The 230,686-nt window shown below is 70.3% G+C and carries 183 protein-coding genes, 2 tRNA genes, 4 pseudogenes and 1 riboswitch (1 of these 190 cut by a window edge); of the genes and pseudogenes, 144 read left to right on the forward strand and 45 right to left on the reverse strand.

The features are described from left to right. Positions 1-124: 124 nt before the first annotated feature. Positions 125-879: pseudogene (locus tag QSJ40_RS06245) on the reverse strand (helix-turn-helix domain-containing protein); the annotation flags it as partial. A 186-nt stretch (positions 880-1,065) separates the two neighbouring features. On the opposite strand from QSJ40_RS06245, the gene ndk reads away from it, so the two are divergent. The 3 genes from ndk to QSJ40_RS06260 all read left to right on the forward strand — a co-directional run bounded on the left by ndk (position 1,066) and on the right by QSJ40_RS06260 (position 4,141). Then, the gene (gene ndk, locus QSJ40_RS06250; protein ID WP_285729600.1) at positions 1,066-1,479 is read left to right on the forward strand and encodes a nucleoside-diphosphate kinase; all 414 of its coding nucleotides are present in this window, start codon (positions 1,066-1,068) and stop codon (positions 1,477-1,479) included. A 186-nt stretch (positions 1,480-1,665) separates the two neighbouring features. Next, entirely contained in the window at positions 1,666-3,318 is a 1,653-nt protein-coding gene (locus tag QSJ40_RS06255; protein WP_285729602.1) for an AMP-binding protein, read from the forward strand. A gap of 64 nt (positions 3,319-3,382) precedes the next feature. Then, on the forward strand, positions 3,383-4,141 hold the full coding sequence (locus QSJ40_RS06260) for an SDR family NAD(P)-dependent oxidoreductase (RefSeq protein WP_285729604.1): 759 nt from the start codon (positions 3,383-3,385) through the stop codon (positions 4,139-4,141). Between the two features lie 192 nt (positions 4,142-4,333). Here the strand turns inward: QSJ40_RS06260 and QSJ40_RS06265 are convergent, their stop codons facing one another. After that, entirely contained in the window at positions 4,334-4,996 is a 663-nt protein-coding gene (locus QSJ40_RS06265) for a vitamin K epoxide reductase family protein (protein ID WP_285729606.1), read from the reverse strand. A 415-nt stretch (positions 4,997-5,411) separates the two neighbouring features. On the opposite strand from QSJ40_RS06265, the gene QSJ40_RS06270 reads away from it, so the two are divergent. The 14 genes from QSJ40_RS06270 (at position 5,412) to QSJ40_RS06335 (ending at position 20,319) form a co-directional block, all read left to right on the forward strand. Beyond that, positions 5,412-9,092, forward strand: coding sequence for an Rne/Rng family ribonuclease (locus QSJ40_RS06270; protein ID WP_285729609.1), 3,681 nt, complete (start codon positions 5,412-5,414; stop codon positions 9,090-9,092). A 128-nt stretch (positions 9,093-9,220) separates the two neighbouring features. Beyond that, a riboswitch (TPP riboswitch) is annotated at positions 9,221-9,319 on the forward strand. Continuing rightward, positions 9,310-10,221 (forward strand): hydroxyethylthiazole kinase, encoded by a 912-nt coding sequence (thiM, locus tag QSJ40_RS06275; RefSeq protein ID WP_285729611.1) that lies wholly within the window; start codon positions 9,310-9,312, stop codon positions 10,219-10,221. Its footprint overlaps the riboswitch before it by 10 nt. Beyond that, entirely contained in the window at positions 10,218-10,877 is a 660-nt protein-coding gene (gene thiE, locus QSJ40_RS06280) for a thiamine phosphate synthase (protein WP_251715411.1), read from the forward strand. Before thiM ends, thiE begins: the two co-directional genes overlap by 4 nt. Next, positions 10,874-11,725 carry a bifunctional hydroxymethylpyrimidine kinase/phosphomethylpyrimidine kinase gene (gene thiD / locus QSJ40_RS06285; RefSeq protein WP_024290601.1) on the forward strand — a complete coding sequence of 284 codons (852 nt, stop codon included), beginning with the start codon at positions 10,874-10,876 and terminating at the stop codon, positions 11,723-11,725. Before thiE ends, thiD begins: the two co-directional genes overlap by 4 nt. A gap of 291 nt (positions 11,726-12,016) precedes the next feature. Next, on the forward strand, positions 12,017-12,328 hold the full coding sequence (gene rplU / locus QSJ40_RS06290; protein ID WP_006214638.1) for a 50S ribosomal protein L21: 312 nt from the start codon (positions 12,017-12,019) through the stop codon (positions 12,326-12,328). A gap of 88 nt (positions 12,329-12,416) precedes the next feature. Then, positions 12,417-12,674, forward strand: a complete 258-nt coding sequence (gene rpmA, locus QSJ40_RS06295) for a 50S ribosomal protein L27 (RefSeq protein WP_006214639.1) — start codon at positions 12,417-12,419, stop codon at positions 12,672-12,674. 226 nt (positions 12,675-12,900) lie between these two features. Beyond that, complete coding sequence (gene obgE, locus QSJ40_RS06300) at positions 12,901-14,505, forward strand: GTPase ObgE (protein WP_285729618.1); 1,605 nt, start codon at positions 12,901-12,903, stop codon at positions 14,503-14,505. Between the two features lie 111 nt (positions 14,506-14,616). Continuing rightward, positions 14,617-16,068, forward strand: coding sequence for a glutamate 5-kinase (proB, locus tag QSJ40_RS06305; RefSeq protein ID WP_352156186.1), 1,452 nt, complete (start codon positions 14,617-14,619; stop codon positions 16,066-16,068). Between the two features lie 121 nt (positions 16,069-16,189). Then, positions 16,190-17,521 carry a glutamate-5-semialdehyde dehydrogenase gene (locus QSJ40_RS06310; protein ID WP_502875241.1) on the forward strand — a complete coding sequence of 444 codons (1,332 nt, stop codon included), beginning with the start codon at positions 16,190-16,192 and terminating at the stop codon, positions 17,519-17,521. Positions 17,522-17,656: 135 nt separating this feature from the next. Further along, the gene (locus QSJ40_RS06315) at positions 17,657-17,905 is read left to right on the forward strand and encodes a hypothetical protein (RefSeq protein ID WP_024290597.1); all 249 of its coding nucleotides are present in this window, start codon (positions 17,657-17,659) and stop codon (positions 17,903-17,905) included. Between the two features lie 104 nt (positions 17,906-18,009). Further along, the gene (gene nadD / locus QSJ40_RS06320; RefSeq protein WP_285730177.1) at positions 18,010-18,657 is read left to right on the forward strand and encodes a nicotinate-nucleotide adenylyltransferase; all 648 of its coding nucleotides are present in this window, start codon (positions 18,010-18,012) and stop codon (positions 18,655-18,657) included. Between the two features lie 63 nt (positions 18,658-18,720). Continuing rightward, positions 18,721-19,644 (forward strand): hypothetical protein, encoded by a 924-nt coding sequence (locus tag QSJ40_RS06325; protein WP_285729620.1) that lies wholly within the window; start codon positions 18,721-18,723, stop codon positions 19,642-19,644. 52 nt (positions 19,645-19,696) lie between these two features. After that, positions 19,697-20,086 (forward strand): ribosome silencing factor, encoded by a 390-nt coding sequence (gene rsfS, locus QSJ40_RS06330; RefSeq protein WP_285729622.1) that lies wholly within the window; start codon positions 19,697-19,699, stop codon positions 20,084-20,086. 160 nt (positions 20,087-20,246) lie between these two features. After that, a tRNA-Ala gene (locus QSJ40_RS06335) sits at positions 20,247-20,319 on the forward strand. 252 nt (positions 20,320-20,571) lie between these two features. Here QSJ40_RS06335 and QSJ40_RS06340 read toward each other — a convergent pair. After that, on the reverse strand, positions 20,572-20,757 hold the full coding sequence (locus tag QSJ40_RS06340; protein WP_235586730.1) for a DUF3024 domain-containing protein: 186 nt from the start codon (positions 20,755-20,757) through the stop codon (positions 20,572-20,574). Positions 20,758-20,908: 151 nt separating this feature from the next. Between QSJ40_RS06340 and QSJ40_RS06345 the strand changes: the two genes are divergently transcribed. The 3 genes from QSJ40_RS06345 to QSJ40_RS06355 all read left to right on the forward strand — a co-directional run bounded on the left by QSJ40_RS06345 (position 20,909) and on the right by QSJ40_RS06355 (position 22,443). Continuing rightward, the gene (locus tag QSJ40_RS06345; protein WP_235586729.1) at positions 20,909-21,076 is read left to right on the forward strand and encodes a helix-turn-helix domain-containing protein; all 168 of its coding nucleotides are present in this window, start codon (positions 20,909-20,911) and stop codon (positions 21,074-21,076) included. Between the two features lie 33 nt (positions 21,077-21,109). Further along, a complete protein-coding gene (locus tag QSJ40_RS06350; RefSeq protein WP_268766246.1) occupies positions 21,110-21,484 on the forward strand; it encodes an MmyB family transcriptional regulator in 375 nt (124 codons plus the stop codon). 158 nt (positions 21,485-21,642) lie between these two features. Beyond that, positions 21,643-22,443 (forward strand): alpha/beta fold hydrolase, encoded by an 801-nt coding sequence (locus QSJ40_RS06355; protein WP_082676880.1) that lies wholly within the window; start codon positions 21,643-21,645, stop codon positions 22,441-22,443. A gap of 41 nt (positions 22,444-22,484) precedes the next feature. Here the strand turns inward: QSJ40_RS06355 and QSJ40_RS06360 are convergent, their stop codons facing one another. Beyond that, entirely contained in the window at positions 22,485-23,639 is a 1,155-nt protein-coding gene (locus tag QSJ40_RS06360) for a dihydrolipoyl dehydrogenase family protein (protein WP_235586727.1), read from the reverse strand. 28 nt (positions 23,640-23,667) lie between these two features. After that, positions 23,668-24,258, reverse strand: coding sequence for a sugar O-acetyltransferase (locus QSJ40_RS06365; protein WP_285729630.1), 591 nt, complete (start codon positions 24,256-24,258; stop codon positions 23,668-23,670). A 163-nt stretch (positions 24,259-24,421) separates the two neighbouring features. Here QSJ40_RS06365 and QSJ40_RS06370 point away from each other — a divergent pair, with 163 nt between their 5' ends. Further along, positions 24,422-25,273: an Ltp family lipoprotein gene (locus tag QSJ40_RS06370; protein WP_285729632.1), complete on the forward strand. Its 852-nt coding sequence runs from the start codon at positions 24,422-24,424 to the stop codon at positions 25,271-25,273. A gap of 93 nt (positions 25,274-25,366) precedes the next feature. Here the strand turns inward: QSJ40_RS06370 and QSJ40_RS06375 are convergent, their stop codons facing one another. After that, positions 25,367-25,792, reverse strand: coding sequence for a winged helix-turn-helix transcriptional regulator (locus QSJ40_RS06375; RefSeq protein WP_024290589.1), 426 nt, complete (start codon positions 25,790-25,792; stop codon positions 25,367-25,369). A 112-nt stretch (positions 25,793-25,904) separates the two neighbouring features. Between QSJ40_RS06375 and QSJ40_RS06380 the strand changes: the two genes are divergently transcribed. Continuing rightward, on the forward strand, positions 25,905-26,759 hold the full coding sequence (locus QSJ40_RS06380; protein ID WP_058870990.1) for an SDR family oxidoreductase: 855 nt from the start codon (positions 25,905-25,907) through the stop codon (positions 26,757-26,759). A gap of 109 nt (positions 26,760-26,868) precedes the next feature. On the opposite strand, the gene QSJ40_RS06385 is transcribed toward QSJ40_RS06380, so the two are convergent. Further along, positions 26,869-27,198 (reverse strand): SRPBCC family protein, encoded by a 330-nt coding sequence (locus QSJ40_RS06385; RefSeq protein ID WP_058870989.1) that lies wholly within the window; start codon positions 27,196-27,198, stop codon positions 26,869-26,871. Between the two features lie 111 nt (positions 27,199-27,309). Beyond that, entirely contained in the window at positions 27,310-28,032 is a 723-nt protein-coding gene (locus tag QSJ40_RS06390) for an EamA family transporter (RefSeq protein WP_201023861.1), read from the reverse strand. 110 nt (positions 28,033-28,142) lie between these two features. Between QSJ40_RS06390 and QSJ40_RS06395 the strand changes: the two genes are divergently transcribed. Both QSJ40_RS06395 and QSJ40_RS06400 read left to right on the forward strand, forming a co-directional pair. Continuing rightward, positions 28,143-28,985, forward strand: coding sequence for an MSMEG_6728 family protein (locus QSJ40_RS06395; protein WP_058870988.1), 843 nt, complete (start codon positions 28,143-28,145; stop codon positions 28,983-28,985). A gap of 69 nt (positions 28,986-29,054) precedes the next feature. Beyond that, on the forward strand, positions 29,055-30,116 hold the full coding sequence (locus QSJ40_RS06400) for an NADP-dependent oxidoreductase (RefSeq protein WP_058870987.1): 1,062 nt from the start codon (positions 29,055-29,057) through the stop codon (positions 30,114-30,116). Positions 30,117-30,138: 22 nt separating this feature from the next. On the opposite strand, the gene ppk2 is transcribed toward QSJ40_RS06400, so the two are convergent. Both ppk2 and QSJ40_RS06410 read right to left on the reverse strand, forming a co-directional pair. Beyond that, positions 30,139-30,993 (reverse strand): polyphosphate kinase 2, encoded by an 855-nt coding sequence (gene ppk2 / locus QSJ40_RS06405; RefSeq protein ID WP_058870986.1) that lies wholly within the window; start codon positions 30,991-30,993, stop codon positions 30,139-30,141. 115 nt (positions 30,994-31,108) lie between these two features. Then, a complete protein-coding gene (locus QSJ40_RS06410) occupies positions 31,109-31,660 on the reverse strand; it encodes a DUF3817 domain-containing protein (protein WP_082676879.1) in 552 nt (183 codons plus the stop codon). A gap of 156 nt (positions 31,661-31,816) precedes the next feature. On the opposite strand from QSJ40_RS06410, the gene QSJ40_RS06415 reads away from it, so the two are divergent. Together QSJ40_RS06415 and QSJ40_RS06420 are read left to right on the forward strand one after the other, a co-directional pair. After that, positions 31,817-32,911, forward strand: coding sequence for an App1 family protein phosphatidate phosphatase (locus QSJ40_RS06415; protein ID WP_058870985.1), 1,095 nt, complete (start codon positions 31,817-31,819; stop codon positions 32,909-32,911). 43 nt (positions 32,912-32,954) lie between these two features. Then, positions 32,955-34,493 carry an aldehyde dehydrogenase family protein gene (locus QSJ40_RS06420; RefSeq protein WP_058870984.1) on the forward strand — a complete coding sequence of 513 codons (1,539 nt, stop codon included), beginning with the start codon at positions 32,955-32,957 and terminating at the stop codon, positions 34,491-34,493. Positions 34,494-34,588: 95 nt separating this feature from the next. Here QSJ40_RS06420 and QSJ40_RS06425 read toward each other — a convergent pair whose 3' ends face one another. Continuing rightward, the gene (locus QSJ40_RS06425) at positions 34,589-36,214 is read right to left on the reverse strand and encodes an SLC13 family permease (RefSeq protein ID WP_285729643.1); all 1,626 of its coding nucleotides are present in this window, start codon (positions 36,212-36,214) and stop codon (positions 34,589-34,591) included. A 135-nt stretch (positions 36,215-36,349) separates the two neighbouring features. Here QSJ40_RS06425 and QSJ40_RS06430 point away from each other — a divergent pair, with 135 nt between their 5' ends. From QSJ40_RS06430 to nrdF, 7 genes are all read left to right on the forward strand, one after another. Beyond that, the gene (locus QSJ40_RS06430; RefSeq protein ID WP_058870983.1) at positions 36,350-37,279 is read left to right on the forward strand and encodes a LysR family transcriptional regulator; all 930 of its coding nucleotides are present in this window, start codon (positions 36,350-36,352) and stop codon (positions 37,277-37,279) included. A gap of 114 nt (positions 37,280-37,393) precedes the next feature. Next, the gene (locus tag QSJ40_RS06435) at positions 37,394-38,515 is read left to right on the forward strand and encodes a tartrate dehydrogenase (RefSeq protein WP_058870982.1); all 1,122 of its coding nucleotides are present in this window, start codon (positions 37,394-37,396) and stop codon (positions 38,513-38,515) included. Between the two features lie 54 nt (positions 38,516-38,569). Further along, positions 38,570-39,712 carry a glycerate kinase gene (locus QSJ40_RS06440; RefSeq protein ID WP_058870981.1) on the forward strand — a complete coding sequence of 381 codons (1,143 nt, stop codon included), beginning with the start codon at positions 38,570-38,572 and terminating at the stop codon, positions 39,710-39,712. 397 nt (positions 39,713-40,109) lie between these two features. Beyond that, positions 40,110-40,346 carry a glutaredoxin-like protein NrdH gene (gene nrdH / locus QSJ40_RS06445; RefSeq protein WP_058870980.1) on the forward strand — a complete coding sequence of 79 codons (237 nt, stop codon included), beginning with the start codon at positions 40,110-40,112 and terminating at the stop codon, positions 40,344-40,346. Positions 40,347-40,544: 198 nt separating this feature from the next. Then, the gene (gene nrdI, locus QSJ40_RS06450; protein WP_058871128.1) at positions 40,545-40,982 is read left to right on the forward strand and encodes a class Ib ribonucleoside-diphosphate reductase assembly flavoprotein NrdI; all 438 of its coding nucleotides are present in this window, start codon (positions 40,545-40,547) and stop codon (positions 40,980-40,982) included. Positions 40,983-41,056: 74 nt separating this feature from the next. Next, a complete protein-coding gene (nrdE, locus tag QSJ40_RS06455) occupies positions 41,057-43,162 on the forward strand; it encodes a class 1b ribonucleoside-diphosphate reductase subunit alpha (RefSeq protein WP_058871127.1) in 2,106 nt (701 codons plus the stop codon). 816 nt (positions 43,163-43,978) lie between these two features. After that, positions 43,979-44,956 carry a class 1b ribonucleoside-diphosphate reductase subunit beta gene (gene nrdF / locus QSJ40_RS06460; protein WP_285730185.1) on the forward strand — a complete coding sequence of 326 codons (978 nt, stop codon included), beginning with the start codon at positions 43,979-43,981 and terminating at the stop codon, positions 44,954-44,956. Positions 44,957-45,866: 910 nt separating this feature from the next. Here nrdF and QSJ40_RS06465 read toward each other — a convergent pair. The 3 genes from QSJ40_RS06465 to QSJ40_RS06475 form a co-directional block, all read right to left on the reverse strand. Next, positions 45,867-47,429, reverse strand: a complete 1,563-nt coding sequence (locus QSJ40_RS06465) for an IS1634 family transposase (protein ID WP_040561629.1) — start codon at positions 47,427-47,429, stop codon at positions 45,867-45,869. A 110-nt stretch (positions 47,430-47,539) separates the two neighbouring features. Further along, the gene (locus QSJ40_RS06470; RefSeq protein ID WP_285729653.1) at positions 47,540-50,299 is read right to left on the reverse strand and encodes a class I SAM-dependent DNA methyltransferase; all 2,760 of its coding nucleotides are present in this window, start codon (positions 50,297-50,299) and stop codon (positions 47,540-47,542) included. Positions 50,300-50,668: 369 nt separating this feature from the next. Continuing rightward, positions 50,669-51,823 (reverse strand): PrpF domain-containing protein, encoded by a 1,155-nt coding sequence (locus QSJ40_RS06475; protein WP_235586725.1) that lies wholly within the window; start codon positions 51,821-51,823, stop codon positions 50,669-50,671. A 181-nt stretch (positions 51,824-52,004) separates the two neighbouring features. On the opposite strand from QSJ40_RS06475, the gene QSJ40_RS06480 reads away from it, so the two are divergent. Then, the gene (locus QSJ40_RS06480) at positions 52,005-53,207 is read left to right on the forward strand and encodes a M20 metallopeptidase family protein (RefSeq protein WP_058870978.1); all 1,203 of its coding nucleotides are present in this window, start codon (positions 52,005-52,007) and stop codon (positions 53,205-53,207) included. A 43-nt stretch (positions 53,208-53,250) separates the two neighbouring features. Continuing rightward, positions 53,251-54,540, forward strand: a complete 1,290-nt coding sequence (locus tag QSJ40_RS06485) for an MFS transporter (protein WP_058870977.1) — start codon at positions 53,251-53,253, stop codon at positions 54,538-54,540. Positions 54,541-54,633: 93 nt separating this feature from the next. Here the strand turns inward: QSJ40_RS06485 and QSJ40_RS06490 are convergent. Together QSJ40_RS06490 and QSJ40_RS06495 are read right to left on the reverse strand one after the other, a co-directional pair. After that, positions 54,634-55,552: pseudogene (locus QSJ40_RS06490) on the reverse strand (dihydrodipicolinate synthase family protein). Continuing rightward, on the reverse strand, positions 55,549-56,280 hold the full coding sequence (locus QSJ40_RS06495; protein ID WP_285729660.1) for a B3/B4 domain-containing protein: 732 nt from the start codon (positions 56,278-56,280) through the stop codon (positions 55,549-55,551). The pseudogene QSJ40_RS06490 and the gene QSJ40_RS06495 overlap by 4 nt, the downstream one beginning before the upstream one ends. Before the next feature lie 143 nt (positions 56,281-56,423). Here QSJ40_RS06495 and QSJ40_RS06500 point away from each other — a divergent pair, with 143 nt between their 5' ends. Further along, positions 56,424-57,806, forward strand: a complete 1,383-nt coding sequence (locus QSJ40_RS06500; protein ID WP_285729662.1) for a DUF4832 domain-containing protein — start codon at positions 56,424-56,426, stop codon at positions 57,804-57,806. Here the strand turns inward: QSJ40_RS06500 and QSJ40_RS06505 are convergent. Beyond that, on the reverse strand, positions 57,793-59,019 hold the full coding sequence (locus QSJ40_RS06505; protein ID WP_285729665.1) for an NAD(P)-binding domain-containing protein: 1,227 nt from the start codon (positions 59,017-59,019) through the stop codon (positions 57,793-57,795). The genes QSJ40_RS06500 and QSJ40_RS06505 overlap by 14 nt on opposite strands. Before the next feature lie 54 nt (positions 59,020-59,073). After that, a complete protein-coding gene (locus QSJ40_RS06510; RefSeq protein ID WP_058870975.1) occupies positions 59,074-61,401 on the reverse strand; it encodes an AAA family ATPase in 2,328 nt (775 codons plus the stop codon). 159 nt (positions 61,402-61,560) lie between these two features. Here QSJ40_RS06510 and QSJ40_RS06515 point away from each other — a divergent pair, with 159 nt between their 5' ends. Together QSJ40_RS06515 and QSJ40_RS06520 are read left to right on the forward strand one after the other, a co-directional pair. Beyond that, the gene (locus tag QSJ40_RS06515; protein WP_058870974.1) at positions 61,561-62,907 is read left to right on the forward strand and encodes a TRAP transporter large permease subunit; all 1,347 of its coding nucleotides are present in this window, start codon (positions 61,561-61,563) and stop codon (positions 62,905-62,907) included. Between the two features lie 35 nt (positions 62,908-62,942). Beyond that, complete coding sequence (locus QSJ40_RS06520) at positions 62,943-63,194, forward strand: hypothetical protein (RefSeq protein WP_058870973.1); 252 nt, start codon at positions 62,943-62,945, stop codon at positions 63,192-63,194. Positions 63,195-63,198: 4 nt separating this feature from the next. On the opposite strand, the gene QSJ40_RS06525 is transcribed toward QSJ40_RS06520, so the two are convergent. Next, positions 63,199-64,140 (reverse strand): hypothetical protein, encoded by a 942-nt coding sequence (locus QSJ40_RS06525; RefSeq protein ID WP_058870972.1) that lies wholly within the window; start codon positions 64,138-64,140, stop codon positions 63,199-63,201. 107 nt (positions 64,141-64,247) lie between these two features. Continuing rightward, positions 64,248-65,615, reverse strand: coding sequence for an MFS transporter (locus QSJ40_RS06530; RefSeq protein ID WP_285729670.1), 1,368 nt, complete (start codon positions 65,613-65,615; stop codon positions 64,248-64,250). A 177-nt stretch (positions 65,616-65,792) separates the two neighbouring features. Here QSJ40_RS06530 and thrS point away from each other — a divergent pair, with 177 nt between their 5' ends. The 13 genes from thrS to QSJ40_RS06595 all read left to right on the forward strand — a co-directional run bounded on the left by thrS (position 65,793) and on the right by QSJ40_RS06595 (position 82,788). After that, a complete protein-coding gene (gene thrS / locus QSJ40_RS06535) occupies positions 65,793-67,949 on the forward strand; it encodes a threonine--tRNA ligase (RefSeq protein WP_285729672.1) in 2,157 nt (718 codons plus the stop codon). Beyond that, complete coding sequence (locus QSJ40_RS06540) at positions 67,946-68,584, forward strand: HIT family protein (protein WP_285729674.1); 639 nt, start codon at positions 67,946-67,948, stop codon at positions 68,582-68,584. Before thrS ends, QSJ40_RS06540 begins: the two co-directional genes overlap by 4 nt. A gap of 270 nt (positions 68,585-68,854) precedes the next feature. Next, the gene (locus QSJ40_RS06545; protein WP_285729676.1) at positions 68,855-70,294 is read left to right on the forward strand and encodes an FAD-binding oxidoreductase; all 1,440 of its coding nucleotides are present in this window, start codon (positions 68,855-68,857) and stop codon (positions 70,292-70,294) included. 56 nt (positions 70,295-70,350) lie between these two features. After that, on the forward strand, positions 70,351-71,661 hold the full coding sequence (locus QSJ40_RS06550) for a Mur ligase family protein (RefSeq protein WP_285729678.1): 1,311 nt from the start codon (positions 70,351-70,353) through the stop codon (positions 71,659-71,661). 12 nt (positions 71,662-71,673) lie between these two features. Continuing rightward, the gene (locus QSJ40_RS06555; protein WP_259903106.1) at positions 71,674-72,447 is read left to right on the forward strand and encodes a type 1 glutamine amidotransferase; all 774 of its coding nucleotides are present in this window, start codon (positions 71,674-71,676) and stop codon (positions 72,445-72,447) included. 175 nt (positions 72,448-72,622) lie between these two features. Further along, positions 72,623-73,384 carry a YebC/PmpR family DNA-binding transcriptional regulator gene (locus QSJ40_RS06560; protein ID WP_285729682.1) on the forward strand — a complete coding sequence of 254 codons (762 nt, stop codon included), beginning with the start codon at positions 72,623-72,625 and terminating at the stop codon, positions 73,382-73,384. Positions 73,385-73,416: 32 nt separating this feature from the next. Beyond that, positions 73,417-74,076 (forward strand): crossover junction endodeoxyribonuclease RuvC, encoded by a 660-nt coding sequence (gene ruvC, locus QSJ40_RS06565; RefSeq protein ID WP_285729684.1) that lies wholly within the window; start codon positions 73,417-73,419, stop codon positions 74,074-74,076. A gap of 156 nt (positions 74,077-74,232) precedes the next feature. Beyond that, on the forward strand, positions 74,233-74,895 hold the full coding sequence (gene ruvA, locus QSJ40_RS06570) for a Holliday junction branch migration protein RuvA (RefSeq protein ID WP_285729687.1): 663 nt from the start codon (positions 74,233-74,235) through the stop codon (positions 74,893-74,895). Positions 74,896-74,897: 2 nt separating this feature from the next. Continuing rightward, positions 74,898-75,977 (forward strand): Holliday junction branch migration DNA helicase RuvB, encoded by a 1,080-nt coding sequence (gene ruvB, locus QSJ40_RS06575; RefSeq protein WP_006213307.1) that lies wholly within the window; start codon positions 74,898-74,900, stop codon positions 75,975-75,977. A gap of 197 nt (positions 75,978-76,174) precedes the next feature. Further along, complete coding sequence (locus QSJ40_RS06580) at positions 76,175-76,618, forward strand: preprotein translocase subunit YajC (protein WP_006213306.1); 444 nt, start codon at positions 76,175-76,177, stop codon at positions 76,616-76,618. A gap of 331 nt (positions 76,619-76,949) precedes the next feature. Next, on the forward strand, positions 76,950-78,932 hold the full coding sequence (secD, locus tag QSJ40_RS06585; RefSeq protein ID WP_285730187.1) for a protein translocase subunit SecD: 1,983 nt from the start codon (positions 76,950-76,952) through the stop codon (positions 78,930-78,932). After that, a complete protein-coding gene (gene secF, locus QSJ40_RS06590; RefSeq protein WP_058870962.1) occupies positions 78,932-80,029 on the forward strand; it encodes a protein translocase subunit SecF in 1,098 nt (365 codons plus the stop codon). The genes secD and secF overlap by 1 nt, the downstream gene beginning before the upstream one ends. 125 nt (positions 80,030-80,154) lie before the next feature. Beyond that, positions 80,155-82,788 carry a RelA/SpoT family protein gene (locus tag QSJ40_RS06595; protein WP_153005636.1) on the forward strand — a complete coding sequence of 878 codons (2,634 nt, stop codon included), beginning with the start codon at positions 80,155-80,157 and terminating at the stop codon, positions 82,786-82,788. A gap of 70 nt (positions 82,789-82,858) precedes the next feature. On the opposite strand, the gene QSJ40_RS06600 is transcribed toward QSJ40_RS06595, so the two are convergent. Together QSJ40_RS06600 and QSJ40_RS06605 are read right to left on the reverse strand one after the other, a co-directional pair. Further along, positions 82,859-83,542 carry a hypothetical protein gene (locus QSJ40_RS06600; RefSeq protein ID WP_285729695.1) on the reverse strand — a complete coding sequence of 228 codons (684 nt, stop codon included), beginning with the start codon at positions 83,540-83,542 and terminating at the stop codon, positions 82,859-82,861. 183 nt (positions 83,543-83,725) lie between these two features. Next, positions 83,726-85,534 (reverse strand): DUF349 domain-containing protein, encoded by a 1,809-nt coding sequence (locus QSJ40_RS06605; protein ID WP_285729697.1) that lies wholly within the window; start codon positions 85,532-85,534, stop codon positions 83,726-83,728. 245 nt (positions 85,535-85,779) lie between these two features. Here QSJ40_RS06605 and hisS point away from each other — a divergent pair, with 245 nt between their 5' ends. Continuing rightward, a complete protein-coding gene (gene hisS / locus QSJ40_RS06610; RefSeq protein WP_058870959.1) occupies positions 85,780-87,138 on the forward strand; it encodes a histidine--tRNA ligase in 1,359 nt (452 codons plus the stop codon). On the opposite strand, the gene QSJ40_RS06615 is transcribed toward hisS, so the two are convergent. Continuing rightward, positions 87,122-88,465, reverse strand: coding sequence for an APC family permease (locus QSJ40_RS06615; protein ID WP_285729700.1), 1,344 nt, complete (start codon positions 88,463-88,465; stop codon positions 87,122-87,124). The two genes, hisS and QSJ40_RS06615, sit on opposite strands and share 17 nt — an antisense overlap. Before the next feature lie 210 nt (positions 88,466-88,675). Here QSJ40_RS06615 and aspS point away from each other — a divergent pair, with 210 nt between their 5' ends. From aspS to rpsD, 8 genes are all read left to right on the forward strand, one after another. Beyond that, positions 88,676-90,511 (forward strand): aspartate--tRNA ligase, encoded by a 1,836-nt coding sequence (gene aspS, locus QSJ40_RS06620; protein ID WP_285729702.1) that lies wholly within the window; start codon positions 88,676-88,678, stop codon positions 90,509-90,511. Positions 90,512-90,556: 45 nt separating this feature from the next. After that, on the forward strand, positions 90,557-91,351 hold the full coding sequence (locus QSJ40_RS06625) for an alpha/beta hydrolase (protein WP_285729704.1): 795 nt from the start codon (positions 90,557-90,559) through the stop codon (positions 91,349-91,351). A 39-nt stretch (positions 91,352-91,390) separates the two neighbouring features. Beyond that, positions 91,391-91,867 carry a D-aminoacyl-tRNA deacylase gene (gene dtd, locus QSJ40_RS06630; RefSeq protein ID WP_285729706.1) on the forward strand — a complete coding sequence of 159 codons (477 nt, stop codon included), beginning with the start codon at positions 91,391-91,393 and terminating at the stop codon, positions 91,865-91,867. Positions 91,868-92,124: 257 nt separating this feature from the next. After that, entirely contained in the window at positions 92,125-93,489 is a 1,365-nt protein-coding gene (locus QSJ40_RS06635) for a replication-associated recombination protein A (RefSeq protein WP_412457609.1), read from the forward strand. A gap of 109 nt (positions 93,490-93,598) precedes the next feature. Then, on the forward strand, positions 93,599-95,455 hold the full coding sequence (locus QSJ40_RS06640; RefSeq protein ID WP_285729709.1) for a glycerol-3-phosphate dehydrogenase/oxidase: 1,857 nt from the start codon (positions 93,599-93,601) through the stop codon (positions 95,453-95,455). Between the two features lie 3 nt (positions 95,456-95,458). Further along, the gene (locus QSJ40_RS06645; RefSeq protein ID WP_278855503.1) at positions 95,459-96,241 is read left to right on the forward strand and encodes an MIP/aquaporin family protein; all 783 of its coding nucleotides are present in this window, start codon (positions 95,459-95,461) and stop codon (positions 96,239-96,241) included. A 105-nt stretch (positions 96,242-96,346) separates the two neighbouring features. Next, complete coding sequence (gene glpK, locus QSJ40_RS06650; protein ID WP_285729713.1) at positions 96,347-98,080, forward strand: glycerol kinase GlpK; 1,734 nt, start codon at positions 96,347-96,349, stop codon at positions 98,078-98,080. A gap of 287 nt (positions 98,081-98,367) precedes the next feature. After that, entirely contained in the window at positions 98,368-99,003 is a 636-nt protein-coding gene (rpsD, locus tag QSJ40_RS06655) for a 30S ribosomal protein S4 (protein WP_006213290.1), read from the forward strand. A 138-nt stretch (positions 99,004-99,141) separates the two neighbouring features. Here rpsD and QSJ40_RS06660 read toward each other — a convergent pair whose 3' ends face one another. Continuing rightward, positions 99,142-100,944, reverse strand: coding sequence for a S8 family peptidase (locus tag QSJ40_RS06660; RefSeq protein ID WP_285729717.1), 1,803 nt, complete (start codon positions 100,942-100,944; stop codon positions 99,142-99,144). A 302-nt stretch (positions 100,945-101,246) separates the two neighbouring features. On the opposite strand from QSJ40_RS06660, the pseudogene QSJ40_RS06665 reads away from it, so the two are divergent. From QSJ40_RS06665 to QSJ40_RS06780, 24 genes and pseudogenes are all read left to right on the forward strand, one after another. Further along, a pseudogene (locus QSJ40_RS06665) lies at positions 101,247-101,585 on the forward strand (DUF948 domain-containing protein); the annotation flags it as partial. A gap of 383 nt (positions 101,586-101,968) precedes the next feature. Continuing rightward, positions 101,969-102,382 carry a hypothetical protein gene (locus tag QSJ40_RS06670; protein WP_153005635.1) on the forward strand — a complete coding sequence of 138 codons (414 nt, stop codon included), beginning with the start codon at positions 101,969-101,971 and terminating at the stop codon, positions 102,380-102,382. A 74-nt stretch (positions 102,383-102,456) separates the two neighbouring features. After that, positions 102,457-105,144, forward strand: coding sequence for an alanine--tRNA ligase (alaS, locus tag QSJ40_RS06675; protein ID WP_285729720.1), 2,688 nt, complete (start codon positions 102,457-102,459; stop codon positions 105,142-105,144). A gap of 10 nt (positions 105,145-105,154) precedes the next feature. Then, positions 105,155-105,754, forward strand: coding sequence for a Holliday junction resolvase RuvX (gene ruvX, locus QSJ40_RS06680; RefSeq protein WP_285729722.1), 600 nt, complete (start codon positions 105,155-105,157; stop codon positions 105,752-105,754). Next, a complete protein-coding gene (gene mltG / locus QSJ40_RS06685; RefSeq protein ID WP_285729724.1) occupies positions 105,751-106,935 on the forward strand; it encodes an endolytic transglycosylase MltG in 1,185 nt (394 codons plus the stop codon). Before ruvX ends, mltG begins: the two co-directional genes overlap by 4 nt. Next, positions 106,932-107,822 (forward strand): shikimate dehydrogenase, encoded by an 891-nt coding sequence (locus QSJ40_RS06690; protein WP_006213283.1) that lies wholly within the window; start codon positions 106,932-106,934, stop codon positions 107,820-107,822. The genes mltG and QSJ40_RS06690 overlap by 4 nt, the downstream gene beginning before the upstream one ends. Positions 107,823-107,921: 99 nt before the next feature. Continuing rightward, on the forward strand, positions 107,922-109,169 hold the full coding sequence (gene aroC / locus QSJ40_RS06695) for a chorismate synthase (protein ID WP_285729726.1): 1,248 nt from the start codon (positions 107,922-107,924) through the stop codon (positions 109,167-109,169). Next, positions 109,166-109,753: a shikimate kinase gene (locus QSJ40_RS06700; RefSeq protein WP_285729728.1), complete on the forward strand. Its 588-nt coding sequence runs from the start codon at positions 109,166-109,168 to the stop codon at positions 109,751-109,753. The genes aroC and QSJ40_RS06700 overlap by 4 nt, the downstream gene beginning before the upstream one ends. Before the next feature lie 75 nt (positions 109,754-109,828). Next, on the forward strand, positions 109,829-110,914 hold the full coding sequence (gene aroB, locus QSJ40_RS06705) for a 3-dehydroquinate synthase (RefSeq protein ID WP_285729730.1): 1,086 nt from the start codon (positions 109,829-109,831) through the stop codon (positions 110,912-110,914). A 112-nt stretch (positions 110,915-111,026) separates the two neighbouring features. Then, a complete protein-coding gene (gene efp, locus QSJ40_RS06710) occupies positions 111,027-111,590 on the forward strand; it encodes an elongation factor P (RefSeq protein WP_006213279.1) in 564 nt (187 codons plus the stop codon). Beyond that, positions 111,587-111,994, forward strand: a pseudogene (nusB, locus tag QSJ40_RS06715) (transcription antitermination factor NusB); the annotation flags it as partial. The gene efp and the pseudogene nusB, both read left to right, overlap by 4 nt. Before the next feature lie 379 nt (positions 111,995-112,373). After that, complete coding sequence (pyrR, locus tag QSJ40_RS06720) at positions 112,374-113,000, forward strand: bifunctional pyr operon transcriptional regulator/uracil phosphoribosyltransferase PyrR (protein ID WP_285729733.1); 627 nt, start codon at positions 112,374-112,376, stop codon at positions 112,998-113,000. Further along, positions 112,997-113,998 (forward strand): aspartate carbamoyltransferase catalytic subunit, encoded by a 1,002-nt coding sequence (locus QSJ40_RS06725; RefSeq protein WP_053447325.1) that lies wholly within the window; start codon positions 112,997-112,999, stop codon positions 113,996-113,998. The genes pyrR and QSJ40_RS06725 overlap by 4 nt, the downstream gene beginning before the upstream one ends. Further along, positions 113,995-115,365, forward strand: a complete 1,371-nt coding sequence (locus QSJ40_RS06730) for a dihydroorotase (RefSeq protein ID WP_285729736.1) — start codon at positions 113,995-113,997, stop codon at positions 115,363-115,365. The genes QSJ40_RS06725 and QSJ40_RS06730 overlap by 4 nt, the downstream gene beginning before the upstream one ends. Before the next feature lie 5 nt (positions 115,366-115,370). Beyond that, positions 115,371-115,931, forward strand: a complete 561-nt coding sequence (locus QSJ40_RS06735; RefSeq protein WP_024290524.1) for a PH-like domain-containing protein — start codon at positions 115,371-115,373, stop codon at positions 115,929-115,931. Then, on the forward strand, positions 115,928-117,163 hold the full coding sequence (carA, locus tag QSJ40_RS06740) for a glutamine-hydrolyzing carbamoyl-phosphate synthase small subunit (protein WP_285729738.1): 1,236 nt from the start codon (positions 115,928-115,930) through the stop codon (positions 117,161-117,163). The genes QSJ40_RS06735 and carA overlap by 4 nt, the downstream gene beginning before the upstream one ends. Then, positions 117,163-120,498, forward strand: a complete 3,336-nt coding sequence (carB, locus tag QSJ40_RS06745) for a carbamoyl-phosphate synthase large subunit (RefSeq protein WP_285729740.1) — start codon at positions 117,163-117,165, stop codon at positions 120,496-120,498. Before carA ends, carB begins: the two co-directional genes overlap by 1 nt. Next, positions 120,491-121,399: an orotidine-5'-phosphate decarboxylase gene (gene pyrF / locus QSJ40_RS06750; protein ID WP_268143176.1), complete on the forward strand. Its 909-nt coding sequence runs from the start codon at positions 120,491-120,493 to the stop codon at positions 121,397-121,399. The genes carB and pyrF overlap by 8 nt, the downstream gene beginning before the upstream one ends. A gap of 182 nt (positions 121,400-121,581) precedes the next feature. Next, the gene (mihF, locus tag QSJ40_RS06755; RefSeq protein ID WP_006213270.1) at positions 121,582-121,896 is read left to right on the forward strand and encodes an integration host factor, actinobacterial type; all 315 of its coding nucleotides are present in this window, start codon (positions 121,582-121,584) and stop codon (positions 121,894-121,896) included. Positions 121,897-122,051: 155 nt separating this feature from the next. After that, positions 122,052-122,651, forward strand: a complete 600-nt coding sequence (gene gmk, locus QSJ40_RS06760; protein WP_006213269.1) for a guanylate kinase — start codon at positions 122,052-122,054, stop codon at positions 122,649-122,651. A gap of 119 nt (positions 122,652-122,770) precedes the next feature. Further along, positions 122,771-123,241: a DNA-directed RNA polymerase subunit omega gene (rpoZ, locus tag QSJ40_RS06765; RefSeq protein ID WP_053447330.1), complete on the forward strand. Its 471-nt coding sequence runs from the start codon at positions 122,771-122,773 to the stop codon at positions 123,239-123,241. Positions 123,242-123,336: 95 nt separating this feature from the next. After that, on the forward strand, positions 123,337-124,638 hold the full coding sequence (gene coaBC / locus QSJ40_RS06770) for a bifunctional phosphopantothenoylcysteine decarboxylase/phosphopantothenate--cysteine ligase CoaBC (protein ID WP_502875242.1): 1,302 nt from the start codon (positions 123,337-123,339) through the stop codon (positions 124,636-124,638). Between the two features lie 124 nt (positions 124,639-124,762). Continuing rightward, complete coding sequence (gene metK / locus QSJ40_RS06775) at positions 124,763-125,947, forward strand: methionine adenosyltransferase (RefSeq protein WP_006213266.1); 1,185 nt, start codon at positions 124,763-124,765, stop codon at positions 125,945-125,947. 183 nt (positions 125,948-126,130) lie between these two features. Continuing rightward, complete coding sequence (locus QSJ40_RS06780; protein WP_285729752.1) at positions 126,131-128,398, forward strand: primosomal protein N' family DNA-binding protein; 2,268 nt, start codon at positions 126,131-126,133, stop codon at positions 128,396-128,398. A 44-nt stretch (positions 128,399-128,442) separates the two neighbouring features. Here the strand turns inward: QSJ40_RS06780 and QSJ40_RS06785 are convergent, their stop codons facing one another. Beyond that, positions 128,443-129,564, reverse strand: coding sequence for a glycosyltransferase family 4 protein (locus tag QSJ40_RS06785; RefSeq protein ID WP_285729754.1), 1,122 nt, complete (start codon positions 129,562-129,564; stop codon positions 128,443-128,445). Then, positions 129,561-130,562, reverse strand: a complete 1,002-nt coding sequence (locus QSJ40_RS06790) for an alpha/beta fold hydrolase (protein ID WP_285729756.1) — start codon at positions 130,560-130,562, stop codon at positions 129,561-129,563. Before QSJ40_RS06790 ends, QSJ40_RS06785 begins: the two co-directional genes overlap by 4 nt. A gap of 235 nt (positions 130,563-130,797) precedes the next feature. Between QSJ40_RS06790 and leuS the strand changes: the two genes are divergently transcribed. The 3 genes from leuS (at position 130,798) to QSJ40_RS06805 (ending at position 135,548) form a co-directional block, all read left to right on the forward strand. After that, positions 130,798-133,311 (forward strand): leucine--tRNA ligase, encoded by a 2,514-nt coding sequence (leuS, locus tag QSJ40_RS06795; RefSeq protein ID WP_285729758.1) that lies wholly within the window; start codon positions 130,798-130,800, stop codon positions 133,309-133,311. A gap of 1 nt (position 133,312) precedes the next feature. Continuing rightward, positions 133,313-134,302 (forward strand): DegV family protein, encoded by a 990-nt coding sequence (locus QSJ40_RS06800; protein WP_285729760.1) that lies wholly within the window; start codon positions 133,313-133,315, stop codon positions 134,300-134,302. A gap of 133 nt (positions 134,303-134,435) precedes the next feature. Continuing rightward, positions 134,436-135,548, forward strand: coding sequence for a ComEA family DNA-binding protein (locus tag QSJ40_RS06805; RefSeq protein WP_285729762.1), 1,113 nt, complete (start codon positions 134,436-134,438; stop codon positions 135,546-135,548). Positions 135,549-135,605: 57 nt separating this feature from the next. Here QSJ40_RS06805 and QSJ40_RS06810 read toward each other — a convergent pair whose 3' ends face one another. Continuing rightward, entirely contained in the window at positions 135,606-135,818 is a 213-nt protein-coding gene (locus QSJ40_RS06810) for a hypothetical protein (protein ID WP_024290510.1), read from the reverse strand. Positions 135,819-136,015: 197 nt separating this feature from the next. Continuing rightward, on the reverse strand, positions 136,016-137,860 hold the full coding sequence (locus QSJ40_RS06815; RefSeq protein ID WP_006213257.1) for a calcineurin-like phosphoesterase C-terminal domain-containing protein: 1,845 nt from the start codon (positions 137,858-137,860) through the stop codon (positions 136,016-136,018). Between the two features lie 566 nt (positions 137,861-138,426). On the opposite strand from QSJ40_RS06815, the gene QSJ40_RS06820 reads away from it, so the two are divergent. Next, positions 138,427-141,036: a ComEC/Rec2 family competence protein gene (locus tag QSJ40_RS06820; protein WP_206390149.1), complete on the forward strand. Its 2,610-nt coding sequence runs from the start codon at positions 138,427-138,429 to the stop codon at positions 141,034-141,036. Between the two features lie 132 nt (positions 141,037-141,168). Beyond that, the gene (gene holA, locus QSJ40_RS06825; RefSeq protein ID WP_024290507.1) at positions 141,169-142,176 is read left to right on the forward strand and encodes a DNA polymerase III subunit delta; all 1,008 of its coding nucleotides are present in this window, start codon (positions 141,169-141,171) and stop codon (positions 142,174-142,176) included. A gap of 243 nt (positions 142,177-142,419) precedes the next feature. On the opposite strand, the gene rpsT is transcribed toward holA, so the two are convergent. Together rpsT and QSJ40_RS06835 are read right to left on the reverse strand one after the other, a co-directional pair. After that, a complete protein-coding gene (rpsT, locus tag QSJ40_RS06830) occupies positions 142,420-142,683 on the reverse strand; it encodes a 30S ribosomal protein S20 (protein ID WP_006213253.1) in 264 nt (87 codons plus the stop codon). 172 nt (positions 142,684-142,855) lie between these two features. Continuing rightward, the gene (locus tag QSJ40_RS06835; RefSeq protein ID WP_053447337.1) at positions 142,856-143,446 is read right to left on the reverse strand and encodes a type II toxin-antitoxin system PemK/MazF family toxin; all 591 of its coding nucleotides are present in this window, start codon (positions 143,444-143,446) and stop codon (positions 142,856-142,858) included. A gap of 189 nt (positions 143,447-143,635) precedes the next feature. On the opposite strand from QSJ40_RS06835, the gene lepA reads away from it, so the two are divergent. The 3 genes from lepA (at position 143,636) to hemW (ending at position 147,673) form a co-directional block, all read left to right on the forward strand. Further along, positions 143,636-145,483, forward strand: a complete 1,848-nt coding sequence (gene lepA, locus QSJ40_RS06840; protein ID WP_285729768.1) for a translation elongation factor 4 — start codon at positions 143,636-143,638, stop codon at positions 145,481-145,483. Positions 145,484-145,485: 2 nt separating this feature from the next. Further along, entirely contained in the window at positions 145,486-146,340 is an 855-nt protein-coding gene (locus QSJ40_RS06845) for a protein phosphatase 2C domain-containing protein (RefSeq protein WP_285729770.1), read from the forward strand. A gap of 88 nt (positions 146,341-146,428) precedes the next feature. Next, the gene (hemW, locus tag QSJ40_RS06850) at positions 146,429-147,673 is read left to right on the forward strand and encodes a radical SAM family heme chaperone HemW (protein WP_285730189.1); all 1,245 of its coding nucleotides are present in this window, start codon (positions 146,429-146,431) and stop codon (positions 147,671-147,673) included. 117 nt (positions 147,674-147,790) lie between these two features. Here hemW and QSJ40_RS06855 read toward each other — a convergent pair whose 3' ends face one another. Further along, positions 147,791-148,384: a DUF4870 domain-containing protein gene (locus QSJ40_RS06855; RefSeq protein ID WP_024290502.1), complete on the reverse strand. Its 594-nt coding sequence runs from the start codon at positions 148,382-148,384 to the stop codon at positions 147,791-147,793. A 147-nt stretch (positions 148,385-148,531) separates the two neighbouring features. Then, positions 148,532-149,398 (reverse strand): DUF3097 domain-containing protein, encoded by an 867-nt coding sequence (locus QSJ40_RS06860; RefSeq protein ID WP_285729773.1) that lies wholly within the window; start codon positions 149,396-149,398, stop codon positions 148,532-148,534. A gap of 196 nt (positions 149,399-149,594) precedes the next feature. Here QSJ40_RS06860 and hrcA point away from each other — a divergent pair, with 196 nt between their 5' ends. The 10 genes from hrcA to QSJ40_RS06910 all read left to right on the forward strand — a co-directional run bounded on the left by hrcA (position 149,595) and on the right by QSJ40_RS06910 (position 160,718). Beyond that, a complete protein-coding gene (gene hrcA, locus QSJ40_RS06865) occupies positions 149,595-150,608 on the forward strand; it encodes a heat-inducible transcriptional repressor HrcA (protein WP_024290500.1) in 1,014 nt (337 codons plus the stop codon). A gap of 100 nt (positions 150,609-150,708) precedes the next feature. Beyond that, complete coding sequence (dnaJ, locus tag QSJ40_RS06870) at positions 150,709-151,863, forward strand: molecular chaperone DnaJ (protein ID WP_285729776.1); 1,155 nt, start codon at positions 150,709-150,711, stop codon at positions 151,861-151,863. Positions 151,864-151,873: 10 nt separating this feature from the next. Beyond that, positions 151,874-152,638 carry a 16S rRNA (uracil(1498)-N(3))-methyltransferase gene (locus tag QSJ40_RS06875; protein WP_285729778.1) on the forward strand — a complete coding sequence of 255 codons (765 nt, stop codon included), beginning with the start codon at positions 151,874-151,876 and terminating at the stop codon, positions 152,636-152,638. A 156-nt stretch (positions 152,639-152,794) separates the two neighbouring features. After that, complete coding sequence (locus tag QSJ40_RS06880) at positions 152,795-153,940, forward strand: PhoH family protein (protein ID WP_387761902.1); 1,146 nt, start codon at positions 152,795-152,797, stop codon at positions 153,938-153,940. After that, on the forward strand, positions 153,937-154,443 hold the full coding sequence (gene ybeY, locus QSJ40_RS06885) for an rRNA maturation RNase YbeY (protein ID WP_171004124.1): 507 nt from the start codon (positions 153,937-153,939) through the stop codon (positions 154,441-154,443). Before QSJ40_RS06880 ends, ybeY begins: the two co-directional genes overlap by 4 nt. Before the next feature lie 67 nt (positions 154,444-154,510). Beyond that, positions 154,511-155,563, forward strand: a complete 1,053-nt coding sequence (locus tag QSJ40_RS06890) for a GTPase Era (protein ID WP_137802344.1) — start codon at positions 154,511-154,513, stop codon at positions 155,561-155,563. 42 nt (positions 155,564-155,605) lie between these two features. Continuing rightward, entirely contained in the window at positions 155,606-157,138 is a 1,533-nt protein-coding gene (locus tag QSJ40_RS06895) for an LCP family protein (RefSeq protein WP_285729783.1), read from the forward strand. 256 nt (positions 157,139-157,394) lie between these two features. Next, positions 157,395-159,149, forward strand: a complete 1,755-nt coding sequence (leuA, locus tag QSJ40_RS06900) for a 2-isopropylmalate synthase (RefSeq protein WP_024290494.1) — start codon at positions 157,395-157,397, stop codon at positions 159,147-159,149. Between the two features lie 7 nt (positions 159,150-159,156). Continuing rightward, the gene (gene recO / locus QSJ40_RS06905; RefSeq protein ID WP_285729787.1) at positions 159,157-159,912 is read left to right on the forward strand and encodes a DNA repair protein RecO; all 756 of its coding nucleotides are present in this window, start codon (positions 159,157-159,159) and stop codon (positions 159,910-159,912) included. A 20-nt stretch (positions 159,913-159,932) separates the two neighbouring features. Further along, positions 159,933-160,718 (forward strand): isoprenyl transferase, encoded by a 786-nt coding sequence (locus QSJ40_RS06910; RefSeq protein ID WP_081609399.1) that lies wholly within the window; start codon positions 159,933-159,935, stop codon positions 160,716-160,718. Positions 160,719-160,726: 8 nt separating this feature from the next. Here QSJ40_RS06910 and QSJ40_RS06915 read toward each other — a convergent pair whose 3' ends face one another. Further along, positions 160,727-161,827: an alpha/beta hydrolase gene (locus QSJ40_RS06915; RefSeq protein ID WP_285729790.1), complete on the reverse strand. Its 1,101-nt coding sequence runs from the start codon at positions 161,825-161,827 to the stop codon at positions 160,727-160,729. Between the two features lie 64 nt (positions 161,828-161,891). On the opposite strand from QSJ40_RS06915, the gene QSJ40_RS06920 reads away from it, so the two are divergent. Continuing rightward, complete coding sequence (locus QSJ40_RS06920) at positions 161,892-162,995, forward strand: quinone-dependent dihydroorotate dehydrogenase (RefSeq protein WP_204781726.1); 1,104 nt, start codon at positions 161,892-161,894, stop codon at positions 162,993-162,995. 94 nt (positions 162,996-163,089) lie between these two features. Here the strand turns inward: QSJ40_RS06920 and QSJ40_RS06925 are convergent, their stop codons facing one another. Then, positions 163,090-163,719, reverse strand: coding sequence for a DUF3043 domain-containing protein (locus tag QSJ40_RS06925; RefSeq protein WP_024290489.1), 630 nt, complete (start codon positions 163,717-163,719; stop codon positions 163,090-163,092). A 60-nt stretch (positions 163,720-163,779) separates the two neighbouring features. On the opposite strand from QSJ40_RS06925, the gene QSJ40_RS06930 reads away from it, so the two are divergent. The 8 genes from QSJ40_RS06930 (at position 163,780) to QSJ40_RS06965 (ending at position 172,135) form a co-directional block, all read left to right on the forward strand. Beyond that, on the forward strand, positions 163,780-165,213 hold the full coding sequence (locus tag QSJ40_RS06930; RefSeq protein ID WP_204781727.1) for a dipeptidase: 1,434 nt from the start codon (positions 163,780-163,782) through the stop codon (positions 165,211-165,213). 157 nt (positions 165,214-165,370) lie between these two features. After that, complete coding sequence (locus tag QSJ40_RS06935; RefSeq protein ID WP_251714991.1) at positions 165,371-165,739, forward strand: HesB/IscA family protein; 369 nt, start codon at positions 165,371-165,373, stop codon at positions 165,737-165,739. A 244-nt stretch (positions 165,740-165,983) separates the two neighbouring features. Further along, a complete protein-coding gene (gene ctaC / locus QSJ40_RS06940; protein ID WP_053447350.1) occupies positions 165,984-166,907 on the forward strand; it encodes an aa3-type cytochrome oxidase subunit II in 924 nt (307 codons plus the stop codon). A 14-nt stretch (positions 166,908-166,921) separates the two neighbouring features. Continuing rightward, positions 166,922-168,667: an aa3-type cytochrome oxidase subunit I gene (ctaD, locus tag QSJ40_RS06945; protein WP_006213230.1), complete on the forward strand. Its 1,746-nt coding sequence runs from the start codon at positions 166,922-166,924 to the stop codon at positions 168,665-168,667. Next, the gene (locus tag QSJ40_RS06950) at positions 168,664-169,068 is read left to right on the forward strand and encodes a cytochrome c oxidase subunit 4 (RefSeq protein ID WP_006213229.1); all 405 of its coding nucleotides are present in this window, start codon (positions 168,664-168,666) and stop codon (positions 169,066-169,068) included. Before ctaD ends, QSJ40_RS06950 begins: the two co-directional genes overlap by 4 nt. A 267-nt stretch (positions 169,069-169,335) precedes the next feature. Further along, positions 169,336-170,307 carry an amino acid ABC transporter permease gene (locus QSJ40_RS06955; RefSeq protein WP_006213228.1) on the forward strand — a complete coding sequence of 324 codons (972 nt, stop codon included), beginning with the start codon at positions 169,336-169,338 and terminating at the stop codon, positions 170,305-170,307. A 20-nt stretch (positions 170,308-170,327) separates the two neighbouring features. Continuing rightward, positions 170,328-171,128 carry an amino acid ABC transporter ATP-binding protein gene (locus tag QSJ40_RS06960; RefSeq protein WP_275580792.1) on the forward strand — a complete coding sequence of 267 codons (801 nt, stop codon included), beginning with the start codon at positions 170,328-170,330 and terminating at the stop codon, positions 171,126-171,128. A 26-nt stretch (positions 171,129-171,154) separates the two neighbouring features. Then, the gene (locus tag QSJ40_RS06965; protein ID WP_006213226.1) at positions 171,155-172,135 is read left to right on the forward strand and encodes a transporter substrate-binding domain-containing protein; all 981 of its coding nucleotides are present in this window, start codon (positions 171,155-171,157) and stop codon (positions 172,133-172,135) included. A 6-nt stretch (positions 172,136-172,141) separates the two neighbouring features. Here QSJ40_RS06965 and QSJ40_RS06970 read toward each other — a convergent pair whose 3' ends face one another. Both QSJ40_RS06970 and QSJ40_RS06975 read right to left on the reverse strand, forming a co-directional pair. After that, positions 172,142-173,197 (reverse strand): LLM class flavin-dependent oxidoreductase, encoded by a 1,056-nt coding sequence (locus tag QSJ40_RS06970; RefSeq protein WP_285729804.1) that lies wholly within the window; start codon positions 173,195-173,197, stop codon positions 172,142-172,144. A gap of 4 nt (positions 173,198-173,201) precedes the next feature. After that, a complete protein-coding gene (locus tag QSJ40_RS06975) occupies positions 173,202-174,617 on the reverse strand; it encodes an NtaA/DmoA family FMN-dependent monooxygenase (RefSeq protein ID WP_259870761.1) in 1,416 nt (471 codons plus the stop codon). Between the two features lie 185 nt (positions 174,618-174,802). Here QSJ40_RS06975 and QSJ40_RS06980 point away from each other — a divergent pair, with 185 nt between their 5' ends. From QSJ40_RS06980 to pyk, 14 genes are all read left to right on the forward strand, one after another. After that, a complete protein-coding gene (locus QSJ40_RS06980; protein ID WP_251714988.1) occupies positions 174,803-176,854 on the forward strand; it encodes an FAD/NAD(P)-binding protein in 2,052 nt (683 codons plus the stop codon). A 96-nt stretch (positions 176,855-176,950) separates the two neighbouring features. Next, on the forward strand, positions 176,951-177,214 hold the full coding sequence (locus QSJ40_RS06985) for a phosphoribosyl-ATP diphosphatase (RefSeq protein ID WP_006213222.1): 264 nt from the start codon (positions 176,951-176,953) through the stop codon (positions 177,212-177,214). Positions 177,215-177,297: 83 nt separating this feature from the next. Next, positions 177,298-178,143: an ATP phosphoribosyltransferase gene (gene hisG / locus QSJ40_RS06990; protein WP_006213221.1), complete on the forward strand. Its 846-nt coding sequence runs from the start codon at positions 177,298-177,300 to the stop codon at positions 178,141-178,143. An 87-nt stretch (positions 178,144-178,230) separates the two neighbouring features. Next, the gene (hisF, locus tag QSJ40_RS06995; protein ID WP_024290477.1) at positions 178,231-178,995 is read left to right on the forward strand and encodes an imidazole glycerol phosphate synthase subunit HisF; all 765 of its coding nucleotides are present in this window, start codon (positions 178,231-178,233) and stop codon (positions 178,993-178,995) included. Between the two features lie 71 nt (positions 178,996-179,066). Continuing rightward, positions 179,067-179,459: a phosphoribosyl-AMP cyclohydrolase gene (hisI, locus tag QSJ40_RS07000; RefSeq protein ID WP_029643801.1), complete on the forward strand. Its 393-nt coding sequence runs from the start codon at positions 179,067-179,069 to the stop codon at positions 179,457-179,459. Between the two features lie 104 nt (positions 179,460-179,563). Then, positions 179,564-181,171 (forward strand): anthranilate synthase component I, encoded by a 1,608-nt coding sequence (locus tag QSJ40_RS07005; RefSeq protein ID WP_040560255.1) that lies wholly within the window; start codon positions 179,564-179,566, stop codon positions 181,169-181,171. Then, positions 181,168-181,764, forward strand: a complete 597-nt coding sequence (locus QSJ40_RS07010) for a Trp biosynthesis-associated membrane protein (RefSeq protein ID WP_053447357.1) — start codon at positions 181,168-181,170, stop codon at positions 181,762-181,764. Before QSJ40_RS07005 ends, QSJ40_RS07010 begins: the two co-directional genes overlap by 4 nt. Before the next feature lie 131 nt (positions 181,765-181,895). Next, positions 181,896-182,231, forward strand: coding sequence for an HGxxPAAW family protein (locus QSJ40_RS07015; RefSeq protein WP_006213216.1), 336 nt, complete (start codon positions 181,896-181,898; stop codon positions 182,229-182,231). Between the two features lie 147 nt (positions 182,232-182,378). Then, a complete protein-coding gene (trpB, locus tag QSJ40_RS07020; protein ID WP_285729813.1) occupies positions 182,379-184,511 on the forward strand; it encodes a tryptophan synthase subunit beta in 2,133 nt (710 codons plus the stop codon). Positions 184,512-184,621: 110 nt separating this feature from the next. After that, the gene (gene trpA, locus QSJ40_RS07025) at positions 184,622-185,440 is read left to right on the forward strand and encodes a tryptophan synthase subunit alpha (protein ID WP_502875245.1); all 819 of its coding nucleotides are present in this window, start codon (positions 184,622-184,624) and stop codon (positions 185,438-185,440) included. 80 nt (positions 185,441-185,520) lie between these two features. Beyond that, entirely contained in the window at positions 185,521-186,669 is a 1,149-nt protein-coding gene (gene lgt, locus QSJ40_RS07030; protein WP_006213213.1) for a prolipoprotein diacylglyceryl transferase, read from the forward strand. A gap of 191 nt (positions 186,670-186,860) precedes the next feature. Then, positions 186,861-191,567, forward strand: coding sequence for a glutamate synthase large subunit (gene gltB, locus QSJ40_RS07035; protein ID WP_006213212.1), 4,707 nt, complete (start codon positions 186,861-186,863; stop codon positions 191,565-191,567). Further along, positions 191,560-193,023 (forward strand): glutamate synthase subunit beta, encoded by a 1,464-nt coding sequence (locus QSJ40_RS07040; RefSeq protein ID WP_006213211.1) that lies wholly within the window; start codon positions 191,560-191,562, stop codon positions 193,021-193,023. Before gltB ends, QSJ40_RS07040 begins: the two co-directional genes overlap by 8 nt. A gap of 349 nt (positions 193,024-193,372) precedes the next feature. Then, complete coding sequence (gene pyk, locus QSJ40_RS07045) at positions 193,373-194,854, forward strand: pyruvate kinase (protein ID WP_006213210.1); 1,482 nt, start codon at positions 193,373-193,375, stop codon at positions 194,852-194,854. 313 nt (positions 194,855-195,167) lie between these two features. Here the strand turns inward: pyk and QSJ40_RS07050 are convergent. Beyond that, positions 195,168-195,247 (reverse strand) — tRNA-Leu (locus QSJ40_RS07050). A gap of 179 nt (positions 195,248-195,426) precedes the next feature. On the opposite strand from QSJ40_RS07050, the gene QSJ40_RS07055 reads away from it, so the two are divergent. The 4 genes from QSJ40_RS07055 to QSJ40_RS07070 all read left to right on the forward strand — a co-directional run bounded on the left by QSJ40_RS07055 (position 195,427) and on the right by QSJ40_RS07070 (position 202,800). Beyond that, the gene (locus QSJ40_RS07055; protein ID WP_006213209.1) at positions 195,427-196,083 is read left to right on the forward strand and encodes an ANTAR domain-containing response regulator; all 657 of its coding nucleotides are present in this window, start codon (positions 195,427-195,429) and stop codon (positions 196,081-196,083) included. 99 nt (positions 196,084-196,182) lie between these two features. Next, positions 196,183-199,089: a DNA polymerase I gene (gene polA / locus QSJ40_RS07060; RefSeq protein ID WP_285729818.1), complete on the forward strand. Its 2,907-nt coding sequence runs from the start codon at positions 196,183-196,185 to the stop codon at positions 199,087-199,089. Between the two features lie 197 nt (positions 199,090-199,286). Then, a complete protein-coding gene (gene rpsA / locus QSJ40_RS07065) occupies positions 199,287-200,783 on the forward strand; it encodes a 30S ribosomal protein S1 (protein ID WP_006213207.1) in 1,497 nt (498 codons plus the stop codon). A gap of 250 nt (positions 200,784-201,033) precedes the next feature. Then, positions 201,034-202,800 (forward strand): BCCT family transporter, encoded by a 1,767-nt coding sequence (locus QSJ40_RS07070; RefSeq protein WP_053447361.1) that lies wholly within the window; start codon positions 201,034-201,036, stop codon positions 202,798-202,800. A 64-nt stretch (positions 202,801-202,864) separates the two neighbouring features. Here the strand turns inward: QSJ40_RS07070 and QSJ40_RS07075 are convergent, their stop codons facing one another. Continuing rightward, on the reverse strand, positions 202,865-203,563 hold the full coding sequence (locus QSJ40_RS07075) for an IMPACT family protein (RefSeq protein WP_280613504.1): 699 nt from the start codon (positions 203,561-203,563) through the stop codon (positions 202,865-202,867). Between the two features lie 54 nt (positions 203,564-203,617). On the opposite strand from QSJ40_RS07075, the gene coaE reads away from it, so the two are divergent. The 4 genes from coaE (at position 203,618) to QSJ40_RS07095 (ending at position 209,984) form a co-directional block, all read left to right on the forward strand. Further along, positions 203,618-204,217, forward strand: a complete 600-nt coding sequence (gene coaE / locus QSJ40_RS07080) for a dephospho-CoA kinase (protein WP_285729819.1) — start codon at positions 203,618-203,620, stop codon at positions 204,215-204,217. 203 nt (positions 204,218-204,420) lie between these two features. After that, entirely contained in the window at positions 204,421-206,199 is a 1,779-nt protein-coding gene (locus QSJ40_RS07085) for a BCCT family transporter (RefSeq protein WP_285729820.1), read from the forward strand. Between the two features lie 117 nt (positions 206,200-206,316). Continuing rightward, positions 206,317-208,440: an excinuclease ABC subunit UvrB gene (gene uvrB / locus QSJ40_RS07090; RefSeq protein ID WP_006213202.1), complete on the forward strand. Its 2,124-nt coding sequence runs from the start codon at positions 206,317-206,319 to the stop codon at positions 208,438-208,440. 227 nt (positions 208,441-208,667) lie between these two features. Continuing rightward, positions 208,668-209,984 (forward strand): TerC family protein, encoded by a 1,317-nt coding sequence (locus QSJ40_RS07095; protein WP_285729821.1) that lies wholly within the window; start codon positions 208,668-208,670, stop codon positions 209,982-209,984. Between the two features lie 228 nt (positions 209,985-210,212). On the opposite strand, the gene QSJ40_RS07100 is transcribed toward QSJ40_RS07095, so the two are convergent. The 5 genes from QSJ40_RS07100 to QSJ40_RS07120 form a co-directional block, all read right to left on the reverse strand. After that, positions 210,213-210,779 carry a hypothetical protein gene (locus tag QSJ40_RS07100; RefSeq protein WP_006213200.1) on the reverse strand — a complete coding sequence of 189 codons (567 nt, stop codon included), beginning with the start codon at positions 210,777-210,779 and terminating at the stop codon, positions 210,213-210,215. Continuing rightward, entirely contained in the window at positions 210,776-211,408 is a 633-nt protein-coding gene (locus QSJ40_RS07105) for a hypothetical protein (RefSeq protein ID WP_006213199.1), read from the reverse strand. The genes QSJ40_RS07100 and QSJ40_RS07105 overlap by 4 nt, the downstream gene beginning before the upstream one ends. Before the next feature lie 57 nt (positions 211,409-211,465). After that, on the reverse strand, positions 211,466-214,075 hold the full coding sequence (locus QSJ40_RS07110) for a DEAD/DEAH box helicase (protein WP_285729822.1): 2,610 nt from the start codon (positions 214,073-214,075) through the stop codon (positions 211,466-211,468). 71 nt (positions 214,076-214,146) lie between these two features. Beyond that, positions 214,147-214,761: a flavin reductase family protein gene (locus tag QSJ40_RS07115; RefSeq protein WP_024290459.1), complete on the reverse strand. Its 615-nt coding sequence runs from the start codon at positions 214,759-214,761 to the stop codon at positions 214,147-214,149. Between the two features lie 33 nt (positions 214,762-214,794). Then, on the reverse strand, positions 214,795-215,451 hold the full coding sequence (locus QSJ40_RS07120; RefSeq protein WP_285729823.1) for an MBL fold metallo-hydrolase: 657 nt from the start codon (positions 215,449-215,451) through the stop codon (positions 214,795-214,797). A gap of 185 nt (positions 215,452-215,636) precedes the next feature. Here QSJ40_RS07120 and QSJ40_RS07125 point away from each other — a divergent pair, with 185 nt between their 5' ends. The 11 genes from QSJ40_RS07125 (at position 215,637) to secG (ending at position 229,105) form a co-directional block, all read left to right on the forward strand. Then, positions 215,637-216,056, forward strand: coding sequence for a hypothetical protein (locus tag QSJ40_RS07125; protein WP_006213195.1), 420 nt, complete (start codon positions 215,637-215,639; stop codon positions 216,054-216,056). Positions 216,057-216,129: 73 nt separating this feature from the next. After that, a complete protein-coding gene (gene uvrA / locus QSJ40_RS07130; RefSeq protein ID WP_502875243.1) occupies positions 216,130-219,105 on the forward strand; it encodes an excinuclease ABC subunit UvrA in 2,976 nt (991 codons plus the stop codon). Continuing rightward, positions 219,102-219,827 carry a lysophospholipid acyltransferase family protein gene (locus QSJ40_RS07135; RefSeq protein ID WP_206390175.1) on the forward strand — a complete coding sequence of 242 codons (726 nt, stop codon included), beginning with the start codon at positions 219,102-219,104 and terminating at the stop codon, positions 219,825-219,827. The genes uvrA and QSJ40_RS07135 overlap by 4 nt, the downstream gene beginning before the upstream one ends. After that, entirely contained in the window at positions 219,820-221,886 is a 2,067-nt protein-coding gene (gene uvrC / locus QSJ40_RS07140; protein WP_053447370.1) for an excinuclease ABC subunit UvrC, read from the forward strand. The genes QSJ40_RS07135 and uvrC overlap by 8 nt, the downstream gene beginning before the upstream one ends. Positions 221,887-221,930: 44 nt before the next feature. Beyond that, complete coding sequence (rapZ, locus tag QSJ40_RS07145) at positions 221,931-222,851, forward strand: RNase adapter RapZ (RefSeq protein ID WP_006213191.1); 921 nt, start codon at positions 221,931-221,933, stop codon at positions 222,849-222,851. Between the two features lie 45 nt (positions 222,852-222,896). Then, positions 222,897-223,928: a gluconeogenesis factor YvcK family protein gene (locus QSJ40_RS07150; RefSeq protein WP_285729824.1), complete on the forward strand. Its 1,032-nt coding sequence runs from the start codon at positions 222,897-222,899 to the stop codon at positions 223,926-223,928. A 155-nt stretch (positions 223,929-224,083) separates the two neighbouring features. Then, positions 224,084-225,061, forward strand: a complete 978-nt coding sequence (gene whiA / locus QSJ40_RS07155; RefSeq protein ID WP_058870897.1) for a DNA-binding protein WhiA — start codon at positions 224,084-224,086, stop codon at positions 225,059-225,061. Positions 225,062-225,392: 331 nt separating this feature from the next. Then, on the forward strand, positions 225,393-226,397 hold the full coding sequence (gap, locus tag QSJ40_RS07160) for a type I glyceraldehyde-3-phosphate dehydrogenase (RefSeq protein WP_006213188.1): 1,005 nt from the start codon (positions 225,393-225,395) through the stop codon (positions 226,395-226,397). Between the two features lie 245 nt (positions 226,398-226,642). Continuing rightward, the gene (locus QSJ40_RS07165) at positions 226,643-227,863 is read left to right on the forward strand and encodes a phosphoglycerate kinase (RefSeq protein WP_251714972.1); all 1,221 of its coding nucleotides are present in this window, start codon (positions 226,643-226,645) and stop codon (positions 227,861-227,863) included. Positions 227,864-227,974: 111 nt separating this feature from the next. Then, the gene (tpiA, locus tag QSJ40_RS07170; RefSeq protein WP_251714971.1) at positions 227,975-228,790 is read left to right on the forward strand and encodes a triose-phosphate isomerase; all 816 of its coding nucleotides are present in this window, start codon (positions 227,975-227,977) and stop codon (positions 228,788-228,790) included. A gap of 45 nt (positions 228,791-228,835) precedes the next feature. Beyond that, the gene (secG, locus tag QSJ40_RS07175) at positions 228,836-229,105 is read left to right on the forward strand and encodes a preprotein translocase subunit SecG (RefSeq protein ID WP_006213185.1); all 270 of its coding nucleotides are present in this window, start codon (positions 228,836-228,838) and stop codon (positions 229,103-229,105) included. A gap of 73 nt (positions 229,106-229,178) precedes the next feature. Here the strand turns inward: secG and pgl are convergent, their stop codons facing one another. Together pgl and QSJ40_RS07185 are read right to left on the reverse strand one after the other, a co-directional pair. Then, positions 229,179-229,946, reverse strand: coding sequence for a 6-phosphogluconolactonase (pgl, locus tag QSJ40_RS07180; protein ID WP_058870892.1), 768 nt, complete (start codon positions 229,944-229,946; stop codon positions 229,179-229,181). After that, a protein-coding gene (locus tag QSJ40_RS07185) for a glucose-6-phosphate dehydrogenase assembly protein OpcA (protein ID WP_206390179.1) crosses the window boundary here: on the reverse strand, positions 229,943-230,686 show its 3' portion. The gene runs 309 nt beyond the window's last position; 744 of the gene's 1,053 nt are visible here — the last part of the coding sequence; its start codon lies beyond the right edge, outside the window — the gene reads right to left on this strand; the stop codon is at positions 229,943-229,945. The genes pgl and QSJ40_RS07185 overlap by 4 nt, the downstream gene beginning before the upstream one ends.

A 230,686-nucleotide genomic window follows, 5' to 3' on the forward strand; every position in this document is an offset into this window, starting at 1 on the left:
TCGCGCCGTGACTGAACTGCCATCCTCGTGGCTCTCTCCCGAAGCTCGTCGGGGTACTTCCTCGGTGCTGCCATGCTCCTCATCCTCCCGTGGATTCAGAGCCTCCACCAGACCCGGGGCGATTCAGGGCCTGCACCGTACGGGTGAAGTCGGCGGCACGGTAGTTGTTCCCGTTTCCGTGACCACCCGTTCCAGCTCGGTGATCCCGTGCGCAGCGAAGAACACCCTGGCCCGGGAGAAGAACCCGATCGTGGTCCCGGCCTTCTCATCGGGCAGGGCCTCGGTGTAGGTCAAGCGCGTGTGCGCATCGATTGCCGAGTGCAGGTACGTATAGCCGACACGGCCCTGGCGCTTGGAGGCCAGGGCCGCCTGGCTGCCGCGGCCATGGGCCCACCAGCCCCCGCCATCGGGGATGCGCCCGAGCTTCTTCACGTCCAGGTGCACCATCTGCCCGGGCCTGCTCGTACGGATGCGCTGCGGGGCTCGGCGCAGCTGTTCCCCGGCCGGGGTGAGGTCGCGCAGTCGGGAGATCCCGAGTCGGTGCAGCCACCGGCCCACGGTGCGCAGATGCAGCTGATGGCCTTCGGCGCGCAGATGGTAATGGATGCGCCGGGCTGGCCACTTCCGTTCCCGCCGCAGCTCTTCGATCCGGACGATGAGCCGCGGATCGAGCTGGCTGGTGGCCGTGTGCGGACGACTGGAGCGGTCCTTCAACCCCGGCCGCCCTTCGGCGCGATAGCGGGCCACCCAGGTCGTGACGGTCGGGCGCGAGACACGGAACTCGGCGGCCACGTGAGCGATCGGGATGCCGTCGTGCAGGTGGCGTTCGACCATGCGCAGACGCCCGGTAGGGGTCAGTGGTGCATTAGCGTGGGGCATGAGCGGGCTCTGTCTTTCCGTGGATGGGTCGTGTAGGAACTTCCATCCTGCGGCGAAGAGCCCGCTCGCCTCATCTGAGCACGCCGTTGGTGACAAGAACCTCATGCCCCACAACACCTAGGGTGGTCCCGAAGACCTGAACACCGCGCCCGTCCAGGGCGCACGGCAGAGACGGAGAAGCACCGAATGACCGAGCGCACCCTCATCCTGGTCAAGCCCGACGGCGTCGAGCGCGGCCTGACCGGCCAGGTCCTGGCCCGGGTCGAGGCCCGCGGCTTCCGCCTGGCCAAGCTCAAGAAGCTCGACGCCACCCGCGAGATCCTGGAGCAGCACTACGCCGAGCACCAGGGCAAGCCGTTCTTCGAGCCGCTCGTCGAGTTCATGATGTCCGGGCCCGTGGTGGCCGCCGTGTTCGAGGGAGAGTCCGTGATCGAGTCCTTCCGCGCCATGGCCGGGGTGTCCGATCCGGTCAAGGCCGCCGCCGGGACCATCCGCGGCGACCTGGCCCGCGACTGGGGCGAGAAGGTCCAGAAGAACATCGTGCACGGCTCCGACTCCTCCGAGTCCGCCGAGCGCGAGATCGGCATCTGGTTCGCCTGAGCTGAAGTCCTCCGCAGCATCACGACGGCCGCACCGATCCGCTCGGTGCGGCCGTCGTCGTACCTGCCGCGCCGCGACGCGCCGGTGGGGTGTGAGCCGTTGCACACTCACGGGGCGCACCAGTAGGTTGCTGAAGGTCCCGTGCACGCGCGCACGGAAGACGATCCCACCCTCGAAGGAGACGCCGTGAGCACCCCGGAGCGCAGGGCTCAGGACCTGCTGGAGCAGGTCAGCGGCACCGGCATCCCGGTCGCGCACCTGCTGTGCGACCGCCACGATCCGCAGGCCGTGGCCTTCACGGTCGTCGAGCAGGACCTCTCCCGCCGCGATCTGACCTACGGGCACCTCACCGAGCGCTCGCAGCGCGCGGCGGCGGCACTCGCCGAGCTCGGAGTGGGACCCGGTGACCGGGTCGCCACGCTGATGGGCAAGGGCGAGGACCTGGTGGTGACGCTGCTGGGCATCTGGCGCCTGGGCGCGATCCACATCCCGCTGTTCACAGCCTTCGCCCCGTCCGCGATCGCCCAGCGGCTGCTGCCCAGCCAGCCTCATGTGGTGGTGTGCGACGCCTCCCAGCGCTCCAAGCTGGACTCCGAGCAGCTGCGCGGCGAGGACGCCGGCTGGACCGTCGTGACAGCCGACGACGGCTCCGGCGAGCCCGTCGTGGCCCCGACGCTGGAGCAGCTGATCGAGCAGCAGCAGGCAGGCCTGCCGGCAGCGCTTCGCGACGGCGACGATCACCTGGTGCACATCTACACCTCCGGAACCACGGGATCGCCCAAGGCGGTCCCGGTCCCAGTGCGCGCGCTGGCCGCGTTCGGCATCTACCTCGAGTACGGTCTCGACGTGCGCGCGGACGACGTCTTCTGGAACGCCGCCGATCCCGGATGGGCCTACGGCCTGTACTACGGGCTCATGGGCCCGCTGTCCATGGGGCGGGCCAACATCCTGCTGCGCGGCGGCTTCAGCCCCGAGCTGACCTGGCGGCTGATCGCCGAGCTCGGCGTCACCAACCTCGCGGCGGCTCCGACCGTGTACCGGGTGCTGCGCTCCGGGTCCGCTCCGGACCAGCCTCTGAGCGTGCGCGTGGCCTCGTCTGCCGGAGAGCCCCTGAACCCGCAGCTGGTCGAGTGGGCCGAGCAGCATCTGGGCACGGCCATCCGCGACGACTACGGCCAGACCGAGATGGGCATGTGCATCGTCAACGGCTGGCACCCGGACGTGCTGCGTCCGATCGAGCCCGGCTCCATGGGCCGGCCTCTGCCCGGATTTGCAGCGCAGGTCCTCGAGCTCGAGGCGGATCGGCCCGCCCCTGACGACGAGCCCGGCCGCCTGGCGATCGTCCTGCCGGACAGCCCCCTGATGTGGTTCACCGGCTACGTGGACGAGCCCGAGCGCACAGCGCAGCGCTATTCGCGCGACGGGAGCCTGTATCTGACCGGGGATCTGGCCCGCAGGCTGTCCTCGGGGGCGTTCGCCTTCACCTCGCGCGACGACGACGTCATCCTCATGGCCGGGTACCGGGTGGGCCCGCTCGAGGTCGAGTCGGCGCTGATGGGCCACCCGGCCGTGGCCGAGGCAGCCGTGATCGGCGTGCCCGACGAGCTGCGCGGCGAGGTCGTGGAGGCCTTCGTCGTGCTGCGCGACGACGTGCAGCGGGCGGACGGCCTGGGCGAGGAGATCGCCCGGTTCGTGAAGACCGAGTACGCCGCGCACGCCTTCCCGCGCAGGGTCCACCTGGTCGACGAGCTTCCCAAGACCCCGTCGGGCAAGGTCCAGCGCAATGTGCTGCGCGCCCAGCGCAAGGAGCAGGGCGCCGGGGTCGGCGAGCGCTCCTGAATCCCGATCCCGCGCCCAGCGCTCATCGATACCCGAACCTGGACGAGAACCCCAAGGAGAGACCATGCAGCTGAAGGACACCGTCGCCCTCGTCACCGGAGCGGCCTCAGGACTCGGCGCGGCCACCGCGGCCGCGCTCGTCGCCCAGGGAGCCACCGTGTACGGGGTGGACCTGCAGCCCTCGATCGACAAGGCCGAGGCCCAGGACGGCGTGCACCTGATCGCCGCCGACGTCACCGACCCCGAGGCCGTGCAGGCCGCCGTGCAGGAGGCGGCAGCGGCCGGCCCGCTGCGCCTGGCCGTGAACTGTGCGGGCATCGCCCCGGGCCAGCGCATCCTCAGCAAGAAGGGCCCCCACGACATCGGGCTGTTCCAGAAGGTCGTGGAGATCAACCTGATCGGCACCTTCAGCGTCATGACAGCTGCGGCCGCCGCCATGGCCGAGCTCGAGCCGGTCGACGACGACGGCCAGCGCGGCCTGATCGTCTCCACCGCCTCCGTCGCAGCCTTCGAGGGCCAGATCGGGCAGGCCGCCTACGCGGCCTCGAAGGGCGGCGTCCACGCGCTGACGATCTCGGCGGCCCGAGACCTGGCCTCGAAGGGCATCCGTGTGTGCACGATCGCCCCGGGAATCGTCGAGACGCCCATGATGGCCGGGATCGACCCGGACTTCCGCGCCGGGCTGGAGGCCACCGTCCCGTTCCCGGCGCGCCTGGCCCGCCCGGATGAGTACGCGCGCCTGGTGAGCATGCTCGTCGAGCACGACTACCTCAACGGCGAGACGGTGCGCATGGACGGCGCGCTGCGCATGCCGCCGCGCTGAGCACTGGGAAGTCCCCTGAGCGGATTGCGGAGGTTCGGGCGCAGCCCTAGGCTGTGGGTCCCTCCCGATCGCCGACGGATCGTCCTGCGGTCCGTGCAGATGCGGGGGAATGACAGTGCGAACGCCCCGGAAGTTTTCTTCCGGGGCGTTCGCTCTTCTGCATCGCAGCTGCTCCAGGGCAGCCGTGGGGGATCAGCCGAACATGGTGCCGGAGAAGCGCACCAGCACGGCGCCGAAGATGATCACCACGATCAGCACGGCCGCGCCCATGCTCCACAGACCGGAGCTCGAGCGGGCGGCCGCCGAGCCCGGAAGCACCCCGGTGCGCACGCTGCGACCGATCGTGGACATCAGCAGGAACGGGTGCACCAGCCACACGAGCATGCAGTACAGGCACAGGGCGTTGATCTGGAAGGTGGCCTCGAACCACAGCCAGATCAGGAAGACCTGGCCCAGGAGCTGACCGACGATCAGACCCCACCAGAACCAGTTCCGGAACCGCGCCCCGGCCAGCACGGCCACGGCGATCACGATCACGACCGCGTAGGCCACCAGGCCGATCAGAGGGTTCGGGAATCCGAAGACCGCCGCCTGGTCGGTGCGGATCACCGTGCCGCACGAGAGCACCGCATTGATGTCGCAGGCCGTGGTGTGCAGCGGGTTCTCCAGGATCTGCAGCTTCTCCCCGACCAGCGAGATCGAGGCGTACAGCCCGGCGGCTGCAGTGATCAGGGCCAGGATCGCCCAGCCGAGGTCGCCTTCAGGGCGAGGGGCGGTGGGCTCGGAGCCCTGCTCGGCGGCGCTCGCGCGGCTCAGCTCGTCGGTGGGGGGTGCCTGGGTGTCTCGAGTCTTCACCCTCCCGATCCTACGGGGGTCGTGCCCGAGACCGGGGTCGTGGTGATCACCCCGGGATCGGACGTGATGTGCCTCATTCGCGGGGAGCCCTGTGTCAGAATGAGAGCGGTCCTCCTTCGGCCGCACCCGTGGGAGGGTCCGTCGACGGCTCCGACCCGGTCGGCGCGGCCGCAGCTCTCGGAAGGATCGAGCGCGTCCGCCGCCCGGACAAGATCGGCCGTGAGCAGGGTCCTACAGGGCCCGCCCCGGCGACTCGGATCCGTGACGGCCTGCGCGCCCGGCGATCAGCGCCCCCGCGCAGCGCACACACACGACTTCTTGCAGCAGCCGCGCGACCCCTCGGGGCCACGCACGGCGCTCACGACCGGGGGACCGCCGGGTGCGGACGGCTGGTACCCGCAGGAGCACAGCACACATGGCATCAGAGCAGGCACAGCCCGAGTCGGACTCTTCACCGGAGGACTCGAACGTCCCGGCGGAGAGCCCCTCCACCGATTCCGCTGACCCGTCGGCCCAGACCGAGATCGACCTGGGCGCATCGGCTCAGGACACCCCCACGGAACCCCGGGCGACCACCGCTGAGACGGCGTCGGCGGAGACGGCATCCGCTGAGCCGGCCTCGACGGATCCCGCCCCGTCGGCGGACGCCGGGACCAAGCAGGCCGAGGCCGGCGGCAAGAAGAGCCTGACAGACCAGACCGAGCAGACGGAGTCGGCGCAGGACGAGGAGTCCCAGCAGGAGGGCGAGCGCGTCGAGACCGAGGGCCAGGCCGCCGAGCAGGCAGATCCGGCGCAGACCGCCTTCGAGGCGCTCGAGTCCGCAGAGCACACGCAGGAGCAGGCCAGCACCACGATCCTGCGCACCGCGCCGCTGGGCGGCAGCGAGCAGACCCAGGAGGCGCAGAGCCAGCAGCAGCCGGCCCAGCAGGAGCCGGCCCAGCAGGAGCCGCCGCAGCAGGGCAAGGACGAGGAGACCAAGGACGAGCAGCCGGCGGCGGATCCGTTCGCCGCGTTCGGCGCGGCGTCGGCCACGTCGCTGCTCTTCCACGCCCCGGCCCCGGAGGACGTCGCCGCGGCACGGGAGCGCGCCGAGCGCGAGCGCGAGGAGGCTCGTCTGCGCGAGGTGCAGGAGGAGGAGCAGGCCGAGGAGGCCGAGTATGAGGACCCGGAGCCCGGTGCGGGGGTCACGAGCCGACGTCGGCGCAGGCGCCGTCGCGGCTCGGAGGATCTGGAGCTGATCGGCGGGGACGACGGCGACCCGGAGCAGACCATCACGCGCATCCGCACCGCGCGCGTGGTCGACGGCTCCGCGCCCACCACCGTGCAGTCGGTCAAGGGCTCCACGCGCCTGGAGGCCAAGAAGCAGCGTCGTCGCGAGTCGCGTCAGACCGGGCGCCGCCGCCAGGTGATCACCGAGGCGGAGTTCCTGGCTCGTCGGGAATCGGTCGAGCGGACCATGGTGGTGCGGCAGAAGAACGACCGCATCCAGATCGGCGTGCTCGAGGACGGGATCCTCGCGGAGCACTTCGTCTCGCACACCCAGCAGGACTCGCTGATCGGCAGCGTCTACCTGGGCAAGGTCCAGAACGTGCTGCCGTCCATGGAGGCCGCCTTCGTGGACATCGGCCGCGGCCGCAACGCAGTCCTCTACGCCGGCGAGGTCGACTGGGACAAGGCGAGCCTCAACGGTGCGGCCAAGCGCATCGAGAATGCGCTGAAGCCCGGAGACCCGGTGCTCGTGCAGGCCACCAAGGACCCGGTGGGGCACAAGGGCGCGCGCCTGACCAGCCAGATCTCCCTGCCGGGGCGCTACCTCGTGTTCGTGCCCGGCGGCTCGATGACCGGCATCTCCCGCAAGCTGCCCGACGTCGAGCGCCAGCGGCTGAAGAAGATCCTCAAGGATCACCTCCCGGAGGGTGCGGGCGTCATCGTGCGCACCGCCGCCGAGGGGGCTTCGGAGGAGGAGCTGACCAACGACATCAACCGCCTGCGCACCCAGTGGGAGCAGATCCAGGAGAAGGCGGCCCAGGGCAAGACGCTTGCGCCGGAGCTGCTGTACGCCGAGCCGGATCTGACCATCAAGACCGTGCGCGACGTCTTCAACGAGGACTTCACCGCCATGCACGTCCAGGGCCAGGAGGCCTGGGACGGCATCGAGGCCTACGTGACCTACGTGGCACCTGACCTGCTGGACCGCGTCCACCGCTGGGAGAGGGACGAGGATCTCTTCGCCCACTACCGGGTGGACGATCAGATCTTCAAGGCACTGGAGCGCAAGGTCATGCTGCCCTCGGGCGGCTCCCTGGTGATCGACCGCACCGAGGCCATGACCGTCGTCGACGTCAACACGGGCAAGTTCACCGGCTCCGGCGGCAATCTCGAGGAGACCGTCACCAAGAACAACCTCGAGGCGGCCGAGGAGATCGTGCGGCAGCTGCGCCTGCGCGATATCGGCGGCATCGTGGTCATCGACTTCATCGACATGGTGCTCGAGGCCAACCGCGACCTCGTGCTGCGGCGCCTGGTCGAGTGCCTGGGTCGCGACCGCACCAAGCACCAGGTCGCCGAGGTCACCTCGCTGGGGCTCGTGCAGATGACCCGCAAGCGCATGGGCACCGGCCTGCTCGAGGTCTTCTCGGAGGACTGCGAGGCCTGCGACGGCCGCGGCGTGGTCGTCCACGATCACCCGCTCAAGGGCCGCAGCTCGGGCTCCTCGGACAACCGGCAGGGTCGCAACGACCGCAAGCGCAGCCGTCGTCTCCCGGGCGCTCAGGACGAGCAGCGTCCGCGCGCCGAGGATCCGGAGCAGGCAAAGCGCGCACAGGCCACCCGAAGCGCCCTGGCCGCGATCGCCTCGGCCAGCGGCCACGACACCGACTCCTCCGCCTCGGCAGGAGAGCGGACGGAGGCAGCCTCTGCGAGCGAGCCCGCCGGGGACCAGGAGTCCCAGGGCCAGCGCCCGCAGGAGTCCCAGGACTCCCGCGAGAGCGGCAAGCGTCGTCGCAAGCGCCGCGGCAAGCGCTCGCGCGGCCGCGGTCAGGACGGCCAGGCCCCGCAGGACCAGAACGATCAGGACCGCAGCGACCAGGCCCAGAGCGACCGGCAGGACTCCCCGCAGGCCGATCCGGGGCAGGGCCAGGACACCGGCGCCCAGGCAGAGCAGGGCCGCGGTGAGTCAGACGGCCGCTCCGGGCAGCGCCGGCAGCGCGGTGAGCGCTCCTCCGGCCGTGGCGGCCGCGGCCGGTCCGAGGCGCAGTCCGGGGCCCGCTCCGAGGATGAGACCCGCTCGCTGATCGAGGCGCGCATCCGAGCGGCCTCCGGCGAAGCCCCCGAGCGGAGCACCTCGGGCGAGGACGCTGCAGAGCAGGCCCCCGCGGCCCAGGCCATGGTCGGCGACCCCGCGTCCCCGGAGGTGCGGGAGCTGAGCCGTTCGAGCTCGCGCCGAGACTCGGCCGAGGGCTCCGAGGGCCGTCGTGAGCGGCGCTCGCGCACGGCGCGCAGCGAGTCGAAGGACGCCGCTCAGGGCGCATCGCAGGGCGAGCGGGCGGCGGCTGCTCAGCAGCAGCGCCGCAGCCGCACCGCGGCCGCTCCGCAGGCTGCCCCGGAGTCGGTGCAGGCGCCTGCCGCACCGGCGGCTCCCGCCGTCCAGGGCACGGCCACGGTGCGCGGTGCGGACGCGGAGCAGGCCGCCCCGGTGCGCCAGCGGGCGCGTCGCTCGCGTCGTGCGGCGGCTCCGGCGGGCACGCCCGAGGTCCCGCAGCCGGCTCCTGCGGCTCCGGCCGCCTCGGCGACCGTGACCGCAGGCAGCGCCTCGGTGGTCTCGACCTCCGAGGGAGCCTCGCAGGTGACGATCAACGGCGAGGTCATCGAGCTGCCGCAGGGCCAGAGCGCCGCCGAGGCGCTGGGCGCCGGGGGCTCGTCCGGCTCGCAGCTCGAGTCGCTGGCCAGCTCGCTGGGCGAGCGCGAGCCCGGTGCCGCCGGTCCGCGCCGTCGCCCGCGCCGCTCGCGCCGCGCCAGCGCCCCGGAGGCCGCCCCCCAGGCGGGTCCGGCGCAGGATGGCGGGGACGCCTCGCAGGGTGAGCACGAGCACTCCTGAGCGCAGTCGGCGCCGGTGATCGGCCGGCGCCGACAGGACGACCCGGTCGCATGACGGCCGTCTCCCCGAGAAGGGGAGGCGGCCGTCATCGTCTTCGCCCGGGCAGCCGGATCATGGGTAGACTGAGCAGGCACGACACGGGGTGCCGCCCGAGCAGGCGGCTGAGAGCACACCCGTCGAACCTGAACTAGTTCGCACTAGCGGAGGGATTGTCGCCATGACGCACAGTCGCACCCTGAATCCATCGCACGACGCCTCCGGGCCGGTCTCGGCCCGGATGGCCCAGCTGCTCGAGCAGCTGCGCAGCACGCGCCCCCTGGTGCAGTGCCTGACCAACACAGTGGTCTCCAACTTCACCGCCAACGCCCTGCTGGCCCTCGGCGCCGCTCCGGCCATGACGGACATCCAGGGGGAGGCCGGGCCGTTCGCCGAGATCGCCGATGGCATGCTGATCAATCTGGGCACTCCCGATCCCGAGCAGCGCGGCGCCATGCGCGAGGCCGCTGCCGCCCGGCAGGCCGGAGGCCGACCCTGGGTGCTGGACCCGGTGGCGATCGGCTCGCTGCCGATCCGCACCGCCCTTGCCGCCGAGCTGCTGGAGTCCCGTCCCGCGGTGATCCGCGGCAACCCCTCGGAGGTCCTGGCTCTGACCGGAGGGGCCGGGGGCCGCGGCGTCGACACGACGGATGCCCCGGAGACAGCGGTGCAGGCCGCCCGGCAGCTCGTGTCGGCCGGTTGCGCCGATGCCGTGGCCATCTCCGGGCCCGTCGATCTGATCGTCTCCGCGTCGGGGACGCTGCGCGTGCCGCACGGTCACGAGCTGCTGACCCAGGTGGTGGGCGGAGGGTGCGCCCTGGGCTCCGTGATCGCGGCCTTCGCTGCCGTCGCGCAGGACCCCGCCGACGCCGCCGCGGCCGGGAGCCTGGTCTGGGGACTGGCGGCCGAGGACGCCGCCGATCGCTGCCAGGGCCCGGGGTCCTTCGCCGTGCATCTGCTCGACGCCCTGGCCGGGCTGCGCCCCGAGGACGTCGCCGAACGGTGCCGCGTCGAGGCGGAGGCGGCCGGCGCACCGAGCGCCGCGGACGGTGCCGCCGCCGGGGCGGGTCAGGCAGAGGAGGCCGGGCGATGAGCCCCCGATTCGACCCCGCCGCACTGTCGCTCTACCACGTCACCGACCCCCAGCTCAGCCGGCCTCGCAGCGTCCCCGAGGTCGCGCGGCTGGCTGTCGAGGGCGGGGCGAGCATGATCCAGGTCCGGGCCAAGGATGCCTCCGGACGCGAGCTGCTCGAGCTGCTCGAGGCCGTCGTGTCGGCCGTCGACGGCGCGGCCCCGGTGGTCGTGGACGATCGCGTGGAGTGCCACCTGGCCGCACGCGCCCGGGGGATCGCCTGCGACGGCGTCCACATCGGCCAGTCGGATCTGCCTCCGGAGGACGCCCGCCGGCTGTGCGGCCCGGAGGCGATCATCGGCCTCTCCGCCGCCTCGGAGGCCGAGATCGCCGCCGCAGCGGGGCTGCCCCCGGCAACGGTGGACTATCTGGGCATCGGCGCGGTGCGGGCCACCGCCACCAAGCCCGACGCCCCGCAGCCGCTGGGCATCGACGGCTTCGCCCGGGCCCGAGCCCTGAGTGCCCTCCCGGCCGTGGCCATCGGCGGGATCCGGCCGGAGGACGTCGCGGGGCTGATGGCCGCAGGTGCCGACGGCGTGGCCGTGGTCTCCGGGATCTGCGCGGCTGCCGATCCGCGCCTGGCGGCGCAGACCTACCGACGGGAGATCCAGCGATGAGCACCATCAGCCCGCGCGCCGTCCCGCGCGTCCTGTCGATCGCCGGAACCGATCCCACCGGCGGAGCCGGAGTGCACGCGGACCTGAAGACCATCAGCGTCCTGGGCGGCTACGGCATGGGCGCGATCACCGCTGTCGTCTCCCAGAACACCTGCGGAGTGCGCTCGATCCACACCCCGCCGCCGGAGGTGCTGAGGGATCAGCTGCTGGCCGTCTCCGACGACGTCGTCGTGGATGCCGTGAAGATCGGCATGCTGGGCAGCGCCGGTGCCGTCGAGGTCGTGGGGCAGTGGCTGCAGGAGCAGAAGCCGCCGCTGTGCGTCATCGATCCCGTCATGGTCGCCACAGCCGGTGGGACCCTGCTGGAGTCCGAGGCGCTCGGCGCCGTCCTGGAGCTGCTGGGCTCCGCCGACCTGGTGACGCCGAATCTCACGGAGCTCGCCTCCCTGCTGGACCGGGCGCCGGCGCAGGAATGGTCCGAGGCCCTTGAGCAGGGACGGCGGCTGGCCGATCGGCTGGGCGTGCTCGTGCTCGTCAAGGGCGGGCACCTGCCGGGGGAGCGCACCCCTGATGCGCTGGTCGCGCCAGGGCAGGAGGAGCCGGTGGCGCAGTGGGACGCAGCGCGGATCGACACGAGCTGCACCCACGGCACGGGCTGCTCCCTCTCGAGCGCGATCGCCGTGCTGGCGGCGCGCTCGGGGCGTCTCCCGGAGTCCGTGGAGGCGGCGCGGGGCTGGCTGCGCGGAGCGCTCGAGCATGCCGAGGAGCTCGAGGTGGGGCGGGGCAGCGGTCCCGTGCACCACGGGCACCACCTGGCACCGGCCCTGCGCGGGATGCTCGGGGCGTGATCCGGATGACGACTCGCGCGGGGGCGATGTCCTTGTCCGCAGCGGTGACGATGGAGTAATCTGCTTGCTCAGTGCCATGCCGCATGACCCCTCGCGACACCGTCCATGTCGTGAGTGCGGGACTTCGGAAGGCACACCCGGGTGCAGCTCCTGACCGCTGAGAAGCCGCGTCGGCCGTACTGTCTCCATCCCACTGGCAGGCCGACGCCACGGTGATCTCGGCGTCGTCAGTCAGGCAGGAGCGTCTGCGCCCCCAGACAGTGATTTCTACTCGAGAGAAGTGAGTTCCCCGTGGTTTACGCGATTGTCCGCGCAGGCGGCCGCCAAGAGAAGGTTGCCGTCGGCGACCTCGTGACCCTCGACCGTGTCGCCGGTGAGACCGGCAGCACCCTTGAGCTCCCCGCGCTCCTGCTCGTCGACGGCGACAAGGTGACCTCCGAGGCCGAGAAGCTCTCGGGCGTCAAGGTCACGGCCGAGGTCGTCGAGAACCTCCGCGGCCCCAAGATCCGCATCATGAAGTACAAGAACAAGACCGGCTACAAGAAGCGCCAGGGTCACCGTTCTGAGCTGACCACCGTGAAGGTCACCGACATCAAGGCCTGACCCACCCGGTCACCCTCTCCACACTCCATGGGTCCGCCCGAGCCTCCGCGGCTCGAACCGGACCGACTAGCGAAAGCAGGCAGCAGCCATGGCACATAAGAAGGGCGCAAGCTCCACCCGCAACGGCCGCGACTCCAACGCCCAGTACCTGGGCGTCAAGCGCTTCGGCGGCGAGTCCGTCAACGCCGGCTCGATCATCGTGCGTCAGCGCGGCACCCACTTCCACCCCGGTGAGAACGTGGGCCGCGGCAAGGACGACACCCTGTTCGCCCTGGCCACCGGTCAGGTGGCCTTCGGGACCAAGCGCGGCCGCAAGGTCGTCAACGTCCTCGCAGCGGCTGAGTGACCCGGCGACCGCTGCAGCGACCCTGAGGGGGCGCTGCAGCGGTCGCTCGACGCGGGGTCATCCGCGTCACGCTCACCATGAGGAGTCAGAGGGTGGGTGCCACGTGCGCCCGCCCTCTCTTCCGTTTCAGGACCCCGCCGGCTGAACGCCTGGCGGAACGCACATCTCGGCGCCCTCGGGCGCCGATCAGCTGCCGGCGCGGGACGCCCGGCAAGGAAGGGAGACCATGGCCGAGTTCGTCGACCGAGTGGTCCTCCACGCAGCGGGCGGCAACGGCGGCCACGGCTGCGTGTCCGTCCGACGCGAGAAGTTCAAGCCGCTGGGCGGACCGGACGGCGGCCACGGCGGCGACGGCGGCTCCGTGATCCTGCGGGTCGACGGCCAGTCCACCACGCTGCTGCCGTATCACCGCTCCCCGCACCGCTCGGCGCCCAACGGCGGCCCGGGCATGGGCGATGACCGCAACGGGTTCAAGGGCGAGGACCTGATCCTCTCGGTCCCGGACGGCACTGTCGTGAAGGACCGCGACGGTGAGGTCCTGGCGGATCTGGTCGGCGTCGGCTCCGAGTTCGTGGCCGCCGCCGGCGGTCAGGGCGGGCTCGGCAACGCGGCCCTGGCCTCTCCCAAGCGCAAGGCCCCCGGCTTCGCGCTGCTGGGCCTTCCCGGCGAGGCCCGGGACATCGTGCTCGAGGTCAAGTCCCTGGCGGACATCGCGCTGGTGGGCTACCCGTCGGCCGGAAAGTCCTCGCTGATCGCGGCCATGTCCAAGGCGCGGCCCAAGATCGCCGACTACCCGTTCACGACTCTGGTCCCCAACCTGGGCGTGGTCGAGGCCGGGCAGTACCGCTACACCGTCGCCGACGTCCCCGGCCTGATCCCCGGCGCGTCCGAGGGCAAGGGCCTGGGCCTCGAGTTCCTGCGCCACGTGGAGCGCTGCGCCGCCCTGGTGCACGTCATCGACTGCGCCACCCTCGAGCCCAACCGCGACCCGATCTCCGATCTGGAGGCGCTCGAGTCCGAGCTGGCTGCCTACGCGATCGACGGCAAGCTCGACGGCGGTCGCTCCATCCCGCTGCTGGAGCGCCCCCGCCTGGTGGTGCTCAACAAGATCGATGTCCCCGATGCCCGCGAGCTGGCCGAATTCGTGCGCCCGGACCTGGAGGAGCGCGGCTATCGCGTCTTCGAGGTCTCCACGGCCTCGCACGAGGGGATGAGCCTGCTGGGCTACGCCATGGGCGAGCTCGTCGAGCAGGGCCGCGAGGCCGAGGCTCCGGATGAGACCGCACCGGCCGTGCTGCGGCCCGAGCCGCTGCGCACCCGTCGCGGCGGGAAGGTCGGGGTCCCCGACTTCACGATCACGCGCGAGGAGCGCGGCCTCGAGCCGCTGTGGCACGTGCGCGGCGAGAAGCCCGAGAAGTGGGTTCTGCAGACCGACTTCAACAACGAGGAGGCGGTGGGCTACCTGGCCGACCGCTTCGCCAAGCTCGGCATCGAGGACGAGCTGTTCCGCCAGAAGGCCCGACCCGGCGACGCTGTGCTGATCGGTCCCGAGGAGGACGGCGTGGTCTTCGACTGGGAGCCCACCATGGTCGGCGGCGCCGAGCTGCTCGCGGCACCGCGCGGCACGGATCCGCGACTGCAGGACACCACGAGCCGTCCCACGCGCGAGCAGAAACGCCGGGAGTTCTACGATCGGATGGACGCCAAGACCGCCGCGCGCGACGAGCTCGAATCGGAGCGCCTGGCCGGCGTGTGGACCGAATCCGTCGACGAGAAGCGCCGAGCCCGTCAGCAGGGCGGCAGCCAGGGCCAGGACACCACCGAGGACTGAGCCCAGCCCTGCCGCAGCGCGGCACGACAGCAGCACCCTAGCGACACGCACGATCCCCCTGACCTCTTCAGACCTGCCCCGCAGCGGGGCACAGGAAGGACACGGACAAGCATGGCGAAGGTCTTGCACAAGAACGACATCGACCGCATGGGCGGGGAGGCGGAGAAGTCCGTCGAGCAGATCAGCTCCGAGAACCGGGGGAAGAACCGGGTCTCGCCGATCACGAGCCCGTCGCAGATCCCCAGGGCCCAGCGGATCGTCGTGAAGGTCGGCTCGTCGTCGCTGACCAGCATCCAGAACTCGATCGACGAGGCCGCGATCCAGCGCATCGTCGCCGCGCTGGGCCAGCAGAAGAAGCGCGGCAAGGAGATCGTCTACGTCTCCTCCGGCGCGATCTCGGCCGGTCTGTCGCCGCTGGGCTTCGACAAGCGCCCCAAGGAGCTGGCCGCCCAGCAGGCCGCCGCCTCCGTGGGCCAGGGCCTGCTGATCGGCCGGTACATCGACTCGCTGGCCCGCTACGACGTCCAGGTGGGCCAGGTCCTGGTCACCGCCGAGGACCTCATGAAGCGGCATCACTACCAGAACACGCACCGCCAGATCGAGCGGCTTCTGGACCTGGGCGTGCTGCCGATCATCAACGAGAACGACGCCGTGGCCACCCAGGAGATCAAGTTCGGCGACAACGACCGCATCGCGGCGCTGACCGCGAACCTGGTCAAGGCCGACGTCCTGCTGCTGCTCTCGGACGTGGACGCGCTGTACACCAAGCACCCGGATGAGGGCGGTGAGCGCATCCCGGTCGTCGAGGATCCGCTCAAGGACCTCGAGGGCGTCGAGATCGGCACCGTGGGCCGGGCGGGCGTGGGCTCCGGCGGCATGGTGACCAAGGTCCAGGCCGCCCGCATCGCCGCGGCCGGCGGCGTGCCCGCGCTGGTGACCTCCACCGCGAACATCGAGCGCGCCCTGGCAGGCGAGGACGTCGGCACCTGGTTCCTGCCCACCGGCGGGCGACGCAACACCCGCCTGCTGTGGCTGGCGCACCTGGCCGACATCAAGGGCTCGCTCGTGCTCGATGACGGCGCCGTCAAGGCCATCGGCAAGCGCAAGTCGCTGCTGCCGGCCGGCGTGACCGAGGTCCGCGGCCGCTTCGCGGCAGGTGAGCCGGTCTCGCTGGTGAACTCCGAGGGCGAGGAGGTCGCCCACGGGCTGTCCAACTACGACTCCGAGGACATCCCGGACATGCTGGGCCGCACGACCCGGGAGATCGGGGAGGACCTGGGCTCGCGCTTCGAGCGCGAGCTGGTCCACGTGGACAACCTCGTGACCATCCGCCCGCGCTCGGCCAAGACCAAGGTGCGCCGCCGCGCCAGGACCCAGTCCATGCCCAAGGTGAAGGCCAAGGACGGCGCAGGCGCGAAGTCCAAGGCCAAGACCAAGGACAAGGACAAGGCCGAGGGGAAGTCCAAGGCGAAGGCCAAGGACGGCGCCGCCGCGAGGTCCGCCTCCCGCAAGCGCAGCACCTCCGACGCCGCGGACAAGCCCCGCCAGCGCAGGAGCGAGTGATCCGGCGGCCTGGCCCGGCGCGGAACAATGCGCCGGGCAGGTTCGCTGTGCTGAGCAGGAAGACCACCGGAGCAGGATGATTCACGACCCCGCCGCGACGGCGGAGGAGGAGCACACCCTGATGAGCGAGAACACCACGAACGACACCGCCTCGACCGATGCCTCGGTCCGCCTGACCCACGAGACCTTCGGCGAGGACCCCCAGGTGGCCGTCGGGCTCATGGCCGATGACGCCAAGGTGGCAGCCCGCACGCTGGCCACGGCCACCCGCTCGCGCAAGGACGCCGCGCTGCTGCACATCGCGGAGGCCATCGAGAAGTCCTCCGAGCGCATCATCGAGGCCAACAGGCGCGATATCGACCGAGGTCGCGAGAACGGGACCTCCTCGGCCCTGCTGGACCGGTTGGAGCTGGACGAGGATCGCATCAAGGGGCTGGCGGACTCGCTGCGCGAGCTGGCCGCGCTTCCGGATCCCGTCGGCACCATGGTGCGCGGCGAGACCCTGGCCAACGGACTGCGCATGCGTCAGGTGCGCGTGCCCATGGGCGTCGTCGGCGCGATCTACGAGGCGCGCCCGAATGTGACGGTCGATATCGCAGGTATCGCCCTGAAGTCGGGCAACGCCGTCCTGCTGCGCGGCGGCTCCGCTGCCGCCGAGTCCAACCGCGTGCTCGTCGGGTTGATCCGCGACGCCCTGGCGGACAAGCGGCTGCCCGTGGACATCGTGCAGACCGTCGACGACTACGGCCGCGACGGCGCCACCGCCCTGATGTCGGCGCGCGGCAAGGTTGACGTGCTGATCCCTCGCGGGGGACACGGGCTCATCCAGTCCGTCGTCCAGAACGCCACGGTTCCGGTCATCGAGACCGGCGAGGGCAACGTGCACGTCTTCATCGACGCCTCGGCCGCCGAGAAGATGGCCGTCGAGGTCGCCGTGAACGCCAAGACGCATCGCACCTCCACCTGCAACACCGCCGAGACGCTGCTGCTGCACAAGGACTCCACCGCCGGTGCCGCCGTGCTCGAAGCGCTGATCAAGGCCGGTGTGACGCTGCACGTCGACGAGCGCGCCGCGCAGCTGCTGCCTTCCGGCTCGGATCAGCCGGCGGCCACGGAGGAGGACTGGGAGACCGAGTACCTCGACATGCACATGGCCGTGAAGGTCGTGGACTCCCTGGACGAGGCGCTCGAGCACATCGAGAAGTACACGACCCGCCATACCGAGGCGATCGTGACGAACGATCTGGCCGCTTCCGAGAAGTTCATCGCCTCGATCGACGCTGCGGCCGTGATGGTCAACGCCTCCACGCGCTTCACCGACGGCGGCCAGCTCGGCCTGGGCGCGGAGATCGGGATCTCCACGCAGAAGATGCACGCCCGCGGGCCCATGGGCCTCGAGGAGCTGACCACGACCAAGTGGATCGTGCAGGGCGACGGCCACATCCGTCCCTGAAGCAGGAGACGGCCCGCACCGGCCGGACGTGTGCTGGGCGCGAGCTGAGCCGAAGCCGCGAACGGGGCTCCTGGACCGCTACCATGGTGGGGACCAGGAGCCCCGCGCGCGTGCGGGGAGACAGAAGGGAAGACCATGCAGCAGACCTCAGTGCTGATCCAGGCTGCCGAGGGCGGCCACCACATCGTCAACGAGCTGCCGGTCAACGGGCCGTGGTTCGGCATCGTGGCCTTCATCGTGTTCATGCTGCTGCTGATCACCACCCTGACCTTCGGGCCCCGCAGTCAGTCGCCGGATGACACCGACCACCACGTGGATCCGGCCCAGCTGCCGGCTGACGAGGCCGCCATGCTGGCCAGCTACTCGGCCAAGCGCGGGCACTGAGCGCAGCAGGACATCCCGGACACCCCGTGTCGGAGACCTCCGAGCTGAGCATCGTGGCCAAGCGCCAGGCGCAGGATCCAGCGCGCGCTCGGGCCCCGCAGGGGATCCAGGTGCCGCCGCGGCGCCCCGGGCGCACCAGGCTCGGCGTCATGGGCGGCACGTTCGACCCCATCCACCACGGGCACCTGGTCGCCGCCTCCGAGGTGGCCGCAGTGTTCGGTCTGGATGAGGTCGTGTTCGTGCCGACCGGTCAGCCCTGGCAGAAGTCCGGCTCCGAGGTCTCGGACGCCGAGCACCGCTACCTGATGACCGTGGTCGCCACGGCGGCCAATCCGCGCTTCAGCGTCTCGCGCGTGGACATCGACCGCCACGGGCCCACGTACACCGTGGACACCCTTCGGGACCTGAATGAGCTGCGTCCGGATTCGGACCTGTTCTTCATCACCGGCGCGGATGTCCTCAGCGAGATCCTCTCCTGGCACGGGGCGGAGGACATCTGGGACCTGGCGCACTTCGTCGGCGTGACGCGGCCGGGCCATGAGCTCAGCGTCCCCGAGGGCGCCGGCGATGTCGTCCTGCTGGAGGTCCCCGCCATGGCGATCTCGTCCACGGACTGCCGCGCCAGGGTGCGCAGCGGTCAGCCCGTCTGGTATCTGGTGCCGGACGGCGTGGTCCAGTACATCGGCAAGTACGGTCTCTACCGTCCCGGTGACGACCACCGCTGGCCCGCCGATACCCTCGGCACCGCCTGAAGACCCCCACGCACACATTCATCCCGCCGCCCGCTCATACGGGCGAGCAGATTCGAGGCACCGATGAGCGACGGCCGGTTCGCACAGGACAGCGACGCTGCACCGGATGACGTCACCATCCCGGATCCCACCGACCCTGATCAGCAGGGCCTGAACCCGCCGGCGCCGATCATCGACCTGGGCGGCGACATCGCCGTGGGCCCGAGCCGCCCGCTGGGCCCGCGGCGCCTGGCGCTGCTGCGCGAGCAGATGGCCGAGCACCAGCAGGAGATCGAGCGCTCCGGCACGGAGGACCCCGCGCACGTGGATCCCGTGCTGGCGCGGAAGCAGCGGCGCATGGCCGAGCTCGCCTCCCGTGCCGCGATCTCCTCCGAGGAGGACCGCCGGCTCGCCGACGAGGCGATCGCCCAGACGCAGAGCATCCAGCCCATCACGGACGAGTACCTGGCCTCCCTCGACGAGCAGGAGGCCCACGAGACCCAGCCCGGGACGTCCTCTCTCGAGGAGGCGCCCGAAGAGGTCTCGGAGCAGGTCGAGCAGTCGGACCGGGCCTCTGATGAGGCGCCGAGCGACCCCGCGATCCAGGCGACGCCGTGGAGCGAGCCCGTTCCGGTCGTGCCGGCATCTGAGCCCGCCGAGGAGCCGGCGCGCGATGACCTCGAGGAGTCGTCGGAGACTGCTCAGCCGAGCGACTCCGCCGAGGCGGTCGAGGAGCACGCGTCCTCCCTGGAGTCCTCGGAGGGCGCGGAGGCGAACGCGTCCGAGCAGAGCTCGCCGCAGGACGCAGCAGGGGCTGTCGGTGCCGCTGCGAGCGATGACGAGCAGGAGCCGTCGGAGCCCGTGCGCGCCGTCAATGCCCAGGGCCTGCAGCTGATGGATCCCAAGGACTACCGCACGCCGTCGGACTGGCGCACGCCCGTCCTGACGATCGCGGCGATCCTGGTCCTGGCGCTGCTCGCGGTCCTGATCATCTTCTTCATCCTCTGAACCTGAGACACACCACCATCCATCGCCGCTGGCGATCGAGAGGAAGCACTGCATGAGCATTCCCGAGACCTCCCTGGAGTACCTCCGCACGGCGGCGCGCGCCGCCGATGACAAGAAGGCCGAGAACATCGTGGCCATCGACGTGAGCGAGGCGCTGGCCATCGTCGATTCGTTCCTGATCGCCTCGGCGCCCAATGAGCGCCAGGTGGCCTCGATCGTCGATGCGATCGAGGAGGACCTGCTGGAGAAGCACGACCTCAAGCCCCTCCGCCGCGAAGGCCGCGCCGAGGGCCGCTGGGTGCTGCTCGACTTCGGCGACGTTGTCGTGCACGTCCAGCACGACGAGGAGCGGGCGTTCTACGCGCTCGAGCGCCTGTGGGGCGATGCTCCCACGATCGACCTGGGCCTGGCCGAGGCCGCGGCAGAGCCGTCAGCAGGCTGATCCGGTGGGGGGACCGGCGGCCGATTTGCACGGCCGCCGAGCGTCCCCTAATATCTAACGCGTTGCCGAACGGGAGACGAACCCAGCGGGAACGAGTAGGAACTCTCGATGAGGGATTCAGCTCGGGAACGTGGTAGAGTTTCCAGGTCGGAAACGGCAAGGGGCTGTGGCGCAGCTGGTAGCGCATCTGCATGGCATGCAGAGGGTCAGGGGTTCGAGTCCCCTCAGCTCCACCGAAGGAACACGAAGGGCCGCACCTCCCGGTGCGGCCCTTCGTCGTTGCCCTGATGATGTCGTTCTGGACCATCGGGCCAGAGGCAGGAGGGCGCCGAGGGGACGCATCTGAAGGCCTTCGGGGCCTGAGGCACGGCCGATGAGTCCCCTCAGCAGCGGTGGGTGCCCACCTGCCGAGCGACACCACGGGGCCATCAGATTGTGGTGCTCATGCAGCGGGGCTGCTCGACGGATTCCGGCGTCGGAAGCCCTCAGCGCCAGAAGATGGCGAAGCGTGCCCAATCACCCTGGCCGTCCCACGGGGGTCTCGTCTCGAAGATCGTGACGTGGCGCTCGGCTGCGTCCACCTCGACGCGCACCTGATCGCGCAGATGCTCGGGCACTTGCTCACGGCACAAGCGCTGGATGCGCGGCAGATCCTTTTCGGGGACAGCCATGCCTGCCTCCACACCTCTCCTCCGCTCATTGCGGAGCTTGTGAATCCCACCGCAGGCGATGGAGCAGGCATCGTCGGCGCCGTGAGACGTTCCCTCAGCGGGGTGCTGAGCAGGCCCCCTTCGCTCGGCCGGTCCTCCTATCGGGGGGGGCATGGACAATCGCGACGACATCCGGGACTTCCTCGCCACTCGGCGGGCCAAGCTCACGCCTGCCGACGTCGGCCTGTCCACCAGCGCCCGTCTCTGGGTCCCCGGCCTGCGGCGTGAGGAGGTCGCGGTGCTCGCGGGGGTCAGCACCGAGTGGTACACGAAGCTCTAGAAGGGCCACATCGCAGGGGTCTCGGAGGAGGTCCTGGCCGCCGTCGCCGATGCTCTGCGCCTGGACGTAATCGGCGTGGATGCGCTGGGCAGGGCCTTGCACGCGCCCATCTTCGACAGCGCCACGGCCAGGGGCGGGCGGGCGAACTCCGCGCGTTACCACTTCCTGGACCCCGGTTCTCGGGAGTTCTTCCTCGATTGGGAGGGCGGTGCCGCCGCAATGGTCGCCCTGCTGCGGGCCGAGGCGGGGCCTGCGCCGTACGACATGGCGCTGCGGGAGCTGATCGGAGAGCTCTCCACGGTCAGCGAGCAGGTCAGCGCGTACTGGGGCTCCCACGACATCCTCATCTGCCATGAGGGGCGGAAGGGGCTCCAGCACCCCGCCGTCGGGGAGTTCGAGCTGACCTGACAGTCCACGGAGATCCCCCTCGCTCAGCGGGCCTAGAACGACCTGACCTTCTACACCGCGGAGCCGGACAGCGGCGCATCGCTGCATCCGGGCAGCTGAGGCGTTCCTCTCAGAGGACGGTCTTGGCTCTAGGCCCCGCCGGAGTACGGTGGTCTGCCATGAGCGAGGAGCCGCAGCAGGCTGACAAGCGGATCGGGACCGTGGAGACCGCAGACGGCGCGCGGCTGCAGTGGGCGTCGTATGGCGAGGGCCCCGGTCTGCTGCTGATCGCGGGTCAGGCCACCACCCACCTCAGCTGGCTGCATGTGCTGCCGCAGCTGGCGCGCAGACGGCGGGTCGTGGTCTTCGATCATCGCGGCGTGGGGCGCAGCACGCTGGGGGAGCCCGACGGGCTCAGCACACGGGCGCTGGCCCAGGACGCGCTCGCCGTGATGACGGATGCCGGTCTGGAGCGCGCGGATGTCTACGGCCATTCGATGGGCGGGCGCATCGGTCAGTGGCTGGCGATCGATGCGCCGGAGCGCGTGCGACGGCTGGTCCTGGCCAGCACCACCGGAGGCGACCGTCGGGACGGCCCGCGCGGACCGGGGATCGACGCCGCCCTGGCCTCCGGTGACCGCAGGACCATGACGCCGCTGTTCTTCACCGACGGCTTCGCAGCCCAGCATCCAGATGTCGTCGAGCAGTTCTTCGCCCGCGACGCCGATCTCACCGCCCGCCGAAGGCACTTCCAGGCCAGCCGCGGCCACGACGCCTGGGGCGACCTGTCCCGGATTCAGCCGCCCACGCTGGTGCTGCACGGAGCCGACGACCAGGTGACACCTCCTGACAGCGCCCGGCGCCTCGCCGAGCTCATTCCGGGTGCCCAGCTGCGGATCCTGGAGGGACAGCGCCACTGCCCGCACCTGGAGTCGACGGAGGCGCTGGAGACCGTGGAGGAGCTCCTGGCGGCTGACTGATCTTGCGGGGTCGCCGGTGCGCCGACCGGGCTGTCGCTGTCTCAGGCGCTGTCGCCCGAATACGGCTGCAGCTCGCCGAGCACCTCGTTCAGCGCCTCCGTGCTGGAGGGGTGGGTCCAGATGCCGTTCATCAGCTCGTCCGCGGTGACCTGGACCCGGATGGCCAGGGCCACCAGATTGATCAGCTCCTGGGAATCGATGCAGAACAGCGAGGCGCCCAGCACCTGCCGGGTCTGCGCGTCCACAGTGAAGGTGATGACGCCGTCGGTCTCGCCCACGATCTTGGGCCGCGGCATGGCGGCGATCGAGGCCACGTCCTTGGCCGCGTAGAGGACCGAGTGCCCTGCACGCACGGCTTCCTCCGGGCCCATGCCCACCTGGGACAGCGGGGGAGTGAGGAACGTCGTGCTCGGCACGGCCACGCGGTCGGCGCGGCTGCGCTGCCCGGAGCCGAGGAGCTGATCCCAGACGATGCGGTGGTCGTCCAGGGAGATGTAGGTGAACTGCGGGCCGCCGTTGACGTCGCCCACCGCGTACACGCCCTCCGCGCTCGTGCGCAGCTGATCATCGACCGCCACGAAGGCCCGGTCGTCGGTCTCGATGCCGGCTGCCTCCAGGTTCAGGTCGGCGGTGGCCGGGGTGCGGCCTGCAGCCACCAGCACGGCATCGGCCTGGACCTGGCCGTCGGCCAGCTCCAGCACGAGGGCCTCGCCGTCCTGCCGGATCTGCTGCACCCGGGCGCTCTGCCGCACGACGACGCCGGCCTCCGTGAGCACCTGGTGCACCGACTCCGCCACGACAGGCTCGGCGCGGCGCAGGAAATGCTCGCCGGAATCCAGCACGGTGACCTGGGAGCCGAAGTGCTGGAACATCTGGGCGAACTCCAGTCCGATGAACCCGCCGCCGATGATCGCCAGGCGCTGCGGCAGGGGATCCGCGTGCTGGATGGACGTCGAGTCGTAGACCCGAGGCAGATCGATGCCGGGGATGTCCGGGCGCGCGGGCACGGCACCGGTGCCCAGCACGACCGTCTCCGCGGTGATGATCAGCTCGCCGTCGGCCGTGTCCACCGCGACCTTCCGCGGGCCGATGAACCGAGCGGTTCCGTCCACCAGCTCTGCCTGGCCCTCGAGCATCCTGTGGTTGGCCGCATTGAGCTTGCCGATCAGCGAGTCGCGCCCGGCCACAGCGCTCATGGACGTGCTCCTTCTGGGGGAATGGGGGTCAGTCGGCCTGGATCTCGCGGATGACCTTGGCGGGGTTGCCGACGGCGATCACGTTCGCGGGCAGATCCCTGGTGACCACGGATCCTGCGCCCACCACGGTGTTCTCGCCGATGCTCACGCCGGGGCACACGATCACGCCGCCGCCGAGCCAGACGTTGTCGCCCAGCGTGATCGGCTCGGCATCCTCGAGCTTGTCCCGTCGAGGGCCGGGCTCCACGGGGTGGGTGGGCGTCAGCAGCTGGACGTTGGGTCCGAGCTGGCAGTCCGCACCGACGGTGATCGGCGCGACGTCCAGGGCAGTGAGGTTGAAGTTCACGAAGGACCGGGCGCCGATGCTGATGCGGCTGCCGTAGTCCACACAGAGCGGCGGGCGCACGTCCGCGTCCTCACCGAGGTGCCCGAGCAGCTCCTCGAGCAGCTCGCGGGAGCCGGGATCGACGTCGACGACGGCGCGGTGGAAGGCATCGGAGAGGCGCGTGGCGCGGCGGGAGGCTTCAGCGAACTCGGGGCCATCGGCGATGTAGGGGTCGCCGTCGAGCATGCGCTGCCAGTGGCTGCGGTCGTCACCTGCGAAGTGATCGTTCGTCATGCTCCGAACGCTACGCGGGGCCGCCGACGTACCGCGGAGGATCGCTGGGCAGGCGCGCCTGCCTGCCCCCTGAAGATGTGATGTAATTCATATCATCTGCTTCGGGGTGCCGATCTTCGGTGCGATCCGAGGCCTCACTTCATCGCCGAGGAGCACAGCAGCCATGGGACAGCGCGTCCGCAGGACCACCGCAGGGATCGCAACGGGATTGGCCGCCGTGCTGCTGCTCAGCGCCTGCGGCTCGGGGGAGGACGCCGAGAAGGACTCGACGTCCTCCGCCTCCGCCTCCGCATCTGCCTCGCCGAGCGCTGAGCCGACCGAGGCCGAGACGCCCACCGAGACCGCCACGGAGGCATCCTCCGCGCCGACCGATCAGCCTGCCACCGAGGCGCAGGCGGAGACCCCGGCTGAAGCTCAGGATCCTTCCGCCGGGCCGACTCCGGACGAGACTCCTGTCCCGGCGGACGTCGGGCAGGACCCCTTCGCCGAGGAGTCGGGCGTCGGTCCGGCCCCGGGCGAGGTCCCGGTGCCGGCGGACGTCGGTCAGAACCCGTTCGGCGAGGACGCCTCCGCAGGCGGCCCCGGGGCTGTGCCGCAGGGCACGGCGACGGCGGCGGCGCAGAACTATCTGGACTTCACGAACTTCTCCCGCAGCGGCCTGATCGAGCAGCTTGAGTACGAGGGCTACTCGAACTCTGAGGCCACGGCGGCGGTGGACGGGCTGACCGTGGATTACGCCCAGCAGGCCGCTGGAAGTGCACAGAGCTACCTCGACATGACCGGCTTCAGCCGCTCCGGGCTGGTCGATCAGCTCGTCTATGAGGGATACACCCCTGACCAGGCCGAATCCGGGGTGAGCAGCCTGAGCGTGGACTACTCGGAACAGGCGGGCCGGTCGGCACAGAGCTATCTGGATCTGATGCCGATGTCGCGCGCAGAGCTCGTGGATCAGCTGATCTACGAGGGGTACACGCATGAGGAGGCCGCCGCAGGAGCGGACAGCGCCGGTCTGTGAAGCGCAGATCGGCGACGGGCCGGCAGGTGGCCTGACGGTCCCAGGCCTGTGGGGCCGAGATCGACGGCTGCCGACGACGACTGCGCGGGCTGGTCACGCGCAGTCGTCGTGCACCTTCCGGGCCTCCAGCACGGCGGGCAGATCCGCCTCGATCGTGGTGATGAGCGCAATGAGAGGCTCGGCCACGGCCGCGCCGAGTTCCGTCAGGGCGTAGTCCACGTGCGGCGGGATGGCGCTGTGCACGGTTCGCACCACCAGGCCGTCGTGCTCGAGCTCGCTGAGGGTCTGGGAGAGCATGCGGTCGCTGATGCCCTCGATGGCCCGGCGCAGCTCGCCGAAGCGCGCAGGGCCCTCGCTGCGGGAGAGCGCGACCATGGTCAGGGCGCCCCATCGGCCCGTGACGTGATGCAGCACGGAACGCGACGCGCAGGCCTTCGCCATGACATCAGCACCGAGCTCTGCCGTGGGCTGCTCGGCCTGCCCGTGCACGATCTGGGGTGTCGTCTCCTGCGAAGTCATGTCCTCCACTGTAGCGAGAGCACTTTCAAATATGTCGGCACGTGAAGATACGCAGTGCTCACGAAAAGTAAGTGCTACCGTGTGCAAGAACACCGAACCGAAGGAGAGCATCATGAGCATCGCCGTCACCGGAGCCACCGGACAGCTGGGCCATCAGGTCATCGAATCCCTCATCGAGCGCCAGGTCGCGCCGGAGGAGATCGTCGCCGTCGTGCGCAATGCCGACAAGGCGCAGGACCTCGCCGAGCGTGGCATTCGGATCGCCGTCGCCGCCTACGAGGACGCCGACGCCCTGAAGGCCGCTCTGGAGGGCGTGCAGCGCCTGGTGATGGTCTCCGGCAGCGAGGTCGGCAAGCGCGTGGCGCAGCACTCCAACGTCATCCAGGCCGCTCGGGCGGCCGGTGTGCAGCTGATCGCCTACACGTCGCTGCTGGGTGTCGAGACCTCGACCCTGAACCTGGCCCCCGAGCATCGGGAGACCGAGCAGCTGCTGGCCGAGTCCGGCATCGGCCACGTGCTGCTGCGCAACGGCTGGTACTGGGAGAACTACGCCTCGGCGATCGCCCCGGCCCGCGAGTACGGGAAGATGTTCGGGGCCGCCGGAACGGCCCGTGTGAACGGAGCCTCGCGCAGGGACTACGCCGAGGCCGCCGCGGCCGTGATCACGATGGAGGCCCAGGAGGGCCGAGTCTACGAGCTGGCCGGCGAGCCTGCGCTGAGCTACCCCGAGATCGCTGCGCGCATCGGCGGGCTGCTCGAGCGCGAGGTCGACTACATCGACCAGACCGTCGAGGAGTACGCGCAGGTGCTGCAGCAGGCCGGTCTGCCGGAGCAGGTCGCCGGGTTCGTCGCCGAGATGGACCGCGGGATCGCCGACGGCGCCCTGGAGTCGGACAGCAGGGATCTGCAGACCCTGCTCGGGCGCCCGGCCACCACGATCGCGCAGGCGCTCGCGGACTCCGTCTGAGCTGAACAGGTCCGCCCGGGGCCGGAAGCACCGAGGGGGTGCGACGCCGCGATGGCGTCGCACCCCCTCGTCGTCGCCGTGAGTGCTGCCAGAACGTGGCGATCCCGGCTCAGAGCGCGGCTTCGAACTGATCGGCGAAGGTCTGAGCGGACTTGGTGTTCTTCTTCTTGCCCATCAGCGCCTTGGGGGAGCCCGGGCTGTTGTCGTAGTCGACGGTCATACGCGTTCCGCCGCCGGCCTCCTCCAGGGTGATCGCCAGATGGGCGCCCCAGCTCAGGGCTGTGCGCTTGGTGGTGATGTCGAAGCGCAGCCGATCGCTGCTGACGGCGTCGATGTGATGGCCCTCCGATCGGGCCGTGGACTCGATCGCCTCGCGGACGCGATCCAGGGGCGCGGAGAGGTCCTTGCTGAGGGTGCCGTTGGAGGCGAAGAGTGCCATCGGGGGGGGGTCCTGTCGTCGGGGGTGGTTGCGTAAGCATAGATTCCCCGGTGACAGGGTGGGCTGCCTCACTCGTGTGTGACGCGGTGCTGATCCTCTGTGACCGGTGCCTCAGGCGGCCGAGGGCTCGGGATCGGCGCGCGGGCGCCACTGGCCCAGGGTGATGCCCGCGCTCGCCACCACGACGAGCGCCACGGCGGTGAGGCTCATGGCTCCTGCGCTCTGACCCAGCAGGACCCAGCCCACCACCGCGGCGATGGCCGGCTCGATGCTCATCAGCACGGAGAAGACGTGGCTGGGCAGGCGCCGCAGGGCTGCGATCTCCAGGGAATAGGGCAGGACCGAGGACAGCGCCGCGGCGGCCAGCGCGAAGAGCAGCAGCCCGGTTTCAGCCACCACGCGCGCGGCGGTCGTCGCGGATTCGACGCCCATCAGCCCCATGCCGACGAAGGCGAGCCCGACCCAGAGCAGATCCCGGCCCCGTCGGGAGAGCACAGCGGTGAGCACGAGCGGGCCCAGGAACTCGATCGCCACTGCGGTGCCCAGCGGGATCCGCTGGATCGCGGCGTAGATGAAGCCGTTCATGCCCGCCAGCGTGAGCCCGAGCGCGACGACGGAGCGCCACTGCATCCGGTTCCACGAGCGCATCCGCGAGCGGATGATCAGCGCCATGAGCGCGGCGGCCAGCAGCTGCCGCAGCGCGCTGGCGCCCCACGAGCCGAGGTCGTCGAAGAGCTGGGCGGCGGCTGCCGCGCCGACCTGGATCGACAGACAGGCGGACAGGACCATCGCGGCCCCGGGGCCGGTGGAGCGGGCAGTCGACTGCGCGCTCACGAGGACGGGCTCATCGGGGTGGTGGCGATCAGGGGCTCAGCATGTCGGAGCCGCGGCTGTCGGGGCCAGTCGGGCTGTCTCGTCGTCTCCCGCCGGTAGGCTGAGCCGCTGTGCAGACCTTCCTCCCGATGCCGAGCCCGGCTGACTCCGCCCACGCTCTGGACCGCCGTCGCCTGGGCAAGCAGCGCGTCGAGACGCTGCAGATCCTGCGTGCGCTGTGCCTGCCGGACTACGGCTGGGGCACGCACCCGGCCGTGCTGATGTGGTCCGGACATGTGCCCGGGCTGGTGTCCTACGGACTGGCCATGGTCGATGAGTGGGAGGCCCGCGGCGGGCGGGATTCCACGCGCTGGAAGATCGCCGAGTTCGCTCCGGAGGCGGCCCGCAGCCCGGCGGCCCTGCCGCCGTGGGTGGGCGACCCGGAGTTCCACGCGGCGCACCGCTCGTCGCTGATCGCCAAAGACGAGCAGCACTATCGCCCGCTGTGGCCCGAGACCCCTACGGGCCTGGAGGCCGTCTGGCCGAGTCCGCCCAGTCCGCACGAGAAGCCGTTCGAACCCGGACCGGGCCGGCGCGCCTGGGTCGTGGCCGGTCCCGTGCTCGAGCACGATGCCCTGCTCCTGCCGGCAGAGCCCGCGCCCGGGGAGACCGCCGCTCAGCGACGACGCCGTCCGGGGCAGCTGGAGCGCCTGCGCACCGAGGCCCAGCCCGGGGAGGAGGTGCTCATCCCGCTGGCCTCGGCCTCCGCCGAAGGCACTGCCTTCGAGCCCGAGCGCGATGAGGCGCAGGAGGGTCTGCGCGAGCCGGTGCTGCGGGGCCGACTCGGCGCCGGGGAGCACACCGACCACGGCATCCGCCGCGAGGTCGAGTGGCTGGGGATCCTCCAGCGCGATGCCCTGGAGGATCCGTGGCAGCTGCAGCGCCCCCGTACCGTCTTCCCGATCCGTCGCTGACAGCGGATTTCGCCATGGGCTGAGCGCTGAGGTGGACGCACCGGGGCCGGCAGGCGGACAGTGGTGTCCATGAGCATTCCCACTGTGAACGATCTTGCCGCCTCCGCCCGCAGCACCCGTTGGGTGCTGGCCGCTCGACCCAGCGGCTGGCCCACCGAGGACGACGTCCGCCAGGAGACCGTGGAGCTGCCGGATCTGTCCGACGGCGAGATCCGCGTGGTCAACGAGGCCATCTCCGTGGATCCCTACATGCGCGGTCGCATGAACGACGGCCCCTCCTACGTCCCGCCCTTCGAGCTCGGCGAGCCGATGGACGGCGCGGCGGTGGGCGTCGTCGTCGCCTCCCGCTCGGACGAGGTCCCCGAGGGCACCCGCGTGCTGCACGGACAGGGCTGGCGCGATGTGGCCCAGCTGCCCGCCGCCAAGGCGCAGCAGCTGCCCGATCTGCGCGATGCCGACGGCCCGCTGGCGGCCTCGAAGTTCCTGGGGATCGCCGGGATGCCCGGCTTCACGGCGTGGCTGGGTCTGACGCGGATCGCCTCCATGCAGGAGGGCGACACGGTGTTCGTCTCGGGTGCCGCCGGCACCGTCGGCTCGGCCGTGGGGCAGATCGCCCGGCTCAAGGGCGCCGCCCGCGTCATCGGCTCGGCGGGCGGTCCTGAGAAGAACCGCATCGTGACCGAGCGCTACGGCTTCGACGCCTGCCTGGACTACAAGCGCGGCGACGTCATGGGTCAGCTCGGCGAGGCCGCTCCGAACGGCATCGACGTCTACTTCGACAACGTCGGCGGCGATCACCTGGAGGCTGCGATCCAGCACTTCAACGACGACGGCCGCGCAGCACTGTGCGGTGCGATCAGCCAGTACAACGACGATCAGCCCGCCCCGGGTCCGCGCAACATGGGGATGCTGGTCACCAAGCGGCTGATGCTGCAGGGGTTCGTCCAGGGCTTCTACACCGAGGCCATGGGCGACTTCCTGGCCGAGATAGGTCCCTGGCTCGCGGCAGGGGAGATCGTGGCCGATGAGACTGTCGAGGACGGGATCGACCAGGCCTTCGACGCCTTCCTGGGCATGATGCAGGGCCGCAACGTCGGCAAGATGGTGGTCCGCACCGCCGTCGCCGACTGAACCCCCGCCTGTCCGACGAGACTCAGCCCTCCTTGTCCTTGCGCTTCTTCTTCAGGGAGGGCTTCTTCTCGGCCTTGGCCTCTACCTCGGCGGAGTGGTCCGGGACGGCGCGCTGCAGCTCGCGCGGCGGGCGCTGATAGCCCGAGGACGGCGGGCGCTTGGGCAGCTCCAGATCCGGGCGCTCGATGTGCTCCCACTGGATGGTGTGCAGCAGATCGGCGATCATGTTGATCCGCGCCCGCCGCTTGTCCTCGGCCTCCACGATGTTCCATCGCGAATAGGGGAGATCGGTGTGCACGAGCATCTCGTCGCGAGCCCGTGAGTAGTCCTCCCAGCGGGTCAGCGACTCGAGATCCATGGGCGAGAGCTTCCAGTGGCGCATGGGATCGGAGAGCCGGGACTGGAAGCGCTTCTCCTGCTCCTTGCCGGAGACCGAGAACCAGTACTTGCGCAGGATGATCCCGTCCTCGATCAGCATCTGCTCGAAGATCGGGCACTGGCGCAGGAAGCGCTGATGCTCCTCCGGGGTGCAGAAGCCCATGACACGCTCGACTCCGGCGCGGTTGTACCAGGAGCGGTCGAAGATCACGATCTCGCCCGCAGCCGGCAGGTGCTCGATGTAGCGCTGGAAGTACCATTGCGTCTTCTGCCGCTCGGTGGGCGCCGGTAGCGCCACGATGCGGGCGGTGCGGGGATTGAGGTATTCGGTCAGGCGCTTGATCGCCCCGCCCTTGCCCGCCGCATCACGGCCCTCGAAGACGACCACGACGCGATTGCCGGTCGACTTCACCCACTCCTGCATCTCCACGAGCTCGGCCTGCAGCCGCAGCAGCTCCGCCTCGTACAGGGACTTGTCCATGCGCTTCGTCTTGGTCATGCCACGACGATAGCCAGCTGTGAAGCAGATCACTCAGTTGGGACGGGCAACTTGCCGTCACGCGAAGAGGCGCCCGGCCGGTGAGGGTCGGGCGCCTCCGCTGCGCTGGATCGGATCACTCCGGGGAGACCTCCACGGGCGGACCCATGGCCAGCAGGGTCAGGTAGAGAGCCACCACCACGACGACGACCACGACCGTCGAGACCACCGGATGCCGCAGCAGGGCGGCCAGCAGCTTCTCGAGTGGGCCTCGAGGTGCCTCGTCGTCGCCGCGCAGGCGCCAGCGGTGGGGGAGCAGACCGCGGCGCAGGGCCCGGCGCTCCACCGGGATCGTGGCGTAGGGGATCACGGCGCTGAGCAGGGCGAGCAGCCCGTCGGTCAAGGACCAGCGGGCGTCGATCCATACGATCACGACGACCGCGCAGTAGCTCAGGAACACGAAGCCGTGGATGCCGCCGCCCACGGACACCGGCCAGTCGCCCAGATGCAGCGCGTACTTGCCGATCATCCCCAGGATCAGCAGTGTCCAGGTCACCGCCTCGGCAAGCGCCAGGACGCGGAAGAGCCGGTGCGGCGTGACGGGGTCCGCGTGCGGCGCAGGCGCGGCGGGGTCCGTCGTGGGGCCGGTGCTCGGACCGGTGGTGCGGGGGTTCGGATCGCTCGACATGCCCCCATTGCACCGCATCAGGCTGGACGCGTCCTCCAGGCGCCGCCGTGGAGCGGGCGCCGCATCACAGTCCGCGCAGCCGACGGCTGCGGCACGACGACGGCTGGGCCGGCGTCGTGCGTGGTGGGTCTGGAGGGCTGTGCCAGACTGAGCGCCATGTCGCAGACCCGTCCGGAACAGGACCAGCAGCCCGTCGACCTGGCCACCGATCTGCTCCAGACCATGGATCAGGTCACGCAGGATGCACTGAACTTCGGGTACCGGATCGAGCAGGGCTTCACCCAGTTCCGGCAGCGCAGTGCGGAGCGGCGCGGGGATCGACCCGTCATGGTCGCCTTCGACTGCTACGGAACCACCGACCACGTGCGCATCCTGGGCCGTGCTCTTTACAAGACGCACGGGCCGGAGGACCCCACCGACGAGGACGAGACCTCGATCCGCGGCTGGCGCTCCTTCACCTCGATCCCCATCGGCTTCGCCCACGTGGATGTCGAGATCGAGGGCGTGCAGTTCCGGCTGGTGGCGGACAAGGGCGGGGTGATCGATGCCGACGTGGAGATCAGCCTGGAGCCCGGCGTGCACACCGCGCGGCTGCGCACCGCCGGCTCGGCCTGGGCCACCTCCCGGATCTGGGTAGTCGACGACTCCCAGCGCATCGGCGTGGTCTCCGATATCGACGACACCGTCATGGTCACCGCCCTGCCGCGGCCCATGCTGGCGGCCTGGAACTCTTTCGTGCTCAACGAGCACGCCCGCGACGCCACCCCCGGCATGCCGGTGCTGCTGGAGCGCCTGCGCCGCCGCCACCGCGGCCTGCCCTTCATCTACCTCTCGACCGGGGCCTGGAACGTGGCGCCCACGCTGCGCCGCTTCCTGAGCCGCAACGCCTACCCGCCCGGAACGCTGCTGCTCACCGACTGGGGACCCACCACGGATCGCTGGTTCCGCTCGGGGCCCCGGCACAAGGTCGAGAACCTCGAGCAGCTGGCCCGCGAGTTCCCGCACATGAAGTGGATCCTGATCGGCGACGACGGCCAGCACGACCCGGAGATCTACGGGGGCTTCGCGCAGCGCTACCCGCAGAACGTGGCCGCCGTCGTGATCCGCACGCTCTCGCCCACCGAGGCCGTGCTGGCCTCCGGTCGCCTGCTCACCGCCGACGGCCCGGAGCTGCCGGAGGGGATCCCGCTGATCCGCGCGAACGACGGTGCCTCGATCTCGGAGCAGCTCGAGGAGCACGGGCTGCTCTGAGGCAGGACGCTGTGCTGTCGGGGAGGGCCTCTACCGTGGAACTATGACCGAGCGAGGCACCCAGTCCGAGTCCCTGCCCACGGCCCCGTCGTTCCGGCGGCGCGAGCCGCAGCTCAGCGCGGTCGAGGATCTGCCCGCAGACAGCGCCCGGCAGATCGATCGCCTCGTGGAGCGCACTCAGGCGGCCTTCAGCGCCCCGGCGCCGCTCGAGCTGCGGCTGGAGCGCCTGGACCGGCTCGAGCGCGTGCTGACCGGGCACCGTGAGGCGCTGCAGGCGGCGCTGGCCCAGGACTTGGGCAAGTCGCAGACCGAGTCCGAGCTCACCGAGATCGGCGTGACGCTCACCGAGCTGCGCCACGTCCGTCGCAGCCTGGCCTCCTGGATGGCGCCGCGGTCCGTGGGATCGGCTGCGGTGCTGAGTCCCTCCAGCGGCTGGGTCCAGGCGCAGCCCCTGGGCACCGTGCTGATCATCGCTCCGTGGAACTACCCGGTGCAGCTGCTGCTGTCTCCGCTGGTGGGCGCGCTCGCGGCCGGGAACACCGCGGTGGTCAAGCCCTCCGAGCACACCCCGCACGTGTCCCAGGCGCTGAGCCGGGCCCTGGAGCAGGAGCTGTCGGAGTGCGTGGGCGTGGTCCAGGGCGGTGTCCCGGAGACCACGCGGCTGCTGCAGCACCGCTTCGACCACCTCTTCTTCACCGGCAACTCGGCCGTGGGGCGCGTGGTCATGCGGGCTGCGGCCGAGCACCTCACGCCCGTGACGCTGGAGCTCGGCGGCAAGTCACCGGTGTGGATCGACGACACCGTCGATCTCGCCGCAGCTGCCCGGCGCCTGGCCTGGGCCAAGCTGGTCAATGCCGGGCAGACCTGCGTGGCACCGGACTACGTCATGGGCCCGGCCAGCGTGCTGGAGCAGCTCGTGCCGCTGCTCGCGGAGGCCATCCGCGAGTTCTACGGCGAGGATCCGCAGTCCAGCCCCTCCTACGGGCGGATTGTGAGCTCACGGCACCTGCAGCGCCTGACGCAGCTGCTCGAGCGGGTGCCGGCAGCGGACGTCCTGGCCGGCGGGCGCCACGACCTCGAGGACCGGTACCTGGAGCCCACGATCGTGCGCAGCGCACCGGATGGTCCGCTCATGGAGCAGGAGATCTTCGGGCCCGTCCTGCCGCTCGTGGCGGTGGAGGACCACGGCCAGGCGATCGACGTCGTCCAGGCCGGGGAGAAGCCCCTGGCGCTCTACGTCACGAGCCGGGACGAGCAGGTGCGCGCCGACTTCAGCGAGCGGACCTCCTCCGGCGGCATGACGTTCGAGGCCCCCATGGTCCATCTCATCCACCCGCAGCTGCCCTTCGGCGGAGTGGGCGATTCCGGCATGGGCGCCTATCACGGGCGCGCCAGCTTCGACACGTTCAGCCATCACCGCTCGGTGCTGGCCAAGCCGCTGGCCCCGGAGACCCTCAGCGTCACCTTCCCGCCGTACAGCGGCGCGCGGGCCTGGGCAGCGCGACAGCTCATGTCCGCACCCACGCCGTCCGAGCTGGTGCATCGTCTGCGCCGCCGTCGGGGCGGGCGCACGCGGGACTGAGCCTTCCGCCGTCCACGACGGCCCCCGCAGGAGCACGGCCTCCGAGGCCGGGATGGCTTCGGGGGCCGCGCCCTCGGCGGATCAGACCGGGGGCCTCAGCCGGAGAGCCCGACCAGCCCTACCATCACCGGCACCATGGTCACGATGAGGATGATGCCCAGGACATCGAACACCGCGCCCGTGCGGATCATCCGCACCATGGGCACCGCGCCGGTGCCGTAGACGATCGCGTTCTGCGGCGTGGAGACCGGCAGCATGAACCCGAACGACGCCGCGAACGTGGCCGCCATGGCGGGCACCAATGGATCGACCTCCATGGCCTGGCACAGGGGGATGACGATCGGGACGATCACCGCGGCGGCGGCCGTGTTGGAGGTCGTCTCCGAGATCAGCACGGCCAGCACTGCGGAGAACACCGTGATCGCGGCCAGGCTCGTGACCCCCAGGTTCTCGGAGGCGCCGGTGCCGATGGTCTCGGCCAGGCCGGTGTCGGCCAGCATGGAGCCGAAGATGATGCCCGTGCCGAAGAGCAGGATCGTGCCCCAGTCGATCTTGGCGGCCTCGGACCAGGTGAGGGTGGGCTCCCGCTTGGCCCAGTCCTTGGGCAGGATGAACAGCAGGGAGGCGCCGAGCACCGCCACGATGCCCTCGTCCAGGCGGTCGTCCATGAAGATGTAGAGCTCGGAGTCGGTGCCCGCGAACAGGCTGACCACGGCCGGCAGCAGCCACAGGGTGATGGTCACGCCGAAGGCGATGATCGTGTTCTTGGCCGCGCGATCCATGGGGCCCTGGGCTTCGCGCTGCTCGCGGACGTAGTCCTCCACGCCGTCCAGGCGACGGACCTCGGGCCGGTTGAGCAGGAACATGGTCGCGGCGAGAACGATGAACATCCCCAGGCAGATCGGGAAGGCCATGACCATCCACTGCGCGAACGAGATCCGGATGCCCATGGCCTCCTCGATCAGGCCGCGGCCGATCAGGTTGGGCGGGGAGCCGACAGGTGTCAGCAGGCCGCCGACGCTGGCTCCGTAGGCCAGCATGAGCATGAGTGCTGCGCCCACGCGCAGGCGCAGCGGATCGAAGTCCTCCTTGACGATGCCTCGGTCCTGCATCAGCTGGGCGATCACCGCCATGATGCCCAGAGCGGTGGGCATGAGCATGGCCACCGTCGCGGTGTTGGAGAGGAAGGCCGAGAGGATGCAGGTGATCACGCCGAACGCGATGATCACCCGGTAGGTCGAGCGCCCCACGCCCGGCAGCGAGAGCACGAACAGGGCCACGCGCTGGGCGATCCCGTGCTTGAGCATGGCCTGGGCCAGGATGAACGCGCCGATGAACGTGAAGATCGTGGTCGATCCGAAGGGCGCGAGCACGTCGCCGGCCGGCGCCACGCCCAGCACGACGATCGCGCCGACGCCGATCAGGCCGCCCACGGGGATGGGCACCGGCTCGCAGATCCACAGCACGATCACGCCCAGCAGCACGGAGGCCAGCAGATGCTGATCCGGCTCGAGGTTCACGGGCAGCAGCGCGAACAGGATCGCGATGGCGGGAGCGACGAAGAAGCCGGCCGTCTGGCGGGCTCGCTCGAACTTCTCCTCCCGCGGGGAGAGCTTCTGCTCGCTCAGGCTGCGGAACGTCTTGCCGCCGAGCAGGGCGGAGCGCACATCCGTGCGCCGGGAGGCGTCCCGGGCCCAGGAGATGGGGCTGGTGTCGGTCACTGGAGGTCCTTCCTCACGAGGGTCCCCTCACCCTGCGCCTGTGACGCAGGCCACGTCCAAGTCAGGATAGCTACCATTCGCATAGGCAGGGCCGATGAGTCGTCTCCGCGGCCCCCGAGAGATGAGGCTGCTTCCATGGACATCCGTCAGCTGACCTGCTTCCTGGCCGTGGTCGATCACGGCGGATTCACCCGGGCCGCCGAGCACCTGTACATCGCCCAGCCGTCGCTGTCCCAGACGATCAAGGGGATGGAGTCCGAGCTGGGTGTGCCCCTGTTCCACCGGATCGGCCGAGGCGTGGTGCTCAGCGAGGCCGGGAAGGCGCTCGTGGGACCCGCGCGGATCGTGCTGCGGGATCTCGAGGTGGCGCGCAGCGCGGCCGCGGAGCTGTCGGAGACGCTGTCGGGCAGGCTCGAGATGATCGCCATGCCGTCGCCGGCCATGGAGCCGCTGGCCACGCTCGTGGCGGGATTCACCGCCGAGCGCCCGAGCGTGCGGATTGCTGTGGAGGCGGCCTTCACCCCGGAGCAGGTCGTCGACGCGGTGCGCCAGGGCTCGGCCGAGCTCGGCCTGCTGGGCACCCCCGAGCCGTTCCGCAGCGCCGCGGTGGATGTGCAGCCGCTGCCGAGGCAGGACCTGATGATCGTCCTGGCCCGGCATTCGCGGGCCTTCGACGGACTCGAGGCCGTGCCTCTGGCGAAGCTGTCCGGACAGCCGATGATCGCCTCGCAGCGCGGCTCGCTCATGCGCCAGGTCCTGGACGAGGCGCTGGCCGAGGGCATCGACCTGCGCATCGTGGTGGAAGCCGCGCACCGGACCTCGATCCTGCCGCTGGTCATGGCCGATGCGGGACACGCGATCCTGCCGTCGTCGTGGACGCCCACGGCCCGGGCCATGGGCCTGAAGGTCCTGCCGCTGGACCCTCAGCAGCCGCTCCACATCTCGCTGATCAGCCGCACCGCCGATCTGACCCCGCTGGCCGTCGCCTTCCTGGGCCATGCCCGCGAGCACGCTCGTGAGGAGGGCCCTGACGGAGACGAGCTCCCGACCCCGCAACTTGGATAGGCCCTTCCTATGGAGGGGATCGCAATGCGGTCTTGGACCGATCGAGTCGTCGCGGTCTCTACTGGATCCCAGCCGCAGACTCCCGCGGCGCCGCACCTCGACGAAAGGCCGATCATGGCTGAGCAGACCTTCCGCATCGCCTCCATCCCCGCCGACGGCGTGGGCAAGGAGGTCGTCGCCGCCGGACGCCGCGTCCTCGACGCGATGGCCGAGGCCTCCGACGGATCCTTCGCCTTCGAGTGGCAGGAGTTCCCCTGGGGCTCGGCCTACTACGCCGAGCACGGCGTGATGATGGCCGAGGACGGCCTGGAGCAGCTGCGCGACTTCGATGCGATCTACTTCGGCGCCGTGGGCTGGGAGTCCGTGCCGGATCACGTGAGCCTGTGGGGCCTGCGCCTGAACATCACGCAGAACTTCGATCAGTGGGCCAACATCCGCCCCGTGAAGTTCCTGCCCGGCGTGCAGTCGCCGCTGCGCAAGGCCGATTCCGAGGACCTCGACTGGATCGTGGTGCGCGAGAACTCCGAGGGGGAGTACGCCGGACTGGGCGGACGCAACCTCTCGGGCCGCGGCCCCGGCGAGGAGGTCGCGATCCAGTCGTCGCTGTTCACTGAGAAGGGCTGCGAGCGGATCATCCGCTTCGCCTTCGACCTGGCGCGCACCCGTCGGGTGAAGAAGGTCTCCTCGGTGACCAAGTCGAACGCCCAGCAGTACGGCATGGTCCTGTGGGACGAGGTCTTCCAGCGCGTGGCCGCCGAGTACCCGGACGTGGCGAACGAGTCGGTGCTGGTGGATGCCATGAGCGCCAAGTTCATCCTGCACCCGGAGGACCTCTCGGTCGTGGTGGCCTCGAACCTCAACGCCGACATCCTCTCGGACCTGGGCTCGGCGCTCGCGGGCAGTCTCGGCCTGGCCGCCAGTGCCAACCTCAACCCGGAGCGGCGCTTCCCGTCGATGTTCGAGCCGGTCCACGGCTCCGCTCCGGATATCGCCGGTCAGGAGATCTCCAATCCGATCGGTGCGATCGCCTCCGCGGCGCTGATGCTCGACCAGTTCGGCCTCTCCGATCAGGCGCGCCGCCTGGAGGCCGCGATCGAGGCCACGACGGGGGCCGGCCACCTGACCCGCGACATCGGCGGCACGGGCTCGACGGACGAGGTCACGCAGGCGATCATCGAGGCACTGGCCAGCGCGCAGCCCAAGCCCGAGGCCGACGCCGCCTACGAGACGGTCTGAGCCGCACCCACCGGATCTGCCGCCGACCGCACCACTGAGAACCGAGGTCCCCTCATGCCATCGCCGAACGTGCTCATCGCTCCGGACAAGTTCAAGGGCAGCCTGACCGCTCGCGAGGTGGCCGCTGCGCTGGCCGAGGGGATCCGGGCCGTCGTGCCGCGGGCGCAGGTGCGCGAGCTGCCTCTGGCCGACGGCGGCGACGGCAGCGTGGAGGCCGGCCTCTCGGCGGGCTTCGCCGCGCATGAGGCGCCTGTGACGGGCCCGCTCGGGGATCCGGCCGTCACCGCCATCGCTCTGCGGGAGGCCACCGCGATCGTGGAGGCGGCCACCACGAGCGGGCTGCAGATGGTGCCCGACGACCGCCGCGATGCCGGTGCGGCGAGCAGTCGCGGCCTGGGGGAGGCGGTGCGTGCGGCTCTCGGGCTCGGCGCCGAGCGCATCGTCCTGGCCCTGGGCGGAAGCGCCTCGACCGACGGCGGCATCGGCATGCTCACCGCACTGGGGTGGCGATTCCTGGACGCCGACGGCGTCACCGTGGACCCCAGCGGCCTGGGTCTGGCGGAGATCCGTCGGATCGAGGCGACGGGCGCGGTGGATCTCACGGGCATCGAGCTCGTGGCCGCCAGCGATGTCCAGAACCCCCTGCTCGGCTCCGACGGCGCCGCCGCGGTCTACGCACCGCAGAAGGGCGCGGACCCGCAGGAGGTCCAGCAGCTCGAATCCGGCCTGCAGCACCTGGTCCGGCAGCTGGCCGGGATCCGCCCCGATGCCGCCGAGCTGGCCGAGCGCCCGGCTGCGGGTGCCGCCGGCGGGCTCGGATTCGCGGCCATGCTGCTCGGGGCCCGGATCGCCTCCGGGGCGGATCACTTCCTGGACCTGCTGGGCTTCGACCGCGCCGCGGCCGGCTGCGATCTGGTGATCACCGGCGAGGGCCGGATCGACAGCCAGACCCTGTCCGGCAAGCTGCCCGCCGTCGTCGCCCATCGGGCCGCCCCCGCGCGGGTGGAGGCCGTCGTGGGGCACAACGCCCTGGGCGCGGACACCGCCCCGGAGGCGGGCATCGCGCGCATCCGCTCGCTGAGCGGGCGCACACAGGCCGACTGCGCGCGGGACACCGAGCTGTCCCGGACGCTGCTGGTCGAGATCGGCCGGGAGATCGGGGCGGAGCTGGCGGAAGGGGCCGATCAGGTCCGATGACGTCATGACACGCCGCGCGGCAAGAGATTTCGCCGGTGCACAGGCTGCTCGAAGGGGGCGTCCCCAGGTGTGGATGGCGCCCCCTTCGTCACGCCCGAAGCGCGTGGGGACGCGGTCCGCAGCGGCTGGTGAGGACACCCGGTCTGTGGACATCCTGGGGAGGGGGCCCGATGGTGACGAATCTGACCGTCACACATCATCTTGGGGTCGTGCCGAGGGTGCGGCACTAGATGTAGTATCTCTATCCAGCGCAGGAAACAGAGCGGCCCGGATGACGCGGACCGATCGGAGCCCCCGAAACGGCGGTCCTGCACCGAGCACCGGCACCAGCCGGAGGCCTCGGAGCGGCTCTTCTCACCACGCCACTCACCCCCATGAACAGGAAGGGATCACCGACATGTCAGTGACCGTCTACAGCAAGCCCTCCTGCGTCCAGTGCAACGCCACCTACCGTGCGCTCGCCAAGAAGGGCATCGACTACAACGTCGTCGATGTGACCGAGGACCAGGCCGCCTACGAGCACGTCGTGAGCCTGGGCTACCAGCAGGTCCCGGTCGTGGAGACCGGTGAGGACCACTGGTCCGGCTACCGCCCGGACATGATCTCCCAGCTCGCGGTGCGCGTCTCCGCCTGAAGCTCTCCGACCACGACGGCCGGACCGCGCGGCGCTCGTCTCCCGAGAGGGGGATCGGTGCCCGGTCCGGCCGTCGAGCACCATGGTCGCCCCCGCACCCCGGCTCGTCCGGGACCCGTCGTACCGCTTGAGAAGTGAGTGACTGCCTTGTCCGCACTCATCGCTGATCTGCGCCGCGCGGCCGCTGAGCGCGACCGGCTGGCCGCCGAGACCACCGATCGCACGTCGCCGAGCTCGGGCGACCCCCTCGTCGTCTACTTCTCGTCGATCTCGGGCAACACGCACAAGTTCGTCGAGAAGCTCAGCGCCCGCTCGCTGCGCCTGCCGCTGCGCACCCACGAGGAGACCCCCGTCGTCCGGGAGCCCTACGTGCTGGCTGTGCCCACCTACGGCCGCCCCGGCGGCTCGGGGGCAGTGCCCCCGCAAGTCGTGAAGTTCCTCAACCTCGAGGAGAACCGCCGTCAGCTGCGCGGGGTCCTGGGGGCCGGCAACACCAACTTCGGCGAGCATTTCTGCCTCGCCGCCCAGAAGATCGCCGTCAAGTGCGATGCCCCGCTGCTCTACCGATTCGAGCTGATGGGCACCGAGCAGGACGTCGCCAATGTGAACGAAGGACTGATGAAGCTGTGGCAGTGACCACCCATACCTCCCACGCCGGCGTCTCCGGCTGGGGCCACGAAGATCCCAAGGTCCCCGAGAAGTTCCGCGGCATGGGCTATCACGAGCTCAACGCCGTGCTGAACCTGTACGACGCCGACGGCAACATCCAGTTCGACGCCGATCGCCACGCCGTGCGCCAGTACTTCCTGCAGCACGTCAACGAGAACACCGTCTTCTTCCACGACCTGAAGGAGAAGCTCGACTACCTGGTGGAGCACCAGTACTACGAGCCCGAGGTCCTCGAGAAGTACGACTTCGAGTTCGTGAAGAAGCTGTCCAAGCTCGCCTACGGGCACAAGTTCCGCTTCAAGACGTTCCTGGGCGCGTTCAAGTACTACACCTCGTACACGCTCAAGACCTTCGACGGCCAGCGCTACCTCGAGCGCTTCGAGGACCGCGTGGTCATGGTCGCCCTCTACCTGGCCGACGGCGACCGCGAGCTGGCCGAGCACCTGGTCGAGGAGATCATCTCCGGGCGCTTCCAGCCGGCGACCCCCACGTTCCTGAACGCGGGCAAGAAGCAGCGCGGCGAGATGGTCTCGTGCTTCCTGCTGCGCATCGAGGACAACATGGAGTCGATCGGCCGTTCGATCAACTCCGCACTTCAGCTGTCCAAGCGCGGCGGCGGCGTGGCGTTCGCGCTGACCAACATCCGCGAGTCCGGTGCCCCGATCAAGAAGATCCAGAACCAGTCCTCGGGCATCATCCCCGTCATGAAGCTGCTGGAGGACTCGTTCTCCTACGCCAATCAGCTCGGGGCTCGCCAGGGCGCCGGTGCGGTCTACCTGCACGCGCACCACCCGGACATCAACAAGTTCCTGGACACCAAGCGCGAGAACGCGGATGAGAAGATCCGCATCAAGACCCTGTCGCTGGGCGTCGTCATCCCGGACATCACGTTCGAGCTGGCCAAGAACAACCAGGACATGTACCTGTTCTCGCCCTACGACGTCGAGCGCGTCTACGGCATGCCGTTCTCGGACGTCAACGTCACCGAGAAGTACCACGAGATGGTCGACGACGCCCGGATCACCAAGACCAAGATCAAGGCGCGCGACTTCTTCCAGACCCTGGCGGAGGTCCAGTTCGAGTCGGGCTACCCGTACGTGATGTTCGAGGACACGGTCAACAAGGCCAACCCCATCGAGGGCAAGATCATCATGTCCAACCTGTGCTCCGAGATCCTGCAGGTCTCAGAGCCCTCGACGTACCACGACGACCTCACCTACGAGACGGTGGGCAAGGACATCTCCTGCAACCTGGGCTCGCTGAACATCGCGCTGACCATGGACTCCCCGGACTTCGGGCAGACCATCGAGACCGCCATCCGCGGACTCACCAGCGTCTCCGAGCTCTCGCAGATCGACTCGGTGCCTTCCATCCGTCGCGGCAATGAGATGTCCCACGCCGTCGGGCTGGGGCAGATGAACCTCCACGGCTACCTGGGGCGCGAGCGCATCCACTACGGCTCGGAGGAGGGTGTCGACTTCACGAACATCTACTTCTACACCGTGACCTACCACGCCGTGCGGGCCTCGATGCTGCTGGCCAAGGAACGCGGTTCCACGTTCGTGAACTTCGAGAACTCGGACTACGCGAACGGCTCGTACTTCGACAAGTACACGGAGCAGGAGTGGGCTCCGGCCACGCAGCGCGTGCGCGAGCTGTTCGAGCAGTCGGAGATCCACATCCCCACGCAGGACGACTGGCGCGAGCTGAAGGCCCAGGTGGCCGAGCACGGCATGTTCAACCAGAACCTGCAGGCTGTCCCGCCCACGGGCTCGATCTCCTACATCAACCACTCGACGTCGTCGATCCACCCGATCGCCGCGCCGATCGAGATCCGCAAGGAGGGCAAGCTGGGCCGCGTCTACTACCCGGCGCCCCACATGGATCAGGACAACCTGGAGTACTTCCAGGACGCGTACGAGATCGGCTACGAGAAGATCATCGACACCTACGCCGCTGCCTCCCAGCACGTGGATCAGGGCCTGTCGCTGACGCTGTTCTTCAAGGACACCGCCACCACCCGTGACGTCAACAAGGCGCAGATCTACGCGTGGCGCAAGGGCATCAAGACGATGTACTACTCGCGCATCCGCCAGCTCGCACTTGAGGGGACGGAGATCGAGGGCTGCGTGTCCTGCATGCTCTGATCCCCGGACGATGATGTCCACAAAGACTTGAGGCGGCCCTGTTGCAGCAGGACCGCCTCAATACCCAGGCTCGTATGGCCCGGGCGCCGCGTAGGCACCCGCTACCATACGTGAGTTCTGCGTGCTTCAGAAGGAGGCACCCTCGGGGCCTGGGACCCACGGAAGGAGGAGCCCTTGATGGCTCCCACGAATTACACCCCCGGAACGCCCGCTCCTTACAGCGGGCAGTACGAGCTCATTGGTCCCCGCGGGGGATCGCAGGGGGTGGAGATCACTTCAATCCAGGCGAAGCCATTGCCTCCCACCCCCAAGCCAGGGCAGACCTACGTCCTCGTCGACGGGACGAACAACGGCAGTGGCAGGAGCGGGCGATGAAGAGCCACAAGATCTCCCTTCATATGAGCGACGCAGCCCGGCGCCAGTTTGAGGCCTCATTGCGTCGTGACCTTCGCCGGTCAGGTATCAAGCCCGACTCGGTGGGGATCCGCAAGGCAGCGCGTGACATGCAACGGCGGATCAACAAGAAGTAGACGGTCGACACCCCTTGCATACGAGGCCGGGGCCCGAGGTTGATCTCCAGCTTCGGGCCCTGGCCTCGTCACGTTGCTTCAAAGTCTGGACTCGAGCCGTTCGCGGCGCAACATGCTTCGTTAGAGCATGGGATTGTCCCCGACTACTAGTTCGATCGTAGTGAGGAGCGTAACCCCCGCCCAGGCGTCACATACCGGAATCCCGGGCTACAGTGGTTCGGGGCGCCGGGAGGCGCCCTCCATTTCTTTGAAGCAGTTGTCACGTGCGAGGAGTCAGGTCGTCATGATGAGCGAGAAGGTGGAGCTCACCCGCCACCACGCCAAGGCCATCAACTGGAACCGCGTCCAGGATCCCAAGGACGACGAGGTCTGGGACCGGCTCACCGCCAACTTCTGGCTCCCCGAGAAGGTGCCGCTGTCCAACGACGTCCAGTCGTGGAACACGCTCACCCCGGAGGAGCAGGACCTCACCATGAAGGTCTTCACGGGGCTGACGCTGCTGGACACGATCCAGGGCACCGTCGGCGCCGTGTCGCTGCTGCCGGATGCGGTGACGCTGCACGAGGAGGCCGTCTACACGAACATCGCGTTCATGGAGTCGGTGCACGCCAAGTCGTACTCGTCGATCTTCTCCACGCTGGCCTCGAGCAAGATGATCGACGACGCCTTCCGCTGGTCGGACGAGAACGAGTTCCTGCAGCGCAAGGCCGACATCGTGCTGGACCGCTACGTGGGCGATGATCCGCTGAAGAAGAAGATCGCCTCCACGCTGCTGGAGTCGTTCCTGTTCTACTCGGGCTTCTACCTGCCCATGCACTTCTCCTCGCACGCCAAGCTGACGAACACGGCGGACCTGATCCGCCTGATCATCCGCGACGAGGCCGTGCACGGCTACTACATCGGCTACAAGTACCAGCGCGCGCTGGAGAACGAGTCGCCGGAGCGTCAGGCCGAGCTCAAGGAGTACACCTACGACCTGCTCGATGAGCTCTACGAGAACGAGGTCGCCTACACCGAGTCGCTCTACGACACGGTCGGGTGGACCGAAGAGGTCAAGAAGTTCCTGCACTACAACGCGAACAAGGCGCTGAACAATCTCGGCTACGAGGCCCTGTTCCCCAAGGAGATGACCGACGTCTCCCCGGCGATCCTCTCCGCGCTGTCCCCGAACGCCGACGAGAACCACGACTTCTTCTCCGGCTCGGGCTCCTCCTACGTGATCGGCAAGGCCGTGGACACCGAGGACGAGGACTGGGACTTCTGATCCGCTGACATCCTCCCGCAAGCTGACGCGGGTACTGGCCCGGAGTTGCGGGATCCTGCAACTCCGGGCCCATCTTCATCTCGTTCGCACGGGCATGAAATTCAGGAAACTTTTGCCCCAGGACTCTCTACATCTCCGCCCTCGCATCGCTGCGCTACGCAGTATTGCGGACCTACTATGACCCCGAGCGGAAGCACGCGCGAGACAAACGCGACAGCTAGGCCCTGATCGCCTAAGCCTGGGGCTGCACCGACGTGCAATACGCAATGCAAGAGGACGGCGACCTGTACCGAAACCCGAGCTCGCCTCGGGTTCCGTCGACAGTCGATTTTGCTGTCGCGGCTTGACAAAATCTGTAGAGGCCCGCGACATTGCCGACCTCATCACTAGATACTTCTCGGACACCGGGTTCATCCGGGTCAGTTTTCCCTGGTCAGCGAAGAGCCGATTGTGATGTACCACTGGAAAGTAGGGCGACTATCAATCCCTGAGTGCCGATCAACACTTGGCTCCGGTTACGGTCAGCAACCCATAACATTAATGAATGCAGTTTTCGCTCAGCCTTGGAAAACCGGGCTGGCGGAAATTAGTTGCACCCCGCCAGTAACTCATTGGTGAGAGCGCAGGGTCTATTGGCAATAAGTGATTGAGAAACGAGGCCTCGGCCGCCAGAATCCGATGGCTTGGCCCAGGCCGGGTATACGACTGCGCCGAGAACTAGCTGGCGGGTAGTTGTTCAAGTCGCTCGATACAAGCTTCGCGCAAGGCTAGCAATTCACATATTGTCGGAGAAACGCAATGTCCCATGACTCCACTATGCATGAATTACGGTACTGTTTGTGCTGGTGGGCCTAGATGTGCAGTCCGGTCATCTCGGCATATCGAATAAATAGCCCCGAGTCGTGCCAATTTAGTGTGTTGGCCATTCGGTGCCGGTGGCGGTGAGGATCTCGCTGGCGGTGCCGGTCAGCGGGTCGGCGGCGACGTGGGGGTGACCGGCGATGACGACGGTGACCTGTTGCAGCGGGCGTAGGGCCTGGACGATCTTCTTGATGCTCATCCCGGTCTGATCCTGCAGGTGACGGGCGACGGCCAGGGCGGTGACGACGATGGTGAGGTGGGCCTCGATGGCATCGCGGTCGTGGTGGAACATGGGCCTGGCCCGCAGGTCGGTCTTGCTCATCCGGAACGAGGCCTCGACCTGCCACAACGAGTGGTAGGAGGCGATCACCTCCGCTGCGGGCATGGTCGTGACGGGCAGGTTGGTGACGTAGCCCTTCAGCCCGGCCAGGCTGCGGGCGCGGGTCAGGGCGTCCTCGTCCAGGCGCGTCGAGCCGTTCACCGTCTTCACGAACCGCGGTGTGCGGGCTGGCTTCTCGCCGGCGATGACCGCCTTGGCGCGGTTCTCCTGCAGGGTGAGGGTGGCCCGGTCCCGTGCGGCGCGCTTGACGGAGTACGCCCATACCGCCCGCCACGACCGATCGTGCACCGCGGGGTCCCACACGGGTTCGGCGCGCTTGGTGACGTCGTTGACCGAGGCCGCCTTGGTGGTGGCCACCCGTGGAGTGATGGTGTCGATGATCTGTCCGTCGGTGAACGCATCCCCGTGCCACCGGAAATGAGAAGCGAGGTCGCCGGGGGCCTTGGTGACCCGCGAGCCGACGATGAACCGCAACCCGGCCGCATCCAGCTCCTTGAGGTTCGATGAGGAGAGCATGCCCGCGTCGGCGACCACCACGATGTCGGCCAGGTTGTGGCGCTGCTGGAACTGCTCGATGATCGGCAGGATCGTGGCGGTCTCGGCCTTGTTGCCCTCGAAGCACCCCACCTCCAGCGGGAACCCGGCACGGTCCACGAGCAGCCCCACGACGACCTGCGGGTCCACGCGCCGCTCCTTCGAATAGCCGACCTTGCGCAGCTCGTCCTCCTGCTCGGCCTCGAAGTAGAGGGTGGTTACGTCGTACAGGACCAGCGACAGGTCCCCGTGCCCGGCGGCGTGGGCGAAGCACGCCGCGGCGACCTGGTCGCGGTAGCCGCGTTCCTGAGCCCGGGCCAGGCACCGGAACATCGTGCGCAGCGACGCGTGCGGCACACCGAGCTCGTCCAGCACCCGCAGCGAGTCGGCCTTGCTCGTGGGTTCCACGATCCGCGCCAGCACCAGCGCCTTGAACGCCTCATCGCCCAGGGCATCGAACCCCAACCTGGCGTACGCGCTGGTCAGCACGTGCCACAGCAGTGCGCTGCACTTGCCGGTGATCACCGACTGCCCCGCCGGCACCGCGCCCGCGCTCAGGTCGAGCTCGCCCTGACCCGGATGCATCTTCACCCGGGCGTCCTCCAACAGCGCGGTCAGCTCGGCCTCGGTGTGCGCTGAGCCCAGGTGCTCGAGGACTTTGTCCCGCCCGCCCCGGCGCTCAGCGATCTGCACCGCCGTCGCCCCCGACGCCGTCCGGACCTTACGCACGAACACCACGGTCCGACCCTACCCACCCGATTAGTGTGTCGCCGACCCCCGCCACAGGACCCTGACCAGCGACAACACCGGCCAAGTCAGCCAGGAGCTCTCAAGTGGCACGAGTCAGGCTAGATGTGCAGTCCGGTCATCTCGGCATATCGAATAAATAGCGCCTTCTGGCGTTCCTTTTCGGTTATGTTTCGTCCTGTCGAACCAAAGGCCCTGTCGACAAGTCTATCGAGCTTCTGATGGGCTCTGAGCAACTCCGGGTCCATTACCAAAGCATTGTAGTGTTCAGCAAGGGACCGCTCGGGATAATTTTCGCGAACCCTAAGTATGTGCTGACCGGCAGCGATGATCTCACTCCGCTGCGAGGCCTCCAACCGCGGCAGAGGCAAATTGTTCCAGACGACTGTATTGGAGAAGTTGCAGCGCGACTCCAGTCTTCCTCCTACTGTCTTTTGCCATGTAATAAACATCGATGAGCTCATGACCGCAAATGCAAGTCCATCTTTATCGTCCGCCTTGAAAATTTTGTTTCCGGCTATCGTTGTTGCGTCCAAACGAGCAACTGTGGCGAAGCGCCGCTCTTCGCTAAAAACCGCCGGTGCTGCCAAATAGGAATGATTCGGTTGGGAGCGCTGCCCGAATAGGTGTGGAGTGTCAGCCATCTTCCTTGTCTCTGGGGCTTTGCTCTTTAGGCGAGACTCGCGAACAGATTCGACCCGCTGTCGCAGGACCTTGCTCTTGTTGAGGTCTGCGGGTTCCAGTTCTTCCATCCATAGACACCATCGGAGCTCATTATGAATAAGCTCATTTCCCATCTTGAATGGGCGTAGGTATTTATTCGCGATTGGGTCATTTGCAACCGATTCGTAATCATCTGGCTCTACGATCAGGCCCGTGCCACGAGGCATGCTGCCGTACGTAAAAGGGGGGAGGTCGGGGGACAAGACGTGTCGTCGTTGTTCAACGAATACGCGAGGTCCATCCACGAGATACCCATTAATAGATCCAACGCTTTCCTCAGTAGGGTCTTCGCGCAGATTGCTATAAGAGAATAGTCGCGCGCGAGGACTCCGCTCCCTGTCGAAACCGACAATTACGCAGTGGACCTGAGCGGCACCAGGCGCTTCGGATGTCCATTTGAACGTACGATGCGCGAACCGAATCCGCCACCCTTGTTCAAAGATTGAGCGAAACAACGCTGGAACGGGTTCCCCTTGACTGACTGAATTCGTCGACACGAAGCCCCATCGTCCACCGGGTACGGAGCGAAAGTAGTCCAGGGTCTTCTTGTACCATCCAGTGACGTAGTCGAGGCGGCCAATATCCTGCCGTTGCCAAACGTCCCGCAGTTCTTGCGCCTGTTCGTGGGTGCGGGTCGCATGTCCAAGGAACGGCGGATTTCCCATGACAGTAACCTCGGCGGATGGCGGCAGGATATCCTCCCAATCTATACGGAGCGCATTGCCGGTGTGAATTGTCTCGACTTTGTCGAGAGGCAGTAGTTCGGGGGCATCGCCCAACCGTGCTTCCATTTCCTGATTAGCCTGGTGCTCGGCTAGATGCAGAGCCGTATTGGCAATCCGTGCCGGCCAGTCTTCAATTTCGATTCCGTGAAAGTTTCGTACTCGCACTTGAATTTGATCATCCAGGAAAGCTAGCCCCTCGTCCTCGACGGCCGGTGATATTCTTCCCCGCTCCCGGTCTAGTTGCTGGATGCGCTCAATGATTCGGAGTTCCAGGTTCCGCAACCGCTTGTAGGCTACAACTAGAAAATTTCCGCATCCACAGGCAGGGTCAAGAAAATGCTTATTTCCGAGCCGTTGGCGCAAATTTCGTAACGCCTGAGGTTTGTTGCGCTTTTCTGCGAATTCCATCTCCAATTCGTCAAGAAACATTGGTTCTATGACTCGCAGAATGTTCTTCTCGGTGGTATAGTGCTCACCAAGCGATCGACGAGCCTTTTTGTTTTTGACTGCTTGGAAAAGTGAGCCGAAAACTGCAGGCGAGATGTTCGCCCAGTTGAAGTAACAAGCTTCCAGCATTCGCAGCCGCATATCGGCAGTGAAGAATGGCATTTCGACTGGCTCGTCAAACAGTCCGCCGTTCACATATGGGAATCTTGTCAGCAATCCAGTCATTGTTGTTGGGCGTGAAGGATTCGGGGTGCGCAACACCTGAAATAGGTGGCTCATCTGTGCTCCGAGGTCGCTTCCGTCTTCACTGGTGCGAGTCTCCAAGAATTCTAGAAAAAGATCACGCTCCCAGAGGCCAGAGTCGTCAGCATAGAGGGCGAATACAGTACGAACCAGGAACACGGAGGCATGGTGGTCGTCATAACCAGAGCTAGCCAGCCCCTCGTATAGAGACGCCATTAGGCGTGCGGCCTTGATGGAGGCCTGCTCCTGGTCTTCCCAAGAGATATTTCGCTGCCTGTAGCCAGCTAAGAAACTGAGAGACTCCGCGTGTTGCTTGAATTCCGCCAGCGGCCATCCGATAATTTGGCCACTTTGAATACTGAGCAGCCGAAACGACCTGAAATCAGATGTTAGCACATGCGTCGGCATCTCGCTGTCGCTAAGATCATCCAAGTAATCCAGAGCCTGTCGTTCTGCTTCTTCGAGGTCCCGCCCCTCCGACTTCATCTCAATGGCTAGCTTGCCCGGAACCAGCGCATCAATGTATCCTTGCTTGCCCGTTGAGCTACGCTTCGCTCGTTGCTCGTAGAAGGCTGCACGAGTCTCGGTTAGCCCATATATCTGCAAAAGGTCGCGAACGAACTGTTGTCCCCACTGGCGTTCGTCGCCGGGGATGTCTTTCCACTCGTGGGCAAACTTCGCCGCCCAGTTCTGGACTTCTTCAAAGCTGCGGGCCTTCGACATGTCTTCAGAGTATGTGAAGCTTGGTTTGTGAGACCTGCATGGGGTGGTCGTGTCTTGAGATTCGTATGAGGACTTGACCCATCCCCGAACCCGAAGGTGCCCTTCGCTCCGGTTGTAGCAACCAGGGTAGGTGTCTTGATGGCGCTGACGCGGGCGGCGGTCCTGTCAGTGCATGATCCGGTCGCAGGCCTAGATGTATGAAGACAGACCCTCTGTCGGTGAGGCTCGGGTGTCGACGGCCGTCAGGGTCGCTGTTTTTCGACTGCTGACTGATCAGAGACTCGTCCCTAGGTGGGCATCCTGACCATCCTGGCAACAGTAGGGACTTCGCGGTAGGTCTTGGTGAATCCCCTCAGTCAGGCGCTGTGCTCACCGAGATAGGGCAACCTGCCCTCGCATCAGTGGGCGAGCCGTGCGGAACAGGGACGCCGCAGCTACTGAAGGAGCACCGTCCTCCACGCACACGTCGGCCGCGGCGGCGACCACACCCGACGGCGTCGCGATGCGCAGCTCCGACCCCGAGCTCGCGGCACAGCGCTGTACCACGGTGTCGTCGATGTTCGCCGCTGCCGCCGCGCACATGGCCGACGTGCCGGGGATAGCGCGGTGGCTCAGCCCCATGGACACGGCGCGGATCAGGACATCGCAGTCGGCGGCGGGCACGTCGGTGCCGTCGAGCAGCGTCGACTCCGCCGGCGGTGCGACCATTGCGATCTTGGGCACGGACTGCGGGGCGTCCTCCGACGTCTCGCACAGACCCATGGCCACAGCACCGGCCCGACGGATCCGCTCCATCAGGGCTGCGAGGTCCGCGTCCGCATCCAGAGCATCGGGCAGCTCGGTGCCCGTGAGGCCCAGATCCGCCGCCGCCACGAACACCATGGGCGTGGCGACATCCACGAGCGAGACCTCGATCTCGCGATCCCCGACATCGAGGCGGTCGACGCTGCGCCCCGTGGGCAACACGCCGCTGGTGCGCGAGCCGCTCGGGTCGAGGTAGCGCAGCTCGATGGGCGCTCCGGAACCGGCCACGCCCGGGAGCACGAAATCGCCGGAGGTCACCGCGACGCCGTCGGCGACCTCCAGCCTGACCTCGATCAGCTTTCCCGTATTGGTGTTGTGCGCGATGACGCTGGCGGGTCCGTCGTCGTCGACCTCGTGGATGCCTGCCAGCAGCGCGAACGGCACGACGGCCGCCGAGAGATTGCCGCAGTTGCCCGAGTAGTCCACGACCGCCTCGCGGACGGCCACCTGGCCGAAGGTGTAGTCCACATCCGCATCCGGCCGTGACGACGGCGCCACGGAGACGACCTTGGACAGCGACGAGATCCCGCCGCCCATCCCGTCCAGCTGCCGGCCGAACGGATCCGGGGAGCCCAGGGCGCCCGTGAAGACGCGGTCGCGCTGCGGTCCCGCCGGAGGGAGATCCTGCTCGCAGAAGAACAGTCCCTTGCTGGTGCCCCCGCGCATGAACATCGCATCGATCCAGATGGGCATCGGGCGGCACTTCGCATCTGCGCTCATGCAGGGAGTCTGGCGACCCTGCCGGGGGAGGCGCAAGCACACGCCCTGTTCGGGGTCCCGACGGTGACCCGGCTGAGGATTAGGCTCGGTGCATCGTGATCGGTATCTCGGCAGAACGCAGGCCTCGTGGCGCCCTGCCGAGAACCGCCGGGCGAGAGAGCCCCGAGGCGGAGGAGCCCAGATGTCCCGGACAGTCCAGGCGCAGGACCTCGACCTGATCGCCCTGCGCCGGGAGCTGCATCAGATCCCCGAGGTCGGGCTGCAGCTGCCGCGCACGCACGCCCGGCTCCTGGCCGAGTTCGAGCAGCTGCCGGTGGAGATCACCGAGGCTGCGGGCGCGTCGGGGTTCGTCGCCGTCCTGCGCGGCACCGCCGAAGCCCCCGCTGACCAAAGCCGCCCGATCGTGCTGCTGCGCGCGGACATGGACGCTCTGCCCGTGGCTGAGGAGAGCGGCGAGGCCTTCGCGGCCGCCAACGGTGCCATGCACGCCTGCGGGCACGACCTGCACATGGCCGCGATCGTCGGGGCCGCCCGCAGCCTGTGCGCCCGGCGCCAGGAGCTGCGAGGCGACGTCGTCTTCCTGCTGCAGGCGGGGGAGGAGGGCCACGGGGGAGCGCGGCTGGTCCTGGCGGAGGGGCTGATCGAGGCGGCAGGGCGCCGCCCGGATCACGCCTACGGCCTGCACGTCTGGTCCTCGGGCCACCCGACCGGCTCGATCCGCAGCCGCGCGGGTGCTCTGATGGCCGGGGCGGACACCTTTGACGTCCGCGTGATCGGGCGCGGCGGGCACGGCTCTGCGCCGCAGCACACGATCGACCCCATCCCGATCCTGTGCGAGATGGTCACCCAGTCGCAGGTCATGATCACCCGGCAGTTCGACGTCTTCGACCCCGTGGTGCTCACCTGCGGCGTCCTGCGCGCCGGTGAGGCGAACAACGTGATCGCGGATCAGGCGATGGCCTCCTTCTCCATGCGCACGTTCTCGGATGCCACGCGTCAGAAGGCGCTTGAGCAGCTCACCCGGCTGTTCACGCACCTGGCGCAGGCTCGGGGCGCGCACTGCGAGCTGGAGGTCACCGCCTCATCGCCCACGACCCTCAACGATCCCGCCGAGGTCGACTACGTGGAGGCGGTCGCCCAGCGCGGTTTCCCGGGCCGCTGGTCGCCCATGGCGGATCCGGTGACGGCCTCGGAGGACTTCGCCTATGTGCTCGAGCAGATCCCCGGGGCCTTCGTGTTCGTCTCCGCCGTCCCGGAGGGCGCCGACCCGACGACGGCGCCGTCGAACCATTCCCCGCAGGCCGTCTTCGACGACTCCGTGCTCGACGACGCCGCCCGCCTGCTCGCCGATCTGGCCCTGGGCCGACTCGGCGAGACCGCCTGACCCAACACCACACCCTCCCGCCTCGAGAAAGCAGGTGCCGTCCATGACCGCCACCACCGAGCGTCCCCGGCAGAGCGCTGCCCGGACGCTGATCGGAACCGGCGTCGGCAACGCCGTCGAATGGTTCGACTGGAACGTGTACGCGACGTTCGCGGTGTACTTCTCCGTCCAGCTGTTCAATCACGAGAACCCCCAGTCGGCGTTCCTGCAGACCATGGCGGTCTTCGCCGTGGGCTTCGTGGCCCGGCCCTTCGGCAGCTTCGTCTTCGGTTGGATCGGCGATCGCATCGGCCGCCGTCCGTCGCTGACGCTCGCCGTGCTGGCGGCCTCGGCCGGCTCGCTGCTGATCGCCGTGTGCCCGACCTACGACCGGATCGGCTGGCTCGCCTCCGCGCTGCTCGTCTTCGCCAGGCTCATCCAGGGTCTGGCCCACGGCGGGGAGATGCCCTCGGCTCAGACCTATCTGGCCGAGCACGCCCCACGCGAGCGCCGCGGCCTGTTCGCCAGCGTCATCTACGTCTCCGGGACCTTCGGCCTGCTGATGGGCCTGGGGCTCGGCCTCGGTCTGCAGGCTGTGCTCACCGAGGACCAGATGGCGTCCTGGGGTTGGCGCGTGCCGTTCGCGATCGGTGCCGTGCTGGGCCTCATCGCCCTGTGGATCCGCCGCTCCATGGAGGAGTCCGAGGTCTTCGAGGAGCACAAGACCCACACCCAGGCGCTGCAGATCACGCAGGAGAACGTCTTCGTGGCCGTGCTGAAGAACTGGCCGACGGGTCTGCGGGTCATCGCCATGACGGCGGGGCTGACGGTGTCGTACTACATCTGGTCCGTCACCATGAGCTCGGTGGCCCAGACCTCGTTCGGCTACTCGCCGGGGGAGGCTTTCGAGGCCGCGCTGCTGGGCAACCTCTTCCTGATCCTGGTGCTGCCCGTGTGGGGCTGGGCCTCGGACAAGATCGGACGCCGGCCGGCCATCATCATCGGCCTGCTGGGCAGCGCGATCCTCTATCTGCCCATGATCAACCTGGTGGACGGCGGCACCATGTGGCAGCTGACCTTCGCGATCTGCGTCCAGGTCGGGCTGCTGGCCGGCTTCCTCTCCCACGCCCCGGCCACGTACGCGGAGATGTTCCCCACGGGCCAGCGCACGAGCGGCTTCGGGATCTACTACGCGATCGCCATCGCGGCCTTCGGCGGCACCGCCGGCTACGTGTTCACGTGGATCGGCGACGCGCGCACGTTCGGCTTCTACGCCATCGGCCTGCTGCTGATCGCCGCGGCCACGGTCTTCTTCATGCCGGAGACCAAGGGCAAGGACCTCACGGAAGCCTGAGTCGTCCGCACCAGGGGCCCCGGCCTCCCGGATCGCGTCTGCTCGTCGCCCCCGGGAGGCCGGGGCCTCGTGCTGTCCCCGGCGGGTCGGGTCTCAGCGGAGCCCGAGCTCGGCAACCGCCTCGGCTGTGCGCTCGCGCTGCTCAGGGCTCAGCCCCAGCAGCGGCTGCGGCAGGCAGTCGCCCGGAGCCAGTCCCAGGTGCTCGGCGATCGCCGCGACCACCCGCAGGCTGCCGGACTCGGCGAACCGCTCCCACAGCGGAGCCAGCCGCTCGGAGGCAGCCAGCGCGTCCTGCGGCTGCGGGCCGAGGGCGGCGCGGACGATCTCGAGCGCCGGCTTCGGGCACGTCCCGGCGATCACCGAGTACCACCCGTCGCAGCCGGCCAGCAGTGCGGCAGCCGCGCAGGCGTCCCCGGAGATGCCCAGGGTGACGTGCTCGGGCAGCGCCGCTCGGACTGCGGCCACGCGCTCGCCGGCCGTCTCGGGGGCCATCGGGGGGGATCTTGAGCGAGGCGATCCCGGGCAGCTGCGCGATCTGCGCGTAGAGCTCGAGGCTGAACGTGAAGTGCGTGGTGCCCGGGTTGTCGTAGACCACCACCGGCAGATCGGTGTGCTCGGTGACTGTGCGGTACAGCTCCAGGACCTCGCGGTCGGTGAGCGGCTGATAGGACGTCGGCGCCAGCAGCACACCGACTGCACCGGCCTCCGCAGCGGCGTCCACGTGAGTGAGGACCTGGGAGGTCCGCAGCGCGCTGACGCCCACGATCACCGGCACCGAGCCGGCATGCTCGAGCGCCAGGCGCCCCACGCGTTCGCGCTCGGCGCTGGTCAGGTACGCGGCGCACCCTGTCGAGCCCAGAGCGGTGATCGAGTCCACGCCGGATGCGGCCAGCCGGGAGACGATGCCCGCGAACGCGGATTCGTCCACCGCGTCGTCGCGCAGCGGGGTGAGCGGGAAGGCGCTGAGGCCGGTGAACGGCGATCCGGCGAGATCAGCGGCGGCACCGCTCATGAGGCGCCCAGCAGAAGTCGCTCCGTGGAGACCTCAGCCCCCAGGGCCGTCAGCGCCTCCACCAGGGCGTCGGCAGCGGCGTGGAGCTGGTCGTTGCTGACCGGGTCGAGCCCGTCGAGGATGAACAGCGCCGAGCGCGTCCGATCGCTCAGGGCGGTGCGCCGGCCCTGGCGCCAGTTCCAGCGGCGGCAGGTGACCCCGGCGTCGTCGCCCCACACGACCTCGCCCTCGTCCGGGTGCTCGAGCACCATCTCGCCGCCGGAGGCGGTGTCGAACGACTCGGTGCCGCTGGCCCGGAAGAGCCGGGCCGGACCCTGGTAGTGCTCCAGGTCCTCGCCGCCGAACGGGATCTGATGCAGCACGCAGATCGCGTTGTAGACATCGGTCAGCGCGTTGACACGCGGCAGCCCCTTCTCGGCGCGGCGGGTGAGCGCCTCCAGGGAGTTGCGGGTGCGCTGCGGCTTGGCGCCGAAGGCCCGGTAGGCCTCGCGCCAGGCGGCGATGTGGGGCAGCTCGTCCACCGGAGTCTGCGAGAGGAGCTCGGCAGCATGCTTCTCGGCGGCGGTGATCAGCTCCTCGACCGCCTGCCCGCCGTCGCCGGCAGTGACCTCGGGGATCAGGCCATCGACGACCATGAGCAGCCCCCGGTAGTCGGGGCGCAGCTCGAGGACGGCGGGGTCGACGGAGCAGGCGTCGAGGAATTCGCGGGCGGGCATCTTCTGGGTCATGTCGCTCACGCTAGTCGGACCGAGTGCTTCGCCGGCCTGTCCGTGACGGGGTCGGGCCCTGCGAGTCCGGGATGATCCCGCACGCAACCACTAGGCTGGTCTCGTCCGCCGGGATCCTCCCGGCATCTCGAATCGGGGTCGGGGTGAGTTCCACGCATCGTCATGGCCTTCTGGGCGCCGCAGCGGTGGTGGTCGTCGTCGCCTCGCTGATCGCAGGAGTTCCCCAGGGCCCCATGTCCAAGCAGGTCCAACACTACGAGTCCACCGACGAGCCGATCCCCAACCCGGGGCGCGGGATGTCGCACTACACCCAGACTCGCTACGCCGAGGACGGCTCCGGGCACACGCCCCTGGACGTCTGGCAGCTGCGCCGCTGGAAGGACGAGGACCAGACCACGGTCGTCTATCGGATCGTGCTGCTCGACGGATACCGCGAGTCGGACGCGCTGCCGCAGAAGGTCCTGGACGACCTGGACGCGGATCTCGACCTGCTCAACGACGAAGGCATGAAGGCGATCCTGCGCTTCGCCTACACGGAGGACGGAACGGACGACGCCACCCCGGATCGCACCGTCGCCCACATCCAGCAGCTGGCGCCGGTGCTCAATGATCACCGCGGCGTGATCCACTCGCTGCAGGCCGGCTTCGTGGGGCAGTGGGGCGAGTGGTACTACTCGGACAACTTCGCCAGCGATGCGAACGAGCCGTGGAAGCTCACCGGCGACGACTGGGCGAACCGCCAGCGCGTCATGGATGCGCTGCAGGAGAGCATCGACCCGCGGATCGTGCTGCAGGTCCGCTACCCGGAGATCCATCGTCGGCTCGTGCACGAGGACCGCAAGGACCGGGTGGGCATCCACAACGACTGCTTCCTGGCCTCGGACACGGACATGGGCACCCTGGTCAACGACGACGACCGCGCCTATCTGGAGCAGGTCGCGAAGAACGTGCCCACGACGGGGGAGACCTGCGCGGTGAACCCCGGGCGCTCCGATGACGCCGAGACCGCGGTCTCCGAGCTGCAGCGCTACAGCTGGGCCGTGCTCAACGCCGACTTCAACCAGGAGGTCCTGCAGTCCTGGGGCGAGGACGACCTGGCCGAGATCCAGATGCGACTGGGCTACCGCTATGCCCTGGCCAGCGCCTCCGCACCGCGCGAGCTGGCGCCGGGGGAGGACGGCCAGCTCTGGCTGCAGCTGCGCAACGACGGCTACGCGGCCACCGGGCGGCATGCGGAGATCATCCTGACGTTCTCCGACGACTCCGGCCGGATCGTGCACACCGCGCGGACCGACGTGGAGCTGGATGACATCCGCCCGGGTGAGGAGGGCTATGTTCCGGTGTCGTTCCAGGCACCCGCCCAGACGGGGTCCTACTCCCTGGGGCTGCAGGTCCCGGATCCGGACAGCGACTCCACCAGCGCGGATCTGACCAAGCCGGCCTACAGCGTGCGCCTGGCCAATGACGGCATCTGGGATTCCGAGACCGGCGTCAACGACCTGGGGATGCAGCTCACGGTCGAGTGAGGCTCTCGGTGCTGCGCACCGCGCCGAGGGCCGCCGCACGACCGGCGCGCGTGGCCCCGATGGTCGAGGCCGAGGCGCCGTAGCCCACCAGGAACAGCCCGGGCTCCCCGGACACCGAGACGCCGTCTTCCTCCATCTGGACGCCGCCGCCGGGCTGACGCAGCCGCAGCGGCGCCAGGTGATCCAGCACGGCGCGGAAGCCTGTCGCCCACAGCACCGCATCCACCGGGGTCTCCCACGCGCTCGAACCATCCGCTTCGGACGGGTGACCGGGCAGGGCGGCGGCGGGGCGCTCCGACTGGTCCAGCAGGGCGTCGACGATCGTGCCCTGCGAAGGCAGCCTGCGACCGTCGGGCCTGGGGCCATCGAGCACGGCACCCGTCTGCGTGAGCCGCAGCAGGGGGCCTCGGGAGATCAGCGTGCCGTCGTCGATGCCGTGGCGGTACTGCTCCGTGAGCGGCAGGCCCGTCGCGGCGACCACCGACAGCGGCGGCAGGCCCGTCGTCGTGCGAGCGGAGACCGAGGCCTCCACGTCCGCGCCCCAGGACTTGTCGAAGAACCGATCCGTCCAGTCCGGCTCCCGACGGGTGCTCCACACCGTGTGCGCACCGGCGTCCTGGAGCTGCAGCAGGAACTGCAGGGCCGAGGTGCCTCCGCCCACCACGAGGACGCGCTGGCCGGCGAACTCCTCGGCGGAGGTGAAGTCGCGGGTGTGCAGCTGCCGTCCCGCGAACTCCCGCATGCCGGGATAGGCGGGCCAGTGCGGACGGTTCCAGGTCCCGGTCGCGCTGATCACCGCGTGCGCTCGCCGCACCGAGCCGTCCGAGGCGGTGACGCGGAACAGGCCGTCGTCGTCGCGCTCCACCGCGGTCGCTGCAGTCGGGCGCACGACGGGCAGTCCGAGCTCGCGCTCATACGCCGCGTAGTAGCGGGAGACCACGCGGCTGGCCGGCTCGGTCGGATCGGGGTCGCCCAGCGGGAAGCCGGGCAGGTCGTGGATGCCGTGGGCGGCGTCGAAGGTCAGCGAGTCCCAGCGATGCCGCCAGGCGCCTCCGGGTCCGTCGTTGCCGTCGAGCACCACGAACTCCCGCCACGGCTGCAGCCCCTTGCGCAGCAGGTGCGCCGCCGCGCTGAGTCCCGCCTGGCCGGCGCCGATGACGATGACGCGCAGTGGATCGCCCTCGGCCTGCCCCGAAGTAGATGATGTGTCCACAAACACGAAAGCGCACAGAAGGGGTGAGCTATTCCCCCGAGGCGGGCGCGGGGATCACAGGGCGGAGATGCGCACCTGTGCAGACGCAGCGGCAGGGCTGCTGCCTGCGGGCGAGGACGTGCCGTCGGCCCAGGCCAGGAAGTCGTCGAACGCGATGATCGGCTTGCCGTACTGCGCGGCCTTCTTCGCCTTGCCGGACTGGGTGCCGAGCTCGGCGACCACCAGGGCGTCACACCGGGTCTTGGTGACGTTGGCGACGGGGGCGAGCCCGTGGGAGGCAGCCAGGCTCTCCACGTCGTAGCGGGAGAGCTCGCGCCCGTCGGCGCCGTGGGCGGTGCCCGTGAAGCAGACTCGCGCGCCGGGGGAGAGGACGTCGGACAGGTCGACGTCTGCGCCCTGGTCGCCGTCCAGGATCTGCGTGCCGAGCTGAGCCTCGATCTCCTGCAGGATCCCGTGTGCCGTGGGGCTCAGCGCGGCGCGCCCGGCGGCAGCCCGCAGCGCCTCGGTCAGCGCCGCCGCACGGTCCTCGTCCGACGCATCCAGGCCGGGGGCGTGCACGAGCAGCTCGACGCCCTCGTCACCGCGCGGCATCAGGTAACCGGGGCGGTCGTCGATCGCGGGGAACGGCTCCTCGCCGGTCAGGCCACGCCGGGCGGCGATGTCCCGGGCAGCCAGTGCCCGCTCCAGCGCAGTCGGGGCGCTCAGCCGCGTGCGGTCCTCCCAGGTCAGGGAGCCGTCGTCGAGCTCGGTGCCCAGCGGCATGCGGGTCACGTGCTGGTTGCGCTTGAGCTCGAAGTCGATGCGGCTCAGCGCCTGATCCACGTGCAGCCCGATGGGGGTCCGCTCGCTGAGCAGCGGAGCCAGCGCCGCCCAGGCCTGCTCGAGCAGGGGTGCCAGCTCCACGTCGGCGGCGGTGATGCCGTAGTCGGTGCGCGCGGAGCCCAGGTCGCGGGTGGGGTTCACGAGCGTAGAGGCCTGCTGGCCGTCGTCGGTGACCACGGCCAGCTCGATCGGGCGGGGCTTCCAGCGCGAGCCCTCATCGCCCACCCAGCACACGCCGAAGTAGACGCTGCCGCGGGTCTGCAGCGCCGGTGCCTGGGAGCGCAGGAAGCGGCGGACCCGCTGATCCACGCGCAGGTCCTTGGGCAGCACGTCGCGGGTGAGGACCATGCCGTCGAGGGAGCGGCAGCGGCTCAGCGCCACGTAGAGCTGCCCGTCGGCGAAGGTGCCTCCGGTCAGGTCCACCACCACGCGGTCCAGGGTCTGGCCCTGGCTCTTGTGGATCGTGATCGCCCAGGCCAGGCGGAACGGCAGCTGGGAGAAGGTGCCTACGACCTCGTGCGTGAGCTGCCCGCCCGCCACCGACGGCCGGGTCACCTCCCACAGGTGCCGCTCCACGGTGGCACGCGAGCCGTCGGGCAGCTCGACGACAACGTAGGGCTCGCCGTCGTCGTCGAACAGCGTCTCGGTGATCTTGGCCAGGGTCCCGTTGACCCAGCGATCGGCCGGATCATTGGTCAGCAGCATGATCTGGGCGCCGGCCTTGTACTCGAGCACGTCCTCGGCCGGGCGCTCCATGCCGTCGAGCTCGCCGGTGATCCGTGCGGTGGAGAAGGCGGAGTGGGCCGGGAGCCGTTCGAGCATCCGTCGGTTGCGCGCCCCGGCGATGCGGTTGGTCGTGGCCAGGGTCAGCCAGAACTCGTCCAGCGGCGGTTCGAACTCGGGGTCGGTGTGCCGGTTGAGCTCGGTGCGGGCCTCCTCGAGCAGGCCGCCGTCGCGCACGGCGTTGAGGATCTCGACCATGCGGGTGTCGTTGAGCTGGCGGAAGACCGTGGTCAGCTCCACGACCGCGAACGACGACGCCGCGTACTGGTGCCCCGAGAAGAAGAAGGGGGAGTCGTAGTAGGTCTGGAAATGCTCCCGCTCCGGCTCGGTGACCACCGGGGGCAGCTGATGCAGATCGCCGACCAGCACGAGCTGCACACCGCCGAACGGCGTGCCCGGCTTGGGCCCGAACTGCTCCAGGGCGAGCGCCAGGCAGTCGAAGAGATCGGCGCGGACCATGGAGATCTCGTCGATCACCAGGGTGTCCAGGGCCTTCAGCGTCTTCATGAACCGCCCGGGTCGATAGTCGCCGGAGCGCACCTGCTCGGGGGTGATGCCCGCAGGGAAGGAGAACAGTCGGTGCAGGGTGTAGCCGCCCACGTTCAGTGCGGCGATGCCCGTGGGTGCGGCCACCACCACGGAGCGGGAGGTGCTCTCCAGGAACGTGCGGATCAGCGTCGACTTGCCCGTGCCGGCGCGGCCGGTGAGGAAGACGGGGACGCCGGCGTGCAGCTTCTCCAGGGCGTCGGAGAACTCGGCGGTGAGGGTGAGGGTCATCGGCCTCAGTCTCCCAGGCGGAGGTCTTCGCGGGATGGCGGAACGCGCAGGTCCAGGGAGGTGTCCGCGATCACATAGTGTGGGCTCGAATCGGAAGCTCCGCCGATCGCGGACCGCACGCCGACAGCACTCATGGCGGATGTCGCGAAGGAGGTCACCATGGGCATCGTCGCCCTTGCGGTGTTCATCACCATCACGGTGGTGCTCAACGTTCCCCTGCGGCGCCCGATCGCCGAATCGCTGCTCGTCGCACTGATCGGCACCGCACTGGTCGGCGGAACCCGATTCTTCGAGCTGCTGAGCCTGGGCGTGGTGGAGGCTCTCGACAACGACGTCACCTTCGCAGGCATGGCCTTCGTCTTCATGGGCGTGATCGTCCAGCAGACCGGTCTGATCGAGCGCCTGATCACGATCTTCAACTCGATGTTCGGCCGCCTTCGCGGTGGCGCGGCCTACGTCTCCACGGCCGGATCCGCGGCGATCGGGCTCGTCGCCGGTTCGACGGCGGGCAATGCCGCCACCGTGGGCGCAGTGACCATTCCCTGGATGAAGGAGAACGGCTGGTCGCCGGCGCGCTCTGCGACGCTCGTGGCCGGCAATTCGGGACTGGGAGTCTCCCTGCCTCCGAACTCGACCATGTTCATCATCCTGGCTGCGATCCCCGCAGGGCTGGGGGTCAGCGGCGCCGACGTCTATGTCTCGCTGCTGGTCACCGGTGCCTATGCCGTCGTGTACCGCATGATCGTGGTCTGGATCTGGGCCCGGCGCGACGGATTGGAACCGGCAGACGCCTCGGAGATCATGCGCTTGCCCCAGGCCCTGCGGCAGGGCTGGAGCTCCACCCTGATCTTCCTGGGCATCCTCATCCCCGTCGTTCTGACCTTCGGGCCGCTCTACGACTGGCTCTCGGCGTCGCAGCGGGTCGGTGAGGAGCCGATGGGCGAGATCTCGATCATCGTCTGGGTGCCGATTCTCATCTCTGTGATCGCATTGATCGAAGGCCGCAAGCGTCTCGCCGGGAGGTGGCGGGAGACCGCTCGCGCCGTGCGCGACGAAGCGCCGCAGTTCGCGACCGTCGGCATCTCCCTGTTCTCGGCGCTGGCCGCCTCGACGATCATGTCCGAGCTGGGAGTGGGGGATCAGCTCTCCGCCGCCCTGGAATCGGTGCACCTTCCTGTGCCGCTGCTCGTGCTGCTGATCTGTGCTGCGATCGTCGTGGTGGCCACGCCGCTGTCGTCGACAGCGACCGCCGCCGCCATCGGCGCCCCAGCGGTGATCGCCATGGATTCCATGGGGATCCCCGCCGTCGTGGCCGTCTGCGCCGTGCTGCTGTGCACCTCGACGGAGGGGGCATCCCCGCCTGTCGGCGCGCCCATCTACCTCGCATCGTCCTTGGCGAAGGTTGAGCCGCGACGCATGTTCGTGCCGCTGATCGTCTGGTTCGTGGTCCCGGTCATTCTGCTCGCCTGGGTCGTGGCCCTGGGCTTCCTGCCGATCCCGCATTGAGCCATGGATCCGACAATGCACCGAAAGGAGCCGTCATGAGACGGATCGTTCTCGTCGTCTTCTGGGCCTCGCTGGCAGTCTTCCTGCTGCTGGGCCTCGGCATCGTGGCAGGTCAGCTGGCGGGAGTCCTGCTGGGCAGCGGAAGTATCGTGGCCGGGGTCGCCTCGGTCCTGAACTGGCCGGCCTTCTCCGCAGCGACGGTCTGCTCCCTGGCTGCGTTCGTCCTCGGTTACCTCCCCGATCCTGACCGTCCTTCGACGCGGGTGGAGCTGTCGGCAGACAATTGAGACGTCACTGATACGACACGAACCACGGCTTGGGGTCGTTGTCGAAGGTCTCCTCCGGGGTCCAGGTGGGGGTGTCCTCGTCGTAGAAGTTCTTCCACGCCATGCGCATGCCCTCGGGCAGGTCGCTCTTCAGAGCATCCCACGTGCCCAGCTTCAGCTCGCGGGTTCCGTGGCCGTCGGCGTGCACGACCATGGCGACCTCCGGTACAGACGCGTCGATGTTCTCGCGATCCGGGAGCATGTCCACGGAGAACTGGTGCAGGATCAGCACCTTCTGCGGAAGCTCGTCCTCCTGCACGATGCCGGCGAGCCACTGGGCGACCTCGTCGACCTCCGCGGCCTCGACCGAGCCGACCTGCACCATGTGCTGCCCTCCGGGCTGCAGCCGCCACTCGGGATCCAGGGCCAGGCCCACATGGGGCTCGCGCAGCAGGTCCTCGTAGCGCTTGGCCTGAGTCAGGAAGTCTGTGGAGCCGGGCTGCAGATCCAGCACGCAGTAGACGCCTGCCTCGCCGGCGGCGTCGATCCACGGGCGCAGCGTCTGGGGATCGAGCTCGTTGGAGTAGTCGCCGTCGGGCCCGGCCTCGGAGGAGGCGACGGTCGCGATGATCTCGAAGGCCGGGATGACCGGTTCCTCGGAGAACGGCTCGTACTCCTTGGCCAGCTCCTGCACGCGGGTGATGGACGCGTCGACGTCCTGCTCGCCCAGGCAGCCCAGCCCTGGGACGCCCGGGGAGCCGTAGAGGGCGATCATGCGCCGGCCGGGGAAGACCTCGGTGCCGCCGCCGGGCAGCTCGACCGGCTCCGGCGTCGACGACGCGCTGCCGCCCGTGGCCTCGGAGCCGCCCTGGCCGTCGTCGTCCTGCGAGCCGCAGGCGGCCAGGCTCAGCACCGCCGCGGCGGCGCCGCTCAGGAAGACGGATCGGGGGAGTCGGGCGCTGCTCATGGGGGTGAGCTCCTCTGCGGGAAGACATCGGGAAGCGCCTTCACCCTAAGCTCACTGAGCATGAGGAGCCCTCAGGGTTGCCCGGGGTTTCTCGTGGTCCCGGGCGCTCAGGCCACGGGGATCTGCCCCGTGGGCGGCGACGGGGTCCGACCTGCGCCGCGACCGTGGACGAGCCAGTAGTACCCGACGGCGACCAGCAGCACACCGGCTGCGCACAGGTACATCCCGCGGTAGCCGAGAGCGGGCACCACAGAGCCGAGGACAGCGGGTCCGACGGTCGCGCCGAGGTCCATGCACAGGAAGAAGGTCGCCGTTGTCAGTCCCACGCGAGCGATTGGGGCGACCTTGACGGCCGCTGCCTGGGCCGCGGTGATGATCGCGCCGAAGGAGCAGCCCAGCATGGCCCCGGCCGCCAGCAGCATCCATCCGGAGCTCGCGAAGGCCAGCATGACCAGGGTCGCCGAGAACAGCACCAGCGCCGGAGGGATCACGCTGTTGTCGCCGCGCCGGTCCTGCCGCCTGCCCAGGTACGGGCGCGTGAGGACGATGGCGATCGCGTACACGACGAAGAAGGCCGCGGCCGAGCTCACCAGAACCAGCTCCACGGCGTAGGCGTTGAGGTAGGTCAGGATCGTGGAGTAGGCCATGCCCGCGAAGACCATGAGCCCGGAGATGGGCAGAGCGCGCGTCTCGATGATCGACGACAGCCGCCACTGTCGTGCCGAGCGGCGCTGGGCCTGAGTGAGCTCGACCTCGGGGACGCGCAGCACGAGCACCACGATCAGGGCCAGGCCCGCCACCGCGGAGACGAGCACGAAGAGGCTCCCGTAGCCGATCGAGCGCGAGAGCCACACGCCCAGGGCGGGGCCCAGAGCTGTGGCCAGGGTGGTCGACAGGCCGAAGTACCCCGTGGCCTCACCGCGGCGCCGAGGCGGGATGACGCCCTGGACCGCCGCCGGGGCGATTGTGGTCACGGCGGCGAAGGCGATGCCGTTGACGAAGCGCACGGCCAGCAGCCCGGCCATCCCGGTGTCCGGCAGATAGGCCGTGGAGATCAGCGTGAACAGGACCATGGCCGTGACCAGGACGCGCCGCCGTCCGATGAGCTCCATGTACTTGCCCGTGAGCAGCCGGGCGATCACCGCGCCGACGGTGAACGACGACGTCGTCAGCCCGGCCTCGGCCTGACCGGCCGAGAAGCGGTCCATCGCGTAGGCGGCCGAGATGGTGGTCACGAGGTAGAACTGCATGGACACCAGGAACTGGACCAGCCACAGCAGCACGAACCGGGTGCTCAGGATCCGCTGCGACGGGTCCGTGGACGCCTCTGGGGCCGGGCGCTGCAGCAGCGGGATCTGCCCGGTGACCGGCTGGTCGTAGCGCAGCGGCTCGACCTCGGGCTCGGCGGAGTCGTGGGGCTGCCGGTCCTCGTGGGGATCGTCGGGGTCGTCCTGCGGGGCGGGAGGCTTGGTCATGTGGTTGCGGGGACTCCGTTCGGGGCAGGCGGCGACCGTGATGGCTGGGGCTCGACCATTGTGCCCGCTGCTCTGGCCGCTGCCGCGAGCTGCGGCGTCGCACCGCGCCGGTAGCATGGCCTGGTCGCGCGGCCCCTGTACGGTCGCGTCCCTCGAACCGAAAGGCTGCAGCAGCTCATGAGCGAGTCCGTGTCCCAGAACCCCTCCGCGCAGGATCCCAGCGTCGGCGGGATCACCGTCACCGTGGACGGACAGCAGCAGCAGGTCGCGACCGGGACCACCGCCGCTGATCTCTACCAGGGCCAGCGGGAGGTCGTCGTCGCCCGGATCAACGGCACGCTGCGCGATCTTGCCACCCCCCTGGCCGACGGGCAGTCGATCGAGCGCGTGCTGATCTCGGACCCGGAGGGCCTGGAGGTCCTGCGCCACTCGACCGCCCACGTGATGGCCCAGGCGGTGCAGGAGCTCAAGCAGGAGGCCAAGCTCGGCATCGGCCCGTACATCACGGACGGGTTCTACTTCGACTTCGACGTCGACGAGGCCTTCACCCCGGAGGATCTCAAGGCGCTGGAGAAGCGCATGCAGAAGATCGTGAACTCCACGCAGAGCTTCCGCCGGCGCTCCGTGACCCACGATGAGGCCGTCGCGGAGATGGCCGATGAGCCCTACAAGCTCGAGCTGATCGGGCTGGCCCAGGGCCCCGGCTCCGGCGCGGAGGTCGCCGCCACGGAGGGCGCCTCGCAGGAGGTCGCCGCCGGCGAGCTGACCATCTACGACAACGTCGACCGCAAGTCCGGCGAGATCGTCTGGAAGGACCTGTGCCGCGGGCCCCACCTGCCGGACACCAAGCTGATCGGCAACGGCTTCGCCCTGATGCGCTCGGCTGCCGCCTACTGGCGCGGCTCGGAGAAGAACAAGCAGCTGCAGCGCATCTACGGCACGGCATGGCCCACCAAGGACGAGCTCAAGGCGTACAAGGATCGCCTCGCCGAGGCCGAGCGCCGCGATCACCGCAAGCTGGGCTCCGAGCTGGACCTGTTCTCCTTCCCGGACGAGATCGGCTCCGGCCTGGCCGTGTTCCACCCCAAGGGCGGTCTGATCCGCATGGAGATGGAGAACCTCTCGCGCGAGCAGCACGTCAATCACGGCTACTCGTTCGTGAACACGCCGCACATCACCAAGTCCACGCTCTACGAGATCTCCGGGCACCTGGGCTTCTACAAGGACGGCATGTTCCCGCCCATGCAGATGGACGAGGAGCGCGACGCCGCGGGCAATGTCACCAAGCAGGGCCAGGACTACTACCTGAAGCCCATGAACTGCCCCATGCACAACCTGATCTTCCGCCAGCGCGGCCGCTCCTACCGCGACCTGCCGCTGCGGCTGTTCGAGTTCGGCACGGTGTACCGCAACGAGAAGTCCGGCGTGATCCACGGCCTGACCCGCGCCCGCGGCTTCACGCAGGACGACGCCCACATCTACTGCACGCGCGAGCAGATGCGCGATGAGATCGCCACCACGCTGGACTTCGTGCTGGACCTGCTGCGGGCCTACGGCCTGGACGACTTCTACCTGGAGCTCTCCACGCGCGATCCGCAGAAGTCCATCGGCGACGACGCCACCTGGGAGGAGGCCACCTCCACGCTCGAGGAGGTCGCCACCGCCTCGGGTCTGGAGCTCGTCCCGGATCCGGAGGGCGCGGCGTTCTACGGCCCCAAGATCTCCGTGCAGGCTCGCGATGCCATCGGGCGCACCTGGCAGATGTCCACGATCCAGCTGGACTTCTTCATGCCCGAGCGCTTCGACCTCGAGTACGCGGCCGCCGACGGCTCCCGTCAGCGCCCCGTCATGATCCACCGCGCGCTGTTCGGCTCGATCGAGCGGTTCTTCGGCGTGCTGACCGAGCACTACGCAGGCGCCTTCCCGGCCTGGCTGGCGCCCGAGCAGGTCCGTGCCATCCCGGTGGCCGAGGCCTTCGACGACTACCTGGGCGACGTCGTGGCGAAGCTGCGCACCGCCGGGGTGCGCGCCGAGCTCGACTCCTCCTCGGACCGGTTCCCCAAGAAGATCCGCACCGCGTCCAAGGACAAGGTGCCGTTCGTGCTGATCGCAGGCGGCGACGACGCCGAGGCCGGTGCAGTGTCCTTCCGCTTCCGTGACGGCTCGCAGGAGAACGGCGTGCCGGTCGAGGAGGCCGTCGCCCGGATCGCCGCGCACGTGAGCAATCGCGTGAACGACGATCCCGTCCCCTCGGCCGCCGCGGGCGATGAGACGGTCGGGCAGGCCCCCGGCGTGGACGCCGATGCGCCGGGGTCGCAGGGCGCGCAGTCATGAGCACGGGGGAGCCGGGCGCGCGCGTGGGCCAGCACCACTGGGTGCGCCAGGACGATTTCGAGATCCCCGGGGTGCCGGATTCGTTCCAGCGCCTGTGGACCCCGCACCGCCTGGCCTATGTGCGCGGCGAGGACACCTCGGTCGAGACGGTGCCGGGCTGCCCGTTCTGCACGGGCCCCGAGCGCCGGGACGACGAATCCCTGATCGTCTTCCGCGGCGAGCACTGCTTCGTGATCCTCAACCTGTTCCCCTACAACCCCGGCCACCTGCTGGTGTGCCCGTACCGCCACCTGGCGGATCTGACCGAGCTCACCGACGACGAGCTCACCGAGCTCATGCGCCTGACCCGCGACGCTGTCGTGGCAGTGAGCGAGGCCTCGCACCCGAACGCCTTCAACACGGGGCTGAATCTGGGCCAGGCGGCTGGCGGTTCGCTGTCGGATCACCTGCACATGCATGTGGTGCCCCGGTGGAACGGGGACTCCAACTTCCTGCCCGTGACCGCGCACACCAAAGCGATCATGGACACGCTGGGCGGGACCTGGACCGACATCCGGGAGCACTGGCCGGAGCAGGGCACAGCGCCGCGGGCCACGGAGGGCACCGGAACCGCCGGCACGGCCGCGGAGAGCTGATCTCCCCGGCCTCGCGCGCGGCCTTGCAGCGTCCTTCGACTCTGTGCCGCATCCAGTGGCCGAATCCGCACCGTTGAACCATCGACAGCCCGAGTCGGTGCCGCCCAGAGGTCCGCGATGGTGCCGAACCGGCCGCCGGATGGCAGTGAGGTGAAGAAGCGGCCGCTCGATGCCGCTCCGGGGATAGCCGAGTGCACTTAGGCTGAGGGGATCCGCAACGCCGCGGGTTCGCTCTCGGAGGCTGCGGCACGTGAATCGACGGGAGCCACGATGTCCGCGAACCACGGCACGCTGAGCTGTCCGGCGACTGCTGCGCTCGAGCGCCTGACGGCGCAGCTGGGCGCGAGGCTGAGCACCGACCCCGCTGAGCTCGAGCCGCTGCGGGAGGACCGCTCGGGGCACCGGAGCCCGGGCGCCCCGCTGGCGCTGATCCGCGCCGGAAGCATCGAGGACGTCCAGCTCGTGTGCCGCACCGCCTCCGAGCACGGCATCCCGGTGGTCACCCGCGGCGCGGGCACCGGCCTGGCCGGCGGGGCGTGCGCCGGTCCCGGCGAGCTCGTGCTGTCCACGCAGGACCTGGATCAGGTGCACGAGATCTCGGTGCCGAATCGCCTGGCCGTCGTCGGGCCGGGGATCCTCAACGGCGCGCTGAACGCCCGACTGGCCGAGCACGGACTGTGGTGGGCCCCGGACCCCTCGAGCAAGGACATCTCCACGGTAGGCGGCAACATCGCCATGAACGCCGGCGGCCTGCTGTGCGCCAAGTACGGCGTCACCCGCGAGGCGGTGCTCGCGCTGACGGTCGTGCTCGCCGACGGCCGTCTGATCTCGGTGGGCCACCGCACCGTGAAGGGCGTGACAGGCTACGACCTCTGCGCGCTGATGATCGGCTCGGAGGGCACGCTGGGCGTGATCGTCAAGTGCACGCTGGCCCTGCGTCCCGTCGTGACCGGCCCGCGCCCCGTGGTCGCGGCGAGCTTCCCGAGCGTAATCGCAGCCTCGGCGGCCGCCTCCGCTGTCACGGCGGAGGGTCTCACCCCTGCGCTGCTCGAGCTGATGGACGGGCCCACCGTGGAGTGTGTCGAGCAGCGGCGCGGTCGGCGCATCGGCTCGGCGGGGTCGTCGTTCCTGCTGGCCCAGACCGACGGGCCGGAAGCCGACGAGGTCGCCGGGAGGATCGCGGCGATCTTCGAGGCCGCCGGCGGCGAGGTCCGCGCGGCCGAGGACGAGGCGGAGGCCGATGAGCTCATCGGTCTGCGACGCAGCGCGTTCCCGGCGCTGGAGGCGCGTGCGCAGCGGATGGCCCAGGAGGGCGGCTTCGCCGGCGGCGGCTCGATCCTGGTCGAGGACATCGCCGTGCCGCGCGACCGGCTGGCCGAGGCCTTCGAGCGGATCCGCGAGATCGAGCTGCGTCACGGGATCCTCATCCCCACGACCACCCACGCCGGCGACGGCAACCTGCACCCGATCTTCCTGGTCGGCGACGACGAGGTCCCCGAGCGGATCTGGGAGGCCGCCGGAGAGGTCTTCCGGATCGCCCTGGAGCTGGGCGGCACGCTGTCGGGGGAGCATGGCATCGGCCTGCTCAAGCGGCGCTGGCTCGGAGATGAGCTCGGAGAGGATCAGCTGGACCTCCAGGCGCAGATCCGCGCGGTCTTCGATCCGCAGGGGATCCTCAATCCCGGCAAGGTCTTCGCACGGGAGCACTGAACCTGGCGGCGAGCCCCGGCCCTGCCGGCGCTGAGTCGTCAGGGCGACGAACTAGGATGTCCGCCATGTCCAGACCACTTGTGAGGCTCCTCGGCCAGGGCGTGCGCGCCGCCACCAAGCTGCGCGGCGGAGGCTCGGCGTTCCCCGGGCTGGTGATGGAGAAGCTGCACCCGGACTTCGTGGCCGAGCAGCTGGCCCGGCTGCCCCAGGGCGTCGTGGTGATCTCCGGGACCAACGGCAAGACGACCACCACCAAGATGGCCGTCCAGCTGCTCGAGTCCCAGGGCCTGCGCGTGTTCACCAACCGCACCGGCTCGAACTTCGTGCGCGGGGTGGCGGCCTCCCTGCTGGAGGAGATCTCCCTGACCGGCAGGCTGGACGCGGACATCGCCGTGCTGGAGCTCGACGAGGCCCACGCGGTCCACTTCGTGAAGCTCGTCCAGCCCCGGTTCGCACTGCTGCTCAACGTCATGCGAGATCAGCTCGACCGCTTCGGCGAGATCGACACCACCCGCCGCATGCTCTCCCAGATCGCGGCGGCCACCACCGAGGCCGTGGTCCTCAACCGCGAGGACCCGCGCATTGCCTCTCTGGCCGATGACGTCCGCCCCGGGACCGAGGTGCACTGGTACGGGCTGTCGGAGAAGCTGCGGCCCATGTTCCCGTCGGACGACGACATGCGCGGCGCCGACGGCCCCGAGGCTCCGGTGCCGTCGCAGGAGGCCAAGCCGGAGGCGATCGTCCAGCTCGAGGACTTCGAGGCCACCGACGTCACGTTCTCCGTGCGCGGGGAGCCGGCGCAGGCGGAGGTCCATCTCTACGGCGTCTACAACGTCTACAACGCCGCGGCCGCCCTGGCGCTGGCGCTGACCGTCTCGCAGGAGCGCAGCGGCCTGTCCGCCGCGCTGCCGTCGCTGCTGGGGGAGCTGTCCCGCGTGACCCCGGCCTTCGGACGCGGCGAGACGATCATGGTCGACGGCACCCCGCTGCAGCTGCTGCTCGTGAAGAACCCCGCGGGCTTCCGCCTGTCGCTGGCCTCCGCCGCACCGGAGTCCTACGCGACCATGATCTCCATCAACGACGAATACGCCGACGGTCGCGACGTCTCCTGGCTGTGGGACGTCGAGTTCGAGTCCCTGCGCGGCGGGGGAGTCGACATGGTCACCGGCACGCGCGCCTGGGACATGGCTCTGCGCCTGGACTACGACCAGGTGCAGGTCGGCGCCGTCGAGCCGGACATTGCCCGAGCGCTCACGGAGTTCATCGCCTCCGCCGACGGACGCCCCATGCGCGTCTTCTGCACCTATACGTCCATGCTCACGCTGCGCCGCGAGCTGCGCGCCGTGGCCGTCGTGCCCGAGATCTGAGAGAGGACCGCGATGACCACTGCGACTCCCAACCTCCCCGCCGCAGGAGCCGAGCCCGAGCTCGGCGGGCAGGGCGAGATCCACCTCGTGCAGCTCTATCCGCGCGACATGAACATCTACGGCGACTGGGGCAACACGCTGACGCTCAAGCGCCGTCTCGAGCGCCGCGGCTACAGCGTGCGCGTCACCGACTACAACCCCGGCGACTCCTTCCCCGGCGACGGCGACATCTTCGTGGGCGGCGGCGGCCAGGACTCCGGGCAGTTCCGCGTCATGGAGGATCTGCAGCGGATCAAGCCGCTGCTGCTCGAGCTGGTGCAGGACGGCGCGCCCATGCTCGCCATCTGCGGGCTCTACCAGCTCTTCGGCCATCGCTTCCGCACGATCGGCGGCGAGACGCTGACGGGTGTGGGGATCTTCGATCTCGAGACCGTCGGCGGCCCGGAGCGGCTGATCGGCAACATCGTCACCGAGTCGCCCGATCTCGGCACCGTGATCGGCTACGAGAACCACTCCGGTCTGACCCACCTGGGCGCGGGCCAGAAGCCCTTCGGCAAGGTGGTCTCCGGTGCGGGCAACGACGGCCAGGACGGCACGGAGGGCGCGGTGACCCGCGAGGTCATCGGCACCTATCTGCACGGCTCCCTGCTGCCCAAGAACCCGGCGGTTGCCGATCACCTCATCGCCACGGCGGTGCGGCGACGCTATGCGCACGAGACCCTCGAGCCGCTGAACGATCTGCTGGCGGAGAAGGCGCGGGAGGTCGCGGCCTCCCGTCCGCGCTGAGCCCGGGACCCGTCGCCTACAATCGACCAGCAGACTTCCCAGCGCAGCGTCATGCGCCGCGGTGGTGCGCCGCACGGCCCCTCCGGCCGTGACCGGCACCCCCGACGCACGCGCTGCCAGCCGCCGCCGGGAGGAGCCCGGCGCTGCGGCACCGACACGAACCAGGAGGCAAGCCATGTCCGGTCACTCCAAGTGGGCCACGACCAAGCACAAGAAGGCCGCCATCGACGCCAAGCGCGCCAAGGCCTTCGCCAAGTACATCAAGGGCATCGAGGTCGCCGCGCGCCAGGGCGGCGCCGACACCGCGGGCAACCCGGCGCTGGATCTGGCCGTGTCCAAGGCCAAGAAGAACTCGGTGCCCAACGACAACATCGACCGCGCCATCAAGCGCGGCGCCGGCCTGACCGGCGAGGTCATCGAGTACTCGGAGATCTTCTACGAGGCCCGCGGGCCCGAGGGCTCGGCCCTGTACATCGAGTGCCTGACCGACAACAAGAACCGCGCGGCCTCCGAGGTCCGCGTGGCCGTGACTCGCAACGGCGGCACTATGGCCGATCCGGGCTCGGTCACCTTCATGTTCGAGCGCAAGGGCGTGGCCGAGGTCGCCAAGGCCGACGGCGTCACCGAGGACGACGTCATGATGGCCGTGCTGGACGCCGGGGCGGAGGAGGTCATCGAGGACCAGGACGTCTTCGAGGTCATCTCCGAGGCCACCGACCTGCCCCAGATCCGCACGGCTCTGGACGAGGCGGAGCTGGAGTACAACAACGACGACCCCCAGTTCCGCCCGAACATGAAGGTCGAGCTCGACGCCGACGCCGCGCGCAAGTTCCTGCGCCTGGCCGATGCGATCGAGGAGCTCGACGACGTCCAGAACGTCTACTCCAACGTGGAGATCACCCCCGAGGTCGCCGCCCAGCTCGAGGACGAGGACTGAGCCAGGCTCCGGCACCCGCCCGACGTCCCGCCATGGGCTCCGCGGCCAGGGCGCAGGCCCCTGAGCAGGTCATCCTGGGCGTCGATCCCGGGCTGACCCGCTGCGGGTTCGGGATCGTGCGCATGCGCGCCGACCGCCGCGCCGAATGGGTCCACCACGAGGTCCAGGGCACAGGCGCCGACGAGCCCCTGGAGCAGCGGATCCTGCGCATCGCCCAGGCGGCCGATCAGCTGCTCGAGCGCTTCGCCCCGGATGCTTTGGCGATCGAGCGCGTGTTCGCGCAGAACAACGCCCCCACCGTGGTCGGCACCGCCCAGGCCTCGGGCGTGGTGATCGCCGCCGCAGCCGCTCGCGGGGTCCCCGTCGCCTGGCACACCCCGTCCGAGGTCAAGGCCGCGGTCACCGGCGACGGCTCGGCCGAGAAGGCCGCCGTGACCAAGATGATCGCGCGCATCCTCCGCCTCGAGCAGCTGCCGCGTCCGGCCGACGCCGCCGATGCCCTGGCGATCGCGGTCTGCCACGGCTGGCGCTCCGGTGTGGGCGCGGGCCTGGACGCCCAGGCGGGCACTACGACCACGCACCAGGGCGCCCGCACGGGACTGCAGCGCGCGAGCCAGGAGCGCGGCACCGCCCTGACACCCGCTCAGCGCGCCTGGCAGGCCGCGGAGCAGAAGGCTCGGCGCGGCCACTGAGGGACCGCATCGTCCTCGGGTGCGGGCCCTCGTCCCGGGCGAGGGCCTGCGCTGTGTGGTCGTCGCGGCTTGGTAGGGTGAGCGAGGCATCGTACTGATGTTCGAATGGCTGCCCGATTCGCGGGCGGCTCCCCGCATCGAGGAGAGGGTGTTCCCATGATCGCGTCCGTGCGCGGCGAGGTGCTGCACAAGGGGCTGAGCACGGCCGTCGTCGACGTCATGGGGCTGGGCCTCGAGCTGCAGGCCACCCCGCAGACTCTCTCCGGGCTGCACGAGGGCCGCGAGGCCCGGCTGGCCACCGCGTTCGTGGCGCGCAAGGACGACTCCCCGCTGCTGTTCGGCTTCGCGGACGCGGAGGAGAAGGAGATCTTCGAGACAATGCTGGGCGTCTCCGGCATCGGTCCGCGCACCGCACTGGCGGTGCTGGCCGCGCTGGGCACGCAGGAGGTCCGCACGGCCATCGCCCAGGGCGACCCCAAGCCGTTCACCACCGTCTCCGGGATCGGGCCCAAAGGCGCCAAGCGCATCGTGCTCGAGCTCGCGGACAAGCTCGTTCCCGCCGATCCGCCACCGGCCTCGGCCCCGCAGGCGGCGCAGATCCCGCTGTGGCGCACCCAGGTCACGGAGGCCCTCACGGGTCTGGGCTGGAACGAGAAGGACGCCTCAGCGGCCATCGACGACGCCCTGGTCGGTCGAGAGGAGCTCGCCGACTCCGGTGACGTCGCCCTGATCCTGCGCACCGTGCTCGCCTGGCTCGGCGCCCGGGCCTCGGCTCCTGCCGCCGGCCGCAGCTCGGCCCGGGCGGGGGAGGGCCGTTGAGCATGGACGCACAGCACAGCGGGTCCGAGCGCCTGGTGGGCGGGGAGCCGGAGCTGGACGAGCGCGCCGTCGAATCGGCCCTGCGCCCCGAGTCCCTGGCGGACTTCGTGGGTCAGCCGCGTGTGCGCCAGCAGCTCTCCCTGGTCCTGGAGGCCTCCAGGCTGCGGGGCCGCAGCGCCGATCACGTGCTGCTGTCCGGACCTCCCGGTCTGGGCAAGACCACGCTGGCCATGATCATCGCCCAGGAGATGGGCGCTCCGCTGCGCATCTCCTCCGGGCCTGCCATCCAGCACTCCGGCGACCTGGCCGCGATCCTGTCCTCCCTGACTGAGGGCGAGGTCCTGTTCCTCGACGAGATACACCGCATGTCCCGGCCCGCCGAGGAGATGCTCTACATGGCCATGGAGGACTTCCGGGTCGACATCGTGGTGGGCAAGGGCGCCGGGGCCACCTCCATCCCGCTGGACCTGCCGCCGTTCACCCTGGTCGGTGCCACCACGCGCGCCGGGCTGCTGCCGGGACCGCTGCGCGATCGCTTCGGCTTCACCGGGCACCTCGAGTTCTACAGCGACCACGAGCTCGTCTCCGTGCTGCGCCGCTCCGCCGGGCTGCTGGACCTGCGCCTGTCCACGGAGGGCTTCGAGGAGGTCGCCACCCGCTCCCGCGGAACTCCGCGCATCGCCAACCGCCTGCTGCGCCGCGTGCGCGACTGGGCGCTGGTCCACGGCGTGGACAGCATCGACGCCCGCGCCTGCTCCGCCGCCCTGGAGATGTACGAGGTCGACTCGCGGGGCCTGGACCGCCTGGACCGCTCGGTGCTCGAGGCGCTGGTCCGCCACTTCGGCGGCGGACCGGTGGGGCTGTCCACCCTGGCGATCGCCGTGGGGGAGGAATCGGAGACCGTCGAGGAGGTCGCCGAGCCGTACCTGGTCCGCGAGGGCCTGCTGGCGCGGACCCCGCGAGGACGCATCGCCATGCCCGCGGCTTGGGAGCACCTGGGACTGGTACCGCCCGAGCACGCAGCCTTCCGGGACACTGCGGTGCGCCAGGCCCTCGGCGACCAGGACCCCCCGCAGCAGTAGCCCTCCGGACGGCGACCGGCTGCGACCCGGCGCCTGGGAGCCCGCTGACCGGGCCCTGCGCGGCCGCGTCCCCTACCATGGACGGGAATCCTCGCCGCCGCCGCGCTGCCCCACGTGCTTGTCCAGGGGCGGAGTCCCGGTCGCGGCACCGACCACCACGCGATGCGCAGAAGCGCATCGCAGGATCAGGAGTCTGCATGACACCCGTCGTCACCGAATCGCTGTCCGCCGCCGGAGCCGCTGGAGGCGGCGGCTCCTCCATGCTGCTCTTCGGCTTCATGCTGCTGCTGATCATCGGCATGTTCTGGTTCTCCAGCCGCACCCGCAAGAAGCAGCAGGAGAAGCTGAAGTCGCAGCAGCGCGCCATGGAGCCCGGCATGGAGGTCATGACGAGCTACGGCCTCTACGGCCGCCTGGTCTCCAAGGACGAGGACGCCGTCAAGGCCGTCATCGAGATCGCCCCGGGCACCCAGGTCACCGTGCACCTGCAGACCCTCACCAACGTGGTCGAGCGTGACACCCCCGCTGCCGGCGGCACGGATGCCGCAGGCTCCACCGCAGCCGGGGACGCCTCCGCTGACGAGACCCCAGCCGGCGACCCCACGGATCCCCGCGATCCGGGAGCCGACTCCTCCCGCTGATCAGCCAGCACCCGCGCCTCGGCCCCCTCGGCCGGGGCGCTCGTGCGTGTTGCGGCACCTGAGACCGCCTCCTCGGGTCCACCCGCGCCCGCCCGGCCCACGTGTGCCGCGCTTCACAGCCCCCTCGAACCCCGCAAGGATCTGCGCCCCGATGTCGACATCGCCAGAAGATCGCTCGTCCGCGAGCACCCCCGGCCGCGAGCCGGGGGACCGGAAGAAGAAGCCGCGCCGCAGCGAGCAGGAGACGACGGCCCAGCGTGCGCAGCGTCGTCAGCTCGGCGGCACCGAGCTGCACCGGGCCGTGAGAACTGCTCGAGGCTCGCTCGTGGGCATGTTCGTGCTGCTGGTCGCCATGCTCGGCGTGCTGGGCTGGGGCGCAGGTCAGGGCCACACCGGCTGGGGGCCGCGCCTGGCGCTGGACCTCGAGGGCGGCACGCAGATGATCCTGACCCCTGAGCTGACCGGTCAGCAGGAGGGCGAGGAGATATCCCAGGAGCAGCTCGACCAGGCGGTGGAGATCATCCGCCAGCGCGTCGACGGCTCCGGCGTCTCGGAGGCCGAGGTGTCCACCCAGGGCGGCGAGAACATCGTCGTGTCCATGCCGGGCACGCCCGATCAGGAGACCCGGGACCTGATCCAGACCTCGGCGCAGATGAGCTTCCGACCCGTGCTGATGGTCGGCCCCGCCGAGGCCACTCCGGAGGACGAGCGCACCCCCGAGGACGAGCAGGTCGAGCCGGACGGCGAGCCCACGGACTCGTCGGACCCCAACTGGGTCGACGGCGATCTGATGGCCAAGTACGAGGCCACGGACTGCACGCAGCCGCAGACCCCCGAGCAGCGCGCCGCCCAGGACCCGGAGGCGGCCATCGTCGCCTGCGATCCCAGCGGCGGCGGCAAGTACATCCTCGGCCCGATCGAGCTCGAGGGCACCGATATCTCGGACTCGTCGTACGGCATGGCCCAGGGTGCCAACGGGACGACCACCGGCCAGTACGCCGTGAACATCCAGTTCAACGAGGAAGGCACCCAGACCTTCAAGGAGCTCTCCGAGCGCCTGAACTCGATCGGTCAGACCAGCCCCGGGGACCCCCGCAGCCAGTTCGCGATCCTGCTGGACGGCGAGGTCATCTCCGCACCGTCCATGGACGCGGTCATCCCCGACGGCCAGGCGCAGATCACCGGCTCCTTCACGGAGGAGGACGCGCAGTTCCTCTCCGAGCAGCTGCGCTACGGCTCGCTGCCCGTGAGCTTCGAGATCTCCTCGGAGCAGCAGATCTCGGCCACCATGGGCGCCGATCAGCTGCGCTGGGGCGTCATCGCCGGGCTCATCGGCCTGGTCCTGGTGGCCGTCTACTGCCTGTTCCAGTACCGCCTGCTGGGCCTGGTGACCATCGCTTCGCTCGTGGTGCTGGGCGTGGCGTCCTGGCTGGCCATCGTGCTGCTGGGCTGGGGCATGAACTACCGCCTGTCGATGGCGGGCGTGGCCGGCCTGATCGTGTCGATCGGCATGGCCGCCGACTCGTTCATCGTCTACTTCGAGCGCATCCGCGATGAGATCCGCATCGGGCGCACGATCCCAGCGGCCATCGATCACGGCTGGAAGCGCGCGCGTCAGACCGTGATCGCCTCCAAGTCCGTGAACCTGATCGCCTCGGTGGTGCTCTACTTCGTGGCCGTGGGCAACGTGCGCGGCTTCGCGTTCACTCTGGGCCTGACCGCGGTGATCGACCTGGTGGTCGTGTTCCTGTTCACCCATCCCGTCATGGTCCTGCTCTCGCGCACCCGCTTCTTCGCTCAGGGCCGCAAGGGCTCCGGGCTGGATCCCGAGACCCTCGACGCCGTGCCGTTCTACCGCGGCGCCGGTCGCACCCGCACTCCGGACGACCTGGACCCGGCCGCCGGTGCGGTGGCGGAGGAGTCCGCCGTGCAGAGCGCCCCGGCCGAGCAGGAGCTCGTGGGCGCGTCCTCGCCGCTCAGCTCCCGCACGAAGCACGCGGCCTCGACGGAGCCCGACGACGACAGCGCCCCCGAGAGCTCCGCAGCTCACAGTGCTGCAGAGACAGAGGACTCTCCCGGGCCCGGCGAGGCAGCGACCGAGGCTCAGAGCACCGGCTCGAGCGCTGCTGCGGGCAGGCCCTCCCGCCGCAGCGCGGGGGCCCCGGACGACGAGCGCGGTCTCACCGTGGCCGAGCGCCGCCGTCGGGCCCGGCGCGCGGCAGGCGAGTCATCGCCGTCGGACCCGCCGCCCCCGCAGGACCCGGAAGCGACCCGCCCGGCCTCCGACCGACGCACGAACGAGGAGGACGCCTGATGTCCCGCTTCTCAGACTTCGGCAACGACCTCTACAGCGGTCGTCGCTCCTTCGGCTTCGTGCCCCGCCGCGGACTGTGGCTGGCCATCGCCGGCGCGCTCGTGGTCATCAGCCTGCTGATCCCCGTGGTCAAGGGCGGCTTCAACCTGGGCATCGACTTCACCGGCGGCTCCGAGTTCACGATCTCCTCGGTGGCCGACGACGATCCGCAGGTCGGCCAGCAGGCGCTGCAGGACACCGGTGCCACCGAGGAGGGCGAGGTCACCAACATCGCCCCGGGCACCATGCGCGCCCAGACCGAGCAGCTCGACGACGAGCAGACCCTGGAGGTCCGCGACGCCCTGGCCGAGGCCTATGACGTCCCGGCCGAGAACGTCACCTCGAACTTCGTGGGCCCCACCTGGGGCGCGGGGATCTCGCAGCAGATGCTGCGCGGCCTGGTGATCTTCCTGGTGCTCACCGCGGTCGTGATGGCCCTGTACTTCCGCACCTGGAAGATGTCCGTGGCCTCGATGGCAGGCGTGTTCGTCACGGTGGCACTCACCGTGGGCACCTACTCGCTCGTGGGCTTCGAGGTCACGCCCTCGGCCGTCATCGGCTTCCTGACCGTGCTGTCGTACTCGCTGTACGACACCGTGGTCGTCTTCGACAAGGTCCGCGAGAACACCAAGGGCCTGCTCGACGGCTCCGCGCCGGCCTCCCGCAGGCAGCGCGGGTTCCTGGGGCAGATCAACCTGGCGGCCAACCAGACGCTGGTGCGCTCGATCAACACCTCGATCGTGGGCCTGCTGCCCGTGGGCGCCATCCTGTTCATCGGCGCCGCGCTGCTGGGTGCCGGAACGCTCAAGGACCTGGCGCTGTCGCAGTTCGTGGGCATCATCTACGGCACGCTGGCCACGCTGTTCGTGGCCACGCCGCTGTATGCGGCGCTGCGCTCCCGCGAACCGGCCGTGCGCCGGATCGACGAGGCTGCCGAGGCCTCCGCCGGCCGCTCCGGTGCTTCGGGCGAGGACTCCGAGGTGCCGCTCGACGACGAGGCCGCGGGCAGCGTCACCGCAGGTGCGACCACGACCCGCGCCGGGGGCTCCACAGCCTGAGGATGCGGCCCGATGTGGTCTGGAGCATGTCCCGGTAGTCCTACAATTGCCGGATTGATCCACTTCGGGGATCGCGTGGAAGGGCCGGGCGCTGAACCTGGCCGGACCGAGAACAGGAGGCGGAGATGACCGAGGGCCGCAGGGGAGTCATCGACGACGGTCGGGGGCGGCCTCCGCGCGCGCCCGAACCCTCCGCCGAAGCCGTCGAGCCCGCCCAGGAGGGCGCCTCGGCGGAGACCTCGCCGCCGCCCTCCGCAGATCGCTCGCACGACAGCGCCTCCGCCGCGGCGGCCCCGGAAGCCCCGGAGACTCTCGGTGCCGCCTCGAAGGCGACCGCCGACTCCGCCGCCGATGACCCGGACGAGGCCATCGAGCGCCGGTCCCGCCAGCTCGAGGCCGAGGAGGCCGAGCGTGCGGCGCGGCGTCGCACGGGCTCGAGCGCCGGGGGCACGCACTGGGTCGTGCCCGCCTCGCGCCCGGTCTTCGGCCGCGCGGTGTTCCCGGGGCGCTCGGAGCGCACCCGCTCCACGCTGTCGTACCTGTCGGGGGCCTCGATCTCGTCGTCCCCGCTGATCGAGCCGCTGCTGCGCACCGTGCGCGAGAACGCTCCCGACGAGGACCTGGCGGTCCTGCAGCGCGCGTTCTCCGTGGCCGATGAGCGCCACCAGGGGCAGAAGCGCAAGAGCGGCGACCCGTACATCACTCATCCGGTGGCCGTGACGACCATCCTGGCCGAGCTCGGCATGACCGGCCCGGTGCTGGTCGCCGCGCTGCTGCACGACACGGTCGAGGACACCGACTACACCCTCGAGGACCTCACCGAGGAGTTCGGCGAGGAGGTCGCGGCGCTCGTCGACGGCGTGACCAAGCTCGACAAGGTGCAGTACGGGGAGAACGCGCAGGCCGAGACCGTGCGCAAGATGATCGTGGCCATGGCCAAGGACATCCGCGTGCTGCTGATCAAGCTCGCCGACCGGCTGCACAACGCCCGCACGTGGCGCTTCGTGTCCCAGGAGTCCTCGGGGCGCAAGGCGCGCGAGACCCTGGAGATCTTCGCTCCGCTGGCTCACCGCCTGGGCCTGAACACGATCAAGTGGGAGCTGGAGGATCTGTCCTTCGCGGCGCTGTATCCCAAGATCTATGAGGAGATCGTGCGGATGGTGGGGGAGCGCCAGCCCCAGCGCGAGCGCAACCTGGCCCAGATCCGCTCCCTGGTGGCCGAGGACCTGGACAAGGCCGAGATCGAGGCCACGATCACGGGGCGCCCCAAGCACTACTACTCCATCTACCAGAAGATGGTCGTGCGGGGTAAGGACTTCGACGAGATCCAGGACCTGCTGGCCGTGCGCGTGCTCGTGGGCACGGTGCGCGAGTGCTATGCGGCCCTCGGTGCGCTGCATGCGCGGTGGCGGCCCCTGCCGGGGCGGTTCAAGGACTACATCGCCATGCCCAAGTTCAACATGTACCAGTCGCTGCACACCACGGTGCTGGGACCGAACGGGCGCCCGGTCGAGATCCAGATCCGCACCCACGACATGCACCAGCGCGCCGAGTACGGCGTGGCCGCGCACTGGAAGTACAAGGCCTCCGGCGCCGCCGACGGCCCCGCGGCCAAGGCGGATGCCGATGACATCGGCTGGCTGAAGTCCCTGGTGTCCTGGCAGGACGAGACGCGGGACTCGACCGAGTTCCTGGACTCGCTGCGCTACCAGATCGACACCAAGGAGGTCTTCGTCTTCACACCCAAGGGCGATGTCATGGCGCTGCCCGTGGGCTCCACCCCGGTGGATTTCGCCTACGCCGTGCACACGGAGGTCGGCGACAAGACCATCGGCGCGCGGGTCAACGGAAAGCTCGTGGCCCTGTCCTCCGAGCTGCAGCACGGCGACTGGGTCGAGGTGCTGACCTCCAAGTCGGAGGCGGCCGGGCCGTCGCAGGACTGGCTGAAGTTCGTCTCCTCGCCGCGGGCCCGGTCCAAGATCAAGCAGTGGTTCTCCAAGGAGCGCCGCGAGGAGGCCATCGAGCGCGGCCAGGAGTCGCTGACCCGTGCGCTGCGCAAGCACCACCTGCCGCTGCAGCGCACGGTCACGCAGGAGGCTCTGGTCTCAGCGGCGCACACGCTGAACAAGTCGGACATCGCCGAGCTCTACGAGGCCATCGGCACCGACTCGGTCACGGCGCGGCAGGTCGTGGACCTGCTGGTGGAATCGGCCGGCGGCGACGAGGGCTCGGCCGAGGAGATCGACGACACCTCCACGCCCATCCAGCCGGTGCGCTCCCGCGTGGTCGACTCCGGCGTGGCCGTGGACGGCGCCAGCGACGTCTACGTGAAGCTCGCCCGCTGCTGCACGCCCGTGCCCCCGGACGAGATCGTCGGCTTCGTGACCCGCGGGCAGGGCATCTCGGTGCACCGGGCCGACTGCTCGAACATCGCCGCGCAGAAGGAGCCAGAGCGCCTGGTCAAGGTCCACTGGGCCCCCACCCAGGCCTCGGTGTTCCTGGTCGAGATCCAGGTCGAGGCGCTGGACCGCAACTCGCTGCTCTCCGATGTCACCCGGGTGCTCTCGGAGAACCACGTCAACATCCTCTCGGCCAACGTCTCCACCTCCACGCAGCGCGTGGCGATCTCCCGCTTCGCCTTCGAGATGGGCGATGCCCGCTACCTCAATCACGTGCTGAACCAGGTCCGCCGGATCGACGGCGTCTACGACGTCTATCGCACCTCCGGCCAGCGCAGGCTCTCCACCGCGGAGGCCTGAGCACTGAGCCGCGGCTTGCGCAGCTCGTGCCTGAGGGGTCTGTGCCGCGCCTCTGCTGTCCCTCGGCAGCTCAGCGCGGCACGACCAGTCCGAGCCTCCGGCAGGCACTGCGCAGTGTGACCATTCCCCTGCGTCGATCCGGAAGCCGGGACCGCTGCCGCAGCAGGTCCGTGACCGCCTGCGGCTCCACACCCAGATGCGGGGCCTCCAGGAGCTGCTCCAGGGCGGGCACGGCAGTCGGGTCCTCCCAGCAGGCCAGATCCGCTGCGGTGCGCAGCGGCGTGGTGACCTGCAGACCGTGCAGCCGATCCACGTCCTGCGGCTCGTGGACCAGCTGTCGGACCTCCCAAGCGAGACCCTCCAGCTGAGGATCGATCGGGCGGGTGGTCGTGCGCCGCTGGCGATGGACCATCAGGTGCAGACGCTGCGGAGCCGGGCAGCAGGACAGGAACCAGGCGGCGGTCGTGCGGTGCAGCACCGCGTGCTCCAGCACTGCCTCCGGCACGACGGCACGGATCGCCCGGGCACGGTCGGCACGGGTCACCGGAAGCAGACGCGGGCTGCAGATCCCGCCCAGCAGCGGGACCGCCAGGTCGTCACGCTGCAGGGCCGAGCGCTCCAGAGCGGAGAGCTCTGCCCAGCGCGGTGCCTCTTCGTCGGGGAGGGACAGAATGCCGCCGGCCGGTCCTGCGGCCGCCGGCGGCAGCGCGGTCGCAGCGTGGGCGTACCGCGGGTCGAGCAGAGGATGCGTCATGCCGGACAGTCCACACCGGATCGCGGCCCACCGAGCGGATGCTCCTCCGCCTGTGGATGGCTTCAGGGCAGAAGCGGGCGCGTTCGACGGCAGGGCCTTCCGAACATGCCGATGGCCCTGATCCTGGGACGGATCGGGGCCATCGGGCGGGGCGCCTCAGCCGGCGCGGCAGAGGCGGTCAGCTCACAGCGAGGCGGCGGAGCGGCGGATCATCTCGAGCATCGACTGCGCGCTCTCGATCTCCTTGTCCAGCTTCTTGGCCTTGGCGGTGTCGCCGGCGGACGCGGCGGCCTCCTTCTTGGCCTGCAGATCCGCCAGCTTCTCCTCCGCCTGAGCGGTCATGGCGTTGGAGCGCACCTCGGTCTGCGAAGCGGCCTTGATGCGACCGCCGGAGTCGGCCTCGCGGACGGCGTCCTCGACTTCGCCGAGCTCGTTCTCGATGCGCTTGAAGTCGCCGCGCGGGACCTTGCCGATCTCCTCCCAGCGGGCCTGGATGGAGGACAGCTTCTTCTTGGCGGCCTTGGCGTCCGTGACCGGAAGCAGCTCGCGGGCCTCCTTGACGAGGGCCTCCTTCAGCTCGAGGTTGGCCGCGAACTCGCGGTCCACGGCCTTGTCGGCCTCCTTGCGGGCGTTGAAGAACACGTCCTGGGCTGCGCGGAAGCGGGCCCACAGGGCGTCGTCGTCCTTGCGCCCAGCGCGCGGGGCGGCCTTCCAGCGGTCCATCAGATCGCGATACTTGCCGGAGGTGGGGCCCCAGTCGGTCGAGGACTGCAGGGCCTCGGCCTCGGCGATCAGCTTCTGCTTGGTCTTCTTGGCCTCGGCGTTGCGCTCGTCGAGCTTGGAGAAGAACGCGCGACGGTGGCGGTCGAACGTGGTGCGAGCGCCGCGGAAGCGCTTCCACAGGGACTCCTCGTCCTTGCGGGACAGCCGGTTGCCCGACTTCTGATGGGCCTGCCAGGCCTCGAAGAGCTCGTTCATGCGAGCGGTGGACTGCTTCCACTGCGTCTTCTCGGGCTCCTGCGCGGAGATCTGCTCGGCCTCCGCCACGATGGCCTCGCGGTGGGCCAGGTTCTCGGCGCGGGCGGCATCGGCAGCCTTGCGGTGCTCGGCCTCCAGCTCCTTGATGCGCGGGCGCAGCGCCTCCAGGCGGGCCTCCAGGGCGGGGACGTCGCCGACGAGCTTGCGCTCACCCAGCTGGGACTTCACGCGATCCAGGCTGCGGGTCAGGTCCCCGGCGGGAGCGCCGGCGGCCACGCGCTGCTCGAGCAGCTCAACCTGGGTGCGCGCCTCCAGGAACTTCTTGGCGAAGTACGCCAGCGCCTCGTCCTTCGGCACGTCCGGGACCTGTCCGGCGAGGACCTTCTCGCCGTCGATCAGCAGGTGCACGCTGCCGTCGTCGTCGACCTCGGCGAAGGCGCGGGCCACCTCGAGCTGCTCGGGGGTCACGTCCGCGGACGGCGCGGGCGTGGACGGAGCCGGTGCGCTCGAGGGCGCGGGGGCCTGCGCGGCGGAAGCGGGCGTGGGCGCAGCCGGCGACGGAGCCGACGGGCGCGCGGCGGCCTCCTGGGCGGCGGCCTGCTCGGGGGCCTTCTCCGACTCTGTGGGCTGCGGCTCGGCGGGGGCTGCGGTCTCCTCAGCCGGGGACTCGGCCTCGGCGGCCGGGACGGTGGAGGCCGACGGCTCGCCGTCCTCGGCGGCACCGGCCTGCTCGATCACAGCCTGATCCGCGGCCTCCTTCTCCTCTGCGGCCGTGGCCTCCTCGACGGCGACGGCATCGGCGATCTCGCCGGCCACGTCCTCGCCGTCGGCCTGCGCCTGGGCCATGCGGGTCTGCTCCTCCTCGGCCCGCTCAGCCTCCGTGGTCTCGCCCGCAGGCGATTCCGCCTGGGCGGCGTCGGCATCAGCCGCAGCCTCGGCAGCCGCGGAGTTGGGGTCGGCGGCCGCTTCGGTCGCCGGGAGGAAGTTGTCGTCGGATTCGAGACGCTCAGTCACCGCTGGAACTCTTTCGCTCGTGCCGACCCGCGATCCCGGAGCTCGCTCCGGGGGCGCTCGGCAGCCTGTCGTGGCCCGGCGCTGGCTGCGCGCGGACGCTGTACGCGGCCCATCGTAGCCAGACGGGACGACGGCCCCCAGGAATCGGTGCTCCTCGGCCCCGGCATCCCACGGCGCCTAAGATGGTTCGGACGGTCCCGTACTGTGTGCCCACCCCCTTCAGCATCCTCAGGAGACGACGCCCCATGGCCAGCAAGACCTCCCTCTCCGGCTTCCCCGAGTGGCTCCCGCAGGAGCGGCTCGTGGAGCTGCACGTGCTCGACACGCTGCGGGAGACCTTCGAGCTGCACGGGTTCTCCTCGATCGAGACCCGCGCTGTGGAGACCGTGGATCAGCTGCTGCGCAAGGGCGAGATCGACAAGGAGGTCTACGGCGTCTCCCGTCTGCAGGAGGACGAGGACGGCGGTCCCAAGGAGGGCCAGCTGGCGCTGCACTTCGACCTCACCGTGCCGTTCGCCCGCTACGTCGTGGACAACGCCGGGCACCTGAACTTCCCGTTCCGCCGCTACCAGATCCAGAAGGTCTGGCGCGGCGAGCGCCCCCAGGAGGGCCGCGCCCGCGAGTTCACGCAGGCGGACATCGACGTCGTCGGCGACGGCGCACTGCCGTTCCGCTACGACGTCGAGATGGCCCTGGTGATCATCGACGCCCTCTCGAAGCTGCCCATCCCGGAGTTCGTGCTGCGGGTCAACAACCGCAAGCTCGCCGAGGGCTTCTACCGCGGCATCGGCCTCCACGACGCCCCCGCCGTCCTGCGCGAGATCGACAAGCTCGAGAAGATCGGCGCCCAGGCCGTGGCGGCGAACCTCATCGAGAACGTGGGCGCCACGCAGGAGCAGGCAGACGCCGCGCTGAAGCTGGCGAGCATCCGCACCGAGGACGCCTCCTTCGTGGAGCAGGTCCGCGCCCTCGGCGTCCAGGACGAGCTGCTCGACGAGGGCCTGGCCGAGCTCGAGGAGGTCGTCGCCGAGGCCGTGCGCCGCGCTCCCGGCAAGCTCGTGGCTGACCTGTCGATCGCCCGCGGCCTGGACTACTACACCGGCACCGTCTACGAGACCGTGCTGGTCGGCCACGAGAAGCTCGGCTCGGTGTGCTCCGGCGGTCGCTACGAGTCGCTGGCTTCCTCCGGTAAGCGCACCTTCCCGGGCGTGGGGCTCTCGGTGGGTGTGACCCGCCTGGTCTCGCGCATCCTCTCGCAGGGGCTGGCCGAGGCCTCGCGCTCGGTGCCCACCGCCGTGCTGATCTCCCTGGTGGATGAGGACTCCTGGTCCGAGGCGCAGGACGTCGCCCAGCAGCTGCGTTCCCGCGGCATCTCCTGCGAGGTCTCGGCCTCGGCCGCCAAGTTCGGCAAGCAGATCCGCCACGCCGATCGCCGCGGGATCCCGTTCGTCTGGTTCTCGACCCGCGACGAGTCGGGCGCGGTGACCCACGAGGTCAAGGACATCCGCTCCGGCGAGCAGGTTCCGGCCGATCCGGCCTCCTGGATGCCCCCGACTGAGGACCTGCGCCCGTCGGTCGGCGCGCCGGTCAGCTCCGCCGATTGAGCACGATCGCCCGCCCCGCGAATCCCACGGCGAAGATCCCGATCATCACGGCCACGGACTGCCACGGCAGCGTGAAGGCCAGCAGAAGACAGCCGATCAGGCCCACGATGTTCAGGCCCCTGGGCGCCCAGCGCGGGCGCTCGCGCAGGGTCAGCGCCGAGAGGTTGGCCAGCGCGTAGTAGACGAGCACGCCGAAGGACGAGAAGCCGATCACGGTGTGCAGGTCGGTGAGGACGATCAGCGCGATCACGACCACGGCGGTGGTCAGCTCCGAGGCCCACGGCACCTGCCGTCCCGAGATGCGGGACAGGTACCCCGGCAGGTCGCGCTCTCGCGCCATCGCCAGGGTCGTGCGCGAGATCCCGGCGACCAGGGCCAGCAGGGCGCCCAGCGCCCCGGCCGCCGCCGCGACCGTCACCGCCGCGGACAGGGCCGTCGCCGCGCCGTCGCCGAGTCCCAGCCGGACGGAGATCTCCTGGGAGGCCGAGAGGAACGGGGCCGACGACGCCGCCAGCCCTCCTGCCCCCAGCAGCCCGAGCAGCAGGACAGCGAGCACCAGGTAGACCACGAGCACGAAGGCCAGCGCCCCCAGGATCGCCCGCGGGATGGTGCGCTGCGGGTCCCGGACCTCCTCGCCCATGGTGGCCACACGGGCGTAGCCGGCGAAGGCGAAGAACAGCAGACCCGCAGCGGGCAGCACGCCCAGGGCACCGCCCCCGCCTTCCTGCACCGAAGGACCCGCGCCGAACATCGTGCTCGCGCTCAGGGCGGCTGCGGCCAGACCCGCCACGACGGCCAGGATCAGCAGGACCACGGAGACCAGGATCCGCGTGAGCCCGGCGGTGCGGGTGATCCCGCCCAGATTGACACCGGTCAGCACCACGATCGCGGCCACCGCCAGGGCTCGGGCTGCGGCATCGGCGTCGTCGATCCCGAGCAGAGAGGCGGCGTAGAGGCCGAAGGCCATCGACATGCCGGCGGCCGAGGCGGTCTTGCCGGTCACGAAGCCCCAGCCGGCGGTGAAGCCCGCCCACTGCCCCAGCTGGCGGTTCGCATAGACGTAGGTGCCCCCGGAGCTCGGGTGGACCATGGCCAGCTGAGCCGTGGAGGTCGCATTGCACCAGGCCACGACGGCCGCCAGCAGCAGCGCGACCGGCAGCAGCGAGCCTGCGTGCGCGGCGGCCGGGGCGAAGGCCACAAAGACGCCCGCGCCGACCATCGATCCCACGCCGATGACGGCAGCGTCGGAGGTGCCCAGCCTGCGGGCGAGCTCGTCCGGATCGTGTGCGGGGGAGGCGGCGGGAGGCTGGGCGGGCGAGGCGTTCACGGATCTCCTGGGCGGCGCGGCGGTGGGGCCGGGTCCGTGGGGCGAGCGTCATCCCCGGCTTGTAGACTCGACGGCGGCGACGCTACAGATCCCCGGTGAACCCGGCATGAACGGGCCCGGGGCCGGCTGCCGCCCTCGGACACCGCAGAGGCCGTCGGCGCATCCCGCCGGAGAGGCCCCACGACGACCACGACCAGAAGGAAGTCCCACGTGCTGCGCACTCATCGACTCGGCGAGCTGAACGCCGAGCTCATCGGAGAGACCGTCACCCTGACCGGCTGGGTGGACCGTCGTCGCGACCACGGCGGCGTCGCCTTCCTGGATCTGCGCGACGCCTCCGGCGTGGCCCAGGTGGTCGTGCGCGATGAGAAGGACTTCCACCCGCTGCGCAACGAGTTCGTGCTGCAGATCCAGGGCACCGTCGAGCGCCGCCCGGAGGGCAACGAGAACCCGAACCTGCCCTCGGGCGAGATCGAGGTCATCGCCGAGACCGTCACCGTGCTCAACACCGCGGCCCCGCTGCCGTTCCAGATCGACGAGCACGTGGAGGTCGGCGAGGAGGCTCGCCTCAAGTACCGCTACCTGGACCTGCGCCGCCCGGAGCCGGCCCGCATCATGCGGCTGCGCTCGGAGGCCTCGCGCGTGGTGCGCGAGCTGCTGCACCAGCAGGACTACCTGGAGGTCGAGACGCCCACGCTGACCCGCTCCACCCCGGAGGGCGCCCGCGACTTCCTGGTGCCGGCGCGCCTGGCCCCGGGCTCCTGGTACGCCCTGCCGCAGTCGCCGCAGCTGTTCAAGCAGCTGCTGCAGGTCGGCGGTCTCGAGCGCTACTTCCAGATCGCGCGCTGCTACCGCGACGAGGACTTCCGCGCCGACCGCCAGCCCGAGTTCACGCAGCTGGACATCGAGGCCTCGTTCGTCGAGCAGGACGACGTGATCGAGCTCGGCGAGGCCATCGTCAAGGCGCTCTGGTCGCTGATCGACGTGGAGGTCCCCACCCCCATCCGCCGCATGACCTACGCCGAGGCCATGGAGAAGTACGGCTCGGACAAGCCCGATCTGCGCTTCGGCCTGGAGCTCACCGAGCTGACCGAGTACTTCAAGGACACCCCGTTCCGCGTGTTCCAGGCCCCGTACGTGGGTGCCGTGGTCATGCCCGGCGGCGCCTCCCAGCCCCGACGCACGCTGGATGCCTGGCAGGAGTGGGCCAAGCAGCGCGGTGCCAAGGGCCTGGCCTACATCCTCTACAAGGAGGACGGCGAGTTCTCGGGTCCGGTGGCCAAGAACATCACCGACGAGGAGAAGGCCGGCCTGGCCCAGGCCACCGGCGCGCAGCCCGGCGACTGCATCTTCTTCGCCGCGGGCGAGGCCAAGCCCTCTCGCGCCCTGCTGGGTGCTGCGCGCGTGGAGATCGGGCACCGCACCGGGCTGATCGACCCGAACGACTGGGCCTTCGTGTGGGTCGTCGACGCCCCCATGTTCGAGCCGGCCTCCGACGCCGTGGCCTCCGGCGACGTCGCCGTGGGCTCCGGGGCGTGGACCGCCGTGCACCACGCGTTCACCTCCCCGCGCCCGGAGCACCTGGACACGTTCGACGAGAACCCCGGCGAGGCCCTGGCCTACGCCTACGACATCGTGCTCAACGGCACCGAGCTCGGCGGCGGCTCGATCCGCATCCACCAGCGCGACGTCCAGGACCGGGTCTTCCGCGTCATGGGGCTGTCCGAGGAGGAGGCCCAGGAGAAGTTCGGCTTCCTGCTGGACGCCTTCTCCTTCGGCGCGCCCCCTCACGGCGGCATCGCCCTGGGCTGGGACCGCGTGATCGCCCTGCTGGCAGGAGCGGACTCCATCCGTGAGGTCATCGCCTTCCCCAAGACCGGCAACGGCTACGACCCGCTGACGGCCGCGCCCGCGCCCATCACCGCGCAGCAGCGCAAGGAGGCGGGCGTGGACGCCAAGCCCGAGCCGCAGGCGAAGAAGGCGGCCGCTGCGGAGGACGTCCGCGAGGATCAGGGCGAGCAGCCCTCGGCGCCGACCGAGGGCTGAGCGGGTCCGCCCGCCGCGCCAGGACCACCACGACAGGAGCCGAGCATGGCCCAGCAGGACATCATCCTGATCCACGGCACGTGGGGCAGCGGCGAAGGCTGGGGCCCGTTCGCCGATGAGCTGCGCGGGCTCGGGCTGCGCGTGCACACGCCCACGCTGCGCCATCACGGCACGCCGCAGACCCACGACGTGTGGGATCTGGCGCAGAAGGTGCGGGCGCTGAGCCTCACCGACTACGTCGATGACCTGCAGCGCGAGGTCGAGCAGATGGAGACCGCCCCGATCATCCTGGGCCACTCGCTCGGCGGGCTGCTCGCTCAGCTGCTGGCTGCCCGGGTGCCGAACGCCGGCGTCGTGCTGCTGTCCCCGGCGCCCAGCCGGGGTATGTTCGCGCTCTACCCGTCGATGCTGCGGCTGTGGGGGCCCCATGCGTTCACCTGGCTGCTCAGCCGACCCATGTGGCCGGTGTCGCTGGAGACCTTCGACAGGCGGATCGCCAACGTCCATGACCGTCAGGACAACGCGCAGCGTCATCGCGCGCATTGCGCAGAGTCGGGACGGGCCTACCGGGAGATGAGCCTGTGGTTCCTCGATCGGGCGCGCGCCTCGGCAGTGGATCCGGCGGATATCCAGAGCCCGGTGCTGGTGGTGGGCGGCACGGAGGACCGCTGCGTGGCCCCGGGCATCGCCAAGGCGACCGCGCGCCGGCTGGGCGACGGCGCGCAGCTGCGCATGATGCGCGGTGCCGATCACGAGATGGCCTCCGGAGAGCACATGCCCGAGACCGTCCGCCTGATCGAGCAGTGGGGCCGGGAGCACCGCCTGGTGCCCAGCAGCTGAGATCGCGGGCGGGCGCAGGATCGTGATGGACTGGGCGTCATGCGAGTCATCCTGCAGCGAGCGCGCGGCGCCTCCGTCACGATTCCCGGTCCCGACGGCCCCCGGACGGTCGGGTCCTTCGACGGCCCCGGCCTGGTGGCCCTCGTGGGCGTGACCCACGGCGACGACGCCGAGACGGCCGCCGCCCTGGCCGAGAAGACGGCCGGTCTGCGGATCATGTCCGATCACGAGCGCAGCGAGATCTCCTGCACGGATCTGGGCGCTCCGGTGCTGGCGGTCAGCCAGTTCACCCTCTACGGCGACGTCCGCAAGGGCCGGCGTCCGTCGTGGTCCCAGGCGGCCCCGGGCGAAGCCTCGGAGCCGATCGTCGAGGCGTACGCGCAGAGGCTGCGCGAGCTCGGGCTCGAGGTCCCCACCGGCGAGTTCGGGGCGGACATGCAGGTCAGCCTGGTCAATGACGGCCCCGTGACCCTGATCCTGGACTCAGAGCAGCTCGGCCGGCCGCGGCGCGGCTGAGGGGTCTTCCTCCGCGGGCCCCGTCGGCCGTGATCGCGCTGCGAGCCCACGGGCGCGATGGCCGTCGCGCCTGCGGTGTCGGAGGCCGTCCCTAGCCTGAGAGGGTGACGAGCCAGACAGACACCTCGCTGTTCGATCTCGAGCCGGAGCCGGACCCCGATCCGGACCCGGAGTCCGTCGCCGCGCCTTCGCAGAGCCGCGGGGCCGCCCGCTCGGGAGCAGGAGGGCGCCGCTCGCCGTCTCCGCTGGCGGTGCGCATGCGCCCGCGCACCCTGGACGAGGTCGTGGGCCAGAAGCACCTGCTGCGCCCCGGCTCGCCGCTGCGCGTGCTGGCCGGCGAGGACACCGGCCCGGCCGGACCCAGCTCGATCATGCTGTGGGGACCGCCCGGCACCGGCAAGACCACGATCGCCCACGTCATCGCCCGCGGGCCGCACCGCAAATTCGTGGAGCTGTCGGCCATCACCGCCGGCGTGAAGGACGTCCGCCGGGTCATGGACCAGGCGCTCAAGGACCGGGACCTGCACGGGCGCACCACCGTCCTGTTCCTGGACGAGATCCACCGCTTCACCAAGGCCCAGCAGGACGCCCTGCTGCCCGGCGTCGAGCGCGGATGGGTCGTGCTCGTGGCAGCGACCACCGAGAACCCGTCCTTCTCGGTGATCTCCCCGCTGCTGTCCCGGTCGCTGCTGCTGACCCTGCAGCCGCTGGAGCGGCAGGACATCGGGGAGCTGATCGACCGCGCGGTGGACGATCCGCGCGGTCTCGACGGCGCGGTCACCCTGCAGCCGCGGGCGCGCGAGCACCTGCTCGAGCTGTGCGGAGGGGACGCACGCAAGGCCCTGACGGGGCTGGAGGCGGCTGCGGCCGTCGCGCTGTCCGAGGCGGCCGCGCGGGACTCCGAGCAGCCCGCCGCAGCCGAGGACGACGGCGAGCCGGAGACGGAGGAGGCCGATCCGGAGACGCCCGAGGCCAGTGGAGTCCCGGAGGTGACCGTCGAGCACACCACGGAGGCCATGGACCGGGCAGCGCTGCGCTACGACCGCGACGGCGATCAGCACTATGACGTCATCTCGGCCTTCATCAAGTCGATCCGCGGCTCGGACGTCGATGCCTCGCTGCACTACCTGGCCCGGATGATCGAGGCCGGGGAGGACCCCCGGTTCATCGCCCGGCGGCTGATCATCTCCGCCTCGGAGGACATCGGCACCGCAGATCCCACCGCCCTGCAGACGGCGGTGGCCGTGGCCCAGGCCGTGCAGCTGATCGGCATGCCGGAGGGGCGGATCCCGCTGGCGCAGGCCACGGTCCTGCTGGCCACCGCCCCCAAGTCGAACGCCTCCTACCTGGCGATCGACCAGGCCATCGCTGATGTCCGCGCGGGCAAGGCCGGTCCCGTGCCCCAGCACCTGCGCGATGCCCACTATCCGGGCGCGCAGTCGCTGGGCCACGGACGCGGCTATCAGTACGCCCACGACGCCCCCAACGCCGTGGCCGCTCAGCAGTACCCGCCGGATGAGCTGGTGGGCCGGGACTACTACCTGCCCACCGCCTACGGCCATGACCGAGACCTGCAGCAGCGCACGCGCAAGCTGCGCGGCATCATCCGCGACGGCCCCTGACCGGCGTTGCGCACCACTTGAGCCCCAATCATGATTATCGTCACATGGGACGCCGGGTATCGGGCACCGAGCTCGCGCGGACCGCGTGACGGGAGGAGAGGAAGACCCCATGGCGAACAGCACCTTCACCACTGACCGATCTGCGCTGAACCCCGACTCCCGCGCTCGCGCCCTGGAGCAGATGGAGAACGGCCCCGAGCTCGACGTCCTCGTGGTCGGCGGCGGGGTCACCGGCGCCGGCATCGCCCTGGATGCGGCCACCCGCGGCCTGCGGGTGGGGATCGTCGAGGGCCAGGACTGGGCCGGGGCCACATCGCGCTGGTCCTCCAAGCTGGTCCACGGCGGCCTGCGCTACCTGCAGCAGCTCGATGTCAAGCTCGTCGCGGAGGCGCTGGGGGAGCGCGAGCGGCTGCTGTACACGCTGGCCCCCCACCTGGTGGAGCCCGTCCCGTTCCTCTACCCCCTGCACCGCGGCTGGGAGCGGCCGTACGTGGGCACGGGCATCGGCCTGTACGACACCCTCGCGCATCTGAACTCCAAGGTGACCTCGCTGCCCAAGCGCGAGCACCTGAGCACGGAGGAGGTGCTCGAGCAGTTCCCCGACTTCCGCGAGGACGCCTCCGTCGGGGCCTTCAAGTACTGGGACGCCAAGGTCGACGACGCCCGCCTGGTGCTCACCCTCATCCGCACGGCCGCCGCCAACGGGGCCCTGGCGGCCAACCGCGCGGAGGTCATCGACCTGCTGCGCGAGGACGACGAGTTCCAGGACGGGCAGAACGTCGTGGGCGCGCTGGTGCGGGACAAGGAGACCGGCCGCGAGTTCCCGGTGCGCGCCTCGACCGTCATCTCCGCCACCGGCGTGTGGACGGAGAGCCTGCAGGAGCTCAGCGGAGCGGATGCGGGACTGAAGGTGCTGGCCTCCAAGGGCATCCACATCGTGGTGCCGCGCGAGCGGATCCGCGGCGACGTCGGGCTGATCCTGCAGACGGAGAAGTCCGTGCTGTTCGTGATCCCGTGGGCGCATCACTGGATCATCGGCACCACCGACACCCCCTACGAGCAGTCCCTGGACACCCCCGCGGCCACCGGGGCGGACATCGACTACGTGATCGAGCACGCGAACCAGGTGCTCGCGGATCCGCTGACCCGCGACGACGTCATCGGCGTCTACGCCGGCCTGCGCCCGCTGCTGCAGCCGGTGACCCGCGACGGCCAGGAGACCGCCTCCACCAAGGTCTCGCGCGAGCACACGGTGATGGAGCCGGTGCCGGGGCTCGTGAGCATCGCCGGCGGCAAGCTGACCACCTACCGCATCATGGCCCAGGACGCGGTGGACCTGGCCCTGGGCGAGGAGGAGGCGCAGAAGCGCCCCTCGATCACGGACCGCACGCTGCTCCACGGCGCCGACGGCGTCTTCGGGCTGCGCGCGCGGATCCCGCTGCTGCTCGAGGAGCTGCGTGCCGGCTCCCAGGACCCGGAGATCTGGACCGAGCAGCGCCTGAACGACCTGATCGCCCGGTATGGCTCGGACCTGCATGCCGTGCTGGCGCTGATCCAGGAGGACCCGTCCCTGGAGCGGCCTCTGGAGGGCGCACCGGTCCACCTGCGCGCCGAGATCGTCCACGCCTGCCGGGCCGAGGGCGCACTGCACCTCGAGGACCTTCTGGACACCCGCACCCGCCTCACCTATTCCGCACCCCATCACGGCGATGCCGCCGTCGATGAGATCGCGGATCTGGCCGCGGCCGAGCTCGGCTGGGACGGCCAGCGCCGCGATCGGGAGGTCGAGGCCTACCGCTCCCGCAGCGCCGCCGAGGACGCCGCGGCACGGACCGAGGACGACCCGGCGGCCGAGCACGCTCGCGAGTCCGCCGAACCGGTCGTTGAGGGGCTGCGCGTGCGCACCGTCCACGGCGACGACCAGCAGGGGGCGTCCGACCGCGACGCCGACACGATCGGAGACTGATCCATGATGGGCATCCACGGGCAGGCACTGCTGCCCCAGGCGCAGGAGACCGCCGAGATCGGCCTCGGCCAGGTCTTCTTCTCGGAGATGGTCGGCACAGCGGTGCTGATCATCCTGGGCGGAGGCGTGGTGGCCAACGTCCTGCTGCCCCGGACCAAGGGCCACGACGGCGGCTGGCTCCTGATCAGCTTCGGCTGGGGGCTGGGCGTCTTCGCCGGCGTCTACCTGGCCTGGGCCTCGGGGGCGCACCTGAACCCCGCCGTGACCATGGGGATGCTCGTCTCCGGCGCCGAGGAGTACGCCCCCGGCGTGGCCGTCAGCGCGGCCTCCACGGCGGTCTACTTCGCGTCCACGATCCTGGGCGCGTTCCTGGGAGCGGTCCTCGTCTGGCTGGCCTACAAGAAGCACTACGACGCAGCCGATGACCCCGGCGCCATCCTCGGCACGTTCTCCACCGGCCCGGAGATCCGCTCCGCCCCGTGGAACGTGATCACCGAGGTCATCGCCACCTTCGTCCTGGTGGCTGTGATCCTCGTCTTCGGCGAGACCCCCTCCGAGCTCGGCCCGCTGGCCGTGGCCTTGCTCGTGGTCGGCATCGGCGCGAGCATCGGTGGGCCCACCGGCTACGCCATCAACCCCGCCCGCGATCTCGGTCCGCGCATCGCCCACGCCGTGCTGCCCATCCCGGGCAAGGGGGGCTCCGACTGGTCCTACGCCTGGGTCCCGATCGCCGGGCCCCTGATCGGCGCCGTCCTGGCCGGGCTGCTCGTGCGCGCCATGGTCTGACCCGCTCGCCCCGGGGCCCATGCCCCGTCCCGACCCATCCGCAGGCCACCGAACACGGCCCACTCACCAGCGGTCCCCGAGGGGATCCGAGCCCAGGAGACGACGATGTCCCAGAGCAGCAAGAAGGCAGAAGCCGAGACCAAGGACGAGCGCAGGCGCCGCAGCGGCTCGGCCAAGAAGGCGGGCAAGGGCACCAGCCCCAAGCCGAAGAGGGCGGCATCGTCGGCCTCCGCGAAATCCTCGGCGAAGGGGAAGGCCTCGTCGGCCACGGCCTCCGCCACGAAGGCGTCGTCGAAGGGGTCTTCCAGCAAGGGGCAGGATCCGGAGAAGACCCACGTCATCTCGATCGACCAGGGCACCACGAGCACACGGGCGGTCGTCTACGACCAGAAGGGCCGGGCCGTCTCCTCGGCCCAGCTGGAGCACAAGCAGATCTTCCCGCGCGCCGGGTGGGTCGAGCACGATGCCAAGGAGATCTGGCGCAACGTCCGCAAGGTCGTCGGCGATGCCCTGGCCGATGCCGACATCTCCTCCGACCAGATCGCCGGTGTGGGCATCACCAACCAGCGCGAGACCACGGTGGTGTGGGAGAAGGAGACCGGCAAGCCGATCCACAACGCGATCGTCTGGCAGGACACCCGCACGCAGAAGGCCGTGGACGATCTGGCCGACAAGCACGGCGAGGAGCTGTTCCGGGAGCGCACCGGCCTGCCCCTGGCCAGCTACTTCGCCGGGCCCAAGATGGCCTGGATCCTCGATGAGGTGAAGGGCGCCCGCAAGCGCGCCGAGAAGGGCGAGCTGCTCGCGGGCACGATCGACTCGTGGCTCGTGTGGAACATGACCGGCGGCAAACCGGATTCGGTGCACATCACCGATGTCACGAACGCCTCGCGCACGCTGCTGATGAACATCGACACCCTCGACTGGAACGAGGACCTCTGCAAGAAGGTCGGCGTGCCGGTGAAGATGCTCCCGGAGATCCGCTCCTCGCTCGAGGTCTACGGCGAGGTCCGTCGCCGGGGCCTGCTGCACGGCGTGCCGATCGCGGGCATCCTGGGGGACCAGCAGGCGGCCACGTTCGGGCAGGCCGTGTTCGAGCCCGGGATGATCAAGAACACCTACGGCACGGGCAACTTCGTGCTCATGAACACCGGCACGGAGCTCACGCGCTCGGACAACGGGCTGATCACCACGGTGGCCTACCAGATGGAGGACCAGAAGCCCGTCTACGCCCTCGAGGGCTCGATCGCGGTGACCGGCTCGCTCGTGCAGTGGCTGCGCGACAACCTGGGCCTGATCTCTTCGGCCTCCGAGACCGAGAAGCTGGCCGCGGACGTCGAGGACAACGGCGGGGCGTACATCGTGCCGGCGTTCTCGGGCCTGTTCGCCCCGCATTGGCGCCCGGACGCCCGCGGCGTGATCGTGGGCCTGACCCGCTACGTGGACAAGCGCCACATCGCCCGGGCCGCTCTGGAAGCGGCGGCCTTCCAGTCGCGCGACGTGGTGCTCACCATGGACACCGACGCCGACGCTGCGCCGAAGGAGATCCGCGTGGACGGCGGCATGAGCGCCAACGACCTGCTGATGCAGTTCCAGGCCGACCTGCTGAACACCACAGTGATCCGGCCCAAGAACATCGAGACCACCGCGCTGGGCGCTGCCTACGCGGCCGGCATCACCGTCGGGTTCTGGGACGGCATCGACGACGTCGCCGCCGCCTGGGAGGAGGACAAGCGCTGGGAGCCCACCATGGAGAAGAAGGAGCGCGAGCGCCTGGCCCGCAACTGGGACAAGGCCGTGGAGCGCACCCTGGGCTGGATGGACGACGACGTCCTGTGATCTCCAGCTCCTCCTGACCTGCCGGCTCGGGCGTCCCCGTTCGGGGGCGCCCGAGCTGGTAAGGTGGCTCGTCGGCCGGCAAGGCCCTGCCTCGCGCACCTCGGACGTGTCCCAACCGCACGGACCCGGGAGCTCGAGCAGGTGACCTGCAGCGTGAGGGGATTGCGGCTGATCCCCAGCTCTCCGCACGGAAAGATGCCGTGACGGAGGCCGTGCCGAACAGAATGCCCTGCGGATCGCAGCACTGCTGTGCCGGATCCGCAGCGCCCGCATGAAAGGGGACCATCGTGTCCAACAACGCCAATCGCGCGCGCCGCCAGGTGCGCAAGTCGCGTGCCCTCGGCATCGCTCTGACGCCGAAGGCCGAGAAGTACTTCGAGCGCCGTCCGTACGGTCCGGGCGAGCACGGCCGTGCCCGTCGCAAGCAGGATTCGGACTACAAGGTCCGCCTGCTCGAGAAGCAGCGTCTGCGCGCGCAGTACAACATCCGCGAGAAGCAGATGCACCGCGCCTACGTCGAGGCCAAGCGTCGCGAGGGCCGTACGGGTACGAACCTGCTGACCCTGCTCGAGTCCCGTCTCGATGCCCTGGTCCTGCGTGCCGGCTTCGCCCGCACCATGGCCCAGGCCCGTCAGCTCGTCGTGCACCGCCACATCATGGTCGACGGCCAGCGAGTCGATCGCCCGTCGTTCATGGTCAAGCCCGGCCAGATGATCCACGTGCACTCGCGCTCGGAGAAGATGGCTCCGTTCCAGGTCGCCGCCACCGGCGCGCACCAGGATGTCCTCCCGGACACCCCGGCCTACCTGGACGTCGCGATCGACAAGCTGCAGGCGACCTTCACCCGCCTGCCGGAGCGCTCGGAGATCCCCGTGACCTGCGAAGAGCAGCTCGTGGTCGAGTACTACGCCCGCATGGCCTGATCCAGGCCTGCACCCGGTCGGCCGCTCTTGCGGCCGACCGGTCGGCGGAAGGGCCCGCACCGTCCTCGGACGGTGCGGGCCCTTCGTCATGTCCGTCCCGGTCAGCCGCGCAGCGGCTCACCGGGACGGAGGCGATCTTCAGTGCTTGTGCGGCGTGCGGCTCACGGCGCTGGCGGCATTGACGATCCCGGAGCCGTAGAACCCGTTGAACTCCGCGGTGCCCTCGCACGGCGCCGTGTAGGAGGCATCGCGCCCGGGATAGGAGACCACCGGGGCGTCACAGGCCTTCTCGTGGGCGGAGAGCTCGAGCAGCTTCTCGGTGCGGTGCGGCTGCAGCTTCACCCCGCCGAGCTGGCGATCGGGCTGGCCCTGGGAGCCGATGATCAGCGCAGCGACTCCGGTGGCGTGCGGGGCGGCCATGGAGGTGCCCTGCATGTGCTCGTAGTAAGCGCACTGTCCGGCGGCGTCGCACTCGCTGACGATGAACGGGTCCGTGGACTCGCCCTTCTCATCCAGCACGCCCATCTCCCGGACCACGACGGCCGGGACGGCCGCCAGGATCATGTTCCCGGGCTGGCGCCCGCGCGGGGTGCCGTCGTAGTCGCGGAAGTACCCGCCCGGGGCGGCGACCGTGGTCTGCTCGGTGCCGTAGTTGGAGTAGTCCGCCTTGATCCCCGACGGCCCCACGGCGGAGACGCTCAGCACGCCGTCGCCCTCGGTCGGGATGTCCAGGCAGGAGTTGTCGATCGTGCGCTCACGGGCCTGGCCCTCGGGGAAGTCCGGGCTCGAGTCGTCCACCTGCGGGTTGCCCAGGTCCATGTGGGAGTTGCCCATGGCGGCGATCAGCGTCACCCCGTGGGTCTTCGCGTAGCGCAGCGCCCGGTTGGTGGCCTCGATCGTGAGCTGCTGCTGCGCCTGCTCCTCGGGGCTGTCGGCCGGGTTGGCCGTGCAGTTGAAGGCCCAGGGATCGATGTAGTAGCTCATGTTGACCACGTCCACGCCCGCGGTGGGGGCATAGGTCAGGGCCTCGAGCGTCGGCTCCAGGAAGAAGTAGCCGCTGTCCTGGCCCACGCGCAGGTTCACGATCTCTGCGCCCGGGGCCACGCCCTCGATGCCCAGCCCGTTGACGGGGGAGGCGATCGTGGAGGCCACGTGGGTGCCGTGACCGCCCTCGTCCACGGTGCTGCCGTCCTCGCAGGAGCCGTCGGGATCCTCGGCGCAGGCGCCGTCGATCTCCGGGATGTCGGTGGTGAAGTTGCGGGAGAGGCCCGTGTTGAGGTTGGGGGCGATGTCCGGGTGCGTGCCGTCCACTCCGGTGTCCATGACGCCGACCCGCACGCCCTTGCCGGTCTGGGTGCGGTGGGCCTGGTCGGCATCGATCATGTCGAGGTTCCACTGCCGGCTGCGCAGGGGGTCATCGGCGGTCGTGGGCTCGGGGCGCTTCTTCGCCTGCCCCGGCGGCACCCGTCGGTTCTTGGGGTCGGCCTTCACCGCCGGGCGGTCGGCACGGGCGCGCTCGACCTCGTCCGTGTCCTTGCGCCGGTGCTGCGCCTGGGCATCCGGGGTGTAGCCGATGACGTGATCGTCCATGGTGCCGGCGATGGCGGCGGAGGATTCCAGGCGCTCGTCCAGATCTGAGGGGCCGTTGACGGTGAACAGGCCGATCGCGTCATTGTGCTCGGCGACCTCGCCGCCGGCCGCTTCGATCGCTGCGACGGCCTGAGCGGCGCTGACGCCCTCTGCGGCGAGCACGAGCTGGCGCTGCTCGCCCGTCTCGGCGGCGGGTGCGGCGTAGGCGGGCAGCAGCCCGCCGGAGGACGTCAGGGCCATGGCCGAGGTGGCGATGAGTGCCGCGACGGCGCGGGAGCGACGGCGGCTGCGGACGGGCGTCGGCGTCTGGGCGCCGCCGCGCGGCGCGCGGGAGGGTGTGGTGCGGTGCATGGATTCCCCTTGATCCGAGAGCTGAACACCGGTTCTCCGGTGTGGTGCAGCTCACAGTACACACTTGTATGCGCTGGTCACGGAGGGGGCGGCGCGTCATCGGACGGAAGGGTGCTGGGGCGTGTCTTCAGCGGACGCCACGAAGTCCTCATCACAGCTGGCCGCGACGATCGTGACCTTTTGGTTACAGTTGGACCCGCACTGCACGCCCTGCCGCCGACTTCCGTCCGTCGTCGGGACGTGCGGCCCAGGGCAGGTTCTCCCGATCTCTGCCGTCGCCGAGCAAGGAGCACTCCAATCACATGACCGGAGGAGACATCGCCGGGCTCATCGCCGCCGGCGTGTTCGCAGTGCTCGTCGCTCTGCTGGCGGTCCCGATCGTCAAGCTGGGCCGCGTCTTCGATGAGCTGCGGATCCTGATCCGCGACCTCAACGACGAGACCGAGCCGCTGCTCGAGGAGGTCACGCGCACGGTCGCCACGACCAACTCGCAGCTCGAGAAGGTCGATGTCATCACCGACAGCGTCTCGGACGCCTCGGCCAGTATGTCGGCCATGACCTCCCTGGTGGCCTCGACCGTGGGCCAGCCCATCATCAAGACGGCCGCGTTCTCCTCCGGGGTGCGCCGGGCCTTCAGCGGCGATGCCGTGCGGGCCCGTCGTGAGGAGCGCCGCAGGGCCCGCGAGGCCGAGCATGCCGCCCGCCCGGGTGCCGCCGAGGACCTCGATCGCACCGAGACGGCACCGACCGATCACGCCGGCTCCTTCCCGCGCGACGAGCAGTCCGTGCCGAGACGCACGGCCCCCGCTCATGGGATGCCCGTGAGCGAGCAGGGCGGCGCCTGGTGGGAGGGCACGGAGTGGGATACGGATTCGCCCTCCGACAGCCCCGAGACGGGCGCCTCATCCGCGCAGCGGCCTCAGGGTGAGAGCATGTCCGGGGAGTCCGTCGAGCGCAGCTCAGCACGGCGCGATCCCGACCAGGCCGACCAGCCCGAGCGCCGAGACGCGGAAGGACCCCACGCATGAGCGCATTGACCAGGCTCGCCGTTCTGGCGGCCGGCGCCGCCGTGGGCGCAGGCGCCGGTCGGGCCGTCGGCAGCGACCGCGGTCGTCGGGCGCTCGCCCAGGCTGTCGAGCGCGGGCGCGGCGCCGTCGAGCCGGCGGATCAGGGCCTCGAGGTGCCCGTGCGGGAGAACCGGCTGGGCACACGCGTGCTGCGCGTAGTCCAGGACATCCGCGCGGGCATGGACCAGGCCGAGACCGAGCTGCGGGATCAGCTCGGCGGCTCCGGTGCAGGAAGCCGCCGCGAGGCTGCGGCGGAGCGGCTGAGCGGGCGCGCTGCAGCTGAGCTCCAGCCCGGGCCCCGGGCAGACGAGCAGACGATCATCGAGCACGACGACCACGCGACTGTCGAGAGCTCCCGCGGCGGGTCCTGATCCGCGACGCACGGATCGGCTCCTGCCGATTCCCCCCACAGACCGACACGATTCCAGAGGACCAAGAGGACGACATGCTGACCCACGAGATCACCGAGCGCTGGCTGAGCTTCTTCGAGAAGAAGGGACACACGGTCGTGCCGTCGGCGTCCCTGGTCTCGACCGCGCCCGGTTCGATGTTCACCATCGCGGGCATGGTCCCCTTCATCCCGTACTTCCTGGGCCAGGAGCAGGCGCCGTACGACCGCGCGACCTCCGTCCAGAAGTGCATCCGCACGCTCGACATCGACGAGGTGGGCAAGACCGCCCGCCACGGCACGTTCTTCCAGATGGCGGGCAACTTCTCCTTCGGCGACTACTTCAAGGAGAAGGCCATCCCGTTCGCCTGGGAGCTGCTGACCAGCTCCGTGGAGGACGGCGGCTTCGGGCTGGATCCCGAGCGGCTGTGGATCACGATCTACGAGCACGACGAGGAGTCCTACGCGCTGTGGCGCGAGACCGTGGGCGTGCCGGATGAGCGCATCCAGCGCATGCCCAAGGAGGAGAACTTCTGGGACACCGGCCAGCCGGGCCCGGCCGGTCCCGACTCCGAGATCTTCTACGACCGCGGCCCCCGCTACGGCAAGGAGGGCGGCCCCGCCGCGGATGACGACCGCTACATCGAGATCTGGAACCTCGTGTTCATGCAGTACCAGCGCGGCGAGGGCAGCGGCAAGGACTACGAGATCCTGGGGGAACTGCCCAAGAAGAACATCGACACCGGCATGGGCGTCGAGCGCATGGCCATGCTGCTGCAGGGCGTGGAGAACTTCTACGAGACCGACCAGGTCCGTCCCGTCCTGGACGCCGCCGAGAAGCTCTCCGGCCGCAAGTACCGCGGCTCCGAGAACCCCGGGGACGAGGGCTACGAGGACGACGTCCGCATGCGCGTGGTCGCCGATCACGTGCGCTCCTCGCTGATGCTCATCGGCGACGGCGTGGTGCCCGGCAACGAGGGCCGCGGCTACATCCTGCGCCGCCTGCTGCGCCGCGCGATCCGCGCCATGCGCCTGCTGGGCGTGACCGAGCCCTGCCTGCCGACTCTGCTGCCGGCCTCCTCCGAGGTCATGGGCAAGGTCTACTCGGTGGTCAAGGACGACTTCGAGCGCATCTCCCGGATCGCCTACGCCGAGGAGAAGGCGTTCCTGAAGACGATCGAGTCCGGCACGGCTCGCCTGGACCAGGCGGTCTCCGCGGCCAAGGCCCAGGGCGGGTCGGTCGGCGGTGCCGATGTCTTCGCCCTGCACGACACCTACGGCTTCCCGATCGACCTGACCCTCGAGATGGCCGCCGAGGCCGGTGTCGCGGTCGACGAGACGGCCTTCCGCTCCCTGATGGAGGAGCAGCGCCAGCGCGCCCGCGCGGATGCCAAGGCCAAGAAGGGCGGCTTCGAGGACCTCTCGGTGCTGCGCGCCCTGCAGGAGCAGCGCGGCTCGATCTTCACCGGCTACGACGAGTTCTCCACCGCGACCACGATCCGCGCCCTGCTCGTGGACGGGCAGACGGCTCCGGCCGCCTCCGAGGGCCAGGAGGTCGAGGTCGTGCTCGAGACGACCCCGTTCTACGCCGAGTCCGGCGGCCAGGCCGCAGATACGGGCACGATCTCCGGCGACGGCTTCGTGATCCGGGTCGCGGACGTCCAGCAGCCCGTCAAGGGCCTGTCGGTCCACCGCGGCAAGGTCGTCTCCGGCGAGGTCGCCGTGGGCTCCGAGGTCACGGCCGCGATCGACGTCCGCCGCCGCCGCGACGGCGAGATGGCGCACTCGGCCACGCACATCGTCCACGCGGCGCTGCACGAGGTGCTCAGCCCCGAGGCTGTCCAGCGCGGCTCCTTCAACAAGGAGGGCTACCTGCGCTTCGACTTCAGCTGGGGCGAGGGCCTGACCACGGCGCAGAAGCAGGAGGTCGAGGGCCTGGCCAACGCCGTGATCCACGACGACCACGAGGTCTTCACCCGTGAGATGCCGCTTGATGAGGCCCGCGCCCTGGGCGCCATGAGCCTGTTCGGCGAGAAGTACGGCGACGTCGTGCGCGTGGTCGAGATGAACGGCGAGTGGTCGCGCGAGCTGTGCGGCGGCACGCACGTCGATGACACCGCGCAGATCGGCTCGCTGTCGCTGATCTCGGAGGGCTCCGTGGGCTCGGGCAACCGGCGCGTGGAGGCCCTGGTGGGCCTGAACTCGTTCAACCACCTGGCCGCCGAGCGCACGCTCGTCAGCCAGCTGACCGACATGCTCAAGGTGCAGTCCTCGCAGGAGCTGCCCGAGCGCCTCCAGTCGACCCTGGACAAGCTCAAGGAGACGGAGCGCCAGCTCGGCGAGCTGCGCCGCGAGAAGCTGCAGGCCCAGGCGGGCTCGCTGCTGGATCAGGCACAGCAGATCGGCTCGCTGACGGTGCTGGCCCACGACATGGGCGAGGTCTCCGGAGCGGACGACCTGCGCGCACTGGCCCTGGACCTGCGCGGGCGCCTGAATGATCGTGCCGCCGTCGTGGCCGTGACCGGTGCCTCCAACGGGCGTCCGCTCGTGCTCGTGGCCACCACCGAGGCCGCCCGCGCGGCCGGAGCCAAGGCCGGGGCGCTCGTGCGCACCGCCGCAGGCGTGCTCGGCGGCGGCGGAGGCGGCAAGGACGACCTCGCCCAGGGCGGCGGCCAGGACCCCGCCCGCACCGGGGCTGCGCTCGAGGCCATCCAGGCCGAGCTGCGCACCGGAGCAGGGGCCTGAGGCCTTGGCCATGTCCTCCGAACAGCTCAGCGCGCAGGCGCCGACGGCCATCCGGCCGGGTCGGCGCCTGGGCGTCGACGTCGGCACCGTGCGCGTGGGCGTGGCCCTGTCCGACCCCGACAGCATCCTGGCCACCCCGCTGACCACGCTCGAGCGGGACCGCCGCAAGGGCTTCGACATCAAGCTCGCGGCCAACCTGGTCCACGAGCACGAGGTTGTCGAGGTCGTCGTCGGGCTGCCGCTGGCCATGTCCGGCGGGCACACCGACTCCACGCGCGCGGCGATCGCCTGGGCCCAGGGGCTGCAGCGGCGCCTGGCGGCCAAGGGCTGGTCGGTGCCCGTGCGCATGCTCGACGAGCGCTGGAGCTCCGCCGAATCCCATCGCGCCCTGCTCCAAGCGGGCGTGTCCCGACGCGAGCATCGGGACAAGGTGGACCGCCAGGCGGCGGTCACCATCCTCGAGGCCGCACTGTCCATGATCCATCGTTCCGGCGGGCTGGCCGGAGTGGAGGTTTCCCCCGCTGACGGAGCCGACGCCGGCTCCGGAGCACACCAGACCACGGTCGCCTCCGCGGAGACGACCGCCCATCCGGAGGGAGACCTGTCGTGAGCGACCAGGACCCGCGCACTGACGCGCACACCGAGGACTCGGCCGGCACCAGCGGGGGGCCGCGGCGCGAATCGCGCGAGATCGCGGGGGCCTTCGAGGCCGAGAACCGATCGCCGGAAGAGCTGCGTCGGCTGACCCAGAAGCACAACATGTCGCTGCTGGGGGCCATCGCGCTGTTCACCGTGGCCGTGGTGCTCACCGTGACCGTGCTGGGCTCCACCTTCGGGTGGTTCGAGCGCCACGACTACCGCGGCGAGGGCCAGGACCCTGTGACCTTCACCGTCCAGGAGGGCGCGACCGTCGATCAGATCGCGGTCACTCTGGAGGAGGAGGACATCGTCGCCGACGGCGAGCGCTTCGTGGAGGTCTTCAACGAGGGCCATGCGGGCGACTTCGTGCAGCCGGGGGAGTACGAGCTCAATCGCCAGATGAGCTCGGAGGCCGCCGTCTCGAGGCTGATGCAGGAGGAGGAGGCGACCGACTACGCCGCCGTCCCGCGCACGGTCCGCATGGACGAGACGTTCCAGATCCTCTCCGAGTCCACCGGGCACTCGGTGCAGGACTTCGAGGACGCTGCCGAGGATCCCACGCAGTACGGCATCTCGGACGAGTTCCCCACGATCGAGGGCTACCTGCACCCGGGCGAGTACCGCTTCCCGCTGGATGCCACCCCGGAGGAGATCCTCCAGGAGATGGTCGACTCCACGAACAGCGCGCTCGAGGACGCAGGCGTGGCCGAGGAGGACGAGTTCGAGATCCTCACCGTGGCTTCGATCGTCGAGTTCGAGGGCGTGCCGGACATCTACGACGACGTCGCGGGAGCGATCTACAACCGCCTGGACAACCCGGACGCCGGAACCGGCGGGCTCATCCAGTCGGACGCCTCGGTGGCCTACGGCCTGGGCGAGACGACCGTCCACATCTCCGAGGAGGAGAAGGAGGACAAGTCGAACGAGTACAACACGTACGCCAACCCGGGCCTGCCCGTGGGCCCGATCGGCTCGCCGAGCACCGAGGCCATCGACGCGGCGGCCAACCCGGCGGAGAACGACTACTACTACTGGGTCACGGTCAACCTCGACACCGGTGAGACGAAGTTCGCCTCCACGCTCGAGGAGCACGCGGAGAACGTCGACGAGTACCAGCAGTGGTGCTCCGAGAACGAGGACAAGTGCCAGTGAGCACTGCCCACGCGGGGGTGGCCGGCCATCCGATCGGCCACTCCCTGTCGCCTCGGCTGCACGAGGCCGCCTACCGGGTGCTGGGGGAGGCGATCGACTATCGGGCCTACGACCTCGAGGAGGGCGAGCTCACCGGGCAGATCGCGCTGCTGCGCCAGGATCCGGCCTGGCAGGGGATGTCGGTGACCATGCCCCTGAAGTCGGAGGCCGCCGAGCTGGCCGACGAGCTGAGCGATCAGGCGGCGGCCGTCGGCACGGTCAACACGCTGCGCCCGCGCTCCGACGGCTCCCTGCTGGGGCACAACTCAGACGTCGCCGGGATCGCTGCGTCGCTGCGGGCGGCCGGCGCGGTTCCGGAGGGTGCGCGGGCCTCGGTGCTCGGCGGCGGCGGGACGGCCACGGCGGCCCTGGCCGCCCTGCAGCAGCTGGGTGCCGAGGAGATCGAGCTGTGGGTCCGCTCGCCACAGCGCGCCGGGCGCGCGGTCGAGGCCGCTGAGCGCCTCGGGCTGCCGCTGCGGATCCGGGACTGGGACGCCGCGGCGGAGCATCTGGCCGGATCGGATCTGGTGGTCTCGACCCTGCCGCCGCACGGCGCCGATGACCTGGCCGCGCAGCTGGCCTCGGTGCCCGGGCGCAGCACCGGTGGAACCCTGCTGGATGCCGCCTACGACCCCTGGCCCTCGGCGCTGGCGCGGGCATGGCAGCGGGCAGGGGGCACGGTGGTCCCCGGGCTGGATATGCTCGTGCTGCAGGCACTGGATCAGATCCGGCTGTTCACCGGTCGCTCGATCGACCAGACCCTGCCCCAGGAGCACGCGGTGATCCGCGCCCTGTGCACCGCCGCCGGGCGGCCCGAGCTGGCCGAGGCGGTCCTGCGCAGCTCCTGAGCCCCTTCGGGGCACGGGCTGCGCTCGGCACGAACGCCGAGGAATCACCCACATGCTCCCGCGACCGCGCGAGGAGCCCAGGACGAAGAGAGGCTGAACATGCTGCGCTGGCTGAGTGCTGGTGAGTCCCACGGAGAAGCCCTCGTGGGCATCATCGAGGGCGTTCCCGCCGGGGTCAGCCTGACCTCGGCCGACATCCAGGCCGCGCTGGCCCGACGCCGCCTCGGCTACGGCCGCGGCGCGCGCATGAAGTTCGAGCAGGACCGCGTGCGGCTGCTGGGCGGCGTGCGACACGGCCTGACCCAGGGCGGTCCGGTGGCGATCGAGATCGCCAACACCGAGTGGCCCAAGTGGGAGACGGTCATGTCCGCCGATCCCGTGGACCCTGCGCTGCTCGAGGGCCGCGCCCGCAATGCCGCGCTCACCCGCCCGCGTCCCGGTCACGCCGACTTCACCGGCATGCAGAAGTACGGCCACGACGAGGCCCGTCCGGTGCTCGAGCGCGCCTCTGCCCGGGAGACCGCCACGCGCGTGGCCCTGGGCGCCGTGGCCGCTGCGATCCTCGAGGCCCTGGGCGTCGGCCTGGTCTCGCACACGACCGCTGTGGGCGGCGTCGAATCCCCGATCGAGGCGGCGCGCCCGGTGCCCGGCGACGTCGAGGCCCTGGACGCCGATCCGCTGCGCTGCCACGACGCCGAGACCTCGGCGAAGATGGTCGAAGCCGTCGACGCCGCGCACAAGGACGGCGAGACCCTCGGCGGCGTCGTCGAGGTCCTGGCCTACGGACTGGCTCCGGGCCTGGGCTCCTACGTGCACTGGGACCGCCGCCTGGACTCGCGCCTGGCCGGTGCGCTGATGGGCATCCAGGCGATCAAGGGCGTGGAGGTCGGCGACGGCTTCCTCACTGCCGCGCGTCCCGGCACGCAGGCCCACGACGAGATCATGATCGGCGATGACGGCCGCGTGCACCGCGTCTCCAACCGCGCGGGCGGCATCGAGGGCGGCATGTCCATCGGAGACGTCCTGCGCGTGCGGGCTGCCATGAAGCCCATCGCGACCGTCCCCAAGGCGCTGCGCACCGTGGACATCGCCACGCGCGATGCTTCCCGGGCCCACCACCAGCGCTCGGACGTCTGCGCCGTGCCGGCCGCCGGCGTGGTGGCCGAGGCCATGGTCGCGCTCGTGCTCGCGGAGGCCGCGCTCGAGAAGTTCGGCGGCGACTCGATCGCCGAGACCGTGCGCAACAAGGACGCCTACCTGGCCGCGATCCCGGAGGCGCTGCGCTCGAGCGGCGAGCTCGGCGCGTTCGAGGGCACGGAGGGGCCTGCGCCGGAGCGCAACGCGTGAGCCGAGGTCGTCGTCCCGCGGCCCCGGATCCGCAGGCGGATCTGGGGCCCTCCCAGGGCCCGATCGTGCTGATCGGGCCCATGGCTGCGGGCAAATCGCACCTGGCCAAGTACATGGCCCGGCGCTACGGCTACGGCTACGCCGACTCGGACTCGCTGATCGTGCAGCGCCACGGGCAGATCCCGCAGCTGTTCGAGGCCCGGGGCGAGGACGAGTTCCGCAGGATCGAGGCGGAGACCATCGCCGAGCTGCTGGAGGACGAGTCGCTGGCCGACTCGATCCTCTCGCTGGGCGGCGGCGCTCCCATGACGGCCTCGGTCGAGGCCCTGCTGCAGCACCAGATGGTCGCCTACCTGGAGATCGACGAGCGCTCCGTGCGCCGCCGGCTGCGTCGGGCGGGCAACCGCCCCATGCTCAAGGGAGACCCCGTGCAGCGCTGGCGCGATCTGATGGCGCAGCGCCGGGACACCTACGAGGCCCTGGCGGACATCCGCCTGGACGCCAGCGGCAACCGCCCGATCTCCAGGATCGCCGAGGACCTGCACGAGGAGATCCAGGCCCTGCGCCGCCAGGCCGCCGGCTGAGACCATCGAGACAGACCACCGCACGAACCGCTCGTGACGCGCCTCGTCGCGCGGAGCGCACAGCGAAGGAGAGCCATGACCACCACACGCATCCCCGTGACCGGTTCGCGCCCCGAGGACGAGTACGAGGTCCTCGTGGGCAGAGGCCTGATGGGCCACCTGGCCGAGATCCTGGGCAGCCGAGTCCAGAAGGTGCTCGTCATCCACCCGCAGGCCCTCGAGGCCAACGGCCAGGTGGTCGTCGAGCAGCTGCAGGGGGAGGGCTACCAGGCCTTCCAGGCCGTGATCCCGGATGCCGAGGAGGGCAAGCGCCTGGAGGTCGCGGGCTTCTGCTGGCAGGCTCTGGGCCAGGCCGATTTCACCCGCACCGACGCCATCGTCTCGGTCGGGGGCGGAGCGGTGAGCGATCTGGCCGGCTTCGTGGCCGCGACCTGGCTGCGCGGCATCCGCGTGGTGCACGTGCCCACGACCTTCCTGGGCATGGTCGATGCCGCGGTGGGCGGCAAGACCGGGATCAACACCTCCGAGGGCAAGAACCTCGTGGGCTCGTTCCATCCGCCGGCCGGCGTGCTGTGCGACCTCGACGTGCTGTCCACCCTGCCGCGCAACGAGCTGCTCACGGGCATGGCCGAGACGGTCAAGTGCGGGTTCATCGCCGATGAGCGGATCCTCGAGCTGATCGAGCAGCAGCTGGAGGAGGCCACCGACCCGGCCTCACCCGTGCTGCGCGAGCTCGTGGAGCGCACCATCCGGGTCAAGGCGGGCGTCGTCTCCGGGGACCTGCGGGAGGAGGGTGAGCGCGAGATGCTCAACTACGGCCACACCCTGGGGCATGCGATCGAGCAGAACGAGCGCTACCAGTGGCGCCACGGCGCCGCCGTCTCGGTCGGCATGATGTTCGCCGCTGAGCTGGGCCGCACCAACGGCACGCTCTCGGACGAGGTCGTGGAGCGCCACCGCAGCATCCTGGAGTCCCTGGGGCTGCCGGTCGCCTACCGCTTCGACCAGTGGCCCAAGCTGCTGGAGGTCATGAAGCGGGACAAGAAGACCCGCGGCGGCCTGCTGCGCTTCGTGGTGCTGGACGGCATCGCCCGTCCCCGCATCATGGAGGTGCCCGACCCGTCGATCCTCTACGCGGTGTACCAGGAGGTCGCGGTCTGAGGCCCCCGACAGTCGCCGCCCCCGGGATCGCGGCGGCGCCCGCCTTGCTAGAGTGTCCTGCGATCCGCACCCGTCCGCGCTTTTCGGACGCCCCGGCGACGAGAGAGAGAGCATGGCCACCTCGAACGACATCAAGAACGGCACCGTCCTGAAGATCGACGGCAATCTCTGGAGCGTCATCGAGTTCCAGCACGTCAAGCCGGGCAAGGGCGGCGCCTTCGTGCGCACCAAGATGCGCAACATCACCTCCGGCAAGGTCGTCGACAAGACCTTCAACGCCGGCGCCAAGGTCGAGACCGCCACGGTCGACCGCTCCGAGTACCAGTACCTGTACAAGGACGGCGAGGACTTCGTCTTCATGGACAACGACACCTTCGACCAGGTGACCATCCCGGCCGCCGTGGTGGGAGATGCCGAGAACTTCATGCTCGAGGCCTCCAACGCCACCATCGCGTTCAACGAGGGCACCCCCCTGTACATCGAGCTGCCCCCGTCGGTCGTGCTCGAGATCACCGAGTCGGCCCCGGGTCTGCAGGGCGACCGCTCGACCGGCGGCACCAAGCCCGCCACCGTCGAGACCGGCTACCAGATCCAGGTCCCGCTGTTCGTCGAGGAGGGCACGCGCGTCAAGGTCGACACCCGCACGGGCGACTACCTCGGCCGCGTCTCCGAATGAGCGCACGCGGAAGGGCCCGCACCAGGGCTGTCGAGGTCCTCTTCGAGGCCGAGCAGCGCGACGAGCCCGCGCTCGAGGTCATGAGCCGGCGCCGCGCCCACGACGACAAGCAGCTCGGCGCCTACACGGAGGAGATCATCCGCGGGGTGCTGCTGCGCCGCCAGGAGATCGACGAGGCCGTGCAGACCTGGTCTCGCGGCTGGACGCTGGAGCGGATGCCCGCCGTGGACCGCACGCTGCTGCGCGTGGGGGCCTGGGAGCTGCTCTACAACGACGACGTCCCGGACGCCGTCGCCGTGGCCGAGGCCGTGGGGCTGGCCCGCGAGCTGTCGACCGACGACTCCCCGAACTTCGTCAACGGCCTGCTCGGGCGCCTGCAGAAGATCAAGCCCACTCTGCTGGCCGCCCAGCAGGCGGATCCCGAGGCAGCGGACCAGCCCACGGTGGCGCAGGTCCTGGCCGAGTCCGCCGAGCAGGAGCAGGGTGTGGCCCTGCCCGATTTCGACGAGGCCGAGCTGGAGGGCGCGCAGGTCCTGGCGCCCGGCTCCGACGAGCAGCAGGAAGGCTCCGCAAGGCGCACCGACGCCTCCTGAGGCCGGCTCCAGGCCGACATGCACACGCGCGCACCGGTGCCCCGCACCGGTGCGCGCGCATGTCCGGGCCCCTGGCCGATGGCCGCACGAGCGGCAGAGCCCGTCCGGGGGACAGGGTCCCCGGTGCTAGGGTTGCCGTCGGTACAGCACCCTTTAAGTCCGTCCGGAGAGGCGGGGAAGGAGGCGCACCGTGGCAGAGGAGAACCTCCGCGAGACGGCGACGCACAGCTCGGGCCGCGAGCAGGACGGCGGCGCGTCGAGCGCACGGCGGATCCTGGCTCCGGCCGACATCGACAGGGCGCTGACGCGCATCGCCCACGAGATCCTGGAGTCCAACCGGGGCGCTGAGAGCCTCGTGCTCATGGGCATCCCGCGCCGCGGCTATCCGCTGGCGCAGCGACTGGCGGCCAAGCTCGCCCAGTTCGAGGACTTCGATCCGCAGACCTCCCTCGGCCAGCTCGACGTCACCATGTACCGCGACGACCTGCGCACCTCCGGCTCGCGCGTCCCCTGGCCCACCCGCCTGCCCGAGGCCGGCATCGACGGCCGCACCGTGGTCCTGGTGGACGACGTCCTCTACTCCGGTCGCACCATCCGTGCGGCCCTGGACGCCCTCACGGAGCTGGGACGCCCCGAGATCGTGCGGCTGGCCGTGCTGGTCGACCGCGGCCACCGCCAGCTGCCGATCCGCGCCGACTTCGTCGGCAAGAACCTCCCCACCTCCTCCCAGGAGCGGGTCCGCGTGCGGCTGTCCGAGATCGACGGAAGCGCCGAGGCGAGCGCGCAGGAGACCGACCAGGTGGTGATCGAGGGATGAAGCACCTGCTGAGCACGCGGGAGATGACCCGCGCCGAGGCCCTGCAGATCCTCGACACCGCCGAGCGGATGGGGGAGCTGGGGCAGCAGTCCGTGCGCAAGCTGCCGGCCCTGCGCGGCCGCACCGTCGTGAACCTGTTCTTCGAGGACTCCACGCGCACCCGCATCTCCTTCGAGACCGCCGCCAAGCGCCTGTCGGCCGACGTCTTGAACTTCTCGCCCAAGGGCTCCTCGGTCTCCAAGGGTGAGTCCCTCAAGGACACCGCCCAGACCCTGATGGCCATGAACGCCGACGCCGTGGTGATCCGCCACGGCGCCTCGGGCGCCCCGCAGCAGCTGGCGACCTCCGGGTGGATCGACGCCGCCGTGCTCAACGCCGGAGACGGCAAGCACGAGCACCCCACCCAGGCACTGCTCGATGCCATGACCCTGCGCCAGCACCGCGCCCGCCTGGCCGGGGTGGACCCCACGGGCACCGACCTCGCCGGCATGCACGTGGTGATCGTGGGCGATGTCCTGCACTCGCGCGTAGTCCGCTCCAACATGTGGCTGCTGTCCACGCTCGGCGCCCGGGTGACCCTGGTGGCCCCGCCCACGCTGGTGCCCGTGGGCGTGCAGCACTGGCCGGTCGAGGTGCGCTTCGACCTGGACGAGGCCCTGGCCGAGGGCCCGGATGCCGTGATGATGCTGCGCGTGCAGCGCGAGCGCATGCACGCGGCGTTCTTCCCGTCCGAGGCCGAGTACGCCCGGACCTGGGGCCTGACCCACGAGCGCCTGCAGCTGCTGGATGCCGCCGGGCTGGAGACGGCGATCATGCACCCCGGCCCCATGAACCGCGGCCTGGAGATCTCCTCCGAGGCCGCCGACTCGCCGCGCTCGACCGTGCTGCGCCAGGTCGCCAACGGCGTCTCCGTGCGCATGGCCTGCCTGTACCTGCTGCTGACCGGCGCGGACGAGACCGCCGGCGCCGATCCCTTCAGCCCTGAGGAGACCCGATGAGCCCCGCCAACGAACCGTCCGCGACAGGCGCGCAGCGCTGGCTGATCCGCGGCGCGAGCCTGCTGGGCGAGCGCACGGCCGACCTGCTCGTGACCGGCGGCCGCATCGAACGCATCGGCGAGGGTCTCGAGGACTCCGATGCGCGGGTGATCGAGGCCCAGGGCCTGATCGCGCTGCCCGGACTGGTCGACATCCACACCCACCTGCGCGAGCCCGGACGCGAGGACGCCGAGACCGTGGAGACCGGCACGCGCGCAGCCGCCCGCGGCGGCTTCACCGCAGTCTTCGCCATGGCCAACTCCGACCCGGTGGCCGACACCGCCGGCGTGGTCGAGCAGGTCTGGGGCCTGGGCCGCGATGCCGGCTGGGCGCAGGTCCAGCCCATCGGCGCCGTGACCGTCGGACTGGCCGGCGAGCAGCTCTCCGAGATCGGCGCCATGGCCGAGTCGCGGGCCGCCGTGCGCGTCTTCTCGGATGACGGCAAGTGCGTCCACGACCCGCTGCTGATGCGCCGGGCTCTCGAGTACGTCAAGACCTTCGACGGCGTCGTCGCCCAGCACGCGCAGGACCCGCGCCTGACCGAGGGCGCCCAGATGAACGAGGGCTCCGTCTCGGCGGACCTCGGCCTGGGCGGCTGGCCGGCGGTCGCCGAGGAGGCGATCATCGCCCGCGACGTCCTGCTCGCGCAGCACGTGGGCTCGCGCCTGCACATCTGCCACCTGTCCACCAAGGGATCGGTCGAGCTCGTGCGCTGGGCCAAGGAGCGCGGGATCGACGTCACGGCCGAGGTCACCCCGCACCACCTGCTGCTCACCGACGAGCTCGTGCGCACCTTCGACCCCGTCTACAAGGTCAACCCGCCGCTGCGCACCGAGGAGGACGTCCAGGCCGTGCGCCAGGCGGTCGCCGACGGCACGATCGACGTCATCGGCACCGATCACGCACCGCACCCGCGCCAGGACAAGGAGTGCGAGTGGTCCGGTGCGGCCCACGGCATGACCGGGCTGGAGACCGCGCTGTCGATCGCTCAGCACACCCTCGTGGACACCGGCCTGCTCACCTGGGCGGACGTGGCCCGGGTGCTCTCCGAGACCCCGGCGCGCATCGGCGGACTGGGGGAGCAAGGCCGACCGCTGGCCGAGGGGGAGCCCGCCAACATCGTGCTCTTCGACCCGGCCGCCGAGACCGTCGTGGATCCCGAGGCCCACGCCAGCAAGGGGCGCAACAACCCCTACCGCGGCCTGACCCTGCCCGGTTCGGTCCGCGCGACCCTGCTGCGCGGGCACCCCGTCGTGCTCGACGGCGAGCTCTCCAGCCCCCATCCCGACGCCGCCCGCAGCGTCGGCGGCCCGTACCAGGGGCGGTGAGCGGCATGGATGTCAGGCTGCAGACCGCCCTGTGGGGCATCGCCGTCGTGCTCGTTGTCCTGGTGCCGGCTGCGCTGGCCTGGCGCCGTCGCCGCAACCGCGACGAGTCCCGTGCGCCGCTGCCTGAGCTGCCCTCGGACATCGAGCAGCGCGACCCGCTCGGGCACGTGGACGGCATGTACGTGGCCACGACCCGCCACGGCAATACCATGGACCGCCTGGTCGGCCACGGCCTGGGCGTGCGCACCCGAGCCCGGGTCTTCCTCTACGAGGACGGCCTGCTCATCGACCGGACGGGCGCCGAGCCCGTGTGGATCGCCGCCGAGCGCGTCACCGACTACGGCACCGGCTCCGGCATGGTCGGCAAGTTCGTCGAGCCCGGCGGGCTCGTCATGGTGACCTGGGACTTCGCGGGCGAGCCGGTGGACACCGGCTTCCGGCCGCAGGGCTCCCAGGATCGCCCCCGGCTGCTCGAGGCGCTGGCCGCCTACGGCACCGCACAGACTTCCGAGACGCCCCACGAGGGCGCCGCTTCCGCATCGCAGAACCAGGAGACTGCTCCGTGACCGCACACCCCCTCACCCCTGCGATCCTCGTCCTGGAGGACGGGCGCACCTTCCGCGGCAGCGCCTGGGGCGCTGAAGGCCGCACCCTCGGCGAGGCTGTGTTCTCGACCGGGATGACCGGCTACCAGGAGACCCTGACCGACCCGTCGTACGCGGGCCAGATCGTGGTCATGACCGCTCCGCACGTGGGCAACACGGGCACGAACGCGCAGGACGACGAGTCCCGCCGCGTGTGGGTCGCCGGCTACGCCGCGCGCGACGCCGCCCGTGTGGCCTCGAACTGGCGCAATGAGAAGACCCTGGACGAGCTGCTGGCCGAGCAGGGCATCGTCAGCATCCGCGACATCGACACCCGCGCGGTGACCCGCCACCTGCGCAGCGCCGGGTCCATGCGCGCCGGGATCTTCTCGGGCGAAGCACTGGGCTCGCGCACCGTCGACGAGCTGCTGGCGGAGGTCCGCGAGCAGCCCTCGATGGCCGGGCAGCGCCTGGCCGAGACCGTGACGACCGAGCAGGCCCACACGATCGAGCCGTCCGAGCACGGCTGGGACGGCGAGGTCATCGGCGATGTCGCCGCGATCGACCTCGGCATCAAGTCCATGACCCCGCGGCGCATGGCCGAGCGCGGGCTGCGCGTGCACGTGCTGCCGGCAGCCACCACTGTCGAGCAGATCCGCGAGCTGGGCGCTGACGGCGTGTTCATCTCCAACGGCCCCGGCGACCCGGAGACCGCCGAGGCCCAGATCGAGGTCCTGCGCGACGTCCTGCGCTCGGGCACCCCGTTCTTCGGGATCTGCTTCGGCAACCAGCTGCTGGGCCGGGCCCTGGGCTTCGGGACCTACAAGCTGCCCTTCGGCCACCGCGGCATCAACCAGCCCGTGCTGGACCGCCGCACAGGCAAGGTGGAGATCACCGCGCAGAACCACGGCTTCGCCGTCGACGCCCCGCTCGACGGGCCCGTCGAGGCCCCGGCCGGCGGCTTCGGGCGCGTGGAGGTCAGCCACATCGGGCTCAACGACCAGGTGGTCGAGGGCCTGAACTGCCTGGACATCCCCGCGTTCTCCGTCCAGTACCACCCCGAGGCGGCGGCCGGTCCGCACGACGCCGCCTACCTCTTCGACCGCTTCGTCGACATGCTGCGCACCCGCGAGCCCTTCACCGGCGGCGCGCAGGCTGAGGCCGTCGTCGCAGAGACCAGCCAGAGCACCGCCAGCCAGGAGGCCAAGAACTGATGCCGCGCAGGAACGATCTCAACAGCGTCCTGGTCATCGGCTCCGGCCCGATCGTGATCGGTCAGGCAGCCGAGTTCGACTACTCGGGGACCCAGGCCCTGCGGGTTCTCAAGGAGGAGGGCCTGCGGGTCATCCTCGTGAACTCGAACCCGGCCACGATCATGACGGACCCGGAGTTCGCCGACGCCACCTACGTCGAGCCGATCACCCCCGAGGTGGTCGAGAAGATCATCGCCCAGGAGCGCCCCGACGCGATCCTGCCCACCCTCGGCGGGCAGACCGCGCTGAACACCGCGATCGCCCTGGATGCCAACGGCGTGCTCGAGAAGTACGACGTCGAGCTGATCGGCGCGAACATCGCGGCGATCAACCTGGGCGAGGACCGCGAGGCCTTCAAGGGCGTCGTGGAGCGCTGCGGCGCCGAGTCCGCCCGCTCGATCATCGTCCACTCAATGGATGAGGCCCTGGCCGCCGCCGAGCAGCTCGGCTACCCGATGGTCGTGCGCCCGTCGTTCACCATGGGCGGCCTGGGCTCGGGCCTGGCCTACGACGAGGCCGACCTGCGCCGCATCGCCGGCGCCGGCATCCAGTACAGCCCGACCTCCGAGGTCCTGCTCGAGGAATCGATCCTGGGCTGGAAGGAGTACGAGCTGGAGATGATGCGCGACCGCAACGACAACGTCGTGGTGGTCTGCTCGATCGAGAACTTCGACCCCGTGGGCGTGCACACCGGCGACTCGATCACGGTGGCCCCGGCGCTGACGCTGACCGACCGGGAGTACCAGAACCTGCGAGACATCTCGATCGCCGTGATCCGCGAGGTCGGCGTGGACACCGGCGGCTGCAACATCCAGTTCGCGGTCGAGCCGGAGACCGGACGCGTGGTCGTCATCGAGATGAACCCCCGCGTCTCGCGCTCCTCGGCCCTGGCCTCCAAGGCCACCGGCTTCCCGATCGCCAAGATCGCGACCAAGCTCTCGCTGGGCTACACCCTCGATGAGATCCCCAACGACATCACCAAGAAGACCCCGGCGTCGTTCGAGCCCACGCTCGACTACGTCGTGGTGAAGTGCCCGCGCTTCGCCTTCGAGAAGTTCCCGGCCGCCGATCCCACGCTGACGACCACCATGAAGTCGGTCGGCGAGGCCATGGCCATCGGGCGCAGCTTCACCGAGGCGCTGCAGAAGGCCATGCGCTCGCTCGAGCAGAAGGGCTCGAGCTTCGACTTCGCCAGCCCCGAGGTCGAGATGGGCCCGCACGGGACCCAGCGCCTGATCGATGCCACCCGCGCCTCGACCACCGAGCGCATCCACGCGGTGCAGCAGGCGCTGCTCAACGGCGCGAGCATCGACCAGGTCCACGAGGCCACCGGGATCGACCCCTGGTACCTGGACCAGATCAGCCTGCTCAACGAGGTCGCCGAGACGGTGCGCGCCGATCCGGACCTCAGCGAGGACACGCTGCGCCTGGCCAAGCGCCACGGCTTCTCCGACGAGCAGATCGGCCGGCTGGCCCTGGTCTCGGAGGACGTGGTGCGCGGGGTGCGCCACGCCCTGGGCGTGCGCCCGGTGTTCAAGACCGTGGACACCTGCGCGGCCGAGTTCGAGGCCCACACCCCGTACCACTACTCGTCCTACGACGAGGAAACGGAGGTCGGGGAGCACTCGGCGAACTCGGTGCTGATCCTGGGCTCCGGGCCCAACCGCATCGGGCAGGGCATCGAGTTCGACTACTCGTGCGTGCACGCCTCGATGGCCCTGGGCGCGGCCGGCTACGAGACCGTGATGCTCAACTGCAACCCGGAGACGGTCTCGACCGACTACGACATCTCCACGCGCCTGTACTTCGAGCCGCTGACCTTCGAGGACGTCATGGAGGTCATCGCCGCGGAGCGGGCCACCGGCGGGCTGCTGGGCGTGTTCGTGCAGCTGGGCGGTCAGACCCCGCTGAAGCTGGCCGCGCAGCTCAAGGCCGCCGGGGTCCCGATCCTGGGCACCACGCCGGAGGCCATCGACCTGGCCGAGGACCGCGGCGCCTTCGCCCGCGTGCTCCACGATGCCGGGCTGCTTCAGCCGCGCAACGGCACGGCCTCGACCTTCGAGGACGCCCGCACGATCGCGGCCGAGATCGGCTACCCGGTGCTCGTGCGCCCGTCGTACGTGCTGGGCGGGCGCGGCATGGAGATCGTCTACGGCGATGACCAGCTGCGCACCTACCTGGAGAACGCGACCGAGGTCTCGCCGCAGCGCCCGGCGCTGATCGACAAGTTCCTCGAGGACGCGATCGAGATCGACGTCGACGCCCTCTACGACGGACAGAGCCTGTACGTGGGCGGGATCATGGAGCACCTCGAGGAGGCCGGCATCCACTCCGGCGACTCGGCATGCACCCTTCCGCCGGTCACCCTGGGCCCGGACGTGCTCGAGCGCGTGCGCCAGGCCACCGGGGCGATCGCCGCCGGTGTGGGGGTGCGCGGGCTGATCAACATCCAGTTCGCCCTGGCCGCGGACATCCTCTACGTCATCGAGGCCAACCCGCGCGCCTCGCGCACCGTGCCGTTCGTCTCCAAGGCCACCGGCGTGCAGCTGGCCAAGGCTGCGGCGCTGATCGGCACCGGAGTCTCCATCCGGCAGCTGCGCGCCGACGGGACGCTGCTGCCCGAGGGCGATGGCTCGCACCTGCCGGACGACGCCGCGGTGGCCGTGAAGGAGGCCGTGCTCCCGTTCGCCCGCTTCCGCACCGCCGAGGGCCGTGCCGTGGACTCGCTGCTGGGCCCCGAGATGCGCTCGACCGGCGAGGTCATGGGCATCGACGAGCACTACGACACCGCCTTCGCCAAGGCCCAGGCCGGCGCGGGGGTGGCGCTGCCCACGCAGGGCCGGGTCTTCGTCTCGGTCGCGAACAAGGACAAGCGCGCCGCGGTGGCCTATGTGCGCATGTTCCGCGACCTCGGCTTCGAGATCGTGACCACCGGCGGCACCGCCAAGGTGCTTCGCCGCAACGGGATCGACTCGACGGTGGTCGCCAAGATCTCCGATCGCGATTCGACGGAGCGCACCGTCGTGGACCTGATCGAGGCGGGCGAGATCGACCTGGTCTTCAACACGCCCTCCAGCGGCGGGGTCTCCCGCGGCGACGGCTACGAGATCCGAGCCGCGGCTACTTCGGTCGGCATGCCGATCGTGACCACCGTGGCCCAGCTGGGTGCCGTGGTGCAGGCCGTGACGGCGCTGCGCGAGCACACCTGGGACGTCACGCCGCTGCAGGTCCACGAGCAGCGGCTGCGCGAGTCTGTGGCCGCCGCCCGCGAGTCGGCGGAGCCCGCCCGTGGCTGAGCCGGCGGCACCCAGCTTCGGCACCCGCGCGGCGGCGGCGATCGCCGAGCACGGTCCGCTGTGCGTCGGGATCGACGCCCATCCCTCGCTGCTGGAGGCCTGGGGGCTGCCCCAGACCCCGGCGGGGCTGCTGCGCTTCTCCATGGGCGTCGTGGAGGCCCTCGAGGGCCGGGTGGCCGCGATCAAGCCGCAGGTGGCCTGGTACGAGGCCTACGGCTCCTCCGGGATAGGCGTCCTGGAGCAGACCCTGGAGGCCTGCCGTCAGGCCGGGATCCTCTCCATCGCCGATGCCAAGCGCGGGGACATCGGCTCCACCATGCAGGCCTATGCCCGCACCTGGCTGGCCGAGGAGTCCGCGCTTCGCGCCGATGCCGTGACGCTGAGCCCGTACCTGGGCGCCGGGGCCCTCGAGCCGGCCTTCGAGCTGGCCGAGGCCACGGGTCGCGGCACCTTCGTGCTGGCCCTGACCTCCAATCCCGAGGGCGCTTCGGTGCAGCACCGAGGGGCTCCGGAGTCAGTGGCAGCCGCCGTCGCGGAGGCCGTCTCCCAGCGCAATTCCGGGGCTCTCTCAGCGTCGGTGCAGGTCATGCCCGGTGAGGACTCGCATTATGACCGCTTCGTTACGGGGCCCCACGGACTCGTCGTCGGAGCGACCACCGGAGAGGCGATCGCGCAGGTCGGAGTGGACCTGGCCGGCCTCGACGGCCTGGTCCTGGCTCCGGGCTACGGCGCCCAGGGCGCGACCGCTCAGGATCTCGGTGCCATGTTCGCCCAGGTCAGAGGACGGGTGCTCGTGAACTCCTCGCGCGGTATCCTCGCTGCCGGACCCGAGCCCCAGGCCCTGCAGGGGACCGTCAGCGCTGCTCAGGCCGAGCTGTCCCCCGAGCTCTCCGCCGCCTAGACCGCCCCGGCTGCCAGTCGCGGAACCCGATCCACCGGGGTATCGGCCCAGGTCCGCTACCACCTCCGCTATGACCATTCCAACGAATGTGCATACAGTTGCGCGAGCGCGCCGACCTCGATCCTGGTCGGATCATGGGCGAACGGCGAGCGAGAACTGGTGTTCATAGGGAGGAACCGGTCATGGCATTGCGCCTGCTGACAGATGAGGAACGGGCTGCGGCCCGAGAGAAGGCGACCGCCGCTCGCGCGGTGCGCGCCGAGGTGAAGGCCAAGCTGAAGGATCGCTCCATCACGGTGGCGGAGATCCTTCAGCGCGCCGAGGAGGACGAGGCGCTGAGCCGCATGAAGGTCTCCGACCTGCTGGAGTCCGCTCCGGGCATCGGCAAGGTCCGCTCCGCGGCCATCATGGAGGAGATCGGCATCGCCAAGACCCGCCGCGTGCGGGGCCTGGGCGTGCACCAGCGCAAGGCGCTGATCGATCAGCTCGATCGCTGAGCCGGCGGCCGCCCGGTCCTGCGGCCGCTTCCTGACGAGGCGCCCCGCCTCCTTACCGTCGATCCGCGGAAGCAGGCGGGGCGCCTTCGTCATCGGCGGTATCCTGAGGCTCCCATCCGCAGGACGCAGACTGAACAGCAGCTGGAGGAGCATCCTTGCCGCAGGAGCACACCGGAGCGAGCATCGCCCCCGAGCACGTCACCGTGCTGGCCGGGCCCACGGCCGTCGGGAAGGGCACGGTCTCCACGTACATCCGCGACCACTGCCCGGATGTCTGGCTCTCGGTCTCGGCCACCACCCGCGCCCCGCGCCCGGGCGAGCAGGAGGGCGTGCACTACTTCTTCGTCGACGACGACGAGTTCCAGCGCATGGTCGACGAGGGCCAGATGCTCGAGTGGGCAGTGGTGCACAACCGCAGCCGCTACGGCACGCCGAGGCAGAAGGTGCTCGACGCCGTCGCCGCCGGGCGCCGCGTCCTGCTGGAGATCGATCTGGCCGGGGCGCGCCAGGTCCGTCAGTCCATGCCGGAGGCGCAGCTGGTCTTCCTGGCCCCTCCCACCTGGGAGGAGCTGGTCGCCCGGCTGACCGGTCGAGGCACCGAGAGTCCCGAGGAACAGCAGGTCCGCCTCGAAACCGCTAAGATGGAGCTTGCTGCGGAGCCGGAGTTCGACCACACCGTCGTCAACGACCAGGTGGAGACCGCCGCGCAGAGGCTCGTCGAGCTCATGGGGCTCGACCCGCGCACCTGCGCCTGAGGCCGCGAACCCGTCGCCCCCGCGGCATCGCAGACTTCGTGCGGCGCCCGCGCCCGCACCGCGAACATCACGGGAGCAGCCCCGCTGCTCCGCACCGAAAGAGCGTCAGGAGAGACTCCTTGTCCACTCAGCACCAGGGCATCACCGATCCGCCCGTCGACCGCCTGCTCACCAAGGCCGACTCCAAGTACGGACTCGTGATCTTCTCGGCACGTCGCGCCCGGCAGATCAACGCCTACTACTCGCAGCTGCACGAGGGCCTGTTCGAGTACGTCGGCCCGCTGGTGGAGGTCCAGCCGAACGAGAAGAGCCTCTCGATCGCCATGCGCGAGATCGACGAGAACCTGATCGAGGCCACCGAGGTCTCGGACGTCGGGTTCTCCGAGAACGGCCAGGCCGTTCCCGAGCGCGAGCTCGGCGTCGACGACTTCTACGCGGACTACTTCGGCGAGCAGCAGGGCGGGGAGATCGACTCGTCCATGGTGTTCTCCGAGAACGCGGAGGACCAGGGCTCCGAGGAGGCCGCTCCGGAGGCCGCGGCCGCCGAGGAGCAGGCGGAGATTCCCTCGGACGAGCCCTCCGAGAACTGAGCCACCGGGGCGCCAGCCCCAGCGCAGTCTGCCTGCGCACAGCGACGGCCGGTCGGGACCAGCTCCCGACCGGCCGTCGCCTTACCCTCGCCGCGGTGCCCCGGCACTGCGGCCGCCACGCGAGCAACGGAAGGGACCGGTCCATGCGCATCGTCCTGGGCATCGGCGGCGGGATCGCCGCGTACAAGTCAGCGCTGCTGCTGCGGCTGCTCACCGAGGCGGGACACCATGTGGTGCCCATGCCTACGCGCGCGGCCCTCGAGTTCGTGGGCGCGCCGACCTGGGAGGCGCTGTCCGGCGAGCCGGTGAGCACCGATGTCTTCGACCGGGTGGACACCGTCAACCACGTCCGGCAGGGCCAGGCGGCGGACCTGGTGATCGTGGCGCCGGCGACCGCGGATCTGCTGGCGCGCGCCGCGCACGGGCTGGCCGACGACCTGCTCACCACCACGCTGCTGGCCACCGAGGCTCCCGTGCTGCTGGCCCCGGCCATGCACACCCAGATGTGGGAGAACCCCGCGGTGCGCGAGAACGTCGCCGCGCTGCGCCGCCAGGGCCGCCACGTGCTCGACCCGGCCTCCGGGCGCTTGACCGGACAGGACACCGGCCCCGGACGGCTCCCGGATCCGGAGGCGATCCGCGACGCCGCCCTGGCGCTCGTGGCCGAACCCGCGCGGACCCCGACCAGGCCGTCGCTGTCCGGGCTGCGGGCCGTCGTCTCCACGGGCGGCACGCAGGAGCCGCTGGACCCGGTGCGCTTCCTGGGCAACCGCTCCTCCGGCAAGCAGGGCCTGGCTGTGGCCCGCGCCCTGCAGGCCGCTGGTGCGCAGGTGGACCTCGTGGCCGGTCACACGGAGGTCGCCCTGCCCGAGGACGCCGAGGGACTGAGCGTGCACCGCGTCAGCACCGCCCTCGAGCTGCAGGAGGCCATGCAGCGGCTGTCGCGGGAGGCGGACGTCGTGGTCATGGCCGCGGCGGTGGCCGATTTCCGCCCGGCGGAGATCGCCGAGTCCAAGATCAAGAAGACCGACGACGACAACGACGCCCCCACGATCGTGCTGACCCGCAATCCCGACATCCTGCGCGGACTCGTCCAGGCGCGGGACGACTCCGGGCGGGAGCAGCTGATCGTGGGCTTCGCCGCCGAGACCGGCGATGCGCAGACGGATCCGCTCGAGTTCGGCCGGGCCAAGCTCGTCCGCAAGGGATGCGACCTGCTGTGCGTCAACCAGGTGGGCACCGACCTCGTCTTCGGCCAGGACACGACCCGCGTGACGATCCTGGAGGCTCCGGTGCAGGGCCGTGCGGCGCCGGACGAGACCGTCGACGGCACCAAGGCCGAGGTCGCAGCGGCACTGGCCCGGCGCATCGCGCAGCGAGTGGGCCGAGCCGACTGAGACGCGCCGTGTCCGGGGATGCTGCGGACGCGCTGGGACGTCGTGGGCTGGCGGTACCCTGGCAGGCGTGACTTCGACGCCTTCTGCCACCAGCAGCGCCCGCAGGGCCCAGACGCCAGGCCGCATGAGCCTGTTCACCTCGGAATCCGTGACCGAGGGCCACCCGGACAAGATCTGCGACCGCATCTCGGACTCGATCCTCGACGCCCTGATCACCGACGACCCGAACTCGTCGGTGGCTGTGGAGACCATGGCCACCACCGGGCTCGTCCACGTCGCAGGCGAGGTCAAGTCGGAGGCCTACGTCGACATCCCCTCGATCGTGCGCCGCTCCATCCTGGACATCGGCTACAACTCCTCGGTCCAGGGCTTCGACGGCAAGTACTGCGGCGTCTCCATCTCGGTGGGGGAGCAGTCCCCGGAGATCTACGACGGCGTCTTCCACTCCCTCGAGTCCCGCGAGGGCCTTGCCCGGGATCCGCGCGACGCCCAGGGCGCGGGCGATCAGGGAATCATGTTCGGCTACGCCTCCAACGAGACCGATGTCCTCATGCCGGCGCCGATCTACTATGCGCACCGACTCTCCGAGCAGCTCACCCGCGTGCGCAAGTCCGCGGTGCTGCCCCACCTGCGCCCGGACGGCAAGACCCAGGTCACGCTGCGCTACGACGGCATCACCCCGGTGGCCGTGGAGACCGTCGTGGTCTCCGCCCAGCACGCCGAGGACTACGCCCTGGAGCAGCTGCGCCACGACATCCGCGCCTCGGTGATCGACCCCGTCCTGGAGAAGACCGGGCTGGACCTCTCGGAGCTGAAGGTCATCGTGAACCCGGCCGGGGACTTCATCACCGGAGGACCGGTCGGAGATGCCGGTCTGACGGGGCGCAAGATCATCGTGGACACCTACGGAGGAATGGCCCGCCACGGCGGCGGCGCCTTCTCGGGCAAGGATCCGTCCAAGGTGGACCGCTCGGCGGCCTACGCCATGCGGTGGGTCGCCAAGAACGTCGTGGCGGCGGGCCTGGCAGCGCGCGCCGAGGTCCAGGTGGCCTACGCGATCGGCAAGGCCCGCCCCGTGGGGGTCTACGTGGATACGTTCGGCACGGAGACCGTCGACCCGGTGCGCATCGAGTCCGCCGTGGAGGAGGTCTTCGACCTGCGACCGCTGGCGATCATCGAGGACCTGCAGCTGCAGCGGCCCATCTACGCCAAGACCTCGGCCGGCGGTCACTTCGGCCGCCAGGACCCCGACTTCACCTGGGAGAAGACCGACCGCGTGGACGCCCTGCGATCGGCGGTCGGAGCCTGATCCGTGCCGGCCGACCGCACGCCCGAGCGGGCATCCGACCAGGCGGCATCCTCGCCCGAGCAAGCACCAGATCGGGTTCCGCTCGCGACCGAGCGTGCACCCGAGCAGGTGCCGCCCACGCCCGGGCGTGCCCCCGAGCGGCCGGCCCCGGCGGAGGAGCAGGGGCCAGAGCAGCTGGCGCTGATGGCCGAGCCCGTCCGGAGCGCACGCGCCGGTGGGCGCGGTGCGTCCGGAGGCCGCGGCGCCCGGCACCGCTCGGGCCCGCTCGAGCCGGCGTACCTGGCCGAGACCGATCCGGTGGCCCGTGTGCGGCTCGAATCGCACCTGCCGCACCTGGACCGGCTGTTCGACTACGGCGTGCCCCAGGACCTCTCCGAGGGCGCCCAGGCGGGGACGCGCATCCGCGTGCGCTTCGGCGGGCAGCAGATGCGCGGCTGGATCATCGAGCGGACCGCGTCATCGGAGGTCGCCTTCGACCGGTTGCAGCCCATTCTGTCGCTGCAGTCCGCCCTTCCGGTGCTCGTGCCGCAGGTGCTGGCCGTCGCCGAGCTCACGGCACAGCGCTGCGCCGGCACGGTCGCCGATGTCCTGCGCTGCGCGGTGCCCCCGCGCGTGGCCTCCGTCGAGAAGGCCGCTCTGGCCGCCCGCGATTGGGCCGAGGCCTCAGCAGCAGACGCCGCCGTGAATCCGGGTGCTGCGCAGCGGGCCGGTCATCCCGGTGCCGAAGAAGCCGCTGAGGCCCTCCCGGACGCGCAGGCCGAAGCTGACCCGGAGACCGCGGCGCACAGGGCCCGACCCCTGACCGCAGCCGAGCCTGCGGCCCCGAGCGCCTGGTCGGAGTACGTGGGCGGCCGTGAGGCGATCGAGGCCCTGCGCGGCGGGCAGCGGGTGCGGGCCGTGGTGCAGGCCCTGCCGTCGCACCCCGAGCACGACCTCTACGACCTCATCGCCCAGGCGGTCGCCGCGGCGCTGGAGTCGGGGCGCGGAAGCGTCGTGGTGGTCCCGGATCACAAGACCCTCGAGCGCGCCCAGCGCGCTGTGGAGGCGGTCGTGGAGCCGCAGCTCGTGGCGAGGCTGCACAGCGAGGACAAGCCGACCCCGCGCTATCGGGCCTTCGTCCAGGCCTTGGAGGGCCACGCGCGGGTCGTGATCGGCACGCGCCCGGCGGTCTGGGCGCCGGTGGAGGACCTCGGCCTGATCGTGGTCGTCGACGACGGCGACCACAGCCTCGTGGAGCCCCGAGCGCCGTACCACCACGCGCGCGATGTGGCGCTGCTGCGCGCACAGCACGACGATCTCGGCCTGCTCGTCATGGGCCAGGCCGTGACTCCGGAGGCCGAGCGGCTCGTGGAGACCGGCTGGGCGAGCTCGATCGCCGCCCAGCGCCCGGTCCTGCGGGCGAACATGCCGCGGATCGAGTCGACCTCGGACTCCTGGCACGAGGCGCACGACCCCCTGGCAGGCCGTGCCCGGCTGCCGGAGACCGCGTTCCGCGTGGCTCGTCGCGCCCTGGCCGACGGTCCGGTCCTGGTCCAGGTGGCCAGGACGGGATATGCCCCGTCGCTGACCTGTCAGCGCTGCCGCAATGCCGCGCGCTGCACCGTCTGCGACGGACCCCTGTCGGTGCCGTCCCGCGGCAGGCTGCCGCAGTGCGGCTGGTGCGCCCGCCAGGCGGCGAACTGGTCCTGCGGCCACTGCGGGGCCACCCAGTGGCGCTTCTCCTCCGTGGGCTCGGAGCGCACCGCCGAGGAGCTGGGCAGGGCGTTCCCGCAGGTGCCGGTGATCTGGTCCTCGGGCGATCAGGTCCGCCGGGAGATCCCCGCGGCACCGGCGCTCGTGGTGGCCACACCGGGGGCTGAGCCGCAGGCGGAGGGCGGCTACGCCGCGGGGCTGCTGCTCGATGGCGATCGCATGCTCTCCCGGCCCGGGCTGCGGGTCGAGGAGGAGGTGCTGCGCAAGTGGGTGCACGCCGCCTCGCTCGTGCGCCGCGGCAGCGCCGGCGGAACCGTGGTGGTGACCTCGGAGCACGAGCGCGTCGTGGCCTCGCTCGTGCGCTGGGACGTGCGCGGCCATGCCGCCCGCGAGCTGGCCGAGCGCCGGACCCTGCAGCTGCCGCCGGCCGTGCGCTGCGCCGCCCTGACCGGACCGCTGCCGGCGCTCGAGGCCTTCCTGGAGCTGGTCGATCTGCCCGACGACGTCCGCACCGTGGGCCCTGCTCCCGTCCATCAGCGCTGGGACGAGGAGGCCGAGGACCCGCAGTCAGAGGCCGCCTCCGCAGACGTCCTCGGCGGACTTTCCGACGACGACGAGGCCCACCGCCTCCTGCTGTTCTTCACGTACTCGCAGGCCGCCGAGGTCACTCGACGGCTGCGCGCAGCCCGTGCCGAGGCCTCCGCTCAGCGCAAGCACGCCCCGGTCAACGTCCGCTGCGACGTGGCCGACCTGCTCTGAGACGAGGCGACAGGGACGAGACCGGGACGGCGGCTGCGTCGGCTTCAGGAGCGCCGGCTGCGCTCGATCTCCCGGGCCAGCTCCACCAGGGACTCGGCCGAGTCCCGCCAGGTCCAGGACGCCGCCCGCTCGAGCCCCGCCAGCACGCGGGCCTGGGCCACCTGCGGGTCCTCGAGCTCGGTGACGGCGCGGGCGAAGGCAGCGTCGTCGCCGGCAGGGCAGTAGGCGGCGGCCCGGCCGCAGACCTCGTGGAAGATCGGGATGTCCGTGCACACCACGGGGGTGCCCGCGCAGAACGCCTCCATCAGGGGCAGGCCGTAGCCCTCGGCCCGCGAGGCGTGCAGGAGCACTCCCGCTCTTGCCAGCAGACGCGCGTGCTCCTGCTCGGAGACCCCGTTGTGGAAGACGAGCCGGGCCTCGGGTCCGGCGGCGTGCACCAGGCGCTCCTGCTGGGCGGGGGTGACCCGCGAGAGCAGGTGCAGCCGCCGGTGCGGAAGCCGTGCCGCCATGCGTGCCAGGGTCTCCACGTCCTTGTACGGCATGAAGGATCCGAGGTAGACCATCGAGTCGTCGCGCTTGTCCAGCCGCTGCAGCGCGGTCTGTTCGCTGACGATCGAGTCCTGAGCCGCGGCATTCGGGATCACGCGCACGGGCCGGTCGCTCAGGCGCCTGCCCTGGATCAGCCCCGCGGAGGTCTGGGAGACGGTGGCCACGGCGTCGGCGCGGTTCAGGGCCAGGCGCTGCGGCCATGAGGCACGGTGGAAGGCGCGCCAGCCCAGACGCACGGGCAGCGGCAGCTCCGGCGGGGGCGAGGGGTGGTCGTAGTAGATCAGGTCATGCAGCGTGAGGATCAGCCCGAAGCGCCGCCGCAGCGCCCCCATGGTCTGCATGGGGGAGAAGACCACATCCGGACCCCGGCGGTTGAGCAACCGGCTCGTGAGCAGCTCCCCGGCCGAGACCGGATCCGGCCCCATGAACCACTCGAGGCGCGGGAGGTGCTGCAGCTGAGCCTGATCCGAGATCATCAGCTCGACCCGCAGCGAGGGATCCTGCGCGGCCAGCTGCGCCAGCCCGTGGGCCAGTCCTGCGCTGTAGCGCGAGATGCCGTCGTGCGGTCCCACCCGCACGTATCGGGCATCCAGCACCAGGTGCAGGGGGCCGGTCATCGCCGCCCCCTGCGCACGATCGGCAGCAGCTGCGTGAACTGCGAGGTGTTCGGCCGAGCCTGATCGATGGGCGGCAGCTCGTCGTGGACATCGATGGGCTCGGGATCCGGGCCCTGCACGAACTCGTGGATCAGCTCGGCGGTCTCGAGGGGCTTCTCGTAGTGGATGAGATGGCCGACGTCGTCGAGGATCACCAGGCGGCGCCGGCGGATCCAGGTGGCCATCCTCTCCTGCGCCTCGACGGAGCCCAGCGGATCCTGGGCGCCCACCACGAGCAGCACGGGCATGGACAGCAGCGGCGCGACCTCGGCGACGGTGCCGGAGATCGAGGCGCGGTAGGCCTCGGCCACCACGCGGCGATCGGCGAAGGAGCCGAAGTACGCGCGGTGCTGGTTCTCCACGTAGCTGCGCAGCTGCGGGTCCTGGGAGACCGTCATCTCCCGGCTCATGAGGTCGCTGACCGCGTGGCTGCGCAGGAGGCGCTCGCCCATGGCCTTCGGCAGGCGCATGGCCAGGGTGTAGTAGGCGTCCGCGATCTTGGTGGCGGCTGCGTCCTGGGCGCTGAGCGCCGGCTCGCAGATGGGGTTCAGCAGCAGCAGCTGCTCGACCATGGCCGGGTGCTCGGCGGCCAGGTGCGAGGCGATCACCGCGCCGAAGGAGTGCCCGAGCAGCAGCACCCCTCGCTCGCCCTGCGGATGCACCGCGCCATCGGTGAGCTCGGTGATGAACCGGCGCAGGAAGCCGACGTAGTGGGGGACGTCGTGCGGGTCCTGGGGGAACGGCTCCGAGCGTCCGAAGCCCGGCAGATCCGGCACGACCACGTGGTAGCGATCGCGCAGTCGGTCGGCGATCAGCTGCAGGCCGTGGTGGTCGCCGCGGAAGCCGTGGACCATCACGAGCAGCGGCTTGCGCTGCGTGTCGATGTCGTAGAACCAGTAGCGGGTCTTGTACCCGTCGAATCTCATGCTGCGCTGCTCGGCCTGCGGATTCTGCTGCACGCGTTCCTCTCCGGGCGGATCTGTCCGTGTCTGCTCGGGCCCGAGTCTACGGAGGGCCTCGGACGCCGCGGGCCCCCGGCGCGGATAGGATGGCGGCGTCATCGCGTCATGGTCGCAGCCCCGTCGGGCTCCCGGCGCGGATGGCGCACGGCGGCCGGGCCCAGCGCCCCGGCAGGACCGCACAGCAGTCGGACGAGAGACAGCCGGGGCAGCCCCGGCGGATGAAGGCAGGCACGTGAGCACGCAGCAGGATGGCCAGGAAGAGACCGGGCAGGTCTGGGACGCCCACGAGCTCGAGGCACGCTGGCAGGGCTGGTGGGAGCGCAACGACGTCTTCCGTCCCCTCGACGACGGCTCCAAGCCGCGGCGCTACGTGCTGGACATGTTCCCGTACCCGTCGGGCGACCTGCACATGGGCCACGCCGAGGCGTTCGCCATGGGGGATGTGGTCGCCCGCTACTGGCGCCAGAAGGGCTTCGACGTCCTGCACCCCATCGGCTGGGACTCCTTCGGGCTGCCGGCGGAGAACGCGGCGATCAAGAACAACGCGCACCCGGCCGAGTGGACCTACCACAACATCGAGACCCAGAAGGCCTCGTTCCAGCGCTACGCCATCGCTGTGGACTGGTCCCGGGAGCTGCACACCTCCGATCCCGAGTACTACCGCTGGACGCAGTGGCTGTTCCTGCAGTTCTGGCAGCGCGGGCTGGCCTATCGCAAGAACTCCCCGGTGAACTGGTGCCCCAAGGACCAGACGGTGCTGGCCAACGAGCAGGTCGTCGACGGCGCCTGCGAGCGCTGCCACACGCCCGTGACCAAGAAGTCGCTGAACCAGTGGTACTTCAAGATCACCGACTACGCCGATCGGCTGCTTGATGACATGGACCAGCTCGAGGGCGCCTGGCCCGAGCGCGTGCTGTCCATGCAGCGCAACTGGATCGGACGCTCGCAGGGCGCCCACGTCTCCTTCGGGATCGTGGACCGGGACGCCGACGACGCGGCGGTCGAGCGCGAGCTGACCGTGTTCTCCACGCGTCCGGACACGATCTTCGGCGCCACGTTCTTCGTGGTGGCAGCCGACTCGCAGCTGGCGCAGGATCTCGTGGCGCAGGAGCACGCCCAGGAGCTCGACGAGTACCGCGAGTCCCTCAAGGCCGTCTCGGACATCGAGCGCCAGGCCACGGACCGCACCAAGACCGGCGTGTTCCTGGGCCGCTGGGCCGTGAACCCGCTCAACGGCGAGCGCCTGCCCGTCTACGCCACGGACTACGTCCTGGCCGACTACGGCACCGGAGCGGTCATGGGCGTGCCCGCCCACGATCAGCGCGACCTCGACTTCGCCCGCGCCTTCGGCCTGCCCGTGCGCGCGGTGGTGGACACCGGGGCGGAGGACCCCGCCGAGACCGGTGCGGCCACCGGCGGTGACGGCGTCCTGATGAACTCGGGAGAGCTCGACGGGCTGAGCAAGGACGCCGCGATCGACAAGGCCATCGAGCTGCTCGAGGCCGCGGATGCCGGTGCTCGGCACATCAACTACCGCCTGCGCGACTGGCTGCTGTCCCGCCAGCGCTTCTGGGGCGCCCCGATCCCGATCATCCACTGCCCGCAGTGCGGCGAGGTCCCGGTGCCCGAGGACCAGCTGCCCGTGCGGCTTCCGGAGGATCTCAGGGGCGAGCAGCTGGCGCCCAAGGGCCAGTCGCCGCTGGCCTCGGTCGAGGACTGGGTGAACGTGGCCTGTCCGTCGTGCGGCGGGCCCGCCCTGCGCGACACCGACACCATGGACACCTTCGTGGACTCGTCCTGGTACTACTACCGCTATGTGTCCCCGCAGGACGAGACGGCCCCGTTCGATCCGGAGGCCGTGCGCCGCTGGGGCCAGGTGGATCAGTATGTGGGCGGCGTGGAGCACGCGATCCTGCACCTGCTCTACGCCCGCTTCTACACCAAGGTCCTGTACGACCTTGGCATGATCGACCACGACGAGCCCTTCGCCCGTCTGCTCAACCAGGGCCAGGTGCTCAATCAGGGCAAGGCCATGTCCAAGTCCCTGGGAAACGGCGTGGACCTGGGCCAGCAGCTCGACGCCTTCGGCGTGGACGCCGTGCGCCTGACCATGGTGTTCGCCTCCCCGCCGGAGGACGACGTCGACTGGGCGGATGTCTCCCCGGGCGGCGCCCAGAAGTTCCTGGGCCGCGCCTGGCGCGTGGGTCAGGACGTCGCCGCCTCGGGCAGCGCCGTCGACGCCGATCCGGCCGCAGGCGACGTCGCCGTGCGCCAGGCGACCCACCGCGCGGTCGCCGAGGCCGAGTCCGCGCTGGAGAACCGCAAGTTCAATGTGGTGATCGCCAAGGCGATGGAGCTGGTCAACGCGCTGCGCAAGGCGATCGACTCCGGGGCCGGTGCCGCCGATCCCGCTGTGCGCGAGGGCGCCGAAGCGGTGGCCGTGCTGCTGTCCCTGGTGGCTCCCTACACGGCCGAGGACATGTGGCATGCCATGGGCCACGACTCGGCGGTGATCGATGCCGGCTGGCCGGTCGTCGACGAGTCGCTGCTGGTGGACGACACGATCACCGCCGTCGTGCAGGTCAAGGGCAAGGTGAAGGACCGACTGGAGGTGCCCGTGGACATCGCCGAGGACGACCTGCGCGAGCTCGCGCTGGGCTCCGAGGCCGTGCAGCGGGCGATCGGCGACGCCGAGATCCGCAAGGTCATCGTGCGGGCCCCCAAGCTCGTGAACATCGTGGTCTGAGATGTCCGGCCAGCGCAGGATAGCGGTCGTCACCGACGACGCCGCAGCCCTGCCGCAGGAGTGGGTCTTCCCGCCGGCGGGCGGGACTGCCGGCGCAGACGTCGCGGGCCAGGACCCCGAACGCACGGAGGGCGCGGCGGACGCGTCGTCGGTGCTGACCGACGAGGACGAGCGCGCCGTGGCACGCTCCGGCCGTCCCGGGCTGGCCGTCGCGGCCATGCCCGTGTCGGTCGATGACACCGATCTCGACCAGGACCGCGACGACTGGCTCGCGGTGGTCGAGGAGGCCCTGGCGGCCGGGCGCAGCGCGGTGACCTCTCGGCCGTCGCCGGGTCAGCTGCTGCGCCAGTACCGTCACCTGGAGGCGCAGGGCTACGAGGGCATCGTCTCGGTGCACTGCTCGGCCCAGCTCTCCGGCTCCGCCACCTCGGCCCGGATCGCCTCGGCCGCCGTCGGGATCCCGGTGGAGATCGTCGATTCGCGCACGATCGCCATGGCCGAGGGCCGCGGCGTCATGGAGGCGTGGGAGGCCGCCGGCACAGGGGCCGATCTGGCAGAGACGGCCGAGGCGGCGCGGGCCGGCAGCGCGGCCAGCCAGCTGCTGCTGTGGGTGCCCGGGCTCGACGCGCTGCGCCGCGGCGGGAGGATCCCGCCGTCCGTGGCTGCGCTGGGCTCCATGCTGCAGGTGCGCCCGGTGCTGCGTCTGGTCAACGGCCAGCTTGCGATCGCCGAGCTGCCCATGACCGAGCAGCGCGCCCGCACGAGGCTGCTGCGCCGAGCGGGTCGTGCGCTGCGGGATTCCACCCGGGACGTCCCCGAGGTCACCGTGCACCACCTGCTCGACGACCACGGCCAGGAGCGCGCCGAGGAGTTCGCCGAGCAGCTGGTGGCCGAGCACTGTCCCGACGCCCGCGCCCGCTGCGTGCCCATGCCCGCGGTGCTCGCCGCCCACGCCGGTGCCGGGGCGCTCAGCGTGATCATCCACGGCTGAGCCGGGCGGCTCTGTTGCCCGCGCGCCTGCCCCGCGTCTCCACAGCGTCGGGATTCTCCCAAGCGCGGGGTGAAGCCTCTGCTGCGCACCTGCGCGGCCCGCCGGGATCCTGCTGCCGCAGTGGACTGGGGGCATGACCCCTGTGACCCATCGCGGACGGCGCCGTCTGGAGCGAGAGCGGCCCGTCGAGCGCCTGCGCGGACTGCTGGATGACGACCTGCGCGCCACCGGCCACGACCTGCCCCACGATGACCGCCCCGAGGACTGGGTGGAGGACTCTGCCTCGGCACCCGAGACCGAGTCCGCGGAGTCGGCACCTGCCGAGAGCGGAGGGGCGGCCGCCAGGCGCCGACGGCTGCTCGCCGCGCCGCCCGCGTCGGGGTCGAGCTCGTCTGCGGAGCCCCTCGGCCCGAGGGCTCTGCCGCTGGATCCCGACGAGCAGCCCTGGGTCTCGCCCATCCGTGCGCGTCTGCCCTGGGCCACACTGGCGATCGCGGGTCTGGTGCTGATCCTGGTGGTGGTCTCGGTCCTGCTTCGCGGGCGCGAGCAGGAGGCCGTGGTCTCGGCTCCGTCGTCCGCAGGACCCGTCGTGGACGAGCAGGCGGGTGCCTCGCAGGCGGCAGCGGAGGGCGGATCCGTGGAGGGGGCGGGAGCGCTCGGTGCGGCCGGGGACGGAGCCAGTGCAGGGACAGTCGACGCACCGGCCTCCGGCAGCCCGGTCACGGTCCATGTGGTGGGGGAGGTGGGCGAGCCCGGGGTGGTCGAGCTGCCGGCCGGGTCCCGCGTGGCCGATGCAGTGGAGGCCGCCGGCGGGCTGAGCGAGTCGGCCGTGACCGATGCGGTGAACATGGCGGCCCCCGCGGCCGACGGCGTCCAGATCGTCATCCCGGACCAAGCACTGGCGGAGCAGTGGGAGCAGGACCCGCTGACGCCGTCCTCGGGATCCGGCGGACAGACTGCCACCGGCAGCGCTCAGGACGGATCTGCCGCCGCAGGATCAGGGGCAGCCGCAGGCGGGAGCCCCGAGGAGGGGGCTGGGCCTGCGGCCACGGGCGCAGCGATCGATCTCAACACCGCCACGGCTGCACAGCTCGAGGAGCTGCCGAAGGTCGGACCCGTTCTGGCTCAGCGGATCGTCGAGCACCGAGAGCAGATCGGCGGATTCCGCTCGGTCGAGGAGCTCGATGATGTCTCCGGCATCGGCCCGGCCATGATGGAGGCCATCGCGCCGCTGGTCACCGTGTGAGAAGGCCCCGACGGCATCCGTCGGGGCCTTCGTCCTGCGCTGAGGGCTCAGGCTCGATCAGGGGGCGGTGTCCATCTGGGCGAACTGCACGTGGGTCTGCCAGTCCTCGGCGGTGATCGGTCCGAGGGCCGGAGCCTCGGAATCCCCCGAGACGCCGGGGGTGAGCAGCGTGAAGGACAGGCCGACCCCCAGCGCAGCGACCGTCACGAGCTGAAGCGGCCGCTGGTGTTTGGACTGGGGCAGGAATCGCAGGAGGCGAAGCTGGGCCATGATGCTCCTCGGTGCTGATCTCGACGCCCCGGCCGGGGCCGGGCGCTGCGGGGCGGCACTGCTGGTCAGGATCAGAATGCGCCCGGCAGGTGTCCGGAACGTCGACGGCCGGTCTCCCGGAGCCGACCCCCGGACGACGGTTCGGCGACGCTCAGGCGAACGGACGGTGACCTGGTCCGCAGCACCCGAGGGCCGCCTCAGGAGGTGACCGTGAACATGATCCGCTCGGTCGTGGAGACGCCGTAGCGATCCGTCTGCGTCACGGTCGCCGTGTGCTCACCCGGAGCGAGGTCCTCCGGCAGATCCAGACGCCACAGGTGACCGGAGGCCTCGGCGACGGAGCCGCCGTGGACCAGCTGCTCCTGGGCAGCCGCCGGATCCGAGAACTCGGCGCCCACGCGCTTGGACTCGCCCTCCAGCCGCTGGGTGCGCTGCGCCTGCTGAGCCGGGCGGCTGTCGATCGAGACCGAGACCTCGGTTCCCGTGCCGCCGGCCCACACGTTCGTGGTCAGCCACGACTCGCCCAGCTCGTCCGCCGAGACCTCGAGCGGGGTCTCGAAGGAGGGTGCCTTCCCGACATTGCGACGGTTCGCGTCGTACCAGTCGCGGTAGGCCGGGGTGTTCAAGCCCAGGGACATCTGCTCCGAGGCCGCCCGCCCGGTGCCGATGAACGAGTCCTCGTACCGGTTGCCGTGGGCCTCCAGCGTGAAGACGCCGGGGACGGCGCCGTCGCGCTGCAGTGCGGTCGGGTAGCCGTCCTCCGTCACGCGCCCGGTGTACCAGTCGCCGGAGATCGCTCCTGCGGTGATGTGGTCGAACGGCAGCTCGTCCACGCCGTAGAGGCTCTTCCAGCCCTCCATGGAATCGCCCTCGCGCATGACCTCCAGCGTGTGGCTGTGCCCGCCGAAGGCGACGGCCGGCCGGTCGCCGATGATGTCGTGGATCGCCTGGACCTGATCCACCTGGTGGCGGTCCGAGCCCTGGTCGTGCCAGTTCAGCAGCGGGATGTGCGTGGCCAGCTCGATCAGCTTGTCCTCGGGGGTGTTCGCGATGTCCTGGCGCAGCCATGCGAGCTGCTCATCGTCGATGCCGCCGTTGTACGTGCCGTTGTAGGGCGCGCCCTGCGAGTGCTGCACGGTGTTCAGCGAGATCACGTGCACGTCGCCGGCGTCGTAGGAGTAGTAGTCCGGACCGAACTGGGACCGGTAGGTGTCGAAGCGGTGGTCATAGTCCGCGTCGAGGTCCAGGTCGTGATTGCCCGGCAGGAAGCGGGCGGGTCCGTTGAGCAGCGACGTCAGTTCGCGGGTCTGGTCGTACAGGTCCAGGTCATCGCCGACGATGTCGCCGATGAACAGCGCACCGCAGCCGGTGAAGTCGGTGCGCTGAGTAAGGTCGGCGAAGGCCCCGCGCAGGGCGTAGTCGACCTCCTCCTGCGTGTAGGTCTGGATGTCGCCGCCGATCAGGCAGCGCTGATCGCGGCTGAGCGTGTCCGTGGTGCGCGTCAGCGGGAAGTCGACGGCATCGGGCAGCGGGCCGGTCGGGTCGATGCCGCCGTAGCGCAGCTCGGGGGAGCCGGCGGGCATGTGGGTGTAGAAGAACTGGGCCACGTTGTCCTCGTCCACGGGGACCTGGTAGCCGGCCGGCTGGGTGAGGAACACCGTCTCGCCGTCGCGCACGGAGATCTCGTAGCGGCCCTGGCGATCGGTGGTGACGATCTTGCGGCCGTTGGAGACCTCCACCCCGGCGATCCCGCGCTCACCGGGGTCTTGCTGCGAGTTGCGGTTGCGGTCGTCGAAGACGGCGCCGTCCAGGACGTCCTGGTCGGCATCGGGACCGGCGGTGACGTCCACCTGGCCGCGGAAGGCCTTGCCGTTCCAGTCGTCTGCGGAGGTGGAGGATCGCGACGGCTCCTGGGCCAGGGCTGGCGCTGGCGCGAGCAGGGTGAGGCTCAGCCCCGCGGTGAGGACGGCGGCGCTGAGCGCGCGTCGCGGGCGAGGATCACGGGAACGGGCAGTGCTGGGGTGGGAGAGGTGCTGGGACATGATGCTCCTGACGGGTGGTGCGGAGGATGCAGATCCGTGCTCGACAGGGCCGGGGAGCGGACCCTGATCGGCCCTCGGCGGGGCGGACAGGTCCAGGCTGACCTGGGAAGATGTCCTCCGCTCCACCTGAGGGTCGACAGCAGTCGACCACTTCCCGTCCCGGTGCCGACGCCTCGGGAAACACTCGGTGCATTGACGTCTGGAGCTGCGTGGGGGTCTTGACGCACGTGGCTCGGTGCTGTGACCTGCGTCGCTGTCGCTGTCGCTGTCGCTGTCGCTGTCGCTGTCGCTGTCGCTGTCGCTGTCGCAGCGAGGAGCGGTCGGGCCCTCGCGCCTCCACAGGGGACCCGTCCGAAGGCCGGCCGGACGGGGGGGCCTCTGCCCGCCTCAGCTGAGGACTGCCATGCAGGAGGCACTGGTGCAATGCGCCGGTGACCTCCTCCCGCCGTCCCGCCCGCGCCCTGCCTCCACGGGGTCGGCAGGAGCCGGGATCTGAACGGGGACGTGGACGGCGGAAGCCGGGCAGACCGAGTGGCGCCTCCGGAGCGGGTCCCGAGGCTCCAGGCGTGCTCGCGCGGCTGTGGCTGCACTCGCAGGAGATGCCCGAGCGGTGGGCGCTGGCACACAGCGCTCGCCGGGAGGAGCGCCTCGAGGCGGCCCAGAGGGCGCTGCGCCCCACCTGGGATCTGCGCCTTGTGCCCGTGGCGCTGAGCGCGTGGGGAGCCGCGCTGCTGGGGACGTCGCAGTCGGAGTCGGTGGGCGCTGCGCTGGGAGCGGTGCTCGAGGTGGATCTCCTGCTGCTCGTCGCAGCGGGACTCGCCATGGTCCTCCTCGTGGCCGTGTTCGCTCGTCGGAGCGGGCGCAGACTGCCCGGGGGAGCAGCACCGGGCTCGCCTCGCGGCCGGACACTGGCCGCCCTGCTGCCGACGGCCGCATTGTGCGCGGTGGTCGTCGTGTGCGTCCTGCTGCGCGCGGGCACCCAGCAGCTGGCGGCCGCCGAGGACATGCGCGGGATGGACGCAGATGCGCAGCGCGTGGTCGTCGAGGTGACCGACCGACCCGTGACATGGCAAAGCGCCACCGCCTCGAGCTTCGGGCCGGGACCGGAGGAGGTCGGCGAAGCCTCCAGCGGGGTCGTCGTGCCGGTGCGGCTGAACAGCGGAGCCCGGGCCACCGTCTTCGCCCAGGACGGCCGGTGGGCGAGCCTGCGCAGCGGGGATCGCGCGGAGGCCGTGGTGAGCGCCCCCGAGATCGAGCAGACCGACCTGCAGCTGCGCAGCACCGGCCCGCCGCAGCCGATGACGGAAGCCCAGGACCGCCCGTCCCTGCTCGAGACGGCCACGGAGCGCTTCGCCCTGGCCGCACAGGCCCGCGGACCCGATGCCGCCGGGCTGCTGCCGGGGATGACCTACGGGGACCGCAGCGGACTGGACACCGGACTCGAGAAGGCCATGAAGGTCACGGGCCTGACCCATCTGACCGCCGTCTCCGGCTCCAATTGCGCCCTGGTCATGGCCCTGGCCGGCCAGCTCGCGCTGGGGCTGGGCGCCCGTCGGCGGGTGTGCGTGATGATCGGTCTCGGCGCGCTCGGGCTGTTCGTCGTGCTCGTGGGACCGGACCCCTCCGTGCTGCGCGCGGCGGTGATGGGAGCCGTGGCCGCGCTCGCGGTCCTCTCCGGGCGCGGACCCGTCTCGCTGGCCGCGCTGTCCACGGCCATGTGCGTCCTGCTCGTGATCGATCCGGGCCTGGGCCCCGAGTTCGGCTTCGCCCTCTCCGTGTGTGCCACCGCAGGGATTGTGGTGACCGCCCGACCGCTGACACGGGTCCTGGAGCACCTCATGCCCACGGTCCTCGCGATCGTGCTCGCTGTTCCGCTCGTGGCCCAGCTGTGGTGCGGGCCCGTGCTGGCGCTGCTGACGCCCACCGTGGCCACCTATGCCGTGCCCGCCAACGTGATCGCCGCCCCAGTCGTCCCGCTGATCACCGTGCTCGGACTCGCAGCTCTGATCCTGCTGGGGCTCGGAGGGCCCGTGGGGGAGGCGCTGGGCTCGGCGCTGCTGGAGCCGGGATCGTGGGCGGTGGGGGTGATCGCGCGCTCGGCCCGCTTCTTCGCTGGGCTTCCCGGCTCCACAGCTCCCTGGCTGGGCCCGCCTGCTGGACCGGTGCTCATGCTGATCCTCAGTGCGGGGATGGTAGTGGCCCTGCATCGCCTGGATGCCCGCTGGTTGGAGCGCTCCCGCGTGGGCGAGGTCCGCTCCGGACCGGCACCCGGCCCCGTCTCCGAGGCTGCCTGGATCCGGGCCCGACGACGTGAGCGGGCCTGGCGCAGCGCCGGGCTGATCGTGATCGCGACGGGCATCGCGGCCCTCGTCGCGGTGCTGCGCTGGCCGGATCAGCATGCGGAGCAGTGGTCGGTGCTGGCCTGCGACGTCGGCCAGGGCGATGCCGTGCTGCTGCGCGGCCGCCAGGACGACCGCGAGTCCACGGTCCTGATCGATGCCGGGCCCGATCCGGGTGCGCTGCGCGGCTGCCTGAAGGACGCCGGGGTCGAGCACCTGGACCTGCTGGTGCTCACCCACGACCACGCCGACCACGTGGCCGGCGCCGAGGGCCTGGGGCAGTTCGTGGAGATCGATCGGGTGTGGTGGTCCTCGGCCTCCGGGCGGGCCCCCGAGGAGCTCGCCGGACTGGACGACCGCGCCGCCCGCCCGACGATCGGGCAGCGCTTCGAGGGCGCGGGGCTGGAGCTGCTAGTGCTCGCTCCCGATCCCGCGACGACCCGGATCAGCCCCGAGTCCGAGGACGAGAACAACGCCTCGATCGTCCTGCGCGCCGAGGTCTCCGACGGTTCGCAGCGCTTCTCGATGCTCGCCGCGGGGGACCTGGAGGAGTCGGGGGCCGGTGCCCTGCTGCGCACGGACCCCTCCGTGCTGGACGTGGATCTGCTCAAGGTCTCCCACCACGGCGCGCGCAACGGCGGGGTGGCGATCATCGACGCCGCTTCACCGAGCCTGGCGCTGGCCTCCGTGGGAGCGGACAACGACTACGGCCACCCGCATCCCGTGATCACCGAGCATCTGGCGCAGGGCTCGATCCCCCTGACGCGCACCGACCGGATGGGTGCGGTGGCCATCCACGTGCAGGACGGTGCGCTGGTGGCCCAGACCACCGGGTGAGCCGCCCGAGCCGAAGCCTCCCGGGGCGTCCGAGACGGCGGGACCCAGGCGGCGCGGAAGCTCGAGCAGCAGATGCCCGTCGCAGCTGTGGGCCAGCGTCTGCTGTCTGCCGCTCGTGCGATCCTTGAGTACATGACTCCGCCTCGTCGTCGCACCGCCGCAGCCGCCGCCCCCGGAGTCTCCTGGCGCGATGTCGAGCCTGCCCCTCTGATCCTGATCACCGGCAAGGAGGGCTTCCTGATCGCCCGCGCCGTGGACCGGCTGCGGGCCCAGCTGAAGGAATCACGCGGGGCCATCGAGCTCTCGCGAGTGGACGCGTCCGGCTACACTCCGGGTCAGCTCCAGGTGCTGGCCAGCCCGTCGCTGTTCGAGGACCCCAAGCTGATCGTGATCGAGGATCTCGCGCAGATGAGCGAGGACCTGCTCAAGGACGGCCTGGAGTACGTGGGACAGGCGGATCCCGAGGTCGTGGTGGTCTTCGTGCACTCGGGCGGCAATCGCGGCAAGAAGCTGCTCGACGCCCTGAAGGCCAAGGCGGTCGTGGTGGATGCCGCGCCGCTGAAGAACGACCGCGACAAGGTCGAGTTCGTGCGCCACGAGTTCCGCACCCATCAGCGCACGATCGACCCGGATGCCGCCCGAGCGCTGACGCAGGCCGTCGGCAACTCCACGTCCGAGCTCGCCTCGGCGTGCTCGCAGCTGCTCTCGGACGGCCCGGAGCACATCACCTTCGACGTCGTGGAGACCTACTACGGCGGGCGCGTGGAGGCCACGGCCTTCAAGGTCGCCGACGCCGCCCTGGCCGGTCAGCCGGCGGCGGCGCTGAAGCTGTGGCGGCAGGCCCTGGACACCGGCACGGACCCGGTGCCCATGGTCGCGGCCCTGGCCGCCAAGGTGCGGCTCGTGGCCGCCGTGCACGGTGTGAGCGGCAGCGCGAACCAGCTGGCCGGGCAGGTCGGGGGAGCCCCGTGGCAGGTCGAGCGCGCGCAGCAGGAGGCCCGTCGCTTCACGGAGGCGGACATGGTCAAGGCCTTGCGCGCGCTGGCGGAGGCCGATGCTCAGGTCAAGGGCGAGTCCCGCAGCGCGCCGTACGCGGTGGAGAAGGCGATCACCACGATCGCCCTGTCCGGCCGGCGCTGAGGCACGGGCCATCCGACCTGCTCGTCGGTGAGGAGTCGCTCGTGCCGGTCATCTGCGTGGCGAGCTCCGCATCTGAGACTCCTCACGGCTGTTCGACATCCAAAGCCCTCGCGGCGGCTCTGATCGACTCGCGCGCCATGCCGTCGTCGCGGCCACGGTAAAGCGAATGGTCCCGCTCCCTCGAGGGGAGCGGGACCATTCGACGAAGCGCCGCGGCCGCGGCAGCCGGATCCGAGAAGCGGATCAGGCCATCGAGGCGACGCGCTTGGCGAAGCCCGACTTCTTGTTGGCCGCGTTGTTCTTGTGCAGGACGCCCTTGGAGACGGCCTTGTCGTACTTGCGGGAGACGTCGCGCAGTGCGGTCTCGGCAGCGGACTTGTCGCCGGAGGCGACGGCCGAGTCGAGGCGGCGCACGTAGGTCTTCAGCTCCGACTTGTACGCGTTGTTGCGCAGACGCGACTTCTCGTTCGTCAGGTTGCGCTTCTTCTGGGACTTGATGTTAGCCACAGGTACTCCTCTTCACAGGTTCACGTTGATCGGATCGGTGAGGGCTCACGGCCGACTCTGACTGAGACATGAGAGTGGGGACGCTCGCAACAGTCAGCCGCTGTGCCCGGCGATCAGCGCGGACACACAGCGTACAAGCCTACCAGAGCGGGGGCCCGGCGGCCCCGAGGCCTCAGCCGCGTCGCTCGAGCCCCCGGGCGACGTCGTCGAACCGGTCCTTCGGCAGCACCGCGCCCTCGCGGCGCACATCCTCGGGCCGGACCCGGATCACGCGGTCCAGCTTGACCTCGGACGGGCGGCCGTCGCGGTCCCAGGCGCCCGTGCCGATGTCGAGGTAGTCGGCATCCGAGGAGCTCGCGTTGTTGCGGTCCTTGGAGGTCAGCATCAGCACGAGCAGGTACGGGCCGTCGTGCCCGACGATCAGCACGGGCCGGTCCTTGCCCCGGGAGTGGTCCTCCTCGTAGGGCACCCAGGTCCACACGATCTCCCCGGGATCGGGCTCGCCGTCGGGGTCCGGGGCGTAGGACACCGCCACACGGCCCCGGTAGTCGCCCGGGTACTCACCGGACAATCCGCGACCGGAGGAGTGCGACGACGACGGCGACGACGAGCGCTGCTGGGATCCGGGACTGTCCCGGGCGGTCGTGGAGGTCGAGGGTCCCGAGCTCGTTCGGCCCGTCTCGCGCTGGAGGCGCTGCACGACCCGATAGCCGCGCAGCAGACCGCGGGCGACCTGCTGGAAGTTGATGTTCATGCCCGCCATTGAACCAGGCCCGCTGCCCGGGACCGGCTGAGGCCTCGCCGAGGGCTGGGGCACAGCATCGGCTGGGCGCGGTCGTCGCGACGAGCGCGGCGCAGAGGACATGAGACACTGGGCCATTGATCCGCCCTGCCCGTCGGGCGCCGAGCACTGAACAGTCGCGCGTCCGGATCGACCAAGAGAGGCCCCGCCTTGTCCCCACTGGCCGCCCATCCGCCGGTGCCCGCGCGCACCGACCAGTCGGTGCTGCGCAACTTCTGCATCATCGCGCACATCGACCACGGCAAGTCGACGCTGGCCGATCGCATGCTGCAGTCAACCGGCGTGGTCACGCCGCGTGAGATGAAGGCTCAGTACCTGGACCGCATGGACATCGAGCGCGAGCGCGGCATCACGATCAAGTCGCAGGCGGTGCGCATGCCCTGGGGCGTGAACGGCACCGACTACGCCCTCAACATGATCGACACCCCGGGCCACGTGGACTTCACCTATGAGGTCTCCCGCTCGCTGGCCGCCTGCGAGGGCGCGCTGCTGCTGGTGGACGCCGCGCAGGGGATCGAGGCGCAGACCCTGGCCAACCTCTACCTGGCCATGGAGAACGACCTCACCATCATCCCGGTGCTCAACAAGATCGACCTGCCGGCCGCTCAGCCGGAGAAATACGCCGAGGAGATCGGCAACCTGATCGGCGAGGACCCGGAGCGCGTGCTGCGGGTCTCCGGCAAGACAGGGGAGGGCGTCGAGGAGCTGCTGGACCGCATCGTGGAGGAGATCCCGGCGCCGTCGGGCGATCCAGAGGCTCCCGCCCGTGCCATGATCTTCGACTCCGTGTTCGACACCTACCGCGGTGTGGTCACCTACGTGCGGCTCTTCGACGGCAGCCTCAAACCGCGCGAGCGCATCGAGATGATGTCCACCGGGGCCCAGCACGAGCTGCTCGAGATCGGCGTGATGTCGCCGGAGCCCAAGCCCACCGATGGCCTGGCCGCGGGGGAGACCGGCTACCTCATCACCGGTGTGAAGGACGTCCGCCAGTCCCGTGTGGGCGACACCGTCACCACCGCCCTCAAGGGCGCTGAGCAGGAGCTCGGCGGCTACGAGGACCCCAAGCCCATGGTCTTCTCCGGGCTGTTCCCGATCGACGGCTCCGACTACCCGGTGCTGCGCGACGCCCTGGAGAAGCTGCAGCTCAACGACGCCGCCCTGGTCTGGGAGCCCGAGACCTCCACGGCGCTGGGCTTCGGCTTCCGCTGCGGCTTCCTGGGCCTGCTGCACCTGGAGATCACGCGCGAGCGCCTCGAGCGCGAGTACAACCTGGATCTGATCGCCACGGCGCCGTCGGTGTCCTACGACGTCACGACCGAGGACGGCGCCGAGCTGCTGGTCACCAACCCGTCCGAGTTCCCCGAGGGCAAGATCAAGGAGATCCGCGAGCCGATGGTCGCGGCCACGATCCTGGCGCCGTCGGAGTTCGTGGGCACCATCATGGAGCTCGCCCAGTCCAAGCGCGGCCAGATGGGCGGCATGGACTACCTCTCCGAGGACCGCGTGGAGCTGCGCTACCGCCTGCCGCTGGCCGAGATCGTGGTGGGCTTCTTCGACCAGCTGAAGTCCAAGACCCGCGGCTACGCCTCCTTGGACTGGAAGGCCGACGGCGACGAGGTCTCCGAGCTCGTGAAGGTCGATCTCCTGCTGCAGGGGGAGCGCGTGGACGCCTTCTCCGCGATCACGCACAAGGACAAGGCCTACTCCTACGGCACCACCATGGCGAACAAGCTGCGCGAGCTCATCCCGCGCCAGCAGTTCGAGGTCCCCGTCCAGGCGGCGATCGGCTCGCGGATCATCGCACGAGAGAACATCCGGGCCATCCGCAAGGACGTGCTCTCCAAGTGCTACGGCGGCGACATCACCCGCAAGCGCAAGCTGCTCGAGAAGCAGAAGGAGGGCAAGAAGCGCATGAAGATGGTCGGTCGCGTGGAGGTCCCCCAGGAGGCCTTCGTGGCCGCGCTGTCGGCGGACGAGCCGGAGAAGAAGAAATAGTCGTGACCTGCGGCCCGGCCGTGGTGGCCGTCTCGGCGAAGCGGCGCACGCAGGACGCCTGGGGAACGGCCCGCGATGCCAGCGGACGGCTCCAGGCGGCCTGGGTGCTCGACGGGGCCACAGCGCTGGGCGCCCAGGACCCCCGCAGCGCCGACGAGCAGGTCGCCCGCTTCGCCTGGAGGCTCTCCGCAGCCCTGCGCGCGATCCTCGCCGACGCCGGAGCTCGAGCGCGCAGCCAGCCCCTGCACCAGATCGTCGAGGCCGCCCGCGCCGAGGCCCAGCGCAGCATCGAGATCGGCTGGCCCGGGGCCGAGATCCCCACGGCCACGCTGTCGCTGATCCGGCGCACCGCCCAGGGCCTCGAGTGCTTCGTGCTGGGGGACTCGCCGCTGTGGCTCGAGGACGGTGGGCAGATCCTGGAGGTCGCCGATCCGCAGTTCGCCGGCGGCGACGCCCGAGTGCTGCGCCGCTGGCACGAGCTGCGAGCACAGGGCCGCAGCGCTGAGGCCGCCTACGCCGAGCTTCTCGAGGCGCAGGTGCTGGACCGGCGCACACGCAGCACCGAGGACGGGCTGTGGATCCTCGGCGGCTCGCCGCAGGCCGCGCAGCATGCCCGCGTGGAGCTGATCCCCGGGGCCGAGCAGCGGCGCGTGTGTCTGCTCACCGACGGTCTGGAGCGCGTGGTCGATCCCTTCGCGATCACCGGTCGGCGCGGGCTCTTCGAGGCGCTGCACAGCGGTTCGGCCGGCTCCCTCGCCCAGAGCCTGCGTAGGCTCGAGCGAGCGGATCCCCGCCGCGTGCGCGCGCCCCGGATGACCGTGCACGACGACATCACCGGCCTGGCGATCGCGCTCTGACCTGCACGAGAGCTCCATCCTGGAGTTCACGTCGAACGTGAAGTCCGTGCGACTAATCCAAACCTGAAGTAGAACTCGAAGGATGAAGATGCCCTCTCTGCCCGATGGCGAGACCCCTCCGGAGGACGGGCTGCTCCCGGAGACCGCCTCTCACGGAAGCGACGAGCGGACCCTGAGCCTGTACGTGCACGTGCCGTTCTGCTCCGTGCGCTGCGGCTACTGCGACTTCAACACGTACACCGCCCTGGAGCTGGGCCCCGACGTCTCGCAGGCGGCCTACCACCTCGAGGCCGTGCGCGAGATCGAGTTCGCCCGCGAGGCGCTCGAGCGCTCCGGGGCGGCGCGCCGCGAACTGCACACCGTCTTCTTCGGCGGGGGCACGCCCACCCGGCTGGCGTCCTCGGCGCTCGTGGAGATCCTGGACAGCGCCCGCGGGAGCTTCGGTCTGCTGGAGGGCGCGGAGGTCACCACCGAGGCCAACCCCGACTCGGTGACCCGGGAGGACCTGCAGACGCTGGCCGACGGAGGATTCACCCGCGTGTCCTTCGGCGTCCAGTCCGCGGTGCCGCACGTCCTGCGCACCCTGGAGCGCACCCACGATCCCGCGAACGTACCGAGGGTCGTGCAGTGGGCCAAGGAGGCCGGGCTGTCCGTGAGCACGGATCTGATCTACGGCACGCCGGGGGAGTCGCCCGAGGACTGGAGGGAGTCGCTGCGCCAGGCCATCTCCCTGGAGCCGGACCACCTCTCCGCCTACTCCCTGATCGTGGAGGACGGCACGCGCATGGCGGCGCAGATGCGCCGCGGCGACGTGGACCCGGTGGACCCGGACGACCAGGCGGAGAAGTACGGGATCGCCGAGCAGATGCTCTCCGAGGCAGGCTTCGAGTGGTACGAGATCTCCAACTGGTCCCGGGTCGCGGGCGGGCGCAGCGCGCTGGAGAACCGATCGGCGCACAACCTCGCCTACTGGCACAACCAGGACTGGTGGGGCGTCGGCCCCGGCGCCCACAGCCACGTGGGCGGCGTGCGCTGGTGGAACCGCAAGCACCCCATGCCGTACGCGCAGACGGTGCGCAGGGGCCTCTCTCCCGCCGTGGGCCGCGAGCAGCTCGACGACAACACCCGGTACATGGAGCGCGTGATGCTCGAATCCCGCATCGCAGACGGCATGCCGCTGACGGCGCTGCGTCCGGAGGGGCGCGAGCAGATCGCGGGGCTGGTGGCCGAGGAGCTGATCGACGGCCGCAGCGCGCTGCAGGGCCGGCTCGTGCTCACGCTGCGCGGCCGCCTGCTCGGGGACGCCGTGGTGCGGCGGCTGCTCGTCGACTGAGCCGCAGGGCTCTCGGACCCGTCAGAACGGCCGGTCCACGGCCGGGCAGACCTGCGGCTGACATGCAGAAGGCCCCGCCGAAGCGGGGCCCTCTGCGCGTGCCGTGGGGCGTCCGGGTCAGTTCTGCGCGCCGGCACCCGGCTCGGGGGCATCAGCGGTGCGGCCGCTGGGGGTGACGACCTGGCCCTGGGCTGTGACCGGACCGGAGGTCTCGCGCTCCCGGCGGCGCTCCTGGCGTCGGCTGGCCAGGGCGTCGTAGAGGTACCAGTTGAGGCGGTAGCGGTACGGACGCCCGGAGTTGGCGGAGACGGCTGCGGCGACCGAGGAGATGGCGAGGATCAGCCAGGCTGCGGCGGCCAGGATGGCGAAGATCCAGCCGACCCACGGGATGAAGGCCAGCAGCGCGCCGGCGATCACCACGAGGGTGGGCAGCAGCGTGAAGTTGGCGGCCTCCAGGGACTCCTGCTCGGTGAAGCGGGCGCGGCCCCTGGCCCAGCGGTGGATGATCATGCTGGGCACGCAGCCGACCACTCCGAGCATGTGCGTCAGCGTGGCCAGCTGCTGATCGTCCGAGACGGAGACCGGACCGGGCTGTGCGCTGAGCCCCTCGTACTCGTTCGGCGCGAGGGCCGCCTGGTCGTCGGAGCCGAGGTCGTCCGGCTCGGCACCGGAGTCGCTGAGACGCTGGGGGCTGCTGCTGGAGACGGCCACTGTCCACCTTCGAGGTCGTGTGACCGGCAGGGCCGGTCGTGCGGGCGCCGCAGGCCCCCTGGGGGTCGGGGAGGCGCTCGGGTCCTGCACAGTCTAGCCGCTGACGGCCTCCGAGGGCTTCGTGCGAGGCCCCGTGTGACGGGTTGCTCAGGCGCTGCCGGGGACCGTGACGAAGTCGATGAGCTCCTCGACGCGCCCGAGCAGCGCCGGCTCCAGATCGGCGTAGGTGTCCACGCGGGAGAGGATCGAGCTCCAGGCCCGTCCGATGTCCTCGGGGGTCTCGTGCGGCCAGCCCAGTCCGCGGCAGATCCCGGTCTTCCAATCGATCCCGCGCGGCACCTCGGGCCAGGCGCGGATGCCCATGGCGCTGGGCTTCACGGCCTGCCAGATGTCGATGTACGGGTGGCCCAGCACCGCCACGTTGCCGGGGGCGGACGGCACCCGCATGGCCTGCTCGGCGATCCGGGACTCCTTGGAGCCTGCGACCAGGTGATCGACCAGGATGCCCAGGCGCCGCGACGGCCCGGGGGCGAACTCCGCGACGGCCGCGGCCAGATCGTCCACGCCGTGCAGCGGCTCGACCACGATGCCCTCGACCGCCAGGTCGTGGCCCCAGACCTTCGCGACCAGCTCGGCGTCGTGCTTGCCCTCGACCCAGATGCGGGAGGCCTGGGCCGTGCGGGCGCGGAAGCCCTCCACCTCGACCGACCCGGAGCGGGTGCGCGCGGGAGCCTTGGGGGCGCTGCGGCGCTGAGGCTCGGCCGCGATCACGGGCTCGCCCTCGAAGAGGAAGCCGGGTCCCAGGGGGAAGCTGCGGATCCTGCCCCGACGGTCCTCGAGGCTGAGCACGCGCATGCCGCCGATCGTCTCCAGACGCACTACGGCCCCGACCCAGCCGGTCTCGAACTCCTCGAGGACCATGCCGCGGGCCACCGGCAGCTGACGCGGCTCGGGCGGGCGGTTCGAGGCGGACAGGTCGCTGAGGGAGCGCGGTCCCCAGGACGAAGGGGGCATGGAGGCCTCCAGATCGACGGACGTGGTGGTGCGGTGCGCCGGAGGGGGCGCCTCCGGGCGGATCAGCGGCGAGCGTACCAATGCCCCGGTGCGAGCGCGGAGGCGTGAGCCCGCCTACACTGGCTTAGCAGTGTGTGCCCCCGAGTGCCAGAATGGTCCTCCGAGCGAGCACGCACAGCGCAGGAAGGAGCGGAACATGGATCACCCCCGGCGACTGCAGGTCCTGCAGGCCATCGTGGAGGACTATGTCCACTCCCGGGAGCCGGTGGGCTCCCAGGCCCTCGTCGAGCGCCACGCCCTCGGCGTGTCCTCGGCGACCGTGCGCAACGACATGGGCGTGCTGGAGGAGGAGGGCCTGATCATGGCCCCCCACACCTCCTCGGGTCGGATCCCCACGGCCAAGGGGTATCGCGAGTTCGTCGACCGGATCGCGGCGGTCCAGCCGCTGACCCCGGCCCGGCGCCGCGCGATCCAGACCCTGCTCGAGGGCGCCGACGGCATCGACGACGTCATGGAGCGCACGGTGCGCCTGCTCTCGCAGCTCACCCACCAGGTGGCGGTCGTGCAGTACCCGTCGGTGAGCTCGGCCGCGCTGCGGCACCTGGAGCTGGTGCGCATGGACGAGCACCAGGTCCTGCTGGTCGTGATCCCCACCGACGGCCGGGTCTCCCAGCGGATGCTGCGCATGCCCGAGCCGGTGGCCGAGTCCGTTGTCCTGGATGCCCGGGCGAGGCTGCTGGGCGCGGTCGTCGGGCATCCGCTGGCCGGAGCCGGTGCGGCCGTGATGGCCGCGGCCCAGCAGGCGCCCCCGGCCGAGCAGCCCCTGCTGGAGGCGGCAGCCGCGGCCGTGGCCGCCGTGCTGGACAGCGCGTCCGGGCAGCGCATGCTGCTGGCAGGCACCGCGAACCTGGCCCAGTCCACCGACGACTTCCGCCGCAGCATCGGCCCCGTGCTGGAGGCGCTCGAAGAGCAGGTCACCCTCCTGCAGCTGCTCTCGGAGATGGAGCAGGACGAGCGCGGGGTGGCCGTGCGCATCGGCGCGGAGGACTCGTCGGACCCGCTGGTCGAGACCGCTGTCGTCGCCACCGGATACGGTCCGCAGCGCAGGGCCAAGCTCGGCGTGCTGGGTCCCACCCGCATGGACTACCCGCAGACCATGGCGGCGGTGCGCGCCGTGGCCAGCTACCTCTCGCGCTCGCTGCCCAGCTGAGCCGCACCGAACAGACTCGCGCTCTCCTCGAGCCCGGCCATGCGCCCGGCGAGGGGCGCGCAGACCACGAATCCCAGAGATGACGAGGACGGAACGACCTGTGAGCGATCACTACGAGACCCTGGGCGTGTCCCGGGACGCCTCCGCCGAGGAGATCAAGCGCGCCTACCGCAAGAAGGCCCGTCAGCTGCACCCGGACGTCAACCCGTCGCCGGATGCCGCCGATGAGTTCAAGCGCGTCTCCCACGCCAACGACGTCCTCTCCGACCCGGAGAAGCGGCGCATCTACGACGCCACCGGCAATGAGAACGGCGAGTCCGGCTTCGGCGGAGGCGGCTTCGGCGGCGGCGGGTTCGGGGGCTTCGGCGACATCTTCGACGCCTTCTTCCAGGGCGGCGGAGCCCAGGGCCCCAAGTCCCGCACGCGCCAGGGCCAGGACGCCCTGATCACCGTGGACGTCTCCCTGCAGGAGGCCGTCTTCGGCACCCAGAAGCGGATCACGGTGGACACCGCGGTCGTGTGCCCCGAGTGCCAGGGCACCTGCTGCCAGCCGGGCACCCACCCCGAGCAGTGCACCGACTGCGGCGGCCAGGGCCAGGTCCGCCAGCCCATCCGCTCGCCCCTGGGCACCGTGATGACCGTGGCCGAGTGCCCCACCTGCCGCGGCTACGGCGATGTCATCAAGTCCCCGTGCCAGGAGTGCTACGGCCACGGGCGCGTGCGCGACAAGCGCCCGCTGAACGTCAAGATCCCCGCCGGCGTGCGCAGCGGAGTGCGCATCCGCCTGTCGGGGCAGGGCGAGGCCGGCGTGGCCGGCGGCCCAAGCGGCGACCTGTACGTGGAGACCAAGGTCACCCAGGACCCCACGTTCACCCGCGACGGCGACGACCTGCACGTCACCGTGCGGATCCCCATGACCTCGGCCGCGCTGGGCACCACCCTCAAGCTCGACACCTTCGACGGCCCCCAGGAGATCTCGATCCCCGCAGGCACCCAGTCGGGTCAGACCCGCCGGGTCGAGGGCCTGGGCTCCACCCGCCTGCGCAGCCAGAGCGGGGAGCGCGCCGATCTGGTGGTGCACCTGGAGGTCGAGACCCCCGAGGACCTCACCGGCGAGCAGCGCGAGCTGCTCACCCGGCTGGCCTCCCTGCGCGGCGAGGAGCAGCACACCGGAACCGCCGTGAGCCGCACGCAGGAGCGCGGGGGCGGCGGCGGGTTCTTCTCGCGGCTGCGCGACCGCTTCGCGGATCAGTGAGGCGCCGGACATGACCACGCTGCCCGTCTTCCTCGCCGAGACCGAGATGCTCGGCGCCGGCGCGGGGGAGCAGATCGTGCTCAGCGGCCCTGAGGCCCGCCACGCCGCCACCGTGCGGCGCCTGAGCACCGGCGAGCGGCTCGAGCTCGTCGACGGCCGCGGGCTGCGGGTCACCGGCAGCGTCGTGAGCGCCGCCGGAGACCGGATCGAGCTGCGCGTCGAGAACTCCGTGCAGGAGCCGGCGCGCAGCCCCGAGCTGGTCCTCGTGCAGGCCCTGGCCAAGGGCGACCGTGATCTGCAGGCCGTCGAGTCCTGCACCGAGCTCGGCGTCGAGGCCGTCATCCCGTGGCAGGCCGAGCGCTCGATCGCCAAGCTGCGCCCCGAGCGCGAGGCCAAGCAGCTGGCCAAGTGGGAGTCCGCCCTGACTTCGGCGGCCAAGCAGTCCCGACGGGCTCGCTGGCCGCAGCTGCGCGAGCCGGTCACGAGCTCCTCGCTGGCCCGGCTCATCGAGGAGGCGCCGGGCACGCGCTGGCTGGTCCTGCACGAGAGCGCGCAGCAGCGTCTCACCGAGCTGCTTCCGGAGCTCGCGTCCCACGAGGACCTGGAGGGGATCGGGCTGATCGTGGGCCCGGAGGGCGGCGTCTCGGCAACCGAGCTCGAGCGCTTCGTGCAGGCCGGGGCTCAGCCGATGCTGCTGGGCCCGGAGGTCCTGCGCTCCTCCACGGCAGGGGCCGCTGCCGTGGCCGTGCTGTCCTGCGCTCTCGGGCGCTGGTGAGCATCCACGGCGGCGCAGCCGCCCGCCGGCGCGTCGCACCGGCGCGATAGCATGGGCCCTCGAACCGCACCTCGGCCTGCACCAGCTGCAGCCTCCCGTGCGGAGCAGACCACGCGCAGCGCAACGGAAGGCGGCAGCGGCCACACGGCCCTCACCATGGATCACAGCACCCTCTCGGACACCGAAGCGGACCCGCAGCGTCCCGTCGGGGCACCCGCGCAGGACACGTCCCCGGAGCAGGAGCGCGTGCGGCGCACCGTCGTCTTCCACGACCGCGAGACCATGGTGCGCAGCATCGGCCAGGCCGATTCCGCGCTGACCCAGATCGAGCTGGCCCGTCCGGGCACCCATCTGCGCGCCCACGACCTCACCGTCTCGGTCGACGGCCGCGCGGAGGACGTCGCCGTCGTCGTCGCGCTGCTCGAGGAGATCCGAGCCCTGGCCTCCCAGGGGACGCTCGTCACCCCGCAGGTGATCGCGCAGCTGATGGGCATCCTGGGCAGGGATGCGGCGGCACGGCCCTCGAGCGCTCTGAACCAGGACATCCTCAGCTCGCGCGGGCGCACCATCCGCCCCAAGACGATCAACCAGAAGCTCTACGTGGACGCCATCGACGACCACACCGTGACCTTCGGCATCGGCCCGGCCGGCACGGGCAAGACGTACCTGGCCATGGCCAAGGCGGTGCAGGCACTGCAGCGCAAGGAGGTCTCGCGGCTGATCCTCACGCGTCCCGCGGTCGAGGCCGGCGAGCGGCTGGGCTTCCTGCCCGGCTCCCTCAACGAGAAGATCGACCCCTACCTGCGGCCGCTCTTCGATGCCCTGCACGAGATGCTCGACCCGGACGCGATTCCCAAGCTCATGGAGGCCGGGACCATCGAGGTGGCCCCGCTGGCCTACATGCGCGGGCGCACGCTCAACGACTCCTTCATCATCCTCGACGAGGCCCAGAACACCACGCCCGAGCAGATGAAGATGTTCCTCACGCGCCTGGGCTTCGGCTCCAAGATCGTGGTCACCGGCGACATCACCCAGGTGGACCTGCCCGGCGGCACATCCTCGGGCCTGCGCCAGGTCGAGCACATCCTCCACGGCGTCGAGGACATCGCCTTCCCGGAGCTGACCAGCGACGATGTCGTGCGCCACGAGCTGGTGGGGCGGATCGTCGATGCCTACGAGGTCTTCGGCGTGACCAACCGCCGGCGCCAGGAGCGCCGCGAGCGCAAGGACGCCCGTCGTGAGGCCGCAGCCCAGCGCGGGACGTCGCAGGACGCACAGGAGCGGCAGGGGGAGGACGCATGAGCGTCGAGTTCGACATCCGCCCGCTGCCGGAGGACGCCACGGCCGCCGATCGCGCCAGCTGGGAGGCGTACGTCCCGGCGCGGCAGCGGGAGCTGATCGAGCACTGCTTCCGCGAGCTGCACCTGTCGAAGTCCGTCGAGCTGTCGATCGCCGTGGTCGACGAGGACGAGATGTCCGAGCTGCACGTGCAGTGGATGGATCTTCCCGGGCCCACCGACGTCCTGTCCTTCCCCATGGACGAGCTGCGCGCCGGCACCGCCCAGGAGCCGACCGAGGGCGTGCTCGGGGACATCGTGCTGTGCCCGCCGGTGGCCGCCAGGCAGGCCGCCGAGGCCGGGCACAGCACCGAGGACGAGTTCGCCCTGCTGACCGTGCACGGCATCCTGCACCTGCTCGGCCACGACCATGCCGAGGACGACGAGCGCACGACCATGTTCGCCCTGCAGCGACAGCTGCTCAGCGGCTTCCTGGGCCGGCAGGCCCCCGCCGAGACCATCCGCTGAACCGCCGCCGAGCGCAACGCAGCGGCCATCCCGTCCTCACCACGACACCTGAGAGCAGCACCTGAAGATGAGCGAGACAACCCGGACCGGCGGCCCCGCGCAGTGGGATGACCCCGCACAGACGCGCGCGGGCTTCGCCGTCTTCGTGGGACGGCCCAACGTCGGCAAGTCCACGCTGACCAATGCGCTGGTCGGCGAGAAGATCGCGATCACGTCCAACCGCCCGCAGACCACGCGCCACACCATCCGCGGGATCGTGCACCGGGACAGCGGCCAGCTCGTGCTCGTCGACACGCCGGGGGTCCACCGCCCGCGCACGCTGCTGGGGGAGCGGCTCAACGAGCTCGTGAGCGAGACCCTCAGCGAGGTCGACGTCCTGGGCATCTGCATCCCGGCGGACGAGAAGATCGGCCCCGGCGACCGCTTCATCGCCCAGCAGCTTGCCAGTGCTGGGCGCAAGCCGATCGTCGCGATCATCACCAAGGCGGACAAGGTCGATCGCGGGGAGCTCGCCGAGCAGCTCATGGCCGTGGAGGCCATGGGTCGCGAGGTGCTCACCGCGGAGCACGTGGAGTTCCAGCGCCGTCAGGCCATCAGGGCCAGGAAGCGCGGGCGCGACTACACGCCGACTCCGGTGCCCGAGGACATCGGATTCGCCGATGTCATCCCCGTCTCGGCGGTCGACAGCTTCAAGCTCGAGGAGCTGGCCGAGCTGCTGATCTCGCATATGCCGATCTCCCCGCCCCTGTACCCGGACGGCGACCTCACGGACGAGCCGGAGATGACGCTCGTGGCCGAGCTCGTGCGCGAGGCGGCCCTGGAGGGCGTGCGCGACGAGCTGCCGCACTCCCTGGCTGCCGTGTGCGACGACATGATCCCGCGCGAGGACCGGCCCGAGGACGATCCCATGCTGGACGTGCACGTCTCGCTGTATGTGGAGCGCCCGTCGCAGAAGGCCATCGTGATCGGCAAGCAAGGGGCCCGCCTCCGCGAGATCGGCGCCACGTCCCGTGCTTCGATCGAGCGGCTGCTCGGCACCCGGGTCTACCTCAGCCTGCACGTGAAGGTGGCCAAGGAATGGCAGCGCGACCCGCGGCAGATGTCACGGCTCGGCTTCTGAAGCCTCGAGGCCACCCCCCCCAGATCGACCGGAACAGAGCACGTGAGCACACACCCCCGAGATGACGCAGCAGCCGACGAGCGCACCACCGAGCCGGAGCAGCTCGGTCGTCACTGGAGTGCCGCGTCCGCGCCGCCGGAGGGGCGGCGCTGGGGACTGATCATCGCGGCCATGCTTCTGGCCGTCGTGGTGGGCATCGGCGGGCTGAGCATCTTCAAGCTGCAGCAGAACCTGGTCACCAGCCCGCTGAACCTGGGGCAGGAAGAGGCGGAGGACTCCGGGGCCACCGACATCCTCATCCTCGGCTCGGACACCCGCGCCGGTGAGGGCAACTCCCGCTACGGGGAGGTCGAGGAGGGCAACGGCGGCGGCAAGACGGACGTCATGATGCTGGCCCACATCTCGGAGGACCGCGAGGACGTCACGGTCGTGTCCTTCCCCCGCGATCTGATGGTGGAGATCCCCGAGTGCACGGATCCGGAGACCGGCCAGACCTACCCTGCGCAGGATGCCGCCATGCTCAACTCGGCGGCGGAGAACGGCGGCCCCGGCTGCACGGTGGCAGCGATCAATGAGCTCACCGGCCTGAGCATCGATCACTTCATGCTCGCCGACTTCGACGCCGTGACCGAGCTGTCGCGCAGCGTGGGCGGCGTGGAGGTCTGCGTGAACCACGAGGTCGACGATCCCAAGTCCGGACTGGAGCTGTCGGCGGGCACCTCCACGGTGGAGGGCGAGCAGGCCCTGGCGTTCCTGCGCTCCCGGGCGGCCTTCGGCGACGGCGGCGACGAGTCCCGCATCCGCTCGCAGCAGCAGTTCATGTCCTCGCTGGCGCGCAAGCTGAAGGCCGAGGGCACCCTGAGCAATCTGCCGGCGCTCTACGAGATCGCCGATGTCATGACCCAGAACCTCCATGTGGACCAGGAGCTGGGCAATGTCACGCGCATCGTGGGGCTGGCCGGGGAGCTGGCGAATGTGGACCTCTCGCGCGTGGTCTTCGTGTCGGTGCCCGCCGAGGTCTACCCGGAGGATCCCAACCGCCTGCAGCTCGACGAGGAGCCGGCCGAGGAGCTCTTCGAGGTCCTGCGCCAGGACGGCTCCCTGACCGAGGACGGGCAGCCGGAGGCCTCCGCGTCGCCGTCGGCGAGCTCGAGCGGCAGCGCAGCTGCCACCGCCGCGCCGACCCGGCAGGCCACCCCCGAGGCCCAGGACTTCAGCCCGGAGACGGTGCCGGTCACGGTGATCAACGCCTCGGGCGCCGAGGACCGCGACCAGGAGCTGGTCGACCTGCTCGGCGACGCCGGCTACGAGCTCGCCGAGCTCGGCGAGCAGTCCGAGGAGGATCTGCCGGGCACTCAGCTGCACTACGCCCTGGGCTGGGAGGGGGCCGCCGAGCAGATCGCCGACGAGCTCGGGATCCCCGACTCCCAGATCGCCCATAGCGCGGACCTCGCCAACGGCGTCTCCCTGACGGTCGGGGAGGACTTCGCCGAGGGTCAGACCATGGCCGTCGACTCCGAGGTCCCGGAGCAGTACAGCGGTCAGACGGCCGAGCAGTTCACCTGCCAGCAGTGATGCCGCGGGCAGCGCCTCAGAGGCCGGTCCGTGGTGATACGGTCGAGGCCATGTGCACGGCCGCGAAGCTACTGCTGATCTGCCGCAGCGGGTCCTGATCCTGGCCGGATCCCGTCCCCGACCTCACGGTCGCTCGGACGTCGAGATCGCCAGGAAGGGGCCGGATCCCGCTGCGGCGTCTGCCATGCCCGGCCCGATCCGCTCCGCACCCCTGCCGCCCGGCGCTCCCGCGCGGCGAGAGAGACAGGTTCCACTCATGCAGAATCGCCAGCAGCCCTCGGGAATGCCCACGCACAAGTACCGTCCTTTCCACGAGCAGATCCCGTTCTCGCTGCCGGATCGCACCTGGCCGGACCGCACGATCACCCAGGCCCCGCGCTGGTGCGCCGTCGACCTGCGCGACGGCAACCAGGCCCTGATCGATCCCATGGACTCCCAGCGCAAGCTGATGATGTTCGAGCTGCTCGTGAAGATGGGCTACAAGGAGATCGAGGTCGGCTTCCCGTCCGCCTCGCAGGTCGACTTCGACTTCGTGCGCCGCCTCATCGACGAGGACCGCATCCCCGAGGACGTCTCGATCCAGGTGCTGACCCAGTCGCGAGAGCACCTGATCCAGCGCACGTTCGAGGCCATCGCAGGCGCCCCGCAGGCGATCGTGCACCTCTACAACTCGACCTCGGTCCTCCAGCGCCGCGTGGTGTTCCGATCGGACGAGGACGGGATCGTCGACATCGCCCTGACGGGTGCGCGCCTGTGCATGAAGTACGAGGAGCAGCTCGCGGCCACGACCGGCACCAAGATCGTCTACGAGTACTCGCCGGAGTCCTTCACCGGCACCGAGCTCGAGTTCGCCGCTCGGATCTCGAACGAGGTCGCCGAGACCTTCGAGATCGGCGGCGAGCGCGAGATGATCCTCAACCTGCCGGCCACCGTCGAGATGGCGACCCCCAACGTCTACGCCGATTCGATCGAGTGGATGACGCGCAACCTGTACCACCGCGATTCCACGATCCTGTCCCTGCACCCGCACAACGATCGCGGCACCGGCGTGGCCGCCGCCGAGCTGGGCTACCTGGCCGGGGCGGATCGCATCGAGGGCTGCCTCTTCGGCAACGGCGAGCGCACGGGCAATGTGGATCTGGTGACCCTGGGGCTGAACATGCTCACCCAGGGCGTGGATCCCATGATCGACTTCTCGGACATCGCCCACATCCGCTCCACCGTGGAGACCGCGAACCAGCTTCCGGTCCCCGAGCGCTCCCCGTACGGCGGCGACCTGGTCTTCACGGCCTTCTCCGGCTCGCACCAGGACGCGATCAACAAGGGCTTCGACGCCATGCAGGCCGATGCCCAGCGCCAGGGCGTCTCGGTCGAGGAGCTCGAGTGGGCCGTGCCGTACCTGCCGATCGATCCCAAGGACCTGGGCCGTTCCTACGAGGCCGTGATCCGCGTGAACTCGCAGTCCGGCAAGGGCGGCGTGGCCTACCTCCTGAAGACCGAGCGCGGGCTCACCCTCCCGCGCCGTGCGCAGATCGAGTTCTCCGGCGTGGTCCAGCGCCACACGGAGGACAGCGGAAGCGAGATCAGCGGCGAGCAGATCTGGGAGATCTTCCAGGACGAGTACCTGCCTGCCGATCACGAGGGCAACCGCTGGGGCCGCTACCGCCTCACCTCGATCAGCACGTACTCCGAGGACGACGGCGACACTCGCCTGGACCTCGGCCTGGAGATCGACGGCGCCGCGCGCCAGCGCTCCGCCAGCGGCAACGGCCCCATCGACGCCCTCATCCAGATCCTGCGCGCAGAGGGAGTCGACCTGCGGCTGCTCGACTACTCCGAGCACACGCTCTCGGCCGCCTCGGACGCCCACGCCGCCTCGTTCGTCGAGCTCGCGGTGGGGGAGAAGGTCCTGTGGGGTGCGGGCATCGACTCCTCGACCACGCGCTCGTCGCTGAAGGCCGTCGTCTCGGCGGTCAACCGGGCGGCCCGCGCGGCGTCCCAGGAGGCTTGAGGCCGAGATGGCCCGGGGCTCGTCGTTCGCCTCGGCGTCCTACCGGGACACCGGGGTCGTGCTGCGGACCTACCCGCTGGGGGAGGCCGACCGGATCGTGGTCCTGCTGACGCGGGAGCACGGTCAGGTCCGGGCCGTGGCCAAGGGCGTGCGGCGCACGAGCTCCAAGTTCGGCTCCCGGCTCGAGCCCTTCACCCTCTCGGACCTGCAGCTCGTGCACGGCCGCAGCCTGGACATCGTCTCCCAGGCGGTGGCACGCAAGACCTGGGCCACGGCCATCGCCTCGGACTACTCCCGGTTCACCGCGGCGGCTGCCATGGTCGAGGCCGCCGAGCAGCTCTCGACCGACGACGGCCAGCAGACCCGACCGCAGTACGACCTGCTGATCGGGGCGCTGTCGGCGATGGCCCGGGGGCTGCACGCCCCGGATCAGCTGCTGGACTCCTACCTGCTGCGGGCCATGTCAGCGGCCGGGTGGGCGCCGTCGTTCACGGTCTGCGCCCAGTGCGGCGATCCGGGCCCGCATCGGTCGTTCGTCGCCCAGCTGGGCGGGATGGTCTGCGATCGCTGCCGTCCGCCCGGCTCGCTGTCCCCGGACGTGCGGGTGGTCGCCCACCTGCAGGCGCTGCTGGACGGCGACTGGCCCCGGGTGGATGCGGTCGAGCCCCGCACCGCCCGGGCGGCCGCCGGTATCATCGGCGCCTACGTCCAGTTCCATCTGGAGCACGCCGTGAAGTCGCTGCAGCTCGTCGAGCGCGACTGATCCCCGTCGAGAGGACCCCTGTGAGGCGCTTCGCACCGCCCCCGGCCCACCCTTCCGGTGCCGTGGCTCCGCCGATCCCGGCCCAGTTCGTGCCGCGGCATGTGGCCGTGGTGATGGACGGCAACGGGCGCTGGGCCAATGAGCGCGGCCTGCCGCGCAACGAGGGCCACCGCGCCGGCGAGCGCGCCCTGGTGGACGTGGTCGCCGGTGCCATCGAGATGGGCATCCCCTATGTCTCGGCCTACGCGTTCTCGACCGAGAACTGGAAGCGCTCGCCCAGCGAGGTCGCCTTCATCATGAACTTCACGGCCGAGGTCATGCAGCGCCAGCTCGACACGTTCCACGAGTGGGGCGTGCGCATCCGCTGGGCGGGGCGCCGGCCTCGCCTGTGGCGCTCGGTGATCGACCGGCTCGAGACCGCCGAGCGGGAGACCCGCGATCACGATGTCGCCACGCTGACCATGTGCGTGAACTACGGCGGACGGGCCGAGATCGCCGATGCCGCAGCCGCCATGGCCCGCGATGCCGCCGACGGCCGCCTCAACCCTCGGAAGATCGACGAGAAGACCCTTCAGGCCTACCTCGACGAGCCGGATCTGCCGGACGTCGATCTGTTCCTGCGCTCCTCCGGAGAGCAGCGGATCTCCAACTTCATGCTGTGGCAGTCGGCCTACGCCGAGCTCGTCTTCCAGGACGTCCTGTGGCCGGACGTCGATCGTCGGACGCTGTGGGCCGCCGTCGAGGAGTTCGCCCGTCGCGACCGCCGCTACGGCGGGGCCGTGGACAAGGTGACCGGCGGCGCCTGAGCCGGTCCTCAGCCGCCGGGCAGGCGCTGTGCGATCTCGCGCAGCCACCCGCTGAGATCGGCGAAGGCCCGCTCGCGCACCTGCGGGGCGGAGCGGTGGATGTCGTGCAGGCCGCTGTCGTAGGAGATCACCCGCGGCGTACGGGACAGCACCCCGATCCCGCGCCGCACCTGCCGCACGTCCAGCACCGTGTCGCGGCGGGTGGCCAGCGGAGTCCACCACGGCAGGAACAGGCTGGCGCGGGCGGTCTGCAGCAGCACCGGGGCCTGCACCTGGGATCCGGCGAGGTGCAGCTGGCGCAGCCGCAGATGCCCCTGGTGCGCGGCCAGCAGGAAGCCGACCGTGAGCGGGAACGAGGTCTGCGGGCGCCAGCGCGGGTCCAGCTCCCATTCACCCTCGTGGTCGGCCGAGAGGCTGCGGTAGTAGCTGCTCGTCAGCCGCAGCGGCAGCGGACGGCCGTGCCAGCGCCGCGGCACCCTCCGCAGCACGGCGACCAGGGCCCGGCCCGTGAGGTCGTGGGCATGCGAGGCGATCCACGGCGTGGCCAGTGCGAGGCCCGCCGGAGGCTCCTGGGCCAGCAGGGCCGCAAGGCTGAGCAGCAGCCCTCCGGTCGAGTGCCCGATCCACACGATGCGCCCCGGTTCGGCCGGTGCGCCGTCCTCGGCGATCGCGCGCACGGCCTGCTGCAGGTCCTCGCGGTACTCGCGCATGGACTCGGCGTAGCCGGGGACGTCCGGACGGGTCAGGACGTCGTCGTCCAGGGCGCGGCCGTAGCCGTGCAGGTCCACGGCGTAGAAGCGGAACCCGGCCGCCGAGACCGTGCGGGCGAGCTCGGGATTCGCGAAGTAGTCCGACCACCCGTGGACGTAGATCACCGTGCCGGCGGACCGCTGCCGCGCCTCGGCGTCCGTGGGACCGCGGTCGGGATCCTGCTCGCAGCCGGGGTCCTGCCCGGGGAGGTGGCGCACCAGCGTGGCGCGATCGTGGACCCCGCGCCCCGTCACCCGAAGCCGTCGGGCCTGGAACCCCGGTCCCAGCACATCCTCGCTCCACGGCCCCTCCGCACTCCCGCCATCCGGGGCGAGGGCCTGCTCCTGCACGCTGGGCACGATGGCGGGCCTCCTGGGGCGCGATGCGAGGGAAGGGCGCCGGCATTCTGCGAGAATGTCGGTCATGCGCCTCTACCCTATGTTCTTCCGCCTCGCGTTCTCCGGGATGGATCCCGAGCGGGCCCATCACCTCGGCTTCCTGGGCATCCGCCTGTGCCGCAGCCTCGGCGTCTCGGCGGTGCTGCGCCGGCTGTGCGGGCCCGGTCGCGATCAGGCCGTGGAGGTCATGGGCCTGCGCTTCCCGTCGCGCTTCGGACTGGCCGCCGGCTTCGACAAGGGCGCCCAGGGGATCCCCGCGCTGGCGGACCTGGGCTTCGGGCATGTGGAGATCGGGACGGTGACCGCCCAGGCGCAGCCGGGCAACCCGCAGCCGAGGCTGTTCCGCCTGGTCGAGGACCGCGCCGTCATCAACCGGATGGGCTTCAACAACGACGGCGCCGCAGCCGTCGCACCTCGCCTGGCCCGGGCCCGTCGCGAGCTCGACGCCGACTGGTCCGGGCGGGCCCGTCCGGTCATCGGGGTCAACATCGGCAAGACCAAGGCGGTCGCGCTCGAGGACGCCGTGGCCGACTACCGCGCCTCGACCCGCCAGCTCGCTCCGCTGGCCGACTACATGATGGTCAACGTCTCCTCGCCAAACACCCCGGGACTGCGCGAGCTGCAGGCCGTCGAGTCGCTGCGGCCCATCCTCGCCGCCGTGCGGGAGGAGTCCGAGGCCGCTGCGGGGCGCCGCATCCCACTGCTCGTGAAGATCGCCCCGGACCTGGCCGATGACGACGTCCGCGCTGTTGCCGACCTGGCCCTGGAGCTGGGCCTGGACGGGATCGCCACCACGAACACGACGATCGCCCGCGATGGCCTGGGGCTGCGCACCGATCCGGGGGCGGTCGCGAAGATCGGCGCCGGAGGCCTCTCGGGCGCGCCGCTGGCCCCGCGGGCCGAGGAGGTCCTGCGCATCGTCCGCGCGCACGTGGGGGACCGGCTCACGATCATCGCCGCCGGGGGAGTCGCCTCCGCCGAGGACGCCCGGCGCCGGCTGGAGGCCGGTGCCGATCTGGTCCAGGGCTACACGGCCTTCCTCTACGAGGGGCCGTTCTACGCCGCCAGGATCGTGCGCGGGCTGCGTCGCGGGAGCCGCCGTCCGGGCCGCCGCGCGCGCCGGGGCTGAGCACGAGCCCTCAGGAGCGGCTGAAGGCCCTCTCCCCGCGGGGAGAGGGCCTTCAGCACAGCTGCTCGCACCGCGCAGGAGCGAGGAGGGAGACTCAGGAGGGGCGCTGGCCGCGCTTGACCTGGGGGCGGGGCATGCGAGTCGAGCGCAGGTTCATGGCGCGGGTCACCGCGTAGAAGCTCGTGCCGGACTCGCGGCTGCCGAACTTGCGGTTCAGGCCGCGACGCACGCCGATGACCAGCAGGATGCTGTCGAGCACCGCCATGGCGATCAGCGCGTAGAACACGGCCACACCGATCTGCTGCAACCCGGAGGGGATCAGCAGGAAGACCAGGGCGATCAGCGCGATGGGCATGAGGACCTCCGCGACGTTCCAGCGGGAGTCGACCCAGTCGCGCACGAAGGCCTTCTGCTCGCCCTGATCGCGTGCGGGCAGGTAGCGGCGGTCGCCGGCGGCCATCCCCTGCTGGGCCGTGAGGCGCTGCTCGCGCCGGGCGGCGCGGTCGGCCTGCTTGGCGGCCTTGCGGTCCTCCGGGACCAGCGGGCGCACGCGCGCGGCCTCCTGCTGACGGCGCGAGGGCGTGGGACGGCCCTTGCCCTCGGTCTTGGGACCGCGGTGCCGAGCCTCGTCGTGCTCCGTCTGCTCGGCCTCCGGGGCGGCGGCCGTGGAGCCGCCGACGGGCTCGTCGGTGGTCTGTGCTTCCTTGCTTCTGCGTCCGATCACCCGTCGAGTCTAGACGACCGCCCGCGACGCAGCGCGCTGTCGTCGCTAGGATCGGCGTCCATGAGCGACAGCGAGCAGACACCGCCCCTGACGGCCCCCGCCCATGTGGCCGGCATCGACCGCGAGGCCTTCCGCCGGGCGGTCGACGACGATTTCGAGACTGTGATCGATCAGCTCACCGAGCTGGTGGCGATCCCCGGCATCGCCTGGGACTCGTTCGACCAGGAGCCCCTCGAGCGATCGGCGAAGGCCGTCGCCGCGCTGATCGAGGCCGAGGGCTTCGACTCGGTCGAGATCCACGCGGCCGACGGCTCCGAGTCCCACCCGGCGATCCTGGCCCGGAGGGAAGCCGCAGAAGGGCGCCCGACGGTCCTGCTCTACGCCCACCACGATGTCCAGCCCCCAGGAGAGCTCTCCGCCTGGACCACCCCGCCGTTCGAGGCCCAGCAGCGCGACGGCCGCCTGTGGGGCCGAGGCGCAGCCGATGACAAGGCAGGCGTGCTGGCCCACGTGGCCGCCGTGCGCGTGCTGCGCCGGATACTCGGAGAGGACCACGGCCTGGGCATCACCATGTTCATCGAGGGGGAGGAGGAGGCGGGCTCCCCGCACTTCGCCGAGTTCCTGGCCCGCCACAGCTCGGCCCTGGCCGCCGATGCGATCGTCATCGCCGACTCCGCCAACTGGCAGGTCGGGGTCCCCACGCTGACCACCAGCCTTCGGGGCGTCGTGGGCGCGATCGTCGAGGTCAGCGGCGTGGACCACACCCTCCATTCCGGCGGCTACGGCGGGCCGGTGCTGGACGGGCCCACGCTGCTCTCCCGTCTGATCGCCACGCTGCACGACGACGACGGCGCCGTGGCCGTCGAGGGCCTGCAGCGCCACGAGGGAGCCGAGAGCGGCGAGCAGCTGCACTACGACGAGCAGCAGTTCCGCGCCGATGCCGGAGTGCTGCCGGACGTCCGGCTGGCCGGGCGGGGGAGCCTGACCTCGAGGCTGTGGACGCAGCCGGCGATCTCGATCACCGGCTTCGACGCGACCGCCGTGGATGTCGCCTCGAACACGATCGCCCCGAGCGCCCGGGCCAAGATCTCGCTGCGCATCGCCCCTGGCCAGGATCCGAAGGAGGCCGCGCGGGCCCTGGTGAGCCACCTCGAGTCGCACGCTCCCTTCGGCGCCCGGGTGGAGGTCGAGATCGAGGAGACCGGTCCCGCCTTCGCCACCGACACCTCGGCCCCTCCCGCCCAGGAGATGCTCTGGGCGCTGGGCGCGGCCTGGGGCCGTCCCAGCGTGGAGATGGGCATGGGCGGATCGATCCCGTTCACGGCCGACCTGCAGGCCATGTACCCGGAGGCCGCGATCCTCGTCACGGGGATCGAGGACCCGGACACGCGCGCCCACGGGATCGACGAGTCCCTGCATCTGGAGGACTACCGCCGAGCGATCTTCGCCGAGGCGCTGTGGCTCGCGGCTCGGGCGGCCTCGTCGGGCAGCTGAGCCGCTGCCCCGGCGCGCCGGAGCCGTCGTGCGCGCCGCGGCCGCGCGGCGGATGGACGCGGGAATGTTCTCGGGTCCACACTGGTTCCAGGTTGCAGCAAGGCTGCCACGTCCCGCTCCTCGTCTTCGAGGGCGGACAGCAAGGAGGAGAGAGCGCATGACCGTCACCACCGACACCGTCACCACCGAGGGACTGCCCACGCACGGGGTCACCCTGACCGATACCGCCGCGCAGAAGGTCAGCGCCCTGCTCGAGCAGGAGGGCCGCACCGACCTCCGCCTGCGCGTGGCCGTGCAGCCCGGCGGCTGCTCCGGTTTGATCTACCAGCTCTACTTCGACGAGCGCGTCCTCGACGGCGACGCGGCCAAGGGCTTCGACGGCGTCGAGGTCATCGTCGACAAGATGTCGGTGCCCTACCTCGAGGGCTCCACCATCGACTTCGAGGACACCATCGAGAAGCAGGGCTTCTCCATCGACAACCCCAATGCGCAGGGCTCCTGCGCCTGCGGCGACTCCTTCAGCTGATCCGCGCCGCGCATCGGCGCCAGGCCCCGCGGCTCCCCTCGAGGGGAGCTGCGGGGCCTTCGTCGTGCCGGGCTGCGAGCCCCAGCCTGGGGCGGCAGCATGCCCCGGAAACCAGGACACACGGCTGACGAAGTGTCAGCACGTTCGGGGCGCAGGGGGTAAACTCCAGGAGAAACCCCAGGCTCCTGACCGTCGCCAGCACTCGGACGGGCAGGACCGCGATCGAGAACAGGAAGGGCTGTCTGTGAGTTCGCTTTCCCGAACCGTCAGCCGACGCCGCCGGACGCTCACGCTGAGCGCACTCGGAGGCGCAGCGCTGCTCGCCCTGACGGGCTGCTCCGCGGAGCTGAACCAGCAGGTCCGCAACGGATTCATGCCGGTGGGGGACTCTGCCCCCACGGACAACGCTCAGGCCATCCTGGACCTGTGGGTCGGCTCGTGGATCGCGGCCATGGCCGTCGGCCTGGTGACCTGGGGCCTGATGCTGTGGTGCATGATCGCCTACCGCCGTCGCAAGAACGAGGTCGGCTATCCCCGCCAGGTCGCCTACCACCTGCCGCTGGAGATCTTCTACACCTTCGTGCCGATCGCTCTGGTCGTCACGCTGTTCGTGTTCTCGGAGCGCGTACTGGCGGACATCACCCCGCGCCATGACAACCCGGACACCACCATCCAGGTCATCGGCAAGCAGTGGGCCTGGGACTTCAACTACACCGATGACGACGTCTACTACTCGGGCACGCAGGCGCATCTGAACACGGACGGCTCGGAGGGCGTCGAGGACACGCTGCCCACGCTGTATCTGCCGGCCGACAGCGATATCGAGCTGGAGATCACCTCCCGCGACGTCATCCACTCGTTCTGGGTCCCCGCCTTCCTCGAGAAGATGGATATGATCCCGAACCAGACCAACTACCTGTCGTTCACCACCGGCGATGAGGGCACCTTCCAGGGCAAGTGCGCCGAGCTGTGCGGCGAGTACCACTCGGAGATGCTCTTCAACGTCGAGATCGTCTCCCAGGAGGAGTACGACCAGCAGATGCAGACTCTGCGCGACCAGGGCAACACCGGCCAGCTCGGCACCGAGTACGACCGCAACCCGAACACCAATGACGAAGCGATCGAGAACCAGGACTCCATGCCCGGCTCGACGTACGACGAGAACTGAGGGACGGAGAGAATATGACCACTCTCGAGTACTCAGCCAATGACTCCGCCGCGGTCGCACCGCGGGTCGTGCCCCGCTCCAAGGGCCGGATCATCGTCAGCTGGCTGACCACCACGGACCACAAGACGCTCGGGTACATGTACCTGATCACGTCCTTCGCCTTCTTCTGCCTCGGCGGCGTCATGGCGCTGCTGATCCGTGCAGAGCTCTTCGCTCCCGGCATGCAGATCCTGGAGACCAAGGAGCAGTACAACCAGCTGTTCACCATGCACGGCACGGTGATGCTGCTGATGTTCGGAACCCCGCTGTTCATCGGCCTGGCCAACGTGCTGGTGCCGCTGCAGATCGGCGCGCCGGATGTCGCCTTCCCGCGACTGAACGCGCTGGCCTTCTGGTTCTTCCTCTTCGGCTCGACCGTCGTCGTGATCGGCTTCCTGACCCCGCAGGGCGCCGCGTCCTTCGGCTGGTTCGCCTACGCTCCGCTGAACTCCACCACGTTCTCGCCGGGAGTCGGCGGCGACCTCTGGGTCTTCGGCCTGGTCCTGCAGGGCTTCGGCACGATCATGGGCGGCGTCAACTTCATCACCACGATCCTGTGCATGCGGGCTCCGGGCATGACCATGTGGCGCATGCCGGTGTTCGTCTGGACCTCGCTGATCACCGCGCTGCTGATCATCATGATCTTCCCGCCGCTGGCGGCCGCGCTGTTCGCACTGGGCATGGACCGTCGACTGGGCGGGCACATCTTCGACGCCGAGAACGGCGGCGCGATCCTGTGGCAGCACCTGTTCTGGTTCTTCGGCCACCCCGAGGTCTACGTGCTGGCGCTGCCGTTCTTCGGCATCGTCTCGGAGATCATCCCGGTGTTCTCCCGCAAGCCGCTGTTCGGCTATGTCGGCCTGGTCTTCGCGACCATCGCCATCGGCGCGCTGTCCGTGACCGTGTGGGCCCACCACATGTACGTCACCGGCTCGGTCATGCTCGGGTTCTTCTCGTTCATGACCATGATGATCGCGGTGCCCACGGGCGTGAAGTTCTTCAACTGGATCGGCACCATGTGGCAGGGCTCGATCACCTTCGAGACTCCCATGCTGTGGGTCCTGGGCTTCCTGTTCACGTTCCTCTTCGGCGGCCTGACCGGCGTCATCCTGGCCACCCCGCCGCTGGACTTCCAAGTCTCGGACTCCTACTTCGTGGTCGCCCATTTCCACTACGTGATCTTCGGCACTGTCGTGTTCGGCATGTTCGCCGCGTTCTACTTCTGGTGGCCCAAGTTCACCGGCAAGATGCTCAACGAGCGTGTCGGCAAGGTCCACTTCTGGATGCTCTTCGTGGGCTTCCACATGACCTTCCTGATCCAGCACTGGCTCGGTGTGGTGGGCATGCCCCGCCGCTACGCCGATTACATGCCGGAGGACGGGTTCACGTTCATGAACCAGTTCTCGACCATCGGCGCCTTCCTGCTGGCAGCCTCGATGGTCCCGTTCTTCTGGAACGTGTACATCACGCACAAGCGCGGCAGGAAGGTCGAGGTCGACGATCCCTGGGGCTTCGGCGGCTCGCTCGAGTGGGCGACGTCCTGCCCGCCCCCGCGGCACAACTTCGTCTCGCTGCCGCGCATCCGCTCGGAGCGCCCGGCCCTGGACCTGCACCACCCGGAGCTGGCGGCCCTGTCGCCGGATCCTCACACCGGTGACACCGAGGCCAACCCGACCGAGCGGGATCGCCGCGAGCACGACACCATGGAGGCCACCCGATGAAGGCAACGATCCAGGTCATGTGGCTGCTGACGGCGTTCTGCATCGTCGTGGGCTTCATCTACGGGTTCGTGACCGACTTCCACGAGCTGGCCGGCTTCCCGGCCCTGCTGGCCGTCGGCGTGATGTCCGCCTTCCTCGCGGTCTACTTCCAGCTGACGCTGCGTAGCGCCAAGGCGATGCTCCCTGAGGATGACCTCGAGGGCGAGATCTCGGACAGCGCCGGCGACTACGGGCACTTCTCCCCGTGGTCCTGGACGCCGCTGCTGTTCGGCGCCGGTGCCATGATCTTCGTGCTCGGCCTGGCCATCGACTGGTGGATCGTGGGCCTCGCGTTCCCGATCGCCATGCTCGGCGTGTTCGGAATGGTCTTCGAGCACAGCCGCGGAGAGCACGCCCACTGATCTCCGGCTCCGTCGGTCGAGGGCCCCGCCGTTCCCTGAAAGGAGCGGCGGCGCCTTTCGCATGTCCGGGTGCAGGCTGCTGAGGCGGCCGAGCGCCCACCTGCCTGGGACGGACTTGATGCTGGGCCGTCGTCCAGTGGGGCATCGCCGCATGTCACTGCGTGACGGCGGAATTGGGAGGTCTGCATCCCGGTCCTAGGCTGAGCCGGGTCCGCGGCGATCGCTCGACTCCTCGACTCGCCGACGCCCCCTCGAAGGCCGGAGCCCATGGACAGCCGTTCGCCCTCCACCCCCGAGCCGGACAGCCCCGTGCGGGTGCTGCCGGCTCGCCACCCCTGGCGCAGCCTCGCCTCGATGCTCGGCGTCATCGTCATCCTGGTCATCGTCTGGGCCCTGATCACCAACCCCCGCTGGCAGTGGGGAGTCGTGGCGCAGTGGTTCACCGCCGAGTCGATCATGCGAGGCCTGGGGCTGACGCTGTCACTGACGGCCATCGCCGGCGTCGCCGGGTTCGTGCTCGGCTTCGCGCTGGCCCTGCTGCGGATGTCGAGCTCGCCGGTGCTCGCGGGACTGGCCTGGACCTACATCTGGATCTTCCGATCCGTGCCGCTGCTCGTGCAGCTGCTGCTCTGGTACAACATCGGCTATCTCTACGAGACGCTCGTCCTGGGCATCCCGTTCACCGACGTGGTCCTCTTCGAGGCGAGCACCACGGAGCTCGTCGGGAAGTTCGCCGCCGCCGCCCTGGGACTGAGCCTGCATCAGGCCGCCTACGCCGCCGAGATCATCCGCGGCGGCATCCTCTCGGTGGATGCGGGGCAGCTCGAGGCGGCCAAGGCGCTCGGGCTTCCGGCATGGCGGCGATCCGTGGGGATCGTGCTGCCGCAGGCCCTGCGCGCGATCCTGCCCCCGGCCTTCAACGAGATCATCAGCCTGGTCAAGGGCACCTCGATCGTCTACGTCCTGGCGCTGGGGGATCTGTTCTACACGGCGCAGATCATCTACTCGCGCACCAACGAGGTCATCCCGATGCTCATGGTCGCCACCATCTGGTACATCGTGATCACCACTGCGCTGAACATCGTCCAGTACTACGTCGAGCGGCGGGTCGCGCGCGGTGCGGTGCGCACCTTGCCGTCCACCCCCTGGCAGCGGGTGCGCGCACGGCTGGCGAGTGAGCGGGCCGACGCCCGCGAGCGGAAGAGGACCCGGCTGCACACGGAAGGGAGCTCGCTGTGAGCGCGAAGGAGACGAACCGCTTGATCGAAGACCGGGTGCCCACGCGAGGACGGGTCGTGCTGGAGGGCGTGCGCAAGTCGTTCGCGGGCCGGGAGATCCTCCACGGCGTCTCCCTGAACGTCGAGCCCGGGCAGGTCGTGGTCCTGATGGGCCCGTCGGGGTCCGGGAAGTCCACGCTGCTGCGCACGATCAATCACCTGGAGGCCCAGGACGCCGGCCGGGTCACGATCGACGGCGAGATGATCGGCTACCAGCCCGAGGGCCAGGCCCTGCGCGAGCTGCCCGAGCGCGAGGTCCTGCGCCGCCGCGCTCAGGTGGGAATGGTCTTCCAGCAGTTCAACCTGTTCCCGCATATGACGGTGGAGCAGAACATCATCGAGGCTCCTGTGCACACGCAGGGGCGCCCCCGCGCGGAGGCGCGACGCACCGCCCAGGCCCTGCTCGATCGCGTGGGGCTGGGGGACCGGGGCGGTGCCTATCCCCGCCAGCTCTCGGGCGGGCAGCAGCAGCGGGTGGCGATCGCCCGAGCCATGGCGCTGCACCCCAAGGTGCTGCTCTTCGACGAGCCGACCTCCGCCCTGGACCCCGAGCTCGTCGAGGAGGTCCTTGAGGTCATCCGGGGCCTGGCCGATGAGGGCGTGACCCTGATCGTGGTGACCCACGAGATGTCCTTCGCCAGGGAGGTGGCCGATCACGTGGTGTTCATGGCCGACGGGGAGATCGTGGAGCAGGGCCCGCCGCAGAAGCTGTTCTCCGCCCCGCAGCATGCCCGGACCCAGGAGTTCCTGGGCCGGCACCTCGACCCGGAGTACGTGCTGTGAGCCCGGTCGGAGGGAGGTCGGGGCGGATGGGGCGCGGACTGATCGCCGGTGCCGCGGTGCTCGGCCTGGGCATCCTGCCGGGGTGCACGGCCGATCCCGTGGATATCGGCACCGCAGCGGCCGGCGGCGGCGTGGAGGCCGCCCAGCGCTTCGACTTCTCGCCGGAGCAGGACGATCGGGTGCGCACGGACATCGATCCGAAGGCGGCAGCGCTCGTGCCGGAGTCGGTGGCCGCGGACGGCAAGCTCACGGTGGCGGCCACCCCGGCGGCGGTGCCGCTGGGCTTCGCCGCCACGGACCAGTCCACGGTCGTGGGCTCCGAGGTCGACCTCGCCCAGCTCATGGCGGACAAGCTCGGCCTGGAGCTCGAGGTCGAGGCCACCACCTGGGAGAACTGGCCGCTGCGCCTGGAGACCGGTCAGATCGAGACCGTGATGATCAACGTGGGCCTGACCGAGCCGCGGCTCGAGCTCTACGATTTCGCCACGTACCGCACCGCGTACATGGGCTTCGAGGCCAGGCAGGGCAGCGAGTTCCACGTCGAGGGCCCGGAGGACATCTCCGGGCTGAAGGTCTCCGTCTCGCCGGGCACCAACCAGGACGCCATCCTGCTCGAGTGGAACCGCGAGCTCGAGGAGCGGGGTCTGGAGCCGGCCGAGCTGTCGTACTACCTCAACGACGCCGACGCCATCCTGTCGCTGGTCTCCGGAAGGACGGATCTGCACCTGGGGCCGTATCCCGGCGGCTCGTTCCGGGAGGACTCCGGATCCGAGACGGAGGTCGTGGGGCGGATCAGCGCGGGATGGCCGAACAACACGCTCGTGGCCGCGCCCACCGCCAAGGACAGCGGGCTGGCCCCGGCGCTGGAGGCCGCGCTGGACTCGGCGATGGGAGACGGCAGCTACGAGGCGGCGCTGGAGCGCTGGGGGCTGCAGGATGAGGGGCTCGACGACTCCCGGACCGTCACCGACGCGCAGCAGATGCGCGACGCACTGTCCGCGAGCTGAGCCGCCTCAGGCGCCCTCGTACTGGTTGTCGGCCGCCGGCACTCCCCAGCGCTGCCGCAGCGATCCGGTCTCGCTGGCCACCGGCTTCAGCCCCGCCCGGGACAGGGCCGAGATCGCCCGTTCGGCGAGTTCGGCGGCATCGTTCGGCCGCGCGTCGAGGTGCACGCCGGCGAAGACGAGGCCCCGACCGTCGGACCCCGCCGCGGCGAGGCGCTCGACGAGTGCGTCGATCGCCCCGGCGAGATCCTCGCGGGGAAGTGCTGCCAGAAGGCGCGCATGCGGGGCCCCGCGGCGCAGCACGGCGAGCTCCTCGTCGCTGATCGCCGCCGGCACGATCACGGCATCCGTCTGGGCGGCCGCGACGGCCACGTCGGAGGCGGTGCCCGGGAGGGGACCGCGCAGGCCGTGCCCGTCCTCGAGCCGCACGACGATCACCGGATGGCCCTGCGGCGGACGCGGCACGATCGAGGGGCCCTTGACGGTGAAGGGCTGCCCGACGGAGTCCGTGCCCTCGAAGTCCGTGTAGTGCAGCCGCTCGCGATCGATGAAGCGGTCGGTGGAGGTGTCCGCGATGATCGCGTCGTCCTGCCACGAGTCCCACAGGCGGCGCAGCAGATCCGCGACCTCGCCGGTCTCGCGCCAGGCCTCTGCCGGCTCGGCGAGCGGTCGGCGCCCCACGACGGCGGCCTCGGAGGCGCGCAGGGACGGCGCCAGCTGCACGCCGGCGCGACCGCGGCTCGCGTAGTCCAGCGTCGCGGTCATGGTCCCCAGCAGGAAGGGCTCGGTGTGCGTGGTGGTCAGCGTGGGCACCAGGCCGATCCGCTGCGTGGCCGGTGCGAGCCAAGCGGCGAGCTCCAGGGCCGAGAGCCGGATCGCGGCGGAGTCGGTGCCGTCGCCGGCGTCGAGGACGTCGTCGAGCATCAGCTGCGTGACGCCCAGCGCCTCGAGGTCCTGGGCGGCGCGTAGATGCAGCCGGCCGGTGAGCAGGGCGGCGGGATCGTCGTGAGGGCCGTCGAGGTCGGGCAGCGTTCCCAGCCCGACGGAGAGGATCGTCTCGGTCATGGGTTCAGGCCTCCTGGCTCTGCTGGGCCGCTGCTGCGGCGTCGGATGCGGCGGCCGCCTGCCCGTCCCGCAGCGCTGCCCACTGCTCGGCGGGGCGGTGCTCGGGCAGCCCGAGCCTCTGGCGCAGCGTCGCGGGCTCGTGGTGATCGGGGTAGACGCCCATCTCCTGCAGCTCGGGCACCACCCGGTCCACGACCTCCCGGAAGCCGCCCGGGACATAGGCCGGCACCAGGATGAAGCCGTCGGCCGCGCCCTGATCGACCTCCCGGCTCATGGCCTCGGCGATCGAGCGGGGCGTGCCCACGAAGTGATGCCGCGAATCCACGACGGAGACGACCTTGCGCAGCGACCAGCCGTTGCGCCGCCCGAGCTCGCGCCAGGACTCTGCCGTGCCCACGGGGTCGGGGTAGTGGTTCACCCGGCCCTGGGAGAGCTGGGGGCCGTCGACCACCGGGTCGAAGTCCGGGACCGGATCGTCGGGATCGCGCTCGGAGAGGTCCATGTTCCACAGCCGCGAGGCGGTGGCCAGCGCAGTGGCCCCGGAGTGCTGCGCCCAGGCGAGCTCCAGGCTCTTCTCCTGCGCGTCCTCCTCGGTGTCCCCGATCACGAAGGACACGCCGGGATAGATCTGGATCTCGTCGGGATCCCTGCCGATCGCGGTGAGCCGGGAGCGGATGTCGTCGCGGAAGGCCCGCCCGTTCTCCGGGCCGGAGTGGCGGGTGAAGATCAGATCGGCCGAGCCCGCCGCGAAGTCGCGCCCGGAAGGGGAGTCGCCGGCCTGCATCACCACGGGGTGGACCTGCGGGCTGCGCGGCACCCCGAAGCGGCCCTCCAGATCGAAGAACTCGCTGCGGTGGGCGAAGCGCCCGGCGTCCGGGCCTGCCTGCGCCGGATCGAGCGGCCAGGACTCCCACATGGTGCGGGCCGCCTGGATGAAGTCGACGGCGCGCTCGTAGCGCTGCTCGTACGGGAGGTAGCCGCCGCGGCGGAAGTTCTCGCCGGTGAAGGCGTCCGGGCTGGTCACGACGTTCCAGGCCGTGCGCCCGCCCGAGAGGTGATCCATGGTGGCCAGCTGCCGGGCGAGCTCGTACGGCTCGTGGTAGGTGGCCGTCAGGGTGCCGGCCACGCCGATGTGGTCCGTGGCCCCCAGCACGGCCGAGAGCATCGTCAGCGTGTCGGGGCGGCCCACGACGTCCAGGTCGTGGATCTGCCCGCCCTGCTCGCGCAGGCGCAGACCCTCCGCCAGGAAGAGGAAGTCCATCAGGCCCTCCTCGGCGTCGCGGGCCATGCGCACGAAGGACTCGACGGCGATGTTGGAGCCGGAGCGCACGGGATCCGACCACACGGTCTCGTTGTTCACGCCCGGGAAGTGCGCCGCGAGATGGACACGGCGGCGTGGGCGGTTCTCGGCAGTGCTCATGCTCCCCATCCTCTCGCCAGACGTCCCAGCACGCGCCTCCGACCTCATATTTCGTCATACGGCCGGGCGCTCGGCGCCCCGGCTGGACTAGCGTCGAGGCTCCGACGACGCGGCGCGGAGCGCGGTAGGCCGGCAGCGACCTACGCAGCCCGGACCGCGGGGACGACAGCCCCGGAGGACACACGATGACGCAGCACACGAGCTCGGCAGCCGGACGCCGCCCCGGCGGCGCGCGCAGGACCAGGGAGCTGGTGCTGATCGGAGGCGGCCCGCGCGCCACGCTCGTGCTGGAGCGTCTGGCCGCCAATGCCGCACAGCTGTCCGGGACGGTGGACCGGCCCGTGCGGGTCCACGTGATCGAGCCCTTCGAGGCCGGCTCAGGGCGGATCTGGCGCCACGACCAGTCACCGCTGCTCAAGCTCAACTCGATGGCCCGTGACGTGACGATGTTCACCGACGAGACCGTGGTCGCCGAGGGCGCGGCTTGGGACGGCCCCTCGCTCGAGGAGTGGGCGGCCGGTGTGGCCGACGGCTCGATCGAGGACGCCGAGATCGACGACGAGGACGACCTGCGCCGCATCCGGCAGCTGCGCGGCGCAGACTTCCCGACCCGGCGCGTCCACCAGCGCTACCTGCAGTGGGTGTGGCGCCGCGTGGTGGACCGCGCGCTCGCCTCGCCGGGCATCGACGACGTGATCGTGCACCCCACGTGGGCCGATGAGATCACGGAGTGCTCCCGCGGCGGCCACGACGTGCGCCTGAAGGACGGGACCGTCCTGCACGCCGATGCCGCCGTGCTGCTGCTCGGGCACACCGATGCCCTGGCCACCCGCGGGCAGCGCCGCCGCGGCGCCGCCGCCAGTGCGTCGGAGGGCAGCTACACGCGGCCCTCCTACACCGAGGAGGTCGACTGGAGCGCGCTCGGGCCCGGTCAGCGCGCGGTCGTCACCGGCATGGGCCTGGGCTTCATCGACCTGATGGTGCTGCTCTACGAGGGCCGCGGCGGGCGCTTCCGCACGCGCGACGGCTCCGCGGATCCCGCCAGGATCGAATCCGGCGAGGCGCTGGTCTACGAGCCCTCGGGCAGCGAGCCCCTGCTGTGGGTCGGCTCGCGCCGCGGCGTGCCCTTCCACTCCAAGATCTCCACGCAGCTGCGCGCCCCCTTCGCCCCGGACGGGCTGCAGTTCGTCACCGCAGCCGCCATCGAGAGGCTGCTGGACGAGAACTCCCAGCTGGACTGGGACGAGCACCTGTGGCCCCTGATCACCCGCGAGGCCGGGCACCACTGGTACCGCGAGATCGTCCTGGGCCACCCCGAGCGCGTCCGCGACGGCGTGCGCTGGGAGGACTTCGCCCGGCGGTACGCGGCGGCCGGGCCCAGCGAGCTGTCGCGGCTGCTGCACGAGACGTTCCGGGACTCGCGCGATCTGCTGGACCTGCACGCGATCGACCGGCCGCTGGAAGGGCTGACCTTCGAGGACGCCGAGCAGGTGCAGGAGGCGGTGCTGCGCAGCATCCGCCGGGACATGGACGAGCGCAGCGATCCGCAGCGCAGCCAGACCCTGGCGCTGTTCCTGGCACTGCTGCACCTGCGGGTGGCCCTGATGGACCTGGTGCCGGAGGACCGGCTCACCGAGGCCGGGCTGGGCATGATGAACCGCTGGTGGCCGGGGTTCTTCAGCTTTGTGGACTCCGGTCCGCCGGCGCACCGTCTCCAGGAGCTGCTGGCCCTGCACGAGGCGGGGTTCGTGCGCTTCCTGGGTCCGGACGTGATCGTCGAGCACGACGAGGCCGGCGGAGGGTTCGCCGCCCGCTCCCGGGCGGGCGGTCCGTGGATCAAGGCCCCGCACTTCGTCGAGGCCCGCCTGCCCGGCCCGTCGATGGCGGGCACGGCCAATCCGGTCCTGCGCTCCGTGCTGGCCGGGGAGCTGGGGGAGGAGCAGTCCTTCCCATCGGACGACGGGTCGACCATGGTCACCACCGGCAAACTGGAGGTGGATTCCCAGTACCGAGTGGTGGACCGCCACGGCCGGGCGCATCCGGACCTGTTCGCCGCCGGCGTGTTCACGACCGTGCCGACGCTGGGAGCCTTCGCCCGGCCGCGGCAGAACTCCGAGCCGTTCCGCAGCAGCGACGCTCTGGCCCGCAGCCTGTGGCGGGCCCTGGCGGGCAGCTCCGCGGACAGGGAGGATGCGGCGCAGCAGCGCGCCATCGAGGCGACGACGTACACGTTCTGAGGCGCCGCGGCGCCGGGAGGCTCGCGCCGTCCGGGCACCGACAGCGGACGGGCTGCGCGCGGGAGCACCCCGCCGCCGCAGGATAGGGTGAGGCCCGTGAAAACGTTCGAGCAGCTCTTCGCAGAGATCACAGAGAAGGCCGAAACCCGCCCCGAGGGCTCGGGGACCGTCGCCGAGCTGGACCGCGGAGTCCACGGCATCGGGAAGAAGGTGGTCGAGGAGGCCGCCGAGGTCTGGATGGCCTGCGAGCACGAGACCCACGACGAAGCCGCCGAGGAGATCTCCCAGCTGCTGTATCACCTGCAGGTGATGATGGTGGCCAAGGGCATCTCCCTCGAGGACGTCTACAACCACCTCTGAGCCGGCCCGGCTCGGAAGGCCCTGGGGCGCCCTCACCCCTGAACGAAATCCGCCGCACGAATCCTCAGGAGCTATCACCGACCATGCTGCGCGTCGCCGTGCCCAACAAGGGCGCCCTGTCAGAGTCCGCCGCCGCCATGCTGAGCGAGGCGGGCTACCGCCAGCGCCGCGACAGCCGAGAGCTCGTGCTGGTCGACCCGGAGAACCACGTCGAGTTCTTCTACCTGCGTCCGCGCGATATCGCCGTCTACGTCGGGGGAGGAGTGCTGGACGTCGGGATCACCGGCCGCGACCTGCTGCTGGACTCCGAGGCCGACGCCGTCGAGGACCTGGGCCTGGACTTCGCGCGCTCGACCTTCCGCTTCGCCGGCCCGGCCGGGCAGTTCTCCTCGCTGCAAGACCTCGAGGGCCGCCGCGTGGCCACGAGCTACGACAGCCTTCTGCGCCGCCACCTGGCGAAGCAGGGAGTCCAGGCCGAGGTCGTGCGCCTGGATGGTGCCGTCGAGTCCTCGATCCGCCTGGGCGTCGCAGATGCCATCGCCGACGTCGTGGAGACCGGCAACACGCTGCGGGCGGCCGGACTGGAGATCTTCGGCGAGCCGATCATGCGCTCGGAGGCCCTGCTCATCCGCAACGCCGCCAAGGCGGAGGCCGAGGGCCTGGAGGTCCTGCGCCGGCGCATCCAGGGTGTGCTCGTGGCCCGGCAGTACGTGATGATCGACTACGACATCACGGAGGACCTTCTTGAGGCCGCCACGGCCGTGACCCCCGGCATGGAGGGTCCCACGATCTCGCCGCTGGGCCACCACGGAGCCATGGCGGTGCGCGCCATGGTCCGCCGCTCGGACACCAACAAGGTCATGGACGAGCTCTACGCCGTGGGCGCCCGGGCCATCCTGGTCTCGCCGATCCACGCCGCCCGGCTGTGAAGCCCCCGGGGCTGCGGCCCCGGAATCCTCAGAGCCGACCGATCCCGAATCACCAGCCCGCCTGCCCGGGCACCGCAAGGAGCAGCCATGAGCGTGGCCATCCGTGTCATCCCCTGCCTGGACGTCGACGCCGGGCGCGTCGTGAAGGGCGTCCACTTCGAGAACCTGCGCGATGCAGGCGATCCGGTCGAGCTGGCCTCCCGGTACAACGACGCCGGTGCGGATGAGCTCACCTTCCTGGACGTCACCGCCTCGTCATCGGACCGGGCCACCACGTTCGACGTCGTCGCCCGCACCGCCGATCGGGTCTTCATCCCGCTGACCGTCGGCGGCGGTGTGCGCACCGCCGAGGACGTCGACCGCCTGCTGCGCTGCGGGGCGGACAAGGCCTCGATCAACACGGCCGCGATCAAGCGCCCGGAGGTCATCGACGAGATCACCCGCCGCTTCGGCAATCAGGTGCTCGTGCTGTCCTGCGATGCCAAGCGCACCGGGAACACCCCCTCGGGCTTCGAGGTCACCACGCACGGCGGCCGCGAGCTCACCGGCATCGACGCCGTGCAGTGGGCTGTGGAGGCCGAGCGCCGCGGCGTGGGGGAGATCCTGCTCAACTCCATGGACGCCGACGGCACCCGTGACGGCTTCGACCTGGAGATGATCCGCGAGGTGCGCTCCGCGGTGAGCGTGCCCCTGATCGCCTCCGGGGGCGCGGGCGCTCCCGCCGACTTCCCGCCCGCCGTGGCCGCCGGCGCCGATGCCGTGCTGGCAGCCTCGATCTTCCACTTCGGGCCGGTCGACGCCATCGCCGAGGTCAAGGCGGCGCTGCGCGCCGAGGGCCACGAGGTCCGCTGAGCGGATCGCTGCGAGCGCTGAGCCGAGCTGCGCGGCCGAGGCGTCCGAGCGCGGGCCTATAGTGTCCGGTGATGTCCGAACAGCCCAGCCCCTCAGCCCGCCCGTCCTCGCCCGAGCTGGACCCCGCGGTCGCCGCGCGCCTGAAGCGCGATGCGGACGGCCTCGTGGCCGCGATCATCCAGCAGCACGACACCCGAGAGGTGCTCATGCTCGGCTGGATGGACGAGGAGGCTGTGCACCGCACCCTCACCACCGGTCGCGTGACGTTCTGGTCCCGGTCCCGCCGGGAGCTGTGGCGCAAGGGCGACACCTCCGGACACATCCAGCTCGTGCGCCGCGTCAGCCTGGACTGCGACGGCGATGCCCTGCTGGTCGAGGTCGAGCAGGTGGGGGCGGCCTGCCACACGGGCACCCGCACCTGCTTCGAGGACCGGCAGCTGAAGGCCGTCCAGGGGCAGCGCTGACCGGCACGCTGCGCCCGGGCGCCGCCGCAGGCGCCGGGATCCCCACGTGAGCGGCGCCAACCCCAGATCACGGCCGGCATCGCCCGGCAGGAAGAAGTCGCATGATGCACCAGATGGGCACGGTCTCCCCGAGCCTCGAGGAGTTCCGCGAGCTGGCCAGGCACCACCGCGTCATCCCGGTGCGCACCACCGTGATGGCCGATGCGCTGACCCCGATCGGGATCTACCGCAGCCTCGTGCTGCGCGAGGACGGCACGGCGCCGTCGGGCACCTTCCTGATGGAGTCCGCCGCTCAGGGGATCTGGTCCCGCTGGTCGTTCATCGGCGCGGGCTCCAGGGCCACCCTGATCAGCCGGGACGGCCAGGCGCACTGGGTCGGCGACGTCCCCGTCGGGCTGCCCACGGAGGGCAGCCCGGTCGAGGCTCTGCGCGAGACCCTGGCGGTGCTGGCCACCGAGCGCTTCGACGACGCCCCTCCGCTGTCCTCGGGCATGGTCGGCTTCCTCGGCTGGGAGGTCGTGCGCCGCTGGGAGCGGCTGCCCGATCCGCCGCTGGATGACCTGCGCATCCCCGAACTGGCCATGAACCTGGTCTCGGAGATGGCCGTGCACGACAACACGGACGGCTCCGTGACGCTCGTGGCCAACGCGTACAACGCCGACGGCACGGACGAGCGCGTGGACGAGGCCTGGCTGGATGCCGTCGAGCGCCTCGACGGGATGCTCGAGAAGCTGGACCGGCCGTCGTCCCAGGCCCCGGTCTCGATCGCGGAGGACGTGATCGACCGGGACCGGATCGAGGAGGCGGTGCAGCAGTCGTGGCCGCGCGAGGACTTCCTCAGCGCGATCGAGGAGGCCAAGCAGGCCATCGTCGACGGCGAGATCTTCCAGGTCGTGATCTCACGGCGCTTCGAGACCGAGTGCACGGCCGACCCGCTCGAGGTCTATCGCATGCTGCGCTCGATCAACCCGAGCCCCTACATGTACCTGTACGCCTTCGAGGATGCCGAGGGCAGGCCCTTCCACGTGGTCGGGTCCTCGCCCGAGGCGCTCGTGAACGTCTCGGACGGGCAGGTCGTCACGCACCCGATCGCCGGCTCCCGTCCTCGCGGTGCCACCGCGGAGCAGGACCAGGCGCTGGGGCAGGAGCTGCTGGCCGATGAGAAGGAGCGCGCCGAGCACCTCATGCTCGTGGACCTCTCCCGCAACGATCTCTCGAAGGTCTGCGAGCCGGGCTCCGTGGAGGTCACCGAGTTCATGGCGATCGAGCGCTTCAGCCACATCATGCACCTGTGCTCCAACGTGGTCGGGCGCATGCGCCCGGACGTGAGCGCGTACGACGTGCTAGCCGCAGCCTTCCCCGCTGGAACGCTCTCCGGGGCGCCCAAGCCCCGGGCGCTGAAGCTGCTGGACGAGTACGAGCCCCGTCGCCGCGCCGTCTACGGCGGAGTGGTCGGCTACATGGATTTCGCGGGCTCCATGGACGTGGCCATCGCGATCCGCTCGGCGCTGCTGGTCGACGGACGCGCGTACGTCCAGGCCGGAGGCGGCATCGTCGCCGACTCGGTGCCGGAGACGGAGGCGCTGGAATCGCTGAACAAGGCCGCCGCGCCGCTGCGCGCGGCCCTCGCCGCCCAGTCCGTGCGCCGCCCTCGCCGCCTGAGCGCCGATGCCCGGCAGCAGGTCGACGCAGCCGAGGGAGCCGCCCGATGACGGCCCTGAAGCGCAAGCCCATCGTCGTCCTGCTGTGCCTCGTGCTGGGTGCGGCGCTGTTCGGCGCCTCCGCCATGAGCTGGGTCCACGCCAGCGTGGCCACGGCGGTCTCGCAGATCGACGTGGACGTGCGCGGCAGCGATGCCGCACCGGCCGTCTCGGCCCTCGGACTGGTCGCCATGGCCGGCGCGGTCGCGCTGAGCATCGCCGGTCCGCGACTGCGACCCGTGGTGTCCCTGGTGATCGCCGGTGCCGGACTGGGCTCCCTGATCGCCGTGATCGGCGCCATCGCCGACCCCGTCGGGGTCTCCGAGGGCGTCGTCGGGGAGATGACCGGCGTGGTCGGCACGGGAGCCGAGCACGAGCTCACCGTCGGCCCCTGGCTGTGCGCCGCGGCCTCCGTGCTCGTGATCCTCGGCGGCGTCTGGGCGCTCATCTCGTCCAGGACCTGGGCCAGGCCAGCGGCCTCGCGCTTCGAGCGCGGCACCGCCCAGCGTCGGGCCGCGGGCGACGACGATCGCGAGTCCGAGCGCCGCGATGACATCGACTCCTGGGACGCCCTCACCGAGGGACGGGACCCCACCGGCTCCTGAGCAGCCGTCACCGCACCTGTCGGTCACCGTCACAGTCGCGGTGAGTGGCACAATGAAGACGAGCACCGCCATCAATGGTCGGAGTCCCTCAGCGGACCCCGACCCCGAGCACCACAGGGAGACCTGAACTCATGTCGCACGCGACCACCAGCTCCAGCACTGCGTCGGAGGCCGCATCCCGCCTCGAGGCCGAGCGCGAGGCCCACGGCCCCGACGTCATCGTCCTGGATCACACCGCCTACGTCGGGCACGGCAACACCGTCGCCGCCTGGACCTGCATCGCCATCATGGCCGTGGGCGTCGTCCTGGGGCTCATCGGCCTGGTCCAGGAGCTCGGCAGCGTCCTGATGTGGGTCGGCGTGGGCGTCATCGTCCTCGGCCTGATCGTGGGCGCCGTCCTCAAGGGCATGGGCATGGGTTATGAGGGCGAGGTCCGCAAGCACGAGCGCGGCGAGCTCAAGCACTGAGCCCCTCCTCATGAGGGCGGCTGACACGCCCCTGAGCCGCAGACCGCATCGTCTCCGCGCTCTGCCCGACCCGCACCGGCGCCGCCGGCCTGCGGGTCGGCGCATGCCGCGACCATCGCAATCTTCCAGGAGAGGACACGTCACCGCATGACCGAGCATCCCGAGGGAAGCGTGAGGGCCACCGGAACGGTCCTCGACTCCATCATCGAGGGGGTCCGCGAGGATCTGGAGGCTCGGCGCGCCGCCGTTCCGCTCGAGGAGATCCGACGCACCGCAGCGCAGGCGCCGGCGCCCCGCGACGCGATCGCGGCACTGCGCGGATCCCACGAGGACACGCTCGAGATCATCGCCGAGGTCAAGCGCTCGTCGCCCTCGAAGGGCGCCCTGGCGCCGATCGAGGACCCCGCCGCTCTGGCTGCCGCGTACGAGCGCGGGGGAGCGGCCGTGATCTCCGTGCTCACCGAGCAGCGCCGCTTCGGCGGCTCGCTGGCCGACCTGGACGCGGTGCGCGCTGCCGTGGACGTGCCGATCCTGCGCAAGGACTTCACGGTCGACGAGTACCAGATCCTCGAGGCCCGTGCCCACGGGGCCGATCTCATCCTGCTGATCGTCGCGGCCCTCGACGACGACGCGCTGGCCCATCTGCTGAAGGTCACCGAGGACCTCGGGATGCAGGCGCTCGTGGAGACGCACACGGAGGAGGAGATCCGCCGTGCCACGGCGGTGGGCGCCAAGATCGTGGGCGTGAACACCCGTGATCTGAAGACCCTCGACGTCGACACCGACCGCTTCGGGCACCTGGCCGAGCACCTTCCCGCAGACGCCGTCCTGGTGGCGGAGTCCGGTGTCAGCGGCTCCGAGCAGATCGAGGACTACGCGCGTCAGGGCGCTCATGCCGTGCTCACCGGCGAGGCGCTGGTCCGGGCGGGCGACCCCGTGGGCACCGTCGCCCAGTTCCGCACCCTCGGCGAGTCCATCCGCGCCGCGCACCGGGGGGAGCAGGAGGCCCGCGACGGGCAGCGGCGCTACTCGAACGCCCAGGGCCCGTACTTCGGCGACTTCGGCGGGCGCTGGATGCCCGAGTCGCTGATCGCCGCCCTGGACCAGGTCACCGACACCTTCGAGAAGGCCAAGGCCGATCCGGAGTTCCTGGAGGAGTTCCAGCGGCTGTCGCGCGACTACGCGAACAGGCCGTCGCTGCTGACGGAGGCCGAGCGCTTCGGCGCCCACGCGGGCTGCCGCGTGTTCCTCAAGCGCGAGGACCTCAACCACACCGGATCGCACAAGATCAACAACGTCCTGGGCCAGGCCCTGCTGGCCCAGCGCATGGGCAAGACCCGCCTGATCGCGGAGACCGGGGCCGGGCAGCACGGCGTGGCCACGGCCACCGCCGCCGCGCTGCTGGGCATGGAGTGCGTGGTCTACATGGGCGCGGAGGACACCCGGCGCCAGGCGCTGAACGTCGCGCGCATGAATCTGCTGGGCGCCGAGGTCGTGGCCGTGGAGCACGGCTCGCAGACGCTCAAGGACGCCATCAACGAGGCGCTGCGCGACTGGGTGGCCTCCGTGGACACGACCCACTACCTGCTGGGCACCGCCGCCGGGCCGCATCCCTTCCCGGCCATGGTCCGCTGGTTCCACCAGCAGATCGGCGACGAGGCCCGCGCCCAGATCCTGTCGCAGACCGGTCGGCTGCCGGATGCCGTGGCGGCCTGCGTGGGCGGCGGATCGAATGCGATCGGCATCTTCCACGCGTTCCTCGACGACGCCGACGTCGAGCTGCACGGCTTCGAGGCGGGCGGCGACGGGGTAGACACCCCTCGCCACGCCGCGACCATCACGCTGGGGCGCCCCGGCGTGCTGCACGGGGCCAAGACGTTCCTGATGCAGGACGAGGACGGGCAGACCATCGAGTCGCACTCGATCTCCGCCGGCCTGGACTACCCGGCAGTGGGTCCCGAGCACGCCTACCTCGCCGCCAGTGGACGCGCCGTCTACACGGCGATCACCGATGACCAGGCCATGGACGCCTTCCGCGCCCTGTGCCGCACCGAGGGCATCATCCCTGCGATCGAGTCCTCGCACGCCTTGGCAGGCGCCGTGCGGCTCGGCCAGACCTGGCGCGAGCAGCTCGGCGAGGAGGCCGCAGCGCAGAAGATCGTCGTCGTGTCCCTGTCGGGCCGCGGCGACAAGGACGTGGCCACGGCCGCCGAGTGGTTCGACATGCTGCCGGGCGGTTCCAGGGAAGAGAAGATCGCCGAGAAGGGGGAGCAGCTGTGAACCAGACCACCAGTGCCGGGTCCCAGGACCCCTCAGAGGCCTCAGCGACCGAGCAGACCGGTGCGCCGCAGGCGGCCGTGCAGGCCGAGTGCCTGTCCGGGCCGGGATCCCTGATCGATCGGATCATCCCCGCGGGCCTGGCCCAGGACCCCGACTCCCGGCTGGCCGCGCGCATCGAGCAGTGCCGCGCGCAGGGCCGACCCGCGCTGATCGGCTACCTGCCCGCCGGCTATCCCAGCGTCGAGGAGTCCATCGAGGCCGCCGTCGCACTCGGGCTCGGCGGGGCCGATGTCATCGAGGTCGGTCTGCCGTACTCCGATCCCGTCATGGATGGCGAGGTCATCCAGGCAGCCACCACGCAGGCCCTCGCCCAGGGCGTGAGCACGGATGACGCCTTTCGCGTGGTCCGGGCGATCACCGAGCGAACGGACGCCGTGGCCGTCCTGATGACCTATTGGAACCTGGTCATGCAGCACGGCGTGGACCGCTTCGCCGCAGACCTGGCGGCAGCGGGTGGGTCGGGGATCGTGACCCCTGACCTGATTCCGGACGAGGCCCAGGAGTGGTTCGAGGCCTCCTCCGCCCACGGCCTGGACCGGATCTTCCTGGTCGCCCCGTCCAGCACTCGGGAGCGCATGGAGATGACGGCGCGGGCGTCGTCGGGCTTCGTGTACGCCGTGTCGGTCATGGGCGTCACCGGTGCGCGGGACTCCGTCTCCGACGCCGCCCAGGACGTCGTCCGGCGAGCCCGCGCCGCCGGTGCGCAGAACGTGTGCGTCGGTCTGGGCGTGTCGCGCCGCGAGCACGTCGAGGAGATCGGCGCCTACGCCGACGGCGCGATCGTGGGCACCGCGCTCGTGAAGGCCCTGCGCGACGGTGGACCCAAGGCCGTCGGCCGCCTGGCCGCCGAGCTCGCCGGCCGCAGCTGACCCGCAGCCGGTGCGGACGCTGCGCCCGCACCGGCTCCCCTCCCACCCCGCCCGGGCGCACCGGAACCAGGAAGGCACTCATGCTCGTCTCGCCGACGCTGTCGATCCCCTCGCCCGGCTGGAGCGGGTTCTCGCTGGGGCCGTTCGAGGTCCACGCCTACGCTCTATGCATCCTGCTCGGGATGGCCGCGGCCATCGCGATCACGACCCGGCGCATGGACGCCCGCGGTCAGGACGGCGACTTCGTCATGGATGCGGCGCTGCTGGCCATCCCGCTGGGCATCATCGGCGCCCGGTTCTACCACGTGGTCATCACCGACCCCGGTTACTACTTCGGCTCCGCGGAGGGGCTGATGGAGATCCCGCAGCTGTGGAAGGGCGGGCTGGGGATCATGGGCGGCGTGGCCTTCGGCGCCCTGGCCGTGTGGATCATGTGCCGGGTGCGCGGGACCTCCTACGCCCTGTTCGCGGACTGCGTGGCTCCGGCCCTGCTGGTGGCCCAGGCCCTGGGCCGCTGGGGCAACTGGTTCAACCAGGAGCTCTTCGGCCGCGCCACCACGCTTCCCTGGGGCCTCGAGATCGCCCCCACGTCCCCCAACTTCCCGGACGGGCTTCCGGCGGGCACGCTGTTCCACCCCACGTTTCTCTACGAGTCGCTGTGGAACCTGCTGGGGGCGGCGCTGATCATCTGGCTCGGGCGCAGCCGCCGCACGGCGCACCGGGTCGACGGCGGCCGCTCGATGGCGCTCTACCTGATCTGGTACGGGACCGGTCGCATGCTGATCGAGATCTTCCTGCGCATCGACCCCTCCGCCATGTTCCTGGGCGTGCGCATCCACGTGTTCACCGCTGCGGCGCTGATCGTCGTCGGCCTGCTGCTCTACGCGTGGCTCTCCCGCCGCAAGGCCGCCGTCCTGGGCTCGGTCGCCGAGCACCCTGCCTCGACCCGCGCCGCGAACGGCAGCGGCAGCCACCGGGCCGTCGCTGCGGCTCGGCAGTCCGAGGCCGCCGCTGCCCCCGGGGCCGAAACCGCCTCCGAGCCCTGGCGCGGTGCCCGGATCAACCGGCTGCCCGATCTCGAACGCGCAGACCGCACCGCGGCAGCTGCCGAGCCCGAGCCCGACAGCGCCGAGCTCGGCGAGCAGGCTGACCCCTCCGGTGACGTGCGGCTGCAGGCCTTCGTCGAGACGCGCGCAGCCGATCCGTCGCGCCAGCCGGTGCGCGGCTGAGACGCACCGGATCGCCTCCGCATCGGCCGGGGCGGCCGCCCTGTGACGCGGCATGAAACAGCCAGGAAACACCCCGGCAGTATCCTCATCGCCGCATCAGCATGCGCTCCGCTGACGCCGCTCGGTCCCATCGGCTGAGGCAGGCACCGTCGGGCGGTGCCGAGCCGCAGCCATCAGGTGAGGAGAATTCCATGTCGCAGTCCGATCCCGGTCCCCGGGCGCACCCGGCCCCGCAGAGCGAGGACCAGGTCCCTGAGGCCGTCCCGACCGAGTCCTCGGACGGGTCCGTCCGCTCGCCGTTCACCGAGTTCTCCACCGCCCCCGAGCAGCAGGGCCTCTACCGACCGGATCAGGAGAAGGACGCCTGCGGCCTGGCCGTGATCGCGACTCTCGACGGGCAGCCCCGCCACGAGATCGTGGACAAGGCGCTGATCGCTCTGCGGGCCCTGGAGCACCGAGGCGCCGTGGGCGGCGACTCCGGCTCCGGCGACGGCGCGGGCATCCTCCTGCAGATCCCCGACGCCTTCTTCCGCGAGGTCCTCGACTTCGAGCTGCCCGCTCCGGGCACCTACGCCGTGGGCTCGGCCTTCCTCCCCACCGGCGGTCGCGACGAGGCGCAGATCCGCGCCCAGATGGAGGAGATCGCCCAGGCAGAGGGCCTCGAGGTCCTCGGCTGGCGCGAGGTCCCCGTCGACGACTCCGCGATCGGCAGCGCGGCGCGCTCGGTCATGCCGTACTTCGTCCAGCTCTTCGTCCAGGAGCGTCGTGACGCGCAGGAGGCCTTCACCGGCCACATCCCGGTCCAGGACCTCGACGGCTCCGCCGCCCGCCTGCAGCTCGATCAGAAGGCCTTCCGGCTGCGCAAGCGCTCCCAGAACCGACTGGGCATCTACTGCTCGTCGTTCTCCACCTCGACCATCGTCTACAAGGGCATGCTCACCACGGCCCAGCTCGAGCCGTTCTACCCGGATCTGTCGGACGAGCGCTTCGGCACGCGGCTGGCGGTGGTGCACTCGCGGTTCTCGACCAACACGTTCCCGTCGTGGCCGCTGGCTCAGCCCATGCGCACCCTGGCCCACAACGGCGAGATCAACACCGTCAAGGGCAACCGGAACTGGATGCGCGCGCGCCAGTCGCAGCTGAAGTCGCCGCTGCTGGGCCGCAATCCGGAGGAGCTGTTCCCGATCTGCTCCGTGGGCGCCTCCGACTCGCAGTCCCTCGACGAGGTGGCCGAGCTGCTGATGCTCTCCGGCCGTCCGCTCGTGCAGGCCATGATGATGATGATCCCGGAGGCCTGGGAGAACCACGAGACCATGGACGTCGACCGGCGCTCGTTCTACGAGTACCACTCCACGCTCATGGAGCCGTGGGACGGCCCCGCCGCCGTGGCCTTCACCGACGGCCGCCGCGTGGGCTCGGTGCTGGACCGCAACGGGCTGCGGCCCGGGCGCTTCTGGGAGACCGAGGACGGCCTGGTCGTCTTCGCCTCCGAGGTCGGCGTGGTCGACCTGTCGGACCGCACGATCGTGCGCAAGGGCCGCGTGGCCCCCGGCACCATGTTCCTGGTGGACACGGTCGAGGGCCGGATCGTGGAGGACGCCGAGCTCAAGCAGGAGATCGCTGACCTGCAGCCGTGGCAGGAGTGGTCCGAGGGCAACACCGTCCGCATCGCGGATCTGCCCGAGCGCGAGCACATGCGCCACCCGCGCTCGTCGATCGAGCTGCGGCAGAAGACCTTCGGCTACACCCACGAGGAGCTCGCCAAGATCATCGGCCCCATGGCCGAGAAGGGCGCCGAGCCCATCTACGCCATGGGCACCGACACCCCGGTGGCCGTGCTGGCCGAGCGCCCGCGCCTGCTCTTCGACTACTTCGTGCAGTCCTTCGCCCAGGTGACGAATCCGCCGCTGGACTCGATCCGCGAGGAGCTTGTGACCTCCATGCGGTGCGCGCTGGGGCCCATGGGCAATCTGCTGACCACCAAGCGCGTCCGCACGCACCAGGTGATCCTCGAGTTCCCCGTCATCAACAACGACGAGCTCGATCAGGTCCTGCACCTCACCGACGAGGACGAGATGCCGATCGCCCTCAAGGTGCGCGGCCTCTATCGCCCCGAGGGTGGGGGAGCGGGGCTGCGGGCGCGCATCGCGGAGATCTGCGAGAAGGTCTCGGCCGCGGTCAACCGCGGCGTGCAGTACGTCGTGATCTCAGACCGCGACTCGAACGGCTCGTGGGCGCCGATCCCCTCGCTGCTGCTCACCAGCGCGATCCACCACCACCTGCTGCGCTCGGCCACCCGCACCAAGTGCTCGCTCGTGGTCGAGGCCGGCGATGTCCGCGAGGTCCACCACGTGGCCCTGCTGCTGGGCTACGGCGCCTCGGGCGTGAACCCCTACCTGGCCATGGAGTCCGCGGAGGACCTCGTGCGCGCCGGGCAGATCGCCGGGGTCACGGAGGAGCAGGCGGTCGCCCACCTCATCAAGGCGCTCGGCAAGGGCGTGCAGAAGATCATGTCCAAGATGGGCATCTCGACCGTCTCGTCCTACTGCGGGGCCCAGACCTTCGAGGCGCTGGGCCTGTCGAAGGAGCTGATCGAGGACTTCTTCACCGGAACCGTCTCGCAGCTCGACGGCGTGGGCCTGGACGTCATCGCCGAGGAGACGCATGCGCGGCATCGTCGGGCCTACCCCGAGGACGGCGTGGTGGAGCCGCACATCGGGCTGGACACCGGCGGCGAGTACGACTGGCGCCGCGACGGCGCCCCGCACCTGTTCAGCCCGGAGGTCGTCTTCCGGCTGCAGCACTCGACCCGCACCGGCAGCTACGACATCTTCCGCTCCTACACCCGGCTGGTGGATGAGCAGTCGGAGCAGCTCAAGACCATCCGCGGCCTGCTGTCCTTCGACTCGGACCGCACCCCGGTCCCGCTCGAGGAGGTCGAGCCGGTCGAGGAGATCTTCAAGCGGTTCTCGACCGGGGCCATGTCCTACGGATCGATCTCCATGGAGGCCCACGAGACCCTGGCGATCGCCATGAACCGGATCGGCGCCAAGTCGAACACGGGCGAGGGTGGCGAGGACGTCGAGCGGCTCATGGATCCGCAGCGACGGTCCAAGATCAAGCAGATCGCCTCCGGGCGCTTCGGGGTCACGAGCCTGTACCTGACGAACGCCGAGGATCTGCAGATCAAGATGGCCCAGGGCGCCAAGCCCGGCGAGGGCGGCCAGCTCATGGCCCAGAAGGTCTACCCGTGGGTCGCCCGGACCCGTCACTCGACCCCGGGCGTGTCGCTGATCTCGCCGCCGCCGCACCACGACATTTACTCGATCGAGGACCTGGCGCAGCTGATCTACGACCTTAAGCGCTCCAACCCCTCGGCGCGGGTGCACGTCAAGCTGGTCTCGGAGCTCGGCATCGGCACCGTGGCCTCGGGCGTGACCAAGGCCCGCGCGGACGTCGTGCTGGTCTCCGGCCACGACGGCGGTACGGGCGCTGCCCCGTTGAACTCGCTCAAGCACGCCGGGCTGCCCTGGGAGATCGGGCTGGCCGAGACCCAGCAGACCCTGATGCTCAACGGGCTGCGCGATCGGGTGGTCGTGCAGGCGGACGGGCAGATGAAGACCGGGCGCGACGTCGTGATCGCGGCGCTGCTGGGCGCGGAGGAGTATGGCTTCGCGACCGCGCCGCTGGTGGTCGAGGGCTGCATCATGATGCGCAAGTGCCACCTGGACACCTGCCCGGTGGGCGTGGCCACCCAGAACCCGCTGCTGCGGGAGCGGTTCACGGGCAGGGCCGAGCACGTGGTGAACTTCTTCACGTTCCTGGCCGAGGAGGTCCGCGAGCTGCTGGCCCAGCTGGGCTTCCGCAGCCTCGACGAGGCCATCGGCCACGCCGAGATCCTGCGCACGGACCGGGCGATCAGGCACTGGAAGGCAGAGGGACTGGACCTGACCCCGGTGCTGCACTCCTCGGTGCTCGAGCACGAGGGCAAGGAGGTCCGGTGCCGTAGAGGCCAGGACCACGAGCTCGATCAGCACTTCGACGTCGCCCTGATCCGCGAGTCCCAGCCGGCGCTGAGGGACCGGGAGCCGGTGCGGCTGCAGCACGAGATCGTGAACACCGATCGGTCGGTGGGCACCATGCTCGGGCATGAGGTGACCCGCACCTTCCAGACCGACGAGCTCGGCCACGACACGATCGACATCACCCTCCTCGGGCAGGCCGGGCAGTCGCTGGGGGCCTTCCTGCCCCAAGGCATCACCCTGCGGCTGGAGGGCGATGCGAACGACTACGCCGGCAAGGGCCTCTCCGGCGGTCGGATCATCATCCGCCCCGCTCGGGATGCGTCCTTCACCGCCGAGGACAACGTGGTGGCCGGCAACGTGATCGGCTACGGCGCCACGAGCGGCGAGATCCTGCTGCGCGGCCAGGTGGGGGAGCGCTTCCTGGTGCGCAACTCCGGAGCGACCGCGGTGGCCGAGGGCATCGGCGATCACGGCTGCGAGTACATGACCGGCGGCACCGCGCTGATCATCGGGCGCACCGGCCGCAACTTCGGGGCCGGGATGTCCGGCGGCGTCGCCTACGTCCTGGACCTGAGCGAGGCGGCGGTGAACCTCCAGTCGCGCACCAGCGGCGAGCTGCAGCTGCTCGAGCTCGACGACGACGACCGCGCCACGGTGCAGGGACTCCTGCGCCGCCATGCCGAGGAGACCGGATCGCAGCTGGCCCAGCGCCTGCTCGACGACCTCGAGACCACCTGCGCGCGCCTGACCAAGGTGCTCCCGCGCGACTACTCGACCGTGCTCGGCATCCGTGCCGATGCCGAGCGCGACGGCCTGGACCCGGACGGGACCGAGGCCTGGAACCAGATCCTGGAGGCGACGACCCGTGGCTGATCCCCGTGGATTCCTCAAGACGACCGAGCGCGTGGACCGGCCCAAGCGGCCGGTGCCGGTGCGCATCATGGACTTCGCCGAGGTCCAGACCCGGCAGGATCCGTCCGTGATCCATCAGCAGGCGGGTCGTTGCATGGACTGCGGCATCCCGTTCTGCCACCAGGGCTGCCCGCTGGGCAATCTCATCCCGGAGTGGAACGACCTCATGTGGCGCGGACGCGACCGCGAGGCCGTGGCCCGCATGCACGCGACCAACAACTTCCCGGAGCTGACGGGGCGCGTGTGCCCGGCCCCGTGCGAGTCGGCGTGCGTGCTGGGCATCAACCAGCCCGCGGTGACGATCAAGCAGGTCGAGTACGAGATCGGCGAGAAGGCGCTCGACGACGGCCTGCTCGAGCCGTTCATCCCGGATCGCCTGGTCGGGCAGACCGTGGCCGTCGTGGGCTCGGGCCCGTCCGGTCTGGCCGCGGCCCAGCAACTCACGCAGGCCGGGTTCACGGTGGCGGTCTTCGAGCGCGACGACCGCATCGGGGGGCTGCTGCGCTACGGCATCCCCGACTTCAAGCTCGAGAAGGAGGTGCTGGAGCGCCGCCTGGAGGTCATGCGCCAGGAGGGCACCCGCTTCCGCACCGGCGTGGAGATCGGCCGGGACATCACCTGGGACCAGTTGCGCCGCCGCTACGACGCCGTCATCGTGGCCACCGGAGCCTTGAAGCCCCGCGAGCTGCCGGTGCCGGGCCGCGAGCTGGACGGGGTGCACCAGGCGATGGAGTACCTCACCCAGTCCAACCGCGTCGTCGCCGGCGACGAGGTCGCGGATCAGATCCGGGCCGATGGGAAGCACGTGGTGGTGCTGGGCGGCGGGGACACCGGCTCCGACTGCATCGGCACCGCCAACCGTCAGGGCGCCGCCTCGGTGACGAACATCGCGATCGGCTTCGAGCCGCCCGCCCAGCGTCCGGACTCCGAGCCGTGGCCCATGGCGCCCAAGGTGCTCGACGTCTCCTCGTCGCACGAGGAGGGCGTGGACCGCGTGTACCTGTCCTCGACCGTCGAGCTGATCGCCGGTGAGGACGGCCGGGTGCGCGCCCTGCGCCTGGCCGAGACCGAGTACCTTCCGGACGGCAGCCGCGGGCCCAAGGCCGGCACCGAGCGCGAGATCCCCGCGGATCTGGTGCTGCTGGCGCTGGGGTTCACGGGCAACGAGTCGGATGAGCTGGTCTCGCAGCTGCAGGTCAGCTGCGAGCCCCGCGGCACGGTCGCCCGCGATGACCACTACATGACTTCGGTGCGCGGCGTCTTCGCCTGCGGGGACTCGGGCCGCGGTGCGTCGCTGGTGGTCTGGGCCATCGCCGAGGGGCGCGCCTGCGCCGCCGAGGTCGAGAAGCACCTCACCGGCAGCACGCGCCTGCCCGCGCCGGTGCGGCCCAGCACGCGGGCCATCGACCTGCGCTGAGCCACTCGGCACCGCCCTGAGGGTTCCGGCCCTGCGCAGGCACCTCCGTGAGCCCGCGGGCGCACGGGCCGCGCACCCCTGGTCCGGGGGTCGCGGCCCGCTCGTGGCTGCGGCGGATCGTCTCCGTCACCAGGAGTGACGAGCATCTCGCTGTTAGCCCTCAGCGCGCATCCGACTTCGCCCATCTCCGACCGATCGCCTGCAGGGCGAGTATGGTGGGGAGAAGAGCGGGTCCTTTCGAGGCCCGCAGCATGACCCCGGCAGAGCTGCCGCGCAGGATTCCTCCCTCGCAGCTTCGGGGGTCTGCGCGTCGGTCTGCCAGTTCCGACATCGAGCAGGAGGAAGTGCCTTGCGCAGAGCGAAGATCGTGGCGACCATCGGTCCGGCCATCAGCTCCTACGAGAAGATCACCGAAGCCATCCAGGCCGGGCTGAACGTCGCCCGCCTCAACATGAGCCATGACACCCACGACACCCACCTGGCGTCGTACCAGAACCTGCGTCGTGCCTCGGAGGATCTCGGCCAGACCGTCGCGATCATGGCCGACCTGCAGGGGCCCAAGATCCGCCTCGGCCGCTTCGCCGACGGCCCCCACGAGCTGGCCGTGGGCGATGTCTTCACCATCACCGTCGAGGACATCCTGGGCGATCGCACCCGCTGCTCCACCACGTTCAAGGGGCTGCCCCAGGACGTGAAGCCCGGCGACCCGCTGCTGATCGACGACGGCAAGGTCGCCCTGCGGGCCACCGAGGTCACCGACACCGACGTCACCACCGTCGTGGAGGTGCCCGGCAAGGTCTCGAACAACAAGGGCATCAACCTGCCCGGCGTGGCCGTGAACGTCCCCGCCCTGTCCGACAAGGACGAGGTGGACCTGCGCTGGGCCCTGAACACGGGCTGCGACCTCGTCGCTCTGTCGTTCGTGCGCACCGGCGACGACATCACCCGCGTGCACGAGATCATGGACGAGGAGGGCCGCCGCGTCCCCGTCATCGCCAAGATCGAGAAGCCGCAGGCCGTGGAGAACCTCCACGAGATCATCGACAGCTTCGACGGCATCATGGTCGCTCGCGGCGATCTCGGCGTCGAGCTGCCGCTGGAGGAGGTCCCGGTCGTGCAGAAGCGCGCGATCGAGCTGGCGCGCCGCTGGGCCAAGCCGGTCATCGTGGCCACCCAGGTCCTCGAGACCATGATGGAGAACCCGCGCCCCACGCGCGCCGAGGCCTCGGACTGCGCCAACGCCGTGCTCGACGGGGCGGATGCGGTCATGCTCTCCGGCGAGACCTCGATCGGCGCCTACCCGATCGAGGCGCTGCAGACCATGTCGCGCATCATCCTGGCCACCGAGCGCCAGGGCTGGGAGCGCATCAGCCAGATGGTCACGGAGCCGCGCACCCGCGGCGGTGCGATCACCCGCGCGGCCGTGACCATCGCCCGTCAGCTGGACGTCCAGTACCTCACCACGTTCACGCAGTCCGGTGACACGGCCCGCCGCCTGTGCCGTCTGCGCCCGCAGCAGCCGATCCTGGCCTTCACCCCGGACCCCAACGTCGTGGCGTTCTGCTCGCTGCTGTGGGGCGTCCAGCCGATCCTCAGCGATCAGGTCGACCACACGGACGAGATGACCCGACAGGTGGACCTCTACCTCCAGTCGCATGATCTGGCTTCGCCGGAGGACCTGGTGGTCATCTGCGCCGGCTCGCCCCCAGGCGTGGCCGGTTCGACCAACCTGGTCAAGGTGCATCGCGTCGGCGATGCCAACGACTCCGGGGCCACCGTCGAGGATTCCCAGAAGGAGCGTCACGAGTCCGTGAGGCCCTGGAACCACTGATCAAGGAGCAGGCGGACTGATCCCGCGGAGCGGATCTGATCCTGCGAGGTCTGCGGCCCCGTCCACGAGCAACGGCTCGTGGACGGGGCCGTTGCGCGTCCGAGGTGCGAACGCAGCTGCTGGCTGGTCTGTCGGTCATGACTCGATCCAAGGCGGCGGGCCGCACAAAGCCCTCCCGTTGCGCTGTTCCATGGCTGGGCAGAGACTGTCGCGCGCTCAGGCAGGCGGGGGAGTCCCTTGCCCTCGGGATAGACGAGAAGCGCCCCGAGCCTGTGGCTCGGGGCGCTTCCGTGGGGCCGGGGATGGCCCAGGGTGCCCAAGGTGGGACTCGAACCCACACTCCGAAGAACCGCATTTTGAGTGCGGCGCGTCTGCCGATTCCGCCACTTGGGCGCGCGAGGCGCACGCAGAACCCTACCGCAGGGATCCGGCACGCCGCGGCATGGATGACTAGGCTGGGAGCATCGCCTGTCGGGGCGCAGTCCTGCGGCTCCGACACGTGCTCGAGGTCCCCGGAGCAGTGAGCGGGAGGCCCAGCCCATCCTGTCGCCTGTGCCGAAGGAGCCACCGCCGTGACCGAGAACACCGAACCGCTGGATCTCCCCGTCCCGGGCGGCTCCGAATCCCAGGCCGACGACGCTGGAGCATCGGAAGCAGCACACCGCCGACGCGTGGTCGTGGCCGAGGACGACTCCATGATCCGCATGGACGTGGTGGAGATGCTGTCCTCCGAGGGCTACGACGTCGTGGGGGAGGCCGCCGACGGCCGCCGTGCGGTGGAGCTGACCCGCGAGCACGAGCCCGATCTGGTGCTCATGGACGTGAAGATGCCGGTGCTCGACGGCATCTCGGCCGCCGAGGAGATCGCCGCCGAGCGCATCGCCCCGGTCGTGCTGCTGACGGCCTTCAGCCAGAAGGAGCTCGTAGAGCGGGCCCGGGAAGCCGGGGCCATGGCCTACGTGGTCAAGCCCTACACCGCCGCAGAGCTGATCCCCGCGATCGAGATCGCCGTCTCGCGCTTCGACGAGATCGTGGCGCTCGAGGACGAGGTCACCGAGATGAAGGACCAGTTCGAGACCCGCAAGCTGGTCGAGCGCGCCAAGTCGCTGCTGATCTCGCGCATGGGCCTGACCGAGCCGGAGGCCTTCCGCTGGATCCAGAAGACCTCCATGGACCGCCGCCTGTCCATGCGCGAGGTCGCCGACGCGATCCTCAACCAGGTGGGCTGAGCACCCACCCGTGTCCCGCGCGCCCATCGGGGAGGGCGCGCCCATCGGGGAGGGGATGAGGGGCGTCGTGCTGTCCGGGCGCGCCCCTAGGATGGGCCCGTGAGCACGAAGACCAGCACCGAGACCGCCGCCCCCGCCTCCGTCACGATCGGGATCAAGACGGACGACCCCGTCGAGATCCCGCTGCCTCAGCGGATCGAGCGCCCGGAGCGGCGCCTGCTGCTGATCGACGGCCACTCGCTGGCCTTCCGCGCCTTCTTCGCTCTGTCGCGGGCCGCGGAGTACGGCAGCGGTCCGTCGTTCGTGACCTCGGACGGCACGCACACGGAGGCCGTCTACGGCTTCCTGAACACCATGGCCAAGATGCTGCGCGAGCAGAAGCCCACGCATCTGGTGGTGACCTTCGACCTCGACGGCCCCACGCTGCGCTCCCAGGAGTACGGCGAGTACAAGGGCGGCCGCGATGAGACGCCCGAGGAGTTCCACGGACAGGTCCAGCGCATCCAGGAGATCCTGCAGGCGCTGAACATCCCGATCGTGACCAAGGAGGGCTACGAGGCGGACGACGTCCTGGCCACCCTGTCGGCCGCGGGCTCCGCTCAGGAGTTCGAGGTCCTGGTCTTCTCCGGCGATCGCGACGCCTTCCAGATGGTCGACGAGAACGTCACCATCGTCTACCCGGGACGCACGCCGTCGGATCTGCGGCTCATGGACGCGGCGGCGGTCATGGAGAAATACAAGGTGGCCCCGCAGAACTACCCGGACCTGGCGGCTCTCACCGGAGAGCAGGCGGACAACCTGCCCGGCGTCCCCGGCGTGGGACCGGGCTTCGCGGCCAAGTGGATCGAGGCCTACGGCCGCGTCGAGTCGATCATCGACAACGCGGACAAGATCACGGGCAAGAAGGGCGAGGCCCTTCGCGAGAACCTGGACCTGGTCCGTCGCAACCGGAAGCTCAATCGCCTGGAGACCACGCTCGAGCTCGGCTTCGACCTGGCGGACGCGGCGCTGCCCGCCCCGGATGCCGAGAAGGTCGACGAGCTGTTCGATGCCCTCGAGTTCGGCTCGGGCCTGCGCGGGCGCCTCTTCGACGCCCTCGCCGCCGACGACGACTCCCCCCGAGCCTCCGCACCCACGATCGAGTCGGTCGAGGACGCCGAATCCTCCGCAGGGCTCACGGCCTGGCTGGAGGACGCCGAGGGCGAGGTCGTCGTGCGCCCCATCCGCCACGACGACGATGCCCGCCTGCCGGGTGCGCGCGAGATCACCGAGCTGCTGCTGGTGCGCGCAGGCGCCGAAGCGAAGTCACCGTCCGCACTGCGACTGGATCTCACGGCCTCGGATGCGCAGCTGGAGTCGACCCTGGCCGCGTGGCTGGCCGATGCCGAGCAGCCCAAGGTGGCCGTGGGCCTCAAGGAGCTGTGGAAGTCGTTGACCGTCCGCGGGCTCGAGCTCGCCGGTGCGGTCGATGACATCCAGCTCTCGGCCTACCTCCTGGAGCCGGCGCGCACGCACTACGACCTCGAGGGCCTGCTGGCCACCCACCTGGATATCGAGGTCGAGCAGTTCCGGGAGGACGACTCCGCCGCTGAAGGCCAGACCGCGCTCGACGTCTCCGCGGGGGAGCCCGGCACCGCTGCCCGCACCTCCCAGGCGCGGCTGCGGCATGAGGCCTCGCTGGCCCTGTCGACCCTGGAGCTCTCGCGCGTGCTGCGCGAGAAGCTGCAGGCCGACGACCAGCTCGGGCTGCTCACGGACATGGATCTCCCGCTGGCCCGGATCCTGGGGCAGATGGAGCTCACCGGCGTGGCCGTCGACGCCCAGCGCGTGGCAGAGCTGATCGACGACCTCGACGGCCCGATCCAGCAGGCGTGGGACACCGCGCAGGAGATCGTGTCCCGGAAGGAGGGCGCGGCGGAGATCAACCTGGGCTCCACCAAGCAGCTGCAGGTCGTGCTCTTCGAGACCCTCGGGCTGCCGCCGACCAAGAAGATCAAGACCGGCTACACGACCTCCGCCTCCGCAGTGGCAGACCTGCTCGGCAAGGTCGATCCCGATTCCGAGGGCGCCCGCTTCCTGCTCGCCCTGATGCGCTGGCGCGATTTCACCAAGCTGCGGCAGATCGTGCAGGGCCTACGCCAGGCGGTTGCCGAGGATGACCGCATCCACACCGACTACCAGCAGACGGTGGCCGCCACCGGCCGGCTGTCCTCGACCGATCCGAACCTGCAGAACATCCCGGTGCGCAGCCAGGAGGGGCGCCGCACCCGTGCGGTGTTCGTGGTGGGCCAGGACGATCAGGGCCCATTCGAGACCCTGGTGACCGCCGACTACTCCCAGATCGAGATGCGCGTGATGGCGCACCTGTCCGGCGATGAGGGCCTGATCGAGGCCTTCCGTGCGGGTGAGGACCTCCACCGGTACGTGGGCTCCAAGGTCTTCGGGGTCGCCCCGGAGGACGTGACGCCGGAGATGCGCTCCAAGGTCAAGGCCATGAGCTACGGACTGGTCTACGGGCTGAGCTCCTACGGCCTTTCCCAGCAGCTGCAGATCTCGGTGGACGAGGCCCGGACCATGATGTCCGACTACTTCAAGCGCTTCGGCGGCGTGCGCGACTTCCTGCGCGGCGTCGTCGAGGAGGCTCGGGAGGTCGGCTACACCGCCACGATCGACGGTCGCCGCCGCTACCTCCCGGATCTGGCCAGCGACAACCGCCAGGCGCGTCAGGGAGCCGAGCGCGCCGCGCTGAACGCCCCCATCCAGGGTTCGGCCGCGGACATCATCAAGCGCGCCATGATCAACGTGGACGCCGAGCTGTCCCGCGAGGGACTGCGCTCGCGCGTGCTGCTGCAGGTCCACGACGAGCTCGTGGTCGAGGCCGCTCCGGGAGAGGTGGAGCGGGTCACCGAGATCCTGCGCGAGCAGATGGGCGCGGCCGCCGAGCTGACCGTTCCGCTCGAGGTCAACGTGGGCACCGGCCCCGACTGGAACGCCGCGGCGCACTGAGCTCCGGCACCTCCGGCTTCGGCTTGACACGGCGCGACGGAAGCGTCCGGACATGTTGAAGGCCGCAGACCGGGCGGCTAGACTTCCGTCGGTGCGTACTGCGCACTCGTACGAACTGCAAGCCATCGGCGCATGCGCTCCACAGGCGAGCAGCAGCCCGAACTGACCACCATCAATTCCATCGGAGTCCCTACTACATGACCACCACCACCCCGCAGGTTGCCGTCAACGACATCGGAACCGAGGAGGACTTCCTCGCCGCCGTCGATGCGACCATCAAGTACTTCAACGACGGCGACCTGGTGGAAGGCACCGTCGTCAAGGTCGATCGTGACGAGGTCCTCCTCGACATCGGCTACAAGACCGAGGGCGTCATCCCTTCTCGCGAGCTCTCGATCAAGCACGACATCAACCCCGACTCCGTCGTGGCCGTCGGCGATGAGATCGAGGCCCTGGTCCTCACCAAGGAGGACAAGGAAGGCCGCCTGATCCTCTCCAAGAAGCGCGCCCAGTACGAGCGCGCCTGGGGCGACATCGAGAAGATCAAGGAGGAGGACGGCGTCGTCAACGGCACCGTCATCGAGGTCGTCAAGGGCGGCCTCATCCTCGACATCGGTCTTCGCGGCTTCCTGCCCGCGTCGCTCGTCGAGATGCGTCGCGTCCGCGATCTGGCTCCGTACATCGGCCAGCAGCTCGAGGCCAAGATCATCGAGCTCGACAAGAACCGCAACAACGTCGTGCTCTCGCGTCGTGCGTGGCTCGAGCAGACCCAGTCCGAGGTCCGCTCCGACTTCCTCAACAAGCTCCAGAAGGGCCAGGTCCGCACGGGCCACGTGTCCTCGATCGTCAACTTCGGCGCCTTCGTCGATCTCGGCGGCGTCGATGGCCTGGTGCACGTCTCGGAGCTGTCCTGGAAGCACATCGATCACCCGGGCGAGGTCGTCGAGGTCGGCCAGGAGGTCAAGGTCGAGGTCCTGGACGTCGACATGGACCGCGAGCGCGTCTCGCTGTCGCTGAAGGCCACCCAGGAGGATCCCTGGCAGCTCTTCGCCCGCACCCACGCCCTGGGTCAGGTCGTGCCGGGCAAGGTCACCAAGCTCGTCCCCTTCGGCGCGTTCGTGCGCGTCGAGGACGGCATCGAGGGCCTGGTGCACATCTCCGAGCTGGCTCAGCGCCACGTGGACATGGCCGAGCAGGTCGTCTCCGTCGGCGAGGAGCTGTTCGTCAAGGTCATCGACATCGACCTGGACCGCCGCCGCATCTCGCTGTCGCTCAAGCAGGCCAACGAGGGCGTGGATCCGGACTCGACCGAGTTCGATCCGGCTCAGTACGGCATGGCCGCTGAGTACGACGAGCAGGGCAACTACAAGTACCCCGAGGGCTTCGATCCCGAGACCAACGAGTGGATCGAGGGCTTCGAGGAGCAGCGCGCGGCCTGGGAGCAGCAGTACGCCGAGGCTCAGGGCCGCTGGGAGGCTCACAAGGAGCAGGTGCGTCGTCACCTCAATGAGGATGCCGAGGCCGCCGTCGCCGGCGCCGGTGTCGCCACCTCGTCCTCCTCGTCGTCGAGCTCCTCGTCGTCCGCTTCGTCGGCTCCGTCCTCCTACTCGTCGGATGCTCCGGCGGAGGACGGCGGCACGCTGGCCTCGGACGAGGCTCTCGCCGCTCTGCGCGAGAAGCTCACCGGCAACTGATCACCTGCTGATCAGCGTCGCCGTCGGGCTCTGACCTGACGGACATCCACGAAGGCCCCCTTGCGATGCGCAAGGGGGCCTTCGCGCTGCCCGGGGGAGGCGGCAGGGAGCTGGGGACACGCGATTCGGCAGAGTGCTGAGCATTGCGAGGATCCCGATAGTGTGTTCCGGGCGCCAGACGGCCCCACCCGCTCATGCCGCGGACCGGCACGCGCAGCCCATCCTCTCCACACCACCGGGAGACCCCCTCATGCTCACCAGGCTCCACGACCGACTGGGGCTGCGGACCAGCCCGCAGATCTTCTTCTCGACCTCCGGCTTCGTGGTGGTCTTTGCGATCATCATGGTGGTCTTCCCCGACGGCGTCGCCGGTATCTTCGGCTCCCTGGCCGCGTGGATCACTGCGAACCTGGGCTGGTTCTACGTCACGGCGATCACCTGCATGCTGATCTTCGCCTTCTCCCTGGCGATGAGCCGTTACGGGCGGATCAAGCTGGGGGACGACGACGCCGAGCCCGAGTACTCCGGGCTGGCCTGGTTCGGGATGCTCTTCGCCGCCGGCGTGGGCGCTGTGCTCATGTTCTGGGGCGTGGCCGAGCCGGTGACGCACTACGCCGATCCGCCCATGTACGGGGTGGAGCCGCAGTCGGTGCAGGCCGCCTCCGATGCGCTGGGCATCGCGAACTTCCACTTCGGGCTGCACATGTGGGGGATCTTCATCGTTCCGGGACTGGCTTTCGCGTACTTCACGTACAAGCGCAAGCTGCCGCCGCGGGTCTCGTCGTCCTTCCAGCCGCTGCTCGGCGACGGCATCCACGGTCCGATCGGCAAGACCATCGACTCGGTGGCCGTGATCGCGACGATCTTCGGGCTGGCGGTGTCCATCGGTCAGGGCGCCATGCAGATCAACGGCGGCCTGGACGTCATGTACGGGATCCCCATGTCCGGGTGGCTGCAGGCGCTGATCGTCGCCGTGATCACCGCCGCGGCGCTGGTGTCGGTGGTCGCGGGCATGGACAAGGGCGTCAAGCGGCTGTCCTACGCCAACATCTTCCTGGCGATCGCGCTGCTGCTGTACCTGCTGATGTTCGGAGCGACCACCGAGGTCCTGAAGGGCACCGTCGAATCCGCGGGCCGCTACCTGGCCATGCTGCCCACGCTGTCGTTCTTCAACACGGCCTGGGGCGAGAGCGACTGGACCGGCACCTGGACGGTGTTCTACTTCGCGTGGACGGCCACCTGGGCCCCGTTCGTGGGCATGTTCATCGCCAAGATCTCGCGCGGACGCACGATCCGCGAGTTCGTGATCGCCGTGCTGATCATCCCGTCGCTGTTCGTGCTGTGCTGGATCGGCATCATGGGCGTCAACGCGTTCCGGATCCAGCGCGAGGGCGGCAACCTGGTGGAGACGATCGTCGATGAGGGCAACGTCCCGGCCTCGCTGTTCGAGTTCCTGGGCCACTTCCCCCTGCTGGAACTCACGGCTGTGGTGGCGCTCGTGCTGATCACGGTCTTCTTCATCACCTCCCTGGACTCCGGGGCGCTGGTGCTGGATGCCATGGCCTCCGGGCACGAGGACGAGGCGCCGGTGCGCCAGCGCGTGTTCTGGACCCTGGCGGTGGGCGCGATCTGCGTGTCGCTGCTGCTGGGGGCCGGCGAGGACGCGCTGGCGGCGCTGCAGGAGGTCATCAAGGTCATCGGGCTGCCGATCACGGCCATGATGTTCGTGCAGGCGCTGATGGTGATCCAGGCGGTGCGAGAGGACTTCGGCGGTGCCCGTCCCATTCGTACAAGGCAGTGGAAGCAGGTGCTCCCGCTGGAGGAGTACCACCGACGCTCCCAGGACGACGACGTGGACATGAGCGAGTACACGATGCGTCCTGACTTCGAGCCCGGCACCGAGCCGGAGTACGAGACGCACCAGCCCCGCACCTGGCGCACCGAGCGCGGGGCCACGGGTCAGCTGCCTGCCGTGCAGCCTGGTGATCTCCAGCGCTCGGCCCGCGATCAGGACTGAGCCCGGGGCAGCTGGCCACCCCGGGTTCGGTGACCATCGGACCGAGCCCACGGCGAGCGAGTCCTCAGGCCAGGTCGACCCACCCCGTCCCGCCGTCGTCGATCCTTCCCTGACCGGAGGTCACCTCGGATACGACGGCGCGCAGGTGCTCCACGGCGTCGTCCCTGTCCGGAACCCCCGTGTGCAGCACGGCCTCGGAGGCCCCGTAGTCGGTGTCGAGCACGGCGATGCCCGAAGCCCGCAGCTCGTTGTCGACCTTGCCCGCGAAGGCGGGGGAGACGGCGACGCTGAGGTGCCGACGACGCTCCCGCACCAGCGTAGGCGCCGAGTCCAGGGTCTCGGTCACGGCCTGCGAATAGGCGCGCACCAGACCACCGGCGCCCAGGAGGGTGCCGCCGAACCAGCGCACGACGACCGCGCAGACATCGGAGAGCTCTGGCTGCTCCTCGGCGCCGGCGTCGTGGGCTGCCTCTGGCGAAGAGGGGAACCGGTGCTGCGTCAGCGCCTCGAGCATGGGCGCCCCGGCCGTGCCGGAGGGCTCGCCGTCGTCGTTGGAGCGCTGGATCATCCGATCGGCCCCCAGCACGAAGGCGCTGCAGTGATGCCGGGCGTCGTGGTGGCGGCGACGCAGCTCTGCGATCAGCTCGCGCGCCTCGTCCTCGGACTGCACGCGCCGCAGCACGCACAGGAAGCGGGATCGCTTGATCTCGATCTCATGGCTGATCTCGCGGTGATGGGCCAGGACGGTGTAGCGCTGGGGCATGCGAACGATCCTAGAGCCCAGGAGGAGCCCGCCGACGGGCGCTAGCCTGGGCCCATGACGATGATCGGGCTCACGGGAGGCATCGCCTCCGGCAAATCCACGGCGGCCAGACGGCTTCAGGACCACGGCGCGGTGCTGATCGACGCGGATGCTGTCGTGCGGCAGCTGCAGGCGCCCGGAGGTGCCGCGATCGCACCCATGGTGGAGGCCTTCGGGCCGGGGATCCTGGACGACGCCGGCGCCCTGGACCGTCCCGCGCTGGGACGGCGGATCTTCTCCGATCCGCAGGCGCGCGAGCAGCTCAACGCGATCGTGCACCCCCTGGTGAGGGATCGCTCCCTCGAGCTCGTGGAGCAGGCCAGGGCGCAGAAGGGCACCGATGCGGTGATCGTGCGGGATATCCCCCTGCTCGTGGAGACCGGGCAGGCGGATCAGATGGACCTGGTCCTGGTGATCGAGGCCCCGCGCGCACAGCGCATCCGGCGCATGGTCGAGGACCGGGGGATGAGCCCGGAGGATGCCGCCGCGCGCATCGACGCCCAGGCCACCGACGAGCAGCGCCGCGAGGCCGCCGACGACGTCCTGGTCAATGACGGGACCGTGGCCGAGCTCGAGGCGGCCGTGGACGAATGGTGGCGGCGGCGGATCGTGTGACGCGGGCGGCCGACCAGGTCAGCTCGGCGTTTTCCTTCTCAGCTGGGGTCCGGACCCCAGGCCCCATATTGTGGAGGAGCGCCCGAGACGGCTAGAGCTCATGCCTCATCGCCCCTGGTGAGCAGGCACGGGCGGCCTCCGTGCTCGTCATCCACCACCTCGGCCGACGCAGTGGCGCATGCAGGACGGCCCCGGACCCTCCTATGCTCGACAGACTCCACGACGCTGCGCGTCTTCGCACCAATCCGATCATCTTCTTCTCCGCCGTGGCCATCGTGCTCGGCTTCGTCCTGTGCTCGCTGCTGTTCACCGAGACCATGAACGCGGTCTTCGTCACCGGAGCGGGCTGGGTCATGGAGAACCTGGGCTGGTTCTACATCCTCGGTGTCTCCGTCTTCCTCCTCTTCCTGATCTACGTGGGGATCAGCAGGTTCGGCGGACTCCGGCTGGGGACCCAGGACTCCCGTCCGGAGCATTCGACGCTGGCGTGGTTCGCCATGCTCTTCGCGGCAGGCATTGGCACGATCCTCATGTTCTGGGCGGTCGCCGAGCCGATCTCCCACTTCGCTGCACCGCCCTTCCGAGGAGTCGAGCCGGAATCCAAGGATGCTGCCCGCAGCGCCATGGCCATCACGCTGTACCACTTCGGTCTGCACACCTGGACGATCTTCGCCCTGCCTGCGCTGTGCTTCGGGTACTTCATGTACAAGCGCAACCTGCCGCCGCGAGTCTCCTCCATGTTCCAGCCCCTGCTCGGGGCCCGGATCCACGGCCCCATCGGCAAGCTGATCGACATCGTCGCGCTGGTGGGGACGCTGACGGGCGTGGCCGTGTCCATCGGCCTGGGCACGCTGCAGATCAACGCCGGACTGGCCAGCCTCTTCGGCATCTCCGAGTCCGCTCTCAGCCAGATCCTCATCATCGCCGCAGTGACCCTCGTGGCCTCGGTCTCCGTGGCACTGGGACTCGACCGAGGCATCAAGGTGCTGTCCAACACGAACATCCTGCTGGCGATCGGCCTGCTGGTCTTCGTCCTGGTCTCGGGCCCGACCGTGATGCTGCTGCGCGGCACCATCGAATGGTTCGGCGTGTACATGCAGGAGCTCCCGGGACTCATGTTCTGGAACGACACCCTCGACGACACCGGCTGGCAGAACGGCTGGACGGTCTTCTACTGGGCCTGGACGATCACCTGGTCGCCGTTCGTGGGCATCTTCATCGCTCAGATCTCCAAGGGGCGCTCCATCCGTCAGTTCATCGGCGGAGTCCTGGGGCTGCCCGTGCTGTTCTCCGTGATCTGGTTCGGGATCTTCGGCACGGCGGTGTTCGACATCGAGTTCAACCAGGGCGGTGGTCTCGTGGAGACGGTCGTGGGGGAGGGAGACATCCCCGGAGCCATCTTCGCCTTCCTGGGCCATTTCCCGCTCACGGAGGCGCTCTCGGTGCTGGCGATCGTGATCGTCACGCTGTTCTTCATCACGTCCATGGACTCGGCAGGACTCGTCATGGACAACATGGCGAGCGGGCATGACGACGCCGCACCGGCGCACCAGCGGGTGTGGTGGGTCGTGGCCATCGGCCTCGTGGCGGCCACGATCCTCGTCGGCGCCGGCAAGTCGGGTCTCAGCGCCCTGGAGAACGTCGCGATCCTCATCGGGCTGCCGTTCTTCGTGCTCGGCTACTTCCAGATGTGGTCGCTGCTGCGCGCCATGCGGGAGGACGCCGGGGAGGTGGCTCCGCTGAAGAGCCGCCGCTGGCGGCGCACGCTGCCGCCGGAGGAGTACGAGCGCCGTGCGCAGACCGGCGCGCTGGATCCGGAGTACGTGATCGCCCCAGATCACTACCACGGCACGGAGCCGGAGCACTCGCCCGAGCTCGAGCACCCGGAGCAGCCTGACGTTGTGCAGGACTACCGCCGCCGCACCGGCGAGCAGGACGTCGTCGACTCGGACGAGACAGCGGCGGCGGGCAGCCGCCGCTGAACGCCGTACCCGCGCCGACCGACCTTCGGGTGCCCCGACGTCGCCCTCCACAGCTGCGCTGTCCGCGCAGCTGTGGAGGGCTGCTGTGCTGTCGGTGCCTGGCCGTAGCCTGGACCCATGAGTCTGGCCCAGGAGATCCATCGCGTCGTCGCCCCGTTCGAGGTCATCTCGGAGTTCAAGCCCGCCGGCGACCAGCCCAAGGCCATCGCCGAGCTGACGCGGCGCGTGGAGGACGGGGAGAAGGACATCGTCCTGCTCGGCGCCACCGGCACCGGCAAGTCGGCCACGGCCGCCTGGCTGATCGAGTCGGTGCAGCGGCCCACGCTGCTCATGGTCCAGAACAAGACCCTGGCCGCCCAGCTGGCCAGCGAGCTGCGGGAGCTGCTGCCGAACAACGCGGTCGAGTACTTCGTCTCCTACTACGACTACTACCAGCCGGAGGCCTACGTCCCGCAGACGGACACCTTCATCGAGAAGGACTCCTCGATCAACGAGGAGGTCGAGCGGCTGCGGCACTCGGCCACGAACGCTCTGCTGACCCGTCGGGACGTCGTGGTGGTCTCCACCGTGTCCTGCATCTACGGCCTGGGCACCCCGGAGGAGTACATCCAGCAGATGGTCACCCTGCGGGTGGGGGACCAGCTCGATCGCGACGACCTGCTGCGCCAGTTCGTGAACATGCAGTACGCCCGCAACGACATGGACTTCCACCGCGGGACGTTTCGCGTGCGCGGGGACACGGTGGAGATCATCCCCATGTACGAGGAGCACGCGATCCGCATCGAGTTCTTCGGCGATGAGATCGAGGCCATCTACACCCTGCACCCCGTCACCGGCGAGATCATCCGAGATGAGCAGGAGATGTACGTCTTCCCGGCCTCGCACTACGTCGCCGGAGCCGAGCGCATGTCCCGTGCCATCGGCCAGATCGAGGACGAGCTGCGGGATCGGCTGGAGGAGCTCGAGTCCCAGAACAAGCTCGTCGAGGCCCAGCGGCTGCGCATGCGCACCACGTACGACCTCGAGATGATGGAGCAGATGGGCTACTGCAACGGGATCGAGAACTACTCCCGCCACATCGACGGCCGCGCCCCCGGCTCCGCCCCGCACTGCCTGCTGGACTACTTCCCGGACGACTTCATGCTCATCGTGGACGAGTCCCACGTGACGATCCCGCAGATCGGCGGCATGTACGAAGGCGACATGTCCCGCAAGCGCACGCTCGTGGACCATGGCTTCCGCCTGCCCTCGGCGCTGGACAACCGCCCCCTGACCTGGGACGAGTTCCTGGAGAGGATCGGGCAGACGGTCTACATGTCCGCCACGCCCGGACCGTACGAGCTCGGTCAGGCGGACGGCTACGTCGAGCAGATCATCCGCCCCACCGGCCTGGTCGACCCGGAGATCGTGGTCAAGCCCACCAAGGGCCAGATCGACGACCTCATGGACGAGATCACCGCCCGCACCGAACGCGACGAGCGCGTGCTGGTCACCACGCTGACCAAGCGCATGGCCGAGGACCTCACCGACTACCTGCTCGAGCACGGCGTCAAGGTCCAATACCTCCACTCGGACGTGGACACCCTGCGCCGGGTGGAGCTGCTCTCCGAGCTGCGGCAGGGCGTGTTCGACGTCCTGGTCGGCATCAACCTGCTGCGCGAGGGCCTGGACCTTCCGGAGGTCTCGCTGGTGGCCATCCTGGACGCGGACAAGGAGGGCTTCCTGCGCTCCACCACCTCGCTGATCCAGACCATCGGCCGTGCCGCGCGAAACATCGACGGCCAGGTGCACATGTACGCGGACAAGATCACCGACTCCATGCGCACCGCCATCGATGAGACCAATCGCCGCCGCGACGTCCAGATCGCGTACAACAAGGAGCACGGGATCGACCCCACTCCGCTGCGCAAGCGGATCGGGGACATCACCGAGCAGCTGGCCCGCGAGTCGGAGGACACCCACGAGCTGCTGGCCGCGCGTGCCGGGGCCAGCGGCAAGCTGGCGCCCACCAAGGGCAGGCGGGACGAGCGCACCAAGGAGGCGGATGCCGAGGCCGCCAAGCTGCGCGAGTCGCGCTCGGACGTCCCGGCGGACAGCCTCGAGGACCTGGCCCAGCAGCTCACGGAGCAGATGAACCAGGCGGCCATGGACCTCAAGTTCGAGCTCGCCGCGCGCATCCGCGACGAGCTGCACGACGTCAAGCGGGAGATCCGCCACGTCCGCGAGGCCAGCGGATCCTGAGCACTGCTTGAGCGGCACAGCCGGATCGCAAGAGTTGCCTGTGTAAGATGCAGGTCAGCGTAGGGGAGTATCCGATCGCACTGTGCACGTCAGCACGCGGGGCGCCTAACCCCCGCCGGGTGCAGTGATCGGGCCGCCGTCGTTCAGCGCGCACAGCGCGATGAACTGGTCGGGCCGATGGAGAGACTTGCGTTTCCGCCCCGATCTGCCATCGAGAGGACCTCCCCATGGATGTCTCACCCCTCGTCTGGGGGCTGACCATCGCCGTGATCATCGGCATGCTCGCCTTCGACTACTTCTTCCACGTGCGCAAGGCGCACGAGCCGCACATCAGGGAAGCCGCCATCTGGTCGGCGATCTACGTGGGAGTCGCACTGATCTTCGGCCTGTTCGTACTGATCGAATGGGGCGGGGTCTACGCCACCGAGTACTACGCCGGCTACATCACGGAGAAGGCGCTGTCGGTCGACAACCTCTTCGTCTTCCTGATCATCATGGCCTCCTTCAAGGTGCCGCGCGCTGATCAGCAGAAGGTTCTGCTCTTCGGCATCACCTTCGCCCTGGTGGCCCGCACCGCGTTCATCTTCATCGGCGCCGCGGCCATCAACCAGCTGGCCTGGCTGTTCTACATCTTCGGCGCCTTCCTCGTCTTCACGGCCATCGGACTCATCCGGGGCGAGCTGTCCGGCGAGGACGACGACGAGGCGGACAACTTCATCGTCCGCACCGCCAAGAAGTACATGCACACCACCGACTACTACGACGGCGACAAGCTGTTCACCTACGAGAACGGCAAGCGGGCCATGACCCCCATGCTGCTCGTGATGGTGTGCATCGGCGGCACGGACATCCTGTTCGCCTTCGACTCGATCCCTGCCATCTTCGGCCTCACCCAGGAGACCTACCTGGTCTTCACCGCCGTCGCGTTCTCGCTGATGGGCCTGCGCCAGCTCTACTTCCTGATCGACGGCATGCTCGATCGCCTCATCTACCTCTCCTGGGGCCTGGCGGTCATCCTGGGCTTCATCGGCTACAAGCTGATCGTCCACGCCCTCCACGAGAACGATCTGCCGTTCATCAACGGCGGCGAGGCCGTGCACTTCCCGCCGGAGGTCACCATCGGCCAGTCGCTGTCCGTGATCGTCGGCGTCCTGCTCGTAACCGTCGTGGCCTCCTTGCTCAGCCCCAAGGGCCGCGCCCTGCGCGTGGTCGACGGCCTGCGCCGCGTGTCCAAGGAGTACATCGCCCTGCCGAAGGACGCCTCGGACGAGCAGCGCCAGAAGCTGGCCGCCAAGGGCGCCGCCCTGGTCGAGAAGATGCCGTCCATCAAGGACAAGCACCGCGACGAGCTCATCGACGACCACAGCGCCTACCAGGACCTCGTGGAGCGCGCCCGCGGCGCCCACCAGGAGTACGAGCGGACCGGCGAGGCGCCCAAGCCGGTGACCGTCCCCAAGGACACCGACGCCGTCCCCGGCACGTCGTCAGACAACGGCTCGGATACCGCCGCGAACGGCACCGGCAGCACAGCCGCTGATCAGTGACCGCCTGACCCGATGATCGGCGCCGCTGATCATCGGCCGCAGTGCCTGAGCGAAGACCCCGCCGCCCCTTCTGGGGCGGCGGGGTCTTTCGCCTGTCCGCTCGAGCAGGCTCGTGGATCCGAAGCACCCGGCTCGGCGAGCGCGATGCTCGACGTCCTGGAGCTCGATGCTCGTCAGGCGCGCGGCAGCAGGATCTGGAAGGGCTCGACCCTGCTGACGGGGCTGCACTCAGCCGACGGGGGAGACCAGCAGCACGAGACCGGCCGTGCCGGCGGCCCAGAGCAGCGAGGCGAGGGTGCCGATGATGAACTGCTCGCGCTGGCTCGGCGAGGTGAACTCCCCGTAGCGGGCCAGGCCCTTGATCGCCACGACCACGGCGATGCCGGTCGCGTAGCCGCTGATCACGCACACGCTCACGGCGATGCGCTCGAGCACGCCGATCACGAGGCCTCCGCGCAACGGCGGGGCGTCCTGCTCCTCCTGCTCGGAGGGCTCCGGCTGCGGTGCGCTGAGCACCGGGTCCGCGCGCAGCTGCTCCAGGTGCTCCAGCCGGGCGCGCTCGGCGGTCTCCGTGTCCCGGGCGATCTCCAGCACGAGCCGCACCGCCGGATCGCCCAGCAGAGCACCGGCGACCGTCAGAGCGGGGGCCGACCACCACAGGGGGACTCCCTCGAGCAGCCACCAGAGGAGAGTCACAGCGAGCACGACCCCCGGCAGCCACACGGTCAGCGCCCCGCGCAGGCCTGTGAGCGATCCGGAGGTGAAGCGGGGCTCGGGGGAAGCCGCGGAGGTCATGAGACCAGCTTGGCCTCTGCGTCCATGCCGCGCTCATGGGCCCGGCCCAGCAGATCCACAAGGACGGTGCGCGCCTCGGACTCCTCGTACCAGAGGGCGGTGCGCAGTCGTCGGGAGACGGAGGACTGATCGATGCCCAGCACCTGAGAGATCTGCTCCTGCGTCATGCCCTGATCCGCGTACCGGGACGCCTCACGGGCGGCGTCCGTGCGGCGCTGGCGCATGACCGACAGCAGCGCCAGCAGGGCGTCGGCGTCGCGAGCCGCACGAGCACCGGGGCGCAGCGCGCGCACCGCGGTGCGGCTGGTCAGCTTCTTGGCAGCTTCGACGGCGTCGCGGGCCAGGACCAGGCACGGCCCGGTCGCCTCGGCCACCGTCTCCGGCAGCGGCGTCTCCACCGGCCCCAGGCCGATCCCCACGTGCCAGCGGCCGGTCTCGGCCAGCTCCAGGGCGGCGGTCACCACTGTCTGCGGATCCTCGAACAGGGCCTGCAGCTCGTCGCCGGCGGAGATGCTCCAGGGGAGCACCGCCTCCGGATGCCGCTGGTTGAGCCGATCGCGCGCGCCCGCCATGTCCAGCTCGGCCCCCTCCGAGCGCGAGCGGCGACGATCGACCGTCAGTGCGTACATGATGTCCCCCTATGCGGATCTGAACGCATCATAGACCACTATGGTGCTGCAAGCGCATTATCTGCCGGTCTCGGTGATGGGGCCCACGTTGTCGACGCGCACCACGGGGAATCCGTCCTCGTCCGAGGCCGCCAGGTCGATCCTGGCGTTGATCCCGAAGTCGTGGTGGCCGTCGGGGTCGTCGAAGACCTGCTGGACGCTCCAGAAGCCGTCCAGGCCGTCGGGCCTCTCGTCGATGCGGATTAGTGCGGGACCGCGGGACTGGGCATCGGTGTAGATGTCCTGGTACTCGCCGAAGTAGGCGTCCATGGCCTCCGCCCAGCGCTCCCGGTCCCAGCCGGACTCGCCGTCGAGGGCGCCCAGGACCTTCTCCTTCTCGTCGGCGAACAGCTCCACGCGCTGGAACAGCGCATTGCGCACCATGACCCGGAAGGCCCGAGGATTGCGGGTGATCGCGGGGGCCTGCTCCTCGAGCAGCTCCTCGACCGAGTCCTGCGGGGTGCCGGCGGGGGAGCCGCCCTCGGTGAGCTTCTCCCACTCGTCGAGCAGGGAGTTGTCCGTCTGGCGGATGGTCTCGCCGAGCCACTCGACGAGGTCGTCGAACGGCTCGGTGCGCAGGTCCTGGGGCACGGTCTGGCGCAGCGCGCGGTAGGCGTCTGAGAGGTAGCGCAGCAGGATGCCCTCGGAGCGGGCCAGCCCGTAGTGCTGGACGTAGTCCCCGAAGGTCATGGCGCGCTCGAACATGTCGCGGACGACCGACTTGGGCGTCAGCTCGTGCTGGGCGACCCAGGGGGCGGAGGTGCGGTAGGTCTCGAACGCGTCCTCGAGCATCTCTCGCAGCGGCATGGGCCAGGTGATCTCGTCGAGCTCGCGCATCCGCTCGTTGTACTCGAGGCCCTCGGCCTTCATGGTGGCCAGGGCCTCGGTCTTGGCCTTCTTCTCCTGCATGATCAGCACCTGGCGCGGACGGTCCAGGGTGGCCTCGATGACGGAGACGATGTCCAGCGTGTACTCCGGCGCCTCCGGATCCAGCAGGGTGAGCGCGGCCAGGGCGAACGGCGAGAGCGGGCTGTTGAGGGCGAAGTTCTCCTGCAGGTCGATGGTGAGACGGTAGCGGCTGCCGTGCTCATCCGGCTCGGGCAGCTTCTCGACGACCTCGGTGGCCAGCAGCTCGCGCAGGATCGACAGGGCGTCGCGGACCATCTGGCGGCGCTCCGGTGCCGGGGCGTCCGTGTGGGCGATCAGATGGGCGGTCGCCCGGACGGGGTCTCCAGGGCGCTGCAGCAGGTTCAGCAGCATGGCGTGCGTGATGTGGAACGACGCCCGCAGCGGCTCGGGCTGGGCCTCGATGAGGGTCTCGAAGGTCTTGCGCGACCACGCCACGAAGCCCTGCGGGGGCTTCTTGCGCGGGATCTGACGCAGCTTCTTCTCGTCGTCCCCATGCTTGCGTCGCGCCTTCTCCAGCGCCCTCTTGTTCTCGATGTCGTGCTCGGGAGCCTGCACCACGACGGTGCCCTGGGTGTCGAATCCCGCACGCCCTGCGCGGCCTGCGATCTGGTGGAACTCGCGCGCATTGAGCCTCCGGGTGCGGTTGCCGTCGAACTTGGACAGCGCGGTGATCAGCACGGTGCGGATGGGGACGTTGATGCCCACCCCCAGGGTGTCGGTGCCGCAGATGACCTTGAGCAGACCGCGCTGGGCCAGCTGCTCCACGAGCCGCCGGTACTTGGGCAGCATCCCCGCGTGATGGACGCCGATCCCGTGGCGCACGAGCCGGTTCAGGGTCTTGCCGAAGCCGGCCGCGAAGCGGAAGCCTGCGATCATCTCGGCGACCTGCTCCTTCTCCTCCTTGGACAGCACGTTGACGCTCATCAGCGCCTGTGCCTGGTCCATGACCTGCAGCTGGGAGAAGTGGACCACGTAGACGGGCGCCTGGTGCGTGCTCACCAGCTCGTCGATCTGCTCGTGGACCGGGACCTCCGAGTAGTAGTAGCTCAGCGGGACCGGGCGCTCGGCATCGTCGACGACGGCGGTGTCCCGACCGGTGAGCTCACGCATCCGGTCATCGAACCGGGTGACGTCGCCCAGGGTGGCGGACATCAGCAGGAACTGGGCCTGCGGCAGCTCGATCAGCGGCACCTGCCAGGCCCAGCCGCGCTGCGGGTCGGCGTAGAAGTGGAACTCGTCCATGACGACGGGCCCGAGGTCGGCGTCCGTGCCCTCGCGCAGCGCGATGTTGGCCAGGATCTCCGCCGTGCAGCACACGATCGGCGCGTCCGCGTTGACCGCGGAGTCGCCGGTGACCATGCCGACGTTCTCCGCCCCGAAGGCCTGGCACAGCGCGAAGAACTTCTCCGACACGAGCGCCTTGAGCGGGGCGGTGTAATACGAGCGCTGTCCCCGGGCCATGGCCGCGAAGTGCGCGCCCATGGCCACGAGCGACTTCCCGGATCCGGTGGGCGTGGCCAGGATGACGTTGGCGCCGCCTGCGAACTCGAGCACGGACTCGTCCTGATGCGGGTAGAGCTCGATCCCGGCCTCGGCGGCCCAGCCGTGGAACCCCTCGTAGATCTCGTCCGAGCTCAGAGGGTTGCGCGCGAAGTCACCGCGCAGATATCGGGAGCCGGCGGCGGCGAGGGCGGGGGAGAGGGCGCTCAGCAGTGTCATCGTGGGCCAAGCCTAGCCAGGCCCGACGACAGCGCAGCACCGCCGCAGCCCGGTGCCCGCCGGTGCAGCACTCAGGCCTGCTGCGGCCGGTCCATCGCGTGGATGGTCCCCAGCTGCGCCCATTCGTTGCGCCCCAGGCGGCTCATGGGATCGAGCAGCCGAGCATCGGGCAGGGTCCGGCCGCGGTCGTCGGTGCGCAGGACCGACTCGTCCACGCTCACGTGCAGGACGCGTCCCAGGACCACGAAGCTGTCCCCGACCGGGATGACCTGCTCGCACCGGCACTCCAGGACGGCGGGGGAGCCGGCGACCGCCGGGGCCGAGACGAGCTGGGAGGGCAGAGCGGGGATGCGCGCGGCGTCGAACTCGCTGATCTCGGGCGCGTAGGGCGCTGAGGTCTGGTTCGCGGCCTCGCGCTGGGCGGCGCTGATGAGCGAGATCGTGAACTCGCCGGTCTGCTCGATCGCCCGCAGGGTGTCCTTGCGCCCGCTCGAGGTGAACAGCACGATCGGCGGATCCTCGGAGGCCATCGTGAAGAACGAGTGCGGAGCGAGGTTGTCCGTGCCGTCGGCGTCGCGGGTGCCGACCCAGGCGATCGGCCGCGGGATCAACAGGGACTTGACCAGCAGCGTCGTCTCGCGAGCGCCGAGCTCATCCGGGTCGAAGGACCTGCGCTGGATCTCCATCTCAGCGGGCGGAGGCTGTGGACGGGCTGCGGCTCACCAGCCGCGCTCGCGCCACTCGTCCAGCGACGGGCGCTCCTGGCCCAGCGTGGTGGATTCGCCGTGGCCGGGGTGGATCACGGTGTCGTCGTCGAACCGGTCGAAGATCCGCTCGACGACTGACGTGTAGGCCTGCTGGAAGGCCTCCGGCGAGTTCGTCTTGCCGACGCCGCCCTGGAAGAGGGCGTCACCGGTGAAGATGCGCACCGGGCCCTGGGGGTCGCGGTAGACCAGGCCGATGGAGCCGGGGGTGTGACCCGGCAGGCCGATGACCTCCAGGTCGAAGCCCTCGAACTCGGCGACGTCTCCGTCATCGAGCGTCAGGTCCATCTCGACGGCGATGTCGTCCTCGTCGTCGGTGCCGCAGGCCGTGACGGCCTCGGAGCGGGACTTGACCTCCTCGAGCGCCCCGATGTGATCGTGGTGGGAGTGCGTGGTGATGATCATCTGCAGGCTGCCCGACAGCGAGCAGTCCGTGGAGCCGGCGCCCACGAGCCCGGCGATGGCGCGAGCATCGGCCGCAGCGTCGATCAGCACCTGGGAGCCGTGCTCCTTGGAGGTGAGCAGGTACACGTTGTTCTGCATCTCGCCGACTACGATGCGGCGGACGGTGATCTCCGCCAGCTCGATGGCGGCGGTCTCGGTGACGTTCATGGCGCCCACTGTAGAGATTCTTCCGGCCCGCGGCACCCCGGCGTGGCACGTGACAGCACTGATGTGAGGCCCCTCTCACCCCTCGGCTGCGGAGACGTGCCACGGGTCCGACCCCGATACCCTGGCCGCGGGCGCTGCCGCGCTCGAGACCGACCAGGCCGTCCGCCGACCCCCAGGAGCCCGCCGTGCCTCAGATCCTCCCGCCCGCCGACGAGGTCTGGGAGACGCGTCGTCCGCCGCGGCTGATCGTCCTGAGCCTCGCCTCGCTGCTCAGCTTCCTGGCCATGATCTACGTGCAGAGCCACGACGCCGAGATCGTCGAGGCCTCCTCCCTGCCCGAGGTCCAGGGGACCGAGCCGGGCCCCTCGCTGACCACAGCCCTGGGCCTGACGATCCTCTACGTCGTGCCGCTGCTGATCTGGCTGTGGGGCCAGCACTGGATGCTGCACGTCATGGCGGTGCTGTGCTTCCTGGGGCTGGTGGTCTTCGCGCTGTCGGCGGCCACGGGCCTGCTGTGGAGCTTCGGGGTCGCGCTGCCGGCGATCATCGGGATCTTCGTGAACGTGGGCTGGCTGCTGGTGGCCTACCGGCGCGGCCTTCACTGAGTCGCCTGGCGGGGCCTTCGCGGTGGGCTGATCCGTGCCTGCGGTGTCGGCTCCTGCCGATACCATTCCGGACGTGTCCGAACGAACTCTCACCCCCAGCCAGCACGCTCCTGAGAGCCCCCGCAGCACCGCGCCCGGAGCCGACCTGAAGGAGATCGTGATCCGCGGCGCCCGCGAGCACAATCTCAAGGACGTCGACCTCACCATCCCCCGCAACTCCATGGTCGTGTTTACCGGCCTGTCCGGGTCCGGGAAGTCGTCCCTGGCGTTCGACACCATCTTCGCGGAAGGCCAGCGCCGCTACGTCGAGTCGCTGTCCTCCTACGCCCGCATGTTCCTGGGGCGGGTGGACAAGCCGGACGTCGACTTCATCGAGGGCCTGTCTCCGGCGGTGTCGATCGACCAGAAGTCGACCTCGCGCAATCCCCGCTCCACGGTCGGCACGATCACCGAGATCTACGACTACATGCGACTGCTCTGGGCGCGCGTGGGCCACCCCCACTGCCCGCAGTGCGGAGAGCCGATCACGCGACAGACCCCGCAGCAGATCGTGGACCGCGTCATGCAGCTGCCGGAGCGCACCCGCTTCCAGGTGCTGGCCCCCGTCGTCCGCCGTCGCAAGGGCGAGTTCGAGGACCTGCTGTCCTCCCTGACCACGTCCGGCTACTCGCGCGCCGTGATCGACGGCGAGCAGATCTCGCTGGACGATCCGCCCAAGCTCAAGAAGCAGATCAAGCACGACATCGAGGTCGTCGTCGACCGCCTGGTCATCAAGGAGGGCGCCGAGCGCCGCCTCACCGACTCCGTCGAGACCGCGCTGGGGCTGGCCGACGGCCGCGTCGTCATCGAGATCGTCACCCGCGAGGGGGAGGAGCTGCCGGAGGGCGTGGAGCGTCGGCACACGTTCTCGGAGCACCTGGCCTGCCCCAATGACCACCCCATCGGGGCCGCGGAGATCGAGCCCCGGTCGTTCTCGTTCAACGCTCCGTTCGGCGCGTGCCCGGAGTGCGACGGCATCGGCTCGCGCCTGGAGGCGGACGAGACCCTGGTCGTGCCGGACGAGGACCTCACGCTGGTCGAGGGCGCCATCCAGCCGTGGTCGCAGGGCAAGGCCCACAGCGACTACTGGAACCGCCTCATGGCGGGACTGGGCGAGGAGATGGGCTTCGATCTCGTCACTCCGTGGAAGGACCTGCCCAGGGCGGCGCGCAAGGCGCTGCTCGAGGGCAAGGACTTCAAGGTCACCGTCTCCTACAAGAACCGCTGGGGCCGCGAGCGCCGCTACACCCAGGGCTTCGAGGGCGTCTACGGCTACATCCGCCGCAAGCGGGAGGAGACCGAGTCGGACTCGGCCAAGGAGCGCTACGAGCAGTACATGCGCGTCGTGCCCTGCCCGGCTTGCGACGGCAAGCGGCTGAACCCCACCATGCTCAGCGTGACCGTGGGCGGGCTGTCCATCGCCGATGCCACGCGCCTGCCCATGCGCGAGGCCCTCGAGTTCTTCCAGTCGCTGGATCTCTCCACCCGGGAGGCGCAGATCGGCGACCAGGTGCTCAAGGAGATCCACGCCAGGCTGAACTTCCTGCTGGACGTCGGACTGGACTACCTGGACCTCGAGCGCCCGGCCGCCACGCTCTCGGGCGGCGAGGCCCAGCGCATCCGCCTGGCCACGCAGATCGGCGCTGGGCTGGTCGGCGTGCTCTACGTCCTGGACGAGCCGTCCATCGGCCTGCACCAGCGCGACAACAGGCGCCTGATCCAGACCCTGATCAAGCTGCGGGACATGGGCAACACGCTGATCGTCGTCGAGCACGACGAGGACACCATCCGGGAGGCCGACTGGATCGTCGACGTCGGCCCGGGCGCCGGCGAGCGCGGCGGCAGGATCGTGCACACCGGCGGCTATGACGAGCTGCTCGAGAACCGCGAGTCGATCACCGCCGACTACCTGGCCGGTCGCCGGGAGATCGCGGTGCCCGCTCAGCGCCGGCCGATCGACCGGAAGCGCATGCTCAAGGTCATCGACGCCAAGGAGAACAACCTGCGCGGGGTGGACGTCGAGTTCCCGCTGGGCGTGCTGACCGCGGTGACGGGCGTGTCCGGATCGGGCAAGTCCTCCCTGGTCAACGACATCCTCTACACCCGCCTGGCCAATGAGCTCAACGGCGCCAAGCAGGTCCCCGGGCGGCACAAGCGCATCGAGGGCATGGACCAGCTCAAGAAGATCGTGCACGTGGACCAGTCGCCGATCGGACGGACCCCGCGCTCCAACCCGGCCACCTACTCCGGTGTGTTCGACCGGATCCGCAAGCTGTTCGCGGACACCCAGGAGGCCAAGATCCGCGGCTATCAGCCGGGCAGGTTCTCGTTCAACATCAAGGGCGGGCGCTGCGAGGCCTGCGCCGGCGACGGCACCCTGAAGATCGAGATGAACTTCCTGCCGGACGTCTACGTCCCGTGCGAGGTCTGCAAGGGCGCCCGCTTCAACCGCGAGACCCTCGAGGTCCAGTACAAGGGCAAGAACATCGCGGAGGTCCTGGACATGCCGATCGAGGAGGCCGCCGAGTTCTTCTCCGCCTACACCGCGATCGCCCGGCACCTGAACACCCTCGTGGATGTGGGGCTTGGCTACGTCCGACTGGGCCAGCCGGCCACCACGCTCTCCGGCGGCGAGGCCCAGCGCGTCAAGCTCGCCGCGGAGCTGCAGCGCCAGTCCCGGGGCCAGACCATCTACGTGCTGGACGAGCCCACCACCGGACTGCACTTCGAGGACATCTCCAAGCTGCTGCAGGTCCTGCATGCCCTGGTCGACAAGGGCAACACCGTCATGGTGATCGAGCACAACCTCGACGTCATCAAGACCGCGGACTGGGTCGTGGACATGGGCCCCACGGGCGGCTCGGGCGGCGGCACGGTCGTGGCCCAGGGCACCCCGGAGGACGTCGCCGCGTCGCCGGACAGTTTCACGGGCGAGTTCCTGCGGGAGATCCTGGACGGCGCCGTCATCGAGGGCCAGGCCGAGGCCGTCGGGGCGGGGGCCGCACGATGAGCGCGCTGGACAGGCTGCGTGCGGTCCCCTCGCAGATCGGGCTCTACCGCACCACGCAGCGCGCCGTGGCCGCCGCCTTCATGGTCCTGTGCCGCGCGCAGATCCGCGGCAAGGAGAACTTCCCGGCCGAGGGGCCGGTGATCGTGGCCTCGAACCACCGCGCGCTGATCGACAGCATCATCCTCTCCGCGATCTTCCCGCGACGGGTCTCCTTCATCGCCAAGGCCTCGCCGCTGAACACGCCGGGGATCCGCGGCTGGGCCATGCGCCAGGTCTACGAGCTGCTGGGCATCATCCCGGTGGACCGCTCGTCGCGTCGCGATGCGGCGGCCGCCATGGATCCGGCGATCGAGCTGCTCGAGGCCGGGGGAGTCTTCGGCGTCTTCCCGGAGGGCACCCGCTCCCGCGACGGACGCCTCTACCGCGGCCGCACCGGTGTGGCGCACGCCGCGCTGAGCACGGGGGCTCCGATCCTCCCCGTCGCCCTGGAGGGCACGCAGGACGTCCAGCCGCTGGGGACCACGTGGCCGCGCCCGCGCCGGTTCACCGTGAGCCTGGGCGAGCTGATCGAGGTCCCGCGCGCCGAGGGCCGCCAGACCGGCAGGCAGCGCCGTGAGCTGACCGACCGGGTCATGGAGGCGATCGGGCAGCTGTCGGGCCAGGAGCGCGCGGAGACCTTCAACACCTCCACGACCTTGGAGGGGGATGCCCGGCGTGGCTGATCCGGCCTCCTACCGCCCCCAGCGATCCGAGATACCGCAGGACCCCGGCGTCTACCGCTTCCGCGACGAGACCGGGCGCGTCATCTACGTCGGCAAGGCCAAGAACCTGCGCAACCGGCTGTGGTCCTACTTCGCCCCGCCGTCCACGCTGGCCCCCAAGACCCGAGCCATGGTCACCACGGCCGCCGGCGTGGAGTGGGTCGTGGTCGGCTCGGAGATGGAGTCCCTGCAGCTCGAGTACACCTGGATCAAGCAGTTCCGCCCGCGCTTCAACATCGCCTACCGGGACGACAAGTCCTACCCCTACCTGGCCATCACGCTGGGGGAGGAGGTGCCCCGGGCCATGGTGACCCGAGGCGCCAAGCAGAAGGGCACCCGCTACTTCGGCCCCTACTCCCAGGCCTGGGCCATCCGCGAGACCCTCGACGCCTTGCTGCGCGTCTTCCCGGTGCGCTCCTGCTCCAAGGGCGTCTACCGCCGCGCCGAGCGCTCGGGGCGGCCCTGCCTGCTGGGCTACATCGGCAAGTGCTCGGCACCCTGCGTGGGGCAGATCTCGGTCGAGGACCACCGTGACCTGGTCGATGACCTCTGCCGGTTCATGGCCGGGCACGCCGAGCCGTTCATCCGCGAGCAGGAGCGGCTCATGAAGCAGGCGGCGGCGCAGATGGACTTCGAGACCGCGGCGGCCCGCCGCGACGACGTCGAGGCCCTGCGCAAGGCCTTCGAGCGCAATGCCGTCGTGCTCTCCGACGCCGTCGACGCCGACTTCTTCGCTCTGGCCGACGACGAGCTCGAGGCCGCCGTCCAGGTCTTCCACGTGCGCGGCGGACGCATCCGGGGCCAGCGCGGCTGGGTGACCGAGAAGGTGGAGGAGACCGATGCCGGGCACCTGCTGCAGGTGCTGCTGCAGCAGGTCTACGGCGAGACCGAGTCCGCCGCCGTCGAGCAGCGCGAGGTCCAGCGCGCCCGCGAGGCCGCGGAGGGCAGCCACCACCGTCCGCGCAGCGCCGAGATGGACTACCGAGAGGACGCCGTCCCGCGCACCGTGCTGGTCTCCCAGGAGCCCGAGGACCGCGAGCAGATGGAGCAGTGGCTCACCGAGCTGCGCGGTTCCCGGGTCTCCGTGTCCACGCCGCAGCGCGGCGAGAAGGCCCAGCTCATGCAGACGGTTCAGGAGAACGCGCGGCAGGCCCTCGCCCTGCACAAGTCGCGGCGCGCCGGGGACATCACCACCCGCTCCGCCTCCTTGCAGCAGCTGCAGGAGGCCCTGGATCTGCCCGATGCCCCCATGCGCATCGAGTGCTATGACATCTCCCACGTGCAGGGGAGCAACGTCGTGGCCTCCATGGTCGTCTTCGAGGACGGACTGCCCCGGAAGGCCGAGTACCGGAAGTTCTCCATCACGGGAGAGGCAGCCCGCGATGACACCGCCTCCATGTACGACGTCATCCACCGGCGCTTCCGCCGCCACCTCGAGCAGCAGCAGGAGCAGCAGGCCCCGCGCACCGGAGAGCTCGACCAGGAGGACCTGGCCGATGACCCCGCCCAGCGCAGGCGCTTCGCCTACCCGCCGAACCTCGTGATCGTCGACGGCGGCCCGCCCCAGGTCGCCGCGGCCGCCCGAGCCCTGGAAGATCTGGGCATTGACGATGTCGCCGTCGTCGGGCTGGCCAAGAGGCTCGAGGAGGTCTGGGTCCCGGACGACGAGTTCCCCGTGATCCTGCCGCGCGCCTCCGAGGCCCTGTACCTGGTCCAGCGCGTGCGCGACGAGGCCCACCGCTTCGCCATCACGTTCCACCGCGCCAAGCGCGGCAAGGCCATGACGGCCTCCGTGCTGGACGACCTCCCGGGCGTGGGCCCCGCCAAGCAGAAGGCCCTGCTCAAGCACTTCGGCTCCGTCAAGAAGATCAAGGAGGCCCGCGTCGAGCAGCTCGAGGAGGTCCCCGGCTTCGGCAGTGCCCTGGCGCTGAAGGTCTTCGCTGGGCTGCACGCCGAGCAGGACGGCTCCGAGGAGCCGCTGCCGGCCGTCGACATGGACACCGGCGAGATCCTCGACTGAGACCCCCGCGCGTCGGGATAGGCTCTGGAGCCAGGAGGCAGAACATGACGGAGAACACCCACTCGACCCCGGGCCAGGATCAGGCGCGCCCGGAGCGTCCGCGCACGGCCGAGCTGCTCGTGGTCACCGGTCTGTCCGGGGCGGGGCGCTCCACGGCGGCGAACGCCCTGGAGGACCAGGGCTGGTACGTCGTCGACAATCTGCCGCCGCAGATGCTGCAGACACTGGCGGATGTGGTCTCCCGCTCGCCGGAGGCCATCCCGCGCCTGGCGGTCGTGATCGACGTCCGCGGCAAGGCCCTGTTCGACGACATGCAGGACACGCTCTCGGCGCTGGAGGCCAACGGGGTCGAATTCTCGATCCTGTTCCTCGAGGCTTCGGACGAGGTGCTGGTCGCTCGCTACGAGCACCAGCGCCGTCCTCATCCGCTGCAGGCCGGAGGCCGGATCCTGGACGGCATCGCAGCCGAGCGCCGGCTGCTCTCGGCGCTGCGCGAATCCGCCGACGTCGTGCTGGACACGTCGTCGTTCAACGTCCACGGCCTGTCGAAGGCGGTCGCGGATCTGTACTCCACGAACGGCCCCGTGGTCCTGCGCCTGACCGTCATGAGCTTCGGCTTCAAGTACGGCGTGCCCGCCGACGCCAACTACGTCGCCGACGTCCGCTTCATCCCGAATCCCCACTGGGTGCCGGCCCTGCGCCCGCGCACCGGACGGGACAAGGAGGTGCGCGACTACGTCTTCCAGGGCGACGGCGCCCGCACGTTCGTGGAGCGCTTCACCTCCATGCTGGAGCCGGTCTTCGAGGGCTACCGCACGGAGAACAAGCACTACGCGACCATCGCGATCGGCTGCACCGGCGGCAAGCACCGCTCGGTGGCCATGACCGAGGAGGTCGCCAAGCGGCTGTCCAAGCTGCCGCGCGTCGTCGTGAACGTCGAGCATCGGGACGTGGGCCGCGAGTAGGCCGCGGCCCCGACCCACGACCGCCACGATCACCTGGACCGCACCATGACCGAGAACCGACTGTCCGACGCCCCTCCGCAGGGACGCTCGCCGCAGAGCCCCCGCCAGGGCGGCGCAGCGCCGCGACCGCGGCGCCAGAGCGGCCGCTCCGTCGTCGCCCTGGGAGGCGGCCACGGCCTGTCCGCCTCGCTGTCGGCGCTGCGCCTGCTGACCAAGCGGCTCACCGCCGTGGTCACCGTCGCCGACGACGGCGGCTCCTCAGGTCGGCTCCGCCAGGAGCTGGACGTCCTTCCCCCCGGCGACCTCCGAATGGCGCTGTCGGCGCTGTGTGATGACTCCGACTGGGGGATGACCTGGCGCGACGTCATGCAGCACCGCTTCGACTCCGGGCCGGAGCGGCTGAGCTCGCTCGACGGCCACGCGCTGGGCAACCTGCTGATCGTGACCCTGTGGGAGCTGCTCGGCGATCCCGTCGAGGGCCTGCGCTGGGCCGGCGCCCTGCTGGAGGCCGAGGGCACCGTGCTGCCCATGTCGCTGACTCCGCTGGTCATCGAGGGCGAGGTCCCGGATGACACCGCCCCCGACGGTCTGCGCACCGTCACCGGCCAGGTGGATCTGGCGCGCGAGCCGTACATCCGCGACGTCCGGCTCCTGCCGGTCGACGCCGAGCCGTGCCTGCAGGCCCTGAGCGCGATCGAGTCGGCCGACTGCGTGATCCTGGGCCCGGGCTCGTGGCACACCTCGGTGCTGCCGCACCTGCTCATGCCGGAGATGCGCCAGGCGATCCGCGACACCGAGGGCATGAAGTTCGTGACCATGAACCTGTCCCGGGATTCGGAGACGCAGGGCAAGACGAGCGCACAGGAGCTCGAGATCCTGCGCCACTACGCCCCGGACGTCGGGATCGACGCCGTCGTGGCCGATCCGAGCTCCGTGGAGGACCGCGAGGCCCTGGAGCGGGCGGCGGCGCGGATGGGCGCGATCGTGCACTTCGCCGATCTGCGCCGGGCTGAGGGGTTGCCGATCCACTCGCCGCTGAAGCTGGCGGCGGCGTATCAGGAGGTCATGGAGCGCTGAGCCGCTGCCGCGACCGCCCTGGTCGCACCGGGAACGATGCACCGTCGAATGGGCGGTGAGCAGGGGCTGCCGCTATGGTGTCCCGGTGCCTCCCACGCGCTTCGGGCTGACGCGCGCCGGAGCACCCCCACAGCTTCTGCACCGAAAGGAATCTGATGTCCCTCACGGCATCGGTCAAGGAGGAGCTCGCCCGCACCGAGGTCACCAAGGCCTCGGAGCGCCGCGCTGAGCTCTCCGCCGTCCTGCGCTTCTCCGGCGGCCTGCACATCGTCTCCGGGCGCATCGTCATCGAGATCGAGCTGGACACGGCTGCGGTTGCCCGGCGCATGAGGTCCATCGTCATCGAGGAGTTCGGCCACGCCTGCGAGCTCGGCGTGATCTCCGGCGGAGGAGGACTGCGCCGAGGCAGCAACTACGTGCTGCGCGTGGCACGGGATGGCGAGGCCCTGGCCCGCCGCACCGGCCTGCTGGATGCGCACGGACGACCGGTGCGCGGGCTGCCTCCGGTCGTGGTCAACGGCTCGGTCGGCGATGCCGCCGCCGTGCTGCGCGGCGCCTTCCTCTCCCACGGCTCGCTCACAGAGCCCGGGCGCTCCGGTGCCATGGAGTTCACCTGCCCCGGCCCCGAGGCGGCTCTAGCGCTGGTGGGTGCGGCCCGTCGCCTGGACGTGATCGCCAAGGCGCGCGAGGTCCGCGGCGGCGACCGGGTGGTGATCCGCGACGGAGATGCGATCGCCGCGCTGCTGACCCGCATGGGCGCCCATGACTGCCTCATGACGTGGGAGGAGCGGCGCATGCGCAAGGAGGTCCGTGCGACCGCCAACCGCCTCGCCAACTTCGACGACGCCAACCTGCGCCGCTCGGCGCAGGCAGCCGTGGCCGCCGGCGCGCGCGTCGAGCGGGCCATGGAGATCCTCGGCGACGACGTCCCCGAGCACCTGCGCATGGCCGGCGAGCTGCGCCTGGCCAACAAGCAGGCCTCCCTGGACGAGCTGGGGCGCCTGTCGGATCCGGTCCTGACCAAGGACGCGATCGCCGGGCGCATCCGCCGACTGCTGGCCATGGCCGACCGCCGCGCCGAGGAGCTGGGCATCGCCGGGACCGAGGGCGGGGAGCCGGGCGAGCGCGCCTGAGCCGGAAGGCGACCTCCGGGCCGCCTCCATCGGCCTGAATGTTGGTTTGTGTGTGTTTCTGCGCCGAGGGCGCCCGAGGAAGTCGGGCTTTTCTCTGCGATCCTCTGGGCAACTGCGGTCCATGCCACTAGACTGAAACGGACGAGAGGCTGAGGGGCCCCGAACGACAGCGTCGATCCGGGAGCGCCCGGACGGACGTGTGAACAGTTGCGTTCCCTCGGAAGCCCACTCAACCTCGAGCGATCAGAAGTGCGCCCGGCTCTGAACCGCTGGGACGGACTGGTCGCGCACTCGTCGAACGACGTCACCTCAGACAAGGAGATCGATCGCAGTGACCATCAAGGTTGGCATCAACGGCTTCGGCCGCATCGGACGCAGCTTCTTCCGCGCAGTCCGCGAGCAGGGCGAGAACATCGAGATCGTCGCCGTGAACGACCTCACCGAGGCGCAGACGCTGGTTCACCTGCTGAAGTACGACTCCATCAACGGCCGCTTCCCGGGTGAGGTCTCGCTCGAGAACGACACCCTCACCGTGGACGGGCACGAGGTCAAGCTGCTGGCCGAGAAGGACCCGGCGAACCTGCCCTGGGGCGAGCTCGGCGTGGACATCGTCGTGGAGTCCACCGGCTTCTTCACCAACGGCGACGCTGCCAAGGCTCACCTGGAGGCCGGCGCCAAGAAGGTCGTCCTGTCCGCTCCGGGCAAGAACATCGACGGCACCTTCGTGTTCGGCGTCAACGCGGACTCCTACGATCCCGCCACGCAGAACATCGTCTCCGGCGCGTCCTGCACCACGAACTGCCTGGCTCCCATGGCCAAGGTCCTCAACGACGAGTTCGGCATCGAGCGCGGCCTGATGACCACCATCCACGCATACACCTCGGATCAGCGACTGCAGGACGCCCCCCACAAGGACCTGCGCCGCGCCCGTGCCGCCGCCCTGAACATGGTCCCCACCACCACCGGTGCGGCCGCGGCCGTCGGCCTCGTGCTGCCGGAGCTGCAGGGCAAGCTGGACGGCTTCGCCGTGCGCGTTCCCACCCCCACCGGCTCGCTGGTGGACCTCACGATCGACGTCGCCAAGGACGTCACCGTCGAGTCGGTCAACGCGGCCATGAAGAAGGCCGCCGAGGGCCCCATGAAGGGCATCATCGAGTACAGCGAGGATCCCATCGTGTCCAAGGACATCGAGGGCTACCCGGTCTCGACCGTGTTCGACGCCCCGCTGACCAAGGTCATCGACAACCAGGTCAAGGTCATCGCCTGGTACGACAACGAGTGGGGCTACACCTCCCGCCTGGTCTCCCTGACGAACCTGGTCGCCTCCAAGTTCTGATCGAGCCTCTGCACGACCGCCTGCTCGGCCCCGGCCGGCACCTGGTCGTGAGGCACCTCGCGCGCGGGGCACTGCAGCTGTTCGCTGCGGCGCCCCGCGCGCTGTCGTCTGCGCACCCGCGCACCGACATCGGAGCTGCAACCGCCGTTCCGCCCGCGCAGACGGGATACTGGAGGCAGTCCGCGCCGTGGACCCGCCGGACCCCGCGCGGGCACCGCCAGAAGCCACAAGAAGGGAACACCGCCATGGCCAAGTCACTGGATGATCTGCTCGCCGAGGGCGTCTCGGGACGCCGCGTCCTGGTCCGCTCCGATCTCAACGTGCCGCTCGACGGCTCGACCGTCACCGACGACGGCCGCGTCCGCGCCTCGCTGCCCGTGATCACCAAGCTCTCGGAGGCAGGCGCCCGCGTCATCGTGTGCGCCCACCTGGGCCGCCCCAAGGGCCAGGTCGATCCCCAGTACTCGATCGCCCCGGCTGCCCAGAAGCTCGCCGAGCTCTCGGACCTCGACGTCCAGGTCGCCTCCGATGTCGTGGGCGAGGACGCCCAGGCCAAGGCCGAGGCGCTGAGCGACGGCCAGGTCCTGGTCATCGAGAACGTGCGCTTCGATCCCCGCGAGACGTCCAAGGACGAGACCGAGCGCCAGCAGTTCGCCCAGGAGCTCGCTGCCCTCACCGGTGAGAACGGTGCGTTCGTGGGCGATGCCTTCGGTGCCGTGCACCGCAAGCACGCCTCCGTCTACGACGTCGCCAAGATCCTGCCGTCTTACCTGGGCGATCTCGTCAAGACCGAGGTCGACGTCCTGACCAAGGTCGTCTCGAATCCCGATCATCCGTTCGTGGTCGTCATGGGCGGATCCAAGGTCTCGGACAAGCTCGCCGTGATCGAGAACCTCATCGGCCGCGCCGATCAGCTGCTGATCGGCGGCGGCATGGTCTTCACCTTCCTCAAGGCGCAGGGCTACTCGATCGGCTCCTCGCTCGTGGAGGACGATCAGCTCGACACCGTGAAGGGCTACCTCGATCGCGCGGCGGGGGAGGGCACGGAGATCGTCCTGCCCACCGACATCGTCTACGCGGCCTCCTTCAGCGCCGACGCCGAGCACGAGGTCCGTCCCGTCGAGGACATCGAGGGCGGCTCCATCGGCGACTCCGGCATGGGCCTGGACATCGGACCGGACTCCGCCAAGGCCTTCGCGGAGGCCATCCGCGCCGCCAAGACGATCTTCTGGAACGGGCCCGCGGGCGTGTTCGAGATGGAGGCGTTCTCCGGCGGCACCCGGGCGATCGCCGAGGCGCTGGCCGAGGGCTCGGGCATGTCCGTCATCGGCGGCGGCGACTCCGCAGCCGCCGTGCGCACGCTCGGCTTCTCGGACGACCAGTTCGGACACATCTCCACCGGCGGCGGCGCATCCCTGGAGTTCATCGAGGGCAAGGAGCTGCCGGGCGTCGCCGTGATGGGCTGATCCGCTCCCGCTTCATCGCCGCCGTCGTCGTGCCGAGCACGGGCCCGCACGACGACGGCGGCGCAACCCCGCACCGACAGGCCCCGTGGGCCGCACACGAAGGAGACTCCCATGACCTCGCAGACCAATGGCGCATTCGATCGCACTCCGCTGATCGCCGGCAACTGGAAGATGAACCTCGACCACCAGCAGGGCGTGGCTCTGCTGCAGAAGCTGGCGTGGACGCTGCAGGATGCCAAGCACGACTTCGACCGCGTCGAGGTCGCCGTGTTCCCCCCCTTCACCGCCCTGCGCTCCGTGCAGACCGTCGTGACCGGCGATGACCTGCCCGTGCGCTTCGGCGGCCAGGATCTCTCCGATCAGGATTCCGGCGCCTACACCGGCGACATCTCCGGGGAGATGCTGGCCAAGCTCGGCTGCACGTACGTGCTGGTCGGGCACTCCGAGCGCCGCACGATCCACGGCGAGACCGACGAGCAGTGCCGGGCCAAGATCGAGGCCGCCCACCGCCACGGCCTGACCCCGGTGCTGTGCGTCGGCGAGGGCCTCGAGGTCCGCGAGGCCGGCCAGCACGTGGAGCACACGCTGGAGCAGGTCCGCGGCTCGATCAAGGGCCTGCCGGCCGAGAAGGTCGCCCAGCTCGTCATCGCCTACGAGCCCGTGTGGGCCATCGGCACCGGCAAGGTCGCCGGACCGGAGGATGCCCAGGAGATGTCGGCGGCCATCCGCGCCGAGCTCGTGAAGATCTACGACGAGCAGACAGCCCAGTCGACCCGCATCCTCTACGGCGGCTCCGTGAAGTCCAAGAACGTCGCGGAGATCCTGCGCGGCAAGGACGTCGACGGCGCCCTGGTCGGCGGTGCCAGCCTCGATGCGGATGAGTTTGCTAGCATTGTGAAGTTCGAGCAGCACCTCACGACCGACTGATCTCGCTCGGTCGGCTGCCCGGACCACGACTTCAGAGGGAGATCCATGGAGATCCTGCAAGACATCCTGCTGGGGATCATCGTCCTCACCAGCGTTCTGGCGGTCGTCCTGGTCCTGCTCAACAAGGGCAAGGGCGGCGGACTGTCGGACATGTTCGGCGGCGGCATGACCCAGTCGCTGAACACGTCGGGCGTCGCGCAGAAGAACCTCGTGCGGCTGACCACCACGGTGATCATCGTCTGGGCTGTGTGCATCGCCGCCTACGGCATCTCGATGCGTTTCGTGGAGACCGCGGCTCCGACCGCTGGACTCTGAGCCGCAGTCGCCGCAGGAAGGAGGCCCTGCCTCCCCTTCTCGGGGAGGCAGGGCCTCTTTCCTGTGCTCCGTCTCAGCCGCGGCCCTCGGGAAGGGCGTCGGGCGTGCCGTAGAGGCGCGTGCTGACGGTGCCCCGGGCACCGCAGGCCGGCGTCTGCTCGAGCGGACCTCCGGCCAGCAGGCGGCCCACGGCCTCGGTCTTGTCCTCGCCGGCCACCACGAACCACACGTGGGCGGCGGTGCGGATCAGCGGCAGCGTCATGGACACGCGCAGCGGGGGCGGCTTGGGGGAGTCGTGGACGGCCACCACAGTGGCCTCCTCGATCTCCAGCTCCGGACGCCCCGGGAACACCGAGGCCACATGGCCGTCCGGGCCCACGCCCAGCAGGGCGATGTCGAGGGGCGGAAGCCCGCCGGTGCCCTGATCGGCGGCCGCAGCGCGAAGCTCGTCGAGGTAGTCCTGCGCGGAGTCCTCCGGCGTGGAGAACTCATCGGCGCTGCCGATCACGTGGACGTTCTCCGGCGGCAGCTGCAGTTCGGGGGCCGCGGCGGTCACGGCGTCCATGGCCTGCTGCACATTGCGCTCGGAATCGCCGCGGGGCAGGAAGCGCTCATCCGACCACCAGAAATCGATCCGGGACCAGTTCAGGTCCTGCTCCGTGGTCCGCGAGGCCGCGGCCAGAGCAGCGACTGACTTGGTGCCCATGGTCCCGCCGGTGAGGGCGATGGAGGCGCGGCCGCGCTGCTGCTGGGCCTGCGCGAGGACCGCGATCGCCTCGCGGGTCACCAGGTCGGCGAGCTCGTCCTTGGACGAGGCGGTGCGGATCTCGGGTGCGCTCATGACCGCTCCTCCGTGAGGTGCTCCTGCTCGGCTGCCTCGGCGTCGGCCTCCTGGCCGGAGACCCACAGCTGATCCGTCGATTCTGCGGGATCCGCGAATCCGGACTCGGCGGGGGACTGCCCGGCCTGGAACAGGGTCTCGAAGTCGACCACCGCGCGCAGGACGTCGCCGTAGACCTCATCCGGGTCCAGGCGGCGCAGCTCCTCGGCCAGGCAGGCGCTGAGGGTCCGGTGCGGCAGGGCGACCGTCTGGTCGTGCTGACCGGGCTGGCTCAGCGTGGCCAGGGTGTCGCCGGGGCGGTCCAGGACGATCTCGCCGTCCTCGCGGACCAGGCGGACCGTGTCCAGGCCGTGCTCGCAGCGCTCCGAGTGCTCCAGGCGCACGGGGCAGTCCAGCCGAGAACCCAGCCAGGACCCCAGCAGCCGGACGCGGGAGGAGTCCTCGGCGCCGGTGATGACGACCTCGACCATGGGGCTGGGCGGGGCCTGCTCGTAGGCCGCCGAGAGCTGGACGCGCCACATGGTCAGCCGCGTCCAGGAGATGTCGGTATCGCCGGGACGGTAGTTGGCCGCCAGGTCTGCCAGCGTCTGCACGACGTCCTCCGCGGTGGTGGAGTCGGTGATGCGGCGGTGGGCGATCCGGCCGATCGACGACGCGGCGGGGCTGACCGGCACCCGATGCGGCCACCAGGCCACGATAGGGGCGTCCGGCAGCAGCAGCGCCGAGACCAGGGTCTCGGA

The organism is Kocuria sp. NBRC 114282, assembly GCF_030268385.1.
Classification (GTDB): domain Bacteria; phylum Actinomycetota; class Actinomycetes; order Actinomycetales; family Micrococcaceae; genus Kocuria; species Kocuria palustris.

Excerpts from the sequence above, each read along its gene's own strand:
- ndk (WP_285729600.1), top strand. The coding sequence starts at position 1,066 with ATGACCGAGCGCACCCTCATCCTGGTCAAGCCCGACGGCGTCGAGCGC.
- QSJ40_RS06260 (WP_285729604.1), top strand. The coding sequence starts at position 3,383 with ATGCAGCTGAAGGACACCGTCGCCCTCGTCACCGGAGCGGCCTCAGGA.
- QSJ40_RS06270 (WP_285729609.1), top strand. The coding sequence starts at position 5,412 with ATGGCATCAGAGCAGGCACAGCCCGAGTCGGACTCTTCACCGGAGGAC.
- thiM (WP_285729611.1), top strand. The coding sequence starts at position 9,310 with ATGACGCACAGTCGCACCCTGAATCCATCGCACGACGCCTCCGGGCCG.
- thiE (WP_251715411.1), top strand. The coding sequence starts at position 10,218 with ATGAGCCCCCGATTCGACCCCGCCGCACTGTCGCTCTACCACGTCACC.
- thiD (WP_024290601.1), top strand. The coding sequence starts at position 10,874 with ATGAGCACCATCAGCCCGCGCGCCGTCCCGCGCGTCCTGTCGATCGCC.
- rpmA (WP_006214639.1), top strand. The coding sequence starts at position 12,417 with ATGGCACATAAGAAGGGCGCAAGCTCCACCCGCAACGGCCGCGACTCC.
- obgE (WP_285729618.1), top strand. The coding sequence starts at position 12,901 with ATGGCCGAGTTCGTCGACCGAGTGGTCCTCCACGCAGCGGGCGGCAAC.
- proB (WP_352156186.1), top strand. The coding sequence starts at position 14,617 with ATGGCGAAGGTCTTGCACAAGAACGACATCGACCGCATGGGCGGGGAG.
- QSJ40_RS06310 (WP_502875241.1), top strand. The coding sequence starts at position 16,190 with ATGAGCGAGAACACCACGAACGACACCGCCTCGACCGATGCCTCGGTC.
- QSJ40_RS06315 (WP_024290597.1), top strand. The coding sequence starts at position 17,657 with ATGCAGCAGACCTCAGTGCTGATCCAGGCTGCCGAGGGCGGCCACCAC.
- QSJ40_RS06325 (WP_285729620.1), top strand. The coding sequence starts at position 18,721 with ATGAGCGACGGCCGGTTCGCACAGGACAGCGACGCTGCACCGGATGAC.
- rsfS (WP_285729622.1), top strand. The coding sequence starts at position 19,697 with ATGAGCATTCCCGAGACCTCCCTGGAGTACCTCCGCACGGCGGCGCGC.
- QSJ40_RS06340 (WP_235586730.1), bottom strand. The coding sequence starts at position 20,757 with ATGGCTGTCCCCGAAAAGGATCTGCCGCGCATCCAGCGCTTGTGCCGT.
- QSJ40_RS06345 (WP_235586729.1), top strand. The coding sequence starts at position 20,909 with ATGGACAATCGCGACGACATCCGGGACTTCCTCGCCACTCGGCGGGCC.
- QSJ40_RS06355 (WP_082676880.1), top strand. The coding sequence starts at position 21,643 with ATGAGCGAGGAGCCGCAGCAGGCTGACAAGCGGATCGGGACCGTGGAG.
- QSJ40_RS06360 (WP_235586727.1), bottom strand. The coding sequence starts at position 23,639 with ATGAGCGCTGTGGCCGGGCGCGACTCGCTGATCGGCAAGCTCAATGCG.
- QSJ40_RS06365 (WP_285729630.1), bottom strand. The coding sequence starts at position 24,258 with ATGACGAACGATCACTTCGCAGGTGACGACCGCAGCCACTGGCAGCGC.
- QSJ40_RS06370 (WP_285729632.1), top strand. The coding sequence starts at position 24,422 with ATGGGACAGCGCGTCCGCAGGACCACCGCAGGGATCGCAACGGGATTG.
- QSJ40_RS06375 (WP_024290589.1), bottom strand. The coding sequence starts at position 25,792 with ATGACTTCGCAGGAGACGACACCCCAGATCGTGCACGGGCAGGCCGAG.
- QSJ40_RS06380 (WP_058870990.1), top strand. The coding sequence starts at position 25,905 with ATGAGCATCGCCGTCACCGGAGCCACCGGACAGCTGGGCCATCAGGTC.
- QSJ40_RS06385 (WP_058870989.1), bottom strand. The coding sequence starts at position 27,198 with ATGGCACTCTTCGCCTCCAACGGCACCCTCAGCAAGGACCTCTCCGCG.
- QSJ40_RS06400 (WP_058870987.1), top strand. The coding sequence starts at position 29,055 with ATGAGCATTCCCACTGTGAACGATCTTGCCGCCTCCGCCCGCAGCACC.
- ppk2 (WP_058870986.1), bottom strand. The coding sequence starts at position 30,993 with ATGACCAAGACGAAGCGCATGGACAAGTCCCTGTACGAGGCGGAGCTG.
- QSJ40_RS06410 (WP_082676879.1), bottom strand. The coding sequence starts at position 31,660 with ATGTCGAGCGATCCGAACCCCCGCACCACCGGTCCGAGCACCGGCCCC.
- QSJ40_RS06415 (WP_058870985.1), top strand. The coding sequence starts at position 31,817 with ATGTCGCAGACCCGTCCGGAACAGGACCAGCAGCCCGTCGACCTGGCC.
- QSJ40_RS06420 (WP_058870984.1), top strand. The coding sequence starts at position 32,955 with ATGACCGAGCGAGGCACCCAGTCCGAGTCCCTGCCCACGGCCCCGTCG.
- QSJ40_RS06430 (WP_058870983.1), top strand. The coding sequence starts at position 36,350 with ATGGACATCCGTCAGCTGACCTGCTTCCTGGCCGTGGTCGATCACGGC.
- QSJ40_RS06435 (WP_058870982.1), top strand. The coding sequence starts at position 37,394 with ATGGCTGAGCAGACCTTCCGCATCGCCTCCATCCCCGCCGACGGCGTG.
- QSJ40_RS06440 (WP_058870981.1), top strand. The coding sequence starts at position 38,570 with ATGCCATCGCCGAACGTGCTCATCGCTCCGGACAAGTTCAAGGGCAGC.
- nrdH (WP_058870980.1), top strand. The coding sequence starts at position 40,110 with ATGTCAGTGACCGTCTACAGCAAGCCCTCCTGCGTCCAGTGCAACGCC.
- nrdE (WP_058871127.1), top strand. The coding sequence starts at position 41,057 with ATGGGCTATCACGAGCTCAACGCCGTGCTGAACCTGTACGACGCCGAC.
- nrdF (WP_285730185.1), top strand. The coding sequence starts at position 43,979 with ATGAGCGAGAAGGTGGAGCTCACCCGCCACCACGCCAAGGCCATCAAC.
- QSJ40_RS06470 (WP_285729653.1), bottom strand. The coding sequence starts at position 50,299 with ATGTCGAAGGCCCGCAGCTTTGAAGAAGTCCAGAACTGGGCGGCGAAG.
- QSJ40_RS06475 (WP_235586725.1), bottom strand. The coding sequence starts at position 51,823 with ATGAGCGCAGATGCGAAGTGCCGCCCGATGCCCATCTGGATCGATGCG.
- QSJ40_RS06480 (WP_058870978.1), top strand. The coding sequence starts at position 52,005 with ATGTCCCGGACAGTCCAGGCGCAGGACCTCGACCTGATCGCCCTGCGC.
- QSJ40_RS06485 (WP_058870977.1), top strand. The coding sequence starts at position 53,251 with ATGACCGCCACCACCGAGCGTCCCCGGCAGAGCGCTGCCCGGACGCTG.
- QSJ40_RS06495 (WP_285729660.1), bottom strand. The coding sequence starts at position 56,280 with ATGACCCAGAAGATGCCCGCCCGCGAATTCCTCGACGCCTGCTCCGTC.
- QSJ40_RS06510 (WP_058870975.1), bottom strand. The coding sequence starts at position 61,401 with ATGACCCTCACCCTCACCGCCGAGTTCTCCGACGCCCTGGAGAAGCTG.
- QSJ40_RS06515 (WP_058870974.1), top strand. The coding sequence starts at position 61,561 with ATGGGCATCGTCGCCCTTGCGGTGTTCATCACCATCACGGTGGTGCTC.
- QSJ40_RS06520 (WP_058870973.1), top strand. The coding sequence starts at position 62,943 with ATGAGACGGATCGTTCTCGTCGTCTTCTGGGCCTCGCTGGCAGTCTTC.
- QSJ40_RS06525 (WP_058870972.1), bottom strand. The coding sequence starts at position 64,140 with ATGAGCAGCGCCCGACTCCCCCGATCCGTCTTCCTGAGCGGCGCCGCC.
- QSJ40_RS06530 (WP_285729670.1), bottom strand. The coding sequence starts at position 65,615 with ATGACCAAGCCTCCCGCCCCGCAGGACGACCCCGACGATCCCCACGAG.
- thrS (WP_285729672.1), top strand. The coding sequence starts at position 65,793 with ATGAGCGAGTCCGTGTCCCAGAACCCCTCCGCGCAGGATCCCAGCGTC.
- QSJ40_RS06540 (WP_285729674.1), top strand. The coding sequence starts at position 67,946 with ATGAGCACGGGGGAGCCGGGCGCGCGCGTGGGCCAGCACCACTGGGTG.
- QSJ40_RS06545 (WP_285729676.1), top strand. The coding sequence starts at position 68,855 with ATGTCCGCGAACCACGGCACGCTGAGCTGTCCGGCGACTGCTGCGCTC.
- QSJ40_RS06550 (WP_285729678.1), top strand. The coding sequence starts at position 70,351 with ATGTCCGCCATGTCCAGACCACTTGTGAGGCTCCTCGGCCAGGGCGTG.
- QSJ40_RS06555 (WP_259903106.1), top strand. The coding sequence starts at position 71,674 with ATGACCACTGCGACTCCCAACCTCCCCGCCGCAGGAGCCGAGCCCGAG.
- QSJ40_RS06560 (WP_285729682.1), top strand. The coding sequence starts at position 72,623 with ATGTCCGGTCACTCCAAGTGGGCCACGACCAAGCACAAGAAGGCCGCC.
- ruvC (WP_285729684.1), top strand. The coding sequence starts at position 73,417 with ATGGGCTCCGCGGCCAGGGCGCAGGCCCCTGAGCAGGTCATCCTGGGC.
- ruvA (WP_285729687.1), top strand. The coding sequence starts at position 74,233 with ATGATCGCGTCCGTGCGCGGCGAGGTGCTGCACAAGGGGCTGAGCACG.
- ruvB (WP_006213307.1), top strand. The coding sequence starts at position 74,898 with ATGGACGCACAGCACAGCGGGTCCGAGCGCCTGGTGGGCGGGGAGCCG.
- QSJ40_RS06580 (WP_006213306.1), top strand. The coding sequence starts at position 76,175 with ATGACACCCGTCGTCACCGAATCGCTGTCCGCCGCCGGAGCCGCTGGA.
- secD (WP_285730187.1), top strand. The coding sequence starts at position 76,950 with ATGTTCGTGCTGCTGGTCGCCATGCTCGGCGTGCTGGGCTGGGGCGCA.
- secF (WP_058870962.1), top strand. The coding sequence starts at position 78,932 with ATGTCCCGCTTCTCAGACTTCGGCAACGACCTCTACAGCGGTCGTCGC.
- QSJ40_RS06595 (WP_153005636.1), top strand. The coding sequence starts at position 80,155 with ATGACCGAGGGCCGCAGGGGAGTCATCGACGACGGTCGGGGGCGGCCT.
- QSJ40_RS06600 (WP_285729695.1), bottom strand. The coding sequence starts at position 83,542 with ATGACGCATCCTCTGCTCGACCCGCGGTACGCCCACGCTGCGACCGCG.
- hisS (WP_058870959.1), top strand. The coding sequence starts at position 85,780 with ATGGCCAGCAAGACCTCCCTCTCCGGCTTCCCCGAGTGGCTCCCGCAG.
- QSJ40_RS06625 (WP_285729704.1), top strand. The coding sequence starts at position 90,557 with ATGGCCCAGCAGGACATCATCCTGATCCACGGCACGTGGGGCAGCGGC.
- dtd (WP_285729706.1), top strand. The coding sequence starts at position 91,391 with ATGCGAGTCATCCTGCAGCGAGCGCGCGGCGCCTCCGTCACGATTCCC.
- QSJ40_RS06635 (WP_412457609.1), top strand. The coding sequence starts at position 92,125 with ATGCGCCCGCGCACCCTGGACGAGGTCGTGGGCCAGAAGCACCTGCTG.
- QSJ40_RS06640 (WP_285729709.1), top strand. The coding sequence starts at position 93,599 with ATGGCGAACAGCACCTTCACCACTGACCGATCTGCGCTGAACCCCGAC.
- QSJ40_RS06645 (WP_278855503.1), top strand. The coding sequence starts at position 95,459 with ATGATGGGCATCCACGGGCAGGCACTGCTGCCCCAGGCGCAGGAGACC.
- glpK (WP_285729713.1), top strand. The coding sequence starts at position 96,347 with ATGTCCCAGAGCAGCAAGAAGGCAGAAGCCGAGACCAAGGACGAGCGC.
- QSJ40_RS06660 (WP_285729717.1), bottom strand. The coding sequence starts at position 100,944 with ATGCACCGCACCACACCCTCCCGCGCGCCGCGCGGCGGCGCCCAGACG.
- QSJ40_RS06670 (WP_153005635.1), top strand. The coding sequence starts at position 101,969 with ATGAGCGCATTGACCAGGCTCGCCGTTCTGGCGGCCGGCGCCGCCGTG.
- alaS (WP_285729720.1), top strand. The coding sequence starts at position 102,457 with ATGCTGACCCACGAGATCACCGAGCGCTGGCTGAGCTTCTTCGAGAAG.
- ruvX (WP_285729722.1), top strand. The coding sequence starts at position 105,155 with ATGTCCTCCGAACAGCTCAGCGCGCAGGCGCCGACGGCCATCCGGCCG.
- aroC (WP_285729726.1), top strand. The coding sequence starts at position 107,922 with ATGCTGCGCTGGCTGAGTGCTGGTGAGTCCCACGGAGAAGCCCTCGTG.
- aroB (WP_285729730.1), top strand. The coding sequence starts at position 109,829 with ATGACCACCACACGCATCCCCGTGACCGGTTCGCGCCCCGAGGACGAG.
- efp (WP_006213279.1), top strand. The coding sequence starts at position 111,027 with ATGGCCACCTCGAACGACATCAAGAACGGCACCGTCCTGAAGATCGAC.
- QSJ40_RS06725 (WP_053447325.1), top strand. The coding sequence starts at position 112,997 with ATGAAGCACCTGCTGAGCACGCGGGAGATGACCCGCGCCGAGGCCCTG.
- QSJ40_RS06730 (WP_285729736.1), top strand. The coding sequence starts at position 113,995 with ATGAGCCCCGCCAACGAACCGTCCGCGACAGGCGCGCAGCGCTGGCTG.
- QSJ40_RS06735 (WP_024290524.1), top strand. The coding sequence starts at position 115,371 with ATGGATGTCAGGCTGCAGACCGCCCTGTGGGGCATCGCCGTCGTGCTC.
- carB (WP_285729740.1), top strand. The coding sequence starts at position 117,163 with ATGCCGCGCAGGAACGATCTCAACAGCGTCCTGGTCATCGGCTCCGGC.
- mihF (WP_006213270.1), top strand. The coding sequence starts at position 121,582 with ATGGCATTGCGCCTGCTGACAGATGAGGAACGGGCTGCGGCCCGAGAG.
- metK (WP_006213266.1), top strand. The coding sequence starts at position 124,763 with ATGAGCCTGTTCACCTCGGAATCCGTGACCGAGGGCCACCCGGACAAG.
- QSJ40_RS06780 (WP_285729752.1), top strand. The coding sequence starts at position 126,131 with ATGGCCGAGCCCGTCCGGAGCGCACGCGCCGGTGGGCGCGGTGCGTCC.
- QSJ40_RS06785 (WP_285729754.1), bottom strand. The coding sequence starts at position 129,564 with ATGACCGGCCCCCTGCACCTGGTGCTGGATGCCCGATACGTGCGGGTG.
- QSJ40_RS06800 (WP_285729760.1), top strand. The coding sequence starts at position 133,313 with ATGTCCGGCCAGCGCAGGATAGCGGTCGTCACCGACGACGCCGCAGCC.
- QSJ40_RS06805 (WP_285729762.1), top strand. The coding sequence starts at position 134,436 with ATGACCCCTGTGACCCATCGCGGACGGCGCCGTCTGGAGCGAGAGCGG.
- QSJ40_RS06810 (WP_024290510.1), bottom strand. The coding sequence starts at position 135,818 with ATGGCCCAGCTTCGCCTCCTGCGATTCCTGCCCCAGTCCAAACACCAG.
- QSJ40_RS06815 (WP_006213257.1), bottom strand. The coding sequence starts at position 137,860 with ATGTCCCAGCACCTCTCCCACCCCAGCACTGCCCGTTCCCGTGATCCT.
- holA (WP_024290507.1), top strand. The coding sequence starts at position 141,169 with ATGACTCCGCCTCGTCGTCGCACCGCCGCAGCCGCCGCCCCCGGAGTC.
- QSJ40_RS06835 (WP_053447337.1), bottom strand. The coding sequence starts at position 143,446 with ATGGCGGGCATGAACATCAACTTCCAGCAGGTCGCCCGCGGTCTGCTG.
- hemW (WP_285730189.1), top strand. The coding sequence starts at position 146,429 with ATGCCCTCTCTGCCCGATGGCGAGACCCCTCCGGAGGACGGGCTGCTC.
- QSJ40_RS06860 (WP_285729773.1), bottom strand. The coding sequence starts at position 149,398 with ATGCCCCCTTCGTCCTGGGGACCGCGCTCCCTCAGCGACCTGTCCGCC.
- hrcA (WP_024290500.1), top strand. The coding sequence starts at position 149,595 with ATGGATCACCCCCGGCGACTGCAGGTCCTGCAGGCCATCGTGGAGGAC.
- QSJ40_RS06875 (WP_285729778.1), top strand. The coding sequence starts at position 151,874 with ATGACCACGCTGCCCGTCTTCCTCGCCGAGACCGAGATGCTCGGCGCC.
- QSJ40_RS06880 (WP_387761902.1), top strand. The coding sequence starts at position 152,795 with ATGGATCACAGCACCCTCTCGGACACCGAAGCGGACCCGCAGCGTCCC.
- ybeY (WP_171004124.1), top strand. The coding sequence starts at position 153,937 with ATGAGCGTCGAGTTCGACATCCGCCCGCTGCCGGAGGACGCCACGGCC.
- QSJ40_RS06890 (WP_137802344.1), top strand. The coding sequence starts at position 154,511 with ATGAGCGAGACAACCCGGACCGGCGGCCCCGCGCAGTGGGATGACCCC.
- leuA (WP_024290494.1), top strand. The coding sequence starts at position 157,395 with ATGCAGAATCGCCAGCAGCCCTCGGGAATGCCCACGCACAAGTACCGT.
- recO (WP_285729787.1), top strand. The coding sequence starts at position 159,157 with ATGGCCCGGGGCTCGTCGTTCGCCTCGGCGTCCTACCGGGACACCGGG.
- QSJ40_RS06920 (WP_204781726.1), top strand. The coding sequence starts at position 161,892 with ATGCGCCTCTACCCTATGTTCTTCCGCCTCGCGTTCTCCGGGATGGAT.
- QSJ40_RS06930 (WP_204781727.1), top strand. The coding sequence starts at position 163,780 with ATGAGCGACAGCGAGCAGACACCGCCCCTGACGGCCCCCGCCCATGTG.
- QSJ40_RS06935 (WP_251714991.1), top strand. The coding sequence starts at position 165,371 with ATGACCGTCACCACCGACACCGTCACCACCGAGGGACTGCCCACGCAC.
- ctaD (WP_006213230.1), top strand. The coding sequence starts at position 166,922 with ATGACCACTCTCGAGTACTCAGCCAATGACTCCGCCGCGGTCGCACCG.
- QSJ40_RS06950 (WP_006213229.1), top strand. The coding sequence starts at position 168,664 with ATGAAGGCAACGATCCAGGTCATGTGGCTGCTGACGGCGTTCTGCATC.
- QSJ40_RS06955 (WP_006213228.1), top strand. The coding sequence starts at position 169,336 with ATGGACAGCCGTTCGCCCTCCACCCCCGAGCCGGACAGCCCCGTGCGG.
- QSJ40_RS06965 (WP_006213226.1), top strand. The coding sequence starts at position 171,155 with ATGGGGCGCGGACTGATCGCCGGTGCCGCGGTGCTCGGCCTGGGCATC.
- QSJ40_RS06970 (WP_285729804.1), bottom strand. The coding sequence starts at position 173,197 with ATGACCGAGACGATCCTCTCCGTCGGGCTGGGAACGCTGCCCGACCTC.
- QSJ40_RS06975 (WP_259870761.1), bottom strand. The coding sequence starts at position 174,617 with ATGAGCACTGCCGAGAACCGCCCACGCCGCCGTGTCCATCTCGCGGCG.
- QSJ40_RS06980 (WP_251714988.1), top strand. The coding sequence starts at position 174,803 with ATGACGCAGCACACGAGCTCGGCAGCCGGACGCCGCCCCGGCGGCGCG.
- hisG (WP_006213221.1), top strand. The coding sequence starts at position 177,298 with ATGCTGCGCGTCGCCGTGCCCAACAAGGGCGCCCTGTCAGAGTCCGCC.
- hisF (WP_024290477.1), top strand. The coding sequence starts at position 178,231 with ATGAGCGTGGCCATCCGTGTCATCCCCTGCCTGGACGTCGACGCCGGG.
- hisI (WP_029643801.1), top strand. The coding sequence starts at position 179,067 with ATGTCCGAACAGCCCAGCCCCTCAGCCCGCCCGTCCTCGCCCGAGCTG.
- QSJ40_RS07005 (WP_040560255.1), top strand. The coding sequence starts at position 179,564 with ATGCACCAGATGGGCACGGTCTCCCCGAGCCTCGAGGAGTTCCGCGAG.
- QSJ40_RS07010 (WP_053447357.1), top strand. The coding sequence starts at position 181,168 with ATGACGGCCCTGAAGCGCAAGCCCATCGTCGTCCTGCTGTGCCTCGTG.
- QSJ40_RS07015 (WP_006213216.1), top strand. The coding sequence starts at position 181,896 with ATGTCGCACGCGACCACCAGCTCCAGCACTGCGTCGGAGGCCGCATCC.
- trpB (WP_285729813.1), top strand. The coding sequence starts at position 182,379 with ATGACCGAGCATCCCGAGGGAAGCGTGAGGGCCACCGGAACGGTCCTC.
- lgt (WP_006213213.1), top strand. The coding sequence starts at position 185,521 with ATGCTCGTCTCGCCGACGCTGTCGATCCCCTCGCCCGGCTGGAGCGGG.
- gltB (WP_006213212.1), top strand. The coding sequence starts at position 186,861 with ATGTCGCAGTCCGATCCCGGTCCCCGGGCGCACCCGGCCCCGCAGAGC.
- rpsA (WP_006213207.1), top strand. The coding sequence starts at position 199,287 with ATGACCACCACCACCCCGCAGGTTGCCGTCAACGACATCGGAACCGAG.
- QSJ40_RS07070 (WP_053447361.1), top strand. The coding sequence starts at position 201,034 with ATGCTCACCAGGCTCCACGACCGACTGGGGCTGCGGACCAGCCCGCAG.
- QSJ40_RS07075 (WP_280613504.1), bottom strand. The coding sequence starts at position 203,563 with ATGCCCCAGCGCTACACCGTCCTGGCCCATCACCGCGAGATCAGCCAT.
- coaE (WP_285729819.1), top strand. The coding sequence starts at position 203,618 with ATGACGATGATCGGGCTCACGGGAGGCATCGCCTCCGGCAAATCCACG.
- QSJ40_RS07085 (WP_285729820.1), top strand. The coding sequence starts at position 204,421 with ATGCTCGACAGACTCCACGACGCTGCGCGTCTTCGCACCAATCCGATC.
- uvrB (WP_006213202.1), top strand. The coding sequence starts at position 206,317 with ATGAGTCTGGCCCAGGAGATCCATCGCGTCGTCGCCCCGTTCGAGGTC.
- QSJ40_RS07095 (WP_285729821.1), top strand. The coding sequence starts at position 208,668 with ATGGATGTCTCACCCCTCGTCTGGGGGCTGACCATCGCCGTGATCATC.
- QSJ40_RS07100 (WP_006213200.1), bottom strand. The coding sequence starts at position 210,779 with ATGACCTCCGCGGCTTCCCCCGAGCCCCGCTTCACCTCCGGATCGCTC.
- QSJ40_RS07105 (WP_006213199.1), bottom strand. The coding sequence starts at position 211,408 with ATGTACGCACTGACGGTCGATCGTCGCCGCTCGCGCTCGGAGGGGGCC.
- QSJ40_RS07110 (WP_285729822.1), bottom strand. The coding sequence starts at position 214,075 with ATGACACTGCTGAGCGCCCTCTCCCCCGCCCTCGCCGCCGCCGGCTCC.
- QSJ40_RS07115 (WP_024290459.1), bottom strand. The coding sequence starts at position 214,761 with ATGGAGATCCAGCGCAGGTCCTTCGACCCGGATGAGCTCGGCGCTCGC.
- QSJ40_RS07120 (WP_285729823.1), bottom strand. The coding sequence starts at position 215,451 with ATGAACGTCACCGAGACCGCCGCCATCGAGCTGGCGGAGATCACCGTC.
- QSJ40_RS07135 (WP_206390175.1), top strand. The coding sequence starts at position 219,102 with ATGAGCGCGCTGGACAGGCTGCGTGCGGTCCCCTCGCAGATCGGGCTC.
- rapZ (WP_006213191.1), top strand. The coding sequence starts at position 221,931 with ATGACGGAGAACACCCACTCGACCCCGGGCCAGGATCAGGCGCGCCCG.
- QSJ40_RS07150 (WP_285729824.1), top strand. The coding sequence starts at position 222,897 with ATGACCGAGAACCGACTGTCCGACGCCCCTCCGCAGGGACGCTCGCCG.
- whiA (WP_058870897.1), top strand. The coding sequence starts at position 224,084 with ATGTCCCTCACGGCATCGGTCAAGGAGGAGCTCGCCCGCACCGAGGTC.
- QSJ40_RS07165 (WP_251714972.1), top strand. The coding sequence starts at position 226,643 with ATGGCCAAGTCACTGGATGATCTGCTCGCCGAGGGCGTCTCGGGACGC.
- tpiA (WP_251714971.1), top strand. The coding sequence starts at position 227,975 with ATGACCTCGCAGACCAATGGCGCATTCGATCGCACTCCGCTGATCGCC.
- secG (WP_006213185.1), top strand. The coding sequence starts at position 228,836 with ATGGAGATCCTGCAAGACATCCTGCTGGGGATCATCGTCCTCACCAGC.
- pgl (WP_058870892.1), bottom strand. The coding sequence starts at position 229,946 with ATGAGCGCACCCGAGATCCGCACCGCCTCGTCCAAGGACGAGCTCGCC.